Source organism: Roseibium sp. Sym1 (genome assembly GCF_027359675.1).
Lineage (GTDB): Bacteria > Pseudomonadota > Alphaproteobacteria > Rhizobiales > Stappiaceae > Roseibium.
In genome coordinates this window covers 570,315-801,000 of sequence record NZ_CP114786.1, presented here as the reverse complement: position 1 = coordinate 801,000, position 230,686 = coordinate 570,315, and the positions used below count along the sequence as shown (strand labels likewise).

Genomic DNA, 230,686 nt, shown 5'->3' with positions numbered 1-230,686 from the left:
TGATGTCCAGCTGCCGGGCCAGGCGCTCGAGCGCGCACGTGGCCTCGGGGCTCAGGAGAGTGTCGAAGCGCAGCACCTCGTCGGAGACGGCGGAGGGCTGGCCGTGGACCGAGGCGGCCAGCCGGGTCGGCTCCTCCAGGCCCGCCAGGGCCTCCTGCCAGGCGGTCCGGGCGGCCGCCCTGTCCTGGCGCTGCAGCCAGCCGAGATAGCGGTCGAAGGGCACCACGGCGGGAAGGGCGTGTGGGCCGCCCGCCGCGTGGATGTCCTTCAGCTCCCGCATCAGCACCGGCAGCGACCAGCCGTCCAGGAGAATGTGGTGATTGGTGAGGATCAGCTTCGAGCGCTCTCCCGGCAGCCTTACCAGGCAGGCGCGCAGAAGGGGACCCCGGGCGAGATCGAACCGTGTCCGGCGGTCCTCGGCTAGCAGGGATTCCAGCGCGGCTTGCGGAGCGTCCGAACCGCTGAGGTCCACCACCTGGAACGGCATGTCCGGATCCGTCAGGATCACCTGCACCGGTTCGCTCACTCCTTCGTGGCAGAACACCGCCCGCAAGGGAGCGTGGCGGGCCACGAGCGCTTCCAGGCTCGCCTGAAGACGGTCCGCCTCGACATCACCGGCCAGTGTCACCACCGTCTGGACCAGATAGGCATCCTCGCCCGTCTCCGCGTCCATCAGACCGTGGAACAGGAGACCCGACTGGAGACCCGTCAACGGCCAGACCGCAGAAACTGCATCGCCGTAGCGTTCTGAAAGGAGGTCCACCTCGGCTTGGGACAAGTCCGCCAGCGGGAAGTCCGAGGGCGTGTGGCCGCCGGCATCCTGCCAGTCGGCGTGGCTGGCCAGCCTGGCAAGAGCCCTCTCCCAATGCTGCAACAGCTCTGCCACGTCACCTTCCGGCAGATGGCGAGCCGCAGGGCTGAAATCGGTCACGAGACGGAAACCGTCATCTTCCTCGACGGCCTGGCAGTCGATCGAAAGCACATGATCCAGCGGTGTCGCCGGGTGGAAGCCGCCGCGCAATCCACCGAACTCCGGCACGGGACTCCAGTCGCCGCCGGCCTCGGCCTGGAAACGGCCGAGGTAGTTGAAGGATATTTGAGCCTTCGGTTCCTTTGCCAGCGTACCGGCAGTCTCCTCGTTGAGGTAACGCAGCATGCCGTAGCCGATGCCCCTATCTGGCATGGTGCGTGCGCCGTCCTTCGTTGCGGCAATCAGGAGCCTCAGGTCCTGATCGGAGATCGCGGCAACGTCCGGGCCCGCCTGGCCGGTCTGCAGCCGCACCGGATAGAGGCTCGTGAACCAGCCGACGGTCCGGCTGAGATCGGCGTCTGCGACAGGCTCGCGCCCATGACCCTCGACCTCGCACAGGACATCTCCGGCAGATGCGCCGGATCGCGCGGACAGGAAAGCGCCGACGGCCAGCGTCAGCGCGGACAACAGGACGTCCTGAGGTCCGCAGCCATAAAGCGCAGGCAGGCGGTTCAGGAGCCGCGCGGTCTCGGCCGGGGCAAGATCCGACCGGCGCGAAGTCTGGGTGCGGACGGTATCGAGGGTCGGGTCGAGCCGGCCGGGCACAAGGCCGGCAGTGCCTGCCGCAGCGACCTCCCGCCAATAGGTTACCTCGGTGCTTCGTGCCGCGGAATGCGCCGCGTTTCGCAGCAGCCGGCTCCAGACGGGAAAGGATGTCGTTGCGGGCTCAAGGGAAATCGGCCGGCCGGCCGACCAGTCCTCCCAGGCCGAGCGGAGGTCGTCGGTCAGGATCCGCCACGAGACACCGTCAATGACGAGGTGGTGCGCGGCAAGCAGGAGCCATCCGGGACCGGTGTCGCCCCTGTCGAACCAGACCGCGTTGAGCATGCGCCCGTCGGCGAGCGACAGGGTGCCGGTGGCCTCGTCATGCATCTCTTGCAGCAGAAGCCGCAGGTCAGTGTCGGAGCCAGTGCCTGTGAGGTCGACGCGCCTGAGATCGACCGGTTGCGGCCCTTCGGAGAACGGGCGGACATGCATGTCCTGCAGCCCCCGGCCCGATTGCACCCGCAACATGCCGTGGTGCCTGACCAGGGCGGCAAGGGCTGCCTCAAGGAACGCGGCACCGGCACCTGCGGGAAGCTGCAGGCAGGTCGACTGGTAGAAACCGTCGAGGGGCCCTCCCAGGTCCTCAAGCCAGCGCATGATCGGCGTCGGATGAACGGTGCCCGTTTCTGCGTCGCCGTTTTGCAGGTCATCCGTCTCTGCAAGCGGCTGGACCACGGCGGCGAGACCGGCAACGGTCTTGTGATCGAAGACATCCTTGGGCGACGCAGACAGGCCTTGCCGGCGCAGCAGGCTGACCAGCTTGATGGCCGAAATGCTGTCGCCGCCAAGGGCAAAGAAACTTTGGTCCGCAGCCGGCGCCGCGATCCCGAGCGTTTCGGCGAAGGCCGCCGACACCGTTTCCTCGAGCGGCGAGAGTGTTCGCGCACCCGGTTCCCTGTGCGGCCGGCTGGGCGCGGGCAGGGCCTTCCTGTCGATCTTGCCGTTGGGAAGGCGCGGCAGATAGGGCAGCAGATCGATCTGCACCGGCACCATGTAATCCGGCAATCGGCCGGCGCAATGCTGTTTCAGGGCGTCCGGGCAGGGATCGGCATTGTCCTGGCCGATGACATAGGCAACCAGCCTGGAGGTTCCGGTCCGGTCCCGGTAGACACTGACGAGACACTGGGCGACGTCATCCCGCTCCAGCAGCACACGCTCGATCTCGCCCGGCTCGATGCGGCGTCCGCGGATCTTGACCTGCGAGTCGCCGCGGCCGAGGAAGAAGAGATTGCCGCCGCCGGCGCGGTAAACGATGTCTCCCGTCCGGTACATGCGCGCGCCATCGCCGGCAAACGGGTCGGCGACAAACCTGGACGCCGTCAGGCCGGCCAGGTTCTGGTAGCCGCGCGCCAGGCCGATGCCGCCGATATAGAGTTCACCGGCAACGCCGTCCGCGACGGGCTGAAGTGCCCGGTCAAGCACATAGAGACCCGAATTCCAGATCGGCAGGCCGATGGATGCCACGTCTGCACCCTGATCGCCATCAAGCGGCAGGCTCATGGATCCGCACACCGTGACCTCGGTCGGGCCATAGGCGTTGATCAGGCGGCACCTCTCGGCCCATCGCCTCACTTCGGCGATGCTGATGGCCTCGCCGGCGGTGACCAGCACGCATCCGGCCGGCAGGTCCTCGACGGACATGACACTCAGGAGACTGGGGGACAGCGTGATGTGGGAAACGTCTTCGTCACGCAGGAACGCCTTCAGCGCTGCCGGGTCGGTGAAGGCCTTTCTCGGCCAGATCACCAGCGCGGCGCCTGAAACGAGTGCGGTGGCGATTTCTGAAAAGGCGGCATCGAAACTGAACGATGCGAACTGGGCCACTCTGGAGTCTGCCGAGATCGCGAAACGCTCGACCTGGGCCGTGGCGAGATTGACGAGCCCCGCTCTCGTGACGACAACGCCCTTCGGTTTTCCGGTCGAGCCGGATGTATAGATGACATAGGCGGGGTGGTTCGGGTGGATCGGGCTCCGTCGGTCGGTGTCTTGCGGGGCACGCGCGGGGGCGTTGTCCAGCTCCGTGGCGGTTTCTTTCGCGTCGAGCACAAGCAGGTCGAGACCATGCAGCCCGTCCTTGAGCGCGGCCTTGGTCTTTTCCGTGGTGATCACCAGTTTCGGCGCCGCGTCCTCCAGCATCATCGCGATCCGGGCCGGCGGGTAGTCCGGGTCGAGCGGCAGATAGGCGCCACCGGTCTTCAGCACCGCCAGCAGCGCCACCACCATGTCGGGCGAGCGCGGCAGCGCGATTGCGACCCGGTCCTCGGCGCCGATGCCGTGCCGGAGCAACACATGAGCCAGCCGGTTGGCCCGCTCCTCGAGCTGCCGGTAGCTCAGCCGCTCCTCGCCGCCGACCACTGCCTCGCGCTCGGTGTGCCGGGCGGCGGTGGCCGAGATCAGCTCGACAAGATCGCCCTCCGGCAGGGCGTGACGGGTATCGTTCCACCGCTCCTGAACCGCCTGTGTTTGCGTCGGTTCGAGCGTTGCAAGGGATCCGAGGGCCGCGTCCGGCCGCAAGGCCATCTGGTCCAGCAGGTGACACAGCTGGTCCAGGAGGCTGCGGCCGAGCTCTGACCCGATCCGGTCTTCCCGGCAGTCCAGCCGCAACATCAATTGGTCACCGGGGACCACCATCAGGCTGGCCGGATAGTGGGTCCGGTCATGCACCTCAAGGCCGTCGATCCGGAGACCGGTTTCGCCGGCTCCGCCCATGTCCTCCGCGTCGGGATAGTTCTCGAACACGACCAGCGTGTCGAACAGGTCGCCCAGTCCCGCGCCCGCCTGGATCTCCGGCAGTCCGAGATGCTGGTGGGGCAGGAGTGCTGTCTGCCGTGCCTGAAGCTCTTTCAGGAAGGCCTCGACCGTCTGTCCCGGCAGGGGCCGCGCCCGCACGGGCACGGTGTTGATGAAGAGCCCGGCCATGGTCTCTACACCGGCAATCTCCGGAGGACGTCCGGAGACGGTCGTGCCGAAGACCAGGTCTTCGCGGCCGCAGATCCGGCCGAGCAGCACCGCCCAGGCCCCCTGCAGGACCGTGTTCAGGGTGATGTCCAGCTGCCGGGCCAGGCGCTCGAGCGCGCGCGTGGCCTGCGGGCTCAGGAGAGTGTCGAAGCGCAGCACCTCGTCGGAGACGGCGGCAGGCTGACCGTGGACAGAGGCCGCCAGCCGGGTCGGCTCCTCCAGGCCCGCCAGGGCCTCCTGCCAGGCGGTCCGGGCGGCCGCCCTGTCCTGGCGCTGCAGCCAGCCGAGATAGCGGTCGAAGGGCACCACGGCGGGAAGGGCATGTGCACCGCCCGCCGCATGGATGTCCTTCAGCTCCCGCATCAGCACCGGCAGCGACCAGCCGTCGAGGAGAATGTGGTGATTGGTGAGGATCAGCTTCGAGCGCTCTCCCGGCAGCCTTACCAGGCAGGCCCTTATCAGCGGACCCCGGGCGAGATCGAACCGTGTCCGGCGGTCCTCGGCCAGCAGGGATTCCAGCGCGGCTTGCGGATCGTCCGAACGGCTGAGGTCCACCACCCGGAAAGGCAGGTTCGGATCGGCCAGGATCACCTGCACCGGTTCGCTTACCCCTTCGTGGCAGAACACCGCCCGCAAGGGGGCATGGCGGGCCACGAGCGCTTCCAGGCTCGCCTGAAGACGGTCCGCCTCGACGGGCTCCGCCAGCGTCACCACCGTCTGGACCAGATAGGCATCCTCGCCCGTCGCCGCGTCCATCAGACCGTGGAACAGCAGACCCGACTGGAGACCCGTCAACGGCCAGACCGCAGAGACAGAACTGCCGTAGCGACGATTGACCCGCGCAAGGTCCTGCTCGCAGATCCAGTTTGCCTCGAGTCCGGTTTCGGCCTCCTGCACCTGCTGTTCCCGGGCGCGCAGCGCGAGCTGGGCCGGTGTCCTGGCGTTGAAGATGTCCTTTGCCGAGAAAACCAGTCCCGCCCGGCGCGCCCGGCTGACCAGCTGGATCGACAAAATGCTGTCTCCTCCAAGCGCGAAGAAGTTGTCGGCGGGACCGACACTTGCAAGTCCGAGGACATCGGCGAACAGCCGGCAGATCTCAGCCTCGGTTCCGCTGGCGGCACGCGGCATGGTTTCGCCCCGGACATCCGGTGCCGGCAAGCGCTTGAGATCCAGCTTGCCATTGGTCGTGAAAGGCAGTGACTGCAGGACAACAAAATGGGCCGGCACCATGAAGGCCGGCAGACTGGACGCGAGATCCCCGCGCAAGGTCTCCAGGTCCGGTTCCCGGGTCCCGGCGCTGACGAGATAGGCAACCAGTTTCTTTTCGCCCGGCCGGTCTTCCCGGACGATCACGGCACATTGGCCGACAGCCGGGTTCCCTCCGATCGCGTTCTCGATTTCCTGGGGCTCGATGCGGAAGCCGTTGATCTTGACCTGGTGGTCCGCGCGGCCGACGAAGGTGAGAAGGCCGTCGCCGCGCCAGCGGACGAGGTCGCCGGTGCGGTACATCCGGCTGCCCGGCGGGCCGGAGGGATCGGCAACGAAACGTTCTGCGGTGAGACCGGCCCGGTCGAGATAACCGAGTGTGAGACAGTCGCCGGTCAGGTAGAGTTCGCCGACCATGCCGATCCCGACGGGTTGCAAACGGTCGTCCAGGATGCGCACCGCGCAATTGTCGCGGGGCAGCCCGATCGGAACCTTGTGAGCGCTTTCCGACAGCGAATGCATCGCATGCCAGGTCACGAAAGTCGTTCCCTCGGCAGGACCGTAGCCGTTGACGAACCGTGTTTCGGGAGCGGCGGATGTCGCCCGCCGCAAGGCCTCCGCGGACGCGGCCTCACCGCCGATGAGAACCGATTTCAACGGCCGGAAGGCCTCCGGTTTTTCACCCGCAATGATGTTGAAGAGGCGTGTCGTGATGCAGGCAGCCGTCACCTTGTTGTCTTTAACGAGCCGGCCGATCGTTTCCGCATCCAGAATGCCGGGCGGTGCCACGAGCAGCTCCTGCCCGCGCATCAGCGGGGTCCACAGCTCGTAGGTGGACGCATCGAAGGCATAGGGCGAATGCAGCAGGACCCGTTCGTGCGATCCATCGGGCCAGCAGCCGTCCAGAGCCAGGGCCTGGATATTGCGATGCGTGATCGCGATGCCTTTCGGTCTGCCGGTGGATCCCGACGTGAACAGCACGCAGGCGATCTCGCCCGCTTCCACGCGCGGCAGCGCAGCGTCGCTGTCCGCCGACATCAGGTCGGCGAAGGAGAGACAGGAAACACCGCCCAGGTGCCCGGGATCCGCCGCTCCGCCATCCGTCAGCACAAGGTGGGCCCGTGTGTCGCCGACCAGTTGCTCCAGCCGCTTTTGAGGATCGTTCCTGTTCAGGGGAACATAGGCGCCGCCGGCTTTCAGGATAGCAAGCGTTGCAACGACCAGATCGATGGACCTGTCCATCAGGACGGCGACCCGGGCCCCGGGGCGAACGCCGCGAGCGGCCAGGTTCCGGGCGACGAGGGTCGTCCTTGCATCCAGATCAGCGTAGGAAAGCGCCTCGGTTTCGCTCCGGACGGCGATCCGTTCGCCGTTCCGTTCGGTCAGCAGGGCGAACCGCTCGGGCAGTGATGTCTCGACCTCCGGCCTGTTGATGCGCGATCCCTCGCACAGGCCGGCGAGGCGGGCGAGTTCGCCGGAAGCCACGAGGGGCAGTTCAGCGATCCGGACATCGGGATGGTCGACTGCCGCCTCGAGCAGAACCACCAGTCTTCGGGAAATGGTTTCCGCGATCTGCCGGTCCAGAAGATCGGTTCTGAATTCGATGCGGCCTCTGATTCCGGAGGCGGACCCGTCCGGGCCTCGAAGCGCGGCCAGGTCGAAGGACAGGTCGAACTTGGAAGCCGTGACCGGGACCTCTTCGTGCACGCATGTCAGACCTGGAAGGGCAAGGTCCGGGACGCCGCCCATGTCGAGTGCCAGGACGAGCTGGAACAGCGGATGGAACGACAGGTCCCGGTTGGGCGCCAGTTCGTCGACCACGAGTTCGAACGGCACGTCGCGCCTGCCATAGGCCCTGAGGTTCCGTGTTCGGGTTGCAGCAAGCAAGTCGCGGAAGGTCGGCTGCCCCGACAGGTCGCAGCGCAGGGCCAGCATGTTGACGAAGAGCCCGACGGTATCCTCGAAGGACCTGTCGGGACGCCCGTCCACCGGGGTGCCGATGATGATATCGTCGCCCGCGCCGAGGCGGGCCATGGTTGCGGCAACGGCCGCCTGGAGCACCATGAAGAGACTGGTTTGCGTCTCGGCGGCCAGGCGCTCGAGGTCACCGTGAAGCCTTGCCGGAATATCGACCGGGGTGCCGTCGCCCTGCCAATGGTTGTTCTGCCGCCGGCCGTCCGCGCAGGGCAGGTCAAGACAGTCCGGTGCGCCGGCAAGGTCGGCCTTCCAGCCGGACAAGTGCTGGGCGATGTCCGTTTCCGAGATGCGCCCGAGCCGCTCCTGCTGCCAGCAGGCGAAGTCGGCATATTGCATGGCGGGCGCGTTCCAGCGGGGCGTCTTCCCCTGGCTGCGTGCCAAAAAAGCGGTCTCAAGATCCGCCAGCAAGGGCCCCAGCGCGCCTCCGTCGATGGCGATGTGGTGCACGACGAACTGCATCACATGTTGGCCGCCGGACTCGGCCTGCGATCCGGGAACAATGCAGATCCTGATCGGCAGGTCGCTGCCAAGGTCAAACGGCAGGGCGGCATGGGCGCAAAGAACCGCCGACAGATCTTCCGCGGATGTCGGAAGGATCCTGAAAACCTTCTCGTCCGGCCAGCCATTGGAGACGTCCTGGTAAGGCTTTCCATCCTGCCCCTCAGGGTAAACGGTCCGCAGGATCTCGTGTCGGTCGATGACATCCCGCCAGGCCTGCCGGAGAGTGGCAATGTCAAGGTTTCCGGCAAGACGGTAGCGGTAGGCGAGATTGTAGGAAATGTCCTCGGGGTGTAGCCGGTTCAGGAACCAGAGGCGTTTTTGGGCGGAAGACAGCGGCGGGCGTTCCGGCCTCGGCGGTTTGCCGGGGTCTTTGGACCAAGGTTTGGCGTCCCCGGCCAGAGCGGCAAGTCCCGCGGGTGTCGGCGCCTCGAACACCTGCACGGGGTCGATATGCACACCGAGCCGCTCCCTCAGCCTGTAGGCCAGCCGCGCGGCGAGCAGCGAGTGGCCGCCCAGAAGAAAGAAGTTGTCGTCCGCAGCGACCGTTCCGACACCCAGCACCTCGGTAAACAGGGCGCATATCGTTGTTTCGAGCGCGGTGCGCGGTTCACGCCGGTCTTCCTGCGGTTCGCGGTCCGGTTCGGGAAGCGCCGCCCGGTCCAGCTTGCCGTTGGGCGTCAGGGGAAGCGCTTCAAGCGTGATGAATTGCGACGGCAGGAAGGCCGCGGGGAGCGAACGCGCGAGCGTTTCCAGGAGTTTCGGAATGTCCCTTTTTGCGCCGGTCTCCCAGACGATATAGGCCACGAGACAGACCTCTCCGGTGTCCCGGTGTCTGGAGACCACGGCGGAGCGTGCGAGTTCCGGAAGCCGGTCAAGGGCAGCGGCCACTTCGCCCGGCTCGACACGCACACCGCGGATCTTGACCTGATGATCGGTGCGGCCGAGATATTCAAAGGCGCCACCGGGCAGCCTGCGTGCCACATCGCCGGTCCTGTAGAGCAGGCTGCCCGGAGGGCCGAAGGGCGAGGCGATGAACCGTTCCGAGGTCCTGTCAGGCTGGCGGTGATAGCCGAGAGCGAGGCCGCTTCCACCGATATAGAGTTCGCCGGAATTGCCATCCTCGACGGGCTGAAGCCTGTCATCGAGAAGGTGGACAAGGGTTTCCCGGACCGGATTGCCGATGGCAACCGTCTGGCCGGCTTCGCAGAGGGACCACAAACTGTCGCCCGCGGCTTCAGAAGCACCGTAGAAATTATAGAGGCGGGCCCCGGGAAGCTTGTCGCTGAACCTCTCCAGAAGACTGGACGGCAAAGGCTCGCCGCTGGTCACCCAGGTCCGGCAACCCGCCAGGTTTTTCAGGCAGCCGTCTTCGAGCAGGCTTGCCAGCAGGCTCGGCACCACCGTCAGCCGCGTGACGGCGAACCGGTCGACCGTCTCGGCCAGGCGACGCGGGTCTCCGGACACATGGCCGTCGGCAATGACCACCGAGCCCCCGTTGGTCAGTGCGCCGAGAAGTTCCGTGGAGCCGTCAATGAAATTGAGCGAGGTCTTGAACAGCGTTCGTTCGTCCTGGGCAAACGGCAAGGCCTCCCCGATCCAGCGCAACCGGTTGACGAGAGCGGCCTGGCGGCCGAGCACGCCCTTGGGACGTCCTGTCGATCCGGAGGTATAGACCAGATAGGCGGGATCATTGGCTGAAGGAGGCCGCTTGAGTTCGCCTTCCTCCAGCGCGTGGGCGGCCTGCAGGGAAATCTCGCGGCCAAAGGCGCCGCTACCGATCAACACCGACCTGTCGGTCTGACCGGCCGCCTCGACCACGCCGGCAACCGCGGGCTCCGCCAGGATCAGGTCCGGTGCCGCGTCGGCCAGCATGTCGGTCAGACGCTGGTCCGGGTAAGCAGGATCCAGAGGCATGTAACAGGCGCCGGCCTTGATAACACCGAGCAGGCAGACGACAAGGTCCGGCCCGCTGGCGCAGCCGAGCGCGACGATGTCGCCCGGCCCGATGCCCCGCCCGATCAGGTAGCGGGCCACCCGGTTTGCCTTGCGGTCCAGATCGTCGAACGTGAGGGACGATGTCGCCAGGATGAGCGCCTTCTGGGAAGGCCGATCCCGGACCTGGCGTGCGAAGAGGTCCGCGACGGTTTCGAATTCCCGCATGCGGCGGTCGCCGGCATGCAGCATCGCGTCCGCTGCTGCGGACCGCTCGGTTGCTGCCTTCGAACTTCGGTCGCGGGATGCCATTCAAATCAACTCCGTCGATGACTTGCCAGGTCGCGTGCACAGGTCTTGAACGTTTCCGACATGTCCGCCGGAGCCATCCAATTCAGCTTTGCAGCCCAAGCCTCTGCCTGAGCGTCAGCGGTTCTTGCGCCGCCTCTCGTACATGTCCCCGTTCGCGCAGGATCGGCACGACGGACCGGGAAAATTCGTCGAAACTCCCGGGGAAGTGGGTAGGTGTGATCACGAAGCCGTCGCAGGCGCCCTCAAGGAAATAGCTTTCCAGCTGGTCGGCCACCTGCTCCGGCGTTCCAACCAGGCGCGGCGTCGAGGTGCTGCGCGCCATGCGGATGGCGATGTCCTTGAGCGTCCAGGTCCGGGTCTCGTCTTCCTCGCGAATCCGGTCGAGCCAGGGGAAGGCTGCACCGCCATCGACGGCTGCCCTGTTCGAGGAGGGCCCGGCGGTCTGCTCGAGCACGTCATCAATCGGGGTCTCCGGATCGTAGCCGGTTGCGTCGCGGCCAATCATTCCGGACAGAAAGGCGATCGCCACGTCGGGATGGATGATCTCGTCAAGATAATGGGCCCGCGCCCGCGCGATCTCTTCCGTTTCGCCGATCACCGGCTGCACGGCCGTCAGCAGGAAAATCTTCTCCGGATCCCGGCCTCTTTCAGCCGCCCGTCGGCGCACATCGGCACGCAGTTCGAACATGCCCTTTGCGTCGGCCTGGATGGCGAATATGACATCCACCCACTTGGCGGAAAAATCGCGGCCGCGCGGCGACACGCCGACGCTCATCAGGATCGGTTCCCCTGCCGGGCCGGCCGGCAGCGACAACGGCCCGCGCAACTGGAATTGCGCTCCCGTGTGATCGATCGTGTGGACCTTGCCGGTGTCCGCGTAGACCCCGGAGGCCTTGTCGGCAACCACCGCGCCGGGATCCCAGGATTGCCAGAGCTTCCGGCAGATCTCCAGTGTCTCTTCAGCCCGGTCATAGGATTCCGGTGACGTGAGTTTGGGGAAATGCCCGAAATTGTGCCCGTTGCTCGGGCCGGCCGAGGTCACCACGTTCCAGGAAATGCGTCCCCGGCTGAAATGGTCAAGCGTGCTCAGAGTGCGCGCCAGATGATAGGGCTCCATGAAGGTCGTCGACAGGGTGACGGTAAAACCGAGCGATCGGGTCACCGACGCCATCAGACACACCAGTTGGCTCGGGTCATGGCGAATGGCCCCTACGGCACCGTGTTTCAGGAATGTTTCGTAATCATCGTTCAGCCCGGTCGTTACGCTCAGGGACTCGGGAATGAAGGCAAGATCGAAACCGCCTCGTTCCAGGGTTATGGCTGTATCCTTGAACAGGTCCGGATCACAGAAATCGGTCTCGCTGTAGGGGTGTCGCCACATGCCTGCAAAGTGGCTGCCCGGGACCAGGATATAGCCGGCGAGAAACATACGGCGCTTTGCAACACTTGAACTCAAATCACCCCCCTGAAGGCATTTCAATGGTCGTCTGTTGACTTCTTAAAGTTGCAATCCCTCCAGTGTGCACAACCGTACCGCAACGGCAATCCCCATTAAATACATGAATTTCTTTCCAAAAAATCTTAATTTTTCTTAACTATTACAGGTAAATAGTGACAATATATAATTTTACTAAACTCTCTTGAGTACACGAAGTGTATTTCCGTAGAAAAGTCTCGGAATGTTTTTGCTTTCGACAAGCTCGAAACCGGCGTTGATGACCTGCTTTTCCACGTCCGCTGTCTTCACCTGTTTCACCCACTCGCCGGAAAAGATGAGGTCATCGAGATTGTGCGCCAGTTTGCGCCAGAAAGGACCCTCGACCATGTCCTTGAAAAGAAACACGCCGCCCGGTGCAACGCGCCGTATCGCCTGTGCAACCGCTTGTGCGCGCGCGCCGTCCGGAACGTGATGAAGGACATCGACCATTGTGACCACGTCGAACAGGGCGTCGGGCAATTCCTGAAAATCCTGTATCCGCCGAAAGGATACGGCGTTTCCCCTGCCGGTTCGGTCCGCGGCCGTTCTCGCGGAAGCAAGCGCGCCCTCATGGACATCGCAGCCGACAGCCTCCTTGATCCGTCCGGCGGCAAGGAGGATGGCCAGAAGGGCACCATTGCCGCAGCCGACATCAAGGACCCTGGCATCCTGGGGAATGTGCCGCTCGATGTGATCGAAGGGACAGACATGGGGCCGTGCCGAAATCAGCCTGCGCAGCAGCCCGGGTTCATAGTCGTACAGGTCGAAGAGGAACCGGCTCAGGTCCGGCCGGCTGAAGCTGAATGATCCCGATTCGGAAGACACGCATCGCTCCTTCAGCTTGCAACCAGATGCCGTTCGGCCGCTGGCGGGATTAACCATAAGTTGTCATGACGCATGGCAACGCACGTAGACTTAAGCAAATTATGATCCCGTTGCCTAGCGCAACAATCGCGCTTGCCACACCGGGGTTTTCTTGCAAATCTGCTGCGGATGGCATTGACAGGATCCGCCGGAACACATTGAGAGATCTTGTTTTTGTTCAGGCCGCCAACCGCAGGGCCAGTCGGATTACCCGCTGGGCGGGGTCATTTCCAGGGAGCGCCGGATGAGCGTTGCGGAAGACGAAATCGAGGCCCCGAAGGCAAAACCGCGCAGGGTTCACAGGCTGAGCCGGACGGACAAGGCGATCGCCTACTTTCTGCTGTTGGGTTTCGTGGCCATACTGCTGTGGCCGCTGACATTCTTCGTAGTCGGTCCTGGTGAAGTCGGGGTGCTGTTCAGAACCCTCACGGTCGGCACCGAAACCGAATTCGTCTATCCGGAAGGCATTAATGCCAAGTGGCCCTGGAACCGGATCTACGACTACGAGATCCGTGTCCAGAAGCAGGATGAAACCGTCCACGGCCTGGCCGCGGACGGGCTTCGCATCACCAGCGACATTTCGATCCTGTTTCATCCGAAAGCCGAAAATGCCGGCAAGCTTCACAAGGCCATCGGACCGCAATACGCGGAACGGTTTGTCCGTCCGACAGCGGTGGAGGCGGTCCGCAACACCATCGGGAAATATGATCCGCACGAGCTCTATCAGGTCGACCTGACCCAACTGGAAAAAGAAGTGATGGAGGCCATCGATGCGAGCGAGCAGGATCTCGTCATCTTCGACCAGATCATCATCCGGCGGATCCAGTTGCCCAAGGAGCTCAACCAGGCGATTTCCAGGAAGCTGACAGAGGAACAGAATGCGCTTGCCTACGAGTATGTCCTTGAACAGGCCCGCAAGGAGGCAGAGCGCAAACGTATCGATGCGATCGGCTACCAGACGTTCTATTCGATCGTCGCCGATGCGCTCACGCCGCAATTGCTGACCTGGCGCGGCATCGAGGCGACGGTCGAACTTGCCCGGTCCAACAACAGCAAGGTCGTCATCGTCGGCAGCGGCAAGGACCAGTTGCCGCTCATCCTTGGAAGCGATATCGCCAAACAGCCCGAATTGCCGTCGCCCGCACCGGTCGATCCACAGCGATACCAGTTGCCGGACTTCAACAGTTTGCCGAAACTTTTCCCCAGCGCATCCATGGAGCAGGACAGCCAGGATGGCGAGGAGGACCGGGACGGCGAGGAAAATGCTTCAAGCGACACCGGGGAAAGCGGCACGGAAGCGTCCCAACCCCCCGAAACTGGCGGGTCGGCTGGCGCGCCGGAAGGCTCCAACACGGATAGGCAGCAGGAAGAAGTCAGGTAGCGCACTGATTGCAAGATTGAAATCGGACCGCAGTCGGGCTACCCTCACGTAGAGTTAGTAGCCGGGTGCTGCCGAGCTGGTAGAAGGAATATGTGAAATGACGACGAAGTCCACTCGCACAAGTTCCACGAAGACAGGCCCCAAGGACAGTGTCGACGAAGCTGAAAAGCTTGCCGAAAGCGCCCGGCAGGAAGACGACGCGCCGCTGAGCGCCGAGGAGCGTTCCCAGCTTGCCGAAAAGATCATTCGGGATCATGTTCTTGTTGGAACCGGTGCCGGCCTGATCCCGATTCCGATCTTCGACCTTGTGGCCGCCATTGGCACACAGCTCAATCTGATCCGGAAACTGGCGACGGTCTATGACGTGCCGTTTTCCGAAAACCGGGCCAAGACCGCGGTGACGACCCTCCTGGGCAGCCTCGGCGGTGTCGGCGCGGGAACCTTCATCGCCTCCAGTCTCGTCAAGACGATCCCGGTGCTTGGAACAGCGTTGGGAATCGCGGGTGCCGGAGTGACGCTCGGCGCGTTCACCTTCGCGGTCGGGAAGGTCTTCCAGCAGCATTTCGAGTCCGGTGGTGATGTTCTGAATTTCGACGTCAGCGCCTACAAGGACCATTTCAAGAAGATGGTGAAGAAGGGCGAGGAGCTGGCGGAAGAAGATAAGCCGGAAGCTGCATGATGTATGTAGCGCCGCTCATCATCTATCTGGTTCTGTGCGTCCTGGTCGGCTACCGGGGGCGGGAGACCCGACTGGGGTCTTTCGGCTGTTTCCTGGCAAGTGTGATCTTCACACCGGTTCTGGTGTTTGTCGTCCTTCTGCTGACGGAGCCGCCTCCTTTCCAGTCCCAGAAATAGGTCGCCGGCCGTCCCGGGTGGTGATGACGGTCCGCGGCAACATGAACAAAAGGCAGACTTCGGGAAGAAGCTGCCTTTTTTCATGAGGACAAGCACGGGGAAACGCGTTGCGCCATCGCCGTGCGATGCTGTCTTTGCGGCAACGACCGTCCTCTCTCGTTTCCCTGGCTTCATCCCGGTTTACCTGCCGATGCCGGTGTCTGCCCTGGGCGGAGGCATCGAACCCGGCCTTGCCGGTTGAGACAACTTTGAGCGGTTTCCGCTCATGAATGCGGTCGGGATGAATTGACCCGGCACCTGCTTGGCATACTCTGCCCCTGGGAGGACAGGCAGTTTGATGCCATTCAGAGCCAATCGGCTCAATCTCGCGAGGAGGTATCTTTGGGGTGCACTTGTTGCGGCCCTGATTCCGCTCGTGCTCATTGCGACGCTCTATGACCGCTACAGCGCCAACCTTGTCGACAATCTCATAACCAACCGCGTGAACGCCCATCTTGAGGGGGCCGCGGTGCGCATGAGCAATTTCATGGCCGTCCAGGTGAACAAGCTGGAAAGCATCGTCGACCTCCCGGACACGACCGATTTTTTCCTCGACCGGGACAACAACGCAATATCGCCGCTCATGCGCGACTTCCTGCTTCTCGAGGTCGAGAGCCCGGATGTTTACGCCATCGAACTCTCCAGGGTCTCCGGTGAAACCATCGCGACGGTACCGGCCAACAGGGCGCGCAGGAGGCCGAACGACCACAATCTCCTGCCGCTGGTACAGCAGGGGGCGGTCGAGATCCTGGGGCCGGTTCTGCCAAGCGGCGGCCGGCCGGGATGGTTCCTGATCCGCATGCCGGTGTTCCTGAACCAGGAAAGGATCGGCATCGTTTCGCTGCGCATGCGGCTGTCCTCACTGACGGAACTCGCCGCGCAACTGATCGAGCCTGGCGTCTACAACCCGCAGATCGTCGTGTTCGACAGGGTGCGCCTGACGCCGGTCGGAACCAGGGCGGAAGAGGCGGAAATCTTCGCGCGCTCCCGTCAGTTCCTGCCGGGCTGGCGCGTCCAGCTCGTCGATGGGGGAGGAGACCTTGAAGAGCCCAGGGACCGCATCCGCTACGTCCTGCTGATCGCGGCCGTCATATCGGCCCTCGGTCTTGTCGTGCTCTTCCTCAAGATGTCCCAGCGGCTTTCCAGTTATCTCGTGCCGCTGAACGAAGGGGCCCAGGCCATTGCCGACGGCAATTTCGGCATGTCCGTTTCCGAGGACGGGCCGGGCGAACTGGGCTCGCTGGCCCGGTCCTACAACCGCATGCGGGAACAACTGGAAAAGCTGATTGCCTCCAGGGTCGAGGTCGAACGGCGGGCGGCACTTGGCGGCATGGCGGCCGGCATCGCCCACGAGATCCGCAACCCGCTGGCGACGGTGGTGACAACGGTGCACGGCCTGAGACGCAACGAAAAGGATGCGGAACGGCAGAGGATGTTCGAGGTCATTTCCGCGGAGATCACCCGGGTGGACAAGACGATCGGCGAGTTCCTGAACTATGCCAAGCCCAGCCCGCCGGTCCGTGAACCGGTCTTGATCCGCGAGGCTTTCAGGACCATCCGGACGCTGCTGGCCACGACCGCGCACGAGAAAGACATCGTGATCGACCTGTCCGGCGATTCCAGTCTCCAGCTCGACATCGACCGCGCCCATTTCAGCCAGATCCTGTTGAACCTGACCCTGAACGGAATCGACGCAATGCCGGCGGGGGGACACCTGAAACTGCGTGCCTACAGGGAGGGCGGCAACGTGGTCGTCAGCGTGGCGGATGACGGGGCCGGCATGGACGCGGACACCAGGGACAAGGTGCTGCGTCCGTTTTTCACCACACGCGGCAAGGGGTCCGGCCTCGGCCTGCCGGTAACCAAGCAGCTTGTTGAAACCAATGGTGGCGAAATGAGTATCGAGAGCGAGGTCGGTCACGGCACGACGGTCACGCTGGTATTTCCCAGGAAAGAAGCTGCCACGGGGAGAACGGCATGAGCAGCCCGAATGTCCTGATCATCGATGACGAAATCAACCTGACCCGGTCCCTCGCCTTCACGCTGCGACAGGCGGGAATGGAATGTCAGGAAGCCCATAACGGGCATATCGGCTGCAAGATCGCGCAAAGGGAAGCCCCGGACATCGTGTTGCTCGACGTGCGCATGCCGGGAATGGGCGGGCTGGAGGTGCTGGACTGGTTCAGCGCGGAATTGCCGGAAGTACCGGTCATCATGATGTCCGCGCTCGACGACACGCAGGACGCGGTTACAGCCATCAAGATGGGCGCCGTCGATTACGTGTCGAAGCCCTTTGATGTCGATGAACTGATCCTCCTGCTCAACGAGACCGAAACACGCCGGCAGCTTGAATCGGAAGTCCGTTACCTGCGCGAGCAATCGATCGAATTCGACTTCATCGGAGGCTATTCGGGGATCACCCGCCTTCGCCAGGAGATCGCGGCGATAGCGGCGAGCAACGCCCAGACCATCTTCCTGTCGGGCGAAACCGGAGTCGGCAAGGCGGTCGTCGCCAGGGAATTGCACAGGCGCGGCAGTGGCCTGGAGGCACCGTTCGTCGAGGTGAACTGCGCAACCCTGCCGGTCAACCGGATCGATGCGGAACTTTTCGGGGCGGAACGGGGCAACGGGGCGATCTCGCGCACGCGTGGCCTGGTGGAAATCGCAGACGGTGGAACGCTCTTTCTCGACGAGATCGGAGAAATGCCTGTCGAGGTGCAATCCAAGCTGCTGCATTTCCTTGAAACGCGTTCCTACCGCGTCTCCGGAAGCAGCCGGGAACACTACGCCGATGTCCGCGTGATCGCGGCAACCAACAAGGATCTTGCCGCCGCGGTCACTGACGGGACCTTCCGGCAGGACCTGTTCTTCCGGCTCAACGGCGTGCCGATCGCCATCCCGCCGCTCAGGGAACGGGAAAAGGACGTCGAATTGCTGGCGGCGCATTTTGCGGTCAAATACGCCCGGTCTTCCGCGGTGACGCCGATCGGTTTCGACAAGTCGACACGCGAATTCTTCCGCTCGTATGACTGGCCCGGAAATGTCCGTGAACTGAAAAACCTGGTCGAGCGGTTGTCGATCCTCTATCCGGGCAAGACCGTGACGGCGGATCTCCTGCCGGCGGAAATCAAGTCCGTCGAACCCAAGCCGGCGCTCTCCATCGAGCAATCGATGGAAAATGTCGAGCGTGACCTGATCAGGGACGCGCTCATGAGATGCAAGGGCAAGAAAGGCTTGGCCGCCGACCGGCTTGGCATCTCCCGTCACGCGCTCAAGCGAAAGATGCAGCGGTTGGGTCTGGCATGAGAAAGGTCTTCCTGATCCTTGTGGCCTTTGCCGGCTTGGTCCTGGCGTTGCCGGTTACCGCTGACGATGAGTTGCGGGTGAAGGCCGGTTGCCTCTATCCGTTGACTGGCCCGGGGGCGCTTTACGGACGCGACAGTGCGGTCGCCATCAAGCTGGCGCAGCAGACGCTGGAAAGCCGGAAGGATCTCGGATACCCGCAAATCGATGTCATCATCGAGGACTCCCGCTCAAAGTCACTGCGTTCGCTGCAGATTGCCCGCAGGCTGGTCGAGGAAGACCAGGTCGATTTTCTCTGCGGCGTCGTCAATTCCAGTGTGGCCCGTGCGGTGTCCGGTTTCGCCCGAGAGGCAGAAGTCTTCTTCATCGGCACCGATCATGCGTCTCCGACGCTCACCGGCGAGGATCTCCACCCCTATTACTTCCGCGTCAGCAACGACACGCGCCAGTCGATGCGCGCAGGTGCAAAATACATCCAGGAGACCTATGGCGGGCGGGCGGAACCGTTGAAAATCGCGTTCATCGGTCCTGACTACGAATATGGCTACCAGGCCTGGGATGATCTGAAGACCTTCCTCGCGCAGCAGGACATGGACTTCGAAGTCACCGGCGAGTACTGGCCGAAGGTCTTTGAGACCGACTTCACGCCCTACATCCAGCACCTGATGGCAACGCCGACGGATGTCGTGGTCAACGGCCAGTGGGGGCTGGATTTCGTGACATTCGTCAAGCAGGCGGAACAGCTCGATCTATTCGGCCAGGTCGAGTTCATGAATTTCGACGCCGGCGGGAACTACGAGGTGCTGGCGGAACTTGAAAACGACATGCCGCTCGGGCTGGTCCTGTCGGCCCGGCACCACGTCAACTGGCCGCCAACGGACGCCAACCGGGACTTCGTGGAAGCGTTTCGGGACGAGGCCGGCCGCTATCCAAGCTACGCCGCACAAGGCGCCTATGCCGGCATTCTGGCCATCGCCGAGGCCGTCCGCCAGGCCGGAGGTGTCGGTGACAAGGACAGGCTGCGGGAAAGTTTCAGGCACTTGTCGCTCGCCCTGCCGGAAGACCCGGAAGGGTTCCGCTCGAAGATGGACCCGGACAGTCACCAGATGCTTCAGGTCCAGGCAATCGGCAGGACAATCTACAACAACAGCTTTGCACCGGCGAAGGTCATGCTGGGCGACTGGCGGATCTATTATCCGCCGGACGACTGGCCGGTCCTTGGTGACGGCAGCTGAATTCGCCGTTTTCTCCGTATGAGCGCTCTCCGCGCATGATTGACGCCAAATGAGCGCATGCCGCTCATTTTCCGTGCGGCCTCCCATGGTCCCGAGCCGCCCGAACCTGAAAACTCCACGGTGTGCGTTGACAGGCGCACAGGGAGGAAATTCGCATCGTGAACCGCGGACCCGGGCAGCTCGCACTGCCGGACCGCAGTGTTTGCGGGTGCCTTTCCTATTGAAAAATCGAGTGGAGGAGGACTGATCATGGTATCAGGCAAGCCGGGTGCGCACGCGGGTGCAATCCGTAAATCACGCAATATTCTCATGACGGCAACGGCGATTGGACTGGCTTCGGTCCTGGCCGCTGCCGGTCCGGCGCAAGCCGAGGACGAACAGGTCAAGATCGGGTTTGTCACCTTCCTGTCCGGCGGCGCCGCCGGTCCCTTCGGCGTTCCCGCGCGCAATGCCGCCGAGCTGATGATCGAGGCCGTCAATGCTGGCTCCCTGCCGGCTCCCTATGACAGTGCAGGCCTTGCGGGCAAGCAGATCGATGCCCTGTTCGTTGACGAAAACTCCAAGCAGAAGAACGCCGACTACCAGAAGCTCGTCGAAAAGGACGAGGTCGACATGGTTCTGGGCTACATTTCCTCCAGCAGCTGCAAGGCCATTGCCCCGGAAGCGGAGAAGGCGCAGAAGCTGACGATCCTGTTCGACTGCGGCACGCCGCAGATCTTCGAGGAAATCGTCACCGACCCGAAATACACCTTCCGCACCGGCGCCCATGCGACCATGGACAATGTTGCTGCGGCCCGTTACCTGGTCGACACCGGCGCCAAGACCGGGTCCTACGCGGGCATCAACCAGAACTATGCCTTCGGCCAGGATTCCTGGCGCGACTTTTCCGCGGCCATGTCGCAGGTCGCTGCCGACGCCGAAATCGCCACCGAGCAGTTCCCGAAAATCTACGCCGGCCAGTACGGCTCCGAGATTTCTGCCCTGCTGACCGCGAAGCCGGACGTGGTGCATTCCAGTTTCTGGGGCGGGGACATGGAAGCTTTTGTCATCCAGGGCTCCACGCGCGGGATTTTCGAACGCGCCAAGGTCGTCCTGACGACGGGTGAGACCGCAATGCACCGCCTGGGCACCCAGATGCCGGACGGAACCGTGATCGGCGCCCGCGGCCCGCATGGCGACCTGGCTCCCGAGTCCGAACTCAACAGCTGGTTCCGCAAGGCCTATTTCGACCGGTTCGGCACGCTGCCGACCTATCCTTCCTACAAGATGGCGCAGGCCCTGCTTGGCGTGAAGGCTGCCGCCGACAAGGCCGGCAGCACGGATCAGGACGCGGTGATAGGCGCGCTGCGCGGGCTGGAATGGGAAGGCCCGAGCGGCAAGGTCTCCATGGCGCTGGCCAATGGTCACCAGGCAATCCAGGGCACGGCCTACGGCACCTACAAATACGACAAGGACGCCGGCAAAGCGGTCCTGGTCGATGTCGTGCGCTATGGCGCGGAATGCGTGAACCCGCCGGCCGGGATGAATTCCATCGACTGGATCAACAGCGGCTTTGAAGGCGCGAAATGCGACTAGCCGCCAAACCGGAATAGTCAGGGCCTCCCTCCCGGGGTCTTCGCCCTGACAGCCTGCCGGGTCCCGCCTCCATTGCATTGCACGGGACCCGGCCTTTTCCGGTGACGGATCGCGTCATCAAACCAGGAATGTTACGGAGATTTGAATGTTAACCGCTGTCGCGATTGCAGTGGACGGGCTCGGCTTTGCCGCGTGGCTCTTCCTGTCATCGGTCGGTCTCACGCTGATCTACGGCGTGATGCGGATTCTCAACATCGCCCATGGCGGCTTCTATGCTCTGGGGGCCTATACCGCCGCATGGGCCATAGGCCTCTACACCCAGACCGGTGACACGATCGCGCTGACCTACCTGATCATCCCGCTGGCCGCCCTTGTGGCCGGGGTCGTTTCGGGGCTTCTGGTCGAGCGCGGCATCCTGCGCTTCATGTATGGCCGTGACGAAGTGCTCATGGTTCTCGTGACCTATGCGATCTTCCTGATCTTGGAAGACGCGACAAAGCTGATCTGGGGAACGGATTCCTACATTTCCTACCAGCCGGCCTACTGGCTGGGGACGATCGATGTCTTCGGACTTCCCTACACTATCTACAAGTTCCTGATCATCGGCGTCGCCCTCGCCGTGGGGGCCGCGCTCTATGGCGCCCTCAACCACACGCGCACAGGCAAGCTCCTGCTCGTCGTCATCGAGGACCGTGAGGTCAGCCGTGCCCTCGGCATCAATGTGACGCTGTTCTTCACCGTCACCTTCGTCATCGGCGCGACGCTGGGTGCGCTGGGCGGGGCCCTGACCGCGCCGGAAATCTCGGTCGTGCCGGGCATTGGCGCGGAAATCATCGTCATGGCCTTCGCGGTCATCGTGATCGGCGGCATGGGCTCGATCGGAGGCGCCATGCTGGGCGCGCTGATCGTCGGCTTCTCGCGGGCCGCCTTCGTGCATCTCTATCCGCCGGCGGAACTCTTTTCGATCTATCTCGTCATGGCGGCCGTGCTCGCGGTCAAGCCCTACGGACTGTTTGCTCTCGCGGAAAGCAGGAAGATATGACCAAGTCCTTCGACAAAACGGAGTGGGGACTGCTGCTCGCGCTGCCCGTCCTGATCTGCCTGACCTTCGTCCTGCCGGCCTGGGTGGTCAACTACATCCACGTCTCCCTGGGAACCGGTCTGGTCGCGCTCGGCGTCATGATCCAGATGCGGGCCGGCCTGGTCTCCTTCGGGCAGGGCCTTTACTTCTGCGTCGGTGGTTACACCGCCGGCCTTGCGGGGAAGTTCCTCGGCATTTCGGACCTGTTCGCACTGCTCGTCCTGGGCCTCGTTGCGAGCGTCGCCATTTCCTTCGTGCTGGGTTTCCTTCTGCGGCGCTACCGCGAGATCTTCTTCGCGATGCTGAGCCTCGCGGTGTCGATGATCCTGTTCGGCCTGCTCTCCAGCACCGAGGAACTCGGCAGCACGGACGGCTTCAACCTGCCGCAAGCCACCTATCTCGGCTGGGCACCGGAAGGCGACCTGGGCGAAACGGTGCTTTATGCGGCCACCTGCGTTGTCACCATCCTGCTGGCCTTCGGCCTGAACAGGATCCTGCGCAGCCCCCTCGGTTACATCAACGAGGCCATCCGCGAGAACGAACTGCGCGTGGAATATCTGGGCACCTCGGCACGTCAGGCGGTTCACATCACCTACGTGATCGCCGCGGCGGTCTCGGCGACCGGCGGCGTCTTGTGGGCGCTGGCTCTCGGGCATGTCGATCCGGAAATGACCAACTGGACAACGTCCGGCCAGTTCGTTTTCGTCTCGATCCTCGCCGGCGTGGGCAACATCGCCGCCCCGCTCATCGGCACGTTCATCCTGGAAATCGTGCGTGTCTACGCGGTCGAGATCTCCCCGAACACCTGGCAGATGATCCTGGGCACCTTGATGCTGCTGACAATCGTGTTCCTGCCCAGGGGACTTTGGTCCCTGACGGAGACGGCAAGAAAGAAAGCCGGGTCGAACGGATCCGCGCAAGTCGTGGCGGGAGAGTGACATGACAACAATTCTGGAAACCAGAAACCTCGAACGCACCTTCGGTGCCGTCGTTGCCGCCAGGGACATCAACATCAGGATCGGGTCGGGCGAAGTCCTCGGAGTGATCGGTTCGAACGGCGCCGGAAAGACGACCTTCGTCAACATGGTCACCGGCTACCTGCCTCCGAGTTCGGGAGACATCCTGTATCGCGGCCGCCCGATCACCGGAAAACCGACACGCGAGATCATGCGGCTCGGCATTTGCCGGTCCTTCCAGATCCCGCAGCTGTTCCCGGAAATGGATGTCCTGGACAACATGCTGATCGCGCTGACGATCGCCAAGCAGGTGAGGCCAGTCCTGTTCAGACCCGCCATCGATCCCGCGCTCGAGCAGGAAGCGATGGCGTTGCTCTTAAGGTTCGGCATCGACCGGTACGCGCAGCAGGAAATCTCGACCCTGCCGCAAGGCGTGCGAAAGCTGGTCGACATTGCCATGGCAACGGTGTCCGACCCCGACCTCCTGTTTCTCGACGAACCCACGAGCGGGGTCAGCGCGGACGAGAAAATGGCCTTCATGCGAACGCTGATCGACGCCCTGAAATCGACCGATACGGCCGTCCTGTTCATCGAGCACGACATGGAAATCGTCGAGGCGTTCTCACCGCGCTGCGTCGCGTTTTACGAGGGCACGATCCTGGCCGACGGCCCGACCCGGGAAGTTCTCGACGATCCCAAGGTGCGTGAATTCGTGATCGGCAGCGAGTTCCACCGCAAGGCCGACGAAGGTCCGCAAGCCACCACTGGTAACGGAGCTGCCTGATGCTGCAGATAGACAATCTCGACCTCTCCATCCAGCGTGTTCCGATCCTCAGGGGCGTCAGCATGGACATCGACACCGGCACCACGTGTGGCCTCATCGGCCGGAACGGCGCCGGCAAGACCACCTTGATGCGGGCGGTCATGGGATTGCTCGCCCTGGAAGGCGGATCGATCCGGTTCAACCACGCAAATCTGCATGAGGCGAAGGCCCATGAACGGGCCATGCTGGGCATCGGCTATCTGCCGGAAGACCGGCGCCTGGTGCCGCATTTCACGGTCGAGGAGAACATTCTCGTTCCCCTTTGGGCGACGGCAAATCCCGATCGGTCTCGCGTCAAGTGGGTTTATGACCTCATGCCGGAAATCGGCCGGTTCGCCGACCGCAAGGCGATGACGCTCAGTGGCGGACAGCAGAAGCTGGTTGCCCTCGGGCGGGCGCTCGTCTGCGGCTCCAACCTGTTGCTTCTCGACGAGCCGTTCGAGGGGGTCGCGCCGGCGCTCGCCAAGCGGCTGATGGAAGTGATCGCCGACCTGAAATCGGAGCATCTCACGGTGCTGATTTCGGAGTCCGACTACACCCATTCCGAAGATGTCGTCGACAAGGTCTATTCAATCGAACGCGGCCAGATCAGCCGCATGAACGCCCTGGCGGCGTGAGGTGCATCATGGATGATTTCACTTTCAATACCACGCCCTCCATCAGGCTGAAGAGAGGGGGCGCGGCAGCGCTTGGCGAGATGCTGGACGGCATGCCCTTTGCCGCACAATCGCGTGGCGTCCTGTTCGTCACGGATCCCGGCATCCTCAAACTCGGCCTTGCCGACGCGGCGATGGCCAGCCTCAAGGCATCGGGCTTCGAGGTGACCCTTTTCGACAAGGTGGAAGCCGACCCCAGGGCGGAAACCGTGCTGGAGGCCGTGGACATCGCCAAGGCCGCGGGCTGCGCCTGTATCGTCGGGTTCGGGGGCGGCAGTTCGATGGATGTGGCCAAGGTCGTCGCCCTGCTGTGTGCTTCTGACCAGCCTCTTGACGCGGTCTACGGGGTCAATCAGGCAAAGGGAACACGCCTGCCGCTGGTGCTCGTGCCGACGACGGCGGGGACCGGCTCCGAAGTGACTGCGGTTTCCATCCTCACCACGGGCACGGAAGAAAAGAAGGGTGTCGTCTCGCCGATCATCCTGCCCGACGTCGCCCTGCTGGACCCGGACCTCACCATCGGCCTGCCACCGCACATCACCGCGGCGACCGGTGTCGATGCCATGGTGCACGCGATCGAGGCCTACACCTCGCGCAGCGCCAACAACAACCCGGTTTCACGGATGCTCGCCCGCCAGGCGCTCCAGCTACTGGGAGCCAATATCCGCGAGGCGGTGACGAATGGCGGCAACGCGGAGGCGCGGGGCAACATGCTGCTCGGGTCGATGCTGGCCGGACAGGCCTTTGCCAATTCGCCCGTTGCGGCGGTTCACGCGCTGGCCTACCCGGTCGGCAGCCTGTTCCACGTCCCGCACGGGCTGTCCAACGCCCTGGTACTCGCGGAAGTCATGCGTTTCAACGCGCCCGAATGCGGTCCCGCCTACGCAGAACTCGCGCCGCATGTGTTTCCGGATATCGCGGTGGACCGGTCCAGTCAGGCAATCACGGCGGACTTCATCGACAGGCTGGCCGGTCTCAACCGGGATCTCGGCCTGGAACCGGGACTTGGCCAGGTCGGCATCACGGCCTCGGACATTCCGAAACTTGCCTCCGACGCGATGAACCAGACCAGGTTGCTTGTGAACAATCCGCGCGAAGTCCGGGAGGAGGATGCCGTGCGGATTTACGAAGCGTCTCTCTGAAACGAGGGCGCTTTCGCGGCGGGAAAGCGGTCGCCTGCCAAACCTGACTAGTCTCGGCCGCATCCGATTGGGAGGAATGAGAATGAAAACCCTGTTGCTGACCGCGGCCCTGTGCTGCGGACTGACGAATGCTGCGCTGGCTGACGACTGGCACACGTCGCCCTGGGGACCTGAAGACGAGATCGGCGCCGCCAACCTGATCACGCCGGAAAGCGTGCTGGACGCCGCCAAGCTCGTGAAAACCGGCAAGACCTACAATCTCGGCATTGTTGTCGGCAAGGACACGCCGGCCTTTTCACCCCGCTCGATGAGCATCACCGTGCTGCAGCCCAACCAGATCACGACCGAGGGTCTGGGGACCAACGGGATGACCTACAACGACGATATCTTCATGGGCTGGCTCGGCATCGGTCCGCAGATCGACGGTCTGGGCCATATCGGCATCAAGCACACCTACTACAATGGCCTGGCCGGGGCCGATGTTGCCAAGGCCGACGGTCTGGCGAAGCTCGGCCTGGAAAAGCTGCCGCCGATCGTCGCACGCGGGGTCATGCTCGACATGGCCGCCTTCTATGGTCAGGACATCGTCAAGGAAGGCACCGCCTATACGAAGGACGACATCATGGCGGCCGCCAAGGCCCAGGGCGTCGAGCTGAAAAAGGGCGACGTCGTTCTGTTCCATTCCGGCTGGCTCGACCTTCTGGACGGAGAAACGCCCGACCATGACCGCTATGTGAAGGTCGAGCCGGGTCTCGGCATCAGCGGGGCGGAATACCTGGCCGAAATCGGCGTGGTCGCGGTTGGCGCCGACACGTGGGGGCTCGAAGCGGTTCCGTTCGAGAACGGTGCCGACGGCGTGTTTGCGGTTCACCAGATCCTCATTCCGCAAAACGGCATCTATATTCTGGAAAATATGGACACGCGCGCCCTTGCCAACGACAAGGCTTATGAGTTCATGTTCGTTCTGGGAGTCACCCGCATGAAGGGCGCCGTTCAGATGATGATCAATCCGACGGCCATCCGCTAGACCGGGGACCAGACAATCCGGCCCCGCCCTCTTGCTTTGAGTGCGGGGCCAGCGACAGGAAAGAGAAAGAAAGATGCCAACGACCTCGGAAAACCTGACTGGGCGCCTGAAACGCCAGGACCTGTTGTGCTCGGAGGCCTTTGTGGCCGGCAACTGGGTCGGCAAGGCCACGACGGAGGAGCAGTTCGAGGTTACCAATCCGGCAACAGGCGACGTGATCCTGAAACTGCCGGACCTTGGGGTGGACGAAACCAGGACAGCGATCGACGCCGCCCATGCCGCGCAGAAGGACTGGGCGGCAAGAACCGGTAAGGAACGCGCCGCCGTCCTGCGCAAGTGGTTCGACCTGATGGTGGCGAACGCGGATGACCTTGGCGCCATCCTGACCGCGGAAATGGGCAAGCCACTGGCGGAAGCCAAAGGCGAGATCCTCTACGGCGCCAGCTTCATCGAGTGGTTTTCCGAAGAGGCCAAGCGTGTTTACGGTGATGTCATTCCGGGTCACCAGGGCGACAAGCGGATTGTCGTTCTGAAGCAGCCTGTCGGTGTCGTCGCCTCCATCACGCCCTGGAACTTCCCCAATGCGATGATCGCCCGCAAGGTCGCCCCGGCCCTTGCCGTCGGCTGCGCGTTCGTGGCCAAGCCGGCCGCCGAAACGCCCTTGTCCGCGCTGGCAATGGCCAGGCTTGCCGAAGAGGCCGGCGTCCCGAAAGGGCTGTTCTCCGTGATCACCTCGAGCAAGTCCGCCGAAATCGGCCAGGAATTCTGCTCCAACGACAAGATCCGCAAGATCACCTTCACCGGCTCCACACAGGTCGGACGGATCCTGCTGCGCCAGGCCGCGGACAAGGTGCTCAAGGCGTCGATGGAGCTGGGCGGTAACGCCCCCTTCATCGTCTTCGACGATGCCGATCTCGATGCCGCGGTCGAAGGCGCCATGATCTCCAAGTACCGCAACAACGGCCAGACCTGCGTCTGCGCCAACCGCATCTATGTGCAGGCCGGTGTCTATGACGCCTTCGCCGAGAAGCTTGCCGCTGCTGCCGGTGGGATGAAGGTCGGCGACGGCTTTGAGGAAGGGGTCGTGGCCGGTCCTCTGATCAGCGAAAAGGCGCTGGAAAAGGTCGAGGACCACGTCGCCGACGCCCTGTCCAAGGGAGCGCAGATCCTGACGGGCGGCAACCGCCACGAAAAGGGCGGGACCTTCTACCAGCCCACGGTCATGACCGGGGTTACGAAGGACATGAAGGTCGCCACCGAGGAAACCTTCGGCCCGCTTGCGCCGCTGTTCCGGTTCGAGACCGTCGAGGATGTGATCGCACAGGCCAATGACACGATCTTCGGCCTGGCGTCCTATTTCTACGCCAACGACCTGTCCCGTGTCTGGCGGGTGGCTGAAGCGCTGGAATACGGCATGGTCGGCATCAACACGGGGCTTATCTCGACGGAAGTCGCCCCCTTCGGCGGCGTCAAGCAATCCGGCCTCGGCCGCGAAGGGTCGAAATACGGCACCGATGACTTCACCGAGATCAAGTATCTCTGCTTCGGCGGGATCTGACCGCAACGAGCACGGCGCGGCGCCCAATGGGGCGCGGCGCCGCATATCTTTCCGGCGCCGGCGGAGGCCAGCGCCCGGATGCAAGGAGGAACCATGCCGGCATCTGATGTGCCCGCCTGGAAAAGGCTGACAAGCAGGGAAGAGTTCGTTGCCGCCTTCGCCGGCGTGACGCTTGTCGGGGAAGACCTGCGATTTGTCATTCACGAGGACGGACGGCTTGCCGGGGTCGCCGGTGGCCTGCCGCTGTCGGGAACCTGGTACTGGTCAGACGGCCTGTTTTGCCGCACGGCCGATCTGGACGGCGAACCGCTCGGACTCGATTGCGAGGTTATCGAATGCCGGGGCGACCAGATGCGCTACATTCGGGAGCGTGGGGAAGGAGACGCGTCGATCGTGGAGATCGCGCGGTCCTGAATGGTCCCGCCCATGTCCGATTGTCACCGGTCTTGACGGTTTGGCGCCTAGGCCGCCACCATCCGGTCAGATACACCTCCACCGCTTGTCGCAACCGCGAGAGACGGTTCCGGCCAGCCGAAACGGCGGTGCGACAGCGATGACAACCGGAGAGACCGAAAGCCATGAGCCATCAAGGATACGATACGGCAGCGTCCGTGGAAATCCGTCCCGCCACCCGGCAGGACGCGCGCGACATCGCCTCGCTCTTTCTCATTTCGTCGGACGGGCTGGCGGCCTACATCTGGTCGCTGATTGCGGAGCCGGGGGCCGATCTGCTCGACGTCGGCACGGCCCGCTATGAGCGCGAAAACACCGCCTTCTCCTACCAGAACTGCCACATGATCGAGGTGGACGGGCATGTCGCGGGCATGCTGCACGCCTTCGAAATGACGGCCGATGACACACCTGAAACCGACCCGGTGCTGCGGCCCTATTCGGAACTTGAGGATCCGGGATCGCTCTATGTTTCGGGTGTGGCGGTCCATGAAGCGTTTCGCCGCCGGGGCCTCGCGCGTAGACTGATGGAGCACGCCTATGCCGTTGCAAGGGCGCAGGGCCTGCCGCGCGTGTCGCTGATCTGCTTCGACAGGAACACGCCCGCGCTCGACCTTTATGTCTCACTGGGCTTTCGCGAGATCGACCGCCGCGCCGTGGTGCCGCATCCGAGCCTCCATTACCCTGACGGGAATGCCCTCCTGCTGGTCCGGGATCTCGAGCGCCAAGAGCAGGACGGATGATTGATCTCGACCGCGTCAGGCGCGAAACACCGGGCTGCGAAGCGTTCATTCACTTCGACAATGCCGGTGCCTCCCCGATGCCCGAGCCGGTCTTCCGGTCGGTCACCGGCCATCTGGACGCCGAACGGGCCGTCGGCGGCTATGAAGCGGAGCGGCGGGCAAAGCCGGCGCTCGACAGCTTCTACACCGGCATCGCACGGCTCCTGAATGCCGGCCCCGACGAGATCGCCTTTGCCGAGAACGCCACCCGCGCCTGGGACATGGCGGTCTACGCCCTGCCGCTCAAGGAAGGCGACCGGGTGATCACGCACGGCTCGGAATATGCCTCCAACATGCTCGCCTTCCTGCAGCTTGCCGCGCGCTGGGGGATCGGGATCGATATCGCGCCGTCGGACGAAAGCGGCCAGATCGACGTCGCGGCCCTCGACCGGCTCGTGACGTCCCGCACGAAGGTGATTGCGCTCACCCATGTGCCGACGCAGGGCGGCCTTGTGAACCCGGCGGAAGAGGTCGGGGCAATTGCCCGCAAGCACGGCCTGATCTACGTGCTCGACGCCTGTCAGTCCGTCGGCCAGATCGACATTGATGTCAGCAAAATTGGCTGCGACATCCTCACCTGCACGGGCCGTAAATACCTGCGCGGACCGCGTGGAACCGGGTTCCTCTATATCGGCCGGCGCCTGGCCGAGCGCCTCGACCCGCCTTTCATAGATCTTCATTCCGCGGTCTGGACCGGTGAGCGGCGCTACGACATGGCCTCCGGTGCGCGCCGTTTCGAAAACTATGAAAGCAACGTCGCCGGGCGGATCGGCCTTGCCAAGGCGGTGGACTATTCCCTTGCCATCGGTCTGCCGGACATCGAAGCCCGTGTCTCGGATCTGGCCGCTACCTTGCGCCGGGAACTGGCCCGCCTTCCGGGCATCGACGTTCATGATCTCGGCGACCGGAAATGCGGCATCGTCACCTTCTCGGCGGAGGGCCTGGATCCCTTCGACCTGCGAAGCGCGCTGTTTCAACGGAACATCAGCACGTCCGTCTCCACCGCCGAGCATGCGCTGCTCGATCTGGGGCGTCGCGGAACCGGACCGATCAACCGCGCGTCGGTCCACTATTTCAACACGGAACAGGAGATCGACCGCTTCCTCTCGGCGGTCTTGGCGGTTCAAAAAGATCTCTGAGTGCACGAATTCGGAAACGGGTCCTGAGCATCGCAATTTCATTCAATCAGTAGCAATCGGGAACACCCTTCGCCTCATCCAGTCGGTGCGCCACTTGGTTGAACATGAAGTTGTGCCTGTCTGTTGGTACATGTCACCAATGGCACGAATGCGGAAGACCAGGACAGGTTCTTCCGGCGCAAAGAGATGGTGACGGTTGGCGAGTTATGTGCTTGAGGCTTGTGAGTGCTTTCCGTTACCCGATGTGTAATATTCCAAATGAACGGTTTCCGAGAAAAGAGAGAGAATTTGGAATGCGCATTCTTATATTATTGGTGTTCTTGTTTGTAATTTTTTCGCCATTAGAAGCTTTGGCTAAGACCGGTGAATTTGTATTGGAAATAAATAAAAATGCTAAAGATTGCTTTCTGTATATCTTGCCTGATCAAGAACAAGGCCTCTCGCACGAATGGTCTTTGTCGGAGGACTTCTCGCCAACATTTTCGTTTAAAGAAGATGTTTCCTTTCTTGGTGATCCTAAATTCGAAGAAATTTGCGAAACTTTTTTTCTGAATAGTGGGTTTTCTACACCAGAAGCAAACAGCAAAATTCCCATTCTTCCCAGTGACGAAGATCCGCGTCTAATTAAGGATGAAATTGACTTCCTCATCGGATTGGAATTAGCCGGAAAAGCAATTGAAATGAACAATATGAGGGTAGCTTCCGGAATTTATGCCGGCCTTCTTTCTTCCGAGGAGTGGAAGATAAAGCACGGTGTTAAGTTGTCTATCGAAGTTCCTAGAGTTTATAATTCAAGTTATTTGATTGGTCAGGCGGTTCAGGGTTTTAGAATTACGCGTCCCTTTGTAATAAAAGTGCGGAAGGAAAATTATGACGGAATGACAGAAGATGTTGAAAAGACTATCGAATACATCGAAGAGTCAATGGGTAATTGAATGGCGACGGTTGGGGAACATTGTTGATGAGCGGCAGAAACGATGATTAACAAGCGCAGCTATGTCGCTGAATTTTTAGTTTGCGTATTGGGTTGGCTGGGTTTCTGGCATTCGAAGTATTCTGGCGAGGAATCAATATATTTGGATTTCATGTTGAGCTGTCTGACAATTTTGACCATAGCATTAATATTTGTTTTTGGGAGAAGAATTCTGGCGCGTGTCAATAAGGGATGAAAAATAGATAATTGTTTTTAAATATTGTAGTTATATCGAATACAGTTGAAGATATATTGTATTCTTTGAAGTAGAGTGTGTTTCTCTGTAATCTAGGTGCAAGTGCCAGTGGCCGTAAAGGGTTTCATGGGTGAGCATTTTGTCCATGTCACCGAAGTCACCTGTCCTTATGTCGTCGCGACCCCCGGGGGACCGGGAGTTTTTTGTCTCCCGGTCGTGCCGTCCGCTGTTGGGCAGGTTTCCTGTGTCAGTTTGCAAGGGAGACCTCACGGGCGGCAGGCTGGCCAGGCATGTCCGGCCTGGCGGATTCCGCCTTGGGGGCCTTTGCAATAGCATCGGCGATCCTTTCGCCCGCAATGCGCGCTGCGTCGAAATAGCCGGTGATGATCGGCCGGTATCCGGTGAACCAGAGCCCGGGATTGGCGGGATCGGCTTCACCCGACGGATGCCGGGGCTGTCCGTCCGCGTCGAGGACATCCAGATGCCCCAGCAGCGGCTCGAGCCCGGTGGCGTAGCCGGTTGCCGCGATCACAACGTCGGGATTGTCCGAACTGCCGTCCGAGAAGTAGACGCGTTCGCCGCGAAAGCAGGTGACGGCAGGGGCGACACGAATGCGGCCTGTTTTCATCGCGGCCACGAACCCGTCGTCGATCGCAAAGGCAATGCCGTCCCGGGCAAGGCGCGTGCCGCCGCCGTCCGGGTGAGACGTCAGGCCGTATTTGCGCAGGTTTCCCAGGAAGAGGCGTTCCGTGAGTCGGAACGCCGGATCGAGCACCTTCGTGGGCATCATGGCGAACACCCGGGCCAGGCGATGAAGGGGGAAACCGAAGATGCGGGCCGGCACCACGGACGGGCCGTGGCGGACCGAGACCATGATCTGCTTCGCCTGATGCCGGCTCAGGTGGTTCAGGGCGTCCGTTCCCGAATTGCCGGCGCCGACCACCAGAACCTTCCTGCCGTCGAAACGCGCGACATCGCCGAGTTCCGCCGCATGGATCAGCTCTCCGGTGAATGTGTCCCGTCCGGGCCAGTCCGGGATGGCGGGAACACGGTCGCGCCCGGTCGCGAAGACGACATGCGCAGCGCCGAAGTTGCCTGCCGCGGTCCGGACGCACCAGCCGGCGGCCCCGCGCTCGATCGCCTGGACATCGGCCCCGAACCGGATCGGCACACCGATCTTCAGCGCGTAGCGTTCAAGGTAGTCCACGACGCTGTCGCGTGTCAGGAACGGACCGTCCGAACCGGGCGGCCTGAGGCCCGGCAATTGGGCAAAGTGCCGGTGAATGTTCAGTCTCAGCGCAGGGTGGCGTGCCCGCCAGGGCTCCGCCACACGGGGTCTTGCCTCAAGAAGGGTGACGGGAATGCCACGTCTCTTTAGGGCTTCGGCACAGCCGAGACCGGAGAGGCCCGCCCCTATCACCAGCGTGTTGCCGGGTATCGTCGTTTCCATCTGTTCGTCTTTCATTGAGTGGTTGGGCATGAGTTCACTCACCGGTGCCTCAGCCTAAGGCGTCGGTGTTCGTTCGAATTGAGGTTGGGGATATCAGGGAGATCTGCCCTGTTGAGGCCGATGTCCTGCAACATGCGGTCGGGCTGGCGGCGCAGGTAGGTCATGTCGCGTCGCACGACTGCCTGCGTCTGCCAGTGCCGGGCTATCGCGAGCAGCAGTGCCCCGAAGCCAAGCCTACGGCGCATGTCGCCTGCAGGGATCGCGTTCGGCTCACTCATTGGAGATCCCGCGTGTCTTGTGGGTGCGCGACGTAGTAGGCATTGACCGGATCATGCGGCAGGCGGTGGGTCTCAACCGGGCCGAACCCGGCGGCGGCAAGAAATTCCTGTGCCGTTTCCACACCCCACATCGTGCCCAGACCCGGCCCGCCCTGCCCGATGGAGATCGGCGTGCAGTGCATGCTGGAAATCGTGAAAAGCAGCGGCGCAAACGGGTTGCCGATGTTCTTTTCCAGGTCCCTGGAACCGTCGATGTCCTGCATCAGGAAGACGCCATCGGACGCCAGCGATCTCCTGACGGTATCGAGCAGCCCTTGCGGATCCTTCTGGTCGTGCACCGCATCGAAGGCGAAGATCAGGTCGAAACGTCCGAGGCTCTCGGCCCGCGAAAGGTCGAGCGCCTCGAAGCGCAGGTTGTCGATGCCTTTTTCCAGGGCCTCGATCTGCGTGACCGCAAACGCCTCGCCACACAGGTCGTAGCCGGTGAACGCGCTCTGCGGAAAGGTTTCCGCCAGTTTCAGGAGCGCCCGCCCGCGGCCGCAACCGACATCGGCAACGTCGATGCCGCGCGCCAGCCTGTCCGGAAGACCGGGAACAATAGGCAGGATGCCGTCGATCAGGTTCAGGACGACACTCTGGTGGCTGTCTTCGGCCATGACCTCGTGAAAGCGGTGAAAATGGCCGTAATGAAGGCCTTCCCCGGAGCGGAACCGGTCGAGCATGTCGTCCTCGACGGAGGCGGCAAGGCCGATGAACTGGCTGGTCACGGCGATGTTGTTCGGACTGGCCGCCCGCGTCAGGAAGGCGGCATGTTCCGCAGGCAGCGTGTAGGTTTTCGTGCCGGGGTCGTAGTCGACGGCGCGTGACGTCACCATGACGGCCAGCCACTCGCGCACATACCGTTCGTTCCATCCGCCCGCGTCCGCCAGCTGGCGCGAGGTCGTGCCCGGATGCAGTGCCAGCGTGTCGAACAGTCCGGCGCGGTGGCCGAGGGACATCATGAGCGTGAACGCCGCTTCCGACAGGGTGCCGACGAGCCGTTCCGCGAAGGCGTCCGCCTTTTCGGTGTCGAAAAAAGGTGTCTGGTTTTGAAGGGTCATCATCGTCTCCTTGATCGCGGCAACGCTGCAAACGCTGCCTGTGCCAGGTGGCTATGGACCGGAAACGTCGTTTTCTGTAAGTTGAAAAAGGACCAAACCGGTGACAAACGGACATGAAAATCCAAAAAAAGAAGCTAAAACCGATAAAAACGGCCGTTATCGGCGGTCAATCCGTGGGTTCGTCCACGATGTTCGCACTGCTGGACGTGCTTGCGTCTGTCGGGCGTGACTGGGAAGCCCTGCACGGGCTGGAGCCGTGCGAGGTGGTCTCGTTCGAGACAAGCCTCAGAACACCGACCGGTGCGCCCTATTGGGACATCAACGGGCGCAAGATCACGCCGGATGCGGCGTTCGACGAGGCGCCGGTGCCGGATCTGGTGATCGTTCCCGACCTTCACGTTGATCCCTCGGCCGGTCTTCCCGAAGACATGCTGACCGCGGCAGACTGGATTGCCGGTTTGAGTGCCTCGGGCGCGGTGGTGACCTCGGTGTGTACAGGTGCGCTGGTGGTTGCGGCGTCCGGCATCCTGAACGGCAAGGACGCCACAACGCACTGGGGCGTGGCCGATGCGCTGGCCCGGCAATATCCCGATGTCAGGGTGCAGCGCGAGCGGGTCCTCGTGCCGGCCGGCGAGGGACACCGCGTGGTAACCGCGGGCGGGGCTTCGTCCTGGTCCGACCTGATGCTCTATCTGATCGCGCGGTATGCCGGGGCCGAAACGGCGCGGCAGATCGCCAAGGTATGGCTGCTCACCACGCATGACGACGGCCAGCTCAACTACGCTTCCCTGACCGCGGGCTGCCAGCATGACGACAAGCTGATCGCCGACGCGCAGGCCTGGGCGGCGGATCACTACATGGACGCCACGCCGGTCTCCGGCATGTCGGCCCGGTCCGGCCTCTCTGAGCGCAGCTTCCTGCGCCGGTTCAGGCGGGCGACCGGCCAGTCACCGGCGGAATACATCCAGACCCTGCGGGTGGAGGAGGCCAAGCAGATGCTCGAGACCTCGGATGTTTCCATCGACGATGTCGCCCTGGAGGTCGGCTATTCGGAGCCGTCCAGCTTCCGCTCGGCCTTCCGCCGGAAGGTCGGCATGTCCGCATCCGTCTACCGCCGCAAATGGCGATCGGTCGCCCCCGCCGCAGAGGTGTGACCCATGTCTCCGGCAAGGGACCTTGCCAATGTCTATACGTCGGAAAAGAAAAATGGCGGAGAGAGAGTCCGCCAAGATATGGGTCTCAACTCCGATCAAAGGGTTTCATGAACTATGAATATAGCTTTATATTTAAATGATTTATTGACCTTCTGCGCTTCCGTACCGTATCAATCTCTATCACGAAGAGGCAGCAAATATCACATCTCGTGATGGTCTGGATGATGGGCTGAATTGGTTTGGCCATGACGCGTTGGGGGACAGGACGATGCTGACAGATGCCAAAGCCAGGAAGATCAAACCTGGCGACAAGCCGGTTTCGGATGGGACTGTTCAGGGGCTCTATCTCTTTCCCGGAACGTCGGTCGGCAAGGCAAAGTGGGTGTTCCGGTTTGTGTCACCGGAAACCGGCAAGCGCCGGGATATGGGTCTTGGAAGCTATCCGGCCATCACGCTGAAGGAAGCTCGAGAAAAAGGCATTCAGGCGCGGCGGCTGTTGGAGAACGGCAAGGACCCGCTGAAAGAACGACAGCGGCTTCTGGTGACCGAGCAGCGCAAGATGTCGCTGCCGACATTTGCCGAGGCGGCACGCAAGGTCCATGAGGACCTGAAGGCAGGGTTTCGAAATGAAAAACATTCCAACCAGTGGATCAACACGCTGGAGCAATACGTGTTTCCCTCGATCGGCAGCATCCAGGTATCCAACCTGTCTCCTGCGGATTTCGCTGGTGCGCTGAAACCGATCTGGCTGGAAAAGCCGGAAACCGCATCGCGCGTCAAACAGCGATGCGATGCCGTGATGAACTGGTGCGCCGCGCATGGCCATATCCTGGCGAGCCCCGTTGGTGTTGTCAGCCAGCTGTTGCCCAAGCAGCCCGGCAAGCGCGAACGGGTTGCCAATCAGCCCGCCGTGCCCTGGCGGGATGTGCCTGCTTTCGTGAAGGGTGTCCTGCACGATGGCCTAAAGACACGCTCCAAGCTCATGCTGGAAATTCTGATCCTGACGGCGGCCCGTTCCGGTGAAGTGAGACTGATGGAATGGCGGGAGCTGGATCTCGAAAAAGGCATCTGGACACTGCCCGCCCAGCGCATGAAGGCAAAGGTCGCGCACCGTGTGCCGTTATCGTCCTACTTGATCGAGCTATTCGAGAACTTGCTGGAGGAAGCCGACCTGGATGTGACGGAGCTGGTCTTTCCCTCGCGCAACAACACTCCGGTCAGCGACATGACGCTGACCAAATGCCTGCGCGATCACAAGGTCGCCAGCGACACGCCGGGCCGCTTTGCGACAGCGCACGGCTTCCGGTCGAGCTTTCGGGATTGGGCTTCTGAAAATGGCTACCCCCGCGATCTGGCAGAAAGAGCCCTTGCTCACACGATCAGGAATGCGACCGAGGCCGCCTATCACCGGACAGACCTCTTGGACCAGCGACGGGACTTGATGCTGGCGTGGGAAGCCTGGGTTTTGCAGGAAATAGATGACTGACTTTGTACCGGAGTGCGAAGTCTCCTCCTCACTTTCGATGTGTCGACTCGGTGGAAGCGGCCTCCGATCACTTGAGGCAAAACGGTTTGTGGTTGCGTTCGATCGAGGTATTCTCTGCTCCTGAGGGCGCCTTCCAATGCCGATTGCCTCGACAGCCTGGCTGCAGGACCGTCAGGGACGCGAACCCCTGAGCCCTCACTTTGAAATCCAGAGAGCGCGGGGCACGAAAGGTCCGCTTCGCGTCCCCATTGCGGTCATACAAGTCTCGGTGGTTTCACGCTCCCGCAACCAACAAAAAGCGCCCGCATGGTGAAAACCGGCGGCTTTTTGCGTTTGGCAGGCCGCTTGCGGAAAAGGTGCCGAAACCTAAGGGCTGCGCGGAAGCCCGTAGCTCGAAGCCATGTCGGTGAAATAGGTTCTGGCCTCGCGATTGCTCAGCGGCTGGATCCGGGTCAGGAATTCCGGGGGGCGGCGTGGCTGGCCGGCACATTCGTCGATCATCATCGTGGTTCCATCCTGATTGGAGCCGCCCGGCACGCGCGTGTCGGAATGCAGGATCGGGTTGATATATTCCCGGTGAAGGCCGCGTTCCCGGTTGTCCCACAGATATAGAGCCGCGTCCTTCGACACTTCATGGCAGGAGGCAAGGGCCTCTTCCAGCGTCACCTCGCCCATGGCGATCAGCAAACCGATGACATTGGCCGTCAGGTCATCGGCGGCATAACCGCTGCCGCTGGCAATGCCTAACCAATCCGCGGTGTGCTGCAAATCCTCGAACGCAAATGAAACGCGAAGCATGATCGTCAAGGCGATCCGCTTCTTGAGCTCTTCGGTGAGTCTTGGCCGCACCAGATACCGTCCATGATAGCCCAGTCGTGCGGGAACCTGCTGGCTGTAGTTGACGATAAAGCCGGGGCCGAAAAAGGGGCGGCTGATACCGCCCAGACCCATTTCCAGCAGGCCGGGTTCGTAGCAGGTGCCGTCGTCTTCGGCCGGCAGGTAGGTTGGCGTGGGCGGCGCGGCCACGGGCCCGGTGCTCGACAGGATATAGGCGCAGTGTGTGGCGGTCGTCGCGTCTCTCAATTGCCGCCAGAGGTCGCTGGCACCGACAAAGGGCTGGGGGGACGTCGGGTCCATGTGACCGAGATCGAGCCAGCCGCAATTGCAGGTGTAGGTCAGTCCCCGGCGATTGCCATCCCGGTTTTCGATTTGCGAGCGGCTTCCCATGGTCACCTCCGGCGGTTGCTAGAATGATACCTTTTCGAATTCCGGCGTCGTCGCCAGGAAGAGGACGACAATGTCCCGTCCCTCTTCCGTGGCTGCATTGACATGAAGCTCCAGGCCGCGGGCGGACGTACCACCGCAATCAGCCAGCGATTGGGTTTGATCCGAGTAGGTTACCTCGCAGTCGATCGACGCCGCGTGGGCAAGGAACAGATCGGCAATCTCCTTCGCCGGCAACCCGGACCTGTAGCGGAGCCCACCTGAGGGCTTGCGGGCGCCGTCTCGGACTTCAAAGTCGTAACGCGGCGTATCGACCGGCTGCCAGACCGGGAAGTCCCGCATGACAGCGGGAAAATACCGGATCGCGTCCGACTCCGCCGTCACGTCGCTGACTTCGAGCGGACCGCCGCAACCGGCAAGCAGCAGAGAAGCTGCGATGATCAAGACGGGTCGGACGGACATGGCAACGCCGGGCTCCTGAAACTCTGTGTTGAGTATAGGGGCGGCGCCCGGCCAGGTGTAGGGGCTTTTTCAGGCAGTGGGCGCCCCGATGACATCCGGATGGGCATCCCTGAAGGCGTCCAGCGCGTTGCAGGCCGCCGCCACGCGGCGGATCTTCGGGAAATTCGACAGGTCCATGCCCCAGCATTCAGCGTTGTAGAGCTGCGGGATCAGGCAGCTATCGGCCCCAGAGCTGCCAGTCGGCAACGCGCCTCCTTAACAGACGTTCGAAAGTTTTAGAGGCCTTGCCAGAAGCGGACATTCGTCGTGAATACGTGACTGCCAACTTCGCGCATCGCATCGTAGGGGTCATCGATTCGGGGCTTCCGGACACCGATCGCGTTACGTTTCGATCACTACAACAAGCTCTTTCGATTGGTTCGGGAAGTGAGAGATGACTAGGCTCGGGATTGCCGAAACTCAGAAACAGCTTCCTTGGCACCCGCCTCGATAAACCGGGCGTCGGACCCGATTGTGACCAGGTTCATCCCGCGATCTGCCGCGTTCCGCGCGTAGTGCGGGGCACCACAGTGAAGGCAGCACCTGAGCCCGGCCGCGGCAGTGGTTCTGCGGATGTGTTCGATCAGATCAAGAACCTCAGGTTCGGTACGGTCGAAGCCCGGACCATGTCCAAAGGCGGAGCCGAGATCGGACGGACCGATATAGACGCCGGTCAGGCCGGGAACCTTCAGGATGTCTTCCAGTTCATCAACCGCGGATCTTGTTTCGATCATCGCGAGGGTGACTATCTCCCGATTGGCGAATTGCTGATAATCGGCCCCAAGCGCCAGCCGCGCCCGGATGGGGCCCGAGCTCCTGCCGCCTTCGGGTGGATAGAGGCATGCCGAGACAAATCGTTCCGCATCCGCAGCCGTTTCGATCATCGGCGCAATGATCCCCATCGCGCCAGCGTCCAGGGTGCGCATGATGGCAGCCTCATCCACCCAGGGAACGCGAACCATAGAGGCAGCACCGGACTTTTCGATTACAGGCAAGAGGGACAGGAGGTCCGCGTAATCGGCCGTTCCGTGCTGCAGATCCACCGTCAGGACATCCCATCCGGCAACCGCCATCGCCTCGGCGCTCAGGACCGAGGGTACGGCGAGCCAGCCATTCACTGCGGCACGTCCTTCGGCCCAGACCTTCCGCAGCGGATTTGAAAAACGCGTCATGTATCAGCCTGCCATGATGTGGGAGAGTTTGGTGTTTTGATAATCCTTGATGGCTTCGCGCCCGCCTTCGCGGCCCATGCCGGAATGATCGACACCTCCAAAGGGCGCTTCGGCATGCGCGATCATGAAAGTGTTCACCCCGACCATACCGGCATGCAGGCGTTTTGAAAGGGCTTCCGCCTTGGAATGACTTCCCGTGAAGGCATAGGCCGCAAGCCCGTAGGGGGTTGAATTCGCCCTGTCGATCGCCTCGTCGAAGTCCCTGAACCTGGCAATCGGCGCGACGGGACCGAACGGCTCTTCATTCATGATCTGCGCATCGTGCGATACGTCGGCGAGCACCGTCGGTTCCAGGAAGAAGCCGGCGTTACGATCCACCGGCCGGGATCCGCCCGTGACGAGTTTGGCGCCACGTTGCACGGCATCGCCAATGAGACGCTCGACCTTCTCGCGGCCCGATGGCAGCGTCAGGGGACCCATGGAGACTTTCGGGTCCTGACTGTCGCCGACGACGAGGGCTTCAGCCTCGGCCTTCATCTTGCTGATGAAACGGTCCGCCACGCTCTCTTCAACATAGAAGCGGTTGGGGGCGATACAGACCTGGCCGGCATTTCGGAACTTGAAAGCGGCGCACTGTGCGGCGGCTGCCTCCAGGTCGGCATCCGCGCACACGACAACCGGAGAATGTCCGCCAAGCTCCATGGAGCAGCGTTTCATCGTTCTGGCCGCATCCGCCATCAGCATCTGCCCGACGCGGGACGAACCGGTAAGCGAGATCTTGCGAACTTCGTTCGCGTCCATGATTGCTGGCGAAATGTCGTTCGCCCTGCCGAGCAGCACCTGCAACACGCCAGCTGGAACACCTGCAGCAACGCAGGCCTCGGCAATCAGCGTTGTCGTCATCGGAACCTGTTCGGAAGGCCGCACCAGGATCGGACATCCGGCCGCCAGTGCGGGCGCAATCTTGCGGCAGGGCAGGTTCACCGGGAAGTTCCACGCTGTGAATGCTGCGGCAATACCGACCGGTTCCGGCTCGATCAGAAGGCGCCCACCTTGCCGCGAAGGGATCGTATCCCCGAACAGCCGCTCGGCTTCGCCCGCATACCATTCGAATTGTTCGATAGCCGCACCGACTTCACCGGCCGATTGTGCGAAGGGGCGTCCGATTTCCAGCGACAGGGCAAGGGCAATCGTTTCAGTCCGGACGCGTATCTCCTCTGCGACCCGTCTCAGGATCCGCCCGCGTTCCCAGCCATGAACAAGCGACCAGGTCTTCATGGCATCGCGTGCGTGTCCCATTGCCTCCAGGACCTCGGCTTCACCGCAGGCCGGCTGCTCCCATAGTGTTTCGCCGTTGCACGGGTTGACCACTGGAATGGGCTTAGCACTGCCGGTGGTGCGAAATTCTCCCCCGATCAGGAGTTTTGGCTGCATGTCTGTCATCTTCATACCTGTCAGCAATAACCTGGTTCACAGAATCTCCGGTTCCGGCACCGCCGCCCCGAACCCGGTTTCAAGAAAGTCGAAATCGCATCCCTGGTCGGCCTGCAGCACATGGGCTGCGTAGGCCCAACCGTAACCGCGGCCGAATTTTTCGGCGGGCCGCGTCCACACCGACCTGCGTTGCGCAAGTTCGGCGTCGGAAACCTCCATCTCCAACTGTCCCTTTTTGGCGTCGACGCGGATGATGTCGCCCGTTCGAACAAGGGCCAGCGGACCGCCGACATGGGCTTCCGGTGCCACATGCAGGATGCAAGCGCCGTAGCTCGTGCCGCTCATGCGCGCATCGGAAATACGCAGCATGTCCCGCACTCCCTGCTCAAGAAGATATTTCGGGATCGGCAGCATGCCCCATTCGGGCATGCCCGGGCCGCCCTGCGGTCCCGCGCCACGCATGACCAGGACCGTGTCGGGCGTCGCTTCGAGTGCAGGATCGTCAATCTGTGCCTTCATGTCCCGATAGCTGTCGAACACCAGCGCAGGACCGCGGTGTCTGAGCAGTCTCTTGTCGGCAGCCGAAGGCTTCATAACCGCTCCGTAAGGGGCAAGATTTCCACGCAGGACCGCCATGGCAGGTTCAGTTGAAACGGGATCATCAAGTGTCCGGATTACGTCGGGAAGGTAGACTTCGGCACCTTCGATCTCTTCGCCCAAGTTCTTGCCCGAGACGGTGTGGGCCGTGACTTCCAGCAGGCCGGTCATCTGTGCCATAAGTGCACGCAAGCCGCCCGCGTAATAGAAGTCCTCCATGAGATATTTTTCACCCGACGGCCGGATATTCGCCAGAACCGGGACCCTTTGGCCGGCGACGCCAAAGTCATTGAGGGTAAGGTCGAACCCGGCTCTGCGGGACAGGGCGATCAGGTGAATGATGGCGTTGGTCGAGCACCCCATCGCCATGGCAACTGCAAGTGCATTGTCGAACGAGGCTCGGGACAGGAGGGAGGATGGACGCAGGTTCTCGTGCACGAGTTCCACCGCGCGGCGGCCGCAGGCCGTCGCAAGACGGATGTGGTTGGCGTCAGCAGCTGGAATGGACGACGAACCGGTGAGGCAGAAGCCGAGTGCATCGGCAATCGCTGTCATGGTCGCTGCGGTACCCATGGTCATGCAGTGGCCGTAAGAACGCGCGATTCCCGCCTCGACCGCCTGCCACTCCGCTTTGTCGATCCTGCCGGCGCGCCTTTCATCCCAGTACTTCCAGGTGTCGGCTCCCGATCCCAGCACTTCACCACGCAAGTTGCCGCGCAGCATGGGACCGGCCGGCATGAAGATCACCGGCAGATCCATGGAAATGGCTCCGAGCAGGAGACCGGGCGTGGTCTTGTCACAGCCACCCATCAGGACAGCACCATCCACCGGATGGGACCGCAGGAGTTCTTCCGTTTCAAGCGCGAGCAGGTTCCGGTAGAGCATGGTTGTCGGTTTGACGAAATTCTCCGAAAGAGACAGCGCGGGGAGTTCAATCGGAAACCCGCCTGCCTGCAAGACGCCGCGTTTCACGTCGTCGACGCGTTGCCGGAAATGCGCGTGACACGGGTTGATATCGGACCAGGTGTTGATGATGGCTATCACCGGGCGGCCATTCCAGTCTTCCCGGGAATAACCCATCTGCATCAGGCGGGAGCGGTGTCCGAAGCCGCGCAGGTCGTCGGTGTCGAACCATCTGGATGATCGAAGTCTAGAGGTCATTGCGATGCCGTGACCCCGCCATCGACATAGACAACCTGGCCCGTCATGTAGCTGCCGGCGTCGGATGCGAAGGCGATGACTTGACCGGCCACTTCCAGAGGATCGCCGATGCGGCCTAGCGGATTGCGCTCCAGGATGAAGTCCTTGAAAGACGGTTTGTCCAGGTGAGGCCGGATCCGATCGGACTGAATGAAAGTGGGAGCGACACCATTAACGGTTATGCCATGCGGCGCCAGCTCCATGGCATGTTGCTTCACGAGCATCACCAGCCCGCCTTTTGTCGCGCAATAGGCGGAATATCCGCGTCCTCTCAAGGCCAGTTGGGACCGCACCGAAAGCAGGTGGATCTGACGGCCGCCGCTGCCGCGCGCGATCTGGTCCCGCGCCACTGATTGCGCCAGAAACATCGCCGATTTGAGATTGGTCTGGTAGACCTCGTCGAAGGTCTCTTCGGTAACCTCCATCAGCGCCTGTTCACGTTGCACGCCGACGCAATTGACGAGGACGTCGATACCACCCATCAGCTTGACCGCCTCTTGCGTGCACTGTTCGATCGAAGCCACGTGCCTTGCATCAAGTTCAAGTCCGTCGGCCGTGCCACCATAATCAGCTATCCGTTCGGCAAGCCTGGTTGCCTTGTCGAACGATGGGCCAGCAATGACGACCCTTGCTCCAAGCCGGGCCATCGCGATCGCAATTGCTTCGCCGATTGCGCCATAGCCGCCGGGAAGAAAGACCCGCAGACCGTCGATGTTGAACAATCGGTCGATCCTGCCGAGATCTATTTCAGGTGTGAGGCTGCCGGTGGGATGGTTCATGATCCGACCTCCACGCCCACTGCACGATAGACACTTTCCATCAGGCGCAACGTTTCCAGATTATCGAGACGGTCTGTCTCAAACGGAGTTTTGTCACGCAGACCGGCGACAAAGGCTTTCATGGCAAGGTCAAAACACTCCTGGTAGCGCCCAAGAAGATCGACTTCCTCGGCCTTGTCCTCCTCACCGACCAAGAAAATGCGATTGAGCTCCATGACGATGGTCCCCCTGGTGCCGATCACTTCCAGGCGGTCGCCGTGAAGCGGCGGATAGCCGGGGGCTACGAGGCAGCCGTCGGCCGTTGCAATGAAACCGTCTTCTCCCTCCAGGAGAATGGCGGCCGTGTCCTCTCCCGGCAGCCCCTCGGCCAATCGGTTCAGCCTGGCCGAAACCACCTTGAGCGGACCGCACAGGCAGCGCAGCACGTCCAGATGATGGATCATCGTCTCGAAGACGAGATTGCGTTTGAAGCCCGTCAGGTAGGGTTGACGCTCCACCAGGAAGGGGACCGTTCCTTCACGAGGGCACAAACCGGATCCCCGGCAGGCAATCGACGCGTGCCGGACCTGACCGATGCGGTCCTCGGCGATCCAGCGTCGAACCGTCATGTAGTGCGGCCGGAAGCGGTAGTTCTCGTGCACCATGAAGCGCACACGGTCTCCCACATAGGCTATCAGCGCTTCCGCTTCCGCGACGGTTTCGGTCAGAGGCTTCTGGCACATGAGATGGACGCCGTGGTCGGCGGCCAGGCGGGCCACCGGTGCGTGAGCGCCGACTGATGCTGCGATGTCGACCGCGTCGAACCCGCCGTCGGCAAACATCTCACCGGCGTCCGCGTAGACGCGGGACACGCTGAATTCGGCAGCTCTGGCCTCCGCCTTCGTCCTGTCGGTGTCGCAAACGGCGACAATCTCCGCCCCTGCCGACTGCCAGGCCCTGAGATGATAGAGGCTGATCAGGCCGCACCCGACAACGGCGACCTTGAGTGCTTCAGTCATTGTCACCTCCGAAGTGTCCGTAGCCGTAGTGCCAGACCGACCCGCCAGCGGACTTCGTGATCAAGGTATGGGAGGCATTTGCCGGAATGCGCACCAAATCACCCGGTTCGCACCGAGCTGTTTCGCCGGCGACTTCTATTTCCATTGTGCCGTCAGCGACGACAACGAATTCGTCGGTGTCGTGCACGAAATCCCTCCAGATCTGGCCCTGGGGATCGCGAAAGGTGCCGAAGGAGAAATCGGGGAAGTCCGCCTTGACCGAGTCTGCCGAGACCGGGATCTTATAGGCGCGTTTGTGGAAGCATCCGCTCATGCTGCCCGCTCCATCAGCAAGTCGCCGAGATAGGCCCGCGCCGGGTCATGCTCGAGCAGCGACGCATAATCGGAAAAAGCTGCTACGGTTCCCTTTTCGACGAAGAGGAAGCTCTCACAGATCTCCTGGACGATCTCCAGGTGGAACCGCTCGTTGGGGTGGACGCACAGGAAGACCAGCCGGCCGTCCTTGCGAAGCTTGCGGAAGAAATCCAGCATGAAACCGATGTAACCATCCTGCGTGTTGAATTGCGGTTCGTCGAAGAGGTGCAAGAGCGGATAATTCGATCGTGCCGGTTCCATGAACACGTTCGGTTTGAACGACCGGAAATGGCGCACCTGATAGGACTGATGGTAGTGGATCGCCAGTCGGTCCCGCTGATCCGTGCGAACCTTGTGAATGTTGCGACCAGCGACGAGAACTTCGCCGGAAGTCGGTGCATTCGAGCCGGTCACAAGTTCAAACAGAGTTGTCTTTCCCGACCCGTTCGGCCCCATCATTCCGATGACACCCGGGCTCTCGATTGCGAAATCTGCGGCGAGACGGAACGTGGGTGTGCGATCGAACCGGCTGCGCGTATAGACTTTTTCGAGGTTTCGGACTTCAAGCATTTTCGTCATGATTTACATCCCGATCAGCCGGCGTCGCAGCGGTGCGTCGTCCAGCAGTTCCTGGGCAGGTCCTTCGTGTATGATCTGGCCTCGCTCCATGACATAGGCCCGGTCGGAGACCTCCAGTGCGGCGAGAGCATTCTGCTCGACCAGCAGGCAGGAAATACCTTCATCCTTCAGCCGCACAATCGTCTTGAGCACGTCCTGTACAATCTTGGGGGCAAGGCCCTGGCTTGGCTCATCTAACAGCACGATGCCAGGTGATCCCATGAGTGCGCGGCTGATGGCAACCATCTGCAATTCTCCGCCCGACATGTTCTCGCATTCGCGGGGGAGCAGATGCTGGAGCGCGGAAAAGACCTCGCACATTTCCTCTTCGCTCCAGGAGCGAAACCGGGTCTTTCTTGCTCCCAGCGCCAGGTTCCGCTTGCCGGTCAGTGTCGGGAACACGCGCCGGTCGTCGGGCACCCAGCCGATGCCGAGCCGTGATATCTTGTGGGTCGGCAGAGCCGTGATGTCCCTGTCGTCGAATCGGATCTGTCCCCGTTTGGGCGGGGACAGGCCCAGGATCGAGCGAATGGTCGTCGTCTTTCCAGCGCCGTTTGGTCCCAGCAATGCGACAATTTCGGCCTTCCGGACTTCCAGAGAGGGGCCGAAGAGCGCCTGGGTTTCGCCGTAGAATGTCTCTATTGCCTTGACTTGCAGCATCACGCCACCTCTCCCAGGGCGGATCGCGCCACCCACTTGTTCGACTTGAGCGCGGCAGGCGTGTCTTCCGCGATGATCTGTCCCCAATGGATCACCGAGACCCGGTCCGCCAGTTCGAACAGGAAGTTCATGTCATGCTCGATCATCACGATCGTGTAGGTCTCTCGCAGTTTCCGGATAAGCCTGGCCAATTGCCGTATTGCCTCCGCACCCAGTCCGGAAGTGGGTTCATCCAGAAAAACGATGCGCGGTTCAGCAGCAAGTGCGACCGCAATCTCCAGGGCGCGTCGGTTGCCGTAGGAAAGCGCGTCCGCCTTCTGCCAGGCAAGATCCGCGAGCCCCACCTGATCAAGAACACCAAGCGCCTTTTCCACCAGGGCAGTCTCGCCGAACACACTTTTCGTCAGATTGAAGCTGCTGTTTCTGAAGTCGGGCAGGGCCAGCAGAACGTTTTCAATCACGACGGTTTCGTCGAAGAGGTTCATAATCTGAAAAGAACGGGAAATGCCCATGCGTGCGATCTGATGGGGCTTGCAGCCGGTGATATCCTTGCCGTCGAAAACGATCTGTCCGGCGTCCGGTGCATGGTAGCCTGTCAGAACATGAAAGCAGGTCGTTTTCCCGGCACCGTTCGGACCCATTATTCCGTGCACGGATCCCCTCTCGACGCTGAGGCTGATATCTTCAAGCACCACGCGTGCGCCGAAGCGTTTGTGTATGTGTTCTGCCTTGAACAGGGTCATCTCAGGCCCTTTCCGGATTGGTGGCGGGGGCAACGGTCTTGTCTGCGGTCTGCGCGAAGCGCTGGCGCACCACATGAATGAGGCCGGCAAGACCTTCCGGGCGCACCATCACCATGATCATGAACATGAGGCCGAACCAGAGAAGCCAGGTTTCCGTAAGGCCGCCGATCACATCCCTTGCGATGAAGTAGAGCAGTACGCCAAGCACCGGGCCCCAGAAGCTCACGAGGCCGCCGCCGACCAGGACCATCATCACGATCAGACCTGACTGGTGCAGGCTCATCACATCCGGGTAGGCACTCTCCTGTGCCATGGCGAACAATCCGCCCGCCAACCCGGCGAAAGCCGCGGAAAGCGTGAAGGTGAGCCATTTGATGAGCCAGACGTTGTATCCGACGAAACGGGCGCGCGTTTCATTCTGGCGGATGGCCTGCAGGACCCGCCCAAAGGGGGCGTTGACCATGCGCCACAGAGCAAGGATCGACAGAAGCAGGATAATGGCAACGAACCAGTAAAGTGTTGCGTTGTTTGAAATGTCGAACCGCAATGGTCCGATTGCCAGGTCGGGTCGCGGAATACCCAGCAATCCGTCCTCACCACCCGTGATGCTGTGAAGCTTTATCGCGGCAAACCAGAAAACCTGGCCAAATGCGATGGTCATCAGGGCGAAATAGATGCCGCGCCGGTGCGAGACGAAAGCCCCGACGATTGCACCAGCGAGTGTGGCGGCCAGAACTGCAACGGCAAGGCCGCCCCAAAGGCTCACAGCCACTTCCTGCTGGAATAGACCGAATGCGTAGGCACCGACACCCAGATAGGCGCCATGGCCGAATGAGTGAAGTCCGACATAGCCGAACAGGAGATTGAAGCCGAGGGCGAACAAGATCCAGATCGCGATCTCGATGCCGAGATACTGATAAAGGCCAATAGGCTCCAGCCAGAACGGCGCTGTGAGCAAAAGAAGCGCGAACAGTCCCATGGCCGGTGTCGCTGGAGAACCGCCGCGCGGAGAGATGTCTGAAAGGGAAATCACGAGATCAGTTCTCCAAAGCGCTCTTGCGTCCCAGAAGGCCGCGGGATCTGACACCGACAATGGCGATGAGAAGCAGGTACATGGACATCGTTGACCAGGCCGGCGCGTAGGCGCCCGTGATCCCGACCGAAAGTCCGACGAGAAGAGCGGCCAGCACGGCGCCCCAGAAGCTGCCGACGCCGCCAAGAACGATGATCAGGAAAGCGGGAATGACCACGTCGAGGCCGACATGCGGCCGCAGGCCCCAGATCGGCGTCAGGATGATGCCGGCCAAGCCCGCCAACGAAGCGCCGAAGCCGAATACCAGAAGCCGCAGTTTGGAGAGGTCATAGCCGAGGGCGCGGACCATCTCGCTGTCGTGGCTGCCTGCCTTGATGATCGCTCCATAGGGGGTGCGCTCAAGAAAGAACCAGACCGCGCCGATCGCGGCAATAGCAAAACCGGCCGCGAAAAACTTGTACTTGGAGAAAATCAGTCCGCCCATCAGGAAGGCGCCATTGATTGCTTGCGGCACCGTCAGATTCTGTTCACCGGTTCCCCAGACGAGCCGAATGACCTCTTCCACGACCAACGCCGCACCGAAGGTCAGCAGCAGGCCGTAAAGTGGGGCTTTTCCGTAGGTGGGACGAAGACATAGTTCGATGACCATGCCGGCACCAACTGCAAGGACAGGTCCGATGAAGAGCGCGCAGACGTACCGCATCCCCAGGGGCAGGCTCAGCCACCAGATTCCGACGTCCGTTGAGCCGAACCATTCGCCGCCGATCGTTGCCAGCCCGAAATAGGCTCCGAGTGCAAACAGCGAGCCGTGAGCCAGGTTGATCACTTCCATGACGCCAACAATCAATGTGAAGCCGAGCGCGATCAGCGCGAATAGGAGCCCGAGTGTCAGGCCGTTGATGAGGTGGGGAACAAGTTCCAACATTTGCTTTTCCAAAGTGCGGACCGGATGTCCGGCTGAGGTCTCCAGAAAAAGACCAGGCTGACCCGACAGAGCAGCCCGGTCCGATGGTTTCAGCGTCATGCGTCGAAGGACGGCGTGTCCTCGTAGCTTTCAAGCTTGCATGCTGCGAGGCTGTCTTCGTCGCGCACTTCATTGGGGTCCGACTGCGTCATGATCTTGAACATGTCGTTCTCGTCCTTGGGCTCATCGTTTGCCGTCGCGAGGTAGATCGTTTGCTGGACCTGGTGCGTGTTCGGATCGATCTGGGCGAAGTGGTGCTGCATCCGCTCTTCCGCCGACATCACATGGCCTTCAAGTTGCTTGATGATCGCGATGTTGTTGGTGGAGTCGGCGCGCTCGATTGCGTTGATCAGCTCCCGGGTGGCCATGTAACCGTTGTAGAAAACGTTGCCCGGTACGCGCATGGACGTGTCGGGGTAAACGGCTTGATAACGGTCGACGAATTCCTTCACGCCGGGCAGGTCAAGTCCATAGTACCAGGTGGTGCCGAAGACTCCGAACAGATTGTCCAGCGGCAGACCGTAGACATCCGGCCAATCCTGCTGGTTGTTGATCCAGGCAGGTTTCGACCCCATTCCGAGCTGGGCGACCTGTTGGCGTAGTGCAATCTGGTCGTCGCCGCCGATGGCGGCAGCAACAACGTCCGGATTGATTTGCTGAATCTTGAGCAGCGCCGCTGAAAAGTCGCGGGTGCCCTGCGGTATAAGGATTTCCTCGACGACCTGCCCGCCGTATTCGCCCACGAGGGCGCGGGTCGCACGCGCTGTATCGTGCCCCCAGACGTAGTCGTTCGTCAGCAGGAGAACCTTTTCGCCATAGGTGTACATGGAGTTCCGCACGGCGGCTTTGGCGAAATTTGTGCCATTACCGTCCCAGACGAACTTGACCCGATGGCAGTTTTGCCCGCTTTCGGTTGGTGACGAAGAATTCGTGTTGAAATAGATCACCCCGTTGCGCTGCGCGACCTGGCTGATTGCGTTGGCAACGCCTGAGCTGACAGCACCGATCAGGAAACCGCATTCCTCCCGGGCAATCAGACGCTCCGCGACACGGGATCCGGTGGCCGGGGTTGTCTCAGTGTCGATGTGCATCGTTTCGATCTTGCGGCCGAGAACACCACCGCGCTCGTTGGCTTCGGCTATAGCCATCATCATGCCCCGGCGATCGCTGGCGCCCGAGTTGGCATATTGTCCGCTGGCGTCAGACGTGATGCCGATCTTGATCGGCCTGTCCGTGGCTTGGGCCCACACCCGATTGTGTTTCCAGGGGCCGGCAAAAGCGGTGAGGCCGCCTGCAGCGGCTGCAGAGCCCAGCAGAGCGCGCCGCGATAATTTCGATTTGGACATTATTTCCTCCCTTCATTCGGTCCGGTCGGACCAATGACTGGCAGCTCCCGACCCCCTCCACGAGATCAATTGAACGCCATGTCAATTAGATTGAAAATTTTTTCTATTCTTGTCAATGAATTTTTATTCTCGTACTTTGAAAATAAATTCACTCATGAAAATTCAGATAATTAGGACAACATGACAGATCAGCCTCCCGAGACATTTGACGCGCTTCGGCAGCGGATTCGCGACCGGTTTTCAGAACTCAGTCCGCACCTGCAAAGAATTGCGCGGGCGTCTCTGGAGGAGCCGAACAGCTTTGCGTTGAATACGACGCCCGTGATTGCGTCGACGCTCGAGATCCAGCCGTCGACGCTGATACGCTTCGCAAAGGAATTTAATTTCAAGGGGTTTTCGGATCTTCAGAAAGTGTTCCGACAGCGGCTGATAGAAGGCAACGCTGCGGTGCGTGAACGGGTACTGGAAAAAGATGATGTTGCCGCACCTGCCGATACCCGCGCGGACCTGCATAGATGCATCACCGCTCATATTGAAAGCCTGAACGGTCTTGAGCAGAACTGTGACATCGAAACGCTGTACAGGGCCGTCCAGGTTCTGAGGGATGCCAACCATATTTATGTTGCCGGTTTACGCCGCTCCCGCCCAATTGCCGACTACCTGCACTATTGTCTGCTTCGCGGTGAACGGTCCTGCAGTCTGCTAGATTTCGCGGGCGGAATGGCAGGGCCGCAGATCGCGACCATCGGCAACAACGACATCCTGTTTGCAATCGCCTTTTCCCCTTATTCGCAGCATGTCGTTGATGCGGTCATGGACGCGCATGTTTCCGGACGGCGCATCGTTTCGATGACGGACAACGGGGAAAGCCCATTGGCAGCCTATGCCGAAGTGGCACTGTTGCTTGGAACGGATACGAGGAGCCGACTGCAGCCAATTTCCGCGGCAGTCGCGCTAATCCAGACATTGGCGGAGGGTGTTACGAAACCGTAAGGCGTATGGAAAACGCAAATTGAGTGGCAGCTTTCAACACTCTTACTCCAAAGAGTGCCAATCCGTTCGCGGCCCCTACTTTGATCTTAGGTGTTTTCCAATTGACCAACATTGGTCAAAGGAGAACTGAAATGGGTACTGCACAATTTGATCCGAATGCATTGGGGCGCCCAGCTTGGAATGCCGGTCGAAAGGTCGGCGTCAAGAAACCGTTGAAACAACGCCAGATCTGGGCAATCCGCTTCTTCCTCGATCGGGAGGGACGCATGCGAGATCGTGCGTTGTTTGATCTTGCAATCGACAGCAAGCTGCGCGGCTGCGACCTCGTGAAGATGAAGATTGGAACGCTCGTCACTGGAACCGCAATCCGATCCCGAGCAATGGTCATTCAGCAAAAGACCGGACGTCCGGTTCAATTCGAAATAACTCCAGATGTGAGAGCAAGTTTGCTCGCGTGGCTCGAACGACGAGGAGGATCAGTCGACGACTATGCCTTCCCCAGCAGAGTTGACCATTCCAATCATTTGAGCACTCGCCAGTATGCCCGCCTGCTGGACGAATGGGTGACCGCGATCGGACTGCGCCGTGAGGACTATGGCACCCACTCGCTTCGGCGCACCAAGGCCGCGATGATCTACAAAGCGACCGGCAACCTTCGCGCCATACAAATCCTTTTGGGGCATACGAAGATCGAAAACACGGTCAGGTATCTGGGCGTGGACATCGAAGACGCCCTGGAGCTAGCGGAACATACTGAGATTTGAAAACGTGCGGTCCCGCGCGCTGTGGGGCCGTGCACAACATGGCAATTTCCTATGTGCGGAATGCCGCTAGGCGGCGGATATGCGTCCCCATGTCGGACGTTCAACGATTTGAAAACAGATCCCGAAAGCCGACGCTCAATCAGCTCTTAACGAACTGGAAATTCGCTGCGTGGTGAAAACAGATGCGTGCACCTGTTTCAGTTACATTCAGCGCCGGGACGAGAAACACGGCCGAGTTTCAAACGGTGTCCATGATGACAAAATCCTTACCGGACCGACGATCAGGATGTAGAGACACATCTGTGACGATCAGCACCACTCCCGGATGAAGGCGTTTCTGCATTTCGACCAGGTAGGCATCGTCGGCACCGATGCGCTTGATGATGTCTTCTCCCCTGTTATGCGGATAGGCTGGGTCTTCATGATGGCTGATGCCCTGCCAAAACATGCCTCGCGTGCCTTCGTGGGCCTGGTTTAGAACGAGCACATGCTCGCCCAGGGATGCGGGCCCATTGATGATCAATTGCCCTTGCGCAAGTTCTTCTCCGTTTTCAATTAGCAGGATCTGACGGTCTGTGGACGAGGCGATCAACGTGGTGATCGGCTGCTTCAGACCGATCCGACACCGCAGCGCCATTCGCGTCACGCAATCCTTTCGAAGATCGCCGCGAGACCTTGCCCGCCTCCGATGCACATCGTTTCCAGCCCGTACCGGGCGCCGCGCCGGTCCAGTTCGCGCAGCATGGTTGCCAGGATCCGCACGCCGGTGGCTCCGACCGGGTGTCCAAGCGAAATGCCCGAGCCGTTGACGTTGAGACGTGCATCGTCGGTGGCAATCTTCCAGGACATCAGGCAGGCAATGACCTGCGCGGCAAATGCCTCGTTCAATTCGATCAGGTCGATGTCGGCGAGCGTCAGCGCTGCGTTGTCCAGCGCCTTTTCAACCGCGGGCACCGGTCCGATCCCCATGCGTTCTGGGCCGACCCCGGCAAGACCCCAGCTGACCAGGCGGGCGTAGGGTTTCAGGCCGAGCGCCTCCGCCTTTTCGCGGCTGGTGACGATGCAGGCAGCCGCGGCATCGTTCTGACCGCTGGCGTTGCCGGCGGTCACGGTAGCCTCGTCGTCCGTGCGGCCAAGGATCGGCCGAAGCGCGGACAATGAGGCAAGGCTCGCATCGGCACGCGGGTGTTCGTCCCTGTCGAATACCTGTTCACCGTTCCGGCCTTTTGTTGTCACGGGTACCAGTTCGTTTGCGAACCTGCCCTCTTTCTGCGCCGCAACGGCCCTGGCGTGTGAAGCGACCGCGTACCTGTCCTGTGCCTCACGCGAAATGGAATATTCGCGGCGCAGGTTTTCCGCCGTTTCAAGCATGCCTCCCGGAACCGGATAATTCCTGCCACCCGCGGTCACGCGGCCCCGTCCGATCCGGCAGACCAGGTTCGAATCCCGTCCACGCAGGCCCCAGCGGGCCCCCATCGTGTAATACTCGGCCTGGCTCATGGATTCCGCGCCGCCCGCGACGATCAGGTCGGCAGCACCGGTCTGGATGCACATCACGGCCGTTATGACGGCCTGAAGCCCCGAGCCGCAGCGGCGGTCAAGCTGGGTTCCGGGAACCGAAACATCAAGACCGGCATCGAGCGCTGCTACCCGTCCAATGGCAGGGGCCTCCGAGTTGGGATAGACCTGCCCGAAAATTACGTCATCGATGTCTTCGCTTTTGATGCCGGACCGTCTTACCAGTTCCTTCAGGACGGTGGACGCAAGGTCCGCCACCGGCACGTCCCGCAAGGAACCGCCATAGCCTCCAACAGGTGTTCGGATCGGTTCGCAGATCACTGCGTCACGCATGTTTTTCTCCCTGAAATCAATCCCGATAATCCGGATGGAGCGAACGCGAGCCGACCATCCACCCGGGTGGGACCGGTGATGAATTCGAAAATAACCTATACATATAGCTTTTTATATTTTATGCCTGTTGCAGGCAAGCCGGCAGCAGTTGCCTTGATCTTCGGAGCAAGGAGAAACGAGGCGGACCACTTTACCGGGCAGCCCCGATGGTGCGTAAAGGTATGGGCACAAGACGGGCCGTGTGGCAGACACTGTGAACACCTGTGAAACGGATCGTAGGGGCTGAATCATGCAACGGGTCACCACCCGGGGGACATTTGAAACAGCAGGGACGGAGGCGCTGTGGTCATGGTCGGAATGAAACTTCACTGGTCGGGGCGATCACCGTTCGTGCGCAAGGTCATGATCGTCCTTCATGAAACAGGGCTTCTGGAAACCGTGGAGTTGTCGAGTGCCACCGTCGCGCTGCACCTGCCGCCAAGTCAGGAACTTCTGGCCGATAACCCGTTGGGCAAGATCCCCGCGCTGGTTATCGAGAACGGGCAGGTTCTTTTCGACAGCAGGGTGATTTGTGAATATCTCGACAACCGGGCCGACGGCGGCATGTTCCCAAAATCCGGGCCGGCGCGGTATCAGCAACTGCGATGGCAGGCACTTGGGGATGGCCTGGCAGACATCCTGTTGATCTGGCGCACCGAGTTGCTGCGTGAAACAGGATCCTGGGAGGCTGTCACCGATGGCTGGCTGGCGAAGACCCGGGCGGCAATGTCGCAGCTCGAGCGGGACGCAGACGAGCTCGGCGAACACCCTTTCGGGATCGGGCAGATCTCGGTTGTCTGTGCGCTTGGCCAGATGGATGCACGATGGCCGGACTGCGACTGGCGCAACCACTTTCCGGCCCTCGCGGCGTTGGAAGTTGAATGGCGATCGAGGCCCTCGGTCAAGGCGACTGCAATCGTCCATGACGGGGAGACTGGAAGGGATAGCCTGACCGCGGGCCACCTGACGTTTGGCGGGTGAGGAGACCATTAAAAAGTAAAGATCTAGGTTATATGATTGAATACGGGCCGCTTGTTCGATAGTGTGCACCTCTTCCCACAAGACGAGGTGTTTCTTTGACGGACGTGAAGCTTGAAAACCCGACGGTCAGGGCGCTGCAGAAAAGCAATGTTTCACGCTATATCCAGCTTGCCAGCCTGTTTCGCCAGCGCATCGAAAGCGGCGAGTGGGACGTTGGGGACCAGATTCCGACGGTGAAGGAGCTGGCCGACCAGTGCGGTGTGGCCACGATGACCATTCGTCAATCGCTCGATATCCTGGAAAAGGACGGGCTGATCGAACGGTTTCGGGCCAAGGGAACCTTCGTTCGCGCGCGGCCCAAACAGGACCTGTGGTGTGAAGTGAAGACCGACTGGTCTGGAATGCTGATTGCCCGCCAGGACGCGAGCATCGAGATCCTGTCGGACCTACGCAACACCGATCTTCCGAAAAACGACTGTGAAATCGGCAATGCCGCGCCCGGCTATCGGCACCTGAGACGACGGCACAGCAGGAACGGGGTCGCTTTCCTGCTGGCGGACATCTACGTCGACGAGAGGATCTGTCCGGACATCCCCGAGGACTGCTATTCCAAGGTGACGGCCATGCGGCTTGTCTCGGAAATCGAAGGCCAGACGATAACCGATGCCAAGCAGATCGTCACAATCGGCGCTGCCGACCTTCACACCTCGAATGAACTGAACATTTCCATAGGCGATCCCGTGGCCAAGGTTCAACGTGTTGCCGTCAACCAGCACGGAGACATCATTCTGCTTGCGAACGGCATTTATCGCGGTGACATGATGCGCATCGAATTCAAGCTCAGGTAAGGCCGCCTTCTCCGACGTCCCGAAAGTCAGTCCTTGAACACCGGCGCACGTTTCTCGCGAAACGCCGCCATAGCCTCCGCGGTGTCTTCCGAAGTCGAAAGCATCTTGGTCTGGCCCTGTTCGAAGCGGTAACCCTCATAGACCGACAGGCCCTCGGTGACCTGAAAGGATTTCTTGGCCGCCCGTATCGCGGAAGGACTTGCCTTGGCGATGTCGGCTGCAATGCCGCGTGCGGTTTCCAATAGGTTGTTCTTCGGTGGACAGGCGGAGGCGACGTTCATTCTGAGAAGGTCGTTTCCGTAGAAGCGGCGGGCGGTGTAAATCAGCAACCGGGCATCGCTCTCGCCGAAATGCCTGCGGACATGGGCGACGCCGCCCGCAAGTCCAACCATGACCTCGGTCATCTGCAGGAACCCCTCTTCCGCAACGACGATGATATCGCAGCAAAGAGCCGTCACGCAGCCGGCCCCGATGGCTGCGCCGTTCACGGCGGCAATGACGGGCTTGGGACACTCCAGCAGGCAGTCGAAACTCGCGCGCACACGCCGGTTGTGCGCGGTGTACTGGCCGGGCTCCTGTGTCGGGCGCTCGGACAGGTCCGCTCCCGCGGAAAAGGCCTTGCCTTCACCGGTAATGATGATCGCGCGCACATCGCTGCGGTCACCTAGCTGGTCGATCACTTCGACGAGTTCCTCGCGGAAGCGGTTGTTCTGGGCGTTGACCGGTGGACGGGCGATTGTGACCGTCGCGACAAAATCGGCAATCTCCAGGTGCAGGGTTTCAAAACGGCTCATTCGGCACTCTCCGGATTTTTACAGCTGCTCCATGCCTGGCCTGCTGTCTGTGAAGGTCAAGTCTGGTGGCGCGCCGGCCCAACCTGTCCATTATCGGGCTTTCCCCAGGCCGAGGGCCGACAGGATTTCATCCGTATGCTGCCCCAGGAGCGGCGGCGCCGCGTCGAAGGAAAGAGGAGCATTTCGGAAATTCAGGGGGCTGACCACCTGTTTCAGTGTCCCGCTCAGCGGATGGGGGATGTCGCGCAACATTTGCCGGTGCCGGACCTGGGCCTCTTCGAAGACCCGGTCGATGGTGTTGATCGGGCCCGAAGGCACACCGGCTTCGGCGAGGGCCGAGGTCCAGTCGGCGACCGTGCCTTCGGACAGGGCGGAGATCACCACGTCTTCGAGGTCTTTCAGGTTTTCAACCCGTGCCGCATTGGTTGCGAACCTGGGATCATCGGCCAGCGCCGGGTGACCTATCACACCGGCGAATTTACGGAATTGCCCGTCATTGCCGACCGCCAGAACGATATGCCCGTCAGCAACCGGGTAAACGTTCTGCGGCTGGATGTTCGGATGCCGGTTGCCGCGGCGGGCGGGAGGCCGGCCCGAGACAAGATAGTTCGTCGCCTGATTGGCCAGCGTGGCAACCGAGACATCCAGCATGGCAAGATCGATGTGATCCCCCTTGCCGGTCACGTTCCGGTTCGCCAGAGCGGCCAGAACGCCAACGGCAGCATACATGCCCGTCATTATGTCAACGATGGGAACGCCCACTTTCTGTGGCCCTTCGCCGGGCTCGCCATCAGGGGCGCCCGTCACACTCATCAGTCCGCCCAGGCCCTGGATCATGAAGTCGTAGGCCGCGTCTTTCGCACGGGGACCCGACAGTCCGAAACCGGTTACCGAGCAATAGATGAGTTGCGGGTTGATCACTTTCAGCTCGTCATAACCCAGCCCCATCCGGTCCAGTGTTCCTGCCTTGAAGTTCTCGAGCAGAATGTCCGATGTTCGGGCGAGCTGCCGAACGGCTTCGCGGCCCTCCTCGCTCTTCAGGTCGAGTTCCACCGAGCGCTTGCCGCGGTTGACGGAGAGATAATAGCCGGCCTCGCCGGTCGGGTTGCCGTTGCTGTCCGCCAGAAAAGGCGGGCCCCAGCGTCTGGTGTCATCGCCTTCTCCCAGTCGTTCGACCTTGATGACATCCGCACCGAGGTCGGCGAGGATCTGGCCACACCATGGACCTGCCATGATCCGGCTGAGATCAAGAACTCGAACGTGTGAAAGCGGTCCGGGCATCAACTGGTCTCCTTGAACGCGGCAGGCATGTTGGAATGAAGAAAGCTGAGAAGACGGTGGTTGAAGGCTTCCGGACACTGGAATCCCGGCAAATGCCCGGCATCGGGGATATTTGCGAATTCCGCGTTGGCGAGCCCGCCGAATTGCGTGCGCATTGCGTCCGGCATGGCACCGTCCAATTCGCCCGCCATGCCGAGAAAGGGACAAGTCAGCAGCTGCAGTGCGGCCGAGTGATCGTAGCGTTGAAGCGCGTGGGTGGCGGCGGCGAAACCTTTGACCGGGGTTGCGGCTATCATGTCGGCGAGATGCCGGGCACGTTCGCTGTCCGTGTCACCGGGCAGCCAACGCGGAACGGTTCCTGCGGCAATCGTCGCCATGCCGTCTCTCTCTGCCGTGCTGCGCCGTTCGCTCCAGAAGACTTCGCGTCCGGGTGCACTTTTGGCCACGCCGTCGACCGCGACGAATGCGGTGAAGCGGCCGGGGGCAACGGACAGGGCGGCAAGCCCGGTGGGGACACCCATCGAAAGGCCGACAAAGCAGCATGTCGAGACACCGCACGCATCCATGACAGTCAGCAGATCCGCGGCGTAGTCCGGGAAAGACAGGGCGTCCGCGGCCAGCGAGGAGGCTCCGTGCCCTTGCTGGTCATATCTCAGGATGTTGCAGTTGCCGTGCAGGGCTGCGATCTGGGCGTCCCAGATGGACATGTCCGTGAGGACCGAGTTGGAAAACACCAGCCAGGGTCTTGAAGGCTCCGCGCGGTCCAGGCGAAACGAGAGCCTTGCGCCTGCTGCCGTTTCAATGAACGCCGTTTCACTCATCACGCACCCGGCTTGTCGGTCGTGCCATCGTGAACGGGTCACGCAGTTGCGCGAAATCCAAGTAGCCAAGCCGTGCGATCGGCGCGAGCCCGGACAGCGACACCCGGCCGTCCCTGATCACGCTGTCGTCGATATGTATTCCAACGACTTCGCCGTAAGCGATCTCGGTCGTGCAGTCCCTGCCGCTTGAAGGGGACAGCTGGTGGACATGGTTCAACAGGCATTCAATAACGACCGGCGAGTCGGCAACATGCGGGCAATCGATATTCTGGCAGGGCGCCATGTCCAGGCCGGCATAGGCAAACTCGTCCATGTCGGGATCAAGCTCGGCCGAGGTCTCGTTCATCTCACCGGAGAGGGAGGCCACCGCCATGTTCACGGCGAACACGCCGGTTTCCTGCGCGTTGGTCAAGGTGTCCTTCCGCTTGCCGGACGCGAACATTACAAAGGGAGGACGGGCCGACACCGCGTTGAAGAAACTGTAGGGCGCGAGGTTGGGAACACCTGCCGCCGAGACGGTTGAAATCCAGCCGATCGGGCGCGGCACAACAAGGGCCAGCCACGGATCATGGGCAAGTCCGTGGGACTGGCTTCGGGGATCATAGAACACGGTCTGACCCTCGAGGTGGAAATTCATGCAGCTCGGTCGCAGGTCTTGTCCCTTCGCGGAACAGTTCCGGGCTGCGGCCCGGCGGCAGAGGAATGCGATGCGCATTCAATGTCATTGCGACCAGGACGTAGTAGCCGCAGATCGCGGTCAGCTCGACGACACCTTTCGGCCCCCAGCGGTCGACAATCGGCGCGTAGCATTTGTCGGAAACCTGTCCCGTGGATTGAAGCTCGCAGGTATACCGGTACACCTCCTCCTGTGCGGGATCGTCGAACGCCGGCATTTGGCCGTCCCGGATGGCGCCGACAACGGCCTCGCTCAGCCCGCTCTTGCGCGCGATGTCGGCATGGATGGTCCATTCCAGTTCGCTGTTCCAGCGGCGGGCGGTCACGAGGATGGCGAGCTCGCTGAGCGCTGGCGGGAAGACTGTTTCATAGCGCAGCACGGCGCCAAGCCGTTGCCAGCGGTCGGCGAGATCGGCGTTATGGATGGCGGCGCGAATGGGGCCGACAACTTCTCCCCTCGGACCATTCCTGACCGCCTCCATCACCGCACGTTGCGCGTCCGACCATGTGTCCGGCCCCGGAAGCGGAATGCGTGCGCTGCTCTTCTCGCCGTTGCCGGCTTCCTGTGCAGACAGAACCGAGACCTGCTCTTTCATCCTTGACCTTCTTTCATTCCTGCTTGCGTTCCCAGTCCGGCCAGGTCGGCCATCCATCGGCAGACGGCGTGCGTGACGTCTTCAAGTCTTTCCTCCGGCAATGCATGCTTGGCGCCGTCGATCACCTCGACGCGCACACGACTGCCCAGGACGTCCCGAAGGTCGCCATGAGACGCTGGCGGACGAAACGGATCGTTGGCGCCAATCAGGTCCAGAACCGGCGCGCCGGCGGCCTTCAGCAGGTCCGGATTTGCAATATTTCTTCGGGCCGCCCGCTGGTAGGCCATCAATTCTCCGGACCATCCGGTCAGCCAGGTGTCGGGGACCGGACCATCGAAAAAACCGGTTGCCAGGGCATCGCGGCGATCGGAAAGATCGCGGGAAGGATCTGCCGCCCTGTCTATGAGAGTGCCCAGCTCAGCCGGATAGGATCTTGCACCGATCCCGATCACCACGACCCCGGCGGTTCGCCGTCCGAGCAGCCCCCCCGCCGCCAGGGCGACGTGACCACCATAGGCATGCCCGACGAACACGACCCGTTCCGCGCTTCCTGCCGCCGAGACAGCGTCTTCGGCGATATCCTCGAATGTCGCACCCACCGGCGCGCGGGTAACCGGTTCGGGACATATCGCCCGGCTACCCAGCGCATCGGCAAGTGGCTGCATGTCGCTGCCGGGCCGGCCGACCGACGGCAGGCAGACGAAGGTGGTTTCGTGGTCAGGTGTCACTGGAAACCTCTTCGGTCTTTCCCGGAGTGACCGGTTTTGAGCGCCGTTTCGGCCCCAGATAGATCATGGAAGCGAGGGCACAGGCCAGAAGCGCGAGGGCAATCGGATGGTTCAGGATCTGGGACCAGTCATCCTGGATCAGCAGGCGCGACTGCAGGATCGCCCGCTCCAGTTCCGGTGTCAGGATGAACGCGACGATAAAGGCGACGATGGAGTAGCCGAACACCACCATGAGCCATCCCAAAACGGCGGTGATGATCATCAGCCAGATGCCGAAATAGCCGCCCGCCGAAACATAGGAGCCGGCGAGACACAGGAGCATAGAGGCCGGGAAGACGACAGAGGCAGGAGCCGACACGATCAATGCCCAGAACCGCATGCCGAACTGTCCGACCGCGAGATTGGCGAAATTGGCGATGAGCATCGCGCCGAACATCCCGTAGATCAGTTCACCCTGTTCCTGGAAGAGAAGTGGCCCCGGCTGTATGCCGTGGATCATGAAGCCCGAGACCAGCAGGGCGGCGGCAATGTTTCCCGGAATGCCGAGAGTCAGCAGCGGGATAAGGTTCGCGCCGACCACGGCGCTGTTGGCCGTTTCCGTCGCGGCGATGCCGCGCGGATCGCCGGTGCCGAAGGCTTCGGGGTCCTTGGCGGCCTGCTTGTTCGCCGAATAGCTCAGGAAACCGGCCGTGGTGGAGCCGAGACCCGGGATCGCTCCGATGACCGTCCCGATGACGAATGCGCGAACCACGACGAATTTGTTGGCCAGCAGTTCGGACCAGGTGACACTCCGGTCCGCCTTCGATCCCTGGTTCACGCTGATCGGCGACTGGCCGCTTTGGGACCGGTTCGAGCGGGCGATCGAGCCGAGGATCTCGCTCATGGCCAGAAGACCGATCGAGAGGGCCGTCAGGTGCAGTCCGTCGTAGAGTTCCAGCATTCCGAAGGTGAAACGCGGCGTGGCGCTGCCGGGGTCGAGCCCGATCGACGCTGCCAAAAAGCCCATCGCCGCCGCCGTCAGTCCCTTGATCATCGATGCGCCGACAAGGCCGGTGATGACGGTGAAGGCGAGGATCATCAGGGCCGTGATCTCCACCGGCCCCATCTTCAATGCCACCAGTGCCAGCGGCGCGGCGATCAGGATAAGCACGATGTCCGAGCCGAGGTCGCCCGCGAAAGAATAGGACAGACCGTATTTCATCGCCTTGAGCGGCTTGCCCTTCTTGGCCATCGGATGACCGTCGAGCGCGGTCGCGGCCGATTCCGGCGTGCCGGGCACATTGAGCAGGATCGAAGGCACCGCGCCGCCGATTGTGCCGCCCTTGTTGACCGAGATCAGAAACGCGATTGCCGAAAGCGTATCCATTGCGAAGGTCAACGGGACCGCAATCGCCATGGCCATGATGATCGAGAGCCCGGGCGTTGCGCCCACGAGCTGGCCTATGGCCACTCCGGCCACAATGTAGAACAGGTTTGTCAGTGTGAAGGCCGAGATCAGCCCATCAAGAATTATCGAAAGGTCGAGCATCAAGCGAACCTCAAGGCAACGGACGGCCGAACAAGACTTCAAACAGGCCCCAGACACAGACCGGGACGAACAGAACGGTGACGGCCAGCCAAAGCAGCCGTTTTTCGAACATCAGGGCGGCTGAAAACGCCATGAGGACAATTCCACCAGCGATGATGCCGATACGGGGAAGTGCGAGCGTGACCAGGGTCAGTGCAACCACCACAAGAGCGGCACGGCCAACCTCACCAAGCGAGGGCAACCGGCCATTCGGGCCGGGCAGAAAAACCTGAATTGCACCGAGTACCAGAATCATCCAGGCGGCAATGCGCGGAAACAGCGAAGGATCGCGCAATTCGCCGGGCATGGAGGTGACGTAGTTCGGGATCAGGTAAAGCAGCAGGAAGACGCCGAACCCCGCGACGGCGCCTCCCAGAATGCGGTCCGTGGCAATCATTTTGCCAGTTCAGCCTTGTAAAACACGGACTTTTCGGCGAGGAACTCCTTCACGCCATCCGGGCCGAGGTTGCTGGCCGTCGTTTCGAGGTCCGACACGAACTTGGTGTACTGCTCAGACCCGGTCACTTCGCTCAGCGAGTCTGAAAGGCATGTCTTGATGTCTTCAGGAGTTCCCTTGGGCAGGAAAAAGATGATGTGCCCGTCCATGGAAAATTCCATGCCGCTTTCCAGCAGCGTCTTCGTGTCTGGTGCATAGACCGCGCGGTCGCTCGTGAGCGTGGCGAGCTGCACCATTTTTCCAGCCTCGATCTGGGGCACATGCGCGGTGCCCTGAACGGTCGCGTCGACGTGACCGCCGAGTGCATCCTTGAGCGCGGACGACGAGCCGCCCGAAGGGATCGGCACCAGGTCCACGCCGAAATGCTGTGCAATCTGGCGCACGGCGATCTCGTAGCTGACCGATCCGACGGACACGGTCGCCCGGCCGTTTTCCTTGGCCCAGGCAATGAACTCTTCAAGCGTGTCGTAGGGCTTGTCTTCCATCGCGACCAGCGCGTAGTTCAGGAGCATGCCGGTTCCGAGATAGTCGAAGTCCTCGTAGGTGTACTTGATGTCCGGCTTTTCGTAGGGCGTAATCGCCAGCGTCGTGCTGGTGCCGGCACCGATCGTCCTGCCGTCTGCCGGACGTGCCATCAGACCTGTGGCCATGACGCCGCCAGCGGCCCCCGGCTTGTTCTCGACAACAACCGTCCACCCGGTCATCTCTTCGAGCTGGGACGCGAATTTGCGCGCCACCGTGTCCGTGCCGCCGCCCGCGGCATACCCGACCTGCATCGAGATCGGCCCCGCCGGGAATCCCGCAGGGCATTCTGCAGCCTGAGCGGCGGCGACCGTTGCAATCATCAGTCCGCCCGCGGCAGTGACGATGGAACTTCTCATGAGCATAGTACGTCCTCCCATTACTATTATGTCATAAATACAGTTTTTTCATTTTTATGCAACAGGAGTCGCTTTCTTGCAAGGTGATCTGATAGATGTGAGTCAATTTTATCTATAAATTTCAATGCCTTGCAAAAAGAGAGGGCCTGGGTCTGTATCGGCTGCAGAAAATCTGATCGTGGATTGCGATCATGGCCCGATCCCGGGAAACGTTGCGTCGGTTTCGGGAGCGGCGTCAGCGGTCAGGATCTGGCGGATGAACGGGAAAGGTGTCGATCACCGGGACAATGGCCTGCAGCGCGGGCATCGTTATCGCTGCGCGTTTTCAATGCCTGTCCGGCAAAACAGAGCCATTCGGGACGAAGGAATGAGCTGGATCAGGCAGGTGAAACCCTGCCCGGTAGGTCCGTTTTCTAAGCTTCCAGATAGGCTCGAGGCGTTTTGCCGAAGCTCTTGCGAAAACAGCGGTAGAAGTATGAAAGGTCGGAAAAACCGGCCTCATAAGCAATCGCCGATATGTGATCGTCGCGTTTGCCCCTTCTTCTTTCGTCAAGCCCGTGCCGTGCATGTTCGAGACGCTTGACCAGGAGATACTTGCTCGGTGTCAGGCCAGGGTCGGACGAGGAGAAGGCGCGCTGGATCTGGCGCAGCGATGTTCCCAGATCATCGGCCATGGACTGGAACGAAAGCTCGGGGTTTCTGTAGTTCGCGTCGATATAGGCCCGGGCCTGCGAAAGCGCGCGCGTGCCGTAGATCTCGCTTTGAACCCCGCTAAAATCCTCGCGCCCGGATCGCTCGTAGAGGATGGCGCCGACAATCCCCATCAGCGCTTCCCGCAGGCAGGTCTTGGTTGGGGGGCTGAGATCCGGCTTGCTGAAAATGGAGCCGATGATCCCCTGGAGTGCGATATTTGACGGATTGCTGCGCGGAACGGCCAGTCCACCTTTGACCAGGTCGTATCCGAAGCGGGAGTGCATCTCCTCACGCGGCAGGTGAATGGAAATCTGGCGGTTCTGGGTGCCGAAGAACGTAAACTCCGACGGGATGGCGCTGTCGATCAGGATCATGTCGCCGGGACTGAGCATGAAGCTGCCGTCGTTCTGGCTCATCAGCGCGTTGCCGGAATGCTGCATGATCAGGAAGTAGTTTTCACCGCTGTCGCGGCGGATATCGGACGCGGTACGCAGGATCTGCTGCACGGACGTGGCGACATTCACGATCTCGATCCCGGCCCGCTCGTCGAGTGAAATCGCGCCATCTATCCATGCCTGGGCGTGATCCTGACGAATGTCGAACCGGCCGCAGACCTGCCGCAAATCGGCGACGAATTTCTCGACCGGGATCTTTTGCGTTTCGCTTTGAAGGTTCATGTCCGGGCGCCCAAAGTGCGATTTAGTTGCAAATGAAACACTAATGTGTCGCCGTTGTCCAATTTATGTGACGCCGCAGACCAAGAATAACAACCTGAACGACGCGCATGCTTATTCCGGAATATTAGGGAGGAGAGCATGCTGGATCTCAGTATGATTATCGGTGACCAGACTGTCGCCGGTACGACCACGTTCGACATCTTGAACCCAGCAACCGGTGAACTGGTCGGAAAGGCGCCGAACGCGACGGAAGACGACCTGGAACGCGCAGTTGCCGCAGCGAAAGCAGCGTTCCCGCGCTGGGCCGCGCTGCCGGATGCCGAACGCAAGGCGATTTGCGGCAAGCTGGCGGGCCAGCTTGAACAAGACGCCGAAAGCATTGCCCGTGTCCTGACCATGGAACAGGGCAAGCCTCTTGGCGGCATGGGCTCACGTTTCGAACTGGGTGGAGCGCAGGCCTGGGCCGGCTACACGGCCTCCCTGGACATTCCTGTCAAGGTGCTTCAGGACGACAATGAGGGCCGCGTCGAGCTGCACCGCAAGCCGATCGGCGTCGTTGGTTCCATCACGCCGTGGAACTGGCCGGTGATGATCGCGGTCTGGCACATTTTGCCGGCCCTGCGCGCCGGCAACACCGTCGTGATCAAGCCCTCGCCCTTCACGCCGCTTTCCACGCTCCTTGCAGTCAAGGCCATGTGCGAGGTCCTGCCGGCCGGGGTCCTCAACGTCGTGACCTCCGACGACACCCTGTTCAATGTCGGCGCGGCAATGTCCGCGCATCCCGACATCCGCAAGATCGTCTTCACCGGGTCCTGCGGCACCGGCGAGAAGGTCATGCGCTCAGCTGCGCCGACAATGAAGCGGCTGACCCTGGAGCTTGGCGGCAACGACGCGGGTATCGTTCTGCCGGATTGCGATCCGGAGGCGATTGCCGAGGGGCTGTTCTGGGGCGCATTCATCAACAACGGACAGACCTGCGCGGCAATGAAACGGCTTTACGTGCATGACAGCATCCACGATGCGGTCTGCGATGCGCTGGTGGCCTATTCCCGCAATGTCAAGGTTGGCAACGGGCTCGACGAAACCGTTCATCTGGGGCCCATCAACAACAAGAAGCAGTTCGACAAGGTGAGGGCCCTGGTCGCCTCCGCTGGTAAGGAGGGCAACGTGCTCATCGGCGGAGCTCCGGATGAGGGACTGTTCTACCCGGTAACGCTGATTTCCGAACTCGATGACCAGTCGCCCCTGGTGACGGAAGAACAGTTCGGTCCGGCACTGCCCATCATTCGTTACACGGACGTGGAGGAGGCGATCGCGCAGGCCAACGACTCGACAAACGGTCTCGGCGGTTCGGTCTGGTCCCGGGACATCGAGGCCGCGAAGCGGATCGCGCTGCGGATGGAGTGCGGTTCGGTCTGGATCAACAAGCATGGTGCCATCCAGCCCAACGCGCCCTTCGGCGGCGTCAAGCGCTCCGGCATCGGTGTGGAATTCGGCGAGGAGGGCCTGTTCGAAAACACCGATATCCAGGTGGTTTTTCAGTAAGGGGGGCAGTTGGATGAGTAACGAATTCGATTTCATAGTCGTGGGCGGCGGTTCTTCGGGCTGCGTCATGGCATCCCGCCTGTCCGAGGACGGCAAGAACCGCGTCCTCCTGCTCGAGAGCGGCCGCAAGGATACCCACCCGTGGATCCATATTCCGGCGACCTTCTTCAAGGTCATCGAGAAGGGGCGCGATATCGTCGCCTATGTGGGGGAAAAGAGCGAGGGCGTGAACAACCGCGACTCGATCGTCATCCAGGGCCAGGTGATCGGCGGCGGGTCCTCGGTGAACGCGATGCTTTACGTCCGCGGCCATGCAGACGACTACAACAACTGGGCCCAGCTGGGGAACAGGGGCTGGTCCTACGAAGACGTTCTGCCGGTCTTCCGCAGTCTCGAGAACAACCTCGTCATGGCCGATGGTTATCACGGGACCGAGGGCGAACTGCATGTCTCGGAGGTCCGTCACAAGCATCCGCTTTGCCGCGCCTTCATTCGAGCCGCCCAGGAAGCCGGGGTGCCCTATAATCCCGACTTCAACGGGGCGGTTCAGACGGGTGTCGGCTTTTATCAGACGACGACCCACAACGGACGGCGCTGGTCCGCCGCCCAGGCGTTTCTTCGCAAGGCCGAGGGACGCGACAATCTCACCATCATGACCGAAACCCGCGTGGCGCGGATTACTTTCGATGGCAGGCGGGCGACCGGCGTGGTGCTGGAAGATGGACGTGAACTGAAGGCGCGGCGTGAGATCGTCATGTGTGCCGGTGCCATCGAGACGCCGCGGCTGCTCCAGCTTTCGGGGGTTGGGCCGGCCGATCATCTGAAGAGCCACGGAATCGATGTCGTCGCCGATCTTCCGGGCGTCGGTTCGAACTATCAGGACCACCTGGAATCGACGGTGCAGGGCGAAACCCATGATCCGATCTCGATCTTCCAGGAGGACAAGGGCCTGCGCTCGGTCAAGCACATGCTGCAGTACATGGCAACGCGCACCGGACTTTTGACCTCGAACGTGGTCGAGGCCGGAGGCTTTGTCGATGTCTCGGGGGCCGGGCAGCCGGACGTGCAGTTCCACGTGCTGCCGTTCATGGTCGGCTGGGCCGACCGCGAACCGATCGCCAGGCACGGCATCGCCATCGGACCGTGTTTCCTGCGCCCGAAATCGCGCGGCTCGGTGCGGCTGCGCTCCGCCGATCCGAAGGAACGCGCGCTCTTTGACGCCGGGAGCTTCAGCGACAGCGACGATCTCGAGGTGCTTGCACGCGGCGTGCTCAAGGGCATCGAGATTCTCGAAGCGCCGTCGCTCGCGAAACTGATCAAGCGGCGGGCCCTGCCCGAGCCGGGCCTCGAGAAGGACATGGACGGACTGCGCGACTATGTGCGCCAGACGGCAAAGACCGTGTTCCATCCGGTCGGGACCGCAAAGATGGGGCCGGGCGGGGACCGCGAGGCGGTGGTCGACGCGGAGCTGCGCGTCCATCAGATCGACGGGCTGCGCGTGGCAGACGCGTCGATCATGCCGACGCTTGTCTCAGGCAACACGAACGCCCCGACGATGATGATCGCCGAGCGCTGCGCACGCTTTATCACCGGAAAGGAGAGCCTCGCAACTCAGGCGGCGTGATCCGCATTCTTTGCCGCTGTCCGGCCTTGAGGAGGGCCGGGCGGGGGCTTCATACCGCTGCTGTGAGCCGACAGATCCTCGCAGCAGCTGTCTTCCAGGGAGGAAAATCATGAAAACTCTTGTGACAGCAGGGGTTGGAGCGATCGCACTTATGCTCTGCGCAAGTGCTGCTTCGGCCGAAACATCCTGCGGGATGAACACGGGAGAGGCCGCAACCGGCGCGCCGATCAAGGTGGGTGGCATCCACGGCAACGCCGCTCCGGGCGACTTCTCGGCTTCAACGACCGCCGCCGCCGCCTATTTCGACTGCGTCAACGCCAATGGCGGCATCCATGGCCGGCCGATAGAATACCTCGTTGAGAACGACCAGTGGAACCCCGAACTGGCGGCGCAGGCTGCGTCCAAGCTTCTGGACGACGAAAATGTCGTTGCCATCGTCGGCAACGGTTCGTTCGTCGAAATGGCCGTCAACGCCAACACCTACCGGGACAAGGGAATCATGGCGATGGCCTCGGCCTGTGCCGTTTCCGAGTGTTTCGAAAGCTCGAATATCGTCTCCACCAACCAGGGGCCGCTTCCCTCCACCATCGGAGCCGCCCAATACATGGTCGAGGACAAGGGCGCGAAAAACATCTCCTGTATCGGCCTTGCGATTCCAAACGTCGGACCCTGGTCCTGCGGCGCGATGGAGTGGTACATGACCTCGAACGACCTGGTCGGCTCGACGGTCCTGCTCAATCCGGCGTCTCCGGACGTGAATTCCGGCCTGCTGGAAGCCGTGGCCTCGGGCGCGGACACCATTCTGGTAAACCTGCCGGCCGGTCTTGCGATCGCTTTCCTGAAGGCTGCCGAGGAACAGGGGTTCGGCGATGCCTACCAATGGGCTTCCTCGACCCCGCTCTATGACAAGACGGTGCCCGAGGCGCTCGGGGAATACTGGGACGGCAAGATCTACGTGAACGCCGAACTGACACCTTGGGACAAGGGCGGACCGGACGCGACCAACTGGCTGGCCGTCATGGACGCCTATGCGCCCGACGGTGCTGCCCGCGATACGTTCAGCCAGTCGGGTTTCGTCTCGGCCAAGTTCTTTGTCGATGCGCTGCTTGCCATGGATCCTGGCCAGCTCGACAGCCGCGAGGCGGTGACTTCAGCGATCACGCAGATCAAGGGAGCGACGTCTGACCTGCTGTGCGGCCCCTATTATGTGGGTGAAGCCGACCGGCACATGCCGAACCATGCCGGCACGATGGTGCTGGTAAAGGACGGTGGCTTTGAGACCGTGCGCGACTGCTACGAATACGACAGCCCGTATTTCGAGCCGATTTTCGAGCAGGAAAAGGCGCTCGGCATCCGCTGAGGCCCTTACCTGGCGGGATAAGGCGCGGCGCGTCACCAGCGCGCCCGCCGAATTTTGGAGCTCTCTATGCGGCAGATAATAACGTCGGCGGTCGTCTGGATCGCGGCCTGCGTGATCATGGTGCTTTGGCTGGGAGCCGGAAAACCCTCGGCCGTTGTCGGGTTGTTTCTCGTTTCCGGCCTCGCCGTCGGATCGCTCTACGCGCTCGGCGGTATTGGCCTGGTGGTCCTCTACCGTGCGACCGGTGTGCTCAATCTTGCGGCCGGCGCCATCGGCATGGCCGGGGTGATGTTCGCCTGGCAGGCGGTTCAATGGGGCTGGCCCCAGCCGGTCGCCTGGATCGCCGGGCTTGCGCTCTCGGTCGGGCTCGCGCTGGGCTACGGGCGGGGCGTGGCCCCGCGCATGGAATGGCGCGAACCGGTGGTCAAGGCGGTTGCCACACTCGGATTCGCGCTCGTGATCCTCGGTGTCGTCAGCTTCCTGTTTTCCGACGACCCGCGCAAGTTCGCGCTCCCGACAGACAAGTCCGCCGTCATGATCCTGGGCCTGCGGGTGACCGTCACGCGGCTCATCGTGATCGCGTTGTCGGTGTTTCTGGTGGTCGCGATTTCCATTGCGCTCAACCGGACCCGGATCGGATTGCAGATGCGCGCCCTTGCCAACAACCGCCGTCTTTCCGCCCTGATCGGCATTCCGATCCTCAGGGTCGAAACGGTGGCCTGGGGTGTCGCCGGATTGCTCTTCGGACTGACAGGTTTCTTCTTCGGCGACCTGGTGCGGCTGGAACCCGCGGTGATCACTTTTCTGGTCATTCCCTGCGTCGCAGCGGCGATCGCGGGCCGCCTGGAATCGCTGCCCGACGTGCTCATGGGCGGGCTGACGATGGGTGTCATCGAAAGCCTTCTGACGCTTTCACCTCAATTGAAAAATGTACGCCCTGTGGCCCCTTTCGTGATCGCGGCCCTTGTGCTGCTCGCGATGAACTGGCGCCGCCGGATCAGCATTACGGGAGAGGAATGATGCACAAGCCGGTTCTGTCGTCGGGCCGCGCGGGCATCGTCCTGGTGCTCCTGGCGTTTGCTTTCCTGCCGGTCGCAGCCGGCGGGCAATGGGTCAAGATATTCACCTCCACGGGCGCATTCACACTTGCGGCGATCGGCGCGGGTTTCATGTATGCGCGCCTCGGCATGGTCAGCCTGACCCAGGTCGGCCTGATGGGCGTCGGCGGCTGGATTACGCTGCGCCTCAACCATGGCTATGACATGCCGTTCGAGGCCAATCTCCTGATCGCCGCCATCGGCACGTCCCTTTTCGGAATGGTGCTTGCGCTGCCCGCCCTGCGCATGCGCGGCCTGTATCTGGCGCTGATCACTCTGATGGTCGCCGGCGGTCTCGACATCGTTTTCACCGCCTACCAGTTCCCGAATGGCGGCGAGGGGTTCTGGGGCGTGGGGACTTCCTTTGCCGCGGAAGTGCGCCGGCCGGTGATCGCGCAATCCGACCGGGCCTATCTGCGCTACGCGATCGCGGTCGTGGCCCTCGGTTTTCTGCTGGTCGAATGGCACCGGCGCACGAAGCCCGGCCGCGCCTGGGCGCTCATCCGCACATCCGAGGCCGCCGCGCTTGCGTCCGGTGTCAATATCACGCTCTACAAGACCTGGGCTTTCGGACTGTCCGGGTTTTTGGCGGGTCTTGGGGGCGGTCTTCTTGCGGGCAGCCTGGGCCTTCTGGATGCGGCAACCTTTCGCGCGCCGGAAAGCGTGCTGTTCTTCGCGCTCGTGGTCGTGGGCGGAGCGCGCTTCTGGTACGGCGCACTGCTCACGGCGGTGCTCTACCGGGTCGCGCCGGGCCTTTTGAACAATTGGGGTGTCGACGCCGATCTGGCTCTGGTCTTTTTCGGAGCGGCGCTTCTGCATGCGGTCATGTCCGCTCCGGACGGGATCGCCGGCCAGATCAATGGCCTCTTTTCACGCAAACCGAAGGCAGGCCGGCCATGATCCGCGTTGAAGACCTGACGGTACATTTTGGCGGATTGGTCGCGCTCGATGCGATCAACGTCGAATTCACAGCTCCGGTTAGTGGCATCATCGGTCCGAACGGGGCCGGCAAGACGACTACCATGAACGCGATTTCGGGCTTCATCGACGTCGCCGGTGGCAGGGTCCTGGTGGATGGTGCGAACCTCCTGGACATGGCACCGCATCGCCGGGCGCTCTGGGGCCTGCGCCGGAGTTTCCAGAAAGCTCAGATCGCAGACGATCTCACGGTGTTCGACAACCTTCTGGCCATCTGCGACAACCTGCCCGGCGCGGCCGAAGGAAAACGGGACGATCTGGACCGGGCCGCCCAGTTTGCGGGCGTGACCGAACTTTTCGGCCAGCCCGGCGGGGCGCTCAACACCTATCAGCGGCGGCTTGCCGACATTGCACGCTGTGTCATCGGCAGCCCCCGGATGATCATGCTCGACGAGCCGGGGGGCGGACTGAATGGCGAAGAGACCGAAACGCTCGGACAACTGATTTCCGGCATTCCTGACTTTTGCGGCGCGCAGGTGCTTGTGATCGACCACGATGTCGACCTGATCGAACGCGTCTGCCGCGACACGCTGGTGCTCGATTTCGGCAAGCGGATCGCCTTCGGTCCGACGAAGGAGGTCCTGGCCGATCCGCATGTGCAGGCGGCTTATCTCGGTGGCGATATCGGGGAGGTGGCCTGATGCTTGAACTTGAGAACCTGAGTATCGGTACCGGACCGGTGCCGGTTGTCCGCGATATCGATCTGGTTGTCGAACCGGGCAAGGTCACCGCGGTGCTCGGTGCCAATGGAGCAGGCAAGTCGGAACTCGTTCTGGGTGTTGCCGGAGTGCTCCCGGTCGCTGGCGGGCGTGTGCGTATCGACGGCACGGATGTCACCGGAATGAGCCCCGACCGCATTCGCGGGACCGGTCTGGCCGCGGTTCCAGAGGGCCACCAGACCCTTACCCGCCTTTCGGTTGAGGACAACCTGCTGGCGGCCGGGTCATTCAGCGCTTCACGCGACCTGAAAAACGTTCTCGAGGAGGTTTTCGGGATTTTCCCAGAACTTCAGGAACGGCGCCATCAGATTGCCGGCACCCTGTCAGGCGGCCAGCAGCAGATGCTGGCGATCGGGCACGCACTTATGGCAAGACCCCGCTACATCCTCATCGACGAGATGTCGCTTGGGCTGGCTCCATTGATCATCAAACGCCTCGTGACTGTCGTGCAGGCGCTGACCGACCGGAATGTGGGAGTCTTGCTGGTGGAACAGTTCATCGAGGTCGCCTTGGCGCTTGCCGACCATGTCGTCGTTCTGCGAGCGGGCGAGATCCAGCTCAAGATGACACCGGAGGAGGCTGCAGCCGACCGCGCCGCGCTAGCGGAAGCCTATCTTTGATGAGCCGTTCCGGTATCGGCAGAGTGATTGCGGAATGCCTTTTGATAAACCGGATCTGCCGGACCTGGGCCACGGAATGACAGATTTCGGTGTGATCGGGCGCCCGCAATCAAATCAAAAAAGCCCATCCGTATCCCGCGGAGTCGAAGATTGATGTGTCGACACTTCGCGAGATGCTCGGAATAAACTTCTGATGCTTGGCTCGATGAGAAGTGCTGTGAGCCGGGCAATCCAAACCATGGGATAGTCGACGCTGTGAATCATCTTGTGGATCCAGCCAAGAATTTCCCGCACCTAAGTTGCGCTTCACGGCCGCTGCTTGTTCCTGCAGACTTCCTATTGATTGATTTGCCTAGCATGTAGCTTTGCGCATCCGACAGCTGGATTTGCAGGTGGTACCGTCCGCTCCGGCACTGAAGATGGGATGCAATTGCCATAGTCTCTTCGTCTACAAGTGCGTAAGACGTCTTACAAATTGGGGATACCTCTTCTTATGTAACGCATTGATTTTATTGACTTGAAGTCAATGGTCGCGGAGGGAGTCGACTCCCGGCACGCGGATTATGATTCCGCTGGCCCATTTGCGGAGTAATGCAAGTCTCGGAGGACTCACGCTCCCGCAACCAAAAAACAACCCGGCCTCGCGCCGGGTTTTTTTTGGGTAACGGACACAGAGTTGAAACTGACCAGGGGCTCGCAAGAGGTGCTAAGCCCGACGCAGCGGGACAAGAATACTCAAGTCTTCATACCGCAACCTACGACATCAGCCCTGACGCCCCAAGGTCAGGGCTGTTTTTGTTTGTACCTTCCACCTTCGCACAAACTGAAAGGATCCGGGCCAGATCACCATGAATGGTGACGGACAACTGGTCACTGTCCGGTTCAGGTTTCAGCACAATCCTTGTAACGAGGGACTGGGCCAGCGTCTTTGCAGATGGAACATTCGGAGTGGAAGGATCAACGGCAGGACAGAGATCAGTCTGCGTACCACGCAAGCAGATGATCACCTACTCTCTGACACGATCCGGACCTTGGCTGCGCGGCGCACCATTGTCCGCTTTGATTGGGCCGCAAGCCGAATCCCGTCAGTCTCCTCCCGGCCCCGTTACTGTCATCTGCCTGCTTGTGTTGCTCACCGCGCTCCTATTGGCGGTAACGCAACCAGCGATTCGGAGGCAGCATTAGATAGCAGATGTCTTCATTGGATCGAAACCGTCAATTATCCTCTCAAACGCTCTTCTTTGATCAGGGTTCATCCGGTTGAGCTTGTCGATCAGTCGTTGCGTGTCAGGCAGCGGATTTCGATTGCGCATGTTTTCGAGCAGCTCGTGTTGCCGTGCTTCTGGAACCTGGCCGTAGTTTTTCAGCGTGGTGCCGAGCTCTTCGTGCCCGAGATTTTGGCTCCAGGCTTTCATTTCCTGCATTGAATGACAGAGCTCCTCTCCCATTGTGGTCAGAGTCTTTCGGATGGCATGTGGTATAAATGGTGGGACTTTGGCTGCTTCGCAGGCATGTCGTACTAGTTTCCGGATCGGGTCGGCCGTTTTCCAAGAAGTCTCTTTCGTCACGAGACCTTGGCGTTCGATCGATTGCCGCAGACTTGGAAAGAGCGGGGCTTGGTCTGCAGCGCCACTCTCGCGACGTTCACAAATCCATGATTGCACAATTTCCTCAATGTCCTCGCCGACGGGGAACCAGGTGGTTGGTATCGCCTTGGAAAATTTTGTTCGAATGTCACGCGGGTCCTGAAAGACGTGCCGTTCGTTCGAATTGACATGCTTCATCTTCAAGCCGATCACGGCACCGTCGCGCATGCCGGTCAGAAACAGGAATGCGATCAAGGCCCGGTCGCGCCGATGCTTGAAAGACTGGCCCGGCATCGAACTCAGGACGATCCGGAGTTCTTCCGGGGTCGGTACGTGGTTGGGGTGTTGAACGCGCGCGAGTGCGACAAGGTGCCTGGAGGGGCTGCAATAGTCTGGAAGATCCGCTGCCAGTTTCTTGTGACCCGGTTGCTCTCTCAGCCAGGTCAGGAAGGCTTTGAGGCTGTTGAAGATCTGCACGAGGGTTCTTGGTGCCAATTCTTCAGGATCGGGGTCGTCAGCGCTTGGGTCGAAGATCTGGTTCTTGAAGCGAATAATGTCACCCGGCCTCAAGGAGTTGAAATCCCTGTTGCCGATGTCATCGGCGAAGTGCAGCACGTGGCGCAAATAAGCGTCGACGGTTTTGGCGTGCAAACCACGCGCCTCGACCAGATGTGTTTGATAGCGGTGGACCAGTTCCAGATTGCCCGGTTGCAAATCACCTCTCCCTATTCTGGCAAATGCTCAATTTCAGCACGGGTCAGCGAGACTCATTAATCGTCGGAGACCCGGCTTGAGTTGTGGTTGAGCTGTTGTGTCAATGAAGTGAGATCGGTCTCACGGATATAAGTTGCAGAGGTACCGCCTGTCGCGGGACAGGTTATGAGTACCCGCGTCCTGAAGCGACTTTTGCTGTCGAGCAAATAGGGAACCTCACGCAGCGAGTGTTTTTGCTTGCAGCAAACGCAATAGACCTCGCCTGGAGCACAGGGCCGTTTTGCGTCTTCATAACGGCGCTTGTGAAACGCGTTCAGGTCTCGCCCCAGAAACAGGCGAACATTGGCCTTGAAGGATCTCAGGCCATTGCGTCGCCAGTTGCGGATGGTGTTCGGGCAAACACCGAAGAGTTTCTGGACTTCCGGCTGGGTGTAGAGCCAATTGGCGCGCGCCTTGCCCAGGAAGCGTCGCCTTCCGACGGACCGGGCTTTTGTCTTCTTGAGCGCGCTCAAGAGTTTTGCTCCCGGATGCTTCTGTCATAGGCCTCAAGATCTGAACGGAACCAGCGTCTTGAGCCGGCCGTAAGCTTGTGTCCTTGCGGGAAACTGGGATTGGTTCGGCGCAATCGCCATATTGTGGGGACGCTGACACCGTACCAGGCGGCCACGTCCTCTACAGTCAAGTGAACGCGTTCAAAACGAACCTTCGCGGATTTCTTCCCGCGCTGCCTTTTGGCCTGATCTCTTTTAGGAGCAGAATGCCGAGCCGTCTCGCCCGTGCTGCCTTGCTGTTGCGGCGAGTGGTTCTGAGTATCTGATGTGTGGGAAAAAAGATCGCGCTGCTGTCGCCTGGACATCCATGCCTCCACATTGGCCCGTCAATCGGGTCGGTTGGATGAGCAAGCACGTCCTGCGCTTTAGGTTCGGAGTGAAAAGGAGGAGAAGCTCTCGGTCACAACTCACTTTGCAAACGCTAAGCGGGGATGATCTGAGTTGCAACGGATTTTATGCAGATTGAAATCAATCGGGACAATTTGTGGAAAGATCACCGCTCTGATGGGCTGAATGATGGTCTGAAAATTCACCCCAAAAATTAGCGCTTAAAATTCAATAACTTATCAAGAAAAATGGCGGAGAGAGAGGGATTCGAACCCTCGGAACGCTTGCGCGCTCAACGGTTTTCGAGACCGCCCCGTTCGACCACTCCGGCACCTCTCCGCGGCACATTGAGATAAACGGGTCTCAAGTGGCGCGGAACATAGACAGAGTGTGCGGGTATCGCAAGACCGGATTTGAGGAATTTTGCGGCTTGTGGATTTGGGGCGCTGGCGCGCATTTCCAACCCGGTACGGGCCACCCGGAAAGCCGGTCGCCTGCGACCGGCAAGGAGCGGTCGCCGGTCGCGATTTTCTACCCTGTGTTGGGGCGGTATGTTTTCGCGACCGGTCGCCCGGTTCGAGCGCCATGCCGCCAAGTGCCTTGCAACAACGGAAATTTGCCGGGGATCCGGAAACCCGGGAGCGGGTGGCATGCCCTCTTGAGTTTGGCGCAACAGATTCAAAAACAAGCCGTTTCCGGCGTTCCGGGCAGATTTCCGTTTGACATCCGAAGCTGGCCGACTATATTGCGCGGGCTCGAAAAGGTTCGCTTTTTCGGGTTTTGTTTGTCGTTCCAGGCCTGCCGGGCTTTAAAAGCTTCACGCTCAACCCCGTCACAAAGACCTGTCAGCCGGTTCATCCGGAGAGACAGGCGCCTCGCGTTCGACCTGGAAAACAGCCGGTTGCGGTGCTACCCGCCCGTCGCCGGTATGTCAAAAACGAAAAGAAGGACGTGCGAGACATGTTCGCAGTGATCAAGACCGGCGGCAAGCAGTACACCGTCGCCGCAGACGACCTCCTGAGGGTCGAAAAACTGGACGCCGAAGCCGGCAGCTCCGTCACCTTTGACGAAGTGCTCATGGTTGGCAACGGCACCGACACCACCGTTGGCGCGCCGACCGTTGAAGGTGCCAGCGTTGTTGCGGAAGTGGTCGAGCAGGGCCGTAACCGCAAGGTCATCATTTTCAAGAAGCGCCGGCGTCAGAATTCCCGCCGCCGCAACGGCCACCGTCAGTCCTTCACCCTCGTCAAGGTGACCGACATCCTGACCGGTGGGGCCAAGCCGGCCAAGAAGGCAGCGCCGAAAAAGGCTGCGCCGAAGGCCGAGGAAGCCGCTGAGGCCGCACCCGCCGCTGCAGAAGCCGCAGCAGGTGGTGACGACCTGAAGAAACTGGACGGCGCCGGCCCGGCAGCTGTGAAGAAACTGAACGAGGCGGGCATCACCACCTTCGCTCAGATCGCAGCCATGACCGCTGACGACGTCACCCGCGTTGAGGAAGAGACTGGCCTCAAAGGCAAGTTCGAGCGCGGCAACTGGGTTGAACAGGCCAAGGAACTGGCCGGCAAGTAAGCCGCCGTTTCAGGTACTGTTAGGTTTAAGAATTCGAAGAACGAGGAGTTCTCACGATGGCACATAAAAAGGCAGGCGGTTCATCCCGCAACGGCCGCGACTCAGCCGGCCGCCGTCTCGGCATCAAGAAATTCGGCGGGGAAGCTGTGATTCCCGGCAACATCATCGCACGTCAGCGCGGCACTCAGTGGCACCCGGGCACCGGCGTTGGTATGGGCAAGGACCATACCATTTTCGCGACCGTGGAAGGCAAGGTGGAGTTCCAGGCCAAGGCCAACAAGCGAACCTACATCAATGTGCTCCCGGTAGCGGAAGCAGCGGAGTAAAGCCGACGTGAAGTTTCGAAACGCCGGCGTCCCACAAGACCCCGGCAATTCGAGATGAGGCCAACAACCGGCCAGTCAGAATTCCAAGGGGGAGATGGGGCGCCATCTCCCCCTTGATTTGTTTTGACCGGAGGAAAAGATGGTTGTTGAAAGGGATGACTTACTAGACGAGAGCAGTTTGATCGCGGCCCCGTTGCCGCAGGAAGCGGTTCGTGTGCGGCTCGACAAGCCGCGGGCGGACGATCTGGCCGACCTGGTGTTCTTGGCCAACAACAAGACCGTGGCGGCGAACCTCGCCGCGATGCCGCATCCGTTCTCGGCGGAAAACGGCCGTGCCCTGATTGCACGGGGCGACCAGACCCGCGAGAAATCCGCTCTTTTTGCCATCCGCATGAAAAGCACCGGGCGCCTGATCGGCGTCGCGAAATATGCGCCCGTCGACGCGGACGGGCCGGTCCATGTCGGCTACTGGCTGGGCGAACCCTTCTGGGGGCAGGGCCTTGCCACGGAGGCCGTCCATGCGCTGGTCGACCATGCCTTCACCTATCACGATATTGACGAGCTGCAGGGATCCTGCCGGGTCACCAATCCGGCCTCGCGCCGGGTGCTGGTCAAGTCCGGGTTCCAGTACCGCGACCAAGCGATGATCCGCTCGCTCGGCGCGGGCGGCTCGGTGCCGATCGAGCGCTACACGCTGGAACGCGCCATCTGGAAATCGTTGAAGGGATGGGGGCAGGGACGATGAGCATGTTGCCGGAACTGAAAACCCGCCGTCTGGTCCTTCGGCCGATCGCCATGAGCGACGCCGAGGCCATCGTCGCCCTCGCGGGCAGGGATTTCGAGGTTGCCCGCTGGATGACCTCCTTCACCTGGCCCTATGAGGACGGCGCGGCCGAAGCCTTCCTGAAGACGGTTGTCGGCAAGGATCCGCTCAAGACCGAGGCGCTGTTCGCGGTCACGCTCGGCGGGGTGTTCATCGGCGTCGTCGCCGTCGAGCCTCCGGGCGATCTGGAAGACCTGTCCGATCTGCCGACCCTCGGCTACTGGCTGGGCCGCGCCTTCCAGGGCCATGGCTATGCCAGCGAGGCCGTGGAAGCGACGCTCGCCTGGGCTTTTGACGCCTTCCGGACGGATGCGATCGCGGCGCGGGCCTTTGAGGAGAATTTTCGTTCCCGCGGCTTGCTGCGCAAGATGGGGTTCAAGCCCTATTCGATGACCGAGCGCTTCTCGAAGGCGCTTGACCGGCGTGTCTCCAATGTCGTCGTGCGTCTGGAACGGAAAGACTTCGAGGCACGGAAGGAAGCGGCATGAGTACGCCGGTGATCCAAACCGAACGGCTGGTTCTCCGGGCACCCCGCCCGGAGGACCTGGACAACTGCGTGGAATTGTTGGCTGACTATGAAGTCGTTAAGATGCTGTCGCGGATACCTTACCCCTATGATCATGAAGCTGGCCGGAGCTATCTGTCGCTGTCCGTGGAACGCTGGCGCAACATCGAGGAAGCGGATGAACTCGGCTTCCATATTGACCATGACGGCCAAATGATCGGAGCCATCGGTTTCAAGACGTTGCGGGAGACCCCGAAGATCGGCTATTGGCTGGGGCGGCCCTACTGGGGCAGGGGATTTATGAGCGAGGCGGTCGCGGCGGCGGTGGCCTGGCTTTTCAGGCACACGGGACATGAGCGCCTTGCCGGAGAGGCCATGACGGAAAATGCCGGGTCCCTCAAGGTGCTGGAAAAACTCGGCTTCCGTCGGGTCGGCGAAGTCGGTTGCACGAGCGTCTCAAGAGGCGCCACCGTGCCCGCGCTGCGCATGGAAGTCACACGAACCGAATTTCTGAACGGCCACTGACCGCGTGGGTCGAGGCCTGACAGCAGGACAAGATAAAGAGAACAACAATGAAATTCCTCGATCAGGCCAAGATTTACGTGCGCTCCGGCAATGGCGGCGCGGGCTGCGTGTCGTTCCGGCGCGAGAAATACATCGAATACGGTGGGCCCGACGGCGGTGACGGCGGCAAGGGCGGCGATGTCGTCATCGAATGCGTCGACGGTCTCAACACGCTGATCGACTACCGTTACAAGCAGCATTTCAAGGCCGAGACCGGCATTCACGGCATGGGCCGCAACCGCACGGGCGCCCATGGCGGCGACGTTGTGCTGAAAGTGCCGGTGGGTACCCAGATCTTCGAGGAAGACAACGAGACCCTGATTGCCGACCTCACGGAGCTTGGCCAGAAGGTGACGCTGCTCAGGGGCGGCAATGGCGGTTTCGGCAATGCCCATTTCAAGTCCTCGGTCAACCAGGCGCCGCGCCGGGCCAACCCGGGCCTTGAAGGCGAGGAGAAATGGATCTGGCTGCGGCTGAAGCTGATCGCCGATGCCGGCCTGGTCGGCCTGCCCAATGCCGGCAAGTCGACCTTCCTGGCGACGGTTTCGGCCGCAAAACCGAAGATCGCCGATTATCCCTTCACCACGCTTCATCCCAATCTCGGGATTGTCCAGATCGACGGCAACAGCTTTGCCATGGCCGATATTCCGGGCCTGATCGAGGGCGCTCACGAGGGCACCGGTCTTGGCGACCGGTTCCTGGGCCATGTGGAGCGCACCCGCGTGCTGCTGCACCTGGTCGATGGCTCGGGAGAAGAAGACCCGGGCGAAGCCTACCGGGTCGTACGCGGTGAGCTGGAAGCCTATGGCGCGGGACTGACCGACAAGCCGGAAATCGTGGCGCTTTCCAAATGCGATGCGCTCAACGAGGAACTGATCGCCGAGAAGGCGGCCAGCCTGGAGGCGGCGTGCGGCCAGAAGCCGCTGATCTTGTCCTCGGCCAGCGGGCAGAATGTCGACCGGGCGCTGCGCATGATCGTGCGTGCCATCGACAAGGACAAGGAAGACGCGGCCAACCAGGTGCCGGCGCCCGAGCAGGAGGGCTGGCACCCCTGATGTCCCGTAGCCTGAAGAGTTACAGCCGGATCGTCGTCAAGATCGGATCCGCTCTGCTGGTTGGCGATGGCGAGCTGAAGCGCGCCTGGCTGGACGCGCTCGTCTGCGATGTTGTCGGCCTGGCCAAAACAGGCGCGGAAGTGCTGCTGGTCTCCTCCGGGTCGATCGCGCTTGGCCGAGGCATCCTCGGCCTGCCCAGAGGCCCGCTGAAGCTCGAAGAAAGCCAGGCGGCCGCCGCGGCCGGGCAGATTGCACTCGCCCAGGCCTATGCCGATGCGCTCGGCACCCATGGCATGAAGGCCGGACAGATCCTGCTGACGCTCGGCGACACCGAGGAACGCCGGCGCTATCTCAATGCCCGCGCCACCATCGGCACGCTGTTGAAGCTGGGCGCGGTGCCGATCATCAACGAAAACGATTCCGTTGCCACGTCCGAAATCCGCTATGGCGACAACGATCGCCTGGCCGCCCGCGTGGCGACCATGGCGAGCGCCGACTGCCTGGTGCTGCTCTCCGATATTGACGGGCTCTACACCGCGCCGCCGGCGCTGAACCCGGAGGCCGTGTTCCTGCCGGAAGTGCCCCGGATCACCGCCGAGATCGAGGCGATGGCCGGCAGCGCCGGGTCTGAACTGTCGCGCGGCGGCATGAAGACCAAGATCGATGCCGGCAAGATCGCAACGTCCGCCGGAACCTCCATGGTGATCACTTCGGGCAAGGAGCTCAATCCGCTGCAGCGGTTGCAGGACGGCGCGCGCGGCACCTGGTTTCCGGCGCTGAATTCACCGGCCAGCGCGCGCAAGGCCTGGATCGGTGGGCACCTGGAACCGCGCGGTACAATCACGCTGGACGACGGTGCCGTCAGGGCAATGTTGTCCGGCAAGAGCCTTCTGCCTGCCGGTGTTGCTGAAGTGTCCGGCACGTTTGGCCGGGGCGATGCCGTCATGTTGGCGGACAGGACGGGCCGGACCATCGGCCGCGGGCTGATCGCCTATGATGCCGACGAGGCACAGCTGATCGCCGGGCGAAACAGCCGTGAGATCGAGGCCATCGTCGGCTATCCGGGCCGGGCGGAGATGATCCACCGGGACGACCTCGTCCTTGAGGATGCCTTTTTGAACGGAAGCGGCTAAAAGATTGAGTGAAAGGCGGCCCGGACACCGGCCGCGCATGAGGAGTTGGAAGAGATGCTGGACGTCGTCGAGGCGAAGACAACCGAGGAACTGATGGCGGAGATCGGGCAGCGCGCCCGCGCTGCGGGCCGGGTCCTTGCCACGGCGCCAGCAGAGCAGAAAGACCGGGCCCTGCGCGAGATGGCGGCGGCCGTGCGCGCGGCAACGCCCGAGATCCTTGCCGGCAACCGGATCGATGTCGACACCATGACGGCCAACGGCCAGACGGCAGCCTTCCTGGATCGCGGCACGCTCACCGAAGAACGGATCGAGGCGATCGCCAGGGCCCTTGAGGATATTGTCGCTCTGGACGATCCGGTCGGCAGCGTGATCGCTGCCTGGGAACGGCCCAACGGGCTCAGAATAGAGCGCGTGCGCACGCCGCTCGGCGTCATCGGCGTCATCTATGAAAGCCGCCCCAATGTCACCGCCGATGCCGGGGCTCTGTGCCTGAAAGCGGGTAACGCGGTGGTTCTGCGCGGCGGCTCCGATACCATCCAGTCCAATCGGGCGATCCATAAGGCCCTGCAGAAGGGCCTTGCCGCAGCCGGCCTGCCCGAAGATGCCATCCAGATCGTGCCGGTGACGGACCGCGCCGCCGTCGGCGAGATGCTGCGCGGTCTGAACGGAAACCTCGACGTGATCGTGCCGCGTGGTGGCCGCAGCCTGGTGGAGCGGGTTCAGAGCGAAGCGCGCGTGCCGGTCTTCGCCCACCTGGAAGGCCTGGTGCATATCTTTGTCGACAAGGCGGCGGATCTTCAGAAATCCGTCGACATTGTCGTCAATTCAAAACTGCGCCGTACCGGCATTTGCGGCGCGCTGGAAACCCTGCTGGTGCACGAGGACGTCGCCCTGAGCCATCTGCCGGTGATCGTCAAAGCGCTGCAGGATCAGGGCTGCGAGATCCGGGGTGGCGCGCGTGTGCGCGACATCTGCGAGAACATCGTGCCCGCCAGCGAGGACGACTGGTCGACCGAATATCTCGACAAGATCCTGTCGGTGAAAGTGGTGCCGGACCTCGACGCGGCGATGGAGCATATCGCCACCTACGGCTCCAGCCACACCGACTGCATCGTGACCGAGGACCAGGCGGCCGCGGACCGGTTCCAGGCCGAGGTCGATTCGGCGATCGTGCTGCACAATGCCTCGACACAGTTCGCCGATGGCGGCGAGTTCGGCATGGGCGCGGAAATCGGAATCGCCACCGGCCGCATGCATGCCCGCGGCCCGGTCGGCGTCGAACAGCTGACCAGCTTCAAATACAAGGTGCACGGCACCGGTCAGACGCGTCCGTGAGGCAACCGGCATGAGTGCATTGATGCCGGGAATGTCACCCGGCAGCGACTGGTTGAAGTTGCCTCACGTGGAGGCCGGCAACCGCGTCGGGCTGTTCGGCGGGTCGTTCAATCCGCCGCATTCCGGTCACCGGTCGGTCGCCTTGACCGTGTTGAAGCGGCTTGGGCTCGATCAGGTCTGGTGGCTGGTCACGCCCGGCAATCCACTCAAGAGCCATTCGAACCTGGCACCGCTGGAAAGGCGTCTGCGTCTGTCCAGTGAGCTGGCCGATCATCCACGCATGAAGGTGACCGCGTTCGAACAGGTTCTGGGCACGCCCTATACGGCCAGGACGCTGTCGGCGCTCCAGGCCATGCGCCCTGCGGTGCGATTCGTTTGGGTCATGGGTGCTGACAATTTGGCCGGCTTCCATCGCTGGCAGGATTGGCGCTCCATCGTCCGCACGGTGCCGGTCGCAATCGTCGACCGGCCGGGTGCATCCCTGTCGGTCCTGTCCTCGCCCATGGCCAAAGCGTATGAAAAACATAGACTTCCCGAAGAAGACGCCGCGCTTCTGCCGGACATGAAGGCTCCGATCTGGACATTTTTGCACACGCCGCTCGACCGGACCTCGTCCACCGAGCTGCGGCGCGGCCAATCCCGGTGATCCGCAGATTTACCGAGAATTCCGGCGTGTCTTGAAAATGCCAAAGGGGAAGCGGTATTATGAGCATGGTCGCGGCGAGCGCGGCCGAGGTACGGTCAACCGGTCCTGCATCCAAAACGGGTGACGCACGAAGTCCAACACTCCTGTTCGTGACGACGTTGGGCGCGGGACGGCACAAACGGCGAAAGGCACAACACCTGACCATGACCTTTGAAAGTGGGCGGACAGACATGTCCTCTCCTATGACGGCTTCCGTAAGCACAGATCTTGCGGCAGACCTCCTCGACACGGTCCTCTCCAGTCTTGACGACTCCAAAGCTGAGGACCCGGTTACTCTCGACATCACAGGAAAAAGTTCGCTGGCCGATCACATGGTGATCGTGTCCGGGCGCTCCCATCGTCATGTGGGCGCGATTGCGGACCATTTGCTGAAGGATCTGAAATCGGCCGGAGCCGGCAAGGCAACGGTTGAAGGTCTGGCGACCTGTGATTGGGTGCTGATTGATGCGGGCGATGTGATCGTTCACATTTTCCGTCCGGAAGTACGCGGTTTCTACAATCTGGAAAAGATGTGGGCACCGGAAACGGACGACGCTCCGCAATATATCGGCTGAGCCGGTCATGAGGTCCTGAAACCGGGACCTTAGCCGCCGACAGGCAGATATTTCACCGGATAAGGATCCGGCAGGGAATTCATGCGCTTTACGCTCTTCTGCATTGGCCGGATGAAGACCGGTGCGGAAAAAGACCTCTTCGACCGCTACATGGACCGTGCCCGCAAGACCGGGCGCGGGCTCGGAATCACAGAGGTCGGCCTCAACGAAATGACGGAAAGCCGCGCGCAGCGCGCCGACGACCGCAAGGCGGACGAGGCCCGGGGAATCCTGGCGGCCCTTTCCGCCGGTGCCCGTCTGGTGGTGCTGGACGAGAACGGCAAGAACCTGACCAGTCCGGCGTTCAGCCGGAAACTCGAGTCCTGGAAGGACGAAGGCGTGCCGGAAGTCGTGTTCGCCATCGGCGGTGCCGACGGCCACGGTCCGGAGGTGCTTGCCCGCGCCGACCTGAAACTGGCGCTCGGTGCCATGACCTGGCCGCACCAGATTGCCCGGATCCTGCTGGCCGAGCAGATCTACCGGGCCATGACCATCCAGTCCGGTCACCCCTATCACCGGGTCTGACATTGCCGTTCCAGCCAAAACGAGACCACCGTGGCACCGACACTTGAAACCGAGCGGCTGACCCTGCGGCCGATGCGCATGGACGATTGGCCTGCCTACCTGGACCTCATGCGCTCCTCTCGCTCTCGCTTCATGGGCGGCCCGCACGATGAAAGCGCCGCCTGGGGCATGTTCTGCCGGGACGTGGCCCAATGGTCGCTGATGGATCATGGTGCGTTGATGTTCGATGAGCGTGAGACCGGCCGCTGTCTCGGCCAGGTCGGCATCAATCACGGGCCGCTGTTCCCGGAACACGAGCTTGGCTGGTTCGTCTACGAGGACGCCGAGGGCAAGGGCTATGCCTTCGAGGCCGCCTCCGCCTTCCGGGATTGGGCAAAAGACATCCGGAACCTGCCGGAGCTGGTCAGCTACATGGACGCGGACAATCACCGTTCGGCACGCCTGGCAAGGAAGCTGGGCGCCGTCCTGGACCCCGGTGCGCCGCGTCCTGGCCCACAGGATCTTGTCTACAGGCATTACGGCGGCTGACGGAAATGTGAAGCGCGTGAGACGGGGCGCCGTACGCTGCAAGGGCAAAGTGAACGAATTTTAACTTTGAAAATGGCCGGATTTCAGCAAACTGCCCGTATCTCGCCGCATTCGGAACGTATCGGTGATCAGTTACCGGAACGAGAGGTTACGTCGCAAGGCGGTACGCGTGTGGGAGCGTGAGGTTAACGATCAGGTCATCAGGGTAAACGGTTCGTTAACGCAGACTGTGTATCGCAAGATAAGAATAACCTTTGGGAGCTTAGGCAGGTTGACACCGGATCGCACCGAAACTGCGCGTCCTGGACTTGAGAGGCGGCGGCCCCGGCAGCCGCTCTTGAGGGGTCTCTGCTTGGGCATTCTGTTGGCGGCGCAGCCAGTGCTGGCGGCCGAGAGCCTTGATGAAAAGCCACCCGAACAGCCGGCGGCCTCACCGGAGGTCAGTGCTGCGCTCGAACGCAAGAAGGCGCGGGAACAGGAACTGGCGGCCCTGTCGCGCAACATCGAGATCTCGACCGACCGGCAGGCCGCGATCGCGCGGGAGATCCGGTCCCTTGACCGGGACCGCGAGACGCTGAACGCTAAGATCATCAGCACGTCCGACACGATCAAGGGGCTGGAAACCAAGCTGAGTGATACCGAGCGCCGCCTCGGCGCGCTGGGCGAGAACGAGGACGCCGTGCGGTTGTCCCTGATCGCGCGGCGGGATGTGCTGGCGGAGGTGCTCGCGGCACTGCAGCGGATCGGCAAACGGCCGCCTCCCGCCCTGGCGGTGCGCCCGAGCGATGCCCTGTCCGCCGTGCGCAGCGCGATTCTCCTGAACGCGGTGATGCCGGAGCTGAAGGTGGAAACCGAGGCGCTGGCGGACGATCTGGAAGAGTTGCACCGGCTGAAGGCGGTCATTGCCGAGGAAAAAAAACGTCTTCGCGGCGATGCGATGCGATTGGCTGAGGAAAAGTCCCGCCTTGAGCTTCTGCTGAGCGCAAAAAGGCAGGAACATCAGAAATCGGTTCGGGTGCTCCAGGAGGAAAAGGATCGCGCGGCGGCCCTGGCGGAAAAAGCCGGTTCGCTGCAGGAGCTGATCGCCAGCCTGGAGGAGGAGATCGAGAGCGCGCGCGAGGCGGCAGAGAAATCCCGTCAGGCTTCCCTGGACGCCAAACGGCGGAGCAAACGCGACTTTGATCCGTTCGCCGATCCCGGCCGGCTGGCGCCGGCCGTGCCGTTCCAGGAAACCCGCGGCCAGTTGCCGCAACCTGTTGCAGGCACGCTGCTCAAGGATTTTGGCGAGGACGATGAATTCGGCGGTGTGACGGAAGGACAATCTATTGCCACAAGGCCGGGTTCTAATGTCACTTCGCCGGCGGACGGCTGGGTGGTGTATTCAGGGCCGTTCCGTTCGTTCGGACAGCTCTTGATCCTGAATACGGGCGACGGCTACCATGTGCTCCTGGCCGGCCTCGACCGGATCGATGCGGAACTGGGGCAATTTGTTTTGACCGGGGAACCGGTTGGTGTGATGGGCGCAACCCAATGGGCGAGCGCTTCAACATTCGGCTTGGGATCGACCCAGCCGATCCTGTATGTTGAATTTCGGAAGGACGGCCGTGCGATCGATCCCACTCCCTGGTGGGCGCGCACAGAAGAAGAAAAGGCTCGCGGATGATACGGAAAACTTCCTTGCTGCTTGTGGGTGCTCTGATGGGAGCAGCGGCAATCACAACCCTGTCCCAGATGCCGATCAATGTTTCGGTGGCAGCCAATGCTGCGGCGACGGACACCTATCGGCAGCTGAATCTCTTCGGCGACGTGTTCGAGCGTGTTCGCTCTGACTACGTGGAAGTGCCTGATGACGCGCAGCTGATCGAGAGCGCCATCAACGGCATGCTGACCTCCCTGGATCCGCATTCAAGCTACATGTCGCCGAAAAGCTTCCGTGACATGCAGGTGCAGACCCGCGGCGAATTCGGCGGCCTCGGCATCGAGGTCACCATGGAAGAGGGCCTCGTCAAGGTCGTCTCGCCCATCGACGACACTCCCGCTGCCAAGGCCGGTGTGCTCGCAGGCGACCTGATCACCTATATCGACGGCGAACAGGTCCAGGGCCTGACCCTGAACGAAGCCGTTGAAAAGATGCGCGGCCCCGTCAACACCGATATCGTGGTGACTGTCCGCCGCAAGGGCCGGGTCGAGCCGTTCGACATCACGATCACCCGCGACATCATTCGCATCCGTTCCGTGCGCTGGCGCGAGGAAGAGGATGTCGGATATGTCCGCGTGACCCAGTTCAACGAGCAGACCTTCGACGGCCTGAAAGACGGCATCGAGGAAATGACCGCCGAGATCGGTGAAGACAAGATCAAGGGCTTCATCATCGACCTGCGCAACAATCCGGGCGGTCTTCTGGACCAAGCCATCGCGGTTTCCGATGCCTTCCTTGACCGCGGCGAGATCGTTTCGACCCGCGGCCGGGAAGCCGACGAGACCCAGCGCTACAATGCCCGGGCCGGTGACCTGACTGATGGCAAGCCCGTGATCATTCTGGTGAACGGTGGCTCCGCCTCCGCGTCGGAAATCGTTGCCGGCGCTCTTCAGGATCACCGCCGTGCCACCATCCTCGGCACGCGGTCCTTCGGCAAGGGGTCTGTTCAGACCATCATTCCGCTGGGGGCCAACGGTGCCATCCGCCTGACCACGGCGCGGTACTACACCCCGTCCGGGACCTCCATCCAGGCCAAAGGCATCGTGCCGGACATCGAGTCGCTGCAGGACCTGCCCGAAGAGCTGGTCGGCCGCGTCGATACCAAGGGCGAGGCCGGGCTGCGGGGCCACCTGGAAGCCGATGGTGAAGAGGAATCAGGCAGCCAGGCCTATGTGCCGCCGGATCCGAAGGACGACACCCAGCTGAAGCTGGCCCTGGACCTTCTGCGCGGCGTACAGGTCAACAGTGCCTTCCCGCCGGTCTCCGACAGCGCGGCTGTCAAGAACTGATGATATCCGGACGCGCCGGTTCGCCGGCGCGTCCCGTTCTTTCGATTTCGTTCTGCGTATTCCGATAACAAAGAAGTTGCCGGCCCGGGGTCGGCCAAAAGGCTCAGGACGGTAATGTCGAGCGAAGATCTCTCAGCTCCCCTAGGAATGGGCAAACGGCGGCTCGTCAGGCTGCCGTTCGGTCTGATCGGTGTCGGCATCCTGAGCGTGATCGTGACGACGACGCTGGTCTGGATCGCGGTCGTCAATGATCCCCTGGGCGGCGAGCCGGTTGCGGTGTTGCCGCTCGACGCGATTGTTGAGGGGGTCACTTCCCAGGACATCGAGGTGGTGGAAATCCGGCCGGGCATCGGTGACGATCTCGGGCCCAACCTCCGTCCGGAAAGCGCGGACGACCTGCTGGGGCCGCGCTACGACATGGTCAACCGCCCGGATGGACTGGGGCCCGACGAGCCCGTGACCAGTCTGTCGATCAACCCGGACAGCAGGGTGAGCGAGCGCTCCGACTACGGTTTCCTGCCCAAGATAAGCGATGCCGGGGTCCGGCCCCTGGACGCCTATTCCCGTCCGATCATGCGTGAATTCACGTCGATCCCAAAGATTGCCGTCATAGTCAGCGGCCTCGGTCTCAGCGAGGCCGGCACGCAGAACGCCATCGACCGGTTGCCGTCGGACGTGACTTTCGCGCTCGCTCCTTATGGAGAGGACCTGGACCTTTGGATGCAGCAGGCGCGCACCAAGGGGCACGAGCTTCTTCTGCAGCTGCCGCTGGAACCGTTCGACTTTCCGGACAACGATCCGGGGCCGCACACGCTACTGGTCAGCCTCCGGCCCAACGAAATGCTGGACAGGCTCGCCTTTCTGCTGACCCGGGCCACCAACTATGTCGGCACGATCCCGGAGATGGGCGCAAGGTTCACCTCCACCAAGCCGTCGATGGAATACCTGGTGGAGAAATTGAAGGAACGCGGTTTGATGCTCGTCGACAACGGCACGTCCTCGCGCAGCATCTCTGCCGAGGTTGCCGCCGAGAAACGCATTCCGTTCAGCGGTGTCGACGTGGTGCTGGATGAAGTGCCGAGGGAAGACAGCATTGATGCCAAGCTGCTGCAGCTGGAAGGGGTCGCGCGGTCCCGGGGTGTGGCTGTTGCCGCCGGCTCGGCGCTGCCGGTGACTGTACGCCAGCTGGAAAAATGGGTACAGGATCTGGAAGAGCGCGGTCTTCAGCTGGTTCCCGTCAGCGCGACGATCGACCGATAGTCAGTTTTTCTTCAAGTAGGTGCAGCCGTGACGAAGCGTGAACTTGGCCCTGGTTTTCCGGTGCCGTCGCAGGGGCTTCCCTACCGCCCCTGTGTCGGCATCATGCTGATCAACAAGGAAGGCCTTGTCTGGATCGGCAGCCGGGATGACGGCAGCCGGTCATCAAACTACGAATACAGCTGGCAGATGCCCCAGGGAGGCATCGACAAGGGCGAGGCGCCGGAGCCCGCCGCTCGCCGGGAACTCTACGAGGAAACCTCGATCAGGTCCGTGACACTTCTGGAAGAAGCGCCGGAATGGTTCGCCTACGACTATCCCGAAGAAGTCGTGAAGACGTCGCGCAAGGGCAAGTATCGCGGACAGGCGCAACGTTGGGTCGCCTACAGGTTCGACGGGCCGGAAGAGGAAATCGACATCCTGACCCCGCCGGACGGCCATACCGCCGAATTCAGTGCCTGGCGCTGGGAAAGGGCCGACTGCCTGCCGGAGCTGATCGTACCTTTCAAGCGTCCCGTTTATGAACGGGTTGTCGCTGCATTTTCGCATCTCACTGCATAAGTTTTCCAGGCCTGCTATCCTGCCGGCGACGTTGCCAAATGCGTCAGCATTTGAGGATCGGTTGTCGTTTTTCAAACAGACAGCCCCGATCCGCGTCGCTACGATCGCGCCAACTTGCGGATCCGGGCGGAAAAAATACCGCCTGATTCCGCTGTCGGCATGAGCGAGCGCGGACGCGACAAAATTGACGCGCTCCAGAGGATTCGGGAGGAACGCCAATGTCTTTCGGCAAGGGGCTATCACGCAAGCCGTCCCAGCCAAAAGGGCGTCAGTTGGAAGATGCTGCACTGGCAGAGGTGCAGGCCCTGCTGGGTGACGAACCGCGTCGCCGCGATCTGCTGATCGAACACCTGCACAAGATCCAGGATGCTTTCGGCTGCCTGGAAGCGCGCCACCTGAAGGCGCTGGCCGACGAAATGAAACTGTCCCAGGCAGAGATCTACGAGGTCGCCAGCTTCTATCACCATTTTGACATTGTCCGGGAAGGCGAAGCGAAACCGGCACCGCTGACCATCCGCGTCTGCGACAGCGTCGCCTGCGCGCTGAAGGGCGCCGATGCGCTGGCGACCGCGCTTGAAGGCGGCGTCGATCCGGCGAAGGTGCGTATCCAGAAGGTGCCCTGCATCGGCCGCTGCGCCGGCGCTCCGGCCGTTCAGGTCGGCAAGCGGGCCGTCGACAACGCATCCGAACTCTCCGTGCGCGCGGTGCTGTTCGAGGGCGAAACCGCTGCGGAGGTCCCGGATTACACCAAGCTGGACGCCTACCGGGCCAAGGGCGGCTACAAGCTGCTTGAGCGTGTACGTGCGGGTGAACTGGACGCCGCGGCGATCGCCGACAAGGCTCTCGAGGCCGGCCTGCGCGGCCTCGGCGGAGCAGGCTTTCCGACCGGCACCAAGTGGAAGATCGTCAACGACCTGCCCGGTCCGAAATACCTGACCATCAACGGCGACGAGGGCGAGCCGGGCACCTTCAAGGACCGCTATCACCTGGAACGCGATCCGCACCGGTTGCTGGAGGGCGCGCTGATTGCCGCCCACGCGATCTCCGCCGAGCGCGTCTATCTCTATATGCGCGACGAATACCCGGCGGTCCTGGAGATCCTGAAGACCGAAATCGACGCGTTGCGTGCCGCCGGCATCATCACAACCATCGACATCGAGCTGCGCCGCGGCGCGGGCGCCTATATCTGCGGCGAGGAAAGCGCGATGATCGAGTCGATCGAAGGCAAGCGCGGCCTGCCGCGCCACCGTCCGCCCTTCATTGCCCAGGTGGGCCTGTTCGGCCGCCCGACCCTCAACCACAATATCGAGACGCTCTACTGGATCCGCGACATCGTCGAGAAGGGCCCGGAATGGTTCGCTGCCCAGGGCCGGCGCGACAAGAAGGGCTTCCGCTCGTTCTCGGTCTCCGGCCGCGTCAGGGAGCCGGGCGTCAAGCTGGCGCCCGCCGGCATCACCATGAACGAGCTGCTCGAGGAGTTCTGCGGCGGCATGGAGGACGGTCACAGCTTCAAGGGCTATCTGCCCGGCGGCGCCTCCGGCGGCATCCTGCCGGCCTCGCTCGCCGACGAACCGCTCGATTTCGGCACGCTTGACAAGCATGGCTGTTTCATCGGCAGCCACGCCATCGTGGTCTTCTCCGATCAGGACGACATGCGCGACGTGGCGCTCAACCTGATGCGTTTCTTCAAGCATGAAAGCTGCGGCCAGTGCACGCCCTGCCGCTCGGGTACGGAAAAGATGGAACACATGCTCGCGGAGGGCGACTGGGACCGGCAGAAGATTGCCGATCTCGATGCGGTCATGCGTTCCGCCTCCATTTGCGGCCTTGGCCAGGCGGCCAGCAACCCGGTCGCTTCCGTTCTGAAATTCTTCCCGGAGGAGTTCGAGAAATGAGCCGGATCACCTTCTCTCTCGACGGCAGGAACGTCACCGCCGATGAAGGCGAAACCATCTGGCAGGTGGCCAAGCGTGAAGGCACCGCCATTCCGCATCTCTGCCACAAGGACGCACCGGGCTACCGCTCCGACGGCAATTGCCGCGCCTGCATGGTCGACATCGAGGGCGAGCGTGTGCTCGCCGCGTCCTGCATTCGCACGCCATCTGAAGGCATGGTTGTCAACACCGCATCCGAGCGCGCTTCAAAAGCCCGCGAGATGGTGTTCGAACTGCTGGCCTCCGACCAGCCCTCGCGCGACCATCACCCGGACCCCGAAAGCGACTTCTGGAAATGGTCCGACACCGTCGGCGTGACCTCCAGCCGCTTCGCGCCGTGCGAGAAAACGCCCCAGGACATTTCCCACCCGGCGATCGCTGTCAATCTGGACGCCTGTATCGCCTGCAACCTGTGCGAACGCGCCTGCCGTGAAGTCCAGGTCAATGACGTCATCGGCATGGCCGACCGCGGCTCGCACACGATACCGGTCTTCGACCTCGCCGATCCGATGGGCCTGTCCACCTGCGTTGCCTGCGGCGAATGCGTCTCCGCCTGTCCGACCGGTGCGCTGATGGAAAAGAGCCTCTTGGACGAGACCGCCAGCAAACGCGAGATCTTTGCCGAGGAAACCGTCGACAGCGTCTGCCCCTTCTGCGGGGTCGGCTGCCTGACCTCCGTCTCGGTCAAGGACGGCAAGATCGTCAGTGTCGAAGGCCGCAACGGTCCGGCCAACGAGAACCGGCTCTGCGTCAAGGGCCGCTTCGGCTTCGACTATGTCTCCAGCCCGGAGCGCCTGACAAAGCCGCTGATCCGCCGGGACGATGCGCCCAAGGGCGGCGACATTTCCATGACCCGCGGCAACTACCTCGATTATTTCCGCGAGGCGACCTGGGAAGAGGCGCTGGACAGGGCCGCCTCCGGCCTGAAAGCCTCGTTCGACGCCAAGGGCGGTGCCGGCATTGCCGGGTTCGGCTCGGCGAAAGGCTCCAATGAAGAGGCCTATCTGTTCCAGAAGCTGATCCGCCAGGGCTTCCAGACCAACAATGTCGACCACTGCACCCGGCTCTGCCACGCCTCGTCCGTCGCCGCCCTGATGGAAGGCATCGGCTCGGGCGCCGTGACGGCACCGTTCAACGCCGCCGGGGACGCCGACTGCATGATCGTCATCGGCGCGCGCCCGGCGCAGAACCACCCGGTCGCGGCCACCTATATCAAGCAGGCGGCCAAGAAGGGCACCAAGCTGATCGTCATGGACCCGCGCGGCCAGGACCTGATGCGCTACGCCGAATACGGCCTCAAGTTCAAGCCGGGCACGGATGTGGCCATGCTGAACGCGATCCTCAACGTGATCATCACCGAGGAGCTCTATGACAGCCAGTATATAGCGGCCCATGTCGACGGCTTCGAGGCGCTCAAGGAAAAGATCAAGGACTTCACGCCGGAAGCGATGGAACCGGTCTGCGGCATCGAGGCTCAGACCCTGCGCGAGGTCGCGAGGCTCTACGCCACCAGCCAGAAGTCGATCATCTTCTGGGGCATGGGCGTCTCCCAGCACGTCCACGGCACCGACAATGTGCGCTGCCTGATCGCCATGGCGCTGACCACCGGCCAGATCGGCCGGCCGGGCACGGGCCTGCATCCGCTGCGCGGCCAGAACAACGTCCAGGGCGCCTCCGATGCGGGTCTCATTCCGATGGTGTTTCCGGATTACCGCTCCGTGGAAAACCCGGACATCCGGGCCGAATACGAGGACGCCTGGGGCCGCACGCTCGACCCGGTGCGCGGCCTGACCGTGGTCGAGATCATGGACGACATTCTCGCAGGCGGCATCGAGGCGATGTATGTCCAGGGCGAGAACCCGGCCATGTCGGATCCGGACCAGAACCACGCCCGCAAGGCGCTGGCGAGCCTGAAACACCTGGTGGTGCAGGACATCTTCCTGACCGAAACCGCCTGGCACGCCGACGTTATCCTTCCGGCCTCCGCCCATGCGGAAAAGCTAGGCACCTTCACCAACACCAACCGCCAGGTCCAGATCGGCCGTCCCTGCGTGCCGATGCCGGGAGAAGCCCGCGCCGACTGGCAGATCCTGATCGAGATGGCCAACCGCCTGGGCCTTGACTGGACCTATGGGGATGTTCCGGAGATCTACGAGGAAATGTGCTCGCACATGGCCTCGCTCAACAACATTTCCTGGGAGCGCCTGGAACGCGACGGCACGGTCACCTATCCGGCCGACGCGCCGGACAAGCCCGGCAACGAGATCCTGTTCGGCCAGTCCTTCCCGACTGCCGACGGCCGCGGCAAGATCGTTCCGACGGACCTTGTGCCGCCGAACGAGACCCCGGACGCGGACTACCCGATGGTGCTGACCACCGGCCGCATGCTGGAGCACTGGCATACCGGCGCCATGACACGGCGCGCGGAAGTGCTCAACGCCATCGAGCCGGAACCGGTCGTCTCCATGAACCCGCGCGACATCAAGCTGCAGGGACTCGAGATCGGCCAGCAGGTCACGGTGGAAACCCGCCGCGGCGCAATCACGCTGACCCTGCGCGCCGACCGGGATGTGTCGACAGGCATGATGTTCATCCCGTTCTGCTTCTTCGAAGCCCCGGCGAACTATCTGACCAACCCGCAGCTCGACCCGTTCGGCAAGATCCCCGAATTCAAGTTCTGCGCCGCCCGCATCGGCCCGGCCCGGGAGCAGGCCGCGGCGGAATAGAAATCCGGAAAATCAATTGAAAGGGGCGGCCAATGGCCGCCCTTTTGTTTCCACCCAATGGCAAACCTACCGACCGTCATTCCGGACAAGTGCAGCAACGCTGCGCGATGATCCGGAACCCAGCGTATCGGCGCGAGCGGAAGCGAGCACAAAACCAAGCAAGCATTTTATAAAATAGGGGCGCACCTGCGGTGCGAAGTAACCGCTGGGTTCCGGATCTGGCCATGCAGCTGCGCTGCAGACCGTCCGGAATGACGACGGTGGGGTTTAAAAAGAAAGGGCGGCCAGTTGGCCGCTCTTTGTTGTTGAAAGACCGAGTTCACTCAGTTTGCTTCGATCTTGACCGCCAGAAGATCCGGCAGGGTCTGCGGCGCGGCCATGCTGCCGAGGATCTGGGCGAGCGGCACGGGAGCGGCCGGCGTCAGGGTCACCTTCAGTTCCCCCGGATTGTCCATGAACTTCGACGCAGCGTCGCTGACCATCTGCGTGAAGGCCTCGTTCCCGATCGGCGCGGTGGCAGCAGTGGCCTGCGCGACCAGCGCCTCGCGGAAGACGTTTTCCGGAATGCCTTGGCTCTCGGCGACATGGGCAATGCCCTTGGTGGCAAGACCGGCATCCTTGAAGGTCAGCGAGGCGTCGACGAATTGCGCCACGATCATGGCCATCTGACCCTGGCCTTCCGGATCCTCGAACAGCGACTTCGGCACGTTGGCGAAGCGCGCCGACAGTTCCGCGCGGCCGACCCCTTCGATGTCGACCATGAATTTCTCGAGACGGAGCTCGAGTGTCGCCTCGTCCCAGTAGAGCCGGGTTTCGTCCGACCAGACCACGTTTTCAAGGCCAAGCGCCTCGAACAGGGCCTCCGCCTCGGGGTCGTCTATGGCGCTGACCGGGACCTGGATGCCTTCGTTGCGGACGAAGACGCTGGTGGGGATCGGCGGAACCGTTGTTGAAACGGACATCTCCGCGGCACCGATCAGGGTGCGACCGGCGTCCGGCATGGTCACGTCCAGGCCCTTGATCTCGTAGCCGAGGGAACGCGGCATGAAAGCCCGGGCAACATCGAGCGGATGGTCCTCGCCAAACTCGGGATCGACCATCAACGTGCTGATCATCGCGCGCATCGGCGTGTAGTCGGCGAACTCGATGTCGCTGATGGCGGCCCAGTCGAGCTTGAGCGAGGCGCCCTCAGGCAGGTCCGGAGCGTTGAGGCCGACCATCATCATCTCGCCGATTCCGCTGGAATCGACATTTGTCATGGCCATTTCGTCGATGGAGATGTCGGCCATCTTCTCGGGGCCGGGTGTCGGCACCTTGATCTTGATGCCGCTGATGCGCGCATCGGCGAGGCCGAAGGAGCGGTAGAGCTGAAAAATCCCGGTGATCAGCTCTTCCGGAGCCGGTTCCTTCTGGGCGAACAGGTCATCGAAGATCCGCAAAAAGGTGTTGTCACGCTTGATCAGGGAAACGTCGCTCAAGGTCGCCTCGTCGGCGGTCATTTCAATCGACAGGCCCTGGCCAACGTCCTGGCGGGACATGTAGTTCACGGTGGAACCGGAACCGATGACGATCACGCGCTCGTCACCAGCCGGGACGTTCGGGTCCAGCAGGTCGACAAAGGCGGCGGCATCGATACCGGAATAAATGGTTTTGCCCTGGCTGGTTTCCTGGGTCAGCATCTGGCCCGAAGAAGGATCGAGCGTCTGCAATGTCTGGGTGAACTTGTCGATGGAGTACTCGCCGATACGGCCGTCCCTGGCATCGGACATCCGGTAGCCGTCCATCTGCATGGTGCCGGACACGACCAGCGTATCCTTGCCGTCCTCGGTGCCGTAGGCCTCGATGGTGGCCGCCGTGCTGTCCGCCCTGACCTCTTCATAGGACGTCAGCAGGGAGGCCTGCAGGAAAGGCAGCCAGCGGCTGACCTGGCGGTCCGGTGCTTCCGGCGGCAGCTTGGGGATGGTGAAGCTGTAGTCCGTAGCCGAGAGGCCGGCCATGCGGCCATCCAGTTTCATGCGGCCTTCGCCCTCGGCGGAGCCGGAAATGACGAAGCGGGTGTCGTCGGAATAGATCCAGCTTGCGGACGAAAAGGCACCGTCTTCATGTTTCAGGCCCGAGATGGTCACGGTGCCGCTGCTGAGCGATATCTCATAGGTGAGGTCGGTCAATTCGGCAGTCGCGCCGTCCTGGGCATCGTCATCACCGGTCGCATCCGTTCTGCCTGCCGGCAGGTCCCTGAGGGTGCCGCGCAACGACAGTGTGCTGTCGGTGAGGGTCAGCGTGTCGCTGCCGTCATCATAGCTGACCTCACCGTTCTCAACCGTAACGCCCAGCTCCTGAAGGCCCGCGGCAAACGCGTCATAGGCGGCAATGCCGGTGTCCTCGGCAAATGCGCTGCCGGACACCAGCACCAGGGCAGTGCTCAGGGTCAGGAGCCGGGCGCGCGCCCTGGCGGATGAGGGCAAAGGGGCGGATATGGCGTGGAAACTCAATGTTTTGGCTCCAATGGTATGAACGGAATCGACCGCGGTCGAACCCGATATGGGGGGCAGCTTTGGCCATTTCATGACTATGGCCCAATCTCGTGACAAGGTCGACTCGCCGCGCGGATATTCAGGAGGCCGCATCCGCCCATTCAGCGCGCACGGCAACATCGCTTTCCCCCGGCAAGGCCATGCGTCTTTCGGAGGCGTACTCCATCGCCGGTGCCAGCCGGCGCAGCGCCCAGACCGCCGTGCCCCGGACCGTTGCGTCCGGATCGGCCAGATGGGCGCGGACGTTTGCCAGAAGCCCGGCATCACCGCTGTTGCCGGCGGCGATCAGCACGTTGCGCAGGAACCGGTTGCGGCCGATCCGCTTGACGGGAGACCCGGAGAACAGCTTGCGGAAACCGGCATCGTCAAGCTTGAGAAGGTCTGCAAGTGCCGGGTTGGTCAGGTCCCGCCTGGCGACGAGCTTCGCCTCCCGGGCAGCGGTTGCGAACTTGTTCCATGGGCAGGCGGCCAGGCAATCGTCGCAGCCATAGATGCGGTTGCCCATGGCCTGGCGGAACTCATGCGGGATCGGCCCGGGATGTTCGATGGTCAGGTAGGAAATGCAGCGCCGGGCATCGAGCTGGTAGGGCGCCGGGAAGGCGTCCGTGGGGCAGGCGTCAAGGCAGGCGCGGCAGGAGCCGCAATGATCGCTTTCCGCGCCGCTCGGTGGCAACTCCAGCGTGGTGAAGATCGCACCCAGGAAAAACCAGGAGCCGAGCTCGCGCGAGACCAGGTTGGTGTGTTTGCCCTGCCAGCCGAGACCGGCGGCTTCCCCCAGCGGCTTTTCCATCACCGGGGCCGTGTCGACGAACACCTTCACATCGCCGCCCGCGCGGGAAACGAGGAAACTCGCCAGTTCCTTCAGGCGGCCCTTGATGACGTCGTGATAGTCGCGGTGCCGTGCATAGACGGAAATGCCGCCGGTGCCGCGATCCTTCAGATGCGCCAGCGGGTGATTTTCCGGGGCATCGTCCGGACCGTAATTCATCGCCAGCATGATCACGGAACGCACATCGGGCCAGAGGGCTTCCGGTCTTTCCCGGCGGTCGGCGGTTTCCGCCATCCAGCCCATGGTGCCGTGATAGCCCTTGTCCAGAAACAGGCGCAGTCGCGCGCCCGCCTGTGGAATGCTGTCGGCGGACGCAATCCTGACGGCGTCAAAGCCGAGCTGGTCCGCTTTTGCCTGAAAGGCTTGCAGCAGTTTTTGGGTTTTCCTGTCCAAGGCGGTCGGCCGATCCGTTTGCGCTTTCCTCTGGGTGTACCCGAACGCAGGACAGGCTAGAAATCAAGATCCGCGTAGGTCGGGGCGGGCGGCATGCCCAGCACCTTCTCGCCGAGCAGCGGACGCATGGACGGGCGCGACTTGACCCGGGCATACCAGTTGCGGATGTCCTCTTCTCCGTTCCAGGGCACTTCGCCGAGATAGTCGGCGCAGGACAGGCCCGCGGCCAGCGCAAAATCGGCAAAGGTGAGCCGGTCGCCGGCGAGCCAGCGGCGCGAGGCGACCAGGTAGCCGAAATACTTCAGGTGATGCTGGATGTTGGCACGGGCCACCCTGAGGGCCGCCGAATCCGGTTCGCCGCCACCGGCGGATTTCGGCATGATCTGCTTGTAGATCCGCTCGCGCACCAGATGGCCGACCACTTCCTGGTCGAACTTGCCAAGGCTCCAGTCGACCAGGCGCCGGGTTTCCGCGCGCGCTTCCGGGTGATCGGGCATCAGGCGGCGGTCGGCGACCGCGTAGCCGCGGGTTTCGTCCAGGTATTCCATGATCGGGCCGGCGCCGCAGATGGCCGGGCCCTCGTTTTCCACCATCACCGGCACCGTGCCGGCCGCGTTCAGCATCAGCAGGTCCCGGGGCCGCTCCCAAGGGTTCACGTGATGCTCCTCGAAGGCGGCGCCGTATTCGCTCAGAATGAGACGGATGAACCGCGACGAGGGCGAGAACGGATGGTGGTAGAGGGTCAGCATGAAGGGGTTTAAGAGCCTGAACTGTGGCAAGACTGGGACATGCGATCACACAAGGTGAAATCGCGTTAACCCGGAGTTTGCCCTGAATATGGTTATCAAGGGTTTGACGCGGCCCCGGAGCTCCGTCAAATAGGCGGCGGCCGGGGCAGAGCCCTCGAGTCGCGACACATACTTGGTCAGGCTGGTTCGCATCAAGCCATTTGGAGACAAGATACACAATGGACGGCCAAACGATTGTAAACGCTCTGATTCTGGGGATTGTCGAAGGGCTGACCGAGTTCATACCCGTTTCCTCCACCGGCCACATCCTGTTGCTCGGACATTTCCTCGGTTTCAACAGCACCGGCAAGACCTTCGAGGTGCTGATCCAGCTCGGAGCCATCCTGGCGATCCTGTCGGTCTATTTTTCCCGCCTGTGGCAATTGACGCTTGCCTTGCCGTCCGATCCCACCAGCCGCCGGTTCGTCTTCGGCATCCTGCTCGCCTTCCTGCCTGCGGCCGTCATCGGTGTCCTGCTGCACGGGTTCATCAAGGAGGTGCTGTTCGAGTCCCCGGCGCTGATCTGTACGACCCTGCTGGTCGGCGGCATCATTCTCCTGTGGATCGACCGTCTGCCGCTAACGCCGCGCTACACCAATGTGATGGACTATCCCCTGTCGCTGTGCCTGAAGATCGGGTTTTTCCAGTGCCTGGCGATGGTGCCGGGCGTATCGCGCTCCGGCGCCACCATTGCCGGGGCGCTGCTGATGGGCACGGACAAGCGCTCGGCTGCCGAATTCTCGTTCTTTCTTGCCATGCCGACCATGGCCGGCGCCTTTGCCTATGATCTCTACAAGAACCGCAATGTGCTGTCGGCCGACGATGCCATTTTGATCACCATCGGTTTCGTCGCCTCGTTCATCGCCGGCGTCTTCGTGGTCAAGGGGCTGCTCGACTTCGTCTCCAAACACGGCTTCGCCCCGTTTGCCTGGTGGCGGATCGCGGTCGGCCTCGCCGGCTTTGCCGGGCTTTACTTTCTGGGGTGAGGGGAGGGAGCGAGAGCCTCTCCACCGTCATTCCGGACAAGTGCAGCTATGGCTGCACGCCGATCCGGAATCCAGCGTGTATTTCGCGCGTCAGCGCGGCCATTTCCGCTGTTTTGTGTTCGCTTCGCTCACGCTGATGCGCTGGATTCCGGATCTGCACACAGCTGGCGCTGTGCTTGTCCGGAATGACGGTCGAGGGGCACTGAAGAGGACCGCTTCCTTATCATGCCGTCCGATTGACCGGCTCAGCCGCTGCATAAAGCGCCGCGAGCTCTTCAAGTTCCGCCGCCAGCTCCGCCCTCAGATGCTCCGGTCCGACCAGTTCAGCACCCGGACCGAGCCAGCGGACCAGGGGCAGGATGCGTGCCCGTTCGGTCGAGGGAATGCTGATCAGCACCCGGCCGTCCTTGGCGGGCGTGAACACGGCGTGGCGGTAGTACCAGTCGGCGCCGAGTTTCCTGGCCTGGGCCGGCGTGATCAGGATCTCGGCGATTTCCTCCTCCTGCTCCCAGCGGCGCATGGCGTTCGACAGCCAGGCACCTCCGAGCAGGCTCTGGATCGAGAAGGCCTTGTCCGGCCGGAAGAACAGGCCGCTGATTTCAAGGTCCCGCACCCTGTCGGCGCGGTAGACCTTCAAAAGATCCGTGTCGACGCAGCGCCCCGCCAGATACCACAGGTCCCGGTCGAACATCACGCCATAGGGCTCGACGTCGTGGGACTTGACGGTCTTGCGCACCGGGTTGACATGCTCGAAGCGCACCCGCTTGCCATCCAGGATGCCAGCCATGAACCCGTCCAGCGCCTTTTGCCAGTCCTCCGTCGGTTCGGCTCTCGTGCCGGAATGAAAGATGTCCGCCGGGATCGGCTCGATGCCGACGATCCGGTCGGCATCCTTCAGGAGCCCGTGCACGGATTTCGGCAGCGAGGCGAGCAGCTTCTTCTCCGCGGCATCCAGCTCGGCGGCAAGCGGAACCGTGCGGCTGGAGCGCACCAGCGCCATGGCCGCCAGCAGCGCGGCGGTCTCGTTGCGGGTGAGCGCCACCGGCGGCTGCAGGTAGCCGCTGGCCAGCCGGTAGCCGCCTTCCGCGCCGCGCTCCGCATCGACCGGAACGCCGAGCGCGATCAGCCGGTCGATGTCCCGGTAGATGGTCCTGAGCGACACCTGGAAGCGCTCGGCCAGGGTGGTGGCCGGCACCAGCTTGCCGCCGGTCAACAGCAGAAGAATGCCGAGGGCGCGTTCGATCGGGTTCATGAATCGCGACTCAAAATCGGGTGGTTCGAAAAAAAATCATATCCCGTGAACAGAACGGGATCAAACCTGACTCACAGCTGTCAGGATTGACCTGTCATCTTTGTCTCGTCCCCAGCGAACCGGACGTTTGAACGTCCCCCAGGAGAAGTGAGATGAGCGTTGAGATCGATACCGTTTTTCGCAGCCGTGCAAACAGCCGCAGCCTGTTGCTTTCTGTCCTTCGCGCATGTGTCGCCGGGCTCCGCAAGTATCATCGGCGCAGGGCAACTGACCGGGCTCTGTCTTGCCTGAACGATGATGACCTTCGCGACATCGGCCTGATGCGCACGCCCGACGGCTACCGCGAAATGACCTAGACTGTAGAGGCACTTAAACGACTGGCATCGTTGGAGTCAGGATCGTTCCTGAAAAGGCGGAAAGCGCAAGGAAGTGCAGTGCACTTTCAAGCATTTCCAACGTCTTCAGGAGCGATCCTGGCCCAACCCCGAAGGGGCCGCCCGATAACTGGGCCCCTCCTGCGTCGCATGTCGTCGAATATGCCCCGCATGTCCGTCCTCCATGCTCCTTGAATGGACCCGGTTATCGGGCGGCGCTGCCAATCGATAAAGTGTCACTACAGTCTGGGACCGTTCCGGTGCGGGCCGCTGGAAGGGCTGATCGCCGCCGCCAAGTGACGGCCCTTCCCGTCTGTCCTCCCGCTCCGGAACAAAACCGCCCGTCCTGCCCCTGGGACGGGCGGTTTGCCTTTGAGACCAAACTTTCAATCGTCATTCCCGAACGAACCACTTGCGCCCCGTTCCAATGGGCGGGTTGGTAAGCAGTATTTGGCTGACTATCGCCGACATCATCCAAAATAACCTCTCCCAGTGGGAGAGGTCGGACCGAAGGTCCGGGTGAGGGGACAGACCCCTCCGGATTGTTCGAACGTTTGCTCCCTCACCCCATCCCTCTCCCGATGGGAGAGGGAGTTCACCCCTGCCATCCGTCTTTGCTTTGCCCACGAAAGGCGATTGTGCTGAAGCGTCACCCCGCGTTGCGGCGCGTCAGTGCCTTGATCTCCGGCTTGTTCCACGCCAGGAACATCACCACCAGCGCGATCACGGCGGCGATGATGACGCCGTAGAAGGGCAGGTCCAGGTCGAGCCCGATCAGCTCGCCGCCCAGAAGCGAGATCACCCCGGCAACCAGCGTGAACACGGCAATGGCCACCCCCATCACCCAGCCCTGCTCCTCGTCGCCGACGGCCGCAGAATAGAGCCCCAGGAAGGTCGGGTAGGCAATGCCGAAGGCGAAATAGAAACAGAACACCGGCAGGTAGACCATCCAGGCCTCAGGCGCGGCCACGAAGGCAGCCGCCGACAGGGCCCAGACGACAAAGGTCATCCCCAGGATCGCCTCCTTGCTGAAGCGCTTCTGCGCCGGCACCACGAGGAAGGTGCTGGAAAAGGCCAGCGCGACACCGATGGTCAGCATCACCATGGAACCGCCGAGCGTGCCGTAGCCGAAGCGGCTGGTCAGGTAATTGTCGACGAAGATGTAGAAGGACAGGTTGGCGACGTGGAAGAAGAAGAACACCATGGTCAGCCGCATCACCTTGGGATATTTGGTGATCCGCCACAGCAGTTCGAAGATCTCGGCCGGCCGGAACCGGAACTCGCCCGTCTCCTCGGCGTCGTGCCGGTCGCGGAAGGTGAAGACCACCAGCAGAATCGCGATCGCCACCAGCACGAAACAGGCATAGAACGGCAGCTTGATGCTGGCGACATCGCCGATCAGGACGGGATCGGACAGGAGCCCGCCGAGCAGGGGGCCGCCGACCAGGCCGAAACTGACCCCGGTGATGATGTAGCCCATGTTGCGGTTGCGGTCCTCGTCGTCGACACTGCCGTCGATCATCGCCGCCTGGGCAATCGGCTGGTTGCCCGCCGTCAGCCCGGTGATCGCCCGCCCCAGGATCATCAGAACGAAACTGTTGAGATAGAGCGCGGCGATGGTCAGCCCGTAGCCGAAAAGCGCGCCGAACAGGCAGATCAGGATCGCCTTCTTGCGGCCGATCACGTCGGAAAGCTTGGAAATATAGGGCGCGCCGAAGAACCAGCACAGGAAGAACACACCGATGATCAGGCCATAGTCGAAATGGCGCATCGCCTCGCTGGTGTCCTTCACCAGGAGACCTGTGCCGGGCTCCATGATCAGGCTGTTCAGGATCGGAAACACCAGCCCCTGGCCGAGCAGATCGACAAACACCACGAACAGCAGCGTGACCTTGGCAAGAAACGTCATCGAAACCTCCCGCTCCCCTCCGAAGAAGTGACGATAGGTGAAGGCAGGGGATGCGGCAATCAAAAGCTGTGGGAAACGAGGGGCCGAGCCTCCGCCACCCATCATTCCGGACAAGTGCAGCACGGCTGCACGCCGATCCGGAACCCGGCGCATCAGCGCGAGCGAAAGCGAGCACAAAAACGAAAAAAAGGACGCGCATTCATCGCCTCAGCCCAGCCGAACCTTGTGGCCGGATCCTTCGAGACGCCGCTCGCGCGGCTCCTCAGGATGACGCCGTCTGTGTGTCTGAATCAGGTCGTTTGTGTCTTCCGCACCTCGCCTGCCCTTCCTGACGCGTCATCCTGAGGAGCGCGTTCGCGCGCGTCTCGAAGGATCCGGCCACAAGCCACGCACCGGAAAACGACGCTGAGCCGGCCGGACATGAAAAAGGCGGGCCCGGGGACCCGCCTTCTCGAATGCCGCTCCGCAGATGCTTACGCCGGCCGGTGGGCGTCGTACTGGCCGTGTTCGCGGTAGCGCTCCAGGTAGGTCGGCAGCACGGCGGCGAGCGTTGCCGGCTTGATGCCGATGCCTTCCAGCGTGCGGCCGTCTTTCCTGGCAGCCTCGGAGACCACGTTGTCGGTCTTCAAAAGCTCCACCTGGTCGGCGGTGAACGGCGCCATCGGGAACAGCTGGAACACCTTGCCCATGGCCGATGCGACCGGGAAGGGGATCGGCAGCAGGGTGCGCTTGCGCCGCGTGACCGCCAGCATGTCCTCAAGGCAGTCGCGGAAGCTCTTGATCTCCGGACCACCGAGTTCATAGATGCCGGGCTTGAGGTCGCCGTCGACGGCGCGGGCGACGCTTTCGGCGACATCGCAGACATAGACCGGCTGGAACTTGCTGTCACCGCCGCCAAGCAGCGGCAGCACCGGCGCGAACCGCGCCATGTCGGCGAACTTGTTGAAGAAATCGTCTTCCGGGCCGAACACGATCGACGGGCGCAGGATCACGCTGTCCGGCAGCGTCTCCAGGATGCCGGCCTCGCCGGCCGCCTTGGAGCGGGCATAGGCGGACGTGCTGTCAGGGTTCGCGCCGATGGCGGAAATATGCGTCACCCGGTCGAGACCGGCGGCGCGGGCGGCCTCGGCGATGGCGCGCGGGCCGAAGGCCTGGACCGCGTCGAAGCTCTGCTTGCCCGAGGGCGCCAGGATGCCGACGGCATTGACGACGGCATCTGCGCCGATCACGGCCCGGTCGACGGACCAGCGGTAGCGCAGGTTCGCCTGCACCGGCATGATCTGTCCGGGCGCGCCGAGCGGCTGCAGGTGGGTGGCAAGGTCGGGCCGGCGCACGGCGGCGCGCACGCGGTAGCCGCGCCGGGCCAGGGCCTGGACGATATGGCGGCCGAGAAAGCCGGATGCGCCGAATACCGTGACGAGTTTGCCGTTGAGTGCTGTGGACATCGTGAAAATGCCTTCTGTCGCGTCCAAAAGGGGAGGCGGCCGCACCAAATCGGCCCGCCCCGTCCGGTGTTTCTTAGCCCTTTGCGGCAGGCCTGTGAAGGGCTTGGTGTGAATGAACAAAAAAAGTCGCACAGAGTGATTGACAAGGGCCAGCCCCACCCTTACAAGCCCCCCTCACAGCCCAGGTGGCGGAATTGGTAGACGCGCTAGCTTCAGGTGCTAGTGCTCGCAAGGGCGTGGAGGTTCGAGTCCTCTCCTGGGCACCAAATTCCGGTTTTGGACAAACTGCCAAGGTCCGAAACACTCCAAAAAAGCTCCGGTTCGCCGGGGCTTTTTTTGTTTCTGGCGTCCGGTGTCGTCCGATGGGGTTTGTTGGTATCCGGCGCATTTGTTGGTATATTTGTTGGCATCCACCCTCGAACCGGCCGCAATTGTTGGTACCTGAAGCCGCGATTGTTGGTATGAGGTGCCAGAAATGCCTTTGACTGACCGGCAAATCCGCAGTCTCAAGACGCCTGAAAAACCCAAAAAGGTGAGCGATGGTGCGGGTTTACACCTGTTGCTGACACCGAACGGCTCCAGGCTGTGGCGATTCTCCTACAGGTTTGCGGGCAGTCAGAAGACGTTGGCACTGGGTGCCTATCCTCATGTTTCCCTCGCCGTTGCCCGCCAGAAACGCGATTTGGCAAAAGGCCAACTGGTTGCTGGTATCGATCCGTCTCAGCAACAGAAAGTCGAAAAAGCCGTAGCCAAGGTTGCGCACGGGAACACATTCGGCGCGATTGCCGATGAGCTTCTGAAAAAGGAAACCCGCGAGGGCAGGGCCAAGACGACGCTCGACAAGAAACAGTGGGTGCTCAGCCTTGCGCGACCGGCTCTTGAGCGGCGCCCTATCAAGGACATCACCGCGCCCGAAATTCTCGCCGTGCTTCGCAAGGTGGAAGCGCAGGGAAATTACGAAACCGCGCGAAGGCTCAGGGCCACGGTCGGGCAGGTGTTCCGGTTTGCCATTGCCACAGCCCGTGCGGAGAACGATCCAACCTTCGGCCTCAAGGGGGCGTTGACGGCACCGAAGGTGAACCATCGGGCTGCGATCATCGACTGGCAACGCCTGGCAGGCCTCATTCGTTGCATCTGGGACTACGAAGGCTCCTACGAGACCCGCGCCGCGCTCAAGTTGATGGCGCTTCTCTATCCGCGGCCCGGCGAACTTCGTCTCGCTGAGTGGACCGAATTCGATCTGGCAAAGGCCACCTGGACGATCCCTGCGCCACGAACCAAGATGCGCCGGGAGCACAAGAAGCCCCTTCCAGGCGCCGCAGTCGAAATCCTTCAGGACTTGCACCAGTTGACCGGAAGCCGCCCGCTTGTCTTCCCGTCCGTTTCATCTCCAAAGCGACCGATCAGCGAAAACACCTTAAATGCCGCCTTGCGCCGGATGGGCTTCACCAAGGAGGAAATGACTTCCCATGGCTTCCGGGCGACGGCGTCTACCTTGCTGAACGAGAGCGGCAAGTGGAATCCGGACGCAATCGAGGCAGAGTTAGGTCATGTTGGGGCCGACGAAGTACGTCGTGCCTATCATCGTGCGGCTTATTGGGATGAGCGCGTGCGGATGGCGGAATGGTGGGCGACAGAAATCGAAGCACTTCGGCATATTGAAGATCGACCGTAGTCGTACGATTCTGAATAGTATTGGTTTCTAAGATTGAATACGTGACATAATCCAAGTTCTCTGACCTGAGACCCGAGTTTCTTCCGGTTTAGCGCAGAGTCCTTTGGTTGATTGGAGTGCTACCCAACGTGCCCCCAGGAAGGGCTAGAGTTTTCCGGACCAAATCAGGAACACGGGCTGGCTGCGTGTTCTGATTTCATGAGATCCACCGGCACTTTGTTGCCGATGGCACCGTGAGGTCTGTGTTCATTGTAGTCCTTGCGCCAATCCTCCAACTTTTCGGTCGCATCCGCAAGGCTCAGGAACCAGTGTGCATTCAGGCACTCCGCCCTGAAACGGCCGTTGAAGGCCTCAATGAAGGCGTTGTCCGTCGGTTTCCCAGGCCTGGAGAAGTCAAGCGTGACGCCCCTTCTATAGGCCCACAGATCGAGATCCCGAGAGATGAACTCGGAGCCCTGATCGACCCGGATCGTCTTCGGATAGCCAATCCGGGTGCAGACAGTTTCCAGCGTTCTCACCACATCCTCGCCACGGTAACTGAAGCGCGGATCAAGCGCCGGCACATAGCGGGAGAACGTGTCGATCACCGTCAGAACGCGGATCTTCCGACCGGTTGCGAGCTGATCATGCACGAAATCCATGGCCCAGACATCATTCGGACCCACGGCTTCCTGGCGATCTTCCCGAAGCTTCGCCTTCACTCGGCGCTTGGGATGCTTGTTCCTCAGTTGCAGGCCCAACTCGTTGTAGATCCGCCGTGTTTTCTTCATGTTGATCACCCAGCCTTCCCGAAGCAGCAATACATGCACCCGCCGGTAACCGAACCGGACGCGCGTCTGGCAAATCTCCCTGATACGCTGTTCCAAAGCGGCCTGGCCGGGCCGACGGGATCTGTAACGGTAGGTCGTCGGGTCAAGCCGGATCACCGCGCACGCACGGCGAATGGACACCGACCAGTCCGACCGCATCTCGTCGACCAGCGTTCTCTTCCGGGCAGGCCTCAGAGCTTTCGTTTGACAATGTCCTGAAGCATCTCCTTGTCGAGCGACAGGTCCGCGACGATCTTCTTCAGCCGGGCATTCTCCTGCTCAAGCTCCCGAAGACGCTTCATCTCCGACGGCATCAAACCCGCGTATTTCTTCCGCCAGTTGAAATAGGTCGCCTGGCTGATGCCAGCTTCACGGCAGATCTCCGCAACCGGAACACCTTCTTCCCCACGCTTGACGATGAACGCCTTCTGCGCATCAGAAAACTTCGATGCCTTCATCAATTCCGCTCCTTCCTCAGCCAGGAAAATCGTCGCGGAAAACTCTAACCCAAATCGAGGGAATTTAGCGGGGGCACATCAGATCAGCGCAGTACGGAAAAAATTATCGAGGAGCTCGACAAGGACTTCCACCGACCGCAGATACCGAACCGGATAATAGAACCCTGCCATATTGATTTATGGACAAATGATGTTTTCACAACAGGATTACTTGAGGCTGTTTCTGAGTTCGAACTGAACGGCACAACTTCAATCGGTTTATTAGCTGCTGCACTAAGGCACCGACTGACACCGCCACTCTATTCTGGCTTTTATCGACCGATTGGTACAGACGGCGAGTTACCTAATGTTCTGACCGAAGATGAAAAGAACCGCTTCAAAAATACTATCACTCGGATTGGTGAAGAAGTGTTGGAAGTCTCTCGAGGAGATTCACCTCCATTTGAAAACAACAGTGCCCTTCTTTGCTTGGGCTGGGCAACTGGGTTTTGTTCGGAAGAACTGCAGTCAACATTGTTGGACGCGCTACAAGCTGACGTTCACCAAAAAGCTCACCCACTTCTCAATGCTCTCGCCTCTGCACGCACAATTGTCCGCGGTGCTGCCCGTATTACGAGTTCAGCAGAAAAACTGCGTTTACTATTTGAGTTGTTGGTCGAACGAAGACAGAACGCCGACACACGTGGTGCACTCTGCGACGCCTTGTCTCGGCGCAAGAACGCCCCAAAAGCCTTGAGCCACGCGTTGGCAGGCCGAATCGCACAAGACACGGTTGAAAACATCGCAAGGTTAATCGAAACAAGATCATTCGAGGTCGACCTCAAATACACACTTCTAATACTTACAGGGCTTTTGCGTTACCGCGAAGTTGAGCCATGGTTTTTGACACCTGAACAGCCAGGGCACGGTCGGGTAATACAGGAAAAGCTAGTGAAATTACGAGGCGCAGTCTTCAGGAGGCGAAGCAGTGTTCGTCAGGGATCCCAGAAAGTCGAAATTATCGACAATCTACTGGAATACATTGAAGGAACGGGTGGCGATCCAAACCTGCTAAGGATCCTCGAAGAAATAACATGAGAATGCCATAGCTGGCGCATTGATTGTGCCGCTCGCTTAAATCAGCTCAGGCTGGCACACGAAGGCGTTATGTATGGGTAAACTCAAGAGTCTGTTGGTCTTCCGAAAATCGAAATAGAAAATTATTATATTAAATAATATCTTATTCCGTAAATCACATGCCTCTCCTGGCACCAAATTCCGGTTTTGGACAGACTACCAAAGTCCGAAACACCTCAAAAAAGCTCCGGTTCGCCGGGGCTTTTTTTGTTTCCGGCGTCCGGTGTCGTCCGATGGGGGAATTGTGGGTCGTCTGTGGTCCGGGGCGGGGCGGTCCTGGGCTGATGCGGTGTCTGTTTTAACCTGCTGTCCCAATCGACAGCCCCGGAATCTGTCTGTTTACTGTGCTCATTCGGCTCCTTGTCCGCGCTGCGCCGCTGCTGCGCCCGAGGCTGCATCTTGATGGCGCGTGCACGGATACGGGAGGCTGATCTGTGGTCAACTGAAAAATCCAGGCGCAAAAGCCCGGCCGCGCGTGCGAGAAGCGCCGGGGGCAACCAGCGGGTTTTGTGCGGCCGCGGCACAAGGCGCCCTGGAGGAGCCGGGAAAACTCGGGGGTGGTCTCAGTTTTCTTTTGAAGTTGCCCCTAGGTTTCCTTAGTTTGAAACTTTGACCGGGCCGGCATGAGGGAAGGCCCGGGAACGAGTTGCGTTTGGAATGGGAATGTCGCGTCTATCGGTCCTTGTTTCTTCCAGTCTGACATCCCTGACAGTCGCGCTCGCCCTTTTGATCCCGCCGGGCGCGGAGCGGGCATTCGCGTTTTCAAACAAGGACCTGCAGCATCACCAGCTGCCGATGGACCCGGGCGCAGTCACCGCGCTGGTTGATTTCCTGAACCGGGTTGACGGCAATGCCGGGCAGGAGGCCGCCGGCCGCCTGATGCTGGCGCAATCCGGGGACGAGCTGCTGCTCCCCGAGGATGGGCCGGCCGGGGACGGCGCGGCGCCGGCGGATGGCGACGATGCCCTGCTGTCGGCGGAAGACGATCCGGCCGACAGTCTTCTGGTCGAGGAAGATGCCAGCCAGCCGGACGATGCCAGCCTGCTCGCCGATGACGACAATCTGCTCGCCGATGACGACAGTCTGATTGCTGACGACGACAACCTTCTTGCCGATGACGACAGTCTGATTGCTGACGACGACAGCCTTCTGGTCGATGACGACAATCTGCTCGCCGACGATGACAGCCTGTTGGCGGACGACGACAGTCTCCTTGCCGATGATGACAGCCTTCTGGCCGATGACGACCTGCTGACGGTCGGTGACGACGACGATCTTCTGAGCGGCGACGGGCTCGGCCTGACGGAAACCGCGGAAGGCAAGAAGAAGGAAGAAACGGTCCGCAGAAACGCCGATGCCGAGCACGAGAAGCTGTTCCTGGAAAGCCGCTATCCGTCGGCCAATACCTGTGCGACCTGCCATCCCAAGCAATATGAAGAATGGTCCGTGTCGCAGCACGCCTATGCCCAGCTCAGCCCGATCTACATGGCGATGCAGACCACGATCAACATGAAGACCAGCGCGACCAACGGCGACTTCTGCATCCGCTGCCACAACCCGGTCGGCATGAACATCGGCGAATCGCTTTATGTGTCCAACCTGGAACGCAATCCGACGTCGCGCGAAGGCATCACCTGTGTCGCGTGCCACCGGGTCAGCCGGAACTACGGCAAGATCAGCGGCCGCTTCGCGCTGGAAGAGGGCGATGTCTTTTCCCCCGTCTACGGCCCGAAAGGCGGCGATGAACTGCGCCGGGTGCTCAACACGCCCGAGGAATACAGCGTCTCGCAGAGCCGCGACGATCCGGGCCGCAGCATTCACACCCAGGCGAAACCGTTCTTCGCGCTGACCAAGCCGGGCTTTTGCGGCACCTGTCACGACGTGACCCTGTTCAACGGCTTCAAGCTCGAAGAGGCCTTCGCAGAGTTCAAGCAGTCTCCGGCGGCAAAGCGCGGCGAAACCTGCCAGGACTGCCACATGGGCAAGGTGCAGGGCGTGGCGTCGGGCTACGATTATGGTCCGGCGGCCATTGTCGGCGATGTGCCGACCCGCAACCGCAAACTGACCAACCACATGTTCGCCGGCCCCGACTATTCCATCATTCATCCGGGGCTGTTTCCGCACAACGTGGAAGCCGCCGAATTCAAGACCCTGAGGGAATGGCTGCAGTTCAATGTCGGCGCCGGTTGGGGAACAGACGCGTTCGAGGACAATGTCAGGGACGGCTACAAGTTTCCCGAGGCCTGGACCTCGATCGACGACCGCTATGACGCCCGTGACATCCTGAACACCCAGTTCGAGCGCCTGGAAAAGGCGCGCCGGGCGCGTCTCCAGGTGCTGCGCAACGGCTTCAAGCTCAGCGACATCTCGATCATCCGCAACACCGGCGGCACCCTGAAATTCTCCGTGGATGTCAGCAGCGGCACCGACGGGCACGGCGTGCCCACGGGCTTCGATGCCGAACGGCTTATTTTTCTTGAGGTCACGGTCAAGGACAGCAAGGGCAACATTGTCTATGTTTCCGGCGACAGGGACCCCAACGGCGATGTCAGGGACGCCCATTCGCTTTACGTGCACAACGGCGAACTGAAGCTCGACAAGGATCTCTTCAGCCTGCAGTCCAAGTTCATCGTCCGGCTGCTGCGCGGCGGCGAAAGGGAACAGGTGCTGGCGGTGAACACCTCGACGGACGTTCTGCCGCTGGTGCGGCCGGAGCGCCGGGCGACAACCATCTACGGCCGGCCGCGCGGCGCCCGCAAGCACAAGCAGAACCTGGAACCGGGCGCAAGCCGGACCGCGACCTACAAAGTTCCGGGCAAGGACCTGGTTCCCGGGGAACGCTACAGCATCTCCGTCAGGCTCATTTCCCAGATGGTTCCGGTCAACCTGATCGCGGCCATCCAGGGTGCCGGGTTCGACTACGGCATGAGCCCGGCCGGCATCGCGCGCAAGGTCGTTCAGGGCAGCTCGGTTCTGTGGAGCCGCAAGGCGAGCGTCGTGGTCAAATGAGCGGGCGGATCGGGAACAGCGGAACACCCGGCCGCAGGGCCGTTTTCAGGGCAGCGGCCCTTGCCGTCGCCGCCACCATGCAGCTGTGCGGTCCGGTCCGGGCGGCGGGCAGCGCACTCAGCGACGAGCCCATTCCCATGGTCACGGAAGAAGAGGTTCTGGAGCGCCGTCAGCAGTCCAACGCCGGCGGTGGTCTGTTGCCGTCGGGCGGACATCACTCGAGCGAACTCAGCGACAAGCCGGTGCCGATTGTTGCCGAGGAGGACGTGCCGGAGCCGACACCTCCCATCTTCCAGCGCGGCGAGAAGTTCCTGGCCAGCGGCAACCTGTCTCCCGGGATCGAGCTGCCGACCGGTGCCATCTGGCAACCGGCCCTCTGGGTCTTCGGGGATGCGCGCACGGCGATCGGTCACTACGCCAGTGGCGTCGACGACCCGCGGCAATTCTGGGCGAGCCGGCTCGACATCTTCGCCAACCTGAAACTGACGCCGACCGAACGCGTCCTGATCGGCTTCTCGCCTTTGACCGAAGGCACGCGCAACACCGGGATCCTCTATACCGACGAAGGCGGTGTCGAATATGTCAACGGTCTCAATCCTTACGTGACGACCCTGTTCTTCGAAGGCGAGTTCGGGGAAATCTTTCCCAATCTCGATCCCGATGACCGGCGCAGCATCGATTTCGGCTTTTCCATCGGCCGGCAGCCGCTGTTCTTCCAGGAAGGCATGATGATCAACGACAGTGTCGACGCGCTCGGCATCACGCGCGACACCATCATCATTCCCGGGCTGACGCCCGACCTGAGGGCGACCGGTGTCTTCGGCTGGAACAACATCCGCCGCGGCAACAACCGGATCGACGACAGTGCCTACCTGTTCGGCCTGTTCACCGAGGCCGATTTCCGCAAGAGCACCGGCAATCTGGACCTGGCCTATGTCGTCAGCGACGAGGAAGACGGCGGCGACGGCTTCTATTTCGGCGCGTCCGCGGTCCAGCGCCTCGGTCACTACAACACCGCGTTCCGGATCAACACCTCGACCGCCATCGAGCGGACCGGACCGGCGGTCGACAATGGCGTCCTTTTGTTTTCGGAGATTTCCAGAACGCTCACCGGGTCGGAAAACATCGTCTATGCCAACGCCTTCTGGGCGCTCGGCAACTACACGTCCGCGGCCCGCGACAGCCTGACCGGTGGTCCTCTCGGGCAGGTCGGCATCCTGTTCGCGGCGCCCAGCGTGGGCCTGGGCGGCTCCGCCCTGTCCAACCGGGCGGACGACGTGTTCGGCGGGTCGATCGGGCACCAGATGTTCTTCAACGAGGACCGCACGCAGCTGGTTCTGGAACTCGGCGGACGCAAGGGCACGGACGGCCGCGATGAAGCCGTGGTCGCCTTTGGCGGACAGCTGTTGCATGCGCTCAACAACAGGAGCAGCATTCAGGTCGACGGGTTTGTTTCCGGCGGTCGGGACCGGAAGGCGGGAACGGGCCTGCGAATGGAATTGAGGACGAGGTTCTGATGCCGGGTGCGAACGGACTTCTCGGCGGACCGGGGGACTGACCATGATCCAGGCGTTGCAGATCGGAGGTGGCCTGATCGTCGCCATGGCGTTGCTGCAGCTCGTCCTCGGCGTCGGTGCGAAGACGTCTGCCCTGTTCCGGGAACGGCGCCTGGACGCAAGGCGCCTGCAACGGTTCAACGACCTGGCCGACCTGGCGTTGCGGACGGCGGAGACCGACCGGTTGAAATCCGGATCGACCTGGGCCGGGAAGCGCAAGTTCCGCATCGTTGAAAAACGGGTCGAGAACAAATGCTCGGACATCTGCTCCTTCTATCTCCAGCCCCATGACGGCGGCGAGCTGCCGCCGTTTCTGCCCGGCCAGTTTCTGACATTCGAATTGCCCATCGCCGATCAGCCGACCCCTGTCATCCGCTGTTATTCGCTGTCTGACAGCCCGGGCCGGCTGAACCGCTACCGGGTGACGATCAAGCGGTTGCCGCCTCCGCCCGGCGCGGACGCAAAGGTGCCCGGCGGCCTGTCCTCCACCTATTTCCATTCCAGTCTGAAGGAAGGAGACGTCGTCGATGTGCTGGCCCCAAGGGGCGGGTTTGTCCTGGACCTCCAGTCCGACCGGCCGGTCGTTCTGATCGGCGGCGGTGTCGGGCTGACGCCCGTCTTGTCCATGCTCAAGGCTCTCGACGACAGCGGCAGTCCCCGGGAAGTGCGCTTCTTCCATGCAGCGCGCAGCAGCGACGACATCGTGCTGGTCGACGAGATCCGCGAAATCGCCTCCCGCAAGAGCAACGTGCACTACAAGGTGCTGTTCAGTGCCCCGACCGGCCATTGTGTCGAGGGGCGCGATTACGACCTTTCCGGTTTTTTGACGGTTGATGTCCTGAAAGAATATCTGCCATCCTCCAACTACGAGTTTTACGTCTGTGGCCCGCCGCCCATGATGGCGTCGCTGACCGAACAGCTGCGGGACTGGGGCGTGCCGGAAAGCGACATACACTTTGAAGCCTTCGGTCCCGCCTCGGTGAGGACCGTTCAAAAGCCCCGCGTCTCGGAGGGCGCGGCAGCGGGCGTCGAAGTCGAATTCGCGCGGTCCGGAAAACGCCTTCACTGGGAAGAAGAGGACGGAACGCTTCTCGACCTGGCGGAAAAACACGGTGTCCGGATCGCGTCCGGCTGCCGGGCCGGAAATTGCGGAACCTGCGCAACGGCGCTGAGGGACGGGGACGTGACTTACGTGACCAGGCCTGCCAGCAGCCCCGCGCATGGTTCGGTTCTTATGTGTGTCGCCTGTCCGAGAGGCAATGTCATTCTGGATGCGTGAAGACGCGTCACGCTGTCCGGACTTTTAAAGCAATCGATTGAGGGAGTGGAAATGGCAGGATTTTTGAAAGGCTTGCGCCAGGGGTCATCGTGCCTTGCCGCCCGTGCACCCGAGTTTTTCGCGCCCGTGTTTCTTGCGGTCATGTTTCTCGCGGTTGGGCAGCTGTCTCCGGCACAGGCCGACCCGAGCCTGATCGTCGGACCGAACGAATGCGCCGAGTGCCACAAGAAGGAAACCTCGATCTGGCAGAACACGCATCACTTCACCACGTTCAAGGACCTGCCCCAGAGCGACGACGCCCGCAAGATCGCCGACAACATGGGCGTCAAGCGGCTGAAGGCGGAAAGCCTTTGCACGAACTGCCATTTCACGATGCAGGCCGACGGTGACAAGGAAAAGGCCATTGCCGGCAATTCCTGCGAGTCCTGTCATGGCCCGGCAAAGGAATGGTACAAGGTTCATTCCGGGTTCAGCGGCAAGAAGGAAGGCCAGGAAAGCGAGGCGGAGATTGCCGCACGCTGGGAAAAGGCCGAGGCCGCCGGCATGATCCGGCCCAAGATGACCTACACGCTGGCGAAGAACTGTTTCAGCTGCCACCTGGTGCCGAACGAAAAACTGGTCAATGTCGGCGGGCATACACCGGGAAGCGCGTTCGAGCTTGTCAGCTGGAGCCAGGGAGAGGTCCGGCACAACACCTGGTACAACAAGGGCAAGGCCAATCCCGAAGCGTCGATTGAGCGCAAGCGCATGCTGTTTCTCGTCGGCCGCATCGTGGAACTCGAAACGGCCCTGATCGGTGTCAGCAAGGCGACCGAGAAGAAGGACTACGCCCTGAAGATGGCCAAGCGGGCGAACAATGCCGGCAAGGTGATTGCAAGCCTGGCCAAACTGCTTCCGGAGGCACCGGAGCTTCTGGAAATCCAGGAAATTGCCGGCGGCGCGAAACTGAAGCTCAACAACGAGGCCGAGCTTGTCGAGGCGGCAGGCAAGATCTCGGTTCTGGGCCTGCAGTTCGCGGACAAGTATGACGGCTCGCAATTCGGCGCGGTCGACAAGTACATTCCCAAGGCCGACAAGTTCAAGGGCACGGTGACGCAATAGGGAGCCGGGCTGTTGGACCAGGAACTTCGCGACGAACGAAACCGGCGCTGGGACGAGCCGTTCGGCAAGGAGCCCCTGGATCCGGACACCGTAGCGGCGATCCTCGCGCTGCCGGCGTTTGCGGACGTGAAGTCCGAGGACTTCCCCGACTGGCTGCCGCTGGAACGTGTCATAGCCAATGATGGCCGGATCCGGACCTTCCAGAAGGGCGAAACGATCCTGCGCAAGGGCGACTACGGCAGTTCGCTGTTCATCATCCTGTCCGGGTCCGTCTTCGGCCTGACGGCACCTGCTCCGGTCCATGCGGGCGGGCGGCGCCGGCGCAAGTCCTGGAGCCGCTCCCTGGCACAGCTGTTCGCGCGCAAGCGGCCGCCGGAATATCGCCCGGCGCGCAATCGAACCCGGGGAGCCGCCCCCACAATGCCTGCAACGGATGCGGAGCGGGCCGTGGCGGTGGACAAGGCGATGCGCGTCGACGCCGACGATCTGATGGCCCGTTGCGAAACCTTCCAGCTGGAGGCCCCCCAGATGTTCGGGGAGCTGGCGGCGCTGACCCGCAGTCCGCGCCGCGCGACCATCTATGCGCTGGAAAACGAGACGGTGCTGTTCGAACTCCGCTGGCAGGGACTGAGGGAAATCCGCGACTGGTCCGACAGCTTCCGCAGCCAGATCGACCAGCTCTACCACGAGCGGGGGCTTCTGACCCGTCTTCAGGAATGCCCCGTGTTCGCGCATGTCGACAGCGCGGCCCTGGCGGAAATCGCCGAAGAGGCCCTTTTTGAAACCTATGGCAATTTCAACTGGACCCACAGGTTCAAGCGCGAGATCTCGAAGGAGGACGGTCCGCAGCACATCATCCAGCAGGAACCGGTGATCTGCGAACAGGGCAGCCACGTTGACGGCTTGCTCCTGATCAACAGCGGATTTGCCAGGATCAGCGAACGGGTCGACCACGGCGACAGGACCATCGGGCACCTGTCCAGAAACGACGTCTTCGGCCTCCAGGCCATCGCGGCTTACGCAAGCAGCAATGTCTCCCAGGTTCTGGACACGAGTTTGAGGGCCATCGGTTACGTGGATGTGATCCGTATCCCCACCCACCTGGTGCGCAAACATGTGCTGCCGGGTCTCGACAGGGCGTTCCTCGAGCAGGGACACACGGCAGGCAAGGACGGTCCGCAGGGCGAACTGCGCCAGGGCATGATGGATTTCCTGGTCGACCACCGTTACATCAACGGCGAGCAGGCCATGCTGATCAATCTCGACCGGTGCGTGGGCTGTGACGATTGCGTCCGGGCCTGTGCAACGGCCCATGGCAACAATCCGAGATTCGTCCGCCAGGGCAGCCGCTTCGAAAACGCGATGATCGCCAGCGCATGCATGCATTGCACCGATCCGGTCTGCCTGATCGGCTGCCCGACGGGGGCCATTCACAGGGCGGAGGACAGCGGCACCGTCGTGATCGACGACAACACCTGCATCGGCTGCGCGACCTGCGCCAATTCCTGTCCCTACAACAACATCCGGATGGTCGAAATCCGCGACCAGCACGGGTTCTTCGTCAAGGACAAGGATGGCCAGCCCATCAGCCGGGCAACGAAATGCGATCTTTGCGCCGATCAGCTCACGGGACCGGCCTGTGTGCAGGCCTGTCCGCATGATGCGCTGGAACGGGTCAACATGCGCGACACCGAGACCTTGCTGGAGTGGCTGAAATGAGCTGGCTCCTGAACCGCAACATCCTGATGAAACTCGGCATCGCGGCTGCCGTGTTCGCGCTGTTTGCCGCGGCCAACACCGGCTACCGGATCTCCCTGCGCGACGGCCAGTTCTTCAACGGATGGGTGCTGGTGGGCTGCATCGCGGCGATGCTGCTCCTGCCGGCCCGCAAGCAGCTCAACACGCTGCCGCTCGGCCGTGTGCTTCACTGGCTGCAGGTCCATTTCTACCTCGGCTTCCTGACGATCGGCATCTTTCTGTTCCACACGCATTTCAGGATGCCGGACGCACCGCTGGAGTGGCTGCTCTGGTCGCTGTTCGCCCTGGTGGCGGTCAGCGGATGCTGCGGCGCCTTTCTGGTGCGGATCATCCCGGGGCGCCTCGTGGAGCGCGGAGACAGGGTGCTGTTCGAACGCATCCCCATTTTGCGCGCCGGGCTTGCCGATGAAGCGGAGGCCCTGGCCCTGGAGTCCCTGGAAGAGGGGCATTCGGTCAGCCTGGCAAACGTGTATTCGCAGGAACTTGCCCGGTTTTTCGCCCGGCCACGGCATGTCCTGGCGCATTTGCGCCAGTCGAACATGCCCATTTCCCGGATCATGGGGGAACTGGAGTCGATCGAGCGGTACCTGGACGACAAGGGCAGGGAGCGGCTCGCGCGCATGCGCCAGCTTGTCCGCTCCAAGAACGACCTCGACTTTCAATATGCCAATGGCGGCCTGTTGAAACTCTGGCTGTTCCTGCATGTTCCGCCCACCTACGCGCTGCTCCTGGCAATCCTGACCCATGTCGTGGTCGTCTACGCCTTTTCGAGTGGAATTGCCTGACATGAGAATTCTCCGACGGTTCGGCCCAAGGGGGCGTTACTACGAAAGGCCGCAGGACGACTGGGTCTGCGGCCATCTCGCCGATGGCTGCCCCTGCCGGCAGGGGCCGGATGCCAGGGGGAATTGCCGCGCCGGTCCCGTCTGCCAGCCGGAACGGAAGCAAGACCGGTGGGAGTGCCGCCGCTCTCATCAGGAAGGCGGCCCATGCGAGAACGGACCCTTGCCGGACGGCAGCTGCTGCCTGGCCCAGGAACCGTGCGTGCCGAAGGCAAGCCTGCGCAAACAGCGCCGCCGGGCGACCGCATGGCTCAGCGCGCTGACCGTCGGTCTCCTGGCGATCATCCTGACGGGCGGTGTCGCAAACGAATACCTGATGCCGGGACGGCTGGCCTCCCAGCATGCCAACCTGACGGACTGCCAGTCCTGTCATGCCAATGTCAAACCCCGGAAACTCGGCTGGCTGCACGGGCTGGCGGAAAATGCCGGCGGAGCGAAGGAGTCGGCCGCGCTTTGCACGGCGTGCCATGATGTCGGACCGCAGCTGTTTTCGCCGCACACCGCACCGGTTGCCCAATTGGCGGAAATGACCCGGCTGCGCATGGCGAACGTTGAAGATGGAGAGGGGCGTCTGTGGGTCAACCGCCTGAAATTCGCGTTCCCGAATGCGAGCAAGTCAGGCGGGAGTTCCGAAATCTTCTGTGCGACCTGCCATCAGGAGCACAAGGGCAGCTTCGGCAACCTGACCGAAGTTTCAAACGACAGGTGCCAGACCTGTCATGCGGGCAAGTTCGGCCGCTTCGAGGCAAGCCATCCCGCATTCGTGAATTATCCCTTCGCCAGGCGAACGCCCATCATCTTCGATCACCAGTCCCATTTCGGAAAACATTTCCCGGACGTCGGCGCGCGGCCCGGTGAGAGTGCGAACGTGCCGGAGATGTGCGAGACCTGTCATGTGCCGGACGGAAACGGGCGTTACATGAGCGAGCGCAGTTTCGACGACATGTGCGCCGGCTGTCACAGCGGCGACATTCTCGGCCAGACCCTTGCAAGCGGGCCGAAGGGCACGAACTTCCTGTCGGTCCCGGGCCTGGACGTGGAAACGCTGCGGGAAAGGGGGATCGACATCGGTGCCTGGCCTGACTTCTCGGAAGCGGACATCACGCCCTTCATGCGCTCGCTTCTGGCATCGGTGCTCGATGGCCGCGACATAGCTGCCGAGGTGTCCGGCCTTGACCTGCTCGACTTGCGCGATGCCGATGCTGCGGACCTTGAAAAGGTCGAAACGCTGGCATGGGCGGTCAAGCGTCTGCTTCTGGATATCGAGCGGGACGGGTTGCCGGCGGCCATGGGCGCGGGCGCTCCGGCGCGGGAAAACATGGCCGAACATCGGCAGATGGCCCTGATGGTCGGTGTCATGTCGCACGATGTGATCAGCGCAGCCAACCGGGAATGGCTGCCGGACCTGGAACAGGACCTTGACCGCCATGATGCGGGCATGGCCACAAGAAGTTTCGAGGAATTGCAGGCGCAACAGGAAGACAACTCAACCAGGGTGCCCGAGGACCCGCCGCAGGACGACGCTGCCGCTCTCGCTGCGGACGGTGTCGACGGTGACGGGTTGATCCTCGACGGCGAGGCTTCGGAAACCGGAGGGCTGATCCTGGACGAAGGCTCGCCGGCGGAAGAGACCGGTGCCGATGCCCTTCTGAACGCACCGGCCGGAGAAACGGACCCGTCGGAAGGGGCGGACATCCTGGCGGGTGACGACAGTCTGGCGGAAGGCGACATCCTTGGGGATGACGACTCGGGAGAGCCGTCGGACATGGATGCCCTGCTGAGCGCTCCGGCGGGTGTCTCGGACGGGGACGATGGCGGTGGCCTGCTGGTTGAAGAGGACAGCCCTGCCGGCGATGACACCGGCGGCGGCTTGATCCTGGCGGAGGACGAGCCCGCCGGCCTGGAAGACCTGCTGGGCGAGGGCGCCTCCGGGGAAAGCGGGCAGGAGACCTCCGCAACCCTCGGCGAGCAGCAGGAAGAGCAAAGATTCGATCCGGAAGACTGGGCCGTTTTCGGCGGCTGGTACAGGCAGGACTACACGATCCGCTACCGCCCGACCGGCCACGAGGACCCTTTCCTCAAGACGTGGCTCGACTATTCAAGCCGGGCCTCGACCCCGCAGGAAGAGACCCTGCGTCTTCCCGTGTTCGAGGCCCTGAGTGATCCCGGTGCAGTCGGGCGTTGCATGAAATGCCACAGTGTCGATACGGACGGTAAGGCCCGGTCAGTTCGTTGGCAGCCGTTTGACCCGGCAAGCGTCGACAGCCGCTTCACCCGGTTTTCCCACGATCCGCATATCAGCGCGGTGGGCGAAAAGGGCTGCGCGAGCTGTCATGCGCTTTCCACCGGCGCCGACACTTTCCTGAAATCCTATGAACAGGGTAACCCGGAGATCCATTCACCGAACTTCTCGCCGCTGGACAAGGCGACCTGTTCAGGCTGCCATACGGAGAAGGCCGCCGGGGAGGAATGCACGCTCTGCCACCAGTATCATACCCAGGGTATCAGCCTGCCGCTGGTGCAAACGGAGTTGCCGAAGTGATAAAACGGGAAGCCTGTTCCCGGCGTCCGGAAATCAGTCGAACCTGATCTTGTATTTGCCGACGCCCAGCCCGGCATTGAGCGCAACGGATTTCAGGTAGTCCGCTTTGGCCTGTTCGCGCCGGCCCATGCGAAGCAGCAGGCCCGCGCGGCTGTGATAGGCCTTGGCAAACCTGTCGCTGTTGGCGATGGCGGTGTCGAAGTCGGCCTCCGCCTTCACCAGGTCACCGGCATTCTGGTGGGCCAGGCCCCGGTTATAAAGGGCCAGGGGGTGGTTCGACATCATGCCGAGAACCGCAGTGAAGTCCTCGATCGCAGCCGCATGGTCACCGAGTTTCGATTTTGCGAAACCGCGGTTGAACAGTGCCGATGCATAGCCCGCCTTCAGGGACAGCGCCTTGTCGTAGTCCCGGATTGCCTGTCGATATTTGCCCAGCTTGCGCTTGGCATAACCCCGGTTGTTATAGGCGGCGGCATAGTCGGGTTTCATGCGCAGGGCCACATCGTAGTTGGCGATCGCCGCCGCATGATTGCCAAGCATCCGGTAGACCAGGCCCCGGTTGTTGTAGGCCTCCGGAAAGTCGGGTTTCAGCCGGATAGCGATCGTGTATCTGAGCAGGGCGCCTTCATAGTCGCGCTCTTTTGCAAGGGTGAGGCCTCGATTGAAATAGGTGTTGGCAAACCGCCGCTGCAGCGGCGCCTTGATCAGCTGGAATTCCTCGCATGCGCTCTGGAAATCCCGTGTCTGGTCGAGAACGAAATCCACTTCGGGACCCTTGCCCCGTTTCCATGCGGAAACCTTGTGGCCGGTGATGGAATGAACGTAGTTGCGGGTTTCTCCCGGCAGCCCGCTTCGTCCGCGACGCCAGGCATCGACCCGGTCCTCGCCCGCATTGTAGGCGGCGGCCGCCAGCCCGAGGTTGCCATAGCCCCTGTTCAGATATCCGAGAAGCCTCGCCGAGGCCTCAATGGCCTCGACCGGCTGGAACGCATTTTCCAGTCCCCAGTTGGCCGCGGTGTAGGGCATGAACTGGGCGATGCCTTCCGCGCCGGCCGGACTGATCGCATTCGGATCAAACCGGCTTTCCTTCCAGATCAGCTTGGCAAGGAAACCCGGAGGCAGGTCCTGTTGCAGGGCGGCCGACCGGATGGTCGTGCACATCTGCCGCAGAAACGCGGCTTCATCGACGACGGTGTAAAAAGGCTTGGATTCCCGAAGGCGGGACGCGCCGCCGGCCAGCTGTGCCAGGGCCGGGGCCATGATGACCGCGGAGCCGGTCTCGCTTGCCCGGGTTCCGTGGCTCTGGAAAAGAAAAGTGGCAAGCGCCAAAACAGCGGCGCAAGCACGCCATGTACCGTTGAACATCGCCAGACCGTCGGGAGCGTTGGGCGTCTGAAAGGGTGCCCGGTCAGAATAGCCGCAACGGCAGTCCATCTCAACTGACGAGACCGCAGCCCGATGCTGGCCGCGGGGCAATTCGCGTTCAGGCCTGGAGGTCGCCAAGCGACGCCTGTATCGCTAATGCCCGACCGCCTTCGAAAAGACATTGATCACCACCACGCCGGCGATGATCAGGCCGAGGCCGATGACCGCCGGCAGATCCAGTGTCTGCCTGAAAACGAGCCAGGCGACCAACGTGATCAGGACGATGCCGGCGCCGGACCAGACCGCGTAAACGATACCGGTTGGCAGCACGCGGATCGGAAAGGACAGCAGCCAGAAGGAAATGGCATAGCCGACAACCGTGATCAGCGAGGGAACCAGTCTGGTGAAATTCTCCGTTTTCGCCAGCGCAGAGGTGGCGATCACCTCGGCGATGATGGCGGCCGCAAGAAGCAGGTAGGTGGCGGCGGGCGTGACAGGCATGAAGGGCTTTCCGGAGGTCGTTCGGCACTAAGCCTGATGAGCTCTGAACGGGGAGAGCCGAAAACACAAGCGTCATTTCGTGATGGCAAAGGGCGGTTGGAAACAGGCGTTTGATCTTGATTGCTTTTCCGGCTGAAGGCGGGCCGACCTGATGCCGAGTAGCAGACCGGTCGTCATGGTGCCTTGCCAGGCTGTGCAGCCCGCCGGCCAGACTGGGAAACGCAAACGAAATTCCGCTTTCGAGTTCGCGCGCCGACCTCAGAACTGATACCGGCTCTCCAGCAGCAGGCCGTAGCGGTGGTAGTTCTGGTCGAAGACGACCTTTTCGCCGGTAACGGCATAGCGCCGGTCGAAATTCGATTTCAGCCACCAGTAACGGCCGCCGACGCCCAGTTGCCAGTTCTGCGTCAAGTCGACATTCAGCATGGCATCGGCTTCAACGCCGTAACTCCAGTTGCTTTCCCAGTCACCGACCTTGTTGTAGTTCCAGGGCACTCCGGCGAGGTCGACCGACCAGCCAACCCGGCTGGCCAGATCACCTTCCGCTGTCAGCCCCATGCGCAGGGCGTGCCAGTCGCGGGACTGCTCGTACCTGCCGGAGCCGTAGGTCATTGACACGTCGTCGGACAGGTACTGGTAGCCGAGAAAGCCCTTCAGGCGGACATTGTTCCCGGCGAATTGCGCGAGCTGCCAGCCGCCGTCGACGACGACGTAGCTGAGCGTGGTTTCCTCCTTCTGGTCCATCTCGAAGCCCAGGTAGTTGGCGCTGCCGCTGACATTGCGGCCGAGACCGACATAGCCGCGCACGAAGGTGCCGGCCGTGACATCTTCCAGCGTTCCGACCAGCTCGGCCGTGTGGGAGGTGACGTCGTCGGTGGAGGAGAGGTCGAAGCCGGAGCCCTGGAAGCTGGAATTGTCCAAGTCCGAGCGGGACTTGCTGTACCAGTATCTGAGGCCGATGCTGCCGCGCAGGCCCGAGGTCTGGTAGAGAGCCGGGTCGTTGTAGAGATCAGCCGCAAGAGAGGGTGTCGCCAGGCAGGTGACCGCTGCCAGCGACAGGAAAAATCGTGTCATTACTGAAACACCGTTCGTTCGAAAAAGGACGCCGATTCGCGTTATTGGTGTGTCAGTCTAATGCCACTTATGGTTAACGAGGCGTGAAGGCACACCTGCAAAAACTGGAAGTGGAGAAAACCCGGCGCGGAAGCCGCACCGGGTTTGCAAACTGTCAAAAAGGCGGAATTCAGGGCGTGCCTCAGATCGGGTAACCCTGCGCCGGGTCCTCGATCGTGATCCAGCGCAATTCCGTGAACTCGCTGATGCCCGCCGCACCTCCGAAACGGCCATAGCCGCTGGCCTTGACGCCGCCGAAGGGCATCTGCGCCTCGTCGAACACGGTCGGGCCGTTGATGTGGCAGATGCCGGACTGGATCTGCGTGGCCACCTCCATGGCGCGGCGCGTGTCCTGGCCGAATATGGCCGCGGACAACCCATATTCCGTGTCGTTGGCAATCTCGATGGCATGGGCGGTGTCGCGGGCACGGATCATGGTGGTCACCGGGCCGAAGCTTTCCTCGCCATAGATGCGCATGTCGGGGGTGACGTGGTCGACGATGGTCGGCGCCATCACCGTGCCGACGTCTGGCACGCCGCCGCACAGAAGTTTCGCACCCTTTGCCAGGGCATCGTCGATCAGCAGGCGGACATGGTCGACCGTGTCCCGGTCGACCACGGAGCCGATGTGAACCTGGCTGTCGGGCGTGCCGACCGTGAGCGCACCGGCACTTGCCGCGAATTTTTCCGCGAAGGCGTCGGCGATCCCTGCATCGACAACGACCTTTTCCGTCGACATGCAGATCTGGCCCTGGTTCATGAAGGCGCCGAAGCGGGCGGCATTGACGGCACCGTCCAGATCCGCGTCGTCGAGCACCACGAGGGAAGCCTTGCCGCCGAGTTCCAGAAGGCACGGTTTCAGGTGCCGGGCGGCGCGTTCGGCGATGATCCTGCCGACCCGCGTGGAGCCGGTGAAGTTGATCCGCCGCGTCAGGGGATGGTCGATCAGGGCGTTGACCACCTCCGGCGCGTCCGCAGTCTCGTGGGTGAGAATGTTGAGCACACCTGCCGGCAGGCCGGCATCGGCCATGACGTCACCGAGCAACCGGTGCAGTCCGGGGCATTTTTCGGACGCCTTCATCACCACCGTGTTGCCGCAGGCGATCGGCAGGGCGAAGCAGCGGACCCCCAGGATCGTCGGCGCGTTCCACGGTGCCATCCCGACCAGCACGCCGACGGGCTGGCGCAGGGCCATGGAGAAGGAGCCCGGCTTGTCGGACGGAATGACCTCGCCCTTGATCTGCGTGGTCGACGCGGCCGCTTCCCGCAGGATCTTGGCGGCGAACATGTTGTTGAAACCGAGCCAGGGCGCGGTCGCGCCGGTTTCCTTCATGCCGACTTCGATGAATTGCGGCGTGCGTTCGTCCAGCAGGTCGGCGGCCTTGTTGAGGATCTTGCGTTTCTCGCTCGGGCCGGTTTTCGACCAGGTTGCGAAGGCGGCCTGCGCGGCGTTCACGGCCCGGTCGACATCAGTGGCCGTGGCTGCGGCGGCAAGGCTCGCGCGGTCGCCGGTCACCGGGTTCTTGCGCTCGAATACCGCGCTGGTGGCGGCCGCCCTGTCCTCGTTGTCAATGAAAAGGCCGTAATCCATGCCGGGTCTCCCTGAAAGGCTTTATGTCTCGTCCTTGCCCGTGAACAGGGCGGAATAGACGAGGGTCTGGTTGGCGTGTTCACGCATGATCGATTCCGCCCTTTGCGGATCGCGCTTGGAAATGGCGTCGAAGATCAGCCGGTGCTGCATGTTGCCGAGGCGCAGGCGCATCAGGTCCCGGTCGGGCTTGTCGCCGCTGAAGACGACGGTGCCCAGCTTGACCATCGGCAGGGTTTCCATGCGGTCGAAGGCAAAGCCGATATAGTCGTTGCCGCATTGGCGCATGATCGTTTCGTGAAAGGCGACATTGCCGTCCTGGTAGCCGGCAACCTTGGCACCGGTGTCCGTGTCGGCTTCGAGGGCCGCGTCCATCGCGTCTATGACCTCGCGCAAGGTGGCTTCGACCGCGGGGCTCATGCCGGCCTTGGCAAGCGTGCCGGCCGCGAGACCCTCCAGCACCCCGCGCACTTCGTAGGCATGCTTGATGTCGCCCAGATTGAATTCCTGGACGGTGAAGCCGCGGCCGTCCCGCTTCTTGATCAGACCTTCCACTTCAAGGGCGCGCAGGGCAAGCCGCGCCGGAGTGCGCGACACGTCGAACATGTCGGCGACGCTGACCTCGCTGATCTTGGAGCCGGGCTCCAGTTCGCCGTCCATGATCATGCGATGCAGCACCGCGAGCACGCGCTTGTCGGACGGGGCCGCCTCGTTTGTCTTAGCTGTCATTTCGGTCGCCATTTTGGATCCACAAATCGTCAAGGGCATCGAACCTACCACACGTGCTTTTTCATTTATGTATCCAAAAATTCTGAAAAGTCATCATTTTATTTCCAAAAACAGAGATCTGAATTCAATATGTTGCCAAACTTAAAAATTATGGATACAAAGTTGAGGCGTTCGTCACAGATTGTGCGAAGCGCGACTGGGAGGATTTCTGATGCTTAAACTGACGTTTGGAGCAACGGCGCTCGCGACCGTGCTGCTCGCCTCGACCGCCTTTGCCGCCGACCCGATCAAGATCGGACGGGTGGTGCACATGACCGGCCCGGGCGTCGGCGGCGATGCCACAAGCCACACGCCCAACGTGGAGCTGTGGGTGAAGCAGGTGAATGAGCGCGGCGGCCTCAAGGTCGGCGACGAAATGCGTCTCATCGAGATGGTCGAATATGACGACAAGACCAACCCGGCAGAGACCATCAAGGCGGTGCAGCGCCTGGCGACACAGGACGAGGTCGACTTCATGCTGTCGCCATGGGGGACGGGATTCAATGCGGCGGCCGCACCGATCTTCGCCAAATACGGGTTCCCGCAGATCTCGGTGACCAACATCACCGACGAGATCCCGGAGCTCTCCGAGCGCTTTCCCGGCATGTTCTTCACGCTCGGCAGCACCACGGGTTTCGTCGAGGGGCTGCGCGACACGCTGAACACGCTGCGGGACAGCGGCGCGATCGGCAACAAGGTCGCCATGGTCAATGTCGCCGACAGCTTCGGCATCGAACTGGCGGCCGTTGCGCGGGAGCTGCTGCCCGCAGCCGGCTACGAGATCGTCTTCGACAAATCCTATCCGCTCGGCACCGCGGACCTGTCTCCGGTGGTCAAGGGCGCCAAGGCGGCGGAACCCGATGCCTTCATCGCGTTTTCCTATCCGCCCGACACGTTCGCGCTGACCGAGCAGGCGATCATCGAGGACCTTGATGTCGGCGCCTTCTACACCGCCGTTGCCACGGCTTTCCCGGCCTATGCCGGCAAGTTCGGCTCCAAGATCGAGGGCAATCTCGGCGCAGGTGGCGTCAATCTCGATCAGGAGGCCATGAAAGCCTATCGGGCGGCCTTCACGGAGCTGCATGACGGACCGCCGGAATACTGGGCGGCAGCCACCTATTACGCGGGTCTGCAGGTTCTGGAACAGGCGATCGAGGGAGCCGGTACCACCGACAAGCAGGCCGTGACCGACTACATCAAGGCGAACGAATTCGACACCGCCATCGGCACGATCAGCTTTGACGAGCACAACGAGTCCAAGAACTACTGGACCGTGGGCCAGTGGCGCGACGGAGCCTTCAACGCGGTCGCGGGCGTTGGCGTTCCGGTCGGCATGGAGCCGGTCGCCAAGGACGGCTGGAACTGATCCGGCCAGCAACTTGCGGGCCGGTCGGCGCCGGCCCGTTTCTTCTGTCGTGACGCTGAAGAAGAAAGAACGGAAAATGCGCAGTCGACTGCAGTGTCACCCCGGCCAAGCGCAGCGCGAGCCGGGGCCTGCTCTCCGACCTGTGCAGAAAAGCGGGCGCAATTTCTTCAGGGCATGTCACTTGTTCCAATACTCTGGAAACGAGTGGGCCCCGGGTCTCGCGTTGCTCGCCCGGGGTGACACCGAGGGCTGTGGCCAGGACACTGTCGATTTTGGAGAACAAAAGCTATGGGCAGCAAGACCCTTATGCGGGTGACGTGGGAGCCTGAATGGATATCCTGATTTCCGGTCTGCTTCTGGGCGGGACCTATGCCCTGATCGCCATGGGGCTGACACTTCAATACGGCGTTGCCCGCATCATGAACCTGGCCAATGGCGAAGTGCTGGTCATGGGCGCTCTGGCATCCTTTCTCGTCTACACCTCGCTCGCGGTCAGTCCGCTCGTCACGGTGCTCGTGATCGCGCCGCTGGCCTTTGCGCTCAGCTGGCTGGTCTATCGGGTGCTGCTGCTGCCCCTGGTTCGGCGGGCCAAAAACCAGGGGCAGCTGGAAGTGGATTCGATCCTGGCGACCTTCGGCATGGGTTTTTTCCTCGTCGGCGTCATGGTGTTCATCTACCCGGAACTGTTCGCCTATTCCTATCTGGCGGTGCCGGTTGACCTTGCCGGAACGACCGTGGCGGCCAACCGGCTCGTCGCCTTTGCCGGCGCGGTCGTGATCGGCCTGGCACTTTACGTCTGGCTCAACAGGAGCCGCGCGGGGATGGCGGTCAGGGCCGTTGCGGTCAGTCCGCTGGCGGCCGGACTGGTCGGGATCAACGTGGAACGGATCAGCGCCCTTGCCTTCGCCATCGGCGGCATGATCACCGCCATGGGCGGCGTGCTGATCTCCACCTTCATCACGCTCGACCCGTCCTTCGGCGTCATCTTCACCATGAAGGCGCTGATCATCGTGATCATGGGCGGTGTCGGCGACATTCGCGGCGCCATCGTCGCTGCGCTCATCCTGGGTATTGTCGAGACCGCCGTCGCGACGCTGATCGACCCGGGCCTGACGCTGGCCGCGGCCTACACCATTTTCCTGCTTGTGCTTCTGTTCCGGCCCGAGGGCTTGTTTGGCCGGAGGCCCGCATGACCGCAATAGCCCTTCGCCCGCTCCTTGTCTCCGGGAGCCTCCTGGTGCTGGCCGCCTTCGTGCCGGTGATTGCCGACGGCTACTGGCTGTCCATTGCCGTCACCGTCCTGATGTATGCCGCGCTGTCGACGTCCTGGGCGCTGTTTTCCGGCCCGACCCACTATATCGCCTTGTCGACGGGCGCCTTTTTCGGCGTCGGCGGCTACCTGGTCGGCCTCGGCATGAGCGACTATGACCAGAGCTTCTGGGCAATGGCGGCCCTCGCACCGTTTGTCGCGACCGCCCTGGCCGCCCTGATCGGCTGGGCGACGCTGCGCCTGTCCGGCGTCTATTTCGTCATCTTCACCCTGGGTCTGGCGGAAATGATCCGCAACCTGATCAGCTGGGTCCAGAACAACTTCCTCGGCAGCCGCGGGCTCTATGTCCTGACCGACCTGGACGAACGCCACATCTACTGGATGCTCCTGGCGATCACGGCCGCGGTCTTTTGTTTCGGCTGGTGGCTCGGGCGCTCCCGGCTGGGATTTGCCCTGCGCATTCTCGGCAATGACGAGGAGGTTGCCCGCCATGTCGGCATCAACACGGCACGCACCAAGATCGTGATGTTCATGACCACCGGATTTGTCGCTGCCCTGGTCGGTGCCGTGGTCGCGCCGCGCTACTACTACATCGAGCCGAACGTGGTGTTCTCGCCCGAACTCAGCTTCATCGTCGTCATCATGGCCCTGCTTGGCGGCACCCGCCGGCTTTATGGTCCGCTGCTCGGTGTCATCCCGTTCACGCTGCTTTGGGAAGTGATCTCGGTCTCCTTCCCGAATGCCACCACAATGGTGCTCGGCCTGACCTTCCTGCTGATCGTCTACGGCATTCCCAACGGCATCACCGGCCTTCTATCCGGCCTCGCCGCATGGAGGCGCGCATGACCCCGGGCGATCCGATCCTTCATGTCGACAATGTCAGCAAGCGTTTCGGCGGCCTCGTCGCCGTCAACAAGGTCAGTTTCGAGGTGCGCGAACATGAGGTCATGGGCCTGATCGGTCCGAACGGTTCGGGCAAGTCGACCACCATGAACATGATCTCCGGCGCGTTGAAGGCGACCTCCGGTTCGATCACGCTGAAGGGGCATGACCTGACCCGGGCCAGAACCTTTGAAAACGCACGCTTCGGGGTCTCCCGCACCTTCCAGCTCGTTCGTATTCTGCCGGAGCTTTCGGTGCTGGAGAATGTCATCGCCGGTGCGGTCTTCGGCCACAAGCGCCGCTGGGGCGGGGAGGCTGAAAGCTTTGCCGCCGGTCTGCTGGAGCGGGTCGGCCTGTCGGAACGCATCGATGTAAGCGTCGGTTCGCTGACCTATATCGACCAGAAACGGCTCGAACTGGCCCGGGCGCTGGCAGGCGAACCGAGCGTCCTGCTGCTGGATGAATGGCTTGCCGGGCTCAATCCGTCCGAGCTGAAGGTCGGCATCGACCTGATTGCCAGTCTCAGGCAGGAAGGCTGCACCATCATTCTGGTCGAACACGTCATGGACGCCATCCGTTCGCTCTGCGACCGCTGCCTGGTGATCAATTCCGGCTCCAAGATTGCGGAAGGCACGCCCGCGGACGTCCTGTCGGATCCGGAAGTCATCCGCGCCTACCTGGGAGAGGACTGATGCTGGAGATCAGGGACCTGACGGTGTCCTACGGCCTGCACAAGGCCTTGCAGGGCGTCAGCCTGACGGCAGACAAGGGGGAGGTCGTCGTCATCCTGGGTGCCAATGGCGCGGGCAAGAGCTCGCTCCTGAAGGCCGTGGCGGGGATCAGCGAAGGGGCCGTTACCGGCGGCGTGACGCTGGCCGGCACGTCCCTGCTCTCCCTTGGGCCGGACCGGATTGTCGAAGGGGGGATCGCCTTCGTTCCGGAAGGCCGCGGCATCTTTGCCGATCTCAGTGTCTGGGAAAACCTGCTGCTGGGCGCCTATCCGGAGCGGGCACGGGCGCGCCAGAAGGAAAACCTGGAGCAGGTGATCGCCCTGTTCCCGAAGCTGGCGCAACGGCGCAGCCAGACGGTGCGCACGATGTCGGGCGGCGAGCAGCAGATGGTGGCGATCGGCAGGGCGATGATGTCGAATCCCGACATCCTGATGCTGGACGAACCCTCCCTTGGCCTGTCGCCGCTGCTCTGCCGGGAACTGTTCGGCAACCTGTCGCGGATCCGCCAGACCGGCATCGGCGTGCTCCTGGTCGAACAGAACGCCAAACAGAGCCTTGCCATGGCCGACCGGGGCTACCTGATAGAGAACGGACGGATCACCGGCGAGGGACCGGCGGACACGCTGCTGAACGACCCGGCGGTCCAGAAGGCCTATCTGGGGGCAGGGTAGGCTCGTGTGCCGGTTACGCTATACTTCACCTTGACCTTCCGGTGGCCGGAGGGTCTATCCGCGGAAACAGGTGAACCCCAACAGAGTGGTCAGGGCCATGCAGGACTCGGAAGTCAATCCAGAAGAAGCCGCCTCGCAGGACAAGGTCACGGATCCGGTCTGCGGCATGTCCGTCACCCTCGGCAAGGGCAAGCCGTCGCTGACCTACAAGGGCCGGGACTACCACTTCTGCAGCTCGAAATGTCACGACAAGTTCGAGGCCGACCCCTTTTTCTTCCTGTCCGGAAACAACAGGAAGCAGAAGGAACTGGAAGCGGAAAAGGCGGCGGGAGGTACGCTCTACACCTGCCCGATGCATCCGGAAATCGTCCAGGAAGGCCCGGGAAGCTGCCCGATCTGCGGCATGGCCCTAGAACCGGTGAGCGGAGTGTCCGACGAGCCCAATCACGAGCTGATCGATTTTACCCGCCGGCTCTGGGTCAGTGCGCTGGCCGCGATCCCGCTCCTGATCCTCACCATGGGGCCGATGCTGGGCGTGCCGATCCGCAGCTGGATCGGCGAAGGCGTGGCGGTCTATCTGGAGGCGATCCTTGCGACACCCGTGGTGTTGTGGGCCGCGCTGCCGTTCTTCCAGCGCGGCTGGACCTCACTGGTCACGCGCAAGCTCAACATGTGGACGCTGATCATGATCGGTGTCGGCACCGCCTATCTCTATTCCATGGTGGCCGCCTTCCTGCCGTTCCTGTTTCCGGACACCCTCAAGAGCGAAACCGGGCACATGCCGGTCTATTTCGAGGCTGCGGTGGTGATCATCGCACTGGTCTTTGTCGGCCAGGTGCTCGAACTGAGGGCACGTGAGCGCACCGGCGATGCCATCCGCGCGCTTCTGGACCTGTCCCCGAAAACCGCGAGACGGATCACGCCGGACGGCGACGAATACGATGCGCCGCTGGAGAACATTCTCGCCGGAGACCTGTTGCGCGTGCGGCCGGGTGAAGCGGTGCCGGTCGACGGTATCGTCACGGAAGGCGGATCCTCGGTCGACGAGAGCCTCGTCACCGGCGAGCCGGTGCCGGTTGAGAAAAATCCGGGTGACAAGGTCACCGGCGGCACGCTCAACAAGACCGGGTCCTTCGTGATGGAGGCGGAATTGGTGGGCGCCGACACCATGCTGTCGAAGATCGTCGACATGGTCGCCTCGGCGCAACGTTCGCGGGCTCCGATCCAGGGCCTTGCCGACAGGGTCGCCAGCTATTTCGTGCCGACCGTTGTCGGCATCGCCATCCTGGCCTTCATCGTCTGGCTGCTGGTCGGGCCGAGCCCGGCGCTGGTCCACGGCATCATCGCGGCCGTTTCCGTGCTGATCATCGCCTGTCCCTGCGCGCTCGGCCTGGCAACGCCCATGTCGATCATGACGGCAACCGGCCGCGGCGCCCAGGCCGGTGTTCTGGTCAAGACGGCGGAGGCGCTGGAACGCCTTGCCGCCGTCGACACCATTGTGGTCGACAAGACCGGAACGCTCACCGAAGGCAAACCGGCCGTGAGCGAGATCGTTGCGGCGAAGGATGTCTCCGAGGATGAGCTGCTCAGGTTTGCCGGTGCCCTCGAAAAAGGGTCGGAACACCCGCTTGCCGAATCCATCCTGGCGGAAGTGCAAAATCACGCTCTCGCCCTGCCGGACGCAACGGACTTTGAGGCGGTCACCGGCAAGGGAGTGAAGGCGACCGTCGATGGCACGGAGGTCCTGTTCGGCAATGCCGGTTTCGCCGCTGACAGCGGCACCGATCTGTCGGCGCTCGAGGACCGGGCCGGGGAGCTGGCCGAACTCGGCAAGACGGTGATGTATCTGGTGCGCAAGTCCGGTGGCACCGCAAAGGCGATGGGACTGATCGCTGTCGCCGATCCGGTGAAGCCGAATGCCAAGGCCGCCATCGGGGCTCTGCACGAGGACGGCATCCGGATCGTGATGGCCACCGGCGATGCGCCGCGCACGGCCGAAGCCGTTGCCAAGGCGCTCGGCATTGACGAGGTGCGTGCAGGTGTCCTGCCGGAAGGCAAGAAGCAGCTCATCGAGGGTCTCAAGAGCAAGGACCGGATTGTTGCCATGGCCGGCGACGGTGTCAACGATGCGCCGGCGCTGGCCGCCGCGGATGTCGGTCTTGCCATGGGCACCGGGGCGGATGTTGCCGTGGAAAGCGCGGGCCTGACCCTGTTGAAGGGCGATCTGGAAGGCATTTTGCGCGCCCGCACGCTGGCCCGTGAGACCGTGCGCAACATCCGGCAGAACCTGTTCTTCGCCTTCATCTACAACGCCGTCGGCGTGCCCGTCGCGGCGGGCATTCTCTATCCCGTGTTCGGCATTCTGCTGTCGCCGATGCTGGCCGCCGCGGCGATGAGCCTGTCGTCGGTGTCGGTGATCGGCAACGCCCTTCGCCTGCGCACTCTCAAGCTGGAGCGGAGCCCGAAATGAACATCGGCGCAGGCTTCGCAAAAGCCGGGGGACCGGTCTGATGAGGCGGACTTTCCTGATCGTTTCCGCGGTGTTGTCGCTGATCGTGCTCGGAGCCCTTGTCTGGGGCTGGTTGACAGAAGACGGCCCCTCTTCGGCACAGGTGGGAGTGGCACTCGTGGCCATGACCGTACTGGACCTGACCTGACCTGACCCGCCCTCAGAGGCGAAACGCTGTTCCGCGAGAATTGTTCTGCCTGTCACGGAGAGAACGCCGCCGGGCGTGAAAAGCTCGGCCCTCCGTTGGTGCACAGGATTTACGAGCCGGGCCATCACGGCGACGGCGCCTTCTTCCTGGCTGTGCAGCAGGGCGTCAGGGCGCATCACTGGCCGTTCGGCAACATGCCGCCGGTCGCTGGTGTGCCTCACAATGACGTTGAAAACATCATCGTCTATGTGCGTAGATTGCAGCAGGCCAACGGCATCAATTGACGGAGAGGATTGGACATGCGGATCGGACGGACCGGACTTGTCGTATTGACTGGAATTTTTGTTGCAGGCGCCGCGTGGGCGCAAGAAGGTGCGACCGGTGTCGTCAAGGAACGCATGGACGCCATGTCGGACATTGGCGATCAGATGAAGATCATCGGCAAGATGATGAAATCCGGCCCCTATGACACCGCCACCCTTGCCACCGCGAGCGGCAACATAGCCGGACACGCCGGTCCGGCGCTGCTCAAGCTGTTTCCGGAAGGCAGCATTCAGGAGACAAGCGATGCCAAGCAGGAAATCTGGACCGACTGGCCGAAATTCCAGGCCCTTGCCGGTGATCTCGAGGCATCGGCCCAGGCGCTGAAAGACCTTGCCGAGGACGGCGCGGGCAAGGAACTGACGTCCGCGGCCTTCGGCACGCTCGCCGGGACCTGCAAGAGCTGCCACGAGACCTTCCGGGTCAAGAAGTAGGCCGCCCTCGGTTCAATGGCGCTGGCGGAGACGATCCGTCGGTGCCGTTGACCTGCATTTAAGCATCACGTGATCCAACTTTAATCGGACACGCTCTAGGCGCTTGCCACATGCGGCGGCATGTTCTACCTCACGGTCAACCTGAACGATTTTGTGCTGAATGCGCCGGTCCGGCCAGAGGAGACCAAACGACATGACCATCCGCTATCACAAGGGTGACCTGCCCGATCTCTCAAATTACACGGCGGCGCAGGCGGTGGCGGTGGATTCCGAGACATTGGGCCTCAATCCGCACCGGGACCGCTTGTGCGTTGTGCAGCTGTCGCCGGGGGATGGTTCCGCGGACGTGATCCAGATCTCGAAAGGACAGACCGATGCCCCGAACCTCCGGACCTTGTTCACGGACCCGTCGAAACCCAAGATTTTTCACTTTGCCAGGTTTGATGTTGCCGTGCTCCGGCACTATCTGAACATCCAGGTCACGCCGGTCTGGTGCACCAAGATCGCTTCCAAGCTGGTGCGCACCTATACGGACCGGCACGGATTGAAGGATATCACAAGGGAGCTGCTCGGCGTCGAGCTGTCCAAGCAGCAGCAGAGTTCGGACTGGGCGGCGGAGGCCCTGAGTGATGCTCAGCTGGCGTATGCGGCCTCGGATGTGCTGCATTTGCATGCTTTGAAGGAAAAACTGGAATTCATGCTGGACCGGGAAGACCGCGGCCAAATTGCCCGGGCCTGTTTCGAGTTTCTTCCCGTTCGGGCCGAACTCGACCTCAAGGGCTGGGAAGAAACGGACATCTTCGCCCATTCGTAACCGGTTGCGGACCGGATATTTCGCTGCTCGAGCCACGCAGTTTCGGAGACCTTGTTGAGCGCTGTCACAGACCTTTCCGGAGGAGCTTCCCTCAAGCGGCCCCTCAGCCGGGCGCAAAGGACGGCGCGCCGCCACAGCATCGCCGTGCATGTTTTGCGCTGGCTGCTTCCCGGTGCCGGCCTTCTGATACTCGCGGGCATGATCGGGCTGGTGGTCCTGTTCAACATCCTGAGCGGGTTCGGCGCGACCAACATGATGCTGACCAGCGAGGGTCTGGTCATGGACCAGCCGGAACTGTCGGGCCATGACGGAGAGCGCTCCTACAAGGTGACGGCCACCCGGGCCATTCAGAGGCTCAGCGATCCGCGCATTATCGATCTGGAGACGATCCGGGCCAATATCGTGCTCAGCAAGGACCAGAGTGCCCAGATCATCGCGCTGAAGGGGACCTACAACAACGCTGTCGAAACCCTCAGGCTTTATGAAGGTATCCAGCTGGAGTGGAGTGAAGGCTACACTGTGGATCTGGCCGAGGTGCAAATCGATCTCAACAACGGCGCGCTGTCGACATCGGAGCCCGTCTCCATCCGGTCGGAACAGGGCCATGTTGTGTCCGGCAAACTCGATTATGATCAGGCCAAGGGAATCGTCCGTTTTTCAGATGGCATAAAGATGACGCTCAACCCGGCTTCGCAAGGACAATAGGCAATGACATTTTTCAAACGCTTGATGATCGCGTCCGCAGCGGTCCTGATTGCCGGGACCGCACAGGCGCAGACTTTTTCCGACGCTTTTGCAGGCTTCGGTGCGAATGATGGTGATCCGATCGACATCGAGGCCAGCGAGCTTCGCGTCGAGGACAACAACAACACCGCGACATTTGTCGGCGATGTGGTGGTGACCCAGGGCGAGACCAGCCTGAAGACCCAGCGCCTCAAGGTGTTCTATATCGGATCGGGGTCGGAGCAGGCACAGGAAAGCGCGGTTCAGCAGCGGATTTCGCGTCTGGAAGCGGCCGGCGGGGTCTTTATTACCTCCAAGGACCAGACCGCGCGTGGCGATGCGGCCAGTTTCGACATGACCCGTGAGGTCATGGTGATGACCGGCAAGGAGGTCGTCTTGAGCCAGGGACCCAACGTGGTGGTGGGCAAGAAGCTCACCGTGAACCTGAAAACCGGCCAGGCCAACCTGACAGCCGGGGGCGGCAACGTGTCTGGCCAGGGCAATGGCGGTGGCCGCGTGAAAGTGCGCATCCAGCCCAACAGCGTTCAGGAAGGCAATTAAGTTCGGTTGGTTTATTATTGATTGCGGAGCCGACTCGACAGCCGGGCCTGCAGACCTTATGTGAAGCCGCGGCAACCAATGCATGGACAGCGCATCAGTGAATAGAATTCCACCGGACGATAGTGGCCTGCAAGGGGGCATCCCAGGTTCCGCCCCGGAGGCGGAAGACCTGAGCCAGGCGCTGGTCGTTGATGGGATCGGCAAGACTTACGGCCGCCGTCAGGTGGTCAAATATGTCAGCCTGTCCGTGAAACCCGGAGAGGCGGTCGGCCTGCTCGGTCCGAACGGTGCCGGGAAAACCACCACGTTCTACATGATCACCGGGTTGATCCGTCCGGACCAGGGGCAGATTTCCCTCGAAGGCTTCAACATCACCCGGATGCCCATGTATCGCAGGGCGCGCCTGGGGATCGGCTATCTGCCACAGGAAGCGTCGATTTTCCGCGGCCTTACCGTGGAGGAAAACATCCGGGCCGTGCTGGAGGTGATCGAGCCGGACCGGCACAAGCGCCGCGAAGAACTCGATTCGCTGCTGGCGGAATTCGGGCTGACCCATTTGCGCAGGTCGCCGAGCATCGCGCTGTCCGGCGGTGAACGCCGCCGGGTGGAAATCGCGCGGGCCCTGGCCAGCCGTCCTTCCTTCATGCTGCTCGACGAACCCTTTGCCGGGATCGATCCGATCGCTGTCGGCGACATCCAGCAGCTGGTGCGTCACCTGACGCAGCGCGGTATCGGCGTGCTCATCACCGATCACAATGTGCGCGAAACCCTCGGCCTGATCGACCGGGCCTACATTATCGCCGCCGGCGAGGTGCTCACCGAGGGGCTGCCCCAGGAAATCGTCACCAATCCGGACGTGCGCCGGCTTTATCTGGGTGAACAGTTTACGCTCTGATGACAGTTTGTCCGCTAGGCTATACACTCGGTTTGCAATAAAGAAGCAAGAAGCAGACCAAGTCGGTACAGCGGGCAACCAAGAGTCAGATGGCCATTTCAACAAAGCTGGAGATGCGGCAGAGCCAGTCACTGGTGATGACGCCGCAGTTGATGCAGGCGATCAAGCTTCTGCAGATGTCCAACCTTGACCTGGTCTCCTATGTCGAAGCCGAACTGGAACGCAATCCGCTCCTGGAAAAGGGCGAGGCCGGCGAGGCCGCGCCGGAGAGCGGTAGCGGCGCGGAAGGTCAGGCCGACACCTATGCCGAGGCGTCCGAACCGCAGGGCGGCAGCACGGACGAGCCTGGCTCCGGCGACTGGATGCAGAACGATCTGGAGACCGGGTCGGAAGCCATCGCCTCGCGCATGGACACGGATCTCGGAAATGTATTCCCGGACGAGCCCGGCGTCCCCGCCTCGCCTGATCCCGCCATATTGAAGGCTGGCGACAGCTACAAGAATGTTTCCAGCGGAGGCGGCTCCGAGGACTATAACCTGGAAGCCTTTGTCGCGGACGAAGCGTCCCTGGTGACCTCGCTGGAAGAGCAGATGCACCTGGCGCTGAACGACGAAGCCGACAAGCTGATAGCCGGTCATCTCATCAACTCCCTGGACGAGAATGGCTATCTCTATCTCGACCTCGAAGAGACGGCCGAGCTGCTCGGTGTCGGTCTCGACCGTTTGGAACGTGTGCTCGCCGTGCTTCAGACCTTCGAGCCCGCGGGTGTCTTCGCCCGCAATCTTGCCGAATGCCTGAAGCTGCAGCTGATCGACAAGAACCGGTACGACCCGGCCATGGAAGCGTTGATCGACAACATCGAATTGCTGGCCAAGCGGGATCTCGCCGGTCTCAGGAAGGTCTGTGCCGTCGACGAGGAGGATCTTGTCGAGATGATCGCCGAGATCCGCGCGCTGGATCCAAAGCCGGGCAGTGTCTTCGGGTCTTCCCTGGTCCAGCCGGTTGTCCCGGATGTGTTCGTCCGGCCCGCCAATGACGGCACCTGGGCCCTGGAACTGAATTCGGACACGCTGCCCAAGGTGCTCGTGAACCAGACGTATTTTGCCAAGGTCATCAAGACGGCGCGCAATGAAACCGAGAAGGAATACCTGACCGACTCCCTGCAGACGGCCAACTGGCTGGCCAAGAGCCTGGATCAGCGGGCCAGGACGATCCTCAAGGTCTCGACCGAGATCGTCCGGCAGCAGGACGGCTTTCTGACCTACGGCATCGCGCATCTCAGGCCCCTCAACCTGAAGACCGTCGCCGAAGCCATCGGCATGCACGAATCAACGGTCAGCCGGGTGACGTCGAACAAGTTCATGGCGACACCGCGGGGCATCTACGAGCTGAAATATTTCTTTTCCTCCGCCATTTCGGCGACGGTCGGCGGGGATGCCCATTCCGCCGAGTCGGTGCGGCACAAGATCAGGCAGCTGATCGATGCCGAGGACCCGAAGGCCATTCTGTCCGACGACACGATTGTCAAAATTATGAAGGATGAGGGGATCGACATTGCCCGCAGGACGGTCGCCAAATATCGCGAAGCCATGAAAATCGGCTCTTCCGTTCAGAGACGCCGCGAGAAAAACAGCAAACTGTAGTTACCTGGCGACTGCTTCCCGGGGCGGGCAGGCGCAACAATCGTAACGTTTCCGAGATTTCCACGGAAACAATACCATGAAACTACATGCTTTCTTCTGAACATTGTTGCGAGAATTCATATTCAATTGACTCTTTGATCCGGCGCAATTATAGGACCGCCCTCGTGGCGTAAACAGGGGATGGCGCTTCGGCGCTGACTGGTCCATTCTGTAGGCTTGAAACGTATCGCGTTTCAGCACCGGCGAACGCCGGTGACCCGTCGGTCAATAGAAAAAGAAGAGGTCCCCATGGCTTTGCGGATTTCGGGTAAGAACGTGGATGTGGGCGATGCAATGCGCGAACACATCACAGACCGAATCGAAGACGCGCTGGAAAAATATTTTACAGGCGGCTTCACAGGCCACGTCACGCTCAGCAGGGAGGGCACCGGCTTCAAGTCGGAATGCAGCCTGCACCTGGACACCGGAATTGTACTTCAAGTGTCCGCGCAGGATCAGGACCCGCGCAACAGCTTCGATCAGGCTGCTGACAAGATCGAGAAACGGTTACGGCGCTACAAGCGCAAGCTGAAGGACCATCACGGTCACAACGGCCACGAACGGGAGGCCATGGAGGCGGCATCTTACGTGCTTGCCTCGCCCGAGGAAGACGAGGAAGTGCCTGCGGATTTCAACCCGCTGGTGATTGCCGAGACTTCCGCGAAAGTCAAAACGATGACCGTCGGCATGGCGGTCATGGAGCTGGATCTGACTGAAGCGCCTGTCGTGATGTTCAAAAATGCGGCAAATGGCGGTGTCAATGTTGTTTATCGCCGGGCTGATGGCAATATTGGCTGGATAGACCCAGCCCTGGTGGCCAGCGAGGCCGCCGAATAGTGATGCGGACGGGACCGGCTTCCTTCGGGAAGCCGGCTTCCGAAACGAGTAGGCGAACTAATGGATCTTAGTGATCTTCTGGGTAAAGATGCAGTGATTGCCGGCCTGAAGGCCAAGAGCAAGAAACAGGCAATCCAGGAACTTTCCGCCAAGGCGGCAGAGCTGACCGGCCTTTCCGAGCGGGAAATCTTCGACACGCTTCTTCAGCGTGAGCGACTGGGCTCCACGGGTGTGGGCCACGGCATCGCAATCCCCCATGGCAAGCTGACACGACTGGACCGTCTCGTCGGCCTGTTTGCGAAACTGGACAAGCCGGTGGACTTTGATGCGCTCGATGATGAGCCTGTGGACCTGGTCTTTCTGCTGCTCGCGCCCGAAGGGGCCGGCGCCGATCACCTGAAGGCGCTTGCCAGGATCGCGCGCCAGCTGCGCGATGCGTCGGTCACCCAGGAAGTGCGTGCCTCGTCGGACACCCAGGAAATCTACGACCTCCTGACTCAGCCGCTGGCATCGTCCAACGCGGCTTGATCGGGTTCAATTTCCTAAATGCAAAAAGACCGGCCAGGGGCCGGTCTTTTTGCTTTTGTGTGTTGCGCCCTGTCGCTACGCCTCGGCTGGCTTGGCGTCGCCCTGAACCAGGTCCGGTTCGCCCGAGACGGCCGCGGGGCCCTTGGCGAGAGCGGGCAGGTGCAGGTCCAGCAATTCTTCAGGCGGCGCGGTTTCCTCGGGAATGCGCCACAGGGTCGAGCGGATGGCGATGTTGCCGAGTGTGCGCGTGGAGGTGGCAACCGCGATCAGGCCCGCCAGCAGCGGTCCGATGGCGACCGGGACGACCGGCCACACAAGGGCGATGTCCTGACCGGACAGCCAGGCCAGCCCAGCGAGGCCGAACAGGGTCTGCGGCCACAGTTTTTGCAGGGCCAACGGCACCGGCAGGCGCTGCACGCCCCTGGCCTGTGCGCCCCAACCGATTGTCTTGCCGAAGATCAGTCCGCCCATGAACAGTGTGTGAGCAACGGCCATGATCGGTGCCAGCATGGCGGCGTAGAGGATCTCGGCGCCGACGCTCACGAGCACACGCAGGGGGCCGCCAAAGGCCTTCCTCAGATCCTTGCGCGCCAGCACATCCGCCACGGTTGCCAGTTTCGGCGCGAACACCATTGTCAGCACGGTGAAGAACACGGCGGCTCCCGTGTCCGCCCTGTAGGGCATGTAATCGGTGACCATGCCGAGCACTGCTGCCCCGGTCATGAAACCGATCCAGGCGGGAGAGCCGAGGAACATCAGGATGGCCAGCACCAGCTGCGCGCGGCTGACGGGCTTCAGGCCGGGCATGCCGACGAGGCGGCGGTACTGCAGGTTGCCCTGGCACCAGCGCAGGTCACGGCGGATGAACTCCAGGAGATGCGGCGGATTGGCCTCGTAGCTGCCGGTTTCCAGCGGCAGCACGCGGACCTCATAACCCGCCCGGCGCATCAGCACCGCTTCCACCTGGTCGTGGGACAGGATTGTTCCCGAAAGGGGGCCCTTGCCCGGCAGTTCCGGCAGGCGGCAATGGTCCTTGAAAGGCTGGATCCTCAGGATGGCATTGTGTCCCCAGTAGGGACCGCAGTCTCCCTGCCACCAGGCGCTGCCGATCGTGTAGGAGCGCATGCCCAGGCGCATGCCGAACTGGAAAACCCGTGCAAAGGCGCTGTCGGTCGGCAGGCCGACCACCAGGCTCTGCAGGATGCCGATTTTCGGGTTGATTTCCATGCGCCGCACCAGGCCGGTGATCGCATCGGCGGACATGTAGCTGTCTGCATCGAGCACAAGCGCGAAGTCATGCTGGTCGCCCCAGCGGTCGCAGAAGTCCTCGACATTACCGGCCTTGAAGCCCTTGTTGTTGCTGCGGCGACGGTAGATCACCTCCATCTTGCCCGCGAATCGCTCCTGGAGCCGCGCCGCCATCTGCTGTTCCTGGAGGGCAATGTCGTCCATGTCGGTATCGCTGAGGACGTAAAGCGTGAAATGTCCGGCCTGCCCGGCGCGCACAAGGCGCGTGACCATGGAGCTCAGATTGGTCTCGAGGCTTTCGGCATCCTCGTTGCGGACACAGGAGAGCAATGCCGTCGAGCTGGTCAGCGGCCGTGCCGCATCGCCGTGATCGATCGGGCAGACCGCCGTCACCGGGTTCCGGGAAAACCGCATCACGAAAAGGCCGATCACCGCGTTCCAGAAACCGATGATGGTCCAGGGCAGCGTCACCAGGAAGCAGGCGAGAATGAACAGGTCGAGAGGCGTGTAACCGCCGGGCGACAGGGTCAGGGCCATCAGGGCGGCAAGCCCGGCAAAGCTGGTGGCGAGGAGGGTGGCGAAGAAAATGCGCCTGGTGGTCATGGCAGCGGTTGATCCTTTGAATACAGGCATGTCAAACACTCGAAACATTTTTTTGACTTTCAATCGCGGCGATCATCGCAATAGTGCGCATGTCAAAATGTCCTAAAATTGACAGACCCAGGGTTGATGACCGGAGAGGATAGAGCATGACCGCAGAAGCACCGGTGACGCGCGGCACAGGCGATGCACGGGCGCTGTGGTACACCGGACCTGGGCAATGCGGGCTTGAACCCGCGGCCCGCAGTCAATTGCAGCCCGGTGACGTTCTGGTGCAGACGCTTTTCAGCGGTATCAGCCGGGGCACCGAAGGACTCGTGTTGCGTGGAGAGGTTCCGATGAGCGAATGGCAGCGCATGCGAGCGCCCTTTCAGGCCGGCGACTTCCCCTTTCCGGTGAAATACGGTTACGCCAATGTCGGAAGGGTTCTTGACGGGAACCCCGCACTTGCCGGCCGCGTTGTATTTTCGCTCTATCCGCATCAAACCGTCTTTGCTCTCCCGTCAGACGCCTGTGTGCCGGTTCCGGACGGCGTCCCTGCCGAACGTGCTGTTCTGGCGGCGAATATGGAAACGGCACTTAACGCTTTATGGGACGGAAAACCATCACCTGGGGATCACATCTGCGTGGTTGGCGGTGGTGCCGTCGGCCTCCTGACCGCATACGTTGCCGGGCGGCTGCCTGGATCAAAAGTGACGCTGGTCGATACCAATCCGGGCCGGGCCGCCGTCGCGGAGGCTCTGGGGATCGGCTTTGCGCTTCCGGAGGCGGCACCGGTCGACCAGGATCTGGTCTTTCATGCCAGCGCGACCTCGGCCGGTCTTGCAACAGCCTTGAAATGTGCGGGGGACGGCACGTCCATCGTCGAGATGAGCTGGTATGGCGAGGCAGATGTTCAGGTGCCGCTGGGGGCGGATTTCCATTGCCGCCGTTTGAAGCTGGTCTCCAGCCAGGTCGGCACCATTCCCGCGGACCGGCAGGCGCGTTGGACCTACCGGCGGCGCCTGCAAACGGCGCTGTCGCTGCTGGAGGATCCCGCGCTCGACAGGCTGATCAGCCACCGGATCGATTTTGAAGACCTGCCGGAGCGTCTTCCCGAAGTGTTGAACAAGACGTCAGATGTTCTGGCGGCATTGGTTGTGTATGACCGCGACGCCGGCCAAGCAGCCTGAGACCACCCAAGAAAACAGATATTTCAGGACGAGAGATATGTTTGCAGTAGAAGTACGCGACCACGTGATGATTGCCCATTCCTTCAAGGGCGAGCTCTTCGGCCCGGCCCAGGCGCTGCACGGGGCGACGTTTGTCATCGACGCGGCCTTCCTGGCCGAGAGCCTCGATGCCAATGGCGTGGTGATCGACATCGGCCGTGCGCATGAAGCCCTGAAGGAAGTGCTGGAGCCGCTCAACTACAAGAACCTCGACGAGGTGCCGGAGTTTGCCGGCATCAACACCACGACCGAATTCCTGACCAGGCATGTCCACGACCACCTGGCAGGTGCCGCGCGCGACAACCGGCTCGGCCGGCCGGGGACAGAGCTCGCCTCCATCCGGGTGACGATTTCGGAATCCCACGTGGCACGGGCCTGGTACGAAGCAGCGATCTGATCCGGTGATGCCCACCGTCTTTTTTGCCTATCCCGGCGACCTGGAAACACCGACCGGCGGCTACGGCTATGACAGGCGCATTGTCTCCGGCCTGCGCGAACTTGGCTGGCAGGTGCGGCTTGTTCCGTTGGGCGACGGATTTCCCTATCCGGCGGCCGAAACGCTTCGCGGAGCGGCCGACAAGCTGGCCGCGCTGCCGGACGCTACGCTTGTTGTCGTGGACGGTCTGGCGTTCGGCGTTCTGGACAAGGCCGCAGCCACCGAGGCCGGCCGTCTTCGCCTGGTCGCCCTGGTCCATCATCCGCTTTGCCTGGAAAACGGACTTGATGAAGAGGGAGCTCAAGCGCTTCTGAAAAGCGAACGGGCGGCCCTGCGCCATGTCCGGCGTGTGATCGTCACCAGTCCGGCCACGGCGGCGCAGGTCCACGACCTGTTCGCGGTCCCGGAAGAACGGATCACGACGATCCTGCCGGGCACCGACAAGCCGGAGCCCTATGCGCGCCCGTCAAGCGACCTGGCAAGCGATGTGGTCAGGCTGCTCTCGGTCGGCACGATCGTACCGCGCAAGGGCTATGATCTCCTGTTTGACGCCCTGGCCGGTCTTGCCGGGCCGAACAGCGCAAACTGGCATCTGGACATCGTCGGCGGGAAGGACGCGGACCCGGCCTGCTACACGGCCCTGAAAAAGCAGATCGGCGCGCTCGGTCTGGATGGGCGGATCACGTTCCATGGTGCGGTCGCTCAGCAGCGCCTGCCCGGTTTTTACCGCGCGGCCCATGTCTTCGTCCTGGCCAGCCGCTACGAGGGCTACGGCATGGCCTATACCGAAGCGCTCGCCCATGGTCTGCCGGTGATCGGCAGCGGCGGTGGTGCTGTGCGGGACACCCTGCCGGAGGGGGCCGCGATCTATTGCGGTACCGAGGATGTGGCGGCCCTGCGCGCCGGGCTGGACCGCCTGATCGGTCACCCTGAAGAACGGGCGCGCTATGAAACCGCCGCGAGACAGGCGGCCGGGGCACTGCCGGACTGGACGGCTTCGTCGGTTCGCTTTGCTGAAACCTTGCGGGAGGTCGCACAATGAGCGGTTTTTCATCCGAGTGGCTCGCCCTGCGCGAACCTCTCGACCTGGACGCGCGCAATCGGGACGTGGAGGACGCCTTCGTCGGGGGCCTTCCGCCCGGCCCGGTACGGCTGCTCGATCTCGCCAGCGGCGCGGGATCGACCGTTGCCGCCCTCGCGCCGCGCCTGGACCGACAGGTCGACTGGCTGCTGACCGACTACGATCCCGCCCTCCTGGCGATCGCGCAGGATCGCCGGGGCGACCGGGTCGCGACCCGGCAGGTCGATCTGCAAGCAGATCTCGAGCGGCTTCGCTTCGAAGACGTGGATGCCGTGACGACCTCCGCCTTTCTGGATCTCGCGTCGGAGCCGTTCCTGCGACGTCTGGCGGAGCGTGTGGCGGCGGCAAGGAAACCGTTTCTTGCCAGCCTGACCTATGACGGACGCTCGAGCTTTGCGCCCGCGCACCCGATGGACGAGCGGCTTCTGGAGGGCTTGAACCGGCACCAGCGCACGGACAAGGGGTTCGGCCCGGCGCTCGGCCCGGACGCCGCCGCTCGGGCGCTGACCCTGTTCGAGGAGAAGGGTTTCAAGGTCCTGTCCGGTCCGTCCGATTGGGAGATAACGCCCGCTTCCGCCGATTTCCTGATGGAATTTCTCTCCGGCTGGCTGCGCGTCGGACGGGAGTTGAGCCTGCCCGAGGACGCATTGGCATCCTGGTGGCAGGACCGGCAGGCCAGGATCCGGGCCGGCGAACTCTCCATGATGGTCGGCCATATCGATTTTGTTGCGCTTCCCTAGCTCCTGCCCGTAGGATGGCAGGAGCGTTAGAGGAGAGGCGTGAATGGCGAATGCCGTCGAACGTTACAGCCTGATCGCGCGGTCGATCCACTGGCTGACTGCCCTGATGGTGCTGACCATGGTGCCGGCCGGCCTGGTCATGATCCGCATCGAGGGCGGCGCGCTGCAAAACCAGCTGTTCGACTTCCACCGCTCCGTCGGCATCGTGCTGATGCTCCTGACGGTGCTGCGGCTGGCCTACCGGCTGACGCACCCGCCGGCACCGCTGCCCGACAGCATGCCGCATTGGCAGAAACTTGCCGCCAAGGCGACGCATGTCTTTCTCTATGGCTTCCTGCTGGTCAATCCGTTCCTGGGATGGGTGGCCACGTCCGCCTATGGCGCAAAGATCTCGGTGTTCGGCCTCTACACGATGCCGGCTCTGATCGCCAAGGACAGGGCATTGTCGGAACAGCTGTTTCAGGTTCACCTGGCCCTGGGGTTGCTGTTTACGGCGGCCGTGCTGCTGCACATTGCCGCCGCGCTCTATCATGGCCTTGTTCGCCGCGACGGTGTTCTGAGCCGCATGATCTGATCTGTTCGAAACAAGCTGTTTCGACTTATGGTCAAATACATGTCCTGGCGATAGCAAGTGATTAACGAGAGATTAACTTAAAAAAGTTTAATCCTTTTCCTTTTGTAATTTTTTACCATGCCCTTTAAGTGCAGTTTATTCTTTTTTGCACTAAATGACGCTTCGGAACTCAGGCTCAGGTTCCCGGTGAACCGATAGACAATGGCAAGGACTATTATGAAACAGACCATTCGGACCCTCCTGGCAAAGCACGGCAATCTGCCTGTCGCCATTGAAGACGTTGCCGACGGCGCGGATCTGTATGACGCGGGCCTGTCTTCCTTCGCCTCCGTGCAGGTCATGCTGGCGCTCGAAGAAGAATTCGATATCGAGTTCCCGGAGCACCTCCTGAACCGCAAGTCGTTTTCTTCCGTCGACGAGATCGCGGCTGCCCTGACCGAAATCCTCGAAGAACAGGCCGCCTGATCCATGACCGCTGCAGCCAAGATTACTGCGCTGGCGCTGGCAGACCGTGCGAAACGGGCTGCCAAGGTCGCCGCCGAATTTGCCGATCAGGTCGATATTGAAGGACGCTTTCCTTCCGAGGGCATGGACGCCCTGAAATCCGAACGGCTGATGGGCATCATGATCCGTCCGGAACTGGGCGGCGAGGGCGCCAGCCTTACGGAGGTCGCGGATGTCTGCGCGATCCTGGGACAGGCCTGTGCAGCCACGGCGATGACCTATGCCATGCACCAGATCCAGATCGCCAGCCTGGCCGACTATGCCGTGGGCAGCGCCTGGCACGAGGCACTCCAGAAGCGGATCTGCGACGAGCAGCTGTTGATCGCCTCCGCGACCAGCGAGGCCGGTATCGGCGGCAACCTGCGCAATTCGCTCTGCGCGATCGAGGTTGACGGCGACACGGCCCGGCTCACCAAGGACGCCACCGTCATCTCCTACGGCGCGGACGCGGACGCCATCATGGTCACCTCCCGCCGCCATCCGGACGCGGCGCATTCGGACCAGGTCGCGACGATCTTCCTCAAGGACCAGTACACGCTCGAGCAGACCAGCAAGTGGGACACGCTCGGCATGCGCGGCACCTGTTCCGACGGTTACATCTTCAAGGCGGAAGCTCCGTCCGAGCAGATCCTGCCGCGGCCCTTCGCCGAAATCGCTGCCCAATCCATGCTGGCCGTCTCGCATCTGCTGTGGGGATCGCTGTGGTACGGCATTGCCGCGGACGCCGCGGCCCGGGCGCAGAGTTTCGTCAAGGCCGCCGCGCGCAAGTCGCCCGGCCAGGTGCCTCCCGGTGCGCTGCGCCTTGCAGAGGCATCCAGCCTGCTGCAGCTGGTCAAGGCCAATGTTGTCGCCGGCCTGAAGCAGTTCGAGGGCTGCAAGGGCGACAGCGACGCACTCAATGCCATGAGCTTTTCCGTTGCCATGAACAACGTCAAGATCGGCACCTCCCAGACCATCCTGGAAATCATCAACCACTGCATGCTGATCTGCGGGATCGCCGGATACAAGAACGGCACGCCGTTCAGTCTCGGCCGCCATCTGCGCGATGCCCATTCGGCGCAGCTGATGATCTCCAATGACCGGATCCTTGGCAACACGTCGACCATGCTGTTGGTCAACAAACAAGACACCAGTCTTTTGGGGTGATGATGGACGCGCAAGTCTCTTTTCTCGATCAGTTGTTCAATGAAGGCGTTTTGCATGACAGCGGCGTCGACGGGCTTTATGCCCGCAGCGGTGAATTTGAGGACGTCATTGCCCGTTTCGAGACATTCGCCCTGACCTACGGCCAGGACGAGATTTCCGAAGCCATGGTGTTCCCGCCGGGCATGACCATGCAGGATTTCGAGACCAGCGGCTACATGAAGAGCTTTCCGCAGCTCGCCGGCACCGTTCATGCCTTTTGCGGCAATGACCACGACCACATGGGCCTGCTGCAATGCATGGCGGCAGGCGACGACTGGTCCGAACACCAGAAGCCGACACAGGTGGCCCTGACGCCCGCGGCCTGCTACCCGCTCTATCCGATCCTGTCCCGGCGCGGACCGCTTGCCGAGGACGGCGCCTATGTCGCCCTGCAGTCCTACTGCTTCCGGCACGAGCCCTCCAAGGACCCGGCCCGGATGCAGATGTTCCGCCAACGCGAATATGTCCGTGTCGGTTCGGCCGAGCAGACCATGGCATTCCGGGAAACCTGGAAGGAACGCGGCCAGGACATGATGAAGCGCCTCGAGCTGCCGCATCACGTCGATGTCGCCAATGATCCGTTCTTCGGCCGCGCCGGCAAGATCATGGCGTCCGGCCAGCGCGAGCAGGAACTGAAATTCGAGATGCTGGTGCCGATCACCTCGGAAGAAAACCCGACCGCCTGCATGAGCTTCAACTATCACATGGACAATTTCGGCAAGGCCTGGGACATCCGCCAGGCCGACGGCGAGCCGGCCCACACCGCCTGCGTCGGCTTCGGCCTGGAGCGTCTGGCGCTGGCCCTGTTCCGGCACCATGGCTTTGATACCGCCAAGTGGCCTGCGGGCGTGCGCTCGGCGCTCTGGCCTTGAGGGAACACGCTTGATGAGCGAAGCCGTCTTCGATCGCCTCAGCGCGGCGACCTATCAGCGCAGCCCGCTCCATGCCCAGGAGCGGGACTGGCCGGAAACCAACTGCTATCTCGATGTCTGGATTGAGCTGCTGCCTTCACTCGGCCTGCCGCCGGAAGCCTGTCTCGCCTATTCGGTGACCCAGGATTTCGAGGGTGACCAGTTCACCTTCTTCAAGGTGCCGCTCGAGGACCTGGAAGCGCTCTACGGGCTCAAGGTCACGGAACTCGCGATCTATGACAAGGTCGAGACCCATGTCCGGCAGCAGATCGAGCGTGGCCGCATCTCGCTGGTGGAGGTCGACAGCTACTTCCTGCCGGACACGCACGGCGTCGGCTATCACGAGGCCCACGGCAAGACCACGATCGCGGTCAACCGGATGGATCTCGAGGCGCGGACCCTGGAGTATTTCCACGGTCTCGGTCTGCATCGCCTGGAGGGCGACGATTTCGACGGAGTGTTCCAGCGCGGAGACCATGCCAAGGCGGTCCCGTTCCTGCCCTATACCGAATTCGTGAAGTTTCCGGAGGTCCTGCCGTCGCCGGAGCATGTCCTGTCGGTCTCGGAAGACTTGCTGCGCCACCACCTGAAACGCCGGCCCGCCGACAATCCGGTGGCTGCCTTTGCACGCGTGTTTCCGGCCCAGGTGGAAAAGGTGTCCGAACGCGAGTTCGATTTCTTCCATCTCTATGCTTTCAACACGTTGCGCCAGCTCGGTGCAAATTTCGAACTTTTCTCGGCCTACCTGGCCTGGCTGGTGAACCAGGGTCGCCCGGAACTGGCCGACTGTGTCGATTTTGCCAAGACCATCTCGTCCACCTGCAAGATGGTTCAGTTCAAGCTGGCCCGCGCGGTGATGCGCAAGAAATTCCAGGGGCTGGACGAAGCCCTGGTGCCGGCCGCCGATGCCTGGGACAGGCTGATGGAACAGCTTGACCGGCACTACACAGAAACGCAGGACGCCCGTTTTACGCCCGTCGTCAGCGCCGCCGGGGCCTGATCTGAATTTGCAAAGGTAAAAACGGACGCTTCACCCAAGGCGTCATCCTGAGGAGGACCTTCAGGTCCGTCTCGAAGGATGGGCCACTCGCCAGGGGGCTTGCTGCGGATCCTTCGAGACGGGCTTTCAGCCCTCCTCAGGATGACGGCATGGGGTGGGCCTGGTCTGTCGGGAAATTGGATTGAACGCCAGGCAAAGGACAAGGGGTTTCCTTGCCTGACCAGATTGAAAGGGTTCGGATGATCGATTTGTCCGGAATAAACTGGACACTGTCAGTAACCGAAGCAGGCGCTTTCGGCTCGCCCCTGGTCACGGGTCATCAATGGGACATCGTGCCCGCCAGCGTGCCGGGCACCGTTGCCGGCGCCCTGGCGGCGGCCGGCCGCTACGACCCGGACGCACCTGCCCCGCTTCATGACAGGGATGTCTGGTACGAAGGCCGGTTCGACGCGGAACCGGGACCCTATCACCTGTGCTTCGACGGCCTTGCGACCATCGCGGAAGTCTATCTGAATGACGCCCTGGTCCTGGAGAGCGGGAACATGTTCCGCAGCCATGACGTTGCGGTCGAACTTCAGGGCAGCAATGTCCTGAAGATCTGTTTCCGCGCGCTGGAGCCTCATCTGGCTGCCAAGGGCCCCCGCGCCCGCTGGAAACCGCAGCTGGCCACTTCCCAGGGACTGCGGCTGGTGCGCACGACGCTGCTGGGCCACATGCCCGGCTGGTGCCCGGAGATCCATGCTGTCGGTCCCTACCGGGCGGTACGGATCGAGCCTGCGGGAGCGGTACGGATTGCCGGTCGGCATGTTCTCGCCGATCTGGCGCCGGATGGCAGTGCGTCTTTGACCGTCTCGCTCCGGCTTGAAAACACCGATGCCGTTCCCGTGCTTTCCTGCGCCGGGGCTTCAGTGGAGATGTCCCCTCAGGAGGACGGCTCCTTTGCCGCAACGCTGCGGCCGGACAATGTCACGCCCTGGATGCCGCATACCCACGGCACGCCCGCGCTTTACGAGATATCCGTGCGCGCCGGCGAAGAAACGTTTTCGCTCGGCAGGACGGGCTTCCGGCGTCTGGAGGCGGATCACGGCGACGACGGCAAGGGCTTCGGCCTGGAGGTCAACGGCGTCGCGGTCTTCTGCCGGGGCGCGGTCTGGACGAATGCCGATCTGCTGACCCTGTCGGGAGACGCCGACACCTATCGGCCCCTGCTCGAAGCCGCCCGCGACGCCGGCATGAACATGCTGCGCATCGGCGGCACCATGCTCTACGAAACCCGCGCCTTCTTCGAACTGTGCGATGAACTCGGCATTCTGGTCTGGCAGGACTTCCAGTTCGCCAATTACGACTACCCGGTCAAGGACGAAGCCTTTGTCGCGGAGGTCCGTGCCGAGGTCCGCGACCAGTTGTCGGTCTCCATGGGCTGCCCCTCGCTGGCGGTCCTTTGCGGCGGCAGCGAGATCTACCAGCAGGGCGCCATGATGGGGCTTCCCGAAGCGCGCTGGAAAGGGCCGCTTTGCGAGGAGATCCTTCCCGACCTTGCTTCGATCCTGCGGGTGGATGTGCCCTATGCGCCCAATTCGCCCTGCGGCGGCGTGCTGCCATTCTCGCCCAATGAGGGCATTGCCCACTATTACGGCGTCGGGGCCTATCTCAGGCCGCTGGAGGACGCCCGCCGGGCGGAGGTCCGCTTTGCCGGCGAGTGCCTGGCCTTTTCCAACATTCCCGATCAGCAAAGCCTCGACGAGGGCCTGCCGGTCAAGCCGGCGCATGATCCGCACTGGAAGGCGCGCGTGCCGCGCGACCGGGGCGCCGGCTGGGACTTCGAGGATGTGCGCGACCACTATCTGAACGCGCTTTACGGAATTGACCCCGCCACCCTGCGCTATGGCGATCCGGACCGCTATCTGGAACTCGGCCGGGCGGTGACCGGTGAGGTCATGGAACGGACCTTTGCCGAGTGGCGCAGACCGGGCTCGCCATGCCGGGGCGCCCTCGTGTGGACCTTCTCCGACCTGGCATTGGGCGCCGGATGGGGGCTGATCGACGCGGCGGGCCGGCCGAAACCGGCCTGGTACGCGCTCAAGCGCGCGTTCCGGCCGTTGCAGGTGGCCCTGACCGACGAGGGCACCAACGGGCTTGCCATTCACGCGGTCAACGACCGGCCGGAGGAAAAGGCGGTGACGCTCACGCTCGCCTGCCTGAAGGACGGCCAGGTGCCGGTCGTCTCCGGCGCCAAGGACCTGGTCCTGGCACCGCATAGCGGGCAGACCTTCAATGCGGTCGAGCTGATCGGCGCCTTTTTCGACGTCACCTATGCCTACCGCTTCGGACCGCTTTCCCATGATGTGACGATTGTACGCCTTCTGGATCCGGAGACCGGAGCGGTGCTGGCCGATGCCTGCCATTTTCCGGAAGGGCATGGGCAAAACAGGCATTTCGACGCGCCCGAGATCGAACTCCTGCCCGGCGGGGAGGACAGCTGGTGGCTGACCATTGAAGCAGCGCGTTTCCTGCAGTCGGTGTCGCTTCGGGTTCCGGGATACGTGCCGGAGGACAACTGGTTTCACCTGGCGCCCGGAGTTGCCAGGCGTGTGCTGCTGACAAAGGGCAGGACGGGTCCGGAAGCACCGAAACCGGCTGGAGTGCTGAAGGCGATCAACCTGGGAAGGCAAATCGGGTTCAAACATGACTGACTGCGAGCGACCGGGATACACGAGACGATGACCTTTCCGTCCACAACGCGGCATCGCGTGACGATGCAGATCAACACCTATCCGCTCGACTTGCCGCATTTCGAGGACACCCTGGCCCACAAGATGCGGACTTTCGGGGGGCAGGTGGACCGGACGATCGTGACGGTGGACGTGCGCCCGCCGCAATCGGGACGCTACAAGGGGGATCCGAAGGCCGATCGCTACATGCAGAGCCTGGAGACCTTCCGGGCGCTCTATCCCATTCTGGAAGACCGCTACGAGAACCTGTCCTTTCACGAGGTGGATTACAGCGCCGCGGAAAGGGACAGGGTGTCGAAATATTTCCTCGGCGCGCAGGAGATGCCGGACAAGGCCTGGGATGGTGGGCCGTTCTATTGTTATTTCCAGGGCATCCTGGCTGCCGACAGCGACTATGTTCTGCACATGGACGCGGACATGCTGTTCGGCGGTCAGAGCCAGACCTGGGTAGAGGAATCCATCGCCCTGCTGCAGCAACGCGAAGATCTCCTGTTCACCAGCCCACTGCCGGGGCCGCCTCATCCCGACGGCTTGAAGGGACGGCATGACGGCGCGCACCACGCGTTTGACGAGGATGTGGTCGACGGCCGCCTGGCCTATCGCTTTCATTTCGTCAGCACGCGGGTGTTCCTGATGGACATGAACCGGTTCAAGGCGAGCGTCGGCACGCTTGATCTCGACACGCCGCCGCTGACCTTTCGTCTGCGAGGGACACTCCTGGGCAATCCGATCAAGGCGCTCAGCGCGGAACAGGTGCTCAGTCTGACGCTGCAGAAACACGGACTGGGAAACATGTGTTTCCTCGGAGCGGGAGACGGCATGTATTCGTTGCATCCGCCGTTTCATTTTCCGGCGTTTCACGCGGCGCTGCCGGAGTTGATCGACCAGGTCGAAAGGGGGGATATTCCGGACGGCCAGCGCGGCGACTACGATATCAACGACAGCCTGTTCGACCTCTCCGAAGCGCGCCAGCAACATGCGCGTCACCGTCGTATCCAGCGCAGGTTCAAGGATATTGTCACCTATTGGGGTGACCGCCTGAAGGTTTCCTGAGCGAAATCCGCGTGACGTCTATTTCGTCTCGGAAGAGCCGGCCTTTGCGCCGACCTGCGACTTCTTGCGGCCGATCAGGCCCCAGGTCAGGGCGACGATACCGGCTTGAAGTGCCATGCGCGACAGCACGGCGCCTTCCAGGGCGCCGAGGTTGCAGCCGGCCCAGACGACGCCCACGATCACGAAATTGGACACGAAGACCAGGATGACGCGGGTGCCCTGCATCCCGATGGAGCGCATGATGTCCGCGCCGATGCCCGCCGCGCCGAGCAACAGCGGATAAATGGCGAGAAGCCGGATCAGTCCGACCGTTTCCTCGTAGTCCTCGCCAAGCAGCAACGGAACGTAGCCCGCGATGAGGACAATGAAGACGGCAACTGCAAGACCCAGTCCTGAGATGACCGGCAGGACACGCAGTCCGAAGGCGATGCCGTGTTCGGCGCCTTTGTCGGCATGACGAAAGTACCGGGTATAGGTGGCATAGAGTGCGGCCTTGACTGGTGTGGTGGCCGCATCGATGATCCTGAAGGCGGCTGTGTAGATACCGGCCTGTGCCGGTCCGAGCAGTTCCACGACAACCGGCTTGTCGAGGTCGCGCATTCCCGACACGGATGTGAACTCGAGGCTGAGCAGAAATCCCTGCCTGAATTCAAAGCCCGAGAAGATCGGGCCGGGCAGGCCGTAATCCTTGAGCACCATCGTCAGGGACACACCGGAAGCCAGCAGGCTGGCGCAGGCATACCACAATGCCCAGGTGTCCAGGTCCACGGTGTCGGTCGTCAGCGTCAGCACCGCGACCGCCAGAAAGCGCAGGATCATGATGGCATTGTCGACGGCAAATTGTTTGCCGGCACGGTCATGCGCCATGTAGGTCGCCGAGCACAGGAACGAGATTTTCCGAAAGACGCATTCCGCCGCCAGGATGCAGAACAGGCCCCAGAAACTGAACGTTCCGGTGTCGAGAAAATAGAGAACGGCGAACGCGAGCATCATGGCCGGGGCGAACGTCATCAGCATCATGGCGAGGGCGCGGCCGAAATAACTGGCGAAGGCGTCCCTGTTGACCGCGATTCTCTGGATCAGCAGATGATCGCTTCCAAGCCCGACAAACACGCTCACCATGAGGGCGATGGCGGAGACACTGGCAAAGATGCCGTAGCCGCTCGGGCCGAGGACCCGGCTGATCAGCGCGAAGAAGCCGAACTGCGTGAGCACCTGGAGGCCGAAATTGATGCCGTAATAGATCGTGTTGCGCACGACCGGCCGCGCACCGACTTCACGAATCCTGGCAATCAGGCCGACAGGTTTCTGCGGTTCCGGCTGGACCTCTTCACTCACCGTTCGACCTCACGGCTGATTTCGGGATGGACCTTGGCATGGCTCGGCATAATCGGTTTCAGCAGTTCCGTAAGAGATTGAAGATCAACGCTCTCCGGTATTGGGGACAGGACATGGGCAGGCGACCCTTATCACCGCATCGGTTAACATTCTGACCCGGTGACGCTTTCTTCAAGAAATTGGCTTTATTGATCCGTCAGACTTGATATCCGAACCGCAAGGCAAAAGGTAGCGCTTCCCATGTTGGCCAGAACCCAAGTTCTCACATTCCATGGCATCGGCGCACCGGCGGTTCCGGTTTCAGCGGACGAAAAACGCTACTTCGTCTCACAAGACACCTACCGAAACACGATCGGCAGTCTTGCGGCGCTGGAACGCCGTCATGATGTCCGGCTGGAGGTCACGTTCGACGACGGCAATCTTTCCGACTTCACTGTCGGCTTACCCGCCCTCGTGGAAGCCGGCCGCTCGGCCCGTTTTTTTGTGCTTGCCGGACGCATCGGCGCCGAGGGCTACCTGACCGGGGAACAGATGCGCCAGATCATTTCCGCCGGATCGACGATCGGTTGTCATGGCCATGATCATGTCGACTGGCGCAAGCTCGACGCGGCGGGTCTTCGAAGGGAACTGCACGATGCCCGGAAAAAGATCGAGGATGCGGTCGGGGCGCCGGTAAGGGAAGCCGCCATCCCGTTCGGCGCCTTCGACCGGCACGTGCTGCACCGGCTCAGGGAAGCGGGCTACGCCCGGGTGTATTCGAGCACGTCCGGTTTTGCATATGACAAGGCCTGGTTCTGCCCGCGCTGGTCCGTGACCGATACATTCGATCCTGATCGCGACGTCGGTCCGCGCCTCGGGACCGGGCAGAAAGTCAGAAGTTCGGTCTACGCCCTGGCACGGCGGTTTCGCTACCGGATCTGAATGTCCGGAACTACCGGTCCGGCTTGCTGTAGAGCTCGGCCAGCGGCAGGCCCAGGACCGCGCGCAATTTGCCCGTGTTCAGCGCGAGCTTCTGGCGCATGCGGAATGAACGTGCCCGGTCGAACAACCGGGTGGCGACAGACAGCAATCCGGCGGCCGCGCATTTCGCCAATGCGGAGAGCGCGAAGAGGACATGCCAGACCGGATCAGGATGCCGGGCGAGCCGCATATGTCCGTAGGACTGGCCGGAGCGCACGGCCCGGTTCAGGATGAATTCCGCCGACAGCCGTTCCGCGGGCACATGCTCGTGGGCGACAGCGTCGTCGGTTGCAAAGATCCGGGCGCCCTTCTCGGCGGCCTGCCCGAAGAACATGGTGTCCTCTCCACCTGTGCGCCCGTAAGCCTCGTCGAACCTGAGGCCGAGCGAACGGATGAGGCTGAGCCGTACCAGGGTGTTGCCGCCGCGGCCCGTGTAGAGCCGTTTGCCCCTGTGCCCCCAGTCATTGTAGAGCGGGTTTGCCTTCGCGAGCCATTCCGGTGTCTCCGGGGGATAATCGGGCCGGACGGGACCGATGACCACGTCCGCCTGAAAGTCTTCCTGGCACGCGAACAGTCTTTCAAGCCAGTCGGGCTCGACCCACTCGTCATCGTCGACAAAGATCAGCCAGTCGCCTTCCGCCCCTTCAAGTAGCGCGTTGCGCGCGCTCGAAATGTTGCCGCTGGCAACCTTCAGGCAGGTGACCTCAAGGTTCTTGACCGGGTGCGCCGTGACCAGTTTCGTGGCGGCGCCGTCGCTTGAATCGTCCGCAATCAGGACGTCCAGGCTGGTGTTCCGAGGTCTCCTGACGGCCGCGATCGACCGGAGCGTCTCGATCAGCGTCTCTCTGCCGATGCTTGCGATGGCCACGGAGACTCTTTCCATTATTTGACGCGCTCCCAACCCGGGTTAAGTGTGTCTTGAGGAGTGTTGTGCTCTGTAATGCACCGAAGACCCCTGCAGCATTATTAAGGAATGGCTCGGGAAAACGAGGCAAAATGCGGATTGGGAGGTAAATTGCCTCAAAATGCGCGCGTATCTGGAGCGTTCACCCAGGAATGGATCAGCACGTTTTTGAAAATCCGCCCCGCCTGGACCCGGCCGCCTCACCGGTGCCCGCGCAGCCGCTCGTCTTCGGTGGGCTCGCTGGTTTCTACCATCCCGCCGGCGGGCGAACGGCCGTCTTGCTGCTGAGCCCATGGGGCTACGAGGAATTGTGTTCGCGCAAGAGCTACCGGATGCTGGGAGAAAAGCTGTCCGCGGCAGGATTTCCGTGTCTGCGCTTTGATTACCCCGCGACGGGACATTCCGCGGGCAGTGCCCCGGATCTCGACGACAACGGCGCCTGGCGCACCGCCGTAAAGGCCGCCTTTGCCGAGCTGAAGAGACTGTCCGGCCTGGAGCATGTCATCGTGGCCGGGCAGGGCATCGGCGCGGCCCTTGCGGCCGATCTTGCGCAGAGCGAGGAACTGGCCGGTCTGGTGGTGCTGGCACCTGTGCTGCAGGGCCGGGCCTATCTGCGCGAACTGGCGGCCTGGACCGCAATGACACAGCCGACCTTTCTCGTCAAAGCCTCCGACGGACCCGATGGCGGACTGATGGCGGGCGGCTTTGTGCTGTCGCGCGCGACCGCCGAGGAATTCAAGTCGCTCAACCTCCTCAAGGCGTCGGCGCCCAGGACCGAACACCTCCTCCTGGTCGACCGACCGGACCATCCGGGCGATCAGAAGCTCGCGGAGCATTATGCGGCCGAAGGCGTTGCGCCGGAACGCATGGCGTTCGAGGGATATCTCGACTACGTAGCCGACCCGACCCTTTCCGTGGCGCCGGAAGCGACACTGGATCGCATTGTCGACTGGGTGAAAGGCAAATTTCCGCAGGAGGTGGAGAGCGCACCGGCGGTCCCGGAAGGTCTGTCGCCGGACTTCACGCCGGTTGCCGGGGTGAAAGAGGAGCTGGTGCGGTTCGGGCCTGACGACATGTTTTTCGGCGTTTTTGCGCAGCCGGAAAGCGGTTCACCGCGATCCGCCGTCCTGATCCTGAATTCCGGCTACGACCATTCCATCGGCTGGGCGCGCATGGCAGTCGGTTTTGCACGGCAGCTTGCTGCAAACGGGTCCGCGGTTCTTCGGGTTGATCTGGCCGGTATCGGGGAAAGCCGGTACTGGCCGGGGCAACCAGGGCAGGTGCTGTATTCGGACCGGCAGGTCGACGACGTCAGCGCTGCCATCGACTGGCTGACGGAGCGGCTCGGCGTGACGCGGGTGATACTGTCCGGGCGCTGCAGCGGGGCTTACCTCGCACTGCTCGCCGCGGCGCGGGACGAACGTGTGAACGGGGCCTTCCTGATCAATCCCCGCCGCCTGGTCTGGGACCCAGACGAGGATGTCGATCAGGCAATCCGCGAGCCGATCCAGACACTGGAGACCTACAGCCGCAAGATGTTCGACCGGGAAACGGCAAGACGGGTCCTGTCCGGTGAGATCAATCCCGTGTCGGCGGCAAGAAAGGTTGCCACGGCCCTGTCGCGGAAGGCCGACATGTTGTTCGCGCCGGTGCTGCGGCCGCTGTCCAAACATCATCGGCTGTCGTCGGTTCTCGGCAAGCGGCTCGCCGCCCTGAACGAGCGCGGCGTTCCCGTGCAGCTGGTCTACAGCGAAGGCGACCGCGGCCTGGGTGAGCTGGGTCTCTGGTTTGGCCAGGACAGGAAAGGGCTCTCCAAATATTCGAATGTGACCGTCGGGTTCATTGCCGACGCGGACCACAATCTGACACCGTTGAAAGCCCGGGCCGAAGCGCAGGAACTGTTGCTTGAGTTTGCCGGCGTCGGAGCCGGAGACACCGCCTGAAACGAAGCGCCTTAGCCGTATTTCCGGCCGGTCGGCCCGGTCGGCCCGGTGAGGCCGGTCATCGTGCGCACGAGGCCGGTGGGGCGGCCGTCGGCGATTGTCAGAAGATCCCGGGACAGGATCGGCATGGAGATCTGGCCTTCCTCGCGTTCGGACACCGTGACGAGGAAATCCGTGGCGAGCGCGGCAAGCGGGTCGTCGTCGGTGAGCTGCGGCAGAGCCACGCCGTCGACGATCACGAGATCGAAGTTGCGCGCGACCTCGGCAAACTCAAAGGCCTGCCGGACACTCATGCGGTGATGCTTGTATTTGGGCAATCCTGAAACGAGAGACACGAAGTCGATGCCCAGCTCGTCAAACGAGACCACCCTGTCGCGCAGCGGACCACCAAAGGCGCTTTCGTCCAGGCTCAGATCGTGGCTGAGCATGCGCTGTTTCGGTTCGCCGTCTGCCAGGAGCACACGCAAGTCACGGTGGGCGCCGCCAAGGGCAAGGGCAAGCGCGGTGATGGTCTGCCCCTGTCCGAGCGACGGCGAAGTGAAGAACACAATTCTCGCCGATTGGTGCGATGCGTGGGGGTCGAGGTCATCGAGGATCTGATCGACGCTTTCGCCAAACCGCCGGTTTGGTCCCCTGCCGCCGAGATAATACTGGTCAATCGCATCCTGAACCAACGAGATGGCATCCGTGTTCAGAGCGCGCGGATTGTCGATGTCCCCGTCCAGGGGAAGCCAGGGCAGCTGGCTCACAAGCTTGAGACCCGGCCTGACCATTTGCGCCGCCCGGAGCAGGGACTGTCTTCCGGACCTATGTGTCGCGGGCGCCGGCGGAGCGGCGTCCGGGCGCTCCAGTTGCGATGGCGCAGGCGTCGCCGGAGCCGGCATGGCGGACATGGCTGCCGCGGACGCGGAAAAATCCGGCAGCAGGTGTTTTTTCGCAATCCGGATGGCCTCTCCGCCGACCGCGAGGATCGTTCCCACCATCAAGCCCAGAATGCCGGCCAGGATCACCATGATCTTCTTTTTCGGAAAGATCGGGCTGTCCGGCGGAACGGCCGGTGAGATGATCCGGGCATTCGGCAGGACGACCTGTTCGAGCTGCGAGATCTCCTTGGCGCGGCTGAGGGCGATCTCGTAAAGCTGCCGGGTGGCCTGGGCTTCGGTTTCCAGTTCGCGCAACTTGATCGACGCGGCTTCGTCCGCGCTCGACAGGTCCCTGGTGGACTTGAGCTGCTGCTCCAGGTTTGCGACACGTTCCTGGTTGACCTGCACGTCGATGCGCGTGGAATCCGCGATCCGCTTGACCTCGTCCCGGATCAGGCCACGCAGCCTGTCCAGTTGAGATCGGGCGCGAACCACGGAGGGATGCGACGGCAGCAGGTCGGCCAGCAATTGGGCTTCGTTGCGGGCAGCCTGTGCATATTGCTGGCGGAGCGAGGATATCGTTCCTGAACTGACCACGTCGCCAATGGCCTCGTCATCGACGCCGTTTTTCAGCACACGCTGGATCTCGTCGTATTTCGCGGTGGCGTCCGCAAGGGCGGCGCGCGCGTCGATCAGGCGCGTATTCAGCCCGGAGAGCTCCTGATCGGTGAGAAGCAATCCCTCGTTTGCGCTTTGCAGATTGTTCGCGGCGCGGAACTTCTGGATGTCGGTTTCGGCTTTCCGCAGGCGTTCGCGAAGGTCGACCAGCCGGTCATCGATCTGGGTGGCTGCCTGGTCGGACGCGGTGCTGACCTGCCGTCTCTGATCGGCAAGATAGCTTTCCGCAATCGCGTTCGCGAGCACCGCGGCCTGCACCGGCGAGGGCGACTCAACGGATATGTTGATGACGAAGGTCTGGCCGACCCGTTTGACGGACGTCGCACCGGAAAGCGCCTTGACTGCGTCGGTTTCCTGGGCTTCGAGCGTCCCCGGATCCTTCGCTTGCGACCCGCCGAACAGGCTCTTGAACTGGCTCATGAGGCCGGGCGCCCCTTCGCCGAAAAAGGGGTCTTCCGAAAGGTTGTTGTCTCGGGCAACAGGCCGCAGGACGGTGTCGGCATGGATCACCGAAATCTGGCTGTCGATGGATTCCGTTCCGGCACTGGTGCGGCTCGGCCGGTTCGGGTCGTCAAAGGGCTGGCGGACCAGGGGGTCGAACAGGACCTGGGAGGTGGCGCTGTAGATGGGGGTGAGCCGCAGGGAATAAAGGGCCGTTGCAATGACAAACACGGCGGCCACGAGCCCGATCAGGAGAATGCGCCGGCGCAGGACCTGCAGGATGGAAAGGATATCAAGCGTGATGTCGTCGCGGCTCTGAGAGCGCGCGTCCTCAATCATCGCATTCGATCCGCGTTGGGAGACCACCGATATTCACCTTCTGACCAGCCGGCACGTGTTCTTCTGCTTGTAAGCACTTATGGTTAGTGAACTGCTAATTTGAGGCGATACTGCGATCAGCCGGGTCAGCGAGGCGTTCCGTGGTTCCAGGTGCGCATGACCGCATTCGGCAGCAGGGCCGCGAGCAGAAAAATGAGCCAGTTCAGGGAATAGGCGCGGAACCAGCTGCTTTCCAGCATGTTGTGGCTGATCACGAACAGCATCAGCGAATAGCACAGGAAGGATATCCTGTAGTCCAATCTCACCATTCGGGCCGCCGAGAAAAGCGCCGCGACGATCAGAAGGAGCAGCAGGGTCAGTCCGACGATGCCAAGCTCGACGAGAACGTCGAGATAGCCGTTATGGGCCTGTGTCAGCAAGATCACGAACCCGGGGGCTTCCCGGAAGGCGATGGAATCGGCGCCGGTTGCCCAGAAGGACGCGTAGCCCTGGCCGAGCACCGGCTCTCTCGAGATGACCCCGAGTATGAAGTTCCAGATCACCGTGCGCCCGGTATAGGTCTCGTCGTTGAAGAGAAACAGCGACAGATCGCCGAAACCGAACCGTGTCAGGGATGCCTGAAAGAACCACAGAACCACCCCGGTCAGAGCCCCGAACAGGATCAGGATCGCCGCGTTGATGCGGAAGAGATAGGCCATGCCGACCAGCAGATAGGCGATGACCGGCAACAACAGGGCCAGACCGATCGAGGTTTTCGACTGGCTCAGGATCAGAAGAGCGAAGGCCAGCGCGGATATGACCAGTGTGGCGAACCGTTTCAGCAAGCCGCGGGCGTTCAGGAATCCGTACAGGTTGAACAGGAAGGCCAGCGCCATGACCGCGCCGAGGCTGTTTTTCTGCGAATAGATCCCGGCATGTCCGATGGGTGTCGGCGGCAACACCGCAACGGCGACGGTATTCAGGAGAACGACCGTGTTCATCAGGAGCAGCAACCGGCCGAGCAGTCCGCGTGCGTCGTCGGTGAACGAGATCGAGATCACCAGGCTGAGCACGATGATGATCTGCAACACCACACGCCGGAAGGCGATGCCGGGAACGGGCGACCACAACACGCTCAACAAGGCGAGCGTGATATAGGCGAGAAGGAACCAGACGACCGGGCTGCGCAGCACGGTAAAGGTCTTCAGGAGGCGCCGGCCTGCGGAAACCAGCGTGACCGCGAACAGGCCGATCCAGAACAGCTGGTTCAGGGCGTTGGATTTCGACGCGTTGATGTTGGCGGCCGTGTCCTCCTCGCCGGAGTAATTCATCAGGAACGGCGTCAGCAGGATCGGATAGGCAAGCAGGATCACAGGGATCCAGTTGAAGACCCTGTCCAGAAAGCCGGCTTGGGCTGTTCCGGCTTGCTGCCGGGACTGTTCAACGGAGTGAACCGTCAAGACGCTCTCCAGAAATGACCTGCCCGGGCGCCGGTGAATGCGCGCGGCCGGGACCCGATGATCGCAAGTAAACCAGACTCGCCCGCTGTTTTTAAGGTGTCGCCGTATCTTTGCTGTTGCTTATCGGGAGGAATTTACGGTCTGACCGGAATGGACAGGGCGTCCGGATCCAGCCCGAGCGCTTCGACAATGCCCGGATCGAGGGTTCTGGTCGCATTGTCCGTGATCATGCCGAAGCCCTCGTCATAGTCCCAGAACGCCCACCCGAAACCCAGGATCTCCGTGACGGACCTGACGTCCCTGATCCAGGCCAGCCGGCTGCCGTCATCGGGCAGGCCCTCTGGGGGGCGGATCGCGCTGAACTCGCCAAGCACGATCCTCTCGGGCGCGATGTCGTATTTGTCCGACCATTGCGCCAGCGTGTCGAACCGCTCTTCGATAAAGGCGAGGTCCGGCCGTTTCCGGTTGTAGTAGTCGCGCACGCCTTCCATGGCTCTTGCGAAGGCGTCGTCGGGGAGGTCCACGCCGGACTTTTCCAGGGCGGCGAGACGCTGTTTCGTCAGGACCTCGGCGCTTTCGATGCTGCCGCTGGTCCAGGGATAGGTCAGCCCGGCGATATAGCGCAGCGGCACCATCGACCAGGGCAGGGACTGATGCGTCAGGTAATAGGGGTCGTAGAAATGGAAGTCGAAAATGATTTTGTCGTCATAGCCTTCCAGGCTCATGTACTCGAGCTCTTCCAGCGATCTCCAGCAACCGGGCGTCAACACCACCGGCAGGTCGGGAGCGGCGCCGCGAACACTGTCGTACAGCTTCTTCTGGGTCACCGACCAGTCTTCGCCGTCCTCCCGGTAGCAGACGGACTGGGGTTCGTTCATCAGTTCAAGCGCAACCCTGTCCGGCGGCAGGTCGCGCAGGCGCTTGGCGACATCGACAAGAAAGCCTTCATAGGCCTTGAGACGCGGACCGTCTGCTTCGGCGAGAATGTCCCTGGGGGTCCAGTCCGACTGGTAGGTGGATGGATGGATATCGACCATGACCCCGAGACCGGCGTCCAGCAGACGAACGACCAGTGTCTTGAGATCATCCAGCAGCAGGCGGCGTTCCACACCGTCCGCGGCCAGAAAGACACCGGCGTCGACCGGCAGCCGCACGAAGTCCAGACCAAGCGCCGTCAGACGCTCGAGTTCGGGATCTGTTATTCTCGCGAGATCGCCCTGAAACGGCGGCCACAGGTATTTGCCCGGACGTTCGGGGTCGCGATAGGCGTAGTTCTGCAGCCTGGACAGGTTGACGCCGCGGCGAAAATGGGGAACGACGGCGTCCCCGTCGCTCGCGGCAAGGGCAGATCCAATTCCGGAGGCCGGGCTCCCGGTCGGTACATGGGCAAGGCCTGCGGTCAGACAAAGCGCCAGCACGCTCGCCAGGAGACGCCCCGGGATAGACCAAAGGCGGCCTCTGCCGGTCGGGAAAATCATGTCACTTGGCTCCGCTGCCGGTCTGCGCTCAGGAGCGTCTGCAGATCCTTGCGATAACTTCCGGCGATCATTTCAGGGTCGAACCGGTCATGCAAGGTTTTGGCAGCCGCCGCAATTTCGGTCCGGTAGACCGCGTTGCCGTCGCACAGGTCCCGAAAGGCCAGGGCTATTCCATCGATATCGCCCGGCTTGACGCCGACACCGGCGCGGATATCGGACAGGTAGCCGTCAATCCCGGTCTCCTTGCCATACATGATCGGAATGCCGGCAAACAGCGCTTCCAGATAGACCATGCCGAAGGTCTCGTTGTGGCTGACCAGGGCCATGCCGAGATATTGGCGCAGGGCCTCGAACAGTTCTTCGGCCTGCATCGGTCCCAGATAGGTCACGCTGTCATGAAGACCGAGATCGGAGATTTCCTGATTGACCGCGGTCACGGCGTCCTCGCTGCCCGGGCCGATCAGGTCCAGCCCGATCCCTGGATGGGTCTTGCGGAATTCCGAAAAACCCTTCAGCAGCGCCGACAGGCCCTTCCGGCGGCGAATGTCCAGGTTGAGCACGCTGACGAACCGGTTGATCGGAGCCGTGGTGCGCACCGTCGCGGAGCTGTTGTCGACAATATTGGGCAACAGGCGCTCTTTGTCGGGCTGGTTGGGAATATGGGTGTGAAAGGTGCGTCGGAACCAGGCGGAGACATGGTAGATGCGGTCGGCTCTGGCGGCGATGCGGCGCATCAGGCCTCGGTAGTTGCGCTTGTAGAGCAGCACCTTGCGCTCGGCCTCGCCGCGCACGGACACCAGGAGTGGAATATCCGGGCCGAATTTTTCCGCCAGCCACAGGGCCGCAATGCCCTCAAAAGCGAATTTGTGGGCATGAATGACATTTGGTTGAAGCCCTTCCGCTTGGAGGAAGCGCAGCACCTTTCGGGCGACAACACGCATGAACGGGGCAAGCAGAAAGCCCATCGGCGGCGAAAAGTAGCGGTAGGCGACCAGCCTGATGCCCCCGGAAGTGCCGCAATCGATGAATGCGGTCTTGCCCGGATTGCTGGTTCTCAGGAGAGAGATTACGACGTGGTCCGCTTCCGGTACCCTTTGCAGCAGGCGTTGCACGGCCGTTGTCGTTCGGCCCCGATGGGGGTCGGGATAGTCGGCGCTCAAATGCAGGATCAGGGGGCGCGGGCCACTGGTCGTCTCATGCTCTGGCTGAGGAGGGGTCATGGTTTTCAAAGTTGTGCCGGCCTTGAACGCTGGTGTCCGATCCGGAGCACTGTCCCGGATCTTCGTGGATCGCGCAACGGACACGGGTGTCCCCGCGCGCCGCATGGAAGCAGAGGCTTGATTTCATATCGGTTTGGCGTGAAGGGTTTGTTACCGAACTTGTGGTGATCTGCTCGCCTGTTCCGCACCGGCGATCCCTCGCCTGAACAAGCTGCTACGAGGCCAGATGTCCAACTCCCCAACCTTCGCGCGGCAGGAGATTGTCCATGTCGTGCGCCAATATGCTCCCGGGATTGGCGGCTTGGAAGAGTTTGTTGCAAAGCTCGCCGCCCGGCAACGCAACAGTTTCGGCAGCGTGCGCGTGGTGACCTGCAACCGTATTTTCTCGCGGCCCGATGAAACACTTCCCTCGCACGAAGTCATCGACGGGATCCAGGTTGACCGCCTTGCCTATCATGGATCGCGCCGCTATCCGGTGATGCCGGGTCTCCTGCGCGCCATTGAAACCGCCGACCTTGTCCATGTGCATGGCATTGATTTCGCCTTCGATGCACTGGCCGCGACCAGGATGCTGCATCGCAAGCCGCTTGTCGTGACCACCCATGGCGGCTTTTTTCATACTCAGTCCTACGCGACGCTGAAGAAAATCTGGTTCAGGACCCTTACCAACCTGTCCGCCAGGGCCTATCGCGCCGTGGTTTGCTGCAGCGAGAGCGACCGGGCCACCTTCGCTCAAATTGCAGGTGACAGGGTCCGGCTGGTGCTGAACGGCGTCGACATCGAGAAGTTTGCAGGTGCCGCATCTCCAACGCCGGTAAAGCGTGCCGTGACCCTGGGGCGCTTTTCCGCAAACAAGCGGCTGGATCTTCTGCTTGACCTGTTCGCCCGGCTGGCGGCCGATGATCCCGACTGGAAACTGGATGTTTTTGGCGTTGCCTTTGACATCTCCCCGGCCGATCTCGAGAAAATGGTCACTGACCGGGGTCTGGCGGATCATGTCAGGATCGGCGTGGGTCTTTCGACGGAAGACATTCGCAAGGAGATCGGCAATGCGTCCTATTTCCTGAGCGCCTCCGACTATGAAGGCTTCGGGCTGGCCCTGATCGAAGCCATGAGCGCCGGGCTGGTCCCCCTGGCCCAGCCCAACGAGGCCTACAGGGCTTTTGCCGCCCAACACAACACCGTCACGCTGACTGATTTCGCAGATACGGCCAGCGCCGCACACGATCTCCAGGCACTCCATGCACGGATGGCGCAAGATCACGCGACCCTGCGCAACGCTGTCATGGAGACGGTTCAGCAATATTCCTGGAGCAGGACTGCCAAGGCCTATCAGGAAATCTACAGGAGCTGCCTCGCACCGGACGTTGCCGGGTGAGACGGTACTTCCTGTCAGGGTGTTGCCCTGCAAAACGGACACTGTGAGAATTCGGCAGACACATTGAACCCTTGCAAAGAGCCTGGCGCCACGGCGTGCCGGGCTGGTGGAGCCGCCGAGAGCACGAAGATTTGTTTACCTTCACGGCAAAACAATCACGAAAATTAAAGATTTGTCATGCCCTACAGGATAGGCATGACAGGGCCTATCTAACCCCTTACCATCCAGATTGACCGGGTCGCCGGAGCGAGAATGTTAGCCAGAGACACGGAACGCGAGACGTCAGCCGAAACGGCCGGTCCAGTCGCGATTGGACCGTTTGCCGTGCAACGGCTGCTGCATGCTGACGTCGCCTGGCTGGTCCGCTCCAGCGTTCAGCAGCGCAAACCGCTCGACATTGCCATCTGCAACGCCCACACCATCCTGACGGCTCTGGACGATCCGGACTATGCCGAGACCTTGCGGAAAATGACCTTGCTGAATGACGGCATCGGCATAGGTCTCGCCAACCGGTTTCTGCATGGCCAATCCTTTCCGGAAAACCTGAACGGCACGGATCTCATTCCGAACATTCTCTCGGAAATCGGAACGCCCCTGCGGATCTACCTGCTCGGCTCCAGGCAAGAGCAGGCCAATGGCGCCAGGGAGCATCTCGAGGCGGTCTATCCAATGCATGAAGTGGTTGGCTGCCGGGACGGTTATTTCGATGAGGACGAGATCGACGGCATCTGCGCAGGCATCAACGCGGCCAGGCCGGATCTTCTGCTGGTGGCCATGGGCAATCCACGCCAGGAGTTCTTCATTACCCGCAATCGGGCTCAGTTGAACGTGCCTGTGGCAATCGGTGTCGGCGCCCTGTTCGATTTCATGTCGGGTGCCGTGGTTCGCGCGCCCGTTGTCGTGCAGAAATCCGGCCTGGAATGGCTGTTCCGCCTGTTGCAGGAACCCCGCCGCCTGTTCCGCCGCTATGTGATCGGCATTCCGCGTTTTATGTTTGCACTCGTGAAACTCAAATACGGCCGGTCCGAAAAGGAAACCTAGCCGGCGCCCGGAAGCCGGTTCCTGAGCTTTTCCAGCACCCCTGAGACGCTGTCTGCAGTTTCCACCGAAGGCAGGACCGGCCGGTCAATCATCAGCACCGGCAATCCGAGCCGGCGCGCGGCTTCGAGCTTGGCGTAGGACCGTTTGCCGCCGCTGTTCTTGGTGACCAGGTGCGTGATCCGGTGGGTCTCGAAAAGCGCAATCTCCTCTTCCGCCGTTTGCGGTGGCCGCGCCAGGAGCAACCGCCAGTGGTCCGGCAGGGGACTTGCGGGCGGCTCGATCATGCGGGCAAGGCCGAAGAGGTCGGTGCGGTGGGTGAAGAGCCCGATTTCCTTGCGCCCGACCGACAGGAAAGCCCTTGCCTCCGCCGGCAGGGCGCGGGCCGCGTCGTCGAGCGAGGCCATGCGCTGCCAGGTATCTCCGTCGACAGCGGTCCAGGCGGGCCGTTCAAGCCGGATCAGCGGGATGCCGCGGTCGGCCGCGGCCGCGGCCGCGTTGCCGCTCATCTGCTCGGCGAAGGGATGGGTGGCATCGACAACAACCGTCACCGCCTCCTCCCCGAGAAAGGCGGCAAGCCCGTCCGCACCGCCGAAACCGCCGACCCGGGTCGGCACGCCGAGATCGGGCAGGTCGGATACGGCCCCGGCGAAGGAGGCGGTCAGTCGTGCCGCCGGAAAGGTCTCGGCAAGTGAGCGCGCCAGCAGGCGCGCCTCATGCGTGCCGGCCAGCAGGAGGATGTGGTCAGCTTTCGTCAAAACCGCATTCTCCCAGCACCGTGCCGGACCGGTCGGTGATCAGCACCTCGACTGCAATCGGCGCCTCTTTCAGGATCTGCCTCACGGCCGCCTTGGTCCGCCGCGCCAGCGGCCCGGTCAGGTCAATCCCGGCATCAAGCGCCCGGTCGAGAACTTCCTTGGCCGTGTTGGCGCGGGTGGCGTCACGGATCTGGTCGTCCGGCGCGCCGGCATCGGCCAGGAGTCCCTGGAGAAACGCGAAATCGACGGAGCTGCGGGCCGAATGAAGATCGAGCGCGCCCTGGGCCAGCTTGGTGAACTTGGCGAATCCGCCGGCGAGTGTCAGTCTCTCGACCGGATGATTGCGCAGGTACTTCAACAGACCGCCGGCAAAGTCGCCCATATCGAGAAAGGCGGTCTCGTCGAGATCGTAGCGTGCCCGCACGGCGTCTTCGGATGCAGAACCGGTTGCCCCGACCACGTGGGTGAGCCCGACCGCGCGGGCAACATCGATGCCGCGATGGATGGAGGCGATCCAGGCCGCGCAGGAAAACGGACGCACGATCCCCGTCGTGCCGAGCACGGACAGGCCGCCGACAATGCCGAGCCGCGGGTTCATGGTCTTCAGAGCCAGGTTTTCACCACCCTGGATCGAGACCTCGATCTCGACATCACCCGATGCGCCATGCGCTGCGGCGATCTCTGCAATCGCGGTCTGCATCATCTGGCGCGGCACGGGGTTGATTGCCGGTTCCCCCGGCGGGATCGGCAGGCCGGGCCGGGTCACGGTGCCGACGCCGGGACCCGCCCTGAACCGGACGCCCGCGCCCGCAGGCAGCAGCCGGACGGTCGAGGTGACCAGGGCGCCGTGGGTCACGTCCGGGTCGTCGCCGGCATCCTTGGTGATCGTCGCGCTGGCGGAGCCGTCCGGGAGGTCGTGCCGGGTCAGCACGAAATCCGCCGTTCCGCCCCGGGGCAGGGAAATTTCCACGGGGTCGGGGAAGGTGCCGGTCAGAAGGGCACAATAGGCCGCCTTGGCGGCGGCGGTCGCACAGGCCCCCGTCGTCCAGCCGCGTCGCAATTCCTTTGGCTCTTCCATCGACATCAGCTCTCTATAGCGGAAGTCGGGCGGCTTTGCCTCCCCTGCGGTCGCTGCGCGGTGAAATGTCGTAATCGGTCTGTTTTGTTTCGCGGAATCGCTTGGCGGTCCATCGATCGCCGGGTAAACAGGGGATATGAACATCAACGAGAACCACACTGTGCTGCCGGCCGGCCTGCCGGAGTTCGAACCGGGCTGGGTCTGGCTTGCCGGAGCGGGGCCGGGAGATCCCGGCCTGTTGACCCTGCATGCGCTGAACGGTCTGCGCCAGGCCGATGTTGTCGTTTTCGATGCACTGGTTGACCAGAGCATCCTGGACTGGGTGAAACCCGGCGCCGTCACCGATTATGCCGGCAAGCGCGGCGGCAAGCCGAGCCCGAAACAGCGCGACATCACGCTCAAGCTGATCGACCATGCAAGGGAAGGCAAACGCGTGTTGCGCCTCAAGGGCGGCGATCCGTTCGTCTTCGGCCGGGGCGGTGAGGAGGCTCTCGGCCTGGTCGAGGCAGGCGTGCCGTTCCGGATCATTCCCGGCATCACCGCGGGCATCGGCGGTCTCGCCTATGCCGGCATTCCGGCGACGCACCGCGACTGCAACCAGGCGGTCACTTTCCTGACCGGCCATGACCAGACCGGCCTGACACCGGACGCGGTCAATTGGGACGGCATTGCCAAGGGCTCGCCGGTGATCGTCATGTACATGGCGATGAAGCACCTGGAAACCATAGCCGGCAAACTGATTGCCGGTGGACGGTCTGTGGATGAACCTGTGGGCATCGTGTGCAATGCGTCCCTGTCCAGTCAGGAGGTTCTGGAGACGACGCTCGGCAGCTGCTTCGCCGATGCCAAGGCCGCCGGCATAGAGCCGCCGGCCATCGTCTGTGTCGGTGAGGTGGTGCGCCTGCGCAAGGGGCTCGACTGGCTGGGGGCGCTGTCCGGCAAGGTTCTGGAAAGCGATCCGCTGGGGCTGCGTGCCAACCGCCATTCGGCCGATGCCGGCTGAGCTTGGCCCCTCGCAACCACGCGGCCTGCTGATCGCCGCGCCGTCCTCAGGCGCCGGCAAGACCACGCTGACCCTGGCCTTGCTGCGCGCTCTGAAGACAGCTGGCCGGTCGGTCGTTTCAGCCAAGTCCGGCCCCGATTACATCGACCCGAAATTCCATGAAGCCGCCAGCGGCGCGTCCTGCCTCAATCTCGATGCCTGGGCGATGACGCCCGAAACGCTCAAGGCGCTGGCCGGCGATCACGCAAGCGGACATGATCTCCTGGTCGTCGAAGGGGCGATGGGCCTTTTTGACGGTGCCGCCAATGGCAGCGGCTCCGCCGCAGATCTCGCCGCACTGCTCGGCTTGCCGGTGGTCCTGGTGGTCGACTGCGCCAGGCAGGCTCAGTCCGTCGCCGCGCTGGTCCACGGTTTCCGGACCTTCCGGCAGGATGTGACGATCGCCGGCGTCATTCTCAACCGGGTCGGCAGCCCGCGCCACGAAGCCATGTTGCGCGCCGCACTCGAGGCCCGGAATGTCAGGGTGCTGGGGGCATTGCCGCGTTCGGACGCGCTGGTCCTGCCCGAGCGCCATCTCGGACTGGTCCAGGCGGGCGAGCATCCGGACCTGGACGCCTTTCTGGACAGCGCCGCAACGCTCTGCCGCGCTCATGTCGATCTGGCCGGCCTGGAAAGGAAGGCTGCCCCGGTGGCGCCCTCGGCAACGGCGGCACGGCACCTGCCCGGACCGCTCGGTCAGCGAATGGCGGTCGCCCGCGACACCGCCTTCGCCTTTGCCTACCCGCATCTGCTGGACTTCTGGCGGCAGGAAGGCGCGGAGATCTCGCTGTTCTCGCCGCTCGTGGATGAGGCCCCGGCACCGGATACGGATGCGGTCTATCTGCCCGGCGGCTATCCGGAACTGCACGCAGGAACACTGGCACAGGCGTCGACGTTCAAGTCCGGCATGAGGGCGGCAAGCCGGTCGGGAAAGCTGATCTATGGCGAGTGCGGCGGCTACATGACCCTCGGCACCGGCCTCATCGATGCGGACGGAACGTGCCACGAGATGCTGGGTCTCCTGCCTCTGGAAACCTCGTTCCAGACCCGCAGGCGCCACCTCGGTTACAGACGGCTACAGCCGCTTGGCGGCCTGCCCTGGACGGAGCCGCTGACGGCCCACGAGTTCCACTATGCCTCGATTGTCTCGGAAGGCGCGGCGGACCGGCTGTTCGCCGCACAAGATGCGGAAGGCACCAGGCTTGATGACATGGGCCTGCGCAGCGGTGCCGTCATGGGCTCCTATGCGCATGTGATCGCGACTGCCTAGGCCGAGTGGACCTTGGGATCCGTACCCTAAACCACTTCCAGCACCACCAGTTGGCAGAAGATATCTTCCTTGGTGTGATAGGGGCTGTGGGTGATCTCCAGCGTCTTCGTCCTGCCGTCCTTTTCCAGTTGCCCGATCTTGTCCTTGAAGCCGTCTGCTTCCCAGGCGCTGTCGCGCACGGTCAGGACAATGGGCGCGCCCGGCTTGGCGACACGGATCAGCTCGTCAAGCCCCGCCGGCCCGACATGGCCGTTGGTGAACACGCCGGCGCTGACGATGCCGTCATAGACGTCGTCATCGATCTCGTAGAGCGGGCCGGACATGTCGGCGATGTTGAGCTTGCGGTAGGCACCCTTGCTGCGGGCCGCGTCGAGCATCGCCTGGGTCAGGTCGATGCCGTCGATGGTCAGGTTCCATTTGCGCTTGATCAGTTCGATCCCGACAAGGCCCGTACCGCAGCCGGCATCCAGCACGAGCGCCGTGTCGGAGACATGTTTCACCAGCGCTTCGGCCGCGATTTTCGCGCCGACATAGCCGATGGCCAGCAGCATGTCGTCGTCGTAGTGATCCGACCAGCCCTGATAGAACGCGCGAATGGCATCGGGATCGCCCCCAAGGGAAATCGCCTCTTTCAAGAGCGGGTTTTCGTCCGGCATGAGGAGCTCCTGTCTGGTGAGGGGAACAGCAGATTAGGCGAGGGTGGGTGCCGGACGCAATTGCTCAAGCCGGGGTCAGCCGGATCCGGCCGGCCTCACGCTCGATACGGTTGTCGCGCACCAGGGGCGCCAGGGCCCGGTGGACTGCTTCATGGGGCAGACCCAGGATCCGTCCACCATTCATTCTCGCAACAGGAGGGCGCGTGAAGACAACCGCCTGATGGGCTCGAAGCCGCGCCGCCTTCGTTTCATCGCAGGAGACCGCGTGGAATCCGAGGGTATATATACTTAAAATTGTACAAAATCCCAAAGCAGCAACCAGGTTGCCGGCCTTGATGGGCCGCCCTAGTTCTGTTGATGCAGCATGCCAATCAGAGCAGGAGACAGCGTTGTGCGTATTCTAGCTTCTCTGACCGCGATGGCGTTCGCGGTTCTAGGTCAAACCGCGTTTGCCCAGGAAGAAAACCGTCCAAACATCCTTGTCATCTGGGGAGACGATGTCGGCTGGTCCAATCTGTCCTCCTATGGCGACGGGGTTATGGGGTACAGGACTCCGAATATCGACCGGATTGCCGACGAAGGCATCAGGTTCGTTGATCACTATGCCCAGCCGAGCTGTACCGCGGGCCGGGCAGCCTTCATCACCGGGCAGTACCCGATCCGCTCCGGCATGACCACGGTCGGACAGCCGGGGTCGGCGCTTGGCTTGCAGGCGGCCTCGCCGTCGCTCGCCGAGGAGCTGAAAAAAGTGGGCTACCGGACGGGCCAGTTCGGGAAGAACCATCTTGGCGACCGCAACGAGCACTTGCCGACAGCCCATGGCTTCGACGAGTTTTTCGGCAATCTCTATCACCTGAACACACAGGAAGAGGCCGAACAGCGGGACTACCAGCGCTTTGGCGAAGCCTTCTCCGGCAGTCTGGAAGCCTATGAGGAGCAGTTCGGTACACGGGGTGTTCTGCACAGCTTCGCCACCGAAGACGACGATCCGACCGAGGATCCGCGCTTCGGCCGGGTCGGCAAGCAGACCATCGAGGACACCGGTCCGCTGACCCAGGAACGCATGAAGACTTTCGACGCCGGAGAGGTCATTCCCAAGGCGCTGGATTTCATGGGCAGCGCACAGGAAGCCGGGGAACCGTTTTTCGTCTGGCTCAATCCGAGCCGGATGCATCTCTATACCCGCCTGAATGACGAATGGCGTTACGCGGCCGAGGAATTCACGTCCGAAGCCGATCTCTACGGCTCCGGTCTCCTGCAGCATGACCACGATATCGGTCTGGTGCTGGACTGGCTGGATGAAAACGGCCTGAGCGACAACACCATTGTCTGGTATTCAACCGACAACGGACCGGAACATGCCTCCTGGCCGCATGGCGGCACCACGCCGTTCCGCGGCGAGAAAATGACCACCTACGAAGGCGGCATTCGTGTGCCTTCCATGGTCCGCTGGCCCGGCGAGCTGGAAGCCGGCAAGGTGCTCAATGGCATCCAGGGCCACCAGGATATGTTCACGTCTCTTGCGGCAGCAGCCGGGATCGAGGATGTCAATCAGGAGGTGCTTGCAAGCAAGGAACAGTATATCGACGGCGTCAACAACCTGCCCTACTGGAAGGGCGAGGAGGACGCGTCCCGCCGCACCCACATCTTTCACTACTACGAGAGCAAACTGACGGCGGTTCGCATGGGCCCGTGGAAGTTCCATTTCTCGACCAAGGAAGACTATTACGCCGACGTGCTGCCGAGGACCGTGCCACTGGTGTTCAACATTCGCATGGACCCCTATGAGAGCTACGACACGACGGATGCCTACGGGCACCTGATGCAGAAAGTGTCCTGGCTGATTCAGCCCATGGGCATGCTCATGCAACAGCATCTGCAGTCACTGGCCGACTATCCGCCAGTGCAGGGCGGGGCGTCCTTCGACATGTCGAACGTCGTAGAACAGTTCATCAACAAGCCGAGACAATAATGCCAAAACCTGCCTGCCTCGGCGTGTCCGGGGCAGGCGGCTCTCACTGACAGATTTTCAGGCCTTCGCCTTCTTCTTCGGCCGCAGCACATGCACGTGGTCGGCGTCGTAAAGGGCGCTGTCGCGGAAATCGGCGTCCGGTTCCAGTGCATGGCCGACAAACACCAGCGCGGTGCGGGTGATCTTGGCGGCGCGCACCTTGCCGGCGATGGTCGACAGGGTACCGTGGATGAAGGCCTCGTCCGGCCAGCCGACCCGGTAGGCGACGATCACCGGGCAGTCGGCCCCGTAATGCGGCGTCAACTGGCGCTCGACCTCGCGCAGGTTGCGGATCGACAGGTGGATGGCCAGCGTCGCGCCGCTCTTGCCGAGTGTATCGAGATCCTCGTTGTTCGGCATGGCTGAGGACTGCATCGCCGTGCGCGTGACGATGATCGTCTGCGCCACTTCCGGAATGGTCAGTTCCTTCTTCAGCGCTGCCGCGGCGGCGGCAAAGGCCGGCACGCCCGGAGTGACGTCATAGTCGATGCCGAGCGCGTTCAGCCGGCGCATCTGTTCCGCCGTCGCGCCATAGATGGACGGATCGCCGGAATGGACCCGGGCAACGTCTTGGCCCCGGTCATGGGCGGCCTTGATCTCCTCGATGATCTCGTCGAGCGTCATCGGCGCGGTGTCGATGACACGTGCGCCGTCCGGCGCGGCCGCGACCACCTGTTCCGGCACCAGCGAACCGGCATAAAGGCAGACCGGGCAGGACTGGATCAGTTTCAGTCCACGCACGGTGATGAGGTCTGGATCGCCCGGTCCGGCGCCGATGAAATGAACGGTCATGTGTTGTCTTTCGTGTCTGCAGCGTCTTGCTTTTCGGCCTCGGTCTCGACTTCCGCCGGAGCGGGGTCGGCGGCCGGTTCAGGATTCGCGGCAAGATCCTCCGCGCGCGGGGCGTCGATCCGCTTGGCGTAACCGCGCGGCGTGTAGACGAAGGGCTTGCCGTCGCCGCGCATGACGGTGCGGGTGTTGGTCGAGCCGACCAGCACGGTGGTCAGCATGTCGACATCGTCGACGCTGAGTGCGTGCAGGCTGGTGACGCGGATGCTTTCTTCCGGCCGGCCGAGATTGACGCCCAGAATGACCGGCGTTGCCGCGGACCGGTGTTCCAGGAGGATCTCCCTGGCAGCGGCCAGCTGGGTGCGCCGGCGCTTGGAAACCGGATTGTAGAAGGCGATGACGAAGTCCCCCTCGGCAGCGGCCTTCAGGCGCCGTTCGATGACCTCCCAGGGGGTCAGCAGGTCGGAGAGCGAAATGGCGCAGAAATCATGGCCAAGCGGCGCGCCGATGCGGGCCGAACAGGCCTGCAGGGCGGAAATGCCCGGCGCGTTGGTGACGCTGACGCGCTTGGCCGCATCCGAGACACCGCCATATTCCTCGTTCCGGTGGAGCAGCTCATAGACCAGCGACCCCATGGCGTAGATGCCGGCATCTCCGGAAGAAATCAGCGCAACATTCTTGCCCTTGCCGGCCTCTTCCAGCGCGAAACGGACCCGTTCTTCTTCCGCGCCGAGCGGGAAATTGTGGTGCGTCTTGCCGGTGATGTGGTTCTCCACCAGGTCGAGATAGAGCGAATAACCGACCACGTCGGTCGCCGCTGCCAGAAGCTTGGTTGCCTCGGGCGTGCGCCAGTCGTCCTTGCCCGGACCAATGCCGATGACGGACAGATGTCCCCGGGGACGGCCGGCCATCGAAAGGTCGATCGTCTTCGGCGAGCGCGTGATGGCGCAGGTGGCGTTCTCGGTCTTCTGCTTTTCCACCTTGAGCGTGGCAAAGGGCCCGCCGGCGGCAAGCGCCGCGCCTTCACAAACGCCGTAACAGCCGACTTCCTTGAAGACGACGTTGGACGGGTTTTTCAGCCGGGGCGTCTCGCGCTGCAGCTCTTCGGCGGAAAACACCCGCAGGGCCACGCCGAGATGGTCCGCCAGGGCGTTGACGGCGGCTTCATCCGCCTTCAGGTCGATGGTCGCGACACAGGCGACGGCACCGGGCGCGATATCGGCTTCGGCCAATTGCGCTTCGACCAGGTCGATCAGTTCCTGCGCCTCGCAGCCCCTGGCGCAACCGACTCCGACCGCGTAGCGCTGCGGATGGTAGACCAGCCTTGTCGGTCCGCCCTCGTCGGGCTGTTCCGTGGCGACCAGGGTGATCGCGGCGTCCTCGGCTTCGCTGAGCCTGGCGTCGCGCAGCCAGTCGGCGCGGCCTTCGATGCGGACGCTCGCGCCGGACAGAAGCTCGGCCATCACCGGCTTGGCGTCGTCCGGGTTGGCGAGCCGCCAGCCCTTGGGCGGAGCGTCCAGGGCAATGCCGAGCTTGGTGTCCCCGGCGGTCGTGATCGCCGCATGGCCGCCGAGCGCCTTGGCCAGCAGGCGCGCAAGTTCGTTGGCGCCGCGATGGCCGCCGAGCAGCGGCACAACGCTGGAACCGTCCTCGGAAATCGCGATCACCGGCGGCTCCGTGGTCTTGTCCGACAGGATCGGCGCCAGTGCGCGGATCAGGATGCCGCTGGCACAGAAACCGACGATCGGGTGCCCGGCCTGGAACAGCAGCCGGATATGGTCGATGGTCTCGTTGAACTGGGTGTCCGCGCTCGGCACGCGTCCGGCCAGCCCGTGGATGCGGGCGGTCGAAAAGCGTTTGGCGATTTCTTCGGCTGCGCCGAGGCCGGCCTCGTTCAGGACGAGTAGGATGGGGGAAGCGTCCACGCTTCGTCTCCCTTGTAGATGAGGATCATGGAAAAATAGGGGGCGGTGTCCACCTGAAGATCGACGAGGCGGTGAACTTTCTGTTCCGGCAGGCTGGCCCGTTCGACGTAACCGGCCCTTTCAAGCAGGCCCATGCCGTCGAGCAGCGCCTTGAGGCGCGGCAGGTGGCGGCCGACCTTCATGATGGCGACAGCCTGGGCCTCTTCGATCTTCGTCCGGATGTCCATGTCCGGCAGTGGACCGGGAATGACGGTCAGGACGTCGTTGCGGGCGGTCAGTGGCCGTTGCAGCTGGGCGGCGCAGGCGGTCAGCGACGTGACGCCCGGCACGACCTCGATGGCAAACCGGTCCGACAGCCGCTCGAACAGGTACATGAAGGAGCCGAAGAAGAACGGGTCGCCCTCGCACAGGGTGACGACATCCTCGCCGGTCTCCAGAACCGCCGCGATCTCGCCGGCGGCCTTGTCGTAGATCTCCTGCGCCGGGAACCGGTCGACCCGCATCGGCACGACGATCGGGATCTCGCGCACGCCGTCAGGCAAGGCGCCGGCGGCGATCGAGCGGGCAAAGCTTTCGCCGCTGTCGGGGGCCGGATAGGCGATCACCTTGGCACCGGCAATCAGCCGGTGCGCCTTCAGTGTCATCAGCTCCGGATCGCCGGGGCCGAGACCGATGCCGTAAAGGGTTCCGCTCATGGCTTGGTGAAGCTCCATTGGGTCACGGGCATCAGCGGACGCCAGCCGGTCAAGCCGCCGACGGCGCTGGCGCGGTGCACGGAGAGTTTCTTCAAGGTGCCGCCAAGGCCCTGGTAGGCGCCCAGCAGAACGACTTCGCTTTCAAGCGTCACGGCATTGGCGACGAGCCTGCCACCAGGCTTGAGCGCGTTCAGAGCGGCTTCGACGACGCCGGGAACCGTCAGCCCGCCGCCGATGAAGACCGCGTCCGGTGCCGGCAGGCCTTTCAGTCCCTCCGGCGCCGTGGCGTCTTTCAGGTCCAGGTGCGGCACACCGAGGGCGACCGCGTTTTCGGCAGCCAGCCTGCGGCGCTCGTCTTGCGGCTCCAGGCCGATTGCGCGGGTGCGCGGGGCGGCGCGCAGCCACTCGATGGCAACCGAGCCGCAGCCGGCGCCGATGTCCCACAGCAAGGCGCCGGGATAGGGTTTCAGCTCCGCCAGGGTAACGGCGCGAATGTCCTGCTTGGTCATCTTGCCGTCATGACGGAAGGCATCGTCGGCGAGGCCCGGCGTGCGGCCACGGAAACGGAACCCCGCATCGGCAACCACGTCCAGCGCGAGTGTGTGAAAGTCGGCGACGGTCTCCGACCAGGTCTCTGCTGTCCCCGCAACCCGGCGTTCCCGTGTCCCGCCAATGTGCTCCAGCACCGTCATTCGGGTGCGGCCATAGCCTTCATCGGCCAGCAGATCTGCCACCTCGCGCGGGGTGGCGCCGTTGCTGGTCAGGACCAGGAGCCGCGCGCCTGGATAAAGCGCGGCACGCAGCATGTCGACGGAGCGGCCGTGAACCGACAGGCAATCCGTCTCCTGCAACGCCCAGCCCATGCGGCTTGCGGCCAGCTGGAAGGCAGAAAGCGACGGCAGCACGGTCATGTCCTGCGGCTCGAAATGCCCGAGCAGCGAAGACCCGATGCCGAACCACATCGGGTCGCCGGTTGCCAGCACGGCGACGCTCCTGTGCCTGAGTGCCGCAAGTTCTTCGAACACCGACGAAAACGGGCTCGGCCAGGGGCGCTTTTCGCCCGGGATATCGCCGGCAAGCTCCAGGTGACGCGCGCCGCCATAGACAATCTCGGCCTGGGCGAGGGCGTCTGCCCCGCCGGGCGCGAGCACACCGTCCTCGCCGATGCCGACGAGTGTCAGCCAGGGCGCGCTCATTTCTCCTCCAGCGTATAGGGCCGGATCCTGGGCTGGACCGAGAGCCCCTTCGGTTTGCCGTCGGTGGAAACGGATGCCTCGCGTGCGCCCCGGGAGCGGTGGTGTTTTTGAGCTTCGGCCGGATCGCCGCTGTCCCCGGTTTTGGCGCTCACCTGTCCGTCGGGCGCGCGTAGAAACCCGCGCGAGCGCAGGGGGCTGTTGCCGGCAACCGATCTGAGCGGTTTTTTCGGAAGCTTGCCCGGCATGTCAGCGCTCCTCCGGCAGACCGGCGGCCAGCGCGTTGACGGCGGCCGCGGCCATCGCCGAGCCGCCACGGCGGCCGCGCACGGCAAGAAAAGGAACGCCGAACGGATTGCCCGCAAGCGCGTCCTTCGATTCCGCCGCACCGACAAAGCCGACGGGAAAACCCAGGATCAACGCCGGCTTCGGTCCGCCGGCCGCGATCATTTCCAGAAGATGATAGAGCGCCGTCGGTGCATTGCCGATGGCAACGACCGCGCCTTCCAGGCGATCCCGCCAGAGTTCGACCGCCGCCGCCGAGCGGGTCGTGCCAAGCGCGTTTGCCATCCCGGGCACCTTGCCGTCATTCAGCGTGCACAGCACGTCGGTGGTTTCGGGCAGGCGCGCGCGAATGATGCCGTGGACGACCATCTCGACGTCGCAAAAGACCGGCGCGCCGGCGGAAAAGGCGGCTTGCGCGGCGTCCAGGATGTCCGCCGACCAGGCGAGATCCTTCGGCAGGTCGGTCATGCCGCAGGCATGGATCAGCCTGATCGCGACCGGGTGCAATCCGACCGGCAGATGCGACAGCTCGGCTTCCGCCCGCACGATCGAGAAGGACTGGCGGTAGATTGCCGCCGGATCCCTCTCGTATTCGTAGGACGAGATCATGTCGGTGCTCACGGGCAGTCCTCAGCCTTCCCGGTTCAGCGATTTCGGGCCGTGCGGGTGATCCGCATGCGGGTAGGGATGGTGGTGATGGTCATGATCGTGGGAATGGCCGTGATCATGCGAATGCCCGTGATGATGATGCGCGTTCCCGTGATCATGGGAATGATCGTGGTGGTGCCCGTGATCATGATGATGGTGGCCGCCGGATTTGACCTGCTTTTCGCAGGCGCCGGTGCAGAACTCTTCGCAAAGCTGGCATTCGGCTTCCGCGCCGAGGCCTTCCACGTGGTGGTGGTGGCTTTCCTGGGCGAGCCCCACTTCCGCCTCGAAGCCGAGCACCTGTTCCCGGTACTTGCACATCTGGCAGTTCATCAGGTTGGCGCCCTGCAGGATCTCCTGCACCCGGTCGGCCATGGTGTCGATCACCTGCGGATGATCGTTGAGGTAACCCGCCTTCAGGAACTCGATCTCGGGATGCCGCTCGGCGACCTCGTCCGTGGTGCCGTAGATCCGCTGCACCAGCACGCCGGTGAACAGGAAATAGGGGAAGACGATGACGCGCTTGTAGCCGAGCCTGGCGGCATGCTCGAGGCCCGGGCCGACCAGCGGGAAGGTGACGCCCGAATAGCAGGTTTCCGCCCAGCCGAAACCGAAGCCCTCCCACAGCATGCGGGTGATCTTGGCGACATTGGAATTGGCGTCCGGGTCGGACGCGCCGCGTCCGACCACCATCAGCAGGGTCTCGTGCAGGGGCACGTCGCTGTCGGCGGAGTCGATCGCCTCCTGGATCCGGGCGGCCGCGGCCTTGACCATGCGCGTGTCGACGGCCAGCTCGCGGCCGTAGGAGATGGTCATCTCCGGATGCATGGCCTGGTAGGTGTTGAGCACGGACGGGATGTCGTTCTTGGCGTGTCCGGCGGCAAACAGCATGCCCGGCACTGCCAGCACGCGGGTGCAGCCGGCCTCGCGCAGCCTGGTCAGACCGTCATGGATCACCGGGTTGGCGAATTCCAGGTAGCCGTATTCCACCGGCCAGTCCGGGAAACGTGCCTTGAGGCCTTCGGCCAGTTGGGCAAACTGTTTCACGGCGCCCTTGTTGCGGCTGCCGTGGCCGCAGATCATCAGTCCGAGTTTCTCGCTCATTGAGCTGCTTCCCCGGTGCTGTCCGGGTCCTCGACCTCTGCCTCGGGCGTTTCCTCTTCCTGTTTCCGCTTCCGGTCCTTCAGCGCGATCACGCCGGCAACCAGTGCGGCCCCGGCAAGGGCTGCGACACCCGCCCAGTGGGCATGTCCGGCAAGCTCGCCCAGATGGCCGCCATGCGCGAATGCGGCGGTCGGCGTGGCGGCGGCAAGGCCGGCTATCAGGATACGGTGGATCATCTGTCTCCCCCATTTGGCAGGCGCCGGTCAAGGCGGTTTGGTGGTGTCGGCGCCAGGGGGATGAAAGCAAACATGTGAGGGACCGGTACAAACACCGGTGGCCCGTCAATGCCGTGGACAGCTCCGACCTTGGTCCCCTGCTTGGGTCAACCGCATCCGGAATCGCTTTCAGTCCCTCCGAGGGACGCCGTCAGGTGGGCGCACCTTATGAGAGCGGTCTTGCCGGATCAAGCAGGAAAGCGACATCCTTTGGCACAATCGGACCACATGCCGGGCATGCGGATCTCGCGGGGAAGCAACTTCCTTTTTTGGATGCACCTACCCGCAAGCACCAGTGTCACCCGGGACAAGCGCAGCGCAGATCCGGGGTGACACGCATTTGATCGCTATTGCTGCGATGTCGGGCAGACGTCATCACTCACATCAGCTCCCTCATGTATGCCGGATCACCAGCAGCGTGATGTCGTCATGCACGGTCTGGGTGCCGATATGGGCTTTCACGTCGGCAAGAATGCCTTCCAGGACGCGTGTGGCGCTGGGGGCATTGTGGGCACGGGCGCTGTCGACGAGGCGGTCCAGGCCGAACAGTTCGCCGTCCGGGCTTTCGGCTTCGGTCACGCCATCGGTGTAGAGCACGATGATGTCGCCGGGGGTGAAAGCCAGTTCCCTGGTCTCGATGAACGGCGCGATGTCGTCGTCGAGGCCGATCGGGAAACCGAGATCGACCGTGTCGATGATCTCGCAGGCCCCGTCCGGCTTGAGCACGATCAGTTCCTCGTGCTGGCCCGACAGGGTCACCTTGTCCGGTTCGAAATCGAGGAAGGAAAGGGTCAGGTGCTTGTCGGTCCTGGTGCGTTTGATGTTGCGGCAGATGGCGCTGTTGAGCGCGACCAGGAACTGGCGCGGGTCGGAAGGGCCGCGCTCCTGCAGGGCAACGGCAACCGACTGAACCATCAGCATCAGGACGCCACTCTCCAGCCCGTGGCCGGTGACGTCGCCGATGCCGACCTTGACCCGGTCGTCCAGTTGCAGGACGTCGTAATAATCGCCGCCGACCTCGTCGGCCGGCTCCATGAAGGCGGCGATTTCCAGCTGGTGGATGCCGCCGAGCTCGTCCTTGGTGGGCAGCACCATCATCTGGATCTGCCGGGCGACCTCGATTTCCGCGCCGAGGCGCAGGTTCTCCGATTTCAGCTGTTCGTTCAGATGGGCGATTTCCGTGTTCGCCTGTCCGAGGTCGAGGTTCATGCCATGCAGCCGCGTGGCCTGGTGCCACTGCAGCGCCGTCACCGCCGCGCCAATGGCGCCGGCGGTTGCGAAATAGAGCAGCAGGTAGCGGAACGACCAGAGATTCTCGGCAATCGGCTGGCTGATGGTGATCGCCTGGATGCCGCGCACATCGCCGACCTTCCAGTCTGTCTTCGGGCTGTCTTCATGGGAGTTGTGACAGGACACGCAGGACTCGCCGAGCATCACGGGCGAGGCAATCTGGATCTTGCGGTTGAAAAGCGATCCGAGATAGCCGATCTCGATATCCTCCGGATCCCGGCTTTCCCGGAAATCGGCAAGCGCCTTCTTCTCGAACGGTGTCAGGTTATGGGATCCCCTGCCCGCGAATGGCAGGTCGGAGACAAAGCGGTATTTGAGATTGCGTGTGTTGCCGCCGATCACCTCGCCCAGTTCGATGGACAGCGTGGCCGGGATCGGGATGCCGCCCGGCGTGTCGTGGTATTCATGGGTCGCGGTGATGTCGCCTGGGGCTTCCTGGACCCGGGCGATGATATTCCGGGCATAATAGGTGCGGATCTTGCTGATCGTCTGATCGAGATCGATCGCCTGGGACTGAAGCGACGCATCCGAAATCGCGCGCAGGTCCAGCCAGACGGCCACCGGCAGCATGCCCAGGCCCAGGACGACCAGCGCCAGAAACACTGCCGGCCGCTCGATCAGCTTGAGCCAGAACCTGTCTACGCGGCGTTGTTCCATGTGCTGCATTTTCAACCTGGTGTTGCGGCTCGGCCGGGAGGATGCCTAGCGGCGGGGAATGGGAAGACCCTTGCGATGTCGGTATCATGACGGCTTGCCGACGTCTTCGCCACAGCGTGGCATCAGAATTTACAGTCTTGTTTTCAGCACGTTGTAATTGTCTAGTAAACCCTCTGTCGTCAAAGCTGGAGCGAGGCACCATGCAAACCCATCTCGTTTTTACGGTCATTGCCAAGGACCGCCCGGGACTTGTCGAGCGCATGGCCGAGATCATCGCCGGCACGGGGGGCAACTGGATCGAGAGTTCGATGGCCCGCCTTGGCGGCGAATTTGCCGGCATCGTGCGAATCGCGATCGACGGCATGCATTCCGACGAGCTCGTCTCGCAGCTTCGGGCTCTTTCCTCCGACGGCATCGACATCACCCTGCGTTCCGACCAGGAAGGCACGGATCTGCCGACGGGTGCGTCGGCCCATCTCGACGTGGTTTCCCAGGACCACCCGGGCATCCTGCGCGATATCACCCGTGTGCTCAGCGAAAAGGGCGTCAGCATCGAGCATCTGGAAACCGAAGTGGCCTCCGGTTCAATGCAGGGCGAGGCCCTGTTCAAGGCTTCCGCCGACCTGCGTCTGCCCGTGGACCTCGATCCGGCCGATTTGAGCGAGGCCCTTCAGGAGACGGCAGGAGACCTGATGGCCGACGTCAATCTGGTTGACTGACACGGTCCGGCCCGGTCAAGGGAATGCGGGCCGCCGGTGCGGCCCGAAACCTGTTTGATCGGAGGTCGTCCTTGCTGGACCAGATGGAGTTTGTAGGCGAACTGTGGCTGCACCGGGGGCAGGGTGGCTGGACCTTCATCACCCTGCCGGCGGACTGCGCCGACCAGATCCGTTTTTATGCAGGCGGTAAAAAGGGCCGGGCCTGGGGCATGATCAAGGTCAGCGTCCGGATCGGTGGCTCTTCCTGGGACACGACAATCTGGCCCGACAAGGCGTCGGGCTCGTACCTGCTGCCGGTCAAGGCTGCGGTGCGCAAAAAGGAAGGGATCGCGGCGGGAAACACAGCGCAGGTGTCGCTGAGACTGCGGGTGCCGCCGGGCTTTTGAAAACCTGTCAGGCGGCCAGGGCCCAGTCGCTTGCGTCCTTCCGGGCGCCGATAAGGGCCAGGCCGTTGGCAACGGAAGTCAACTCATTGCCGCCGGATATCTTTTCCCGGCCGAAGCGCTCGGCGAACATCGACCGGACGGCCGGAACGAAGGAGGTGCCGCCGGTCATGAACACCCGGTCGATATCGGCTTCCGTCTGGTTCGACTTTTCAAGCGTGGCGCTGAGCGCCTTGTCCATCTTTTGCAGGTCCTGGGCTATCCAGTGCTCGAAATCCGCGCGCTTGACGTCGGCCCGGAAGTCGGCACCGAGCGGCGCGAAGGTCAGCTCGGTCTCGTCTTCGGTGGACAGCCGGGCCTTGGTCTCCGACACGGACTTGTAGAGCGGGTAGCCCTGGTCCTCGTCGACAAGGTCGATGAACAGTTCGATCTTCTCCGGTTCCACGCAGAAGCGCAGCAGCTTCTTCATCTCCTTGAAATCGTCGGAGGTCTTGAAGATCGACAGCATGTGCCAGCGGGCGAAATTGGAAAACAGGTTGGGCGGCATCTCCAGCACCTTGCCCATGCTCTTGTAGCTCGACCCCTTGCCGAGTTTCGGCAGGATGACATTGTCGATGATGCGGTAGTCGAGCGTGTCGCCGGCAATGCCGATGCCGCCGCGTCCGAGCGGTGTCGCCGTCAGATGCCCGGCCTGTGTTTCAAAGCGCATCAGTGAATAGTCGGTGGTGCCGCCGCCGAGATCGGCAACCAGGATGGTGGTGTCCTTGTCCAGTGACTGGGCAAAGGAAAAGGCCGCGCCGACCGGTTCCATCACGAAGAGAATGTCCTCAAAGCCGACCTTGTAAAACGCCTTGCGATACCGCTCCATCGCCAGGTCCTCGTCCGGATTGTGTCCGGCAAATTCCACCGGTCGGCCGACGACGAGGCGGGTGGACGCCGGGTCGAAGGTGGTGCCGGCGCGCTCGAAGGCAAGCGACAGGAAGGTCGCCATCAGGTCCTCGAACTCGAAGCGCACGCCGAAGACGCCCGTACCCTGGAACACACGGCTCGCCGCGAAGGTCTTCAGAGACTGTATGAAACGCACGTCGCCAAGGCTCTCCAGGAACTGCCGGATCGCCCAGGGCCCGACTTCCGCATTGAGCGCTTTCGCCGCCCCCCGGTCCAGGAAACTCAGGACCGTCGGCAGCGAGGTGAAACTGTCGGCACCGTCGGCAAAGGTGACCGGCACCGTCGTCCCCTGTCCCTCCGCCATGACCGCGACCGTGTTGGAGGTGCCGAAATCGAGTCCGATGGTTTGTTTCATGGCGATAACCTCTCAAACGCAACAGGCCACGGGACAATTGGCGGCATGGGAAAGTCCGGGCAGGGCAATACAGTCAGAAACAGGAATGGTCGGGCTTAATATGCAGGCAAGAAGGCACATGCAAGTGCGAGAATGCGTTCTGCCTGGATTTCGATTGCAGAGAGGCGTCCAGCGACCAGGCGAATTGCAGATTCAAGGGGTTTGCTTGCCTGATCAGTGGACGTCCAACTGGGCGAACATGCTTTTTCAATTCAGACGAAATTGAAATCATCTGCCGTCAAGAGTGCAAAATTGAAATTCTCCAGCTCGATTGCACCGCCGGAATAGCTTATCAGGGCATTCCCGCCATTGTCGGAGATGGTCAGATCGCCGAAAGAAGCGGCGCCGGCGGAGATTTCAATCACGTCTATGGTGTCTTCGAAGTCTGTAATCGTGTCGAGATCACCTGTTTCGTTGAAGACAAACGTATCCGACCCGTCGCCACCGGTCAGAATGTCGTTGCCAAGGCCTCCGGCAAGAACGTTGGACCCGCTGTCACCAGTCAGCGTGTCCGCATAGGCGCTGCCTGTCAGGTTTTCCACATCGATCAGACGGTCGCCCTGCGCATCGCCTCCGCTCTCCACCGTCGAGTCGCTGATGTCGACATTGACCGCCGATCCGGAGGTACTGTAGTCGGCAGTGTCTGATCCGTCACCACCTTCCAATCGGTCCGAGGAACTGCCCCCTGACAGGATATCGTTGCCGTTTCCGCCGCGCAAAGTGTCGTTGCCGCCCAGGCCGGTGAGGGTGTCATTGCCGTCTCGCCCTTCCAGCACATTGCTGCTGTCGGAACCGATGAGCGTGTCATCGAAGGCTGACCCGAAGACGGCTTCTATGCTGATCAGCCGGTCTCCCTGCGCATCGCCGCCACTTTCAACTCGGCCGTCACCGAGGTCGACGGTGACTGCGGACGAGGAAGAGGAATAGTCGGCATAGTCGTAACCCGAGCCGCCGTCGAGCCGGTCGGACGACGCTCCTCCGACAAGGTAGTCATTGCCGCCCAGACCGCGCAACGTGTCGTTGCCAGCACCGCCTGAGAAGGTATTCGAGCCGGAATCGCCATAAAACATGTCGTTGAAGTCGGAGCCGTTGGCACCCTCGATGCTGACAAGCTTGTCGCCTTGCGCCCAGCCACCGTTTTCGACCTTGTTGTCGCTCAAGTGGATCGTGACGCTGCTTGTGGACTGGGCGTAGTCGGCAATATCATAGCCGTCGCCGCCTTCCAGTCTGTCGCTGCCGGCGCCGCCACGCAGGAAGTCGTCACCTGCACCGCCCCGCAGCGTGTCGTTGCCGTACCAGCCATAGAGCATGTCATTTCCGCCGGCCCCCTCAATCGTGTTGGACGCTGAAGACCCGGTAATGACGTCATCGTGGTGAGATCCGTAAACGCCCTCGATGCTTATCAGCTTGTCGCCTGCGGCGTCGCTGCCGGCCTCAACCCTGCTGCTGCTCAGATTGATAAAGACACTTCCGGCCGCGTTGAGATAGTCGGCAATGTCGAAGCCGGAACCACCATCCAAGCGGTCCGACGATGCGCCCCCCCTCAGGATGTCGTTTCCGCTGTTGCCAAGCAGCGTGTCGTTGCCGGCTTGGCCATAGAGCATGTCATTGCCGGACCGGCCGTCGAGCGTATTGGCGTTTGCGTCGCCGACAATGATGTCATTGTAGTTGGAGCCATCGACATGCTCGATGCTGGTCAGCGTGTCTCCTTGCGCATGCCCGCCGCTCTCGGAAATGCCGTCGCCGAGGTTCAACAGGATCCTGCCGTTGGACTGGCTGTAGTCGGCGGTATCATCGCCGCCACCGCCGTTCAGCGTGTCGGATCCCGATCCGCCGCGCAGCTGGTCGTTGCCACCGTTGCCGTAAAGGATGTCATTTCCGTTTCCCCCGGACAGCAGATTGGCGTAGCCATTGCCGGTCAGCGTGTCGTTGCCACTGCCGGATACCGCGTTCTCAATGACCGTCCCGCGGGAAATGATCAGGTTGCCCGTGTAACCGCGAACGCTGGAAATGCCTTCTGCGTTCAAGTCGATCGATTGATCGCCACCATAGGTGCTGTAGTTGAGCGTGTCCGTGCCGCCATCGTCGACAATCGTGTAGCTAATGTAGCTGTTCATCGAACTGATTTGCTGCATCACGTCGCCGGAGTTGGCTCCGTCGCCGTAAACCGTATTGCCGGTTCTCGTTGTGCTCGAAGTGCCGTAAAGGTTTCTGATGGCAATCACATCCGCGATTTGCGGAGATATCGCATAGACGTAGCTGGCATCGATATAGGTGTTTTCGTTTTGACTGAAATACGACATCACCGAGGCTTGCCAGGAATCGTTGGCATAGTGATTGTCGGTGCCGTAGGTCGCGGAACCGTTGTAGTTGCCGGCGTGTCCAAGCCCAAGAGCATGACCGATTTCGTGAATGTAGGTCTGGAATGAATAACTGTTCAGGCTTGTGCCGTAATAGCCGATCCAGTTGGTGCCCACATTGACGTAGCTGTAGGTTGTGTTTGACCCGTTGAGGTTGGACCAGCTGTAGGCACTGTTTGCATCCGAGTCGCCGAATTCGATCTGGGCGCCGCCGTTGGTATACGAGAAATTCAGTCCCGTTGCGTCCGACCAGAGCTCAAGCGCATAGCGAGCCAGCGTTTGGGCCGCAGAGGGAAGCGCAGAGATATTAACGGAAATCGTGCCGCCGGTTGAAACGTTGAAGGAGCGCGGGCCAGAGGAAAAGTATGACCAGAAGCCGTCAGTAAGCTGAAGCGCGATCTGGTCGTTGTTGTAGACGGGGGTCGATGCCGCCACAGCCGTGTTGTCAGTCGCATCCGCCTGACTGCAGGAAAAGCCCGCGACGACGGGCAGGTCCCTGGTACGGCCGGTCGCGTCGCAAAGTGTGCACATTAAGTCAACTCTCGAGTTTTGTTTTGTATTGGCACTCTCGATTATCGGGACTGCGACGCCAAAAATACCGCAGACCATGGTTCCTGAAAACACACTCACATCACAACATTCCGCTATTTTGCTAGTGTCTCGATATAGTGTTGTTTGGAAGTTAAATTCACGGGACAATTCCCGTCCGGCCGGATAACGTTGCGTCAATATGCGGCCGGGGCGCCAGGAACAGGCCGTCGGACGAATTGGTTTCGGGCTTGACCGCCGCATAAGCCACGTTGTCAACAGACAAAACCGTCAGATCGGTCGATCTTGTTTTAAATGGTCCCGACCCTGGGCATTTTGCGCAATGTTGCACGACGGTCCAAACGTCTCCAACATGGCTGGAGATTCGGTTTTTGGGCAGATTCTGCCTCCGTTTTTTTTGCCGCCGGCGATAGCATTTAACGCCTCGTTGGTGCTTGGGAACCTGAAAGGCAGCCGGATGGCTGCGCTGATCGCGGGCGGTTGACGGACTGATGCCCGCGCAGCGCGAGTGCCGGCGGCGTTTTCCGGCGTAGCCTTTGCCGGTTGCGACATGACAGCGCGTGAAGGCTGTCTCGGGGTTGATGAAAAGTCTTTGAAACAAGGTGTGGAGCCGCGTGTTATTCCCTTTGACGCCTCGCTGCGGTTGCCGCTTTGCTCTCGCCGCAAGGCTTGCAATTTCCATCAAAAGCTGGACAAGGGGGGGCGGCTTGCAGCCGGCGGAAATTTTGTGGTCGCTGTGAGATGGAGAGAACTGCAGAAAGTTTTTTCTCGGAGAGTCGAAGTGCAGTATTCAAAGGTTTTGGACAGTTTACAGAGGCTACGAAAACGGGAGCTTGATACGGCCTCTTTCGATCAACTGCCTCATCTGGGACGCAACGATCTCCTTTGCATCGCACTGCCGAACAACCTGGGGCGTTGCTTCAGTCAGCTCGCCGGCATTGGCGGCGTCGCGGAGTTCTGCGACAAGTGCGATTTTCTGACGTCGAAAACCCGCGCTCCCTATGAGAACGTTGGCAATGTCATTGTCAGCGAGACGGTTGCAGGCTCGCTCTGTGATGAACTCGAGGAGCTTAGGTCCCGGGGAGCCCTTGTTCATATCGCTTTCTGGTCGCCCCTGAACGACCACATCAGACATTTTGAGTACTGTTCTCCGGTTGATTTCTGGTCAGGGCAGGTTGCCCTCGTGCCACAGAATACTGATGTGCGCACATTCCTGAATTCCGGCCAATCAGCGAGAGCGAACCACGAAGGCGGCTCCGAGGGTGAGAGCCTCGCGGCAAGGGAAGAGGAGACATCCTCCAGGTTGAAAGAGCTTGTGAGGCGGCGTGTTTCACTGACCTCCGGCTTGGCGCGCTCTCATGCGGATTGTTACCGGGGGGTACTTTCCGAAATTCTGCCGCTGGACGAAAACACGGATCTCGTTGTCCTGAGCAGTTGTGGTCAGAAAGGTTCCACCAGGAAAAGACGCATCAAGATTGCCAACGAGCTGAATGCCAGGCACGGCGATCGGAAACTCGTCTTTCTCCTCTTCAGCAACTGGGAGGTAAAAAGCCGGCTGGGGAATTTCGGTTACGCAAAGGAGGCCAACCACCTTCTTATCAAAAACGTGCCGGCAAGTGCGCTGTTCGCCGACGTCGGAACCGTCTACAGCGACAATCCGCACATCTGTGCGGAAGCCATGCTGCACGGAAAACCTGTCGTGAATCTTTGTGAAGAGATCGGCTGTGTCTCGGACGACACAGACAGGCCGACTTGGAAAAACGCAGAAACAAATCTTTGCCAAGCTGCGTTTGCAACGCAGATGCTGAAACCGGAAACCCATATTTTCGATTGCGCCACCCAGGAATTTGTTGCCCTCGAATCCATGTTGTCGCGGCTGGAAGAACTCAACAGCTTCCAGCCTCTTGAGGATGTCCGCCAGTTTGTCGGCGAGCACGCGGTAGGGGCCTGGTCCGAGCGGGTCATTCTTCTTGGAAGGACCGGTTATCTCGACCAGGCCGTCGAATTGGCAACCCATTTGGTGCTCTATAATCCGGGGGTCAATATTGTTCCGGGCGCGGTGCACTCAAAGGCCGTTCTTCAATATTTGAACGAAGACTACGACGACCTTCTCCAAAGCCTGTCTTCCGTTGACGACAGGTCAGCGTTTGACCGGTACTTGCCATTGATTCTCTATTCTCATTTTCAGTTGGGCAAATTTTACGAAATACAGAAAATCGCCAATGCGCACGTCGAACAGAGGGTTCGTGACATAAGGGAAAACCCTTCGGTCAAGAATTTGAAAGGCCTCGAGCGGGTTCTGAACTGTCTTTACGAACTCGACCAACTGCTTTCGTCCTTTGGACGAGCCTGCTTGGATCACGGGAGCCGCGTTGCAATCGCTCAATGCCTGACTGCGATCTTCGGGAATTGGAGCAAGCTTTGGAGCGCAGAGCGTATCGCCGCCCGTTCGCTTTCGCGTTCGACCATCAAGCTGCTGCATCGCGAAGATTTCGATATCCCCGAGAGTCTTGTGACGCTCATGGTCCGGTGCAACAAGAATGCGATCATGTTTCACGTGTCGCTTCTCAATCTCCTGAACAACAATGAGATCATCACCGAAGCGCACATGTCCGGTCGGCAGCGGATCATGGTTGATCTCGCCGAGCACACCGCGAAGGAGTTCCAGCGTCAGGGGCTGGCCAGAAAGCTTGACCCGGTCTACTGGGCAAATCTGATGTCGTTCATCGCCGTGGGCTACGATTGCAAGGCCATACGGTCCGAACGCTTTTATGAGCTGGAAAAGCGACTTGAAAAGCATCTGACCGGAGGTCCGTCAAGGGTCGAAACCGCTTTCCTCTATTCAGGGGTTGCCAAATTGATGAGTGGATACATCAAGGCTCTCGAGCAGTTGTCGGTGTCGAATTCTCCCACGTCCGCACTGGCTTGCGACTTCCTTCAGGAAGTGGTCAAGATCGCCCAGAAGAGGTTCAAGTCGAACACGACCATTCAGCAGGACCTGATCCGGGTCTATGCCCGCCTGCGTCGTGGGGATGAAGTCGAGAAAAGGGTAGCCTCGGCCCAGACCGGGTTTCTTCCAAATGTGCATGTCACGCGCATGTTCAGCGATCATCTTTTTGCAGACGGGCGCATGTCGGAAGGCCTTGCGCAGCTCGAGAACGGCGAACTTCTGATCAGAACCAATTTTTTCAAACGCGCGGACAATCCGTCGTTTTTCAAGCAGATGAACGACCTGAGCCAGGATCACGCGAGAAAGAAATTCTACAAATCCTGCGCTGATCTGCTGTCGACCTGTCCGCAACCCCAAAACCCCAAGGGCGTCGTGTTCGTTCTGCCTTATGATGCGCAGAACACAATGGCGATGGGTGTTCCGGTCATGGGCGAACTGCGCAAGCGGGGGTATGCGACCATTTATCTTGGGACCGGCATATTGCCGAAGGACCCCACCGGTGTCGCCGAGATCGACAAGTACCACGGCATTGTCAGCTACGATTACACAACGCTTTTCAATGAGCCGTATTATGACCGGACGTTGAAGAACGAGTGGAAAATCGATTGGAAAAACAAGATCCTGGAATGTGACGGTGTGAACTATTTCCAGGGTGTTTTCGAATATCTTGCCAATCGTTACCGTCGCTTCGATATCGATATCGAAAAGGCCCCCATCTGGAAGTTCTTCTACACCCAACTCCTGAAATGCGACCGGGCGGTCACGATCTGCAAGGACATTCAGAGCAATCCGGCACTCAAGAATCTTCCGGTCCGCTTCATGGCCGTCTCCGCTCAAACGTCGCCTTCCTATATTTACAAGGAGTTCTGTGCGGAGGTCGGCTACCGGGACGACATGCACCTGGTCTTTCATATCAACGGATATGAGAACTACTTCTCCAATTTGGGGACGAAGGTCGCGTCCACCATGGCGGTCCGGGACATGACGGTGCGCCCGTTCATCCGTTCGCCCCTCATCGTGCGTCGGGACATGCTCGAGCTGCCCGCGGACAGCGAGGTCGAGAAAAAGCGACTGAACTCCGTGCTGACGGCGGATCGCGTTGGCGTGGTTGGTCAGACGCCCGTTGTTGCGGCCGTGGAACGGCGTATTCGTGAACACCGGTTGAATGGCGGCAAGGTCGTTGTGTGCTACGGCAAGGTTCTATGCGACCTGGGTGTGCCCTATGACGGCGGACCGGCGCACAGGGATATTCTGGACTGGGTCAACCACACCATCGAGTGTGCTCGCAAAAGCGAGGCGCTGGTCCTGATCAAGCCACATCCGCACGAGTTGCGCCCCGAAATTGCCCGCCATCTGACACAGACGCTGTTTGAAGGCATTACCGCCGATATTCCCGACAATGTCATTCTCCTGGGCCATGACTGGTTCAACAATTCCAGGCTCAAGGATATGATGGATGTCGCCATTCTCTGGAATGGCACGTCCTGCCTGGAAATGAGCGTCTGGGGATTGCCCGTCGTTATTTGTGCACATTTCGGTGTGATCGATTACCCGGTCAATCTTATCGCTCCGAAAAGCAGATCGGACTACGAGAGAATGATCCGCTGCCCGGAAACTCTGAGCCAGGATGCCGAAAGTGCCGGTCTGGCAATCGACTATCTCAAGAAGATGGGCGGCGAAACGGTGTTTTCACCCTATCGGTATTGTCCCCGTCCAGCCACCAACGATCCGGTCGGTCACTATTTCTGGAATGAAGAAGATATCGAAAGGTGGCAAGGCCCGGGCGATCCCTGGGTGCAGGAAATGGCGGATGAATATCTGCGAAGCTTCACACCGGGTGAGAAGGGTGTTGCGACGGAAGAGGACTACGAACGCTACCGTGCGTTCAAGCAGGGGCATGGAACCGCGGTGTAGAATGCGTTGCGCAACCGGCACATGAAGGGAGCTTCCCGGAGACGAACCCCGGAATACCTGCCGCCTATGCTTGCATCGGGTGGCAATTCCGCTTAGTTGAAACACACCCTCCGGATCACCTAACTCGTCTCGGCTTTCTGTGATTGCAAATGAAACCATGACGCGGAGGAAATGCTGGAGCGCAGGACACTGTTATGAAGCTTTTGGACACCACTCTCCGCGACGGATCATACGTTATCAATTTTCAGTTTTCCGCTGATGACACACGTCAGATCGCCGGTGAATTGGACAAGGCAAAGGTCGAGTTCATTGAGGTCGGGCACGGTGTCGGCCTGGGAGCGAGCCGCAAGGGCGAAGGCGTGGCGCGCGAAACCGACGAAACGTACATGAAAGCGGCGGCGGATGTCGTCACGAACGGGTCCTGGGGCATGTTCTGCATCCCTGGCATCGCCGAAATGTCCGATCTCGAGTCAGCCATTGATCACGACATGGGTTTTGTCCGTGTCGGTGTCTCGATCGACCGGGTTGCCGCTGCGGAGCCCTTCGTTGCCCGGGCGAAGGAAGCCGGTCTGTTTGTTGCCGTCAACTTCATGAAGAGTTACACGCGCCCGCCCGCCGAGTTCGCGCAGGCCTGCGCGACCGCGGGCGCATTCGGTGCGGATATCGCCTACCTGGTGGATTCCGCCGGCAACATGTTGCCGCAGACGATCGAGGACTACGTCAACGAGACCAAGAACGTCACGGACGTTGCCCTCGGGTTCCATGGCCACAACAATCTGGGGCTGGCCAATGCCAATGCATTGAAAGCGATGGAACTGGGCGTGGAGGTTATCGACTCCTCCCTGCAGGGCATGGGGCGCTGCACGGGGAACACGATCACGGAGCATTTCGTCGCGATCCTCGACAGATCGGGATACAAGCACAATTTCGACCTGTTCCGGCTCATGGACACTTCCGAGCTTCTTGTGCGGCCCTTCCTGACACAGGTCGGTCTGGATTCGGTTGATTTGGCCTGCGGTCTGGCCGGTTTCCATTCCAGCTACATGTCCGTCATCCGCGATGCTTGCATCACCCACAATGTTGATCCGCGGGCACTGATCATGGATCTGTGCGAAGAAACACGAGACGTCGCACCTGTGGACCTGGTCGACGAGCTTGCCCGGAAGATCTCCGCCAAAAACACCGAGAACAACTACCGTCACCGCTTCCCGCTCCGCCAGTATTTCGGTCATGAGCAGGACATTCTCTAACACGGTCTGCCAACAAGATGCTGCGTTCCTCACTATTTGCCAAGATCCAGGCTGCGGCGCACGAAGAGAGAGTCGTGTCTCTCGTCGACGGCAGGACCGTGACAGGGAGCCAGTTGCTGCGCGGGGCGGATCGGGTTGCCGACTTGCTGTACGGGCTGGGGGGCGGTCCGCAGAGCCGGGTTCTCGCCGTGCTGCCGAACGGGCTGGCACTGCTGGTGCTCTACCTCGCCTGCCTCCGGCACCGGATGATCATCTGCCCGGTCAGTCCCGACAGTCCAAGTCAGGACATCGAGTATATTCAGTCGGTCTTCCGGCCCGATGTCGTCGTCGATCCCGACGCATTGCAGGCAAGCCTCGAGGCGGCGCTTGACGACGGCTCCGCGGAAGACGTGCAGGCCCAGCCTTCCGGCGTCGACTATGACGACGACGATGTTTTTTCGGTGAACTTCACCTCCGGCACGACGGGCAGACCGAAAGGGGTTGCTCACTTTGCCGAACGCATGCTGGCCAATGCGCAAGCTTTCAACGTTCAGATGGGCTGCAACGAAACGCAGCGCATGATGCATGTCATGCCGATGTTCTACATGGCCGGCCTTCTCAACACCATTTTGTGCCCGCTCATGGCGGGAGGGGCCGTCATCGTGGCCCCGGCTCTGCTTCCGCGCACGGCGTTGTCGTTCTGGCGTCAATTCATCGACAACCGCGCAACGGCTTTCTGGCTGTCGCCAACCATGCTCCGCATGGTGATGAAGCTGGACCGGACGAAGGATTCGAAGGACTACGCGGCGCGGGCTCTTGAACATGCATTCGTCGGCACGGCTCCGATGGCTCCGGCCCTGGGGCAGGACTTCCTGGACCAGTATGGCGTCCGACCATTGCAGAGTTACGGGTTGTCCGAATTGCTGCTGGTGTCCTGCGACAATGACGACTCGGAAGGCTTTGGCAACGTTGGCCGGCTGCTGCCGGGCGTTCGTAGCAGCTGGTCGAGCGACCGGGAGCTGGAACTTGAAACGGCTTACCTGTTTGCCGGCTACATTGACCCGGAGACGGGTGAAATTGATCGGCTGGACCGCAAGATGTCTTTCAAGACGGGAGACCTGGCCGAAATCGATGACAAGGGCCGCTTGCGGATAACGGGAAGGAAGAAAGACCTGATTGTTGTCGGCGGGATCAACGTCAGCCCGGCGGCGATCGAAGAGCGCCTGCAGTCGGTCCCTGGCGTTGTCGAGGTGGCCGTCGTCGGAGAAGGCGACGACATTTACGGCGAGGTGCCCGTCGCGTTCGTGCAACTGGAGAAGTCTGCCGACGTGGCGCAGGCGATCGAGCGCTTGAGGGAGAGCGCCCAGAGCGACTTGGCGGCTGCTAGCCGGCCTGTCCGCTTTTATCCCGTCGATGCGATGCCGACGGGGCCCACCGGCAAGGTCCAGAAACGGCTCCTTGAGCGGCCGGCGGCATCATGATTGTTGGGGTCGACCATATCGCACTGGCCTGTGTTGACCTGGAAACGGGACAGCGTGCCCTCGACAGGCTCGGCTTGTCCGAACGGTTTGTGGATCGTGCGGTTGCCAACGCGCCTCAGAAACGGCCGCTGTTGTCGGACTATGGGCCCTTGCATGACATTGCCGTTTACGATCCGCAGAGCGGCGCGGCGATCGAACTGACCGCGCATAATGTCCTGCAGAAAGAGGCGCGGAACGGGTTCACGCCTGTTCTGGAGGTCACCGGGCCGGCAGCCGCGGAGCTTGCCGACCCTGACGGCGAAAGCAAATGCGTGACCGCAGCCTTCGGTGAAGGCTTTGTGCGTCACGCGCTGCAGGAACTCGACACCTACTGTTACCTGCGTGCCGGACACGAGGACAGTTGTTTGCGTGCCGGCGTGCTGGCGGTCGCGGATCTCGAGGCCAGCCTTGCCTTTTTCACCTCCGGGCTCGCCGGCAAGACCGACCGGCAGGGTGTCGAGAACGGCCGGCGCTGGGCGGTGGTCAAACTTCCGGCGCTCATGCCGAAATGGCGCCTTGAACTGCTGCTGGTGGCAGCAGAAGGCGCGGCGACCAATGAAAATTTCCTGGACAATGCCGGATGGCCGTGCCTGGCCTGCCTGACAACTTCGATCGAAGGAGACGCGGAGAAACTGCGTCAGGCCGCCGCGCGGCACGTGGGCGAGATTTTTCATTTGAGTGTCAATGGCAAGGCGTTGCGTATTCTGCTCGCCGCCGGGCCGAATGGTGAACTGATAGAGCTGATTGAAATTTCGAAGAAATAGGGCCTTAGCTAATGTCTGAAGTGGTGGATCTCACATTAACCTTGCGCGAAGGGATGACGACGTTCCCGGTGTACTGGCATCCCCTTGTGGAGATCAGCCAGCTGGGCCGTCTTCACTATGAAAAGCGTGAAACCAGAAAACTGGTTCTGGGAACGCACACCGGCACACACATGGACGCGCCGCGTCATTTCATCGTCGGCGGCAAGACCATCGACGAACTCGATCCAGAGCTGTTCGTCGGGGAGTGTGTCCTGCTGAACATGACGGATTTCGGACCGTTCACCGAAGTCAGCAAGGCGGAAATGGAAAAGCGTCTGGCCGGCAGGACGCCAAGGCGGCTGATGCTGCGGTTCGACTGGTCGGATCACATCAATTCAGAGGCGTATTATTCCGATCATCCCTACCTGTCGGAGGAATGCGCGCAGTTTCTGGTCGATGCCGGCGTCAAGGTGTTGGCAATGGACACGCCGATGCCGGACAATCCGAAAAACGGCCGCAATTCGGACAACGACTCGCCCAACCATTACATCCTGCTGGGCAAGGATGTGATCCTCGTGGAATATGTGACGAACCTGCGGGCTCTTGGAGATGTCGATACATTTGAACTCTTTGTTCTGCCCCTGAAAATCCATGAGGGAGATGGGGCTCCCGTTCGTTGTCTTGGCAGGATCGCATAACGGGAGCAGCAAATGGAAAACGAAGTACAGGAGCGCGCTGTGGAGCTTTCATGGCTGATCGGATGGTTCAAGGAGCAGAACCCGACGCTTGCTTCGCTGGCAGGCGAGGACATGGAGAAGGCCGACTTTTTCGCAGCCGAATACATTGATTCCTTCGGGGTCATCATGCTGATCGAGGCGGCTGAGCAGGAATTCGACATAAAGTTCGACGAGGACGATTTTCAGAACCGGTCCTTTTCACAGGTGTCCGGACTGGCCGAAATTATCCGGGACAAGCGGGTATCATGACGGGCTCCTACACGGCAGCGGATGTCGCCGACGCAGTGTCGAAATGCGGCGTCGGGCCAGGCGACGTTATCTTTGTTCACTCCAATGTCGGTTACTCGGGCAGGATGGAGGGGGTTCGCTCTCTCGATGAACTGTGCGCCGGCACCGTGGGCGCCCTGATCGACGTGATTGGACCAGAGGGAACCCTCGTTGTCCCGACCTTCAGTTATTCATTCGGCTCCGACAAGTCCGAGCGTCGATTCGATCCCGCCGCCACCCCTTCGGACTGTGGGGCTCTGTCCGAATACGTCCGCAAGATGCCGGACGCCTGCAGATCGGTCGAGCCGATGTTTTCGGTCGCTGCCGTCGGCGCGTTGAGCAAGCAGCTTACACAACACGTGTCGAAGACATGCTTCGGAGCCGACAGTTTCTGGGAGCGCTTCCTTGCTGCCGACGGTAAGGTTTGCAACATCAACTTTGATGCCGGATCGACGTTTATTCATTACGTTGAACGCACGTTAAACGTGCCGTACCGCCAGGACAGGGCGATGACGGGCGAGTTGTGGAACGGCGTCGAATGGCAGCCGTCCGAGATCGTGTTCTTCTGTCGTGACATGAATGACCCGGGTGCAACCGCAAGGTTCGAACAGTTTGACGATCTGGCACGCAAAGCCGGGATCGTGGCAACGAAACCCATTGGCCGCGGCAGCGTCGTCGTCGTTTCAGCCAGGGACACCCTGGAATTCATACAGCGACAAATCGCCGAGACACCGGATTTTTTGATTTCCCGCGGCGTGTCCACTTGACACGTCCTGGTTAATGCGGGATGGAAGCGCCGCCTGTGGCCGAGCAAAGAGAAGTAGTTTTACATGTATCGAATTTTTGACGCCGAACATTCCGCCAAGTTCGATGATGCCACGATTCTGGTCACCGGAGGCACAGGGTCCTTTGGCAAACAGTTCGTGAAAACGGTTCTGCGGCACCACAGTCCGCACAAGATTATTGTGTTTTCCCGTGACGAGCTGAAGCAGTTTGATTTCAACCAGGAGCTTCAGGCGCTTTTCCCACCGGAAAAACTCCGCGCCGTCCGATTTTTCATTGGCGACGTGCGGGACCAGGCCCGGCTCCAGTTCGCGATGCGCGAAGTGGACTATGTGGTGCATGCCGCGGCGCTCAAGCAGGTGCCGGCCGCCGAATACAATCCTCAGGAATGCGTGCGAACGAACATCCAGGGTGCGGAAAACGTCGTGTCCGCGGCGCTGGCCAATCGCGTGAAACATGTTGTCGCCCTGTCGACCGACAAGGCCGCGAACCCGATCAATCTCTACGGAGCCACCAAACTCGCCTCGGACAAGATTTTTGTCGCGGCCAACAATTTCAGTGGCAACATCGGAACGCGATTTGCGGTTGTGCGCTACGGCAATGTCGTCGGATCGCGCGGGTCGGTCGTTCCCTTCTTCCGCGGCCTTCTTGAGCGCGGCGTGACCGAGCTGCCGATCACCGATGAACGCATGACCCGCTTCTGGATCACGCTCGAACAGGGGGTTGCCTTCGTGATTTCCTCCTTTGCGATGATGCGCGGCGGCGAAATCTTTATTCCGAAAATCCCGAGCATGAAGATTACGGATCTTGCCGAGGTTCTGGCACCAGGCCTGCCCCACAAGGTCGTCGGCATCCGTCCGGGAGAAAAGTTGCACGAGATCATGATCTCGGAAGACGACTCCTATGTCACCGTGGAGTTTCCGGATCGCTATGCCATCGAGCCCGCGTTCAACGAGTTCAATCGCGAGAGCTACCTGGACCTGGCGCATGTCAAACGCGTCACCGACCGTTTCAGTTACACAAGTGACAACAATTCCGAATGGCTGGACGCGTCGGGCCTGGAAGATCTGCTCAGCAAAAGCAGCCTGTAAACCGATTGCTACCGCTCTTGGTTCTTGAGTGCGAGGCGTGATGAATGGCTGATTTCCTGCCTTATGGCCGTCAGACGATCGACGAAGACGACATTGCAGCCGTTTGCGATGTCCTGCGCAGCGATTATCTGACTTCAGGCCCGGCCGTGGCGGGGTTCGAGGCCGCCCTCTCGCAAGCCTTTGGCGACCCGCACGTTGTGGCATCGGCCAACGGCACGACCGCGTTGCATCTGTCGATGCTGGTGCTTGGCGTCGGGCCGGGCGATGTGTGTGTCGTACCCAGCGTTACCTTTTTGGCGACGGCAAACGCGGTGCGTTACGTCGGCGCGGATGTGATTTTCTCTGACGTCTGCCCTGAAAGCGGCGTGATGCGCCCGCAGGACCTGGAAGAAGCGCTGGCCCGGGCGGATGGCCGGAAAGTCAAGGCCATCCTGCCGGTGCATCTGGGCGGACATGTCGCCCCGATGGAAGAGCTTGCGTCGATCGCGGCACGTTTTCCGCAGGACGAACCGCCGGCGATCGTTGAGGATGCCTGTCATGCAATCGGCAGCAGGTATTCCACATCCGAAGGTGACTTCACGGTCGGCGATTGCCGTCACTCGACCATGGCGAACTTTTCGTTCCATCCGGTCAAGACCATCGCCTGCGGTGAAGGGGGCGCAACGTCGACGCGCGACAGCGCGCTGGCCGCGAAGCTGGCCGAACTCCGTTCGCATGGCATGGTCCGGGACGCTGAACGGTTCCAGAACAGGAACCTGGCCTTCGAGGGTGACGAGGCCAATCCCTGGTTCTACGAGATGCAGGAGATCGGCTACAATTTCCGCATTACCGACATGCAGGCTGCGCTCGGCATCAGCCAGCTCAGGAAGCTGCCGGAATTCGTTGCACGGCGCCGGGCGCTCGTCGCAGCCTATAACGGCCTCCTGCAGGAATGCGGCCCCCTCATTCAACCCAACGCGGCTCTGGCCAACAGCAGCCCCGCCCAGCATCTTTACGCTGCGCGCATCGACTTCGGTGCTGCGGGACGCACCAGGGCTCAGGTCATGGCCGCCCTGCGTAACGAAGGCATCGGCACACAGGTACACTACATCCCCGTGCACACGCAGCCGTATTACCGGGCATTGTATGGGGACCAGGTGTTGCCGGGTGCGGAAGGCTTCTATTCGAAGACCCTCTCCCTGCCGCTTTTCCCCGCAATGGAGACCGCGGATGTGGAGCGCGTTGTCCGGGCCTTGAAAAATGCCGTCGGCGTGAATTCATGAACGGCGCGGCCAAGACCCGGAATGTCGCGATCGTTCAGGCGCGCATGGGGTCCAGCCGTTTGCCCGGCAAGGTCATGAAGTCTCTGGGATCGAAGACGGTTCTGGCGCATTGCCTGGACCGGTGCAAGGCAATCCCGAACATCGATGAAGTGGTTTGCGCCACGGTCGACACGCCTGACTGCGATCCGATTGCGCTTGAGGCCGAGCGGCTCGGCTGCACCGTCTTCAGGGGAGACGAAACGGACGTCCTTGCGCGGTACAACGGTGCCGCCCGCGCCGCCGGAGCCGACATTGTGCTGCGCGTGACCTCCGATTGTCCGGTGATTGACCCCGACGTCTGCGGCGCGGTCTTGCAGGCCCTGTTGGTTCACGGGGCCGATTTTGCGACCAACAACGCGCCACCGAGTTTCCCCCACGGGATGGATGTGGAAGTGGTCCGGGCTCAGGTGCTGGAAAAAGCCCTTCAGAACGAGCCGACCGCGCACGACAGGGAACATGTCATGCCCGCCGTGCGCCGGGATCCCGGGTTGAAGAAACTGAATGTCCATCTGCCTGTGGACCTCGCGGCGGGCAGCCTGCGCTGGACGCTCGACACGCCGGACGACATGGCCTTTTTCGAGACGCTGGTGCGCTCCGTACCGAACTTGTCGAACTGCAGGTGGCAGGAACTCGTTGAACTCTGCAAACGCGTGCCGGAACTGAACCGGCACAACGCGCAAACCGGTGAAGACACACGCCAGCGTGTTTTTGATGGTTTCGAGCAGGTCGTCTATCAGGCTGTGAATTGAACCGAGAACGTACCAGGGACAAGAGGTCGATGACCCGTCGCGTGGGCTTTAGAGTGGATGCGGGCAAAACGCTGGGGGGTGGACATGTCATGCGCTGCCTGACACTGGCCCGCGTCTTTCGTTCTCTCGGCCATTCCTGCGTGTTCATGTGTTCTTCGGAAACTCTGAAGGTTATTCCGGAAGACATGTGGGACAGGTTTGAAGTCCGCGAGACCGACCCGTTGCCCGGCGGGGACGCGATGCCCGGCTTCGATCTGCTGGTCATGGATCACTACGGCATGGCGGCGCCGGAGGAAAGCCTCTGGCGGGAACATGCCGCCACAATCATGGTTATAGACGATCTTGCCAATCGCCGGCATGACTGTGACATTCTGCTCGACCAGACCTATGGTGTTCGGAACGAGGACTACGACGACCTTGTGCCGGCAGGCTGCCGCAGGCTGCTGGGGGCAGAATATGCGCTCCTGCGCGAGGAATTTGCCCTTCACCGGCAGGCATCGCTGGCACGGCGGGGGGAGAGCTTGACGCTCGACCGTGTTCTTGTATCCCTGGGCATGACGGATGTGGGCGGGATTGCGGGCAGGGTTTGTGGCATCCTGAGCGAGATCGACATTCCGCACCATATCGATGTGGTGCTGGGGCGCGACGCCCAGAGCTACGGCCGGCTTCAGGAAATCTGCAAGCGGGACGACAGGTTTCAGGTCCACAGTGATGCGCGGAACATGGCTGAACTCATGCTGGCGGCCGACGTGGCCATCGGGGCGGGAGGCACCACCACGTGGGAACGCTGCGCCATGGGAGTCCCGTCCCTTGTCGTTCTGCTCGCAGACAACCAGACAAAGATTGCGGACCTGATGAACCAGGCCGGAGCCATCGGGCTTGTAGGCGATGCCCGTACCGATACCGACCGCGATTTGCAGGAAGGACTTTTGCGGCTGCTTGCGGATGTCGACCGGTTGTCCGCGATCGGGAAAAAGAGTTCCGGCATCTGTGACGGGGCCGGCGCCCGGCGGGTCGTTGACAGGGTGATGGAGCTGGTCGCCGAACGGGAAAGGGCTGACAGATATGTCTGACGCATGGTGGACGCAAAAACGGACGGTATCGGTGGTCACTGACACCGAGGGCTGGTTCGATCCGTTCGCGCGGAAGCTGGTGGAGTGTATCCGGGAAAATGGTGACGAGGCGAATTTCGTACGGGATCAGGACAAGGTGCCCGAAGGCGAGGTCGCATTCTACCTGAGCTGTCTGAAACTTACCCCCGACGCCATTCTGGCCCGGAACAAAGTCAATCTCGTGGTCCATGCCAGCGCCTTGCCGAAGGGGCGGGGCTTTTCTCCCGTCGTCTGGCAGATCCTGGAAGGCCTGGATGAAATTCCGCTGACCCTGTTCGAGATGGACGGCAGTGCGGATACGGGACCGATCGTTCAGCAATCCTCGATCTCCTTCGAGGGGCACGAGTTGAACGATGAAATCCGAGACGCGCTCGGACGCAGCATCGTTGACATTTGCCTGAGTTACCTGAAAACGGACGAGCGTCCGGTTGCGGTCGAACAAACGGGCGACCCCACCTGGTACCGCCGCCGAAAGCCTGCTGACAGCGAACTGGATCCGAACAAGACACTCGCTGAGCAGTTTCAATTGCTGCGCGTCGTGGACAATGAGCGCTATCCTGCCTTTTTTACGATAAAGGGCCAAAAATACACGCTGAAGATCGAGAAAGCGGACTGACCGAGTCACCCAATTGGAGGTTGCCAGACATGAGCCAACAGAAACAGGCACGGTGTATCGAGATCGATGGCCGCAAAATCGGTGAGGACTATCCTCCCTACATCATCGCCGAAATGTCGGGAAACCATAACCGTGACATCAATCGGGCCTTCCGCCTGATCGACGCGGCCAAGGAGGCCGGTGCCGACGCTGTGAAGTTGCAGACCTACACCGCGGACACGATTACAATCGATCACGACGGGCCCGGCTTCACACTTCAGGGCGGGCTCTGGGACGGACGCAAGCTGTATGAACTCTACCAGGAGGCAAACACGCCCTGGGAATGGCACAAACAGCTGTTTGATCACGCGAAATCAGTCGGGATCACGGTGTTCTCGTCCCCGTTCGATTTTACCGCGATCGACTTTCTCGAAGAGCTTGGCGCACCGGCCTACAAGATCGCATCCTTCGAGGCCATGGACATTCCGCTTGTCAAGAAGGCGGCAAGCACAGGCAAGCCGCTGATCATATCCATCGGCGTCTCCAGCCTTGCGGAAGCTGAGGAAACGGTCGATGCGGTGCGGGCCACCGGACATGATGACATCTGTTTGCTGCATTGCGTGAGCGCCTATCCGAGCAAACCTGAAGACGCCAATCTGGCAACCGTGCCGCACCTCGGCGCGGCGTTCGACGTTGTCGTCGGACTGTCCGATCACTCGCCCGGCACGGCGTTGCCCAGTGCCGCCGTTGCACTCGGCGCGTCCGTGATCGAAAAACATTTCACGCTCGCGCGCGCCGATGGCGGTCCGGACTCGGCATTTTCCCTGGAGCCTGACGAACTGAAGCGCCTTGTCGAGGACACAAGGGCCGCCTGGGCGGCCAAGGGCAGGGTCAATTACGGAACAAAGGGATCGGACGAAGCGAAAATGGGCATGCTGCGCCGCTCGCTCTATATCGTGAACGATGTGGCTGCCGGCGAGCCTCTCACGGAGACCAACGTGCGGTCGATCCGCCCGGGCTACGGTTTGAACCCGAAATACCTGCCGGATGTTCTTGGGAGAACCGCAAAACGCGATCTGAAACGTGGCGAGCCGCTCGCCTGGGATCTGCTCGGCTAGCGCAAGAGCCTTCGAAAAGGACATAGAATGCCACTCGGTTTTGAAACGCCGGCCATCGGCGGAATAGCCCATGGCCGTGCCAGTGACCTCTGGCCGATCTGCCGGTCGCTCACCGGTCCGGGCGTGCGCGAGACATTGGCCTACCTGCAAGCTATCCTGCCCGGCCTGAAGGTTCATGCTGTTCCCAGTGGAACGAAGGTGTTTGACTGGACCGTGCCGCAGGAGTGGCAAATCCGATCGGCGAGGCTGACCGGACCGGACGGTGAGGTCGTCGCCGACATGGTGGACAACAACCTGCATGTCGTCGGGTATTCGACCGGGGTGGACAGGGAGCTTTCGCTGGAAGAGCTGGAAAAGCACCTCTATTCGCTTCCGGATCAGCCGGACGCGGTTCCCTACATCACGTCCTACTACAGTCCCCATTGGGGGTTCTGTGTTTCTCAAACGGTCAGGGATACGCTGAAACCTGGCAAGTATCACGCCTTGATTGACGCGGACCATGTTGACGGGGTGTTGAACTATGCCGATCTTGTCATTCCCGGAAAGACCGATGAAGAGATTCTGATCTCCACCTATGTCTGCCACCCGTCCATGGCCAACAACGAACTGTCCGGGCCGGTTGTCGCCACGGCCGTCGCGGAGTGGATCGCCAACCAGGACAACCACTACACCTACCGTTTCGTGTTCGTTCCGGAAACCATCGGGGCAATCGCCTATATTCATGAACGGCTGGACAAGCTGCAGCAGAAAACAGTGGCCGGCTACGTGCTGACCTGCATCGGCGACGACAGGTCCTATTCGTTCCTGCCTTCCCGCGAGGACGGGACGCTGGCCGACCGGGCAGGCCGCCTCGCGCTCAAGTGGGTCGCGCCCGACTACAAGGAATACAGCTTCCTGACCCGGGGCAGCGACGAACGGCAGTATTGCAGTCCGGGTGTCGATCTTCCGGTCGCCTCGATCATGCGCACGAAATATACCGAATATCCGGAATACCACACGTCGCTGGACGATCTGGCGCTGGTGACACCGTCTGGCCTGCAGGGCGGGTTCGAGGCGGTCGCCAGGGCGCTCGCGATCATCGACAACAACCGGGTGTGGCGGATCAAACGCCCATGCGAACCGCAGCTCGGCGCGCGCGGGCTCTACCCGTCCGTGTCCACCAAGAACAAGGCACAACAGGTTCGCACGCTGCTGAACATCAACGCCTACGCCGACGGAAAGCGCGACCTGATTGATCTGTGCGAGACGATTGAGGCGGATCCGGCCGACGTGTTGCCGCTTGTGCACAAGCTGGTCGACGGCGATGTATTGGAAACCCTGACCGCGTGACGGACCCGGTGCTGCGGCACAGCTCGTCTCCGGCCGTAAGTTTCAAGTTCTCCTTGATCTTTTTCGTCTGCCGTCGAGAAGTGTCCGTGCCGATAATATTCCCCGCAGGCTTGTAATGGGCTCGGGCACTACCCCTGATTCATGATCATTATTTAGCATTGGATGTTCTGTTTTGTTGGATTAATGATGTTGTTTCAATAAGTTCGAAACAACAACAATCCAGGATCAGTCTGGTGCATGATGGCAGGGCAAAGGGCTATGAGCCGAGAGTTGAATACAGCAAATACGATCGACGCGATCGAGATAGTCGACAGCCTCAAGGATTTGGAGGTGCTCTCCCCTGCCAATTTCGACGCCGTCACGATTGATCATATTGAAGCCAAGTACATCACGCTCCTGGATAGTATTCAGGAAGGTACATTCCGAACACTGAATTTTCTCTGGAAGCGGCGAGCCGTAGATGAGCTCTCCCATCGTCTGGCGACCTATCTTGAGCGCTATGGCGACTCTGACATCAGGGTCAAAAGGCTGGTCGTAAAGTTCCTCTTTCACACGGGCAGGAGAAATCGGCTGCGGGAGATTTTCCGCAGCAAGGAATATGGCCAGGTGGACGACGAGGCGATTCGTACAATTCGGGAGACCGTCCTCGCCGGAACTCCGCCGCTGGAGTCGCTGAATGGGTCCTTTTCGGTTGAGGGGCGCCACATAGGGGCCCAAAGCGGCCGGGAAACAACGCTTCGAACGTCGGAACAGGTCAGGCGGGAATACAAGAAAACCTGGGAGGCGGAGCTCCGGAACATCCGGCGCCTGATTGCCAAGGAAGACATGAACTCCCAGGCGCTGTTGAAGCTGAAGACCCTGAAGAAAAAGTCGAATTTCGGTCTGTTGAACGACCCGGCAATTGGTGACGTGCTGCGCCGGGACTTTATTGATCGTGGACTGTCTCACAGGCAGATCAAAACCGATTTTCGCATCGGGGCATTTGACGAAAGCTACTTCAGCTATTCGATTGTTGACGTTGCGCTGGCAGCCAAGAGACTGGTTGAGGACAACAAGATCGACACCATAGTGGAACTCGGGTCAGGCGCTGGAGACAACCTCTTCAAGTGTTTCAACGCGATCGAACCGGATTTTCGATCGTCGATCGAGTTTTTTGGAGCCGAGTTCACACCGGAAGGCCGGGAAGCCGCAAACCTTCTCCATTCGGTGCAGCCGGATATGCGGTTCAAGAGTGTTCCGTTCAATTACTACGAGCCCGATTTCAGCTTCATTCCCGACCTTGAAGAGAAGAGGGTTCTGTTTATTACGAACCATTCCATCGAACAAATACCGGTGCTTCCGACCGAACTCTTCACTCGAATGCTGGACGGGCCGTCGAAGTGTTATTGTGTGCACAATGAACCGGTTGGCTGGCAGCTCATTCCGGAGCTGTTGCAGGCGCGCGAAAACGGCGATGCAACCTTTTTTGAGGAAATCAAACTCAACATGACAACCACCAATTTCGATGTGGGTGTCAAACACAGCACGCGTTTTGCGGTCAGATACGCAAAATACCAGGTTTCCTACAATTCAGCATGGTGGTCCTATCACAAGGACTACAACAAAAACCTCGTTCCGTTGCTGCAGCGCCTGGAACAGGAGGGGCGGCTGCAGATTTCCAGGCTGCTGAAAAACCACGCGGGGCTTAATCCAATGAACGCGTCGACCTTCATCGAATGGGAGAGCAGCCGCGAGTGATCACCGGACGAAGTGGCCGGTGAAGTTTCAATCCGCTTTTGCCAATTGACTGTTCAGGATGTCGATGACCGTGAAGACATCGGTTTTCTCGGCATGGCTGGTGAAATAGACGGGATACTCGCCGTAGGCCGCCCACAGCAGGATTTCAGGCGTGATACCCGTCGTCGTTGCTTCCTGCTGCACGCTTCGATCGTCCGTGAGACCCCAGCCTGCATACCATGGCCCGCCAAGGGTGGTAACAGGTGTCCCACGCAGCAGCATTTCAAAACCGGCCAGGGATGAAATCGAATAGACGCGCCTGAACTCGCCTGCGTAGTCGAACATATTGACCGATTGCGGAAACTCCCGCAGGTCGGGAAACCGCCGAAACGGGGCGCTGTACGGTTCGGCGATCCCGCGGTGGACTTCGGGATGCGGCTTGAAATAGACGCTTGCCCCTGGGTTTTCCCGGACTGCAACTTCAACCAGTTGTTCGCACGTCAAATAAGGGTCGGGTCCCCGGCGTATCGACTCGTCGCGTTCGACCTGCCCCAGCACCAGCACGCTGTCGTCACTTGCCTTGAAGGTGTCGCCGGTGGCCTTGAAATTGTACTTGGACAGGTTCTGTTCAAGGATCAGCTGCTTGAGTTGACTGCCTTTTTCGTGAAACTGCGTCTTCTGACCGTCGTCGAGGGAACGCAGAATTTGGTGCAGCCTGCTTGACCTGGATTTGTGAAAATACAGATCCGTGTCACGCTCGACGATGATCGACAAGGGTTTGGTATGTTGCGCGCCGAGGCCGACCGATCTCAGAAAACCGTCTTCGGCTCTGCAGACGGTGCAGTTGTTGACGGCACACAGGGCCGATAGCCAGTACGGATCCTTGTAAGACCAGACATAAACGTCCTGGTTCCGCACGCAATCAAACGCGGCCTCGATAACTTGGGGGCCGTTGTATTGTTCCTCGCCGATGAACAGGATGTCCTTGTCACTGAACACGGCCCGGTAAAAGGCCCGCTTCCATCCGGTGAAGCCGAAAAACAAGGTCTTGTTGCCTGTGCGTATCGACCTGGCGAGCCGGCGGTCGGTTTGGCTCGAAATCAGATCTGCGGACAGCGTCACTGCCCGCTCGGCAATTTTGAACAACATGTCTGCTGTGCTCGCTTGATGATCGCGGTTGATCACGAGGCCTTGGACCCGCCGACCGGGATGGTGCCGGCGATGTGCCCCAGGTCAGGTTCTGTCGCGGATGTTGTAATACATCAAGACACAGACGATCCAGATACCCAGCAACAGCAGGAAAAAGCTGAGAGAATGAATGGCCCTGTGCGGGTATTGCGGCGATTCTGAAAGTGTCGGCTCAATGAAAGTTGCCAGATAGAGATGCTTGCTGTCCGCATCCTGGCGCGCCTTTTCCAGGCCCGCCAGGGCTGTGGTGTACAGTTTCTGGGCAAATTCCTCTTCGAGCGCCAGTTCGGAATAGTCGGCGATCCGGTAGGAAATGGAGGCCCTTCCCGTTCCGCCGCCGAGCCGTTGCCGTTCCTTTTCGATCTGTGCTTTCAGCGCGTTGATTTCGCCTGTGAGCAGTCGGATCTTGGGTGAATCGTCGTCCAGGTGATCACTCAAGGTGGCTTTCTCGGCTTCCTTGGCCACGACTTCCTGGTCAAGCCTGGCAATCATTTCCATTGCCAGCTCGGCGTTGCTCTCCGGATTGACTTCCTGCGTCTCTTCCCGATAGGCGATCATCTGTTTCCGGATGGCTTTCAGACGGGCTTCCGCCCGCGCAACGGCCTCTTCCGCAAATTTCACGGATTGTCTGCGGTTTTCGAGCGACAGCTGGTTTACCAGCACTTCTGAACGGCTCAGAATCACTTGTGCCAGCATCAGGGAGTCTTTCGGATCGAAACTGCGGGTTTCGATGTAGATCACGCCGGAAGTGGAGTCATAGTCGACTTCAACCTTGCTGTTCCAGTAGCTGAGCTTCTCTTCTATGGACAGATCCGTGCCCATGCGGAACAGCCAGTCGGCACCGTCCCGGTTGTATATCGCCTCGAGGTCCACGCTGTCGGGCAGATCCTCGATGATTGCCTGGCTCTGCAGGTAGTCGTTGACGATGTAGCTGTTGGAGCTTGTGGACTCTCCCCCCGAATCGAGCACCATACCCAGGATCTCGGTTGCCGGGGTCTGGTTCGCACTGCGAAGCGCGAAGGCCGTCACGCTGTGATACTGATCGCTGGCGATGAAGAACATGTAGAATGTGAAAGCCATCGACGGCAGAGCGACCATGAGCGCAAAGCCGAGGCCGATAAGCCTGTGCCGGACTTTGGTAGACGCCTTTCCGGACGAGCCGGGAAGCGTCAGGTCAAGCAGTTTCTGTGGATCGAGGCCTGACTTCTTTAGGCGTTCTACGATCGAGCGTTCCTTGGCCGGAGCAACGTTGCCGCCCTGCTTGGGCATTTGAACAATCGAGTTGTCCGCTTCAGCCGCGTTGTCAGCTTTGGCAAGCTTTCCTGATCCCGACATGTAGTCACCTTACCTTAAATCTGCTGACTGCTAGCGGCGCGCCATATTGTCATCGTGCATACGAATTGCATCATCAATATTCGCAAAATAGGTTAACTGTCCATCTTCTAGCACGACACCGGTCGTGCAGTAGTCCTTGAGCGCTCCCGTAGCGTGGGACACCATGATGATGTCAGACGTCTGCAGCTTCTCCTTGAAGACGCGCTTGCATTTTTGCTGGAAATTCTTGTCGCCAACGGCCGTAATCTCATCAACGAGATAATAGTCGAAATTGATTCCCATACTGACACCAAAGGCAAGCCTCGCCTTCATGCCGGAGGAATACGTTTTCACTGGCATGTAATACGCTTTGCCAAGTTCGGCAAAGTCCTGGACATAATGGACCAGATCCTCGGTGTCGTGCCCATAAATCCTCGCGACAAATCGCACATTCTGTTCACCGGTCAGGCTGGGGTTGAAGCTGCCCTGAAAACCCAGTGGAAAGGAGACATTCGCGCGGCGGATGATCCGGCCGGCCGTTGGCTTGATCGTGCCGGAAATCAGCTTGAGCAGTGTCGACTTGCCGGCACCGTTTCTACCCAGCAGGCCAATGCTTTCACCTCTCGGGATTGTAAACGAGACATCCTTGGCGATGTAGCGGAACTCGCCCTTGTGCTTGAATGCCTTTGTCATGTGTTCCAGACGGATCATTTGGGTTCCCTCAGGCGCGCGTCGAACAACCAGACAAGAAACAGACCGAAGACAACTGAAAAAACGGCCAATCCGATAACATAAGGTAAATCAACGTAAGATGCACGATACGTTGGATAGAAACCCATTCGAAACAGGCCAACAAGATGCACCAGCGGATTCCACATCAGGATTTCCCGGTAGGGCAACGGAATGGATTCCGGCAGGAAGAAGACACCCGAGACCATGAAGGCCGGCCGGTTGATCACGCCCCAGACATGCTGGTAGGTGCTGTTGAGGTGAAACCAGACAATGTTCGAGATGCCGACTCCCGCACCAAGTGTGAGGCCGATCGCACTGGCAGCCAGGATCGGGCCCATCCGTAGCGGACCGATTTCGACAAAGAACGACATGGTCCCGAACAGCAGGAGGGTAACCACAAACAGGGTCGCAGCCTGAAGCAGGACACGGGAAATGATCGCGTCATAGGGACGTACAATCGGATAATTGAGCAAGGCCCGGTTGGCCTCAACGGCATTGGCGACCTGATCGGCCGTCGAGCGGTATATGTAAAACGAGACGTAGCCGGTCGCGAAGAACAGCATGAAACTGCGGCCGAGTGGCGGGACATGGGCCACTGCAGAAAAGACGACCGTGAGAATGGCGATGAAGAGGACCGGATCCAGAACCGCCCACATATACCCGCCAAACTTGTTCCCATAGCGCGTGGTCATCTCGCGAATGATCAACGCGGAGATGATTGCGAACTGCTGTCTGAGGCTTTCGGAAAGCGGTTTCGAGTACATGAAATTCGACTATTGCAATTCTTTTGGCAGACGGCTGCGACGTCTATCATTGAGCGACATTTTTGGCATTTTTTAGCCATATCCAGGAAGCTCGGTGTCTGCGTGGACAGCATTCCCTGTCGAACAGACCAACAGGCGGACATCTTTAGTCTATTGAAACTGTTTGCGCAATCGGATGGACTTGCCGTTTTGTCGCATATTCAGGAAAGGGAGCAACTCCGGGTCGACGAATTGCTCCGCGAAAGTCGCCGGACGTCCTACGGTCATGCGCTTCAATATGTGAGACACAAGGTAATCGGAATGGCCACCCGGCATGTGGGGCAGCTGCACTGGTCGCCGGGTGGTGCCAGCAATTGGCAGTCACCGGAATGGGCAGATGAAACCGCAATCAAATGACAGCTGGGAGACGTTTCGGGGATACGGGCAACACGGTACCGGGAACGAGGAATGTCTCTTGCGGGCGCGCGGCGACGCTGTTTGCCGCGACCGCCCTTGAATTGTTTCAGGGCAAAGGCGTGGCTTCCGGTGCGCAGGTCCAGTTTTGTTGACCTTCTTTCACGGGGACCCCTGGCAACACCCGCCTCAGACGTATTTCAGGCCTTTTTCCTTCAGGCGGTCGCGCATGTTGTAGATGTCAAGGCCCAGTTCGCCGGCGGCGAGGCGCTTGCGTTTTGCCTCTTCGGCCTCCAGGCGGGCGTCGGCTTTGGCCAGGACGTCGGCCGCGTTTTGCCGCGGAACGACGCAGACGCCGTCATCATCGGCGACGATGATGTCGCCCGGATTGACGGCGGCGCCGGCGCAGACGATCGGAATGTTCACTGAGCCAAGGGTTTCCTTCACGGTTCCCTGCGCCGAAACGGCGGAGGACCACACCGCGAACTTCATCTGCCGCAGGTCGCGCGTGTCGCGCACACCGGCGTCGATGATCAGCGCGTTGCAGCCCCGTGCCTGGGCGGATGTTGCCAGAAGGTCGCCGAAATAACCCATGTCGCAGGGGGCCGTCGGTGCCAGGACGAGAATGTCGCCGGGCCGGATCTGTTCGATCGCGACATGGATCATCCAGTTGTCACCCGGAGGGGCCGAGATCGTGACGGCGGATCCGGCAATGGCGCAATCCTGCTGGATCGGTCTCATGCTCGACGACATCAAGCCTGTCCGGCCCTGGGCTTCATGCACCGTCGCCACGCCGGCATCGGCGAAGCGCCGGATGATCTCGCGGTCCGCGCGTTCAATGTCCTGGACAACAACACCCATCTCAATTCTCCTTCACCGGCGGTGTGCCGTGCGTGTGAAAACTCGGGATCGTCTTCAGGCCCCAGGCCTGTCCCTTCTTGCGGTCGGCTTCCGTCCAGCACACGGGGGCCCAGTCGGGGTCCAGTATCAGCCGCGCGCCGGCGTTTGCGAGTTCGACACGATTGCCCGCCGGTTCCCAGACATACAGGAAGAACGTGCCCTGGATGGCGTGCTTGTGCGGTCCGGTTTCGATGAAGACGCCGTTTTCCAGAAAGATGTCGGCAGCCCGCAAGATGTCCTCCCGCTGGTCCGTCGCATAAGTGACATGGTGCAGCCGACCATTTCCGCCACCGTGTTCCTCGGTGCAGGCGAGGTCATAGGTCTTGTTGTTGACCGTGAACCAGCAGCCGCCGAGCCGTCCGTTGTCGAGCTGGATATATTCGGTGATCCTGGACCCCAGGCACGTGGTCATGAAGTCCCGGAACGCGGTGACGTCCTCAGAGAGCAGGTTGAGGTGATCCAGCCGGCGCGGGCAGGCGCCCGATGCATGGAACTTGCTTGCGTTGTTCTTCAGCGCCGGCGCGTCGCTTGCGCCCGGCTGGTACTTGACCGTGTCCCAGTAGATCTCGAACACGTGGCCGAACGGGTCCTCGAAACGGAAGGCCTTTCCGTGTCCCAGGTCGCCGTCCACCCAGCCGATGACCTTGTACTTGCTGGCCTCGATCGCGGCGACACGGCGCTGCAGGGCCTCCGGTGAGGTGGCGCGATAGGCGACATGGCCGATGCCCGTCGTGTCACTCCGGGTCAATTTCAGGGAATGGAACTCGTAGTCGTCCCAGGCGCGCAAGTAGGCCGAGGTTTCGTCCTGACCGGACAGGGTCAGGCCATAAACACGCGTGAAGAAGTCGAGGCTCTCGTCAAACCTGTTTGTGAGCACCTCGACGTGGGCCAGGTGCGCCAGGTCAAAGCAGGGGTCAGTCATGATCATTCCTCCATCTTGCCGCCGGTCCGGCGGTCGTCGCCCCGCACCCGGTCTTCCGGTGCGGCGCGTTCGCACTTCCGCGGCGCCGGAAAGGGGCGGGCGTGTGCGCACTAACTTCGCGCGCCTCCTGCCGTCGGACAGCGTTCGCACGCCTGGTCTGTATTTGGCCGGGATAGTTCGGCAAGCGACGGCGAAATGCCATTTGAAATGGCTGTGCGCTTGATAAGAAAAAGATATAGTGGTCTCCGGATTGGAGGAAAAATGACCAAGGAACGCGAGATTTTGAACTTGCGTCACATTCGGGTTTTCCTTGAAGTGGCAAGGTTCGGCGGGATTTCCGCGGCCGCTGATACCGTGAGCCTGTCGCAGCCGGCGATAACTCAGGCCATTGCGAAACTGGAGGCCACCTTTCAGCAGGGCCTGTTCGTGCGGACCAGTTCGGGCATGTTCCTGACCGAGGCCGGAGAGCTGTTTCGTGCCCGGGCGGACCGCGCCCTGGAACTGGTTTCGCAAGGGTGCGATCTGGCGGTCAGGAAGCAGTCACGGAACCTGCCTGCCAGAAAGGCAACATTCGATCAGCAGATCACCAGCACCCAGCTTCGAGCCCTTCTTGCAGTCGAGCACTCCGGCAACTTCACCCTGGCGGCCCGGCATATCGGTGTCTCGCAACCGTCCCTCCACCGGGTCTCCAGGGATCTGGAGGCCGTGTCCGGGTTGAGGCTTTTCGTCAAGAACCAGCAGGGCATCGACCTGACCGACGCGGCCCGGGTGCTCGCGCAGTTCTCCAAGCTCGCCTATGCGGAACTGAAACTGGCCTTCGAGGAAGTCGACGCCACGCGCGGCGTCGATTCCGCCCATCTGGTCGTCGGGTCCCTGCCTCTGGCCAGAAGTTTCATTCTGCCCGAGGCAATCAATGATCTGACCCGTGAACGGCCTTCAGTGCAGGTGACGGTCGTTGACGGGTCGTATGACGACATGCTGTTCGGTCTGCGCCACGGCGACATCGATTTCATCATCGGGGCCCTGAGGGACCCTGTACCGATCGAGGACGTCGAACAGACGGCCCTTTTTTCCGACAGGCTGGGGATCTTCGCCAGAACCGGTCATCCTCTGGCCAACAAGCGGCGGGTCGAGCTGACAGACCTGCTTTCCTATCCGTGGGCGGTGCCGAGATTTGGCACGCCGACACGACGTTTTTTTGATGCCTTGTTCGAGGAGCGCGGCGAGCAGGCTCCCGGGCGACTGGTGGATTCCGGATCGCTTGTGCTCATGAAAGGCGTTCTGAAGGGAAGCGACCGCCTAGCCCTGATCTCGGAACACCAGATGCGGGAAGATCTCGCAAACCGCCAGGTGGTCAGAATTCCGTTTGATGTCTCTCACACCGCGCGTCCCATCGGCATCACCACGCGTCGGAACTGGAAGCCGACCCGGACACAGCAGGAGTTTATGGCGCTGATCCGGGAAGCCGTGGAAAAACTGGTGTGACGAACCAAGAGCTTTTTCAAAAATCAAATCCGTTTGCGGCAATCCAATTGGAACTTGAAAGCGCGGTCATAGGGTTCATCCGCTTCCGGAGGTATCAGGCCGGACCGGAGACCATCTATCAGGGAGGATAGAGATGACCCGCGCTTTTCTCAAATCAGCAGTTGCTGCGGTCGCTTTGTTTGGGGCTTCGGCAATCGCCCAGGCTCAGGATGTAACGCTGACGCTGCACCATTTCATGAGCCCGAAATCGCCGCCGCATGCCAAGTTTCTCGAGCCCTGGGTCGAGAAGATCGAGGCGGAGTCGGACGGCCGTATCAAGGTGGAGCTGTTCCCGTCCATGTCGCTCGGCGGCAAGCCTCCGGAGCTTTATCGGCAGGTGCGCGATGGTGCGGCAGACATCATCCTGACCATCACCGGCGACGCGCGGGCCGTGGTCCCGTTCTTCGCAATCGAGATCCTTCGCATCGCCCTGCTGTTGCTGGTGCCGGGCCTGTGTCTTTGGCTGCCATGGTTCCTGGCGGGGTAACGGACATGGACAACTTGATTTCGGTTTCTGAAGAGGCCGCGCAAACAGCTGTTTTCGCAATTGGAACAAGCGATCCGGATCCGCAGGTTCCGGCGACTTCCCAACTCGATATCACAGTGAGCGTTTGGGAAGTTCTATAGGAATTTCTTATCCCTTCTCACTGAGTTTCAAATGGCCCCGGTCCGGCCAAGTACGTAGTCTTTCTGCAACAAAACAAAAGGGAGCGAACCATGTCCGACAGGAAGAGCGCGCTTGTGATCAGTGCGCACGCGGCCGACTTCGTCTGGCGCTGCGGCGGAGCGATCGCATTGCACCAGAAGCTCGGATACGAGGTGACGGTCGTTTGCCTGTCCTATGGCGAGCGGGGCGAAAGCGCCAAGCTCTGGAAAGAACCGGGCATGACCCTGGACAAGGTCAAGACCGCGCGCCGCAAGGAAGCTGAAAACGCGGCGGCCGCTCTCAACGTGCATGACATCCGCTTCATGGACCTGGGCGATTATCCGCTGGAGCTCGACCGCGAGGCCAAGGACAAGCTGGTCGACATCGTGCGCGCCGTGCAGCCGAACTTCATGCTCTCCCATTCCCAGTATGATCCCTACAATACGGACCACAGCTACGCGACGCAGATCGCAATCGAGGTCCGCATGATCGCGCAGGCCTGGGGGCACAACCCCGGTGAGAAAGTCCTCGGCGCGCCGCAGCTCTACCTGTTCGAACCCCATCAGACCGAACAGATGGGCTGGGTCCCGAATGTCTTCCTCGACATCACCGATGTCTGGGACAACAAGCGGGCCGCCATCGAATGCATGGAAGGCCAGCACCACCTGTGGGCCTATTACACCAATGTCGCGGAAAACCGCGCCAACCACTTCCGCAGGAACTCGGGCGGCCAGGCAGGTGGAAGACCCGCCAAATACGCCGAAGGATTCCAGGCAATCTATCCAAGATGCGTCGACGAATTGTGATCGGCCGGGGAGGGAGCGAGAGAATGACCTCATTTGGATGGCAACGGCGACATAAGCCGGCAACCGGTCGGAAGCGGTTTGCAGCGACCTGGTGCAAGGTGCCCGCAATGGCGCCGCGGGGGCCGCGATGACTGACGGCATTCCCTGCATGTGGATGCGCGGAGGCACCTCCAAGGGCGGTTACTTCCTCGCTTCCGACCTGCCCGCCGACGCCGCCGAGCGCGACCGCGTGCTCCTCGCTGTGATGGGGTCACCGGATCCGAGACAGATTGACGGCATGGGCGGGGCCGACCCTCTGACGTCCAAGGTCGCGGTCGTGAAAGCGAGTGAGCGTGACGGCATCGATGTCGACTTTCTTTTCCTGCAGGTCTTCGTCGAGGATCCCGTCGTGGCGGATTCCCAGAATTGCGGCAATATTCTTGCCGGTGTCGGTGCCTTTGCCATCGAAAGAGGGCTGGTGACGGCCCGGCCCGGTGAAACACCGGTGACGATCTTCATGGAGAACTCCGGGCAGAGTGCTATTGCCCGCATCAGGACACCGGCGGGGACCGTCACATATGACGGCCAGGCCAGGATTGACGGCGTTCCCGGATGTTCAGCGCCCATTCCCATCGAGTTCCGCGACACGGCCGGCTCCACCTGCGGCGCGCTTCTGCCGACCGGAAACGCCCTCGACAGCATCGAGGGTGTCGATGTCACGCTCATCGACAACGGCATGCCCTGTGTTGTCCTGCGGGCTTCGGATCTTGGGATCACGGGACAGGAAACGCCGGCGGAGCTTGAAGCCAACACCGATCTGCGTCAGCGCCTCGAGGCCCTTCGCCTCAAGGCGGGGCCGATGATGAACCTGGGCAATGTCGCGGAAAAATCCGTGCCGAAAATGACCATGGTCAGCGCACCGGTCAACGGCGGCGCGATTTCCACCCGAACCTTCATCCCGCATCGCTGTCACAAATCCATCGGCGTGCTCGGTGCGGTGAGCGTTGCAACGGCCTGCCTGATGAAAGGGGCGGTCGGATCGGAACTGGCAGTGATGCCTTCGGGCAACGAGAAATCGATGTCGATCGAGCACCCGACGGGCGAGATGACGGTGGTCGGACATGTGTCGGACGACGGAACCGTGAAGCGGGCGGAAGTGCTGCGCACGGCCCGGAAACTGTTTGACGGTGTTGTCTTTGCGAACATGCACAGGGAGTGCAACACATGACCCCGGATTACCTGCCCTTCCATCCCGACCCGAAAAAACCCGCGTTCAAGGTTCCGGCGGGTGCGGTCGACGCGCATTGCCACGTCTTCGGTCCAGAGGCAGACTTTCCCTTTGCGCCCGAGCGCAAGTACACACCGGTCGATGCGCCCAAGGAACAGCTTTTTGCCTTGCGCGATCACCTGGGGTTCAGCCGGAACGTCATTGTTCAGGCCACCTGTCACGGCAGCGACAACAGCGCGCTGGTCGATGCGCTCGACGCTTCCGGCGGCGCGGCACGCGGCGTTGCCGTGGTGCGGCCCGACACCTCCGACGAGGAACTGGCCGACCTGGACCGGGCCGGTGTTCGGGGCGTGAGGTTCAATTTCGTCAAGCGGCTTGTCGATGCGACCCCGAAGGAGACCTACCGGGAGATCGCCGAACGGGTCGTCCGTCTCGGCTGGCATATCGTTGTCTATTTCGAAGCGCCGGACCTTGAGGACCTGAAACCGTTTCTCCTGTCCCTGCCGGGGATCATCGTCGTCGATCACATGGGGCGGCCGGATGTTGCCGCCGGTCCGCAGAGCGCGGAGTTCAGGAACTTCCGCAATCTCATGGCGGACAATGAAAGGATCTGGGTCAAGGTGTCCTGCCCGGAACGCCTCACGGTTGCCGGCCCGCCCTATGACGACGTCGTGCCGTTTGCCCGGACGCTCGTCGAGGCGTTTCCGGAGCGTGTCCTGTGGGGGACCGACTGGCCGCACCCGAACATGAAGTCGCACATGCCCGACGACGGCGCGCTGGTGGATGTCATTCCCCGGATTGCCCCGACGCCTGAATTGCAGCAAGCACTCCTCGTCGACAATCCGATGCGCCTCTATTGGCCGGATGTCCGGGGAGGCGGTTCATGAGCGCCCTGGGCAGCTCCCGTCCGGTCCCCGTCGACTGGATCGTGGCCATCCTGGCAAGCACCATGTGTGTTGCCTGCATATTGTGGAACATCGAGGCTCCGACGCGCATGGGCGTGGCGATCCTCACCCAGCAATACATGGCCTTTCAACTCGGTCTTGCCCTGACGATTGCGTATCTGCGCTTCAACCGGAAAGGCGAGGAGACCGCGAGGGTCGGCTGGGTGGACGGGCTGATCGCGCTTACAGCGTTTGCGGTGCTGATGTACGCGGCGGCCGATTTCAGCTGGCTCCTGAAGGAACAGGCCTACCGGCCCTGGCAGATCACCGTGATCGGAACCGTGGTGACCGTCGCGGTGATGGAAGGCATCCGCCGCCGCGCGGGCTGGATGCTGTTCGGCATCGTCGCCGTGTTTCTTGTCTATGCCCTGGTGGCCGACAAGGTGCCCGGGCGCCTGATCGGCAAGGAACTCAGCCCCGTCCGGCTGGTGCAATATGTCGGTTTCGATCCCAGCGCCGTCTTTTCCATGCCCCTGGCTGTCGGCACCATCATCGTGCTGCTGTTCGTGTTCTTCGGGCGGCTTCTGTTTGCTGCCGGCGGGGGAACGTTCTTTACGGACCTGGCGATGGCCGCGACGGGCAGGACCCGCGGGGGAAGTGCCAAGATCTCCGTTGTCGGCTCCGCGCTCTTCGGGTCCATTTCCGGCAGCGCCGTGTCCAATGTGGTGACCACGGGCGTGGTCACCATCCCGCTCATGGAACGCGGTGGCTACAGCAAGAAGGACGCGGGCGCGATCGAGGCCGTGGCCTCGACCGGAGGACAGCTGACGCCACCGATCATGGGGGCCGCCGCCTTCCTGATGGCGGAATTTCTCGACATCTCCTACATGGTCGTCGCGAGTGCGGCGCTCGTTCCAGCCCTCCTTTATTACCTCGGCGTGTTTGTCCAGGTCGACCTGATCGCGGGCCGCGACAGGATCCGGGCCGCTGACGACGAAGTGCTCACGACCACCCGGGTTCTTGCCGACGGCTGGCACTTCGCCGTTCCCTTCGCCGTGCTGTTGGGCGCGCTGTTCTGGTGGCGCATGGACCCGGAGGATTCCGCGCTGCTGGCCTCGATCGCCATCGTTCTGGTCGGTTTCCTGCGGGGGTACCGGGGCCAGAGACTGACGCTGCGGACCCTTGGGAGGGTTTTCGTGGAAACCGGCACGGGCATGGTCGATCTGATCCTGGTGGTGGCGGCTGCCGGTTTTGTCATCGGCATCCTGAATGTCACCGGACTCGGGTTTGCCCTGACGCTGGTGCTGGTCGATACCGTCGGATCAAATGTCATCCTGCTGCTCGGCATTTCCGCGGTCATCTGCGTGATCCTCGGCATGGGCATGCCGACATCCGGTGTCTATGTCCTGCTTGCGGCCCTGGTCGCGCCGTCGCTGGTCGAAGCGGGAATCCAGCCGATCGCCGCGCATCTCTTCATTCTCTATTTCGGCATGATGTCGATGATCACGCCGCCGGTGGCCCTGGCCGCCTTTGCGGCGGCGACGATTACCAAGTCCGATCCGCTCGGCACGGGGCTGGCGGCTATGAGGGTCGGTTGGGCCGCTTTCATTCTCCCGTTCGTCTTTGTCGCGTCACCGGCCCTGCTGCTGGATGGAACACCTGTCGAGATCGCCTTGACGACATTGCTGACCGGGGTCGGGATCACGGCCGTGACAAGCGGGATCGTCGGCTTCTGGAGCAGGGACCTGGGACCGCTGGTCCGCCTCGTGCTCGTTCTGGCAGGCCTGGTTGCGTTGCCGCTGGGTTTCCTCCCCGCGCTGGAGGAACTGCACATTGCCGCTGCTCTGCTGGCCATTCTCATGGCCATTGCACTCAAGCTTCAGTCCGCCCGGGGACTTCGGGAAACCGTCGGAGGACGACCGGAAAACACATCTGCCTGAAATCAATCTCAAGGGAGGAACCGAGATGAGAAATCTGACGAAACACATGGCTGTAAGCCTTTTCTGCCTGCTTGCCGGCGGATTGGCCGCAAAGGCCCAGGTCGTGACGATTGCCACGGGTGCCCAGGGATCGCTTGCCTACAATTCCGGCCAGGCCGTTGCCAAGGTCGCCAACGATGCCGGCATCACCGCGCGGACGCAGCCGCTCGTGGGCTACCTGCCGCTGATCAACAGCGGCGAGGTCGATTTCGGTTTCTCCAATGGTGTTGAAGCGGAATACGCGCTCAGCGGAACGGGAAACTATGACCGGGCGCATCCGGAGCTGCGGCTGGTGGGTACCATGTTTCCCCTGACCACGGGGCTGATGGCGCCGTGCGATCTCGGGCTCAAGTCGATTGCGGACGTCAAGGCCAAGGCCTCCGAGCTTCGCATCGCTTCCGAATATACCTCGTCGACGATCATACCCTTCTACATCGCCGGCGGTCTCGCCAATGGAGGCCTTTCCTATGACGACTTCCAGAATGTTCCCGTTGCGAGTTTCGTCGCGGGGATCAATGCGCTTGGGGACGGGCTGGTCGATATTGCGCTGGTCAGCCTCAATGCCGGGGCCGGGCAGCAGGCCTCGGTGAAGCTGCAGTCGCGCGGCGGGCTTTGTTATATATCGCTGGATGACAGCGAGGAAGGCAAGGCGGCCTTCAAGGAGTACCTGCCCGCCGGAAACCTGGTGACGCTGCCGCAAAACGACAACATCAATGGTCTGCAGGACAACGGTGCAACGATCATGCAGATTCCGTGGGTCATGCTGACCAATGCCTCGGTCGACGAGGATCTGGTCTACACCCTCACCAAGTCGGTTGCGGAAGGCAAGGATGCCCTGAAGGCCTCGTTCGGTGCATTCGGCCGTGCCAAGACGGAAGCCATGGCGCCGGCGAGCGCCGTCGAGTATCACCCCGGTGCCCTGAAATACTACCAGGAAGCCGGCATTCCCGTCGGCAAATAACCTTGGGTCCTGACCCTAGTCGGAGGGCTGCATTTGCAGCCCTCCCTTCATCCCGAACACTCAGGAAGATGAACCATGATGACGACACTGACTGCGGCAGACGGTCACGAATTCGAATGCTGGATTGAACCTGCGCAAGGCGAGCGCAAGGGCGGACTGGTCATCCTGCAGGAGATCTTTGGCGTGACGGATCAGCTGAAGGGCGTCGCAAGTCGTTACGCGGCTTTGGGATACCAGGTCGCGATACCCGCCCTGTTCGATCGCCGGGAACGCGGTGCCGTCATTCCCTTCGGCGAGGCTCTGCGCGGCCGGGACCTGATGCTGGCGTCCGACCAGGCTGAAACCATGGCGGATGTCGCCGCTGCCGTGGATCACCTGAAATCGGACGGCGGCAAGGTTGCCGTCATGGGGTTTTGCTGGGGAGGCGGCCTCGCCATCCGCGCCGCACAGAAACTCGACATCGCCGGAGGTGTCGCCTTCTACGGAACACGTCTGCCGCAATATCTCGATTGTCCGCTGAAGGCGCCGGTCCTTGGTCATTTCGGCACGAGCGACGACCACGTGCCACCGGAAATGCTCGACCAGGCGAAGGCCTATCTGCCGGAACTCGAAGTGCACATGTATGACGCCGGACACGCCTTCGCCAACGACGCAAGGCCGTCCTACGTGGCAGGTGCCGCCGATCTGGCGCATCAAAGAACGGAGGCGTTTCTCGAAAAGGTGATCGGCTGACGGCGCGGCGACGGCCGTGCCGGGCACTTGCCCTAGTCCGCAACACCCGTCATGGGGCGACGGAGAGCGCCGTGACGGTGTGGTGGTCGATGAACATGCCGGTACGGACGGTGACTGGGCAAGAGGCGTCGACCAAGATATATGGCTCGTCTCGTTCCTCGATTATGATCTGGGATATTTCGACAACAATGAGAACCGCGTCGAACCGGCAAAAAACCCATTCACTCCGGAGAAAGTGTAAACTCTCTCTCCGGTATCAAATGTAAACCATGTGACAAGAATGGACCAATGCCCGACCTGAGACATAGGTGACAAAACGTTCCGGACACATAGGTAACACTTTCCGTTTTTCGGGAGGTGTCGATGCCGTGGCAAGAGGTGTCCAAAGTGGAGGAACGTCTTCGTTTCATCGCCCGTCTGTTGGATGGCGAGGGCATGAGTGCGGTTTGCCGTGAGTTCGGCATCTCGCGCAAGACTGGTTACAAGATCTGGAACCGTTATCGACGCGATGGGATGGAAGCGTTGTGCGACCGGTCGCGCCGGCCGGTTCGCTACGCCAACCAGCTTCCCGAGCAGGTTGAGCGCCTGATTGTCTCGACACGGCAGGAGAAGCCGCACTGGGGCGCGCGCAAGATCCGGGAGGTGCTGGTCAGGAAGCTGGCCGGCGATGTGCGTATCCCGGCACAAAGCACGGTGCATGCGGTTCTTGACCGGCACGGCCTTGTCAGCAGAGCCCGCAAGAGGCGGCGCGCCAACAAGGCCGCAGGCACGCCTCTTTCGGCTGGTCTTGCCCCCAACGATCTCTGGGCAGCGGATTTCAAGGGAGAGTTCAAGCTGGGCAACCGGCACTACTGTTACCCTTTGACGGTCACCGACCACGCGTCCCGTTTTCTGCTGAGCTGCGAGGCCTTTGACTCAACGAAGGAAACGCCGGTCATGGACGCCTTCCTCGCCCTGTTCAAAGAGCGCGGCTTGCCGTCGGCGATCCGCACGGACAACGGCTTGCCGTTCGCATCGCCAAACGGGCTCTACAACTTGTCAAAGCTGTCGGTGTGGTGGCTGCGTCTGGGGATCGGCATCGAGCGTATCAAGCCAGGCCACCCGCAGCAAAACGGCCGGCACGAACGCATGCATCTGACCTTGAAGAAGGAGGCCACCCGACCGCCAGGCATGAACAGCCTTCAGCAGCAGGCCAAGTTCGATGCCTTCATGAAGGAATTCAACGAGGAACGACCTCATGAAGCGCTCAGAATGAAGACACCGGCGGAAGTCTACACAGCCTCATCAAGGCAATATCAGGGCCTGCCGGACCTGGACTACCCCTTCCATGACAGGGACGCCCTGGTCACCGCATGCGGACGAATCTGCATGCATCGCAAGAAGATCAACGTCTCGACCGTTCTGGCCGGTCAGAAACTCGGGATCAAGGAAGTGGAAGAGGGAATTTGGCTGATCAGCTTCATGAGCTATGATCTGGGATACATCGACCTGGAGCAGAGAACACTACAGACAATCGACAACCCGTTCGGCGCGAGGTTGTAACCCATGTCTCCGGTACAAACTGTTACCTATGTCTCCGGATCGGACACAAAATCAAATGGCGGACAGAGAGGGATTCGAACCCTCGATACGGTTGCCCGTATACACGCGTTCCAGGCGTGCGCCTTCAGCCACTCGGCCACCTGTCCGTTCCAAGCGTCAACCGCTGGAGTGGGGCGCAATATACCCATGACGCGGTCAAGCGCAAGCTCCTGAAAGATTTTTTTTTAAGCACCGTTGCGGCTGTGGATTCCTTGCCGAAACATCGTAGAAATCCGGATCGTTCCGGCGGTCATTTTACAGTGAGACTTTGGCACAAGTCACAGGAATGTGTTGCATATCAATTCTTGTTGTATTGAGGGATGCTATTACCCTAAAGGAATGCTCAAGATCCTGCGGTTATGATTTTTAGACCGTCAGGAGCACGGGCTTTACGAGTATTACAGTCACAAGGCTTGCAGCGTAGCGATGTTTGGTATTTTGAAATTTATATTCCGCGTGCTTGGATACGGCCTCCTTGCGGTGGCGATCATTGCCGGCATCTCCGATGCCAGTTCCTCCATTGCCCTGTCCCGGGTTCACCTGGCTCCGCTTGGTCAGGTGTGGTTCGACCTGTCTCCCGAATCGCTCAACCTCGCCCAGGCGGTCGTTCAGCGCTATCTTCACCCGGGCCTCTGGGACCCGGCCATCCAGACCATGCTGACCTGGCCGGTCTGGGCCGTGTTCGCGCCGCTTGGACTTGTGTTCCTGTGGCTCGGCGCCAAGCGTCGTCGCCAGCGGGTGCAATTCGCCTGAGCCGGTTAGCAGGACGGCGATGCCAAGGCCGCCAATGAGACGATGCTCACGTTCGCACACCTCGGTGTGAAGCCTCTTGGAAAGCAGGTCAGGCTGCGCCACATTATGGCCTGACCATTCCGACCGCCCGACCGTTGCCGGTGTACCCGCAACGCTCCGGTCCCCTGAGGAGGCCCGCCATGTCGTTCATGACCATGCTGACAAAAAAATTCTCGCTGCCGGCCAAGGACGAGGCGCTTCCGGGGCGCGCCCAGGAAATCCGGCCGTCGGAACCGCATTTCGTCAACGGCAACCCGCTGACGGGACCCTATCCGGAGACGATGAAGACCGTCCTGTTCGGCATGGGCTGCTTCTGGGGAGCGGAGCGGCTGTTCTGGCAGCTGCCCGGCGTTCACGTCACGGCCGTCGGCTATGCGGGCGGCCACACGCCAAACCCGACCTACCACGAGACCTGCACCGGCCGGACCGGCCACACCGAAGCGGTTCTGGTGGTGTACGATCCTTCGGTCGTCTCCCTGTCCGACCTTCTCAAGGTCTTCTGGGAAAGCCACGACCCGACACAGGGCATGCGCCAGGGAAACGACACAGGCACCCAGTACAGGTCGGCGATCTATGTGGGCTCGGATGAGGACCTTGCCCTGGCCGAGACCTCGAAACAGGCCTACCAGGAAGCGTTGAAGGCCGGAGGGGTCTCCAGCTCGATCACGACGGAGATCCGCCAGCTGGAAACGTTCTATTTCGCCGAGGATTATCACCAGCAATATCTTGCCAAGAACCCCGGCGGCTATTGCGGGATCGGGGGCACCGGTGTTGCCTGCCCGGCCGGGCCCGTTCACGGTGCCTGAACCGGGGGACTGTGACCCTTATGCAAGCGGTTCATAACTTTACGGCGATTTCCAGCAACGGCCACCAGTGATCAAGTTTATCTCCTGCGCAGCCGGAGATAAATTTGCGTTTTCAGTATTATAGGCCCCGTTTTTCAGTCTTTGTTAAAGTTGGTCTGCGTACATTTTCGCAACGCACCCGCGTTGAGGAATGATTCGGTGTCCGGCTCGGCAAAACTCTTTGGCTCCGTCTATTTTCTGGCCTGCAGCGCAGTGGTCTCGGTTGCCGCGGTGCTGCCTTCCGGCAGCGGCGGGCCTGTTGCGGTCTTTTCCAGCCCCTGGGGAGACCCGGCCCTTGAGGTCATAGCCCGCGCCGAAGGCCGCATTGTCTATGCCGGCGGCTCGTCCTGGGTCGCGGTCACCGACCAGAGCGACCCGGCGCTGATCGGCAGGCTCTATTCTTCGGGTGCCGGATTTGTGGCATCGGCTCTGGTCGCACGCGCCTGTGCGGGCCTTGCCGGTACTTCACTGGAGAAGATGAATGAGTGATTTGGCTGAACAGGGATCCGGACTGGATACCTTCCGCGAAAAGTTTTCCAGGATCGTGATCTACTTCACCTGGTTCAACGTCTTTCTCGTCATGGCGACGGCATTCTGGATGGGGCAGGTCTCCCTTGTGGCAATGTGCGGCGGAGCCTTGCTGCTCGGTGTCGCGGCGACCGGGACATGGCTGAAGTTCGGTGCGGGCCTGGAGACGCGGCTGGCGACGTCCATGTCGCTGGCCGGGCTTGTCGCGTTGCTGGTTGCCTCGCTGGCGGCTCCGGAAGGCCAGGTCAGCTATCAGCTGGACGGCCACATGTACTTTTTCGCGGTTCTGGCCATTCTGGCCAGCTGGGTCGACTGGCGTGCCCTTGTCAGTTATGCCGCCGTTGTCGCCGTGCATCATCTTGTCCTGAATTTCACCCTGCCGTGGGCCGTGTTCCCGGATGGCGCGGATTTCAGCCGGGTCGTGCTGCATGCGGTGGTCGTCGTGGCTGAAGTCGGTGCGCTCTGGTGGATGACCAACAATCTCGCCAACGCCTTCGGTGCCTCCGACCGGGCCCGCCTCGAGGCGGAAGCGGCGCGCCAGGAAGCGCTTCACCTGCAGGAGCAAAGGGCCGAGCAGGACGAGGACAAGCTCGCCAGGCAGCAGGCCGTCAACGACCGGATCGTCGCTTTCCAGAACGAGATTTCGTCCAAGCTGGACAGCGTCGGTCAAAAGGTCCGCGAGATGCGCGGCGCCGCCGAGGAACTTGGCTCCGTTGCCGAGGGGACCACCGGCCAGGCCGCGTCCGTTTCGGAAGCCTCCGAGACGGCCTCCTCCAACGTCCAGATGGTGGCTTCGGCTGCCGAGGAACTGTCGTCCTCCATCGCCGAGATCTCGCGCCAGGTGGAACAGACCACCGGCATCGTCGATCAGGCAACGGCCAACGCCCAGACCAGCAACCAGAAGGTGGCCGGGCTCGCGGAAGCCGCCAACCGGATCGGTGAGGTTGTCACCCTGATCCAGGCCATCGCCGAACAGACCAACCTGCTTGCCCTCAACGCCACCATCGAGGCGGCCCGGGCCGGGGAAGCCGGCAGGGGTTTTGCCGTGGTTGCGGCGGAAGTCAAGGAACTGGCAACGCAGACCTCCAAGGCAACTGAAGAAATCGGCGCGCAGATTTCCGCGATCCAGGCGGAGACCAAGGGGGCCGTGGAATCGATCGGTGCGATTGCGGGAATCATGGACGAGGTCAACAGCTACACGGCGGCGATTGCCGCGGCCGTGGGGCAGCAGGGCGCGGCGACCCAGGAAATTTCCCGCAATGTCGCCGAAGCGGCGAACGGTACCGGCCGGGTCGCGGAAAATGTCGGCGGTGTGCGGGAATCGATTGAACGCACCAACCGCTCCGTCAGCGACATGACCGGGGCCACGGAGCTGCTCGAAAGCGAGGCGCAGGACATGCGCCGGGCCATCGACAACTTCCTGAAGGATGTGGCTGCCTGACAGGGCCGCCTTTTTGAATTGCGAAGACCGGCCCGCAACGGCCGGTCTTTTTTTGCGTGCCGTCTCCCGTCTCCCGTCTCCCGTCTCCCGTTTCCCGTCTCCTGGCGCCCCGCCGGGCTTGACCTGATGTCGCATGGATGCCATGAGCCGCTCCTTGTGAACCACGCATCCGGGGCCGCCCGCGCTACCATGCGGGCCACCTGGACCTGAAAACTGCTGAACCCGATGCCTGAGCGCGCCTTACAGCCCGGATCGATCCTGCTCCTGGACCTTCTGAAACAGCAGTCTGCCCTGCTGTTCCAGGCGCCGTCCGAGATCGTTACCTGCACCCGCCTGGAAGAGGTGAAGGCCTGCCTGGCCCGCCTGGAAACCGCCCAGGCTGCCGGGCTGCATGCCGCCGGGTATCTTGCCTATGAACTCGGTTACGCGTTTGAAGACAAGCTGCGCCGGCTTTATGTGGAAACAGGCGAGCCGCTCATGTGGTTCGGTCTCTATCGGGAGCCCCTACGGATCTCCCTGCAAGAGGCCCGAAGCCTGCTTGCAAGCGCCGCCGGCGAAGGCGAGGCCCGCACCGGGGCACCCGGGTTCGACATGGACCGGACCGCCTATGACACGGCCTTTTCCGAAGTTCGGGATCATCTGGCCAGGGGCGACATCTACCAGGTCAACCTGACCCTGCGCGCCCGCTTTGCCCATGAAGGCTCCGCCGAGCGCCTGTTCCTCGACCTGCTGCGCCGGCAGCCGGTCG

200 protein-coding genes, 3 tRNA genes and 2 pseudogenes (2 of these 205 only partly in view) are annotated in these 230,686 nt (G+C 61.7%); 128 read left to right on the top strand and 77 right to left on the bottom strand.

Features of this window, described 5'->3' with window-relative positions:
• From O6760_RS03645 to O6760_RS03635, 3 genes are all read right to left on the bottom strand, one after another.
• Positions 1 to 10,462, bottom strand: the 5' portion of a protein-coding gene (locus O6760_RS03645; RefSeq protein ID WP_269584125.1) for a non-ribosomal peptide synthetase. Its footprint begins 3,215 nt before the window's first position; 10,462 of the gene's 13,677 nt are visible here — the first part of the coding sequence; it begins with the start codon at positions 10,460 to 10,462; its stop codon lies off the left edge, out of view.
• Between the two features lie 82 nt (positions 10,463 to 10,544).
• The gene (locus O6760_RS03640; protein ID WP_269584124.1) at positions 10,545 to 11,918 is read right to left on the bottom strand and encodes an NtaA/DmoA family FMN-dependent monooxygenase; all 1,374 of its coding nucleotides are present in this window, start codon (positions 11,916 to 11,918) and stop codon (positions 10,545 to 10,547) included.
• Positions 11,919 to 12,092: 174 nt separating this feature from the next.
• A complete protein-coding gene (locus O6760_RS03635) occupies positions 12,093 to 12,764 on the bottom strand; it encodes a class I SAM-dependent methyltransferase (RefSeq protein WP_269584123.1) in 672 nt (223 codons plus the stop codon).
• Between the two features lie 283 nt (positions 12,765 to 13,047).
• On the opposite strand from O6760_RS03635, the gene O6760_RS03630 reads away from it, so the two are divergent.
• From O6760_RS03630 to O6760_RS03545, 18 genes are all read left to right on the top strand, one after another.
• A complete protein-coding gene (locus O6760_RS03630; RefSeq protein ID WP_269584122.1) occupies positions 13,048 to 14,184 on the top strand; it encodes a prohibitin family protein in 1,137 nt (378 codons plus the stop codon).
• 97 nt (positions 14,185 to 14,281) lie between these two features.
• Positions 14,282 to 14,863 (top strand): YcjF family protein, encoded by a 582-nt coding sequence (locus O6760_RS03625; RefSeq protein WP_269584121.1) that lies wholly within the window; start codon positions 14,282 to 14,284, stop codon positions 14,861 to 14,863.
• Entirely contained in the window at positions 14,860 to 15,039 is a 180-nt protein-coding gene (locus O6760_RS03620) for a hypothetical protein (protein ID WP_269584120.1), read from the top strand. The genes O6760_RS03625 and O6760_RS03620 overlap by 4 nt, the downstream gene beginning before the upstream one ends.
• 337 nt (positions 15,040 to 15,376) lie before the next feature.
• A complete protein-coding gene (locus O6760_RS03615; RefSeq protein ID WP_269584119.1) occupies positions 15,377 to 17,059 on the top strand; it encodes a sensor histidine kinase in 1,683 nt (560 codons plus the stop codon).
• On the top strand, positions 17,056 to 18,384 hold the full coding sequence (locus O6760_RS03610; RefSeq protein WP_269584118.1) for a sigma-54-dependent transcriptional regulator: 1,329 nt from the start codon (positions 17,056 to 17,058) through the stop codon (positions 18,382 to 18,384). Before O6760_RS03615 ends, O6760_RS03610 begins: the two co-directional genes overlap by 4 nt.
• Entirely contained in the window at positions 18,381 to 19,616 is a 1,236-nt protein-coding gene (locus O6760_RS03605; protein WP_269584117.1) for an ABC transporter substrate-binding protein, read from the top strand. Before O6760_RS03610 ends, O6760_RS03605 begins: the two co-directional genes overlap by 4 nt.
• Before the next feature lie 249 nt (positions 19,617 to 19,865).
• On the top strand, positions 19,866 to 21,191 hold the full coding sequence (locus tag O6760_RS03600; RefSeq protein ID WP_269584116.1) for an ABC transporter substrate-binding protein: 1,326 nt from the start codon (positions 19,866 to 19,868) through the stop codon (positions 21,189 to 21,191).
• Positions 21,192 to 21,336: 145 nt separating this feature from the next.
• Complete coding sequence (locus O6760_RS03595; RefSeq protein ID WP_269584115.1) at positions 21,337 to 22,233, top strand: branched-chain amino acid ABC transporter permease; 897 nt, start codon at positions 21,337 to 21,339, stop codon at positions 22,231 to 22,233.
• The gene (locus tag O6760_RS03590) at positions 22,230 to 23,210 is read left to right on the top strand and encodes a branched-chain amino acid ABC transporter permease (RefSeq protein ID WP_269584114.1); all 981 of its coding nucleotides are present in this window, start codon (positions 22,230 to 22,232) and stop codon (positions 23,208 to 23,210) included. The genes O6760_RS03595 and O6760_RS03590 overlap by 4 nt, the downstream gene beginning before the upstream one ends.
• A gap of 1 nt (position 23,211) precedes the next feature.
• Complete coding sequence (locus tag O6760_RS03585; protein ID WP_269584113.1) at positions 23,212 to 24,012, top strand: ABC transporter ATP-binding protein; 801 nt, start codon at positions 23,212 to 23,214, stop codon at positions 24,010 to 24,012.
• Positions 24,012 to 24,668, top strand: a complete 657-nt coding sequence (locus O6760_RS03580) for an ABC transporter ATP-binding protein (protein ID WP_269584112.1) — start codon at positions 24,012 to 24,014, stop codon at positions 24,666 to 24,668. Before O6760_RS03585 ends, O6760_RS03580 begins: the two co-directional genes overlap by 1 nt.
• Positions 24,669 to 24,676: 8 nt before the next feature.
• Positions 24,677 to 25,849 (top strand): iron-containing alcohol dehydrogenase, encoded by a 1,173-nt coding sequence (locus O6760_RS03575; RefSeq protein ID WP_269584111.1) that lies wholly within the window; start codon positions 24,677 to 24,679, stop codon positions 25,847 to 25,849.
• Positions 25,850 to 25,925: 76 nt separating this feature from the next.
• Entirely contained in the window at positions 25,926 to 26,876 is a 951-nt protein-coding gene (locus O6760_RS03570; protein WP_442969849.1) for a cyclase family protein, read from the top strand.
• Positions 26,877 to 26,949: 73 nt separating this feature from the next.
• Positions 26,950 to 28,434, top strand: a complete 1,485-nt coding sequence (locus O6760_RS03565) for an NAD-dependent succinate-semialdehyde dehydrogenase (protein ID WP_269584109.1) — start codon at positions 26,950 to 26,952, stop codon at positions 28,432 to 28,434.
• 93 nt (positions 28,435 to 28,527) lie between these two features.
• Positions 28,528 to 28,848 (top strand): hypothetical protein, encoded by a 321-nt coding sequence (locus O6760_RS03560; RefSeq protein ID WP_269584108.1) that lies wholly within the window; start codon positions 28,528 to 28,530, stop codon positions 28,846 to 28,848.
• A 164-nt stretch (positions 28,849 to 29,012) separates the two neighbouring features.
• Positions 29,013 to 29,627 (top strand): GNAT family N-acetyltransferase, encoded by a 615-nt coding sequence (locus O6760_RS03555; protein ID WP_269584107.1) that lies wholly within the window; start codon positions 29,013 to 29,015, stop codon positions 29,625 to 29,627.
• Positions 29,624 to 30,805, top strand: a complete 1,182-nt coding sequence (locus O6760_RS03550) for an aminotransferase class V-fold PLP-dependent enzyme (RefSeq protein ID WP_269584106.1) — start codon at positions 29,624 to 29,626, stop codon at positions 30,803 to 30,805. Before O6760_RS03555 ends, O6760_RS03550 begins: the two co-directional genes overlap by 4 nt.
• A gap of 293 nt (positions 30,806 to 31,098) precedes the next feature.
• Positions 31,099 to 31,740 carry a hypothetical protein gene (locus tag O6760_RS03545; RefSeq protein ID WP_269584105.1) on the top strand — a complete coding sequence of 214 codons (642 nt, stop codon included), beginning with the start codon at positions 31,099 to 31,101 and terminating at the stop codon, positions 31,738 to 31,740.
• A gap of 481 nt (positions 31,741 to 32,221) precedes the next feature.
• Here the strand turns inward: O6760_RS03545 and O6760_RS03540 are convergent, their stop codons facing one another.
• The 3 genes from O6760_RS03540 to O6760_RS03530 are packed head-to-tail and all read right to left on the bottom strand — an operon-like array spanning position 32,222 to position 34,805.
• Positions 32,222 to 33,454 (bottom strand): flavin-containing monooxygenase, encoded by a 1,233-nt coding sequence (locus O6760_RS03540; protein ID WP_269584104.1) that lies wholly within the window; start codon positions 33,452 to 33,454, stop codon positions 32,222 to 32,224.
• An 8-nt stretch (positions 33,455 to 33,462) separates the two neighbouring features.
• Positions 33,463 to 33,702, bottom strand: a complete 240-nt coding sequence (locus O6760_RS03535) for a DUF1127 domain-containing protein (protein ID WP_269584103.1) — start codon at positions 33,700 to 33,702, stop codon at positions 33,463 to 33,465.
• A complete protein-coding gene (locus O6760_RS03530; protein ID WP_269584102.1) occupies positions 33,699 to 34,805 on the bottom strand; it encodes a class I SAM-dependent methyltransferase in 1,107 nt (368 codons plus the stop codon). Before O6760_RS03530 ends, O6760_RS03535 begins: the two co-directional genes overlap by 4 nt.
• A gap of 170 nt (positions 34,806 to 34,975) precedes the next feature.
• Between O6760_RS03530 and O6760_RS03525 the strand changes: the two genes are divergently transcribed.
• Both O6760_RS03525 and O6760_RS03520 read left to right on the top strand, forming a co-directional pair.
• Complete coding sequence (locus O6760_RS03525; RefSeq protein WP_269584101.1) at positions 34,976 to 35,956, top strand: GlxA family transcriptional regulator; 981 nt, start codon at positions 34,976 to 34,978, stop codon at positions 35,954 to 35,956.
• Between the two features lie 268 nt (positions 35,957 to 36,224).
• Positions 36,225 to 37,442: a tyrosine-type recombinase/integrase gene (locus O6760_RS03520; RefSeq protein WP_269584100.1), complete on the top strand. Its 1,218-nt coding sequence runs from the start codon at positions 36,225 to 36,227 to the stop codon at positions 37,440 to 37,442.
• A gap of 366 nt (positions 37,443 to 37,808) precedes the next feature.
• Here O6760_RS03520 and O6760_RS03515 read toward each other — a convergent pair whose 3' ends face one another.
• The 15 genes from O6760_RS03515 to O6760_RS03445 all read right to left on the bottom strand — a co-directional run bounded on the left by O6760_RS03515 (position 37,809) and on the right by O6760_RS03445 (position 51,065).
• Positions 37,809 to 38,669 (bottom strand): hypothetical protein, encoded by an 861-nt coding sequence (locus O6760_RS03515; protein WP_269584099.1) that lies wholly within the window; start codon positions 38,667 to 38,669, stop codon positions 37,809 to 37,811.
• An 18-nt stretch (positions 38,670 to 38,687) separates the two neighbouring features.
• On the bottom strand, positions 38,688 to 39,128 hold the full coding sequence (locus O6760_RS03510; protein ID WP_269584098.1) for a hypothetical protein: 441 nt from the start codon (positions 39,126 to 39,128) through the stop codon (positions 38,688 to 38,690).
• A gap of 69 nt (positions 39,129 to 39,197) precedes the next feature.
• Positions 39,198 to 39,374, bottom strand: coding sequence for a hypothetical protein (locus O6760_RS03505; protein ID WP_269584097.1), 177 nt, complete (start codon positions 39,372 to 39,374; stop codon positions 39,198 to 39,200).
• Between the two features lie 191 nt (positions 39,375 to 39,565).
• Positions 39,566 to 40,339 carry an HpcH/HpaI aldolase family protein gene (locus O6760_RS03500; protein WP_269584096.1) on the bottom strand — a complete coding sequence of 258 codons (774 nt, stop codon included), beginning with the start codon at positions 40,337 to 40,339 and terminating at the stop codon, positions 39,566 to 39,568.
• Positions 40,340 to 40,342: 3 nt separating this feature from the next.
• Positions 40,343 to 41,773 carry an NAD-dependent succinate-semialdehyde dehydrogenase gene (locus tag O6760_RS03495; RefSeq protein WP_269584095.1) on the bottom strand — a complete coding sequence of 477 codons (1,431 nt, stop codon included), beginning with the start codon at positions 41,771 to 41,773 and terminating at the stop codon, positions 40,343 to 40,345.
• Between the two features lie 36 nt (positions 41,774 to 41,809).
• Positions 41,810 to 43,531, bottom strand: a complete 1,722-nt coding sequence (gene araD, locus O6760_RS03490) for an L-arabinonate dehydratase (protein WP_269584094.1) — start codon at positions 43,529 to 43,531, stop codon at positions 41,810 to 41,812.
• Complete coding sequence (locus tag O6760_RS03485) at positions 43,528 to 44,349, bottom strand: SDR family NAD(P)-dependent oxidoreductase (RefSeq protein ID WP_269584093.1); 822 nt, start codon at positions 44,347 to 44,349, stop codon at positions 43,528 to 43,530. The genes araD and O6760_RS03485 overlap by 4 nt, the downstream gene beginning before the upstream one ends.
• Complete coding sequence (locus O6760_RS03480; RefSeq protein ID WP_269584092.1) at positions 44,346 to 45,347, bottom strand: Gfo/Idh/MocA family protein; 1,002 nt, start codon at positions 45,345 to 45,347, stop codon at positions 44,346 to 44,348. The genes O6760_RS03485 and O6760_RS03480 overlap by 4 nt, the downstream gene beginning before the upstream one ends.
• Positions 45,340 to 45,660, bottom strand: a complete 321-nt coding sequence (locus O6760_RS03475) for a cupin domain-containing protein (RefSeq protein WP_269584091.1) — start codon at positions 45,658 to 45,660, stop codon at positions 45,340 to 45,342. The genes O6760_RS03480 and O6760_RS03475 overlap by 8 nt, the downstream gene beginning before the upstream one ends.
• Positions 45,657 to 46,280, bottom strand: a complete 624-nt coding sequence (locus tag O6760_RS03470; protein WP_269584090.1) for an ATP-binding cassette domain-containing protein — start codon at positions 46,278 to 46,280, stop codon at positions 45,657 to 45,659. Before O6760_RS03470 ends, O6760_RS03475 begins: the two co-directional genes overlap by 4 nt.
• A 3-nt stretch (positions 46,281 to 46,283) precedes the next feature.
• Positions 46,284 to 46,979, bottom strand: coding sequence for an ABC transporter ATP-binding protein (locus O6760_RS03465; RefSeq protein ID WP_269586212.1), 696 nt, complete (start codon positions 46,977 to 46,979; stop codon positions 46,284 to 46,286).
• A complete protein-coding gene (locus O6760_RS03460; RefSeq protein ID WP_269584089.1) occupies positions 46,979 to 47,722 on the bottom strand; it encodes an ABC transporter ATP-binding protein in 744 nt (247 codons plus the stop codon). Before O6760_RS03460 ends, O6760_RS03465 begins: the two co-directional genes overlap by 1 nt.
• A gap of 1 nt (position 47,723) precedes the next feature.
• Complete coding sequence (locus tag O6760_RS03455) at positions 47,724 to 48,755, bottom strand: branched-chain amino acid ABC transporter permease (protein WP_269584088.1); 1,032 nt, start codon at positions 48,753 to 48,755, stop codon at positions 47,724 to 47,726.
• A 4-nt stretch (positions 48,756 to 48,759) separates the two neighbouring features.
• Positions 48,760 to 49,680: a branched-chain amino acid ABC transporter permease gene (locus O6760_RS03450; protein WP_269584087.1), complete on the bottom strand. Its 921-nt coding sequence runs from the start codon at positions 49,678 to 49,680 to the stop codon at positions 48,760 to 48,762.
• Between the two features lie 95 nt (positions 49,681 to 49,775).
• Positions 49,776 to 51,065, bottom strand: coding sequence for an ABC transporter substrate-binding protein (locus O6760_RS03445; protein WP_269584086.1), 1,290 nt, complete (start codon positions 51,063 to 51,065; stop codon positions 49,776 to 49,778).
• A gap of 180 nt (positions 51,066 to 51,245) precedes the next feature.
• On the opposite strand from O6760_RS03445, the gene O6760_RS03440 reads away from it, so the two are divergent.
• Both O6760_RS03440 and O6760_RS03435 read left to right on the top strand, forming a co-directional pair.
• Entirely contained in the window at positions 51,246 to 52,058 is an 813-nt protein-coding gene (locus O6760_RS03440) for a MurR/RpiR family transcriptional regulator (RefSeq protein WP_269584085.1), read from the top strand.
• Between the two features lie 131 nt (positions 52,059 to 52,189).
• Positions 52,190 to 52,822 (top strand): tyrosine-type recombinase/integrase, encoded by a 633-nt coding sequence (locus O6760_RS03435; RefSeq protein WP_269584084.1) that lies wholly within the window; start codon positions 52,190 to 52,192, stop codon positions 52,820 to 52,822.
• Positions 52,823 to 53,060: 238 nt separating this feature from the next.
• Here O6760_RS03435 and O6760_RS03430 read toward each other — a convergent pair whose 3' ends face one another.
• The gene (locus O6760_RS03430; RefSeq protein WP_269584083.1) at positions 53,061 to 53,468 is read right to left on the bottom strand and encodes a hypothetical protein; all 408 of its coding nucleotides are present in this window, start codon (positions 53,466 to 53,468) and stop codon (positions 53,061 to 53,063) included.
• Positions 53,465 to 54,673 carry an acetyl-CoA C-acetyltransferase gene (locus O6760_RS03425; protein ID WP_269584082.1) on the bottom strand — a complete coding sequence of 403 codons (1,209 nt, stop codon included), beginning with the start codon at positions 54,671 to 54,673 and terminating at the stop codon, positions 53,465 to 53,467. The genes O6760_RS03430 and O6760_RS03425 overlap by 4 nt, the downstream gene beginning before the upstream one ends.
• Before the next feature lie 348 nt (positions 54,674 to 55,021).
• Here O6760_RS03425 and O6760_RS03420 point away from each other — a divergent pair, with 348 nt between their 5' ends.
• Together O6760_RS03420 and O6760_RS03415 are read left to right on the top strand one after the other, a co-directional pair.
• On the top strand, positions 55,022 to 55,693 hold the full coding sequence (locus O6760_RS03420) for a glutathione S-transferase family protein (protein ID WP_269584081.1): 672 nt from the start codon (positions 55,022 to 55,024) through the stop codon (positions 55,691 to 55,693).
• Positions 55,694 to 55,797: 104 nt separating this feature from the next.
• On the top strand, positions 55,798 to 56,541 hold the full coding sequence (locus O6760_RS03415; RefSeq protein ID WP_269586211.1) for a GntR family transcriptional regulator: 744 nt from the start codon (positions 55,798 to 55,800) through the stop codon (positions 56,539 to 56,541).
• 26 nt (positions 56,542 to 56,567) lie between these two features.
• On the opposite strand, the gene O6760_RS03410 is transcribed toward O6760_RS03415, so the two are convergent.
• The 10 genes from O6760_RS03410 to O6760_RS03365 form a co-directional block, all read right to left on the bottom strand.
• Positions 56,568 to 57,335 carry an enoyl-CoA hydratase/isomerase family protein gene (locus O6760_RS03410; RefSeq protein ID WP_269584080.1) on the bottom strand — a complete coding sequence of 256 codons (768 nt, stop codon included), beginning with the start codon at positions 57,333 to 57,335 and terminating at the stop codon, positions 56,568 to 56,570.
• Between the two features lie 90 nt (positions 57,336 to 57,425).
• Positions 57,426 to 58,616, bottom strand: coding sequence for a CaiB/BaiF CoA transferase family protein (locus O6760_RS03405; protein ID WP_269584079.1), 1,191 nt, complete (start codon positions 58,614 to 58,616; stop codon positions 57,426 to 57,428).
• Positions 58,616 to 59,437, bottom strand: coding sequence for an alpha/beta fold hydrolase (locus tag O6760_RS03400; RefSeq protein WP_269584078.1), 822 nt, complete (start codon positions 59,435 to 59,437; stop codon positions 58,616 to 58,618). The genes O6760_RS03405 and O6760_RS03400 overlap by 1 nt, the downstream gene beginning before the upstream one ends.
• On the bottom strand, positions 59,430 to 60,047 hold the full coding sequence (locus tag O6760_RS03395; protein WP_269584077.1) for a flavin reductase family protein: 618 nt from the start codon (positions 60,045 to 60,047) through the stop codon (positions 59,430 to 59,432). The genes O6760_RS03400 and O6760_RS03395 overlap by 8 nt, the downstream gene beginning before the upstream one ends.
• Positions 60,037 to 60,708 (bottom strand): carboxymuconolactone decarboxylase family protein, encoded by a 672-nt coding sequence (locus O6760_RS03390; protein WP_269584076.1) that lies wholly within the window; start codon positions 60,706 to 60,708, stop codon positions 60,037 to 60,039. The genes O6760_RS03395 and O6760_RS03390 overlap by 11 nt, the downstream gene beginning before the upstream one ends.
• Positions 60,705 to 61,436, bottom strand: a complete 732-nt coding sequence (locus tag O6760_RS03385) for an alpha/beta fold hydrolase (RefSeq protein ID WP_269584075.1) — start codon at positions 61,434 to 61,436, stop codon at positions 60,705 to 60,707. The genes O6760_RS03390 and O6760_RS03385 overlap by 4 nt, the downstream gene beginning before the upstream one ends.
• Positions 61,426 to 62,964: a tripartite tricarboxylate transporter permease gene (locus O6760_RS03380; RefSeq protein WP_269584074.1), complete on the bottom strand. Its 1,539-nt coding sequence runs from the start codon at positions 62,962 to 62,964 to the stop codon at positions 61,426 to 61,428. Before O6760_RS03380 ends, O6760_RS03385 begins: the two co-directional genes overlap by 11 nt.
• Before the next feature lie 10 nt (positions 62,965 to 62,974).
• Positions 62,975 to 63,400 (bottom strand): tripartite tricarboxylate transporter TctB family protein, encoded by a 426-nt coding sequence (locus tag O6760_RS03375; RefSeq protein ID WP_269584073.1) that lies wholly within the window; start codon positions 63,398 to 63,400, stop codon positions 62,975 to 62,977.
• Positions 63,397 to 64,347 (bottom strand): tripartite tricarboxylate transporter substrate binding protein, encoded by a 951-nt coding sequence (locus O6760_RS03370; protein WP_269584072.1) that lies wholly within the window; start codon positions 64,345 to 64,347, stop codon positions 63,397 to 63,399. The genes O6760_RS03375 and O6760_RS03370 overlap by 4 nt, the downstream gene beginning before the upstream one ends.
• Positions 64,348 to 64,754: 407 nt before the next feature.
• The gene (locus O6760_RS03365) at positions 64,755 to 65,711 is read right to left on the bottom strand and encodes a helix-turn-helix domain-containing protein (RefSeq protein ID WP_269584071.1); all 957 of its coding nucleotides are present in this window, start codon (positions 65,709 to 65,711) and stop codon (positions 64,755 to 64,757) included.
• Positions 65,712 to 65,849: 138 nt separating this feature from the next.
• On the opposite strand from O6760_RS03365, the gene O6760_RS03360 reads away from it, so the two are divergent.
• From O6760_RS03360 to O6760_RS03330, 7 genes are all read left to right on the top strand, one after another.
• The gene (locus O6760_RS03360) at positions 65,850 to 67,256 is read left to right on the top strand and encodes an aldehyde dehydrogenase family protein (RefSeq protein ID WP_269584070.1); all 1,407 of its coding nucleotides are present in this window, start codon (positions 65,850 to 65,852) and stop codon (positions 67,254 to 67,256) included.
• A 13-nt stretch (positions 67,257 to 67,269) separates the two neighbouring features.
• Complete coding sequence (locus tag O6760_RS03355; protein ID WP_269584069.1) at positions 67,270 to 68,880, top strand: GMC family oxidoreductase; 1,611 nt, start codon at positions 67,270 to 67,272, stop codon at positions 68,878 to 68,880.
• Positions 68,881 to 68,989: 109 nt separating this feature from the next.
• On the top strand, positions 68,990 to 70,240 hold the full coding sequence (locus O6760_RS03350; RefSeq protein ID WP_269584068.1) for an ABC transporter substrate-binding protein: 1,251 nt from the start codon (positions 68,990 to 68,992) through the stop codon (positions 70,238 to 70,240).
• Between the two features lie 66 nt (positions 70,241 to 70,306).
• Positions 70,307 to 71,260, top strand: coding sequence for a branched-chain amino acid ABC transporter permease (locus O6760_RS03345; RefSeq protein ID WP_269584067.1), 954 nt, complete (start codon positions 70,307 to 70,309; stop codon positions 71,258 to 71,260).
• Positions 71,257 to 72,237, top strand: coding sequence for a branched-chain amino acid ABC transporter permease (locus O6760_RS03340; protein WP_269584066.1), 981 nt, complete (start codon positions 71,257 to 71,259; stop codon positions 72,235 to 72,237). Before O6760_RS03345 ends, O6760_RS03340 begins: the two co-directional genes overlap by 4 nt.
• A complete protein-coding gene (locus O6760_RS03335) occupies positions 72,234 to 72,956 on the top strand; it encodes an ABC transporter ATP-binding protein (protein WP_269584065.1) in 723 nt (240 codons plus the stop codon). The genes O6760_RS03340 and O6760_RS03335 overlap by 4 nt, the downstream gene beginning before the upstream one ends.
• Entirely contained in the window at positions 72,956 to 73,654 is a 699-nt protein-coding gene (locus O6760_RS03330; RefSeq protein WP_269584064.1) for an ABC transporter ATP-binding protein, read from the top strand. Before O6760_RS03335 ends, O6760_RS03330 begins: the two co-directional genes overlap by 1 nt.
• A 1,181-nt stretch (positions 73,655 to 74,835) precedes the next feature.
• Here the strand turns inward: O6760_RS03330 and O6760_RS03325 are convergent.
• The 3 genes from O6760_RS03325 to O6760_RS03315 all read right to left on the bottom strand — a co-directional run bounded on the left by O6760_RS03325 (position 74,836) and on the right by O6760_RS03315 (position 77,171).
• Complete coding sequence (locus O6760_RS03325) at positions 74,836 to 75,954, bottom strand: tyrosine-type recombinase/integrase (protein WP_269584063.1); 1,119 nt, start codon at positions 75,952 to 75,954, stop codon at positions 74,836 to 74,838.
• A gap of 56 nt (positions 75,955 to 76,010) precedes the next feature.
• On the bottom strand, positions 76,011 to 76,466 hold the full coding sequence (locus tag O6760_RS03320; protein WP_269584062.1) for a helix-turn-helix domain-containing protein: 456 nt from the start codon (positions 76,464 to 76,466) through the stop codon (positions 76,011 to 76,013).
• Between the two features lie 615 nt (positions 76,467 to 77,081).
• Positions 77,082 to 77,171, bottom strand: a tRNA-Ser gene (locus tag O6760_RS03315).
• Between the two features lie 621 nt (positions 77,172 to 77,792).
• Here O6760_RS03315 and O6760_RS03310 point away from each other — a divergent pair.
• The 18 genes from O6760_RS03310 (at position 77,793) to fdhF (ending at position 95,960) form a co-directional block, all read left to right on the top strand.
• Positions 77,793 to 78,401, top strand: coding sequence for a 50S ribosomal protein L21 (locus tag O6760_RS03310; protein ID WP_269584061.1), 609 nt, complete (start codon positions 77,793 to 77,795; stop codon positions 78,399 to 78,401).
• A 56-nt stretch (positions 78,402 to 78,457) separates the two neighbouring features.
• The gene (rpmA, locus tag O6760_RS03305; protein WP_269584060.1) at positions 78,458 to 78,727 is read left to right on the top strand and encodes a 50S ribosomal protein L27; all 270 of its coding nucleotides are present in this window, start codon (positions 78,458 to 78,460) and stop codon (positions 78,725 to 78,727) included.
• A 139-nt stretch (positions 78,728 to 78,866) separates the two neighbouring features.
• Positions 78,867 to 79,472, top strand: coding sequence for a GNAT family N-acetyltransferase (locus tag O6760_RS03300; protein WP_269584059.1), 606 nt, complete (start codon positions 78,867 to 78,869; stop codon positions 79,470 to 79,472).
• On the top strand, positions 79,469 to 80,038 hold the full coding sequence (locus tag O6760_RS03295; protein WP_269584058.1) for a GNAT family N-acetyltransferase: 570 nt from the start codon (positions 79,469 to 79,471) through the stop codon (positions 80,036 to 80,038). Before O6760_RS03300 ends, O6760_RS03295 begins: the two co-directional genes overlap by 4 nt.
• Positions 80,035 to 80,580, top strand: coding sequence for a GNAT family N-acetyltransferase (locus O6760_RS03290; RefSeq protein ID WP_269584057.1), 546 nt, complete (start codon positions 80,035 to 80,037; stop codon positions 80,578 to 80,580). Before O6760_RS03295 ends, O6760_RS03290 begins: the two co-directional genes overlap by 4 nt.
• A gap of 47 nt (positions 80,581 to 80,627) precedes the next feature.
• A complete protein-coding gene (obgE, locus tag O6760_RS03285) occupies positions 80,628 to 81,674 on the top strand; it encodes a GTPase ObgE (protein ID WP_269584056.1) in 1,047 nt (348 codons plus the stop codon).
• Positions 81,674 to 82,807: a glutamate 5-kinase gene (proB, locus tag O6760_RS03280; protein WP_269584055.1), complete on the top strand. Its 1,134-nt coding sequence runs from the start codon at positions 81,674 to 81,676 to the stop codon at positions 82,805 to 82,807. Before obgE ends, proB begins: the two co-directional genes overlap by 1 nt.
• Before the next feature lie 54 nt (positions 82,808 to 82,861).
• Complete coding sequence (locus O6760_RS03275; protein WP_269584054.1) at positions 82,862 to 84,142, top strand: glutamate-5-semialdehyde dehydrogenase; 1,281 nt, start codon at positions 82,862 to 82,864, stop codon at positions 84,140 to 84,142.
• Between the two features lie 10 nt (positions 84,143 to 84,152).
• Entirely contained in the window at positions 84,153 to 84,788 is a 636-nt protein-coding gene (locus O6760_RS03270) for a nicotinate-nucleotide adenylyltransferase (RefSeq protein WP_269584053.1), read from the top strand.
• A gap of 230 nt (positions 84,789 to 85,018) precedes the next feature.
• Entirely contained in the window at positions 85,019 to 85,402 is a 384-nt protein-coding gene (gene rsfS / locus O6760_RS03265; protein ID WP_269584052.1) for a ribosome silencing factor, read from the top strand.
• Positions 85,403 to 85,483: 81 nt separating this feature from the next.
• Positions 85,484 to 85,966 carry a 23S rRNA (pseudouridine(1915)-N(3))-methyltransferase RlmH gene (gene rlmH / locus O6760_RS03260; protein ID WP_269584051.1) on the top strand — a complete coding sequence of 161 codons (483 nt, stop codon included), beginning with the start codon at positions 85,484 to 85,486 and terminating at the stop codon, positions 85,964 to 85,966.
• A 72-nt stretch (positions 85,967 to 86,038) separates the two neighbouring features.
• Positions 86,039 to 86,494 carry a GNAT family N-acetyltransferase gene (locus O6760_RS03255; RefSeq protein WP_269586210.1) on the top strand — a complete coding sequence of 152 codons (456 nt, stop codon included), beginning with the start codon at positions 86,039 to 86,041 and terminating at the stop codon, positions 86,492 to 86,494.
• A 124-nt stretch (positions 86,495 to 86,618) separates the two neighbouring features.
• The gene (locus tag O6760_RS03250) at positions 86,619 to 88,157 is read left to right on the top strand and encodes a murein hydrolase activator EnvC family protein (RefSeq protein ID WP_269584050.1); all 1,539 of its coding nucleotides are present in this window, start codon (positions 86,619 to 86,621) and stop codon (positions 88,155 to 88,157) included.
• Complete coding sequence (locus tag O6760_RS03245) at positions 88,154 to 89,482, top strand: S41 family peptidase (protein ID WP_269584049.1); 1,329 nt, start codon at positions 88,154 to 88,156, stop codon at positions 89,480 to 89,482. Before O6760_RS03250 ends, O6760_RS03245 begins: the two co-directional genes overlap by 4 nt.
• Before the next feature lie 114 nt (positions 89,483 to 89,596).
• Positions 89,597 to 90,742: a divergent polysaccharide deacetylase family protein gene (locus O6760_RS03240; protein ID WP_269584048.1), complete on the top strand. Its 1,146-nt coding sequence runs from the start codon at positions 89,597 to 89,599 to the stop codon at positions 90,740 to 90,742.
• Between the two features lie 102 nt (positions 90,743 to 90,844).
• Positions 90,845 to 91,300: an RNA pyrophosphohydrolase gene (locus O6760_RS03235; RefSeq protein ID WP_269586209.1), complete on the top strand. Its 456-nt coding sequence runs from the start codon at positions 90,845 to 90,847 to the stop codon at positions 91,298 to 91,300.
• Between the two features lie 218 nt (positions 91,301 to 91,518).
• On the top strand, positions 91,519 to 93,195 hold the full coding sequence (locus O6760_RS03230) for an NAD(P)H-dependent oxidoreductase subunit E (RefSeq protein ID WP_269584047.1): 1,677 nt from the start codon (positions 91,519 to 91,521) through the stop codon (positions 93,193 to 93,195).
• Complete coding sequence (gene fdhF, locus O6760_RS03225; protein WP_269584046.1) at positions 93,192 to 95,960, top strand: formate dehydrogenase subunit alpha; 2,769 nt, start codon at positions 93,192 to 93,194, stop codon at positions 95,958 to 95,960. Before O6760_RS03230 ends, fdhF begins: the two co-directional genes overlap by 4 nt.
• A 323-nt stretch (positions 95,961 to 96,283) precedes the next feature.
• On the opposite strand, the gene O6760_RS03220 is transcribed toward fdhF, so the two are convergent.
• The 3 genes from O6760_RS03220 to O6760_RS03210 form a co-directional block, all read right to left on the bottom strand.
• On the bottom strand, positions 96,284 to 98,452 hold the full coding sequence (locus tag O6760_RS03220) for a hypothetical protein (protein WP_269584045.1): 2,169 nt from the start codon (positions 98,450 to 98,452) through the stop codon (positions 96,284 to 96,286).
• Positions 98,453 to 98,573: 121 nt separating this feature from the next.
• The gene (queG, locus tag O6760_RS03215; RefSeq protein ID WP_269584044.1) at positions 98,574 to 99,716 is read right to left on the bottom strand and encodes a tRNA epoxyqueuosine(34) reductase QueG; all 1,143 of its coding nucleotides are present in this window, start codon (positions 99,714 to 99,716) and stop codon (positions 98,574 to 98,576) included.
• A 56-nt stretch (positions 99,717 to 99,772) separates the two neighbouring features.
• Positions 99,773 to 100,465: a glutathione S-transferase family protein gene (locus tag O6760_RS03210; RefSeq protein ID WP_269584043.1), complete on the bottom strand. Its 693-nt coding sequence runs from the start codon at positions 100,463 to 100,465 to the stop codon at positions 99,773 to 99,775.
• Between the two features lie 218 nt (positions 100,466 to 100,683).
• On the opposite strand from O6760_RS03210, the gene O6760_RS03205 reads away from it, so the two are divergent.
• Positions 100,684 to 101,490: an undecaprenyl-diphosphate phosphatase gene (locus O6760_RS03205; protein WP_269584042.1), complete on the top strand. Its 807-nt coding sequence runs from the start codon at positions 100,684 to 100,686 to the stop codon at positions 101,488 to 101,490.
• Between the two features lie 223 nt (positions 101,491 to 101,713).
• Here O6760_RS03205 and O6760_RS03200 read toward each other — a convergent pair whose 3' ends face one another.
• Complete coding sequence (locus tag O6760_RS03200) at positions 101,714 to 102,742, bottom strand: helix-turn-helix transcriptional regulator (RefSeq protein ID WP_269584041.1); 1,029 nt, start codon at positions 102,740 to 102,742, stop codon at positions 101,714 to 101,716.
• 152 nt (positions 102,743 to 102,894) lie between these two features.
• Here O6760_RS03200 and O6760_RS03195 point away from each other — a divergent pair, with 152 nt between their 5' ends.
• Positions 102,895 to 103,098 carry a DUF1127 domain-containing protein gene (locus O6760_RS03195; RefSeq protein ID WP_269584040.1) on the top strand — a complete coding sequence of 68 codons (204 nt, stop codon included), beginning with the start codon at positions 102,895 to 102,897 and terminating at the stop codon, positions 103,096 to 103,098.
• Between the two features lie 667 nt (positions 103,099 to 103,765).
• On the opposite strand, the gene O6760_RS03190 is transcribed toward O6760_RS03195, so the two are convergent.
• Positions 103,766 to 105,025 (bottom strand): MFS transporter, encoded by a 1,260-nt coding sequence (locus O6760_RS03190; protein WP_269584039.1) that lies wholly within the window; start codon positions 105,023 to 105,025, stop codon positions 103,766 to 103,768.
• A gap of 473 nt (positions 105,026 to 105,498) precedes the next feature.
• Positions 105,499 to 106,470 (bottom strand): complex I NDUFA9 subunit family protein, encoded by a 972-nt coding sequence (locus O6760_RS03185; protein WP_269584038.1) that lies wholly within the window; start codon positions 106,468 to 106,470, stop codon positions 105,499 to 105,501.
• Positions 106,471 to 106,649: 179 nt separating this feature from the next.
• Between O6760_RS03185 and O6760_RS03180 the strand changes: the two genes are divergently transcribed.
• Together O6760_RS03180 and O6760_RS03175 are read left to right on the top strand one after the other, a co-directional pair.
• Positions 106,650 to 106,736 (top strand) — tRNA-Leu (locus O6760_RS03180).
• A gap of 209 nt (positions 106,737 to 106,945) precedes the next feature.
• Positions 106,946 to 108,145: a tyrosine-type recombinase/integrase gene (locus tag O6760_RS03175; protein WP_269584037.1), complete on the top strand. Its 1,200-nt coding sequence runs from the start codon at positions 106,946 to 106,948 to the stop codon at positions 108,143 to 108,145.
• Positions 108,146 to 108,309: 164 nt separating this feature from the next.
• Here the strand turns inward: O6760_RS03175 and O6760_RS03170 are convergent.
• Positions 108,310 to 109,412 (bottom strand): IS3 family transposase gene (locus tag O6760_RS03170; RefSeq protein WP_269581172.1). Its coding sequence is split into 2 segments (ribosomal slippage): positions 108,310 to 109,151 and positions 109,151 to 109,412, totalling 1,104 coding nucleotides; the frame shifts between segments, so codons are not numbered across the junction.
• Positions 109,413 to 109,820: 408 nt separating this feature from the next.
• On the opposite strand from O6760_RS03170, the gene O6760_RS03165 reads away from it, so the two are divergent.
• From O6760_RS03165 to O6760_RS03130, 8 genes are all read left to right on the top strand, one after another.
• A complete protein-coding gene (locus O6760_RS03165; protein WP_269584036.1) occupies positions 109,821 to 110,489 on the top strand; it encodes a hypothetical protein in 669 nt (222 codons plus the stop codon).
• A 702-nt stretch (positions 110,490 to 111,191) separates the two neighbouring features.
• Positions 111,192 to 113,537, top strand: coding sequence for a multiheme c-type cytochrome (locus O6760_RS03160; RefSeq protein WP_269584035.1), 2,346 nt, complete (start codon positions 111,192 to 111,194; stop codon positions 113,535 to 113,537).
• Complete coding sequence (locus tag O6760_RS03155) at positions 113,534 to 115,054, top strand: hypothetical protein (protein ID WP_269584034.1); 1,521 nt, start codon at positions 113,534 to 113,536, stop codon at positions 115,052 to 115,054. Before O6760_RS03160 ends, O6760_RS03155 begins: the two co-directional genes overlap by 4 nt.
• A 43-nt stretch (positions 115,055 to 115,097) precedes the next feature.
• Positions 115,098 to 116,372 carry a 2Fe-2S iron-sulfur cluster-binding protein gene (locus tag O6760_RS03150; RefSeq protein ID WP_269584033.1) on the top strand — a complete coding sequence of 425 codons (1,275 nt, stop codon included), beginning with the start codon at positions 115,098 to 115,100 and terminating at the stop codon, positions 116,370 to 116,372.
• 51 nt (positions 116,373 to 116,423) lie between these two features.
• A complete protein-coding gene (locus tag O6760_RS03145; RefSeq protein WP_269584032.1) occupies positions 116,424 to 117,473 on the top strand; it encodes a cytochrome c family protein in 1,050 nt (349 codons plus the stop codon).
• Between the two features lie 12 nt (positions 117,474 to 117,485).
• Entirely contained in the window at positions 117,486 to 119,192 is a 1,707-nt protein-coding gene (locus O6760_RS03140; protein ID WP_269584031.1) for a cyclic nucleotide-binding domain-containing protein, read from the top strand.
• Complete coding sequence (locus O6760_RS03135; protein WP_269584030.1) at positions 119,189 to 120,016, top strand: hypothetical protein; 828 nt, start codon at positions 119,189 to 119,191, stop codon at positions 120,014 to 120,016. The genes O6760_RS03140 and O6760_RS03135 overlap by 4 nt, the downstream gene beginning before the upstream one ends.
• 259 nt (positions 120,017 to 120,275) lie before the next feature.
• On the top strand, positions 120,276 to 122,615 hold the full coding sequence (locus tag O6760_RS03130; protein WP_269584029.1) for a hypothetical protein: 2,340 nt from the start codon (positions 120,276 to 120,278) through the stop codon (positions 122,613 to 122,615).
• 33 nt (positions 122,616 to 122,648) lie between these two features.
• Here the strand turns inward: O6760_RS03130 and O6760_RS03125 are convergent, their stop codons facing one another.
• The 5 genes from O6760_RS03125 to O6760_RS03105 all read right to left on the bottom strand — a co-directional run bounded on the left by O6760_RS03125 (position 122,649) and on the right by O6760_RS03105 (position 127,911).
• Complete coding sequence (locus O6760_RS03125; RefSeq protein WP_269584028.1) at positions 122,649 to 123,980, bottom strand: tetratricopeptide repeat protein; 1,332 nt, start codon at positions 123,978 to 123,980, stop codon at positions 122,649 to 122,651.
• A gap of 153 nt (positions 123,981 to 124,133) precedes the next feature.
• On the bottom strand, positions 124,134 to 124,481 hold the full coding sequence (locus O6760_RS03120) for an SMR family transporter (protein ID WP_269584027.1): 348 nt from the start codon (positions 124,479 to 124,481) through the stop codon (positions 124,134 to 124,136).
• 258 nt (positions 124,482 to 124,739) lie between these two features.
• Positions 124,740 to 125,555: a hypothetical protein gene (locus tag O6760_RS03115; protein ID WP_269584026.1), complete on the bottom strand. Its 816-nt coding sequence runs from the start codon at positions 125,553 to 125,555 to the stop codon at positions 124,740 to 124,742.
• A 181-nt stretch (positions 125,556 to 125,736) separates the two neighbouring features.
• Entirely contained in the window at positions 125,737 to 127,185 is a 1,449-nt protein-coding gene (locus O6760_RS03110) for an aldehyde dehydrogenase (RefSeq protein WP_269584025.1), read from the bottom strand.
• 21 nt (positions 127,186 to 127,206) lie between these two features.
• Entirely contained in the window at positions 127,207 to 127,911 is a 705-nt protein-coding gene (locus tag O6760_RS03105) for a GntR family transcriptional regulator (RefSeq protein ID WP_269584024.1), read from the bottom strand.
• 211 nt (positions 127,912 to 128,122) lie between these two features.
• Here O6760_RS03105 and O6760_RS03100 point away from each other — a divergent pair, with 211 nt between their 5' ends.
• The 16 genes from O6760_RS03100 to ptsN all read left to right on the top strand — a co-directional run bounded on the left by O6760_RS03100 (position 128,123) and on the right by ptsN (position 142,322).
• The gene (locus O6760_RS03100; protein WP_269584023.1) at positions 128,123 to 129,316 is read left to right on the top strand and encodes an amino acid ABC transporter substrate-binding protein; all 1,194 of its coding nucleotides are present in this window, start codon (positions 128,123 to 128,125) and stop codon (positions 129,314 to 129,316) included.
• 329 nt (positions 129,317 to 129,645) lie between these two features.
• Complete coding sequence (locus O6760_RS03095; RefSeq protein WP_269584022.1) at positions 129,646 to 130,509, top strand: branched-chain amino acid ABC transporter permease; 864 nt, start codon at positions 129,646 to 129,648, stop codon at positions 130,507 to 130,509.
• Positions 130,506 to 131,432, top strand: a complete 927-nt coding sequence (locus O6760_RS03090; protein ID WP_269584021.1) for a branched-chain amino acid ABC transporter permease — start codon at positions 130,506 to 130,508, stop codon at positions 131,430 to 131,432. The genes O6760_RS03095 and O6760_RS03090 overlap by 4 nt, the downstream gene beginning before the upstream one ends.
• Positions 131,429 to 132,160, top strand: coding sequence for an ABC transporter ATP-binding protein (locus O6760_RS03085; protein ID WP_269584020.1), 732 nt, complete (start codon positions 131,429 to 131,431; stop codon positions 132,158 to 132,160). The genes O6760_RS03090 and O6760_RS03085 overlap by 4 nt, the downstream gene beginning before the upstream one ends.
• Entirely contained in the window at positions 132,160 to 132,870 is a 711-nt protein-coding gene (locus tag O6760_RS03080; protein WP_269584019.1) for an ABC transporter ATP-binding protein, read from the top strand. Before O6760_RS03085 ends, O6760_RS03080 begins: the two co-directional genes overlap by 1 nt.
• Positions 132,871 to 132,967: 97 nt before the next feature.
• On the top strand, positions 132,968 to 135,340 hold the full coding sequence (locus O6760_RS03075) for a heavy metal translocating P-type ATPase (RefSeq protein WP_269584018.1): 2,373 nt from the start codon (positions 132,968 to 132,970) through the stop codon (positions 135,338 to 135,340).
• Positions 135,341 to 135,380: 40 nt separating this feature from the next.
• On the top strand, positions 135,381 to 135,527 hold the full coding sequence (locus tag O6760_RS03070) for a hypothetical protein (RefSeq protein WP_269584017.1): 147 nt from the start codon (positions 135,381 to 135,383) through the stop codon (positions 135,525 to 135,527).
• A gap of 26 nt (positions 135,528 to 135,553) precedes the next feature.
• The gene (locus O6760_RS03065) at positions 135,554 to 135,811 is read left to right on the top strand and encodes a c-type cytochrome (protein WP_269586208.1); all 258 of its coding nucleotides are present in this window, start codon (positions 135,554 to 135,556) and stop codon (positions 135,809 to 135,811) included.
• A gap of 15 nt (positions 135,812 to 135,826) precedes the next feature.
• A complete protein-coding gene (locus O6760_RS03060) occupies positions 135,827 to 136,282 on the top strand; it encodes a c-type cytochrome (RefSeq protein WP_269584016.1) in 456 nt (151 codons plus the stop codon).
• A gap of 193 nt (positions 136,283 to 136,475) precedes the next feature.
• A complete protein-coding gene (locus O6760_RS03055) occupies positions 136,476 to 137,096 on the top strand; it encodes a ribonuclease D (RefSeq protein WP_269584015.1) in 621 nt (206 codons plus the stop codon).
• A gap of 54 nt (positions 137,097 to 137,150) precedes the next feature.
• Positions 137,151 to 137,801 carry an LPS export ABC transporter periplasmic protein LptC gene (gene lptC, locus O6760_RS03050; protein WP_269584014.1) on the top strand — a complete coding sequence of 217 codons (651 nt, stop codon included), beginning with the start codon at positions 137,151 to 137,153 and terminating at the stop codon, positions 137,799 to 137,801.
• A 3-nt stretch (positions 137,802 to 137,804) separates the two neighbouring features.
• Positions 137,805 to 138,380, top strand: a complete 576-nt coding sequence (locus O6760_RS03045) for an LptA/OstA family protein (protein ID WP_269584013.1) — start codon at positions 137,805 to 137,807, stop codon at positions 138,378 to 138,380.
• An 82-nt stretch (positions 138,381 to 138,462) separates the two neighbouring features.
• The gene (gene lptB / locus O6760_RS03040) at positions 138,463 to 139,275 is read left to right on the top strand and encodes an LPS export ABC transporter ATP-binding protein (RefSeq protein ID WP_442969848.1); all 813 of its coding nucleotides are present in this window, start codon (positions 138,463 to 138,465) and stop codon (positions 139,273 to 139,275) included.
• An 89-nt stretch (positions 139,276 to 139,364) separates the two neighbouring features.
• Positions 139,365 to 140,918 carry an RNA polymerase factor sigma-54 gene (rpoN, locus tag O6760_RS03035; protein WP_269584012.1) on the top strand — a complete coding sequence of 518 codons (1,554 nt, stop codon included), beginning with the start codon at positions 139,365 to 139,367 and terminating at the stop codon, positions 140,916 to 140,918.
• A gap of 288 nt (positions 140,919 to 141,206) precedes the next feature.
• On the top strand, positions 141,207 to 141,794 hold the full coding sequence (hpf, locus tag O6760_RS03030) for a ribosome hibernation-promoting factor, HPF/YfiA family (RefSeq protein WP_269584011.1): 588 nt from the start codon (positions 141,207 to 141,209) through the stop codon (positions 141,792 to 141,794).
• Positions 141,795 to 141,854: 60 nt separating this feature from the next.
• On the top strand, positions 141,855 to 142,322 hold the full coding sequence (gene ptsN, locus O6760_RS03025; RefSeq protein ID WP_269584010.1) for a PTS IIA-like nitrogen regulatory protein PtsN: 468 nt from the start codon (positions 141,855 to 141,857) through the stop codon (positions 142,320 to 142,322).
• 75 nt (positions 142,323 to 142,397) lie between these two features.
• Here the strand turns inward: ptsN and mdoH are convergent, their stop codons facing one another.
• Positions 142,398 to 144,173, bottom strand: a complete 1,776-nt coding sequence (gene mdoH / locus O6760_RS03020) for a glucans biosynthesis glucosyltransferase MdoH (protein WP_269584009.1) — start codon at positions 144,171 to 144,173, stop codon at positions 142,398 to 142,400.
• Positions 144,174 to 144,319: 146 nt separating this feature from the next.
• Between mdoH and O6760_RS03015 the strand changes: the two genes are divergently transcribed.
• The 11 genes from O6760_RS03015 to O6760_RS02965 all read left to right on the top strand — a co-directional run bounded on the left by O6760_RS03015 (position 144,320) and on the right by O6760_RS02965 (position 155,597).
• Positions 144,320 to 145,342: a zinc-dependent alcohol dehydrogenase gene (locus O6760_RS03015; RefSeq protein WP_269584008.1), complete on the top strand. Its 1,023-nt coding sequence runs from the start codon at positions 144,320 to 144,322 to the stop codon at positions 145,340 to 145,342.
• Positions 145,343 to 145,379: 37 nt separating this feature from the next.
• Positions 145,380 to 145,778 carry a 6-pyruvoyl trahydropterin synthase family protein gene (locus O6760_RS03010; RefSeq protein ID WP_269584007.1) on the top strand — a complete coding sequence of 133 codons (399 nt, stop codon included), beginning with the start codon at positions 145,380 to 145,382 and terminating at the stop codon, positions 145,776 to 145,778.
• 7 nt (positions 145,779 to 145,785) lie between these two features.
• Positions 145,786 to 146,859 carry a glycosyltransferase family 4 protein gene (locus O6760_RS03005; protein ID WP_269584006.1) on the top strand — a complete coding sequence of 358 codons (1,074 nt, stop codon included), beginning with the start codon at positions 145,786 to 145,788 and terminating at the stop codon, positions 146,857 to 146,859.
• Positions 146,856 to 147,638, top strand: a complete 783-nt coding sequence (locus tag O6760_RS03000) for a class I SAM-dependent methyltransferase (RefSeq protein ID WP_269584005.1) — start codon at positions 146,856 to 146,858, stop codon at positions 147,636 to 147,638. The genes O6760_RS03005 and O6760_RS03000 overlap by 4 nt, the downstream gene beginning before the upstream one ends.
• Positions 147,639 to 147,681: 43 nt before the next feature.
• Complete coding sequence (locus O6760_RS02995) at positions 147,682 to 148,212, top strand: cytochrome b (protein ID WP_269584004.1); 531 nt, start codon at positions 147,682 to 147,684, stop codon at positions 148,210 to 148,212.
• A 216-nt stretch (positions 148,213 to 148,428) separates the two neighbouring features.
• Positions 148,429 to 148,677, top strand: coding sequence for an acyl carrier protein (locus O6760_RS02990; RefSeq protein ID WP_269584003.1), 249 nt, complete (start codon positions 148,429 to 148,431; stop codon positions 148,675 to 148,677).
• A gap of 3 nt (positions 148,678 to 148,680) precedes the next feature.
• Positions 148,681 to 149,862: an acyl-CoA dehydrogenase family protein gene (locus O6760_RS02985; RefSeq protein ID WP_269584002.1), complete on the top strand. Its 1,182-nt coding sequence runs from the start codon at positions 148,681 to 148,683 to the stop codon at positions 149,860 to 149,862.
• Between the two features lie 2 nt (positions 149,863 to 149,864).
• The gene (locus O6760_RS02980) at positions 149,865 to 150,773 is read left to right on the top strand and encodes an amino acid--[acyl-carrier-protein] ligase (protein WP_269584001.1); all 909 of its coding nucleotides are present in this window, start codon (positions 149,865 to 149,867) and stop codon (positions 150,771 to 150,773) included.
• A 13-nt stretch (positions 150,774 to 150,786) separates the two neighbouring features.
• Entirely contained in the window at positions 150,787 to 151,812 is a 1,026-nt protein-coding gene (locus tag O6760_RS02975; RefSeq protein ID WP_269584000.1) for a DUF1839 family protein, read from the top strand.
• 239 nt (positions 151,813 to 152,051) lie between these two features.
• Positions 152,052 to 154,505, top strand: coding sequence for a glycoside hydrolase family 2 protein (locus tag O6760_RS02970; protein WP_269583999.1), 2,454 nt, complete (start codon positions 152,052 to 152,054; stop codon positions 154,503 to 154,505).
• A gap of 27 nt (positions 154,506 to 154,532) precedes the next feature.
• Entirely contained in the window at positions 154,533 to 155,597 is a 1,065-nt protein-coding gene (locus tag O6760_RS02965) for a glycosyltransferase family 2 protein (protein WP_269583998.1), read from the top strand.
• Between the two features lie 18 nt (positions 155,598 to 155,615).
• On the opposite strand, the gene O6760_RS02960 is transcribed toward O6760_RS02965, so the two are convergent.
• The gene (locus O6760_RS02960; protein ID WP_269583997.1) at positions 155,616 to 156,935 is read right to left on the bottom strand and encodes a lipopolysaccharide biosynthesis protein; all 1,320 of its coding nucleotides are present in this window, start codon (positions 156,933 to 156,935) and stop codon (positions 155,616 to 155,618) included.
• A gap of 240 nt (positions 156,936 to 157,175) precedes the next feature.
• Between O6760_RS02960 and O6760_RS02955 the strand changes: the two genes are divergently transcribed.
• The gene (locus tag O6760_RS02955; RefSeq protein WP_269583996.1) at positions 157,176 to 157,856 is read left to right on the top strand and encodes a polysaccharide deacetylase family protein; all 681 of its coding nucleotides are present in this window, start codon (positions 157,176 to 157,178) and stop codon (positions 157,854 to 157,856) included.
• A 10-nt stretch (positions 157,857 to 157,866) separates the two neighbouring features.
• Here the strand turns inward: O6760_RS02955 and O6760_RS02950 are convergent, their stop codons facing one another.
• A complete protein-coding gene (locus O6760_RS02950) occupies positions 157,867 to 158,778 on the bottom strand; it encodes a glycosyltransferase family 2 protein (protein WP_269583995.1) in 912 nt (303 codons plus the stop codon).
• 173 nt (positions 158,779 to 158,951) lie between these two features.
• On the opposite strand from O6760_RS02950, the gene O6760_RS02945 reads away from it, so the two are divergent.
• Positions 158,952 to 160,742, top strand: a complete 1,791-nt coding sequence (locus tag O6760_RS02945) for an alpha/beta fold hydrolase (RefSeq protein WP_269583994.1) — start codon at positions 158,952 to 158,954, stop codon at positions 160,740 to 160,742.
• Between the two features lie 11 nt (positions 160,743 to 160,753).
• Here the strand turns inward: O6760_RS02945 and O6760_RS02940 are convergent, their stop codons facing one another.
• The 4 genes from O6760_RS02940 to O6760_RS02925 form a co-directional block, all read right to left on the bottom strand.
• Entirely contained in the window at positions 160,754 to 163,063 is a 2,310-nt protein-coding gene (locus O6760_RS02940; protein ID WP_269583993.1) for a GumC family protein, read from the bottom strand.
• Between the two features lie 125 nt (positions 163,064 to 163,188).
• Positions 163,189 to 164,502: an O-antigen ligase family protein gene (locus O6760_RS02935; RefSeq protein ID WP_269583992.1), complete on the bottom strand. Its 1,314-nt coding sequence runs from the start codon at positions 164,500 to 164,502 to the stop codon at positions 163,189 to 163,191.
• Between the two features lie 134 nt (positions 164,503 to 164,636).
• Positions 164,637 to 165,980, bottom strand: a complete 1,344-nt coding sequence (locus O6760_RS02930; RefSeq protein ID WP_269583991.1) for a glycoside hydrolase family 5 protein — start codon at positions 165,978 to 165,980, stop codon at positions 164,637 to 164,639.
• Positions 165,977 to 167,200: a glycosyltransferase gene (locus tag O6760_RS02925; RefSeq protein ID WP_269583990.1), complete on the bottom strand. Its 1,224-nt coding sequence runs from the start codon at positions 167,198 to 167,200 to the stop codon at positions 165,977 to 165,979. Before O6760_RS02925 ends, O6760_RS02930 begins: the two co-directional genes overlap by 4 nt.
• On the opposite strand from O6760_RS02925, the gene O6760_RS02920 reads away from it, so the two are divergent.
• The 3 genes from O6760_RS02920 to O6760_RS02910 all read left to right on the top strand — a co-directional run bounded on the left by O6760_RS02920 (position 167,199) and on the right by O6760_RS02910 (position 169,619).
• Positions 167,199 to 167,321, top strand: coding sequence for a hypothetical protein (locus O6760_RS02920; protein WP_269583989.1), 123 nt, complete (start codon positions 167,199 to 167,201; stop codon positions 167,319 to 167,321). The genes O6760_RS02925 and O6760_RS02920 overlap by 2 nt on opposite strands.
• A 105-nt stretch (positions 167,322 to 167,426) precedes the next feature.
• Positions 167,427 to 168,578 (top strand): glycosyltransferase family 4 protein, encoded by a 1,152-nt coding sequence (locus tag O6760_RS02915; protein WP_269583988.1) that lies wholly within the window; start codon positions 167,427 to 167,429, stop codon positions 168,576 to 168,578.
• 252 nt (positions 168,579 to 168,830) lie between these two features.
• A complete protein-coding gene (locus O6760_RS02910) occupies positions 168,831 to 169,619 on the top strand; it encodes a WecB/TagA/CpsF family glycosyltransferase (RefSeq protein WP_269583987.1) in 789 nt (262 codons plus the stop codon).
• Here O6760_RS02910 and O6760_RS02905 read toward each other — a convergent pair.
• Together O6760_RS02905 and O6760_RS02900 are read right to left on the bottom strand one after the other, a co-directional pair.
• Positions 169,616 to 170,374: a cobalt-precorrin-6A reductase gene (locus O6760_RS02905; RefSeq protein ID WP_269583986.1), complete on the bottom strand. Its 759-nt coding sequence runs from the start codon at positions 170,372 to 170,374 to the stop codon at positions 169,616 to 169,618. The genes O6760_RS02910 and O6760_RS02905 overlap by 4 nt on opposite strands.
• The gene (locus O6760_RS02900; RefSeq protein ID WP_269583985.1) at positions 170,361 to 171,458 is read right to left on the bottom strand and encodes a cobalt-precorrin-5B (C(1))-methyltransferase; all 1,098 of its coding nucleotides are present in this window, start codon (positions 171,456 to 171,458) and stop codon (positions 170,361 to 170,363) included. The genes O6760_RS02905 and O6760_RS02900 overlap by 14 nt, the downstream gene beginning before the upstream one ends.
• Before the next feature lie 130 nt (positions 171,459 to 171,588).
• Between O6760_RS02900 and cobA the strand changes: the two genes are divergently transcribed.
• Positions 171,589 to 172,455 carry a uroporphyrinogen-III C-methyltransferase gene (cobA, locus tag O6760_RS02895; protein ID WP_269583984.1) on the top strand — a complete coding sequence of 289 codons (867 nt, stop codon included), beginning with the start codon at positions 171,589 to 171,591 and terminating at the stop codon, positions 172,453 to 172,455.
• Complete coding sequence (locus tag O6760_RS02890; RefSeq protein WP_269586206.1) at positions 172,445 to 173,764, top strand: cobyrinate a,c-diamide synthase; 1,320 nt, start codon at positions 172,445 to 172,447, stop codon at positions 173,762 to 173,764. Before cobA ends, O6760_RS02890 begins: the two co-directional genes overlap by 11 nt.
• A 26-nt stretch (positions 173,765 to 173,790) precedes the next feature.
• On the opposite strand, the gene O6760_RS02885 is transcribed toward O6760_RS02890, so the two are convergent.
• On the bottom strand, positions 173,791 to 174,420 hold the full coding sequence (locus O6760_RS02885) for a class I SAM-dependent DNA methyltransferase (protein WP_269583983.1): 630 nt from the start codon (positions 174,418 to 174,420) through the stop codon (positions 173,791 to 173,793).
• A gap of 391 nt (positions 174,421 to 174,811) precedes the next feature.
• On the opposite strand from O6760_RS02885, the gene O6760_RS02880 reads away from it, so the two are divergent.
• Positions 174,812 to 176,392 (top strand): arylsulfatase, encoded by a 1,581-nt coding sequence (locus tag O6760_RS02880; RefSeq protein ID WP_269583982.1) that lies wholly within the window; start codon positions 174,812 to 174,814, stop codon positions 176,390 to 176,392.
• A 57-nt stretch (positions 176,393 to 176,449) separates the two neighbouring features.
• Here the strand turns inward: O6760_RS02880 and cobM are convergent, their stop codons facing one another.
• From cobM to O6760_RS02830, 10 genes and pseudogenes are all read right to left on the bottom strand, one after another.
• The gene (gene cobM, locus O6760_RS02875) at positions 176,450 to 177,223 is read right to left on the bottom strand and encodes a precorrin-4 C(11)-methyltransferase (RefSeq protein WP_269583981.1); all 774 of its coding nucleotides are present in this window, start codon (positions 177,221 to 177,223) and stop codon (positions 176,450 to 176,452) included.
• Positions 177,220 to 179,145 carry a precorrin-3B C(17)-methyltransferase gene (gene cobJ / locus O6760_RS02870; protein ID WP_269583980.1) on the bottom strand — a complete coding sequence of 642 codons (1,926 nt, stop codon included), beginning with the start codon at positions 179,143 to 179,145 and terminating at the stop codon, positions 177,220 to 177,222. Before cobJ ends, cobM begins: the two co-directional genes overlap by 4 nt.
• Positions 179,115 to 179,840: a precorrin-2 C(20)-methyltransferase gene (gene cobI / locus O6760_RS02865; protein ID WP_269583979.1), complete on the bottom strand. Its 726-nt coding sequence runs from the start codon at positions 179,838 to 179,840 to the stop codon at positions 179,115 to 179,117. The genes cobJ and cobI overlap by 31 nt, the downstream gene beginning before the upstream one ends.
• Positions 179,837 to 181,036 carry a precorrin-6y C5,15-methyltransferase (decarboxylating) subunit CbiE gene (cbiE, locus tag O6760_RS02860; RefSeq protein WP_269583978.1) on the bottom strand — a complete coding sequence of 400 codons (1,200 nt, stop codon included), beginning with the start codon at positions 181,034 to 181,036 and terminating at the stop codon, positions 179,837 to 179,839. Before cbiE ends, cobI begins: the two co-directional genes overlap by 4 nt.
• Positions 181,033 to 181,281, bottom strand: a complete 249-nt coding sequence (locus tag O6760_RS02855) for a hypothetical protein (protein ID WP_269583977.1) — start codon at positions 181,279 to 181,281, stop codon at positions 181,033 to 181,035. The genes cbiE and O6760_RS02855 overlap by 4 nt, the downstream gene beginning before the upstream one ends.
• 1 nt (position 181,282) lies before the next feature.
• Entirely contained in the window at positions 181,283 to 181,927 is a 645-nt protein-coding gene (locus O6760_RS02850; RefSeq protein ID WP_269586205.1) for a precorrin-8X methylmutase, read from the bottom strand.
• A gap of 21 nt (positions 181,928 to 181,948) precedes the next feature.
• A complete protein-coding gene (locus O6760_RS02845) occupies positions 181,949 to 183,070 on the bottom strand; it encodes a sirohydrochlorin chelatase (protein WP_269583976.1) in 1,122 nt (373 codons plus the stop codon).
• Positions 183,067 to 183,306 carry a DUF6732 family protein gene (locus O6760_RS02840; RefSeq protein WP_269583975.1) on the bottom strand — a complete coding sequence of 80 codons (240 nt, stop codon included), beginning with the start codon at positions 183,304 to 183,306 and terminating at the stop codon, positions 183,067 to 183,069. Before O6760_RS02840 ends, O6760_RS02845 begins: the two co-directional genes overlap by 4 nt.
• A gap of 432 nt (positions 183,307 to 183,738) precedes the next feature.
• A pseudogene (locus O6760_RS02835) lies at positions 183,739 to 184,545 on the bottom strand (PP2C family protein-serine/threonine phosphatase); the annotation flags it as partial.
• Between the two features lie 141 nt (positions 184,546 to 184,686).
• Positions 184,687 to 185,205: pseudogene (locus tag O6760_RS02830) on the bottom strand (Tll0287-like domain-containing protein); the annotation flags it as partial.
• A 287-nt stretch (positions 185,206 to 185,492) separates the two neighbouring features.
• Between O6760_RS02830 and O6760_RS02825 the strand changes: the two are divergent.
• Together O6760_RS02825 and O6760_RS02820 are read left to right on the top strand one after the other, a co-directional pair.
• Positions 185,493 to 186,011 (top strand): glycine cleavage system protein R, encoded by a 519-nt coding sequence (locus O6760_RS02825; protein WP_269583974.1) that lies wholly within the window; start codon positions 185,493 to 185,495, stop codon positions 186,009 to 186,011.
• Between the two features lie 71 nt (positions 186,012 to 186,082).
• Positions 186,083 to 186,397, top strand: coding sequence for a DUF1905 domain-containing protein (locus tag O6760_RS02820; protein WP_269583973.1), 315 nt, complete (start codon positions 186,083 to 186,085; stop codon positions 186,395 to 186,397).
• Between the two features lie 7 nt (positions 186,398 to 186,404).
• Here the strand turns inward: O6760_RS02820 and O6760_RS02815 are convergent, their stop codons facing one another.
• Positions 186,405 to 187,697, bottom strand: coding sequence for an Hsp70 family protein (locus tag O6760_RS02815; protein ID WP_269583972.1), 1,293 nt, complete (start codon positions 187,695 to 187,697; stop codon positions 186,405 to 186,407).
• Between the two features lie 251 nt (positions 187,698 to 187,948).
• Entirely contained in the window at positions 187,949 to 190,627 is a 2,679-nt protein-coding gene (locus tag O6760_RS02810) for a M10 family metallopeptidase (RefSeq protein ID WP_269583971.1), read from the bottom strand.
• 568 nt (positions 190,628 to 191,195) lie between these two features.
• Here O6760_RS02810 and O6760_RS02805 point away from each other — a divergent pair.
• The 15 genes from O6760_RS02805 (at position 191,196) to O6760_RS02735 (ending at position 209,820) form a co-directional block, all read left to right on the top strand.
• Positions 191,196 to 195,509: a hypothetical protein gene (locus O6760_RS02805; RefSeq protein ID WP_269583970.1), complete on the top strand. Its 4,314-nt coding sequence runs from the start codon at positions 191,196 to 191,198 to the stop codon at positions 195,507 to 195,509.
• Positions 195,510 to 195,703: 194 nt separating this feature from the next.
• A complete protein-coding gene (locus tag O6760_RS02800) occupies positions 195,704 to 196,759 on the top strand; it encodes a 4-hydroxy-2-oxovalerate aldolase (protein WP_269583969.1) in 1,056 nt (351 codons plus the stop codon).
• Positions 196,760 to 196,833: 74 nt separating this feature from the next.
• The gene (locus O6760_RS02795; protein WP_269583968.1) at positions 196,834 to 198,219 is read left to right on the top strand and encodes a class I adenylate-forming enzyme family protein; all 1,386 of its coding nucleotides are present in this window, start codon (positions 196,834 to 196,836) and stop codon (positions 198,217 to 198,219) included.
• The gene (locus tag O6760_RS02790; RefSeq protein WP_269583967.1) at positions 198,216 to 199,022 is read left to right on the top strand and encodes a VOC family protein; all 807 of its coding nucleotides are present in this window, start codon (positions 198,216 to 198,218) and stop codon (positions 199,020 to 199,022) included. Before O6760_RS02795 ends, O6760_RS02790 begins: the two co-directional genes overlap by 4 nt.
• An 11-nt stretch (positions 199,023 to 199,033) precedes the next feature.
• Positions 199,034 to 199,699 carry a cyclase family protein gene (locus O6760_RS02785; protein WP_269583966.1) on the top strand — a complete coding sequence of 222 codons (666 nt, stop codon included), beginning with the start codon at positions 199,034 to 199,036 and terminating at the stop codon, positions 199,697 to 199,699.
• A 12-nt stretch (positions 199,700 to 199,711) separates the two neighbouring features.
• On the top strand, positions 199,712 to 199,987 hold the full coding sequence (locus tag O6760_RS02780) for a phosphopantetheine-binding protein (RefSeq protein WP_269583965.1): 276 nt from the start codon (positions 199,712 to 199,714) through the stop codon (positions 199,985 to 199,987).
• Entirely contained in the window at positions 199,984 to 200,772 is a 789-nt protein-coding gene (locus tag O6760_RS02775; protein ID WP_269583964.1) for an AAC(3) family N-acetyltransferase, read from the top strand. Before O6760_RS02780 ends, O6760_RS02775 begins: the two co-directional genes overlap by 4 nt.
• 63 nt (positions 200,773 to 200,835) lie before the next feature.
• Positions 200,836 to 201,879, top strand: a complete 1,044-nt coding sequence (gene pseB / locus O6760_RS02770) for a UDP-N-acetylglucosamine 4,6-dehydratase (inverting) (RefSeq protein ID WP_269583963.1) — start codon at positions 200,836 to 200,838, stop codon at positions 201,877 to 201,879.
• Positions 201,880 to 201,923: 44 nt separating this feature from the next.
• Positions 201,924 to 203,141 carry a UDP-4-amino-4,6-dideoxy-N-acetyl-beta-L-altrosamine transaminase gene (pseC, locus tag O6760_RS02765; RefSeq protein ID WP_269583962.1) on the top strand — a complete coding sequence of 406 codons (1,218 nt, stop codon included), beginning with the start codon at positions 201,924 to 201,926 and terminating at the stop codon, positions 203,139 to 203,141.
• Positions 203,138 to 203,929 (top strand): glycosyltransferase family protein, encoded by a 792-nt coding sequence (locus tag O6760_RS02760; RefSeq protein WP_269583961.1) that lies wholly within the window; start codon positions 203,138 to 203,140, stop codon positions 203,927 to 203,929. The genes pseC and O6760_RS02760 overlap by 4 nt, the downstream gene beginning before the upstream one ends.
• Before the next feature lie 29 nt (positions 203,930 to 203,958).
• Positions 203,959 to 205,002, top strand: coding sequence for a UDP-2,4-diacetamido-2,4,6-trideoxy-beta-L-altropyranose hydrolase (pseG, locus tag O6760_RS02755; protein ID WP_269583960.1), 1,044 nt, complete (start codon positions 203,959 to 203,961; stop codon positions 205,000 to 205,002).
• Positions 205,003 to 205,033: 31 nt separating this feature from the next.
• Positions 205,034 to 205,657, top strand: coding sequence for a formyltransferase family protein (locus O6760_RS02750; protein WP_269583959.1), 624 nt, complete (start codon positions 205,034 to 205,036; stop codon positions 205,655 to 205,657).
• A gap of 29 nt (positions 205,658 to 205,686) precedes the next feature.
• Positions 205,687 to 206,754 carry a pseudaminic acid synthase gene (pseI, locus tag O6760_RS02745; RefSeq protein WP_269583958.1) on the top strand — a complete coding sequence of 356 codons (1,068 nt, stop codon included), beginning with the start codon at positions 205,687 to 205,689 and terminating at the stop codon, positions 206,752 to 206,754.
• 27 nt (positions 206,755 to 206,781) lie between these two features.
• Positions 206,782 to 208,083, top strand: coding sequence for a DUF4910 domain-containing protein (locus O6760_RS02740; RefSeq protein WP_269583957.1), 1,302 nt, complete (start codon positions 206,782 to 206,784; stop codon positions 208,081 to 208,083).
• A 258-nt stretch (positions 208,084 to 208,341) separates the two neighbouring features.
• The gene (locus tag O6760_RS02735; RefSeq protein WP_269583956.1) at positions 208,342 to 209,820 is read left to right on the top strand and encodes a hypothetical protein; all 1,479 of its coding nucleotides are present in this window, start codon (positions 208,342 to 208,344) and stop codon (positions 209,818 to 209,820) included.
• A 27-nt stretch (positions 209,821 to 209,847) separates the two neighbouring features.
• On the opposite strand, the gene O6760_RS02730 is transcribed toward O6760_RS02735, so the two are convergent.
• The 4 genes from O6760_RS02730 to O6760_RS02715 are packed head-to-tail and all read right to left on the bottom strand — an operon-like array spanning position 209,848 to position 213,797.
• Complete coding sequence (locus tag O6760_RS02730) at positions 209,848 to 210,984, bottom strand: capsular polysaccharide export protein, LipB/KpsS family (protein ID WP_269583955.1); 1,137 nt, start codon at positions 210,982 to 210,984, stop codon at positions 209,848 to 209,850.
• 48 nt (positions 210,985 to 211,032) lie between these two features.
• The gene (locus tag O6760_RS02725; RefSeq protein ID WP_269583954.1) at positions 211,033 to 212,322 is read right to left on the bottom strand and encodes an RkpR, polysaccharide export protein; all 1,290 of its coding nucleotides are present in this window, start codon (positions 212,320 to 212,322) and stop codon (positions 211,033 to 211,035) included.
• A gap of 30 nt (positions 212,323 to 212,352) precedes the next feature.
• A complete protein-coding gene (locus O6760_RS02720) occupies positions 212,353 to 213,012 on the bottom strand; it encodes an ABC transporter ATP-binding protein (RefSeq protein WP_269583953.1) in 660 nt (219 codons plus the stop codon).
• Positions 213,009 to 213,797: an ABC transporter permease gene (locus O6760_RS02715; protein ID WP_269583952.1), complete on the bottom strand. Its 789-nt coding sequence runs from the start codon at positions 213,795 to 213,797 to the stop codon at positions 213,009 to 213,011. Before O6760_RS02715 ends, O6760_RS02720 begins: the two co-directional genes overlap by 4 nt.
• Before the next feature lie 102 nt (positions 213,798 to 213,899).
• On the opposite strand from O6760_RS02715, the gene O6760_RS02710 reads away from it, so the two are divergent.
• Positions 213,900 to 214,193, top strand: a complete 294-nt coding sequence (locus O6760_RS02710; RefSeq protein WP_269583951.1) for a hypothetical protein — start codon at positions 213,900 to 213,902, stop codon at positions 214,191 to 214,193.
• A gap of 186 nt (positions 214,194 to 214,379) precedes the next feature.
• On the opposite strand, the gene O6760_RS02705 is transcribed toward O6760_RS02710, so the two are convergent.
• Positions 214,380 to 215,051 carry a 4-carboxy-4-hydroxy-2-oxoadipate aldolase/oxaloacetate decarboxylase gene (locus tag O6760_RS02705; RefSeq protein ID WP_269583950.1) on the bottom strand — a complete coding sequence of 224 codons (672 nt, stop codon included), beginning with the start codon at positions 215,049 to 215,051 and terminating at the stop codon, positions 214,380 to 214,382.
• A gap of 1 nt (position 215,052) precedes the next feature.
• Positions 215,053 to 216,012: a VOC family protein gene (locus tag O6760_RS02700; RefSeq protein WP_269583949.1), complete on the bottom strand. Its 960-nt coding sequence runs from the start codon at positions 216,010 to 216,012 to the stop codon at positions 215,053 to 215,055.
• Between the two features lie 261 nt (positions 216,013 to 216,273).
• On the opposite strand from O6760_RS02700, the gene O6760_RS02695 reads away from it, so the two are divergent.
• The 9 genes from O6760_RS02695 (at position 216,274) to O6760_RS02655 (ending at position 226,293) form a co-directional block, all read left to right on the top strand.
• Positions 216,274 to 217,497, top strand: a complete 1,224-nt coding sequence (locus O6760_RS02695; RefSeq protein ID WP_269583948.1) for a LysR family transcriptional regulator — start codon at positions 216,274 to 216,276, stop codon at positions 217,495 to 217,497.
• 133 nt (positions 217,498 to 217,630) lie between these two features.
• Positions 217,631 to 218,023 carry a TRAP transporter substrate-binding protein gene (locus O6760_RS02690; protein WP_269583947.1) on the top strand — a complete coding sequence of 131 codons (393 nt, stop codon included), beginning with the start codon at positions 217,631 to 217,633 and terminating at the stop codon, positions 218,021 to 218,023.
• A 230-nt stretch (positions 218,024 to 218,253) separates the two neighbouring features.
• Positions 218,254 to 218,988, top strand: coding sequence for a PIG-L deacetylase family protein (locus O6760_RS02685; protein WP_269583946.1), 735 nt, complete (start codon positions 218,254 to 218,256; stop codon positions 218,986 to 218,988).
• 127 nt (positions 218,989 to 219,115) lie between these two features.
• Positions 219,116 to 220,195, top strand: coding sequence for a 4-oxalomesaconate tautomerase (locus O6760_RS02680; protein WP_269583945.1), 1,080 nt, complete (start codon positions 219,116 to 219,118; stop codon positions 220,193 to 220,195).
• The gene (locus O6760_RS02675) at positions 220,192 to 221,082 is read left to right on the top strand and encodes an amidohydrolase family protein (RefSeq protein WP_269583944.1); all 891 of its coding nucleotides are present in this window, start codon (positions 220,192 to 220,194) and stop codon (positions 221,080 to 221,082) included. The genes O6760_RS02680 and O6760_RS02675 overlap by 4 nt, the downstream gene beginning before the upstream one ends.
• The gene (locus tag O6760_RS02670) at positions 221,079 to 223,019 is read left to right on the top strand and encodes a TRAP transporter permease (protein WP_269583943.1); all 1,941 of its coding nucleotides are present in this window, start codon (positions 221,079 to 221,081) and stop codon (positions 223,017 to 223,019) included. Before O6760_RS02675 ends, O6760_RS02670 begins: the two co-directional genes overlap by 4 nt.
• 25 nt (positions 223,020 to 223,044) lie before the next feature.
• Entirely contained in the window at positions 223,045 to 224,019 is a 975-nt protein-coding gene (locus O6760_RS02665) for a TAXI family TRAP transporter solute-binding subunit (protein ID WP_269583942.1), read from the top strand.
• Positions 224,020 to 224,094: 75 nt separating this feature from the next.
• Positions 224,095 to 224,751: a dienelactone hydrolase family protein gene (locus tag O6760_RS02660; protein ID WP_269583941.1), complete on the top strand. Its 657-nt coding sequence runs from the start codon at positions 224,095 to 224,097 to the stop codon at positions 224,749 to 224,751.
• Positions 224,752 to 225,114: 363 nt separating this feature from the next.
• On the top strand, positions 225,115 to 226,293 hold the full coding sequence (locus O6760_RS02655; protein ID WP_269583142.1) for an IS481 family transposase: 1,179 nt from the start codon (positions 225,115 to 225,117) through the stop codon (positions 226,291 to 226,293).
• Positions 226,294 to 226,349: 56 nt separating this feature from the next.
• On the opposite strand, the gene O6760_RS02650 is transcribed toward O6760_RS02655, so the two are convergent.
• Positions 226,350 to 226,439, bottom strand: a tRNA-Ser gene (locus tag O6760_RS02650).
• A 331-nt stretch (positions 226,440 to 226,770) separates the two neighbouring features.
• On the opposite strand from O6760_RS02650, the gene O6760_RS02645 reads away from it, so the two are divergent.
• From O6760_RS02645 to pabB, 5 genes are all read left to right on the top strand, one after another.
• The gene (locus O6760_RS02645) at positions 226,771 to 227,085 is read left to right on the top strand and encodes a hypothetical protein (protein ID WP_269583940.1); all 315 of its coding nucleotides are present in this window, start codon (positions 226,771 to 226,773) and stop codon (positions 227,083 to 227,085) included.
• A gap of 179 nt (positions 227,086 to 227,264) precedes the next feature.
• Positions 227,265 to 227,930 carry a peptide-methionine (S)-S-oxide reductase MsrA gene (msrA, locus tag O6760_RS02640; protein WP_269583939.1) on the top strand — a complete coding sequence of 222 codons (666 nt, stop codon included), beginning with the start codon at positions 227,265 to 227,267 and terminating at the stop codon, positions 227,928 to 227,930.
• A 198-nt stretch (positions 227,931 to 228,128) separates the two neighbouring features.
• Positions 228,129 to 228,458 carry a hypothetical protein gene (locus O6760_RS02635; protein WP_269583938.1) on the top strand — a complete coding sequence of 110 codons (330 nt, stop codon included), beginning with the start codon at positions 228,129 to 228,131 and terminating at the stop codon, positions 228,456 to 228,458.
• The gene (locus O6760_RS02630) at positions 228,451 to 229,938 is read left to right on the top strand and encodes a methyl-accepting chemotaxis protein (protein WP_269583937.1); all 1,488 of its coding nucleotides are present in this window, start codon (positions 228,451 to 228,453) and stop codon (positions 229,936 to 229,938) included. Before O6760_RS02635 ends, O6760_RS02630 begins: the two co-directional genes overlap by 8 nt.
• 225 nt (positions 229,939 to 230,163) lie before the next feature.
• On the top strand, positions 230,164 to 230,686 hold the start of the coding sequence (gene pabB / locus O6760_RS02625; RefSeq protein WP_269583936.1) for an aminodeoxychorismate synthase component I. Its footprint extends 1,316 nt past the window's final position; 523 of the gene's 1,839 nt are visible here — the first part of the coding sequence; it begins with the start codon at positions 230,164 to 230,166; its stop codon lies beyond the right edge, outside the window.

Excerpts from the sequence above, each read along its gene's own strand:
- cobM (WP_269583981.1), bottom strand. The coding sequence starts at position 177,223 with ATGACCGTTCATTTCATCGGCGCCGGACCGGGCGATCCAGACCTCATC.
- O6760_RS03425 (WP_269584082.1), bottom strand. The coding sequence starts at position 54,673 with ATGCGTGACGCAGTGATCTGCGAACCGATCCGAACACCTGTTGGAGGC.
- O6760_RS02985 (WP_269584002.1), top strand. The coding sequence starts at position 148,681 with ATGACCGCTGCAGCCAAGATTACTGCGCTGGCGCTGGCAGACCGTGCG.
- rlmH (WP_269584051.1), top strand. The coding sequence starts at position 85,484 with ATGCGCTTTACGCTCTTCTGCATTGGCCGGATGAAGACCGGTGCGGAA.
- O6760_RS02705 (WP_269583950.1), bottom strand. The coding sequence starts at position 215,051 with ATGGGTGTTGTTGTCCAGGACATTGAACGCGCGGACCGCGAGATCATC.
- O6760_RS02920 (WP_269583989.1), top strand. The coding sequence starts at position 167,199 with ATGGTTTTCAAAGTTGTGCCGGCCTTGAACGCTGGTGTCCGATCCGGA.
- O6760_RS03560 (WP_269584108.1), top strand. The coding sequence starts at position 28,528 with ATGCCGGCATCTGATGTGCCCGCCTGGAAAAGGCTGACAAGCAGGGAA.
- O6760_RS02990 (WP_269584003.1), top strand. The coding sequence starts at position 148,429 with ATGAAACAGACCATTCGGACCCTCCTGGCAAAGCACGGCAATCTGCCT.
- O6760_RS03360 (WP_269584070.1), top strand. The coding sequence starts at position 65,850 with ATGCTGGATCTCAGTATGATTATCGGTGACCAGACTGTCGCCGGTACG.
- O6760_RS02995 (WP_269584004.1), top strand. The coding sequence starts at position 147,682 with ATGGCGAATGCCGTCGAACGTTACAGCCTGATCGCGCGGTCGATCCAC.
- O6760_RS02660 (WP_269583941.1), top strand. The coding sequence starts at position 224,095 with ATGATGACGACACTGACTGCGGCAGACGGTCACGAATTCGAATGCTGG.
- O6760_RS02900 (WP_269583985.1), bottom strand. The coding sequence starts at position 171,458 with ATGTCGATGGAAGAGCCAAAGGAATTGCGACGCGGCTGGACGACGGGG.
- O6760_RS03365 (WP_269584071.1), bottom strand. The coding sequence starts at position 65,711 with ATGAACCTTCAAAGCGAAACGCAAAAGATCCCGGTCGAGAAATTCGTC.
- O6760_RS02700 (WP_269583949.1), bottom strand. The coding sequence starts at position 216,012 with ATGACTGACCCCTGCTTTGACCTGGCGCACCTGGCCCACGTCGAGGTG.
- O6760_RS03080 (WP_269584019.1), top strand. The coding sequence starts at position 132,160 with ATGCTGGAGATCAGGGACCTGACGGTGTCCTACGGCCTGCACAAGGCC.
- O6760_RS02740 (WP_269583957.1), top strand. The coding sequence starts at position 206,782 with ATGCCACTCGGTTTTGAAACGCCGGCCATCGGCGGAATAGCCCATGGC.
- hpf (WP_269584011.1), top strand. The coding sequence starts at position 141,207 with ATGGCTTTGCGGATTTCGGGTAAGAACGTGGATGTGGGCGATGCAATG.
- O6760_RS03625 (WP_269584121.1), top strand. The coding sequence starts at position 14,282 with ATGACGACGAAGTCCACTCGCACAAGTTCCACGAAGACAGGCCCCAAG.
- O6760_RS03055 (WP_269584015.1), top strand. The coding sequence starts at position 136,476 with ATGACCATCCGCTATCACAAGGGTGACCTGCCCGATCTCTCAAATTAC.
- O6760_RS02890 (WP_269586206.1), top strand. The coding sequence starts at position 172,445 with ATGCCGGCTGAGCTTGGCCCCTCGCAACCACGCGGCCTGCTGATCGCC.
- O6760_RS03100 (WP_269584023.1), top strand. The coding sequence starts at position 128,123 with ATGCTTAAACTGACGTTTGGAGCAACGGCGCTCGCGACCGTGCTGCTC.
- O6760_RS03300 (WP_269584059.1), top strand. The coding sequence starts at position 78,867 with ATGGTTGTTGAAAGGGATGACTTACTAGACGAGAGCAGTTTGATCGCG.
- O6760_RS02945 (WP_269583994.1), top strand. The coding sequence starts at position 158,952 with ATGGATCAGCACGTTTTTGAAAATCCGCCCCGCCTGGACCCGGCCGCC.
- O6760_RS03410 (WP_269584080.1), bottom strand. The coding sequence starts at position 57,335 with ATGAGCCGTTTTGAAACCCTGCACCTGGAGATTGCCGATTTTGTCGCG.
- O6760_RS02790 (WP_269583967.1), top strand. The coding sequence starts at position 198,216 with ATGATTGTTGGGGTCGACCATATCGCACTGGCCTGTGTTGACCTGGAA.
- O6760_RS03465 (WP_269586212.1), bottom strand. The coding sequence starts at position 46,979 with ATGCTGCAAGTCAAGGCAATAGAGACATTCTACGGCGAAACCCAGGCG.
- O6760_RS02715 (WP_269583952.1), bottom strand. The coding sequence starts at position 213,797 with ATGTACTCGAAACCGCTTTCCGAAAGCCTCAGACAGCAGTTCGCAATC.
- O6760_RS03110 (WP_269584025.1), bottom strand. The coding sequence starts at position 127,185 with ATGGATTACGGCCTTTTCATTGACAACGAGGACAGGGCGGCCGCCACC.
- O6760_RS03060 (WP_269584016.1), top strand. The coding sequence starts at position 135,827 with ATGCGGATCGGACGGACCGGACTTGTCGTATTGACTGGAATTTTTGTT.
- O6760_RS03450 (WP_269584087.1), bottom strand. The coding sequence starts at position 49,680 with ATGTTGGAACTTGTTCCCCACCTCATCAACGGCCTGACACTCGGGCTC.
- O6760_RS03125 (WP_269584028.1), bottom strand. The coding sequence starts at position 123,980 with ATGTTCAACGGTACATGGCGTGCTTGCGCCGCTGTTTTGGCGCTTGCC.
- O6760_RS03355 (WP_269584069.1), top strand. The coding sequence starts at position 67,270 with ATGAGTAACGAATTCGATTTCATAGTCGTGGGCGGCGGTTCTTCGGGC.
- rsfS (WP_269584052.1), top strand. The coding sequence starts at position 85,019 with ATGTCCTCTCCTATGACGGCTTCCGTAAGCACAGATCTTGCGGCAGAC.
- msrA (WP_269583939.1), top strand. The coding sequence starts at position 227,265 with ATGTCGTTCATGACCATGCTGACAAAAAAATTCTCGCTGCCGGCCAAG.
- O6760_RS03530 (WP_269584102.1), bottom strand. The coding sequence starts at position 34,805 with ATGATGACCCTTCAAAACCAGACACCTTTTTTCGACACCGAAAAGGCG.
- O6760_RS03015 (WP_269584008.1), top strand. The coding sequence starts at position 144,320 with ATGACCGCAGAAGCACCGGTGACGCGCGGCACAGGCGATGCACGGGCG.
- O6760_RS03295 (WP_269584058.1), top strand. The coding sequence starts at position 79,469 with ATGAGCATGTTGCCGGAACTGAAAACCCGCCGTCTGGTCCTTCGGCCG.
- O6760_RS03105 (WP_269584024.1), bottom strand. The coding sequence starts at position 127,911 with ATGACAGCTAAGACAAACGAGGCGGCCCCGTCCGACAAGCGCGTGCTC.
- O6760_RS02685 (WP_269583946.1), top strand. The coding sequence starts at position 218,254 with ATGTCCGACAGGAAGAGCGCGCTTGTGATCAGTGCGCACGCGGCCGAC.
- O6760_RS02810 (WP_269583971.1), bottom strand. The coding sequence starts at position 190,627 with ATGTGCACACTTTGCGACGCGACCGGCCGTACCAGGGACCTGCCCGTC.
- O6760_RS03435 (WP_269584084.1), top strand. The coding sequence starts at position 52,190 with ATGGGTACTGCACAATTTGATCCGAATGCATTGGGGCGCCCAGCTTGG.
- O6760_RS03010 (WP_269584007.1), top strand. The coding sequence starts at position 145,380 with ATGTTTGCAGTAGAAGTACGCGACCACGTGATGATTGCCCATTCCTTC.
- pseG (WP_269583960.1), top strand. The coding sequence starts at position 203,959 with ATGACCCGTCGCGTGGGCTTTAGAGTGGATGCGGGCAAAACGCTGGGG.
- O6760_RS03540 (WP_269584104.1), bottom strand. The coding sequence starts at position 33,454 with ATGCCCAACCACTCAATGAAAGACGAACAGATGGAAACGACGATACCC.
- O6760_RS03575 (WP_269584111.1), top strand. The coding sequence starts at position 24,677 with ATGGATGATTTCACTTTCAATACCACGCCCTCCATCAGGCTGAAGAGA.
- O6760_RS02965 (WP_269583998.1), top strand. The coding sequence starts at position 154,533 with ATGACCTTTCCGTCCACAACGCGGCATCGCGTGACGATGCAGATCAAC.
- O6760_RS03200 (WP_269584041.1), bottom strand. The coding sequence starts at position 102,742 with ATGAACCCGATCGAACGCGCCCTCGGCATTCTTCTGCTGTTGACCGGC.
- O6760_RS02955 (WP_269583996.1), top strand. The coding sequence starts at position 157,176 with ATGTTGGCCAGAACCCAAGTTCTCACATTCCATGGCATCGGCGCACCG.
- O6760_RS03480 (WP_269584092.1), bottom strand. The coding sequence starts at position 45,347 with ATGACTGAAGCACTCAAGGTCGCCGTTGTCGGGTGCGGCCTGATCAGC.
- O6760_RS03390 (WP_269584076.1), bottom strand. The coding sequence starts at position 60,708 with ATGAAAGAGCAGGTCTCGGTTCTGTCTGCACAGGAAGCCGGCAACGGC.
- O6760_RS03485 (WP_269584093.1), bottom strand. The coding sequence starts at position 44,349 with ATGAACCATCCCACCGGCAGCCTCACACCTGAAATAGATCTCGGCAGG.
- O6760_RS03580 (WP_269584112.1), top strand. The coding sequence starts at position 24,012 with ATGCTGCAGATAGACAATCTCGACCTCTCCATCCAGCGTGTTCCGATC.
- O6760_RS03345 (WP_269584067.1), top strand. The coding sequence starts at position 70,307 with ATGCGGCAGATAATAACGTCGGCGGTCGTCTGGATCGCGGCCTGCGTG.
- O6760_RS02695 (WP_269583948.1), top strand. The coding sequence starts at position 216,274 with ATGACCAAGGAACGCGAGATTTTGAACTTGCGTCACATTCGGGTTTTC.
- O6760_RS02720 (WP_269583953.1), bottom strand. The coding sequence starts at position 213,012 with ATGATCCGTCTGGAACACATGACAAAGGCATTCAAGCACAAGGGCGAG.
- O6760_RS03500 (WP_269584096.1), bottom strand. The coding sequence starts at position 40,339 with ATGACGCGTTTTTCAAATCCGCTGCGGAAGGTCTGGGCCGAAGGACGT.
- O6760_RS02915 (WP_269583988.1), top strand. The coding sequence starts at position 167,427 with ATGTCCAACTCCCCAACCTTCGCGCGGCAGGAGATTGTCCATGTCGTG.
- O6760_RS03565 (WP_269584109.1), top strand. The coding sequence starts at position 26,950 with ATGCCAACGACCTCGGAAAACCTGACTGGGCGCCTGAAACGCCAGGAC.
- O6760_RS03340 (WP_269584066.1), top strand. The coding sequence starts at position 71,257 with ATGATGCACAAGCCGGTTCTGTCGTCGGGCCGCGCGGGCATCGTCCTG.
- O6760_RS03510 (WP_269584098.1), bottom strand. The coding sequence starts at position 39,128 with ATGTCCGTCCGACCCGTCTTGATCATCGCAGCTTCTCTGCTGCTTGCC.
- O6760_RS03440 (WP_269584085.1), top strand. The coding sequence starts at position 51,246 with ATGACAGATCAGCCTCCCGAGACATTTGACGCGCTTCGGCAGCGGATT.
- pseC (WP_269583962.1), top strand. The coding sequence starts at position 201,924 with ATGGCTGATTTCCTGCCTTATGGCCGTCAGACGATCGACGAAGACGAC.
- O6760_RS03000 (WP_269584005.1), top strand. The coding sequence starts at position 146,856 with ATGAGCGGTTTTTCATCCGAGTGGCTCGCCCTGCGCGAACCTCTCGAC.
- O6760_RS03400 (WP_269584078.1), bottom strand. The coding sequence starts at position 59,437 with ATGAGTGAAACGGCGTTCATTGAAACGGCAGCAGGCGCAAGGCTCTCG.
- O6760_RS03460 (WP_269584089.1), bottom strand. The coding sequence starts at position 47,722 with ATGACCCTGTTCAAGGCAGAACACATACACAAACGCTTCGGCGCACGC.
- O6760_RS03115 (WP_269584026.1), bottom strand. The coding sequence starts at position 125,555 with ATGACACGATTTTTCCTGTCGCTGGCAGCGGTCACCTGCCTGGCGACA.
- O6760_RS02725 (WP_269583954.1), bottom strand. The coding sequence starts at position 212,322 with ATGTCGGGATCAGGAAAGCTTGCCAAAGCTGACAACGCGGCTGAAGCG.
- O6760_RS03610 (WP_269584118.1), top strand. The coding sequence starts at position 17,056 with ATGAGCAGCCCGAATGTCCTGATCATCGATGACGAAATCAACCTGACC.
- O6760_RS02680 (WP_269583945.1), top strand. The coding sequence starts at position 219,116 with ATGACTGACGGCATTCCCTGCATGTGGATGCGCGGAGGCACCTCCAAG.
- O6760_RS03175 (WP_269584037.1), top strand. The coding sequence starts at position 106,946 with ATGCCTTTGACTGACCGGCAAATCCGCAGTCTCAAGACGCCTGAAAAA.
- O6760_RS03545 (WP_269584105.1), top strand. The coding sequence starts at position 31,099 with ATGCGCATTCTTATATTATTGGTGTTCTTGTTTGTAATTTTTTCGCCA.
- O6760_RS03445 (WP_269584086.1), bottom strand. The coding sequence starts at position 51,065 with ATGTCCAAATCGAAATTATCGCGGCGCGCTCTGCTGGGCTCTGCAGCC.
- O6760_RS03290 (WP_269584057.1), top strand. The coding sequence starts at position 80,035 with ATGAGTACGCCGGTGATCCAAACCGAACGGCTGGTTCTCCGGGCACCC.
- O6760_RS02780 (WP_269583965.1), top strand. The coding sequence starts at position 199,712 with ATGGAAAACGAAGTACAGGAGCGCGCTGTGGAGCTTTCATGGCTGATC.
- O6760_RS03195 (WP_269584040.1), top strand. The coding sequence starts at position 102,895 with ATGAGCGTTGAGATCGATACCGTTTTTCGCAGCCGTGCAAACAGCCGC.
- O6760_RS03205 (WP_269584042.1), top strand. The coding sequence starts at position 100,684 with ATGGACGGCCAAACGATTGTAAACGCTCTGATTCTGGGGATTGTCGAA.
- O6760_RS03145 (WP_269584032.1), top strand. The coding sequence starts at position 116,424 with ATGGCAGGATTTTTGAAAGGCTTGCGCCAGGGGTCATCGTGCCTTGCC.
- O6760_RS03275 (WP_269584054.1), top strand. The coding sequence starts at position 82,862 with ATGCTGGACGTCGTCGAGGCGAAGACAACCGAGGAACTGATGGCGGAG.
- O6760_RS02690 (WP_269583947.1), top strand. The coding sequence starts at position 217,631 with ATGACCCGCGCTTTTCTCAAATCAGCAGTTGCTGCGGTCGCTTTGTTT.
- O6760_RS03075 (WP_269584018.1), top strand. The coding sequence starts at position 132,968 with ATGCAGGACTCGGAAGTCAATCCAGAAGAAGCCGCCTCGCAGGACAAG.
- araD (WP_269584094.1), bottom strand. The coding sequence starts at position 43,531 with ATGACCTCTAGACTTCGATCATCCAGATGGTTCGACACCGACGACCTG.
- O6760_RS03630 (WP_269584122.1), top strand. The coding sequence starts at position 13,048 with ATGAGCGTTGCGGAAGACGAAATCGAGGCCCCGAAGGCAAAACCGCGC.
- O6760_RS03475 (WP_269584091.1), bottom strand. The coding sequence starts at position 45,660 with ATGAGCGGATGCTTCCACAAACGCGCCTATAAGATCCCGGTCTCGGCA.
- O6760_RS03245 (WP_269584049.1), top strand. The coding sequence starts at position 88,154 with ATGATACGGAAAACTTCCTTGCTGCTTGTGGGTGCTCTGATGGGAGCA.
- lptB (WP_442969848.1), top strand. The coding sequence starts at position 138,463 with ATGGACAGCGCATCAGTGAATAGAATTCCACCGGACGATAGTGGCCTG.
- O6760_RS03405 (WP_269584079.1), bottom strand. The coding sequence starts at position 58,616 with ATGCCCGGACCGCTTTCACACGTTCGAGTTCTTGATCTCAGCCGGATC.
- O6760_RS02760 (WP_269583961.1), top strand. The coding sequence starts at position 203,138 with ATGAACGGCGCGGCCAAGACCCGGAATGTCGCGATCGTTCAGGCGCGC.
- O6760_RS02970 (WP_269583999.1), top strand. The coding sequence starts at position 152,052 with ATGATCGATTTGTCCGGAATAAACTGGACACTGTCAGTAACCGAAGCA.
- O6760_RS03230 (WP_269584047.1), top strand. The coding sequence starts at position 91,519 with ATGTCTTTCGGCAAGGGGCTATCACGCAAGCCGTCCCAGCCAAAAGGG.
- O6760_RS03335 (WP_269584065.1), top strand. The coding sequence starts at position 72,234 with ATGATCCGCGTTGAAGACCTGACGGTACATTTTGGCGGATTGGTCGCG.
- O6760_RS03070 (WP_269584017.1), top strand. The coding sequence starts at position 135,381 with ATGAGGCGGACTTTCCTGATCGTTTCCGCGGTGTTGTCGCTGATCGTG.
- O6760_RS03550 (WP_269584106.1), top strand. The coding sequence starts at position 29,624 with ATGATTGATCTCGACCGCGTCAGGCGCGAAACACCGGGCTGCGAAGCG.
- O6760_RS03085 (WP_269584020.1), top strand. The coding sequence starts at position 131,429 with ATGACCCCGGGCGATCCGATCCTTCATGTCGACAATGTCAGCAAGCGT.
- O6760_RS02815 (WP_269583972.1), bottom strand. The coding sequence starts at position 187,697 with ATGAAACAAACCATCGGACTCGATTTCGGCACCTCCAACACGGTCGCG.
- O6760_RS02735 (WP_269583956.1), top strand. The coding sequence starts at position 208,342 with ATGAGCCGAGAGTTGAATACAGCAAATACGATCGACGCGATCGAGATA.
- O6760_RS02925 (WP_269583990.1), bottom strand. The coding sequence starts at position 167,200 with ATGACCCCTCCTCAGCCAGAGCATGAGACGACCAGTGGCCCGCGCCCC.
- O6760_RS03600 (WP_269584116.1), top strand. The coding sequence starts at position 19,866 with ATGGTATCAGGCAAGCCGGGTGCGCACGCGGGTGCAATCCGTAAATCA.
- O6760_RS03160 (WP_269584035.1), top strand. The coding sequence starts at position 111,192 with ATGTCGCGTCTATCGGTCCTTGTTTCTTCCAGTCTGACATCCCTGACA.
- O6760_RS03240 (WP_269584048.1), top strand. The coding sequence starts at position 89,597 with ATGTCGAGCGAAGATCTCTCAGCTCCCCTAGGAATGGGCAAACGGCGG.
- O6760_RS03380 (WP_269584074.1), bottom strand. The coding sequence starts at position 62,964 with ATGCTCGACCTTTCGATAATTCTTGATGGGCTGATCTCGGCCTTCACA.
- O6760_RS03495 (WP_269584095.1), bottom strand. The coding sequence starts at position 41,773 with ATGCAGCCAAAACTCCTGATCGGGGGAGAATTTCGCACCACCGGCAGT.
- O6760_RS03045 (WP_269584013.1), top strand. The coding sequence starts at position 137,805 with ATGACATTTTTCAAACGCTTGATGATCGCGTCCGCAGCGGTCCTGATT.
- O6760_RS02840 (WP_269583975.1), bottom strand. The coding sequence starts at position 183,306 with ATGATCCACCGTATCCTGATAGCCGGCCTTGCCGCCGCCACGCCGACC.
- O6760_RS03615 (WP_269584119.1), top strand. The coding sequence starts at position 15,377 with ATGCCATTCAGAGCCAATCGGCTCAATCTCGCGAGGAGGTATCTTTGG.
- O6760_RS03515 (WP_269584099.1), bottom strand. The coding sequence starts at position 38,669 with ATGGGAAGCCGCTCGCAAATCGAAAACCGGGATGGCAATCGCCGGGGA.
- O6760_RS03005 (WP_269584006.1), top strand. The coding sequence starts at position 145,786 with ATGCCCACCGTCTTTTTTGCCTATCCCGGCGACCTGGAAACACCGACC.
- cobA (WP_269583984.1), top strand. The coding sequence starts at position 171,589 with ATGAACATCAACGAGAACCACACTGTGCTGCCGGCCGGCCTGCCGGAG.
- O6760_RS03235 (WP_269586209.1), top strand. The coding sequence starts at position 90,845 with ATGCTGATCAACAAGGAAGGCCTTGTCTGGATCGGCAGCCGGGATGAC.
- O6760_RS02670 (WP_269583943.1), top strand. The coding sequence starts at position 221,079 with ATGAGCGCCCTGGGCAGCTCCCGTCCGGTCCCCGTCGACTGGATCGTG.
- proB (WP_269584055.1), top strand. The coding sequence starts at position 81,674 with ATGTCCCGTAGCCTGAAGAGTTACAGCCGGATCGTCGTCAAGATCGGA.
- O6760_RS03605 (WP_269584117.1), top strand. The coding sequence starts at position 18,381 with ATGAGAAAGGTCTTCCTGATCCTTGTGGCCTTTGCCGGCTTGGTCCTG.
- rpmA (WP_269584060.1), top strand. The coding sequence starts at position 78,458 with ATGGCACATAAAAAGGCAGGCGGTTCATCCCGCAACGGCCGCGACTCA.
- rpoN (WP_269584012.1), top strand. The coding sequence starts at position 139,365 with ATGGCCATTTCAACAAAGCTGGAGATGCGGCAGAGCCAGTCACTGGTG.
- O6760_RS02775 (WP_269583964.1), top strand. The coding sequence starts at position 199,984 with ATGACGGGCTCCTACACGGCAGCGGATGTCGCCGACGCAGTGTCGAAA.
- O6760_RS03150 (WP_269584033.1), top strand. The coding sequence starts at position 115,098 with ATGATCCAGGCGTTGCAGATCGGAGGTGGCCTGATCGTCGCCATGGCG.
- ptsN (WP_269584010.1), top strand. The coding sequence starts at position 141,855 with ATGGATCTTAGTGATCTTCTGGGTAAAGATGCAGTGATTGCCGGCCTG.
- O6760_RS03120 (WP_269584027.1), bottom strand. The coding sequence starts at position 124,481 with ATGCCTGTCACGCCCGCCGCCACCTACCTGCTTCTTGCGGCCGCCATC.
- O6760_RS03135 (WP_269584030.1), top strand. The coding sequence starts at position 119,189 with ATGAGCTGGCTCCTGAACCGCAACATCCTGATGAAACTCGGCATCGCG.
- O6760_RS02975 (WP_269584000.1), top strand. The coding sequence starts at position 150,787 with ATGAGCGAAGCCGTCTTCGATCGCCTCAGCGCGGCGACCTATCAGCGC.
- O6760_RS02785 (WP_269583966.1), top strand. The coding sequence starts at position 199,034 with ATGTCTGAAGTGGTGGATCTCACATTAACCTTGCGCGAAGGGATGACG.
- pseB (WP_269583963.1), top strand. The coding sequence starts at position 200,836 with ATGTATCGAATTTTTGACGCCGAACATTCCGCCAAGTTCGATGATGCC.
- O6760_RS02980 (WP_269584001.1), top strand. The coding sequence starts at position 149,865 with ATGGACGCGCAAGTCTCTTTTCTCGATCAGTTGTTCAATGAAGGCGTT.
- O6760_RS02675 (WP_269583944.1), top strand. The coding sequence starts at position 220,192 with ATGACCCCGGATTACCTGCCCTTCCATCCCGACCCGAAAAAACCCGCG.
- O6760_RS02885 (WP_269583983.1), bottom strand. The coding sequence starts at position 174,420 with ATGCCGGACGAAAACCCGCTCTTGAAAGAGGCGATTTCCCTTGGGGGC.
- O6760_RS03255 (WP_269586210.1), top strand. The coding sequence starts at position 86,039 with ATGCGCATGGACGATTGGCCTGCCTACCTGGACCTCATGCGCTCCTCT.
- O6760_RS03570 (WP_442969849.1), top strand. The coding sequence starts at position 25,926 with ATGAGAATGAAAACCCTGTTGCTGACCGCGGCCCTGTGCTGCGGACTG.
- O6760_RS03190 (WP_269584039.1), bottom strand. The coding sequence starts at position 105,025 with ATGACGTTTCTTGCCAAGGTCACGCTGCTGTTCGTGGTGTTTGTCGAT.
- O6760_RS03620 (WP_269584120.1), top strand. The coding sequence starts at position 14,860 with ATGATGTATGTAGCGCCGCTCATCATCTATCTGGTTCTGTGCGTCCTG.
- O6760_RS03270 (WP_269584053.1), top strand. The coding sequence starts at position 84,153 with ATGAGTGCATTGATGCCGGGAATGTCACCCGGCAGCGACTGGTTGAAG.
- O6760_RS03520 (WP_269584100.1), top strand. The coding sequence starts at position 36,225 with ATGCTGACAGATGCCAAAGCCAGGAAGATCAAACCTGGCGACAAGCCG.
- O6760_RS03370 (WP_269584072.1), bottom strand. The coding sequence starts at position 64,347 with ATGCTCATGAGAAGTTCCATCGTCACTGCCGCGGGCGGACTGATGATT.
- O6760_RS02910 (WP_269583987.1), top strand. The coding sequence starts at position 168,831 with ATGTTAGCCAGAGACACGGAACGCGAGACGTCAGCCGAAACGGCCGGT.
- O6760_RS02655 (WP_269583142.1), top strand. The coding sequence starts at position 225,115 with ATGCCGTGGCAAGAGGTGTCCAAAGTGGAGGAACGTCTTCGTTTCATC.
- O6760_RS03090 (WP_269584021.1), top strand. The coding sequence starts at position 130,506 with ATGACCGCAATAGCCCTTCGCCCGCTCCTTGTCTCCGGGAGCCTCCTG.
- O6760_RS03535 (WP_269584103.1), bottom strand. The coding sequence starts at position 33,702 with ATGAGTGAGCCGAACGCGATCCCTGCAGGCGACATGCGCCGTAGGCTT.
- obgE (WP_269584056.1), top strand. The coding sequence starts at position 80,628 with ATGAAATTCCTCGATCAGGCCAAGATTTACGTGCGCTCCGGCAATGGC.
- O6760_RS03595 (WP_269584115.1), top strand. The coding sequence starts at position 21,337 with ATGTTAACCGCTGTCGCGATTGCAGTGGACGGGCTCGGCTTTGCCGCG.
- O6760_RS02665 (WP_269583942.1), top strand. The coding sequence starts at position 223,045 with ATGAGAAATCTGACGAAACACATGGCTGTAAGCCTTTTCTGCCTGCTT.
- O6760_RS02825 (WP_269583974.1), top strand. The coding sequence starts at position 185,493 with ATGCAAACCCATCTCGTTTTTACGGTCATTGCCAAGGACCGCCCGGGA.
- O6760_RS02630 (WP_269583937.1), top strand. The coding sequence starts at position 228,451 with ATGAGTGATTTGGCTGAACAGGGATCCGGACTGGATACCTTCCGCGAA.
- O6760_RS02940 (WP_269583993.1), bottom strand. The coding sequence starts at position 163,063 with ATGATTGAGGACGCGCGCTCTCAGAGCCGCGACGACATCACGCTTGAT.
- O6760_RS02930 (WP_269583991.1), bottom strand. The coding sequence starts at position 165,980 with ATGATTTTCCCGACCGGCAGAGGCCGCCTTTGGTCTATCCCGGGGCGT.
- O6760_RS03095 (WP_269584022.1), top strand. The coding sequence starts at position 129,646 with ATGGATATCCTGATTTCCGGTCTGCTTCTGGGCGGGACCTATGCCCTG.
- O6760_RS02805 (WP_269583970.1), top strand. The coding sequence starts at position 191,196 with ATGACAGCGCGTGAAGGCTGTCTCGGGGTTGATGAAAAGTCTTTGAAA.
- O6760_RS03350 (WP_269584068.1), top strand. The coding sequence starts at position 68,990 with ATGAAAACTCTTGTGACAGCAGGGGTTGGAGCGATCGCACTTATGCTC.
- O6760_RS02855 (WP_269583977.1), bottom strand. The coding sequence starts at position 181,281 with ATGCCGGGCAAGCTTCCGAAAAAACCGCTCAGATCGGTTGCCGGCAAC.
- O6760_RS03330 (WP_269584064.1), top strand. The coding sequence starts at position 72,956 with ATGCTTGAACTTGAGAACCTGAGTATCGGTACCGGACCGGTGCCGGTT.
- O6760_RS03210 (WP_269584043.1), bottom strand. The coding sequence starts at position 100,465 with ATGCTGACCCTCTACCACCATCCGTTCTCGCCCTCGTCGCGGTTCATC.
- mdoH (WP_269584009.1), bottom strand. The coding sequence starts at position 144,173 with ATGACCACCAGGCGCATTTTCTTCGCCACCCTCCTCGCCACCAGCTTT.
- O6760_RS03375 (WP_269584073.1), bottom strand. The coding sequence starts at position 63,400 with ATGATTGCCACGGACCGCATTCTGGGAGGCGCCGTCGCGGGGTTCGGC.
- O6760_RS03590 (WP_269584114.1), top strand. The coding sequence starts at position 22,230 with ATGACCAAGTCCTTCGACAAAACGGAGTGGGGACTGCTGCTCGCGCTG.
- O6760_RS03310 (WP_269584061.1), top strand. The coding sequence starts at position 77,793 with ATGTTCGCAGTGATCAAGACCGGCGGCAAGCAGTACACCGTCGCCGCA.
- cbiE (WP_269583978.1), bottom strand. The coding sequence starts at position 181,036 with ATGAGCGCGCCCTGGCTGACACTCGTCGGCATCGGCGAGGACGGTGTG.
- O6760_RS03470 (WP_269584090.1), bottom strand. The coding sequence starts at position 46,280 with ATGACGAAAATGCTTGAAGTCCGAAACCTCGAAAAAGTCTATACGCGC.
- O6760_RS03555 (WP_269584107.1), top strand. The coding sequence starts at position 29,013 with ATGAGCCATCAAGGATACGATACGGCAGCGTCCGTGGAAATCCGTCCC.
- O6760_RS03185 (WP_269584038.1), bottom strand. The coding sequence starts at position 106,470 with ATGTCCACAGCACTCAACGGCAAACTCGTCACGGTATTCGGCGCATCC.
- fdhF (WP_269584046.1), top strand. The coding sequence starts at position 93,192 with ATGAGCCGGATCACCTTCTCTCTCGACGGCAGGAACGTCACCGCCGAT.
- O6760_RS02950 (WP_269583995.1), bottom strand. The coding sequence starts at position 158,778 with ATGGAAAGAGTCTCCGTGGCCATCGCAAGCATCGGCAGAGAGACGCTG.
- O6760_RS02850 (WP_269586205.1), bottom strand. The coding sequence starts at position 181,927 with ATGATCTCGTCCTACGAATACGAGAGGGATCCGGCGGCAATCTACCGC.
- cobI (WP_269583979.1), bottom strand. The coding sequence starts at position 179,840 with ATGAGCGGAACCCTTTACGGCATCGGTCTCGGCCCCGGCGATCCGGAG.
- O6760_RS03585 (WP_269584113.1), top strand. The coding sequence starts at position 23,212 with ATGACAACAATTCTGGAAACCAGAAACCTCGAACGCACCTTCGGTGCC.
- O6760_RS02845 (WP_269583976.1), bottom strand. The coding sequence starts at position 183,070 with ATGAGCGAGAAACTCGGACTGATGATCTGCGGCCACGGCAGCCGCAAC.
- O6760_RS02800 (WP_269583969.1), top strand. The coding sequence starts at position 195,704 with ATGAAGCTTTTGGACACCACTCTCCGCGACGGATCATACGTTATCAAT.
- O6760_RS03155 (WP_269584034.1), top strand. The coding sequence starts at position 113,534 with ATGAGCGGGCGGATCGGGAACAGCGGAACACCCGGCCGCAGGGCCGTT.
- O6760_RS03420 (WP_269584081.1), top strand. The coding sequence starts at position 55,022 with ATGGTCGGAATGAAACTTCACTGGTCGGGGCGATCACCGTTCGTGCGC.
- pseI (WP_269583958.1), top strand. The coding sequence starts at position 205,687 with ATGAGCCAACAGAAACAGGCACGGTGTATCGAGATCGATGGCCGCAAA.